General features: G+C 67.6%; 196 protein-coding genes, 1 pseudogene and 5 CRISPR repeat arrays (2 of these 202 only partly in view). Of the genes and pseudogenes, 103 read left to right on the top strand and 94 right to left on the bottom strand.

From position 1 onward, the window contains the following. From ACZ5PO_RS35090 to ACZ5PO_RS35055, 8 genes are all read left to right on the top strand, one after another. Positions 1-468: the 3' portion of an MOSC domain-containing protein gene (locus tag ACZ5PO_RS35090; protein WP_464187352.1), read on the top strand. 381 nt of this gene lie to the left of the window's left edge; 468 of the gene's 849 nt are visible here — the last part of the coding sequence; its start codon lies off the left edge, out of view; the stop codon is at positions 466-468. Between the two features lie 81 nt (positions 469-549). Further along, on the top strand, positions 550-999 hold the full coding sequence (gene ureE, locus ACZ5PO_RS35085; RefSeq protein WP_464187351.1) for an urease accessory protein UreE: 450 nt from the start codon (positions 550-552) through the stop codon (positions 997-999). Beyond that, entirely contained in the window at positions 992-1,669 is a 678-nt protein-coding gene (locus ACZ5PO_RS35080; RefSeq protein ID WP_464187350.1) for an urease accessory protein UreF, read from the top strand. The genes ureE and ACZ5PO_RS35080 overlap by 8 nt, the downstream gene beginning before the upstream one ends. A gap of 15 nt (positions 1,670-1,684) precedes the next feature. Beyond that, positions 1,685-2,383, top strand: coding sequence for an urease subunit beta (gene ureB, locus ACZ5PO_RS35075; RefSeq protein WP_464187349.1), 699 nt, complete (start codon positions 1,685-1,687; stop codon positions 2,381-2,383). 10 nt (positions 2,384-2,393) lie between these two features. Beyond that, complete coding sequence (gene ureC, locus ACZ5PO_RS35070) at positions 2,394-4,103, top strand: urease subunit alpha (protein WP_464187348.1); 1,710 nt, start codon at positions 2,394-2,396, stop codon at positions 4,101-4,103. Beyond that, positions 4,100-4,741 carry an urease accessory protein UreG gene (gene ureG, locus ACZ5PO_RS35065; protein ID WP_464187347.1) on the top strand — a complete coding sequence of 214 codons (642 nt, stop codon included), beginning with the start codon at positions 4,100-4,102 and terminating at the stop codon, positions 4,739-4,741. Before ureC ends, ureG begins: the two co-directional genes overlap by 4 nt. A 5-nt stretch (positions 4,742-4,746) precedes the next feature. Then, complete coding sequence (locus ACZ5PO_RS35060) at positions 4,747-5,613, top strand: urease accessory protein UreD (RefSeq protein ID WP_464187346.1); 867 nt, start codon at positions 4,747-4,749, stop codon at positions 5,611-5,613. 144 nt (positions 5,614-5,757) lie between these two features. After that, the gene (locus tag ACZ5PO_RS35055) at positions 5,758-7,434 is read left to right on the top strand and encodes an arylsulfatase (protein ID WP_464187345.1); all 1,677 of its coding nucleotides are present in this window, start codon (positions 5,758-5,760) and stop codon (positions 7,432-7,434) included. A gap of 112 nt (positions 7,435-7,546) precedes the next feature. Here the strand turns inward: ACZ5PO_RS35055 and ACZ5PO_RS35050 are convergent, their stop codons facing one another. The 7 genes from ACZ5PO_RS35050 to ACZ5PO_RS35020 form a co-directional block, all read right to left on the bottom strand. Further along, positions 7,547-8,305 carry an ABC transporter ATP-binding protein gene (locus ACZ5PO_RS35050; RefSeq protein ID WP_464187344.1) on the bottom strand — a complete coding sequence of 253 codons (759 nt, stop codon included), beginning with the start codon at positions 8,303-8,305 and terminating at the stop codon, positions 7,547-7,549. Between the two features lie 2 nt (positions 8,306-8,307). Then, complete coding sequence (locus ACZ5PO_RS35045; RefSeq protein WP_464187343.1) at positions 8,308-9,111, bottom strand: ABC transporter ATP-binding protein; 804 nt, start codon at positions 9,109-9,111, stop codon at positions 8,308-8,310. Beyond that, positions 9,108-10,127, bottom strand: a complete 1,020-nt coding sequence (locus ACZ5PO_RS35040) for a branched-chain amino acid ABC transporter permease (protein ID WP_464187342.1) — start codon at positions 10,125-10,127, stop codon at positions 9,108-9,110. Before ACZ5PO_RS35040 ends, ACZ5PO_RS35045 begins: the two co-directional genes overlap by 4 nt. After that, complete coding sequence (locus ACZ5PO_RS35035) at positions 10,124-11,011, bottom strand: branched-chain amino acid ABC transporter permease (protein WP_464187341.1); 888 nt, start codon at positions 11,009-11,011, stop codon at positions 10,124-10,126. The genes ACZ5PO_RS35040 and ACZ5PO_RS35035 overlap by 4 nt, the downstream gene beginning before the upstream one ends. A 157-nt stretch (positions 11,012-11,168) precedes the next feature. Then, positions 11,169-12,311, bottom strand: coding sequence for an ABC transporter substrate-binding protein (locus ACZ5PO_RS35030; RefSeq protein ID WP_464187340.1), 1,143 nt, complete (start codon positions 12,309-12,311; stop codon positions 11,169-11,171). A gap of 54 nt (positions 12,312-12,365) precedes the next feature. Continuing rightward, positions 12,366-13,412, bottom strand: coding sequence for an SMP-30/gluconolactonase/LRE family protein (locus ACZ5PO_RS35025; RefSeq protein ID WP_464187339.1), 1,047 nt, complete (start codon positions 13,410-13,412; stop codon positions 12,366-12,368). A 34-nt stretch (positions 13,413-13,446) separates the two neighbouring features. Continuing rightward, positions 13,447-14,670 carry an LLM class flavin-dependent oxidoreductase gene (locus ACZ5PO_RS35020; protein WP_464187338.1) on the bottom strand — a complete coding sequence of 408 codons (1,224 nt, stop codon included), beginning with the start codon at positions 14,668-14,670 and terminating at the stop codon, positions 13,447-13,449. Between the two features lie 239 nt (positions 14,671-14,909). Between ACZ5PO_RS35020 and ACZ5PO_RS35015 the strand changes: the two genes are divergently transcribed. After that, positions 14,910-15,833, top strand: coding sequence for a LysR family transcriptional regulator (locus ACZ5PO_RS35015; protein ID WP_464187337.1), 924 nt, complete (start codon positions 14,910-14,912; stop codon positions 15,831-15,833). A gap of 105 nt (positions 15,834-15,938) precedes the next feature. On the opposite strand, the gene ACZ5PO_RS35010 is transcribed toward ACZ5PO_RS35015, so the two are convergent. Together ACZ5PO_RS35010 and ACZ5PO_RS35005 are read right to left on the bottom strand one after the other, a co-directional pair. After that, a complete protein-coding gene (locus ACZ5PO_RS35010) occupies positions 15,939-16,700 on the bottom strand; it encodes a glucose 1-dehydrogenase (protein ID WP_464187336.1) in 762 nt (253 codons plus the stop codon). 27 nt (positions 16,701-16,727) lie between these two features. Then, entirely contained in the window at positions 16,728-17,609 is an 882-nt protein-coding gene (locus ACZ5PO_RS35005) for an SDR family NAD(P)-dependent oxidoreductase (protein ID WP_464187335.1), read from the bottom strand. Between the two features lie 216 nt (positions 17,610-17,825). Between ACZ5PO_RS35005 and ACZ5PO_RS35000 the strand changes: the two genes are divergently transcribed. The 3 genes from ACZ5PO_RS35000 to ACZ5PO_RS34990 all read left to right on the top strand — a co-directional run bounded on the left by ACZ5PO_RS35000 (position 17,826) and on the right by ACZ5PO_RS34990 (position 20,287). Next, the gene (locus ACZ5PO_RS35000; protein WP_464187334.1) at positions 17,826-18,824 is read left to right on the top strand and encodes an NAD(P)H-dependent flavin oxidoreductase; all 999 of its coding nucleotides are present in this window, start codon (positions 17,826-17,828) and stop codon (positions 18,822-18,824) included. A 172-nt stretch (positions 18,825-18,996) separates the two neighbouring features. Further along, on the top strand, positions 18,997-19,314 hold the full coding sequence (locus ACZ5PO_RS34995) for an NIPSNAP family protein (RefSeq protein ID WP_464187332.1): 318 nt from the start codon (positions 18,997-18,999) through the stop codon (positions 19,312-19,314). 214 nt (positions 19,315-19,528) lie between these two features. Then, a complete protein-coding gene (locus ACZ5PO_RS34990; RefSeq protein WP_464187331.1) occupies positions 19,529-20,287 on the top strand; it encodes an SDR family NAD(P)-dependent oxidoreductase in 759 nt (252 codons plus the stop codon). A gap of 231 nt (positions 20,288-20,518) precedes the next feature. Here the strand turns inward: ACZ5PO_RS34990 and ACZ5PO_RS34985 are convergent, their stop codons facing one another. The 7 genes from ACZ5PO_RS34985 to ACZ5PO_RS34955 form a co-directional block, all read right to left on the bottom strand. After that, positions 20,519-21,724 carry an ABC transporter substrate-binding protein gene (locus ACZ5PO_RS34985; protein ID WP_464187330.1) on the bottom strand — a complete coding sequence of 402 codons (1,206 nt, stop codon included), beginning with the start codon at positions 21,722-21,724 and terminating at the stop codon, positions 20,519-20,521. Positions 21,725-21,965: 241 nt separating this feature from the next. Continuing rightward, entirely contained in the window at positions 21,966-22,508 is a 543-nt protein-coding gene (locus ACZ5PO_RS34980) for a TetR/AcrR family transcriptional regulator (protein ID WP_464187329.1), read from the bottom strand. A gap of 26 nt (positions 22,509-22,534) precedes the next feature. Next, a complete protein-coding gene (locus ACZ5PO_RS34975) occupies positions 22,535-24,097 on the bottom strand; it encodes an acyl-CoA synthetase (protein WP_464187328.1) in 1,563 nt (520 codons plus the stop codon). 35 nt (positions 24,098-24,132) lie between these two features. Beyond that, positions 24,133-25,257, bottom strand: a complete 1,125-nt coding sequence (locus ACZ5PO_RS34970) for an Rv3169 family protein (RefSeq protein ID WP_464187327.1) — start codon at positions 25,255-25,257, stop codon at positions 24,133-24,135. A gap of 36 nt (positions 25,258-25,293) precedes the next feature. Next, positions 25,294-25,776 (bottom strand): hypothetical protein, encoded by a 483-nt coding sequence (locus tag ACZ5PO_RS34965; RefSeq protein ID WP_464187326.1) that lies wholly within the window; start codon positions 25,774-25,776, stop codon positions 25,294-25,296. Next, entirely contained in the window at positions 25,773-26,780 is a 1,008-nt protein-coding gene (locus tag ACZ5PO_RS34960) for a phosphotransferase family protein (RefSeq protein ID WP_464187325.1), read from the bottom strand. The genes ACZ5PO_RS34965 and ACZ5PO_RS34960 overlap by 4 nt, the downstream gene beginning before the upstream one ends. 23 nt (positions 26,781-26,803) lie before the next feature. Further along, on the bottom strand, positions 26,804-27,262 hold the full coding sequence (locus ACZ5PO_RS34955) for a nuclear transport factor 2 family protein (RefSeq protein WP_464187324.1): 459 nt from the start codon (positions 27,260-27,262) through the stop codon (positions 26,804-26,806). Between the two features lie 311 nt (positions 27,263-27,573). Between ACZ5PO_RS34955 and ACZ5PO_RS34950 the strand changes: the two genes are divergently transcribed. The 3 genes from ACZ5PO_RS34950 to ACZ5PO_RS34940 all read left to right on the top strand — a co-directional run bounded on the left by ACZ5PO_RS34950 (position 27,574) and on the right by ACZ5PO_RS34940 (position 32,439). Next, positions 27,574-28,797: an ABC transporter substrate-binding protein gene (locus tag ACZ5PO_RS34950; protein ID WP_464197158.1), complete on the top strand. Its 1,224-nt coding sequence runs from the start codon at positions 27,574-27,576 to the stop codon at positions 28,795-28,797. A gap of 166 nt (positions 28,798-28,963) precedes the next feature. Beyond that, positions 28,964-30,529, top strand: a complete 1,566-nt coding sequence (locus ACZ5PO_RS34945) for a class I adenylate-forming enzyme family protein (RefSeq protein WP_464187322.1) — start codon at positions 28,964-28,966, stop codon at positions 30,527-30,529. A 215-nt stretch (positions 30,530-30,744) separates the two neighbouring features. Then, positions 30,745-32,439 carry a GMC family oxidoreductase gene (locus tag ACZ5PO_RS34940; RefSeq protein WP_464187321.1) on the top strand — a complete coding sequence of 565 codons (1,695 nt, stop codon included), beginning with the start codon at positions 30,745-30,747 and terminating at the stop codon, positions 32,437-32,439. 35 nt (positions 32,440-32,474) lie between these two features. On the opposite strand, the gene ACZ5PO_RS34935 is transcribed toward ACZ5PO_RS34940, so the two are convergent. Beyond that, entirely contained in the window at positions 32,475-32,771 is a 297-nt protein-coding gene (locus ACZ5PO_RS34935; RefSeq protein WP_464187319.1) for an addiction module antidote protein, read from the bottom strand. After that, positions 32,764-33,066, bottom strand: coding sequence for a type II toxin-antitoxin system RelE/ParE family toxin (locus ACZ5PO_RS34930; protein WP_464187318.1), 303 nt, complete (start codon positions 33,064-33,066; stop codon positions 32,764-32,766). The genes ACZ5PO_RS34935 and ACZ5PO_RS34930 overlap by 8 nt, the downstream gene beginning before the upstream one ends. A gap of 49 nt (positions 33,067-33,115) precedes the next feature. Between ACZ5PO_RS34930 and ACZ5PO_RS34925 the strand changes: the two genes are divergently transcribed. Then, positions 33,116-33,283, top strand: coding sequence for a hypothetical protein (locus ACZ5PO_RS34925; protein ID WP_464187317.1), 168 nt, complete (start codon positions 33,116-33,118; stop codon positions 33,281-33,283). Positions 33,284-33,492: 209 nt separating this feature from the next. Further along, positions 33,493-36,879: a carboxyl transferase domain-containing protein gene (locus tag ACZ5PO_RS34920; protein WP_464187315.1), complete on the top strand. Its 3,387-nt coding sequence runs from the start codon at positions 33,493-33,495 to the stop codon at positions 36,877-36,879. 18 nt (positions 36,880-36,897) lie between these two features. Here the strand turns inward: ACZ5PO_RS34920 and ccoS are convergent, their stop codons facing one another. The 7 genes from ccoS to ccoN all read right to left on the bottom strand — a co-directional run bounded on the left by ccoS (position 36,898) and on the right by ccoN (position 43,910). Next, positions 36,898-37,095: a cbb3-type cytochrome oxidase assembly protein CcoS gene (gene ccoS / locus ACZ5PO_RS34915; RefSeq protein ID WP_464187314.1), complete on the bottom strand. Its 198-nt coding sequence runs from the start codon at positions 37,093-37,095 to the stop codon at positions 36,898-36,900. Continuing rightward, complete coding sequence (locus ACZ5PO_RS34910; protein ID WP_464187313.1) at positions 37,095-39,380, bottom strand: heavy metal translocating P-type ATPase; 2,286 nt, start codon at positions 39,378-39,380, stop codon at positions 37,095-37,097. Before ACZ5PO_RS34910 ends, ccoS begins: the two co-directional genes overlap by 1 nt. A 53-nt stretch (positions 39,381-39,433) precedes the next feature. Further along, positions 39,434-40,261, bottom strand: coding sequence for a DUF2189 domain-containing protein (locus tag ACZ5PO_RS34905; protein ID WP_464187312.1), 828 nt, complete (start codon positions 40,259-40,261; stop codon positions 39,434-39,436). Between the two features lie 211 nt (positions 40,262-40,472). Further along, positions 40,473-41,351, bottom strand: coding sequence for a cytochrome-c oxidase, cbb3-type subunit III (gene ccoP, locus ACZ5PO_RS34900; protein WP_464187311.1), 879 nt, complete (start codon positions 41,349-41,351; stop codon positions 40,473-40,475). Continuing rightward, on the bottom strand, positions 41,342-41,512 hold the full coding sequence (locus ACZ5PO_RS34895; RefSeq protein ID WP_464187310.1) for a cbb3-type cytochrome c oxidase subunit 3: 171 nt from the start codon (positions 41,510-41,512) through the stop codon (positions 41,342-41,344). The genes ccoP and ACZ5PO_RS34895 overlap by 10 nt, the downstream gene beginning before the upstream one ends. A gap of 2 nt (positions 41,513-41,514) precedes the next feature. Then, positions 41,515-42,246 carry a cytochrome-c oxidase, cbb3-type subunit II gene (gene ccoO / locus ACZ5PO_RS34890; protein ID WP_464187309.1) on the bottom strand — a complete coding sequence of 244 codons (732 nt, stop codon included), beginning with the start codon at positions 42,244-42,246 and terminating at the stop codon, positions 41,515-41,517. A gap of 5 nt (positions 42,247-42,251) precedes the next feature. Then, entirely contained in the window at positions 42,252-43,910 is a 1,659-nt protein-coding gene (gene ccoN, locus ACZ5PO_RS34885; RefSeq protein WP_464187308.1) for a cytochrome-c oxidase, cbb3-type subunit I, read from the bottom strand. Positions 43,911-44,179: 269 nt separating this feature from the next. Here ccoN and ACZ5PO_RS34880 point away from each other — a divergent pair, with 269 nt between their 5' ends. Further along, entirely contained in the window at positions 44,180-44,515 is a 336-nt protein-coding gene (locus ACZ5PO_RS34880) for a hypothetical protein (RefSeq protein ID WP_464187307.1), read from the top strand. A 51-nt stretch (positions 44,516-44,566) separates the two neighbouring features. Here the strand turns inward: ACZ5PO_RS34880 and ACZ5PO_RS34875 are convergent, their stop codons facing one another. Next, entirely contained in the window at positions 44,567-44,755 is a 189-nt protein-coding gene (locus ACZ5PO_RS34875) for a DUF3606 domain-containing protein (RefSeq protein ID WP_464187306.1), read from the bottom strand. A gap of 181 nt (positions 44,756-44,936) precedes the next feature. Between ACZ5PO_RS34875 and ACZ5PO_RS34870 the strand changes: the two genes are divergently transcribed. The 3 genes from ACZ5PO_RS34870 to ACZ5PO_RS34860 all read left to right on the top strand — a co-directional run bounded on the left by ACZ5PO_RS34870 (position 44,937) and on the right by ACZ5PO_RS34860 (position 48,882). Continuing rightward, positions 44,937-46,634, top strand: a complete 1,698-nt coding sequence (locus tag ACZ5PO_RS34870; protein ID WP_464187305.1) for a DUF1254 domain-containing protein — start codon at positions 44,937-44,939, stop codon at positions 46,632-46,634. A 21-nt stretch (positions 46,635-46,655) separates the two neighbouring features. Next, on the top strand, positions 46,656-47,183 hold the full coding sequence (locus ACZ5PO_RS34865) for a GNAT family N-acetyltransferase (RefSeq protein ID WP_464187304.1): 528 nt from the start codon (positions 46,656-46,658) through the stop codon (positions 47,181-47,183). A gap of 211 nt (positions 47,184-47,394) precedes the next feature. Continuing rightward, positions 47,395-48,882, top strand: a complete 1,488-nt coding sequence (locus ACZ5PO_RS34860; protein WP_464187302.1) for a FadR/GntR family transcriptional regulator — start codon at positions 47,395-47,397, stop codon at positions 48,880-48,882. Positions 48,883-48,904: 22 nt separating this feature from the next. Here ACZ5PO_RS34860 and ACZ5PO_RS34855 read toward each other — a convergent pair whose 3' ends face one another. Continuing rightward, positions 48,905-49,711 (bottom strand): enoyl-CoA hydratase/isomerase family protein, encoded by an 807-nt coding sequence (locus tag ACZ5PO_RS34855; protein WP_464187301.1) that lies wholly within the window; start codon positions 49,709-49,711, stop codon positions 48,905-48,907. A gap of 254 nt (positions 49,712-49,965) precedes the next feature. Between ACZ5PO_RS34855 and ACZ5PO_RS34850 the strand changes: the two genes are divergently transcribed. After that, positions 49,966-50,472 (top strand): hypothetical protein, encoded by a 507-nt coding sequence (locus ACZ5PO_RS34850; protein WP_464187300.1) that lies wholly within the window; start codon positions 49,966-49,968, stop codon positions 50,470-50,472. Positions 50,473-50,531: 59 nt separating this feature from the next. Here ACZ5PO_RS34850 and ACZ5PO_RS34845 read toward each other — a convergent pair whose 3' ends face one another. The 4 genes from ACZ5PO_RS34845 to ACZ5PO_RS34830 all read right to left on the bottom strand — a co-directional run bounded on the left by ACZ5PO_RS34845 (position 50,532) and on the right by ACZ5PO_RS34830 (position 54,133). Continuing rightward, positions 50,532-52,127 (bottom strand): GMC family oxidoreductase, encoded by a 1,596-nt coding sequence (locus ACZ5PO_RS34845; protein WP_464187299.1) that lies wholly within the window; start codon positions 52,125-52,127, stop codon positions 50,532-50,534. A gap of 83 nt (positions 52,128-52,210) precedes the next feature. Next, complete coding sequence (locus ACZ5PO_RS34840; protein WP_464187298.1) at positions 52,211-52,879, bottom strand: NIPSNAP family protein; 669 nt, start codon at positions 52,877-52,879, stop codon at positions 52,211-52,213. A 50-nt stretch (positions 52,880-52,929) separates the two neighbouring features. After that, on the bottom strand, positions 52,930-53,343 hold the full coding sequence (locus ACZ5PO_RS34835; protein WP_464187297.1) for a cupin domain-containing protein: 414 nt from the start codon (positions 53,341-53,343) through the stop codon (positions 52,930-52,932). Between the two features lie 34 nt (positions 53,344-53,377). Continuing rightward, entirely contained in the window at positions 53,378-54,133 is a 756-nt protein-coding gene (locus ACZ5PO_RS34830) for an SDR family NAD(P)-dependent oxidoreductase (protein ID WP_464187296.1), read from the bottom strand. Between the two features lie 458 nt (positions 54,134-54,591). On the opposite strand from ACZ5PO_RS34830, the gene ACZ5PO_RS34825 reads away from it, so the two are divergent. The 8 genes from ACZ5PO_RS34825 (at position 54,592) to ACZ5PO_RS34790 (ending at position 62,823) form a co-directional block, all read left to right on the top strand. Next, positions 54,592-55,503 (top strand): VOC family protein, encoded by a 912-nt coding sequence (locus ACZ5PO_RS34825; RefSeq protein ID WP_464187295.1) that lies wholly within the window; start codon positions 54,592-54,594, stop codon positions 55,501-55,503. A gap of 71 nt (positions 55,504-55,574) precedes the next feature. After that, the gene (locus tag ACZ5PO_RS34820; RefSeq protein WP_464187294.1) at positions 55,575-57,038 is read left to right on the top strand and encodes a CoA-acylating methylmalonate-semialdehyde dehydrogenase; all 1,464 of its coding nucleotides are present in this window, start codon (positions 55,575-55,577) and stop codon (positions 57,036-57,038) included. Positions 57,039-57,105: 67 nt separating this feature from the next. Continuing rightward, on the top strand, positions 57,106-57,960 hold the full coding sequence (locus ACZ5PO_RS34815; protein ID WP_464187293.1) for a fumarylacetoacetate hydrolase family protein: 855 nt from the start codon (positions 57,106-57,108) through the stop codon (positions 57,958-57,960). Between the two features lie 107 nt (positions 57,961-58,067). Continuing rightward, positions 58,068-59,201, top strand: a complete 1,134-nt coding sequence (locus ACZ5PO_RS34810) for an ABC transporter substrate-binding protein (RefSeq protein ID WP_464187292.1) — start codon at positions 58,068-58,070, stop codon at positions 59,199-59,201. A 259-nt stretch (positions 59,202-59,460) separates the two neighbouring features. Further along, the gene (locus ACZ5PO_RS34805) at positions 59,461-60,345 is read left to right on the top strand and encodes a branched-chain amino acid ABC transporter permease (protein ID WP_464187290.1); all 885 of its coding nucleotides are present in this window, start codon (positions 59,461-59,463) and stop codon (positions 60,343-60,345) included. 3 nt (positions 60,346-60,348) lie between these two features. After that, positions 60,349-61,281: a branched-chain amino acid ABC transporter permease gene (locus ACZ5PO_RS34800; protein WP_464187289.1), complete on the top strand. Its 933-nt coding sequence runs from the start codon at positions 60,349-60,351 to the stop codon at positions 61,279-61,281. Positions 61,282-61,288: 7 nt separating this feature from the next. Then, on the top strand, positions 61,289-62,071 hold the full coding sequence (locus ACZ5PO_RS34795) for an ABC transporter ATP-binding protein (RefSeq protein ID WP_464187288.1): 783 nt from the start codon (positions 61,289-61,291) through the stop codon (positions 62,069-62,071). A gap of 2 nt (positions 62,072-62,073) precedes the next feature. Next, positions 62,074-62,823, top strand: a complete 750-nt coding sequence (locus ACZ5PO_RS34790; protein WP_464187287.1) for an ABC transporter ATP-binding protein — start codon at positions 62,074-62,076, stop codon at positions 62,821-62,823. A 284-nt stretch (positions 62,824-63,107) separates the two neighbouring features. On the opposite strand, the gene ACZ5PO_RS34785 is transcribed toward ACZ5PO_RS34790, so the two are convergent. After that, the gene (locus tag ACZ5PO_RS34785) at positions 63,108-63,773 is read right to left on the bottom strand and encodes a GntR family transcriptional regulator (protein WP_464187286.1); all 666 of its coding nucleotides are present in this window, start codon (positions 63,771-63,773) and stop codon (positions 63,108-63,110) included. A gap of 439 nt (positions 63,774-64,212) precedes the next feature. Here ACZ5PO_RS34785 and ACZ5PO_RS34780 point away from each other — a divergent pair, with 439 nt between their 5' ends. Further along, positions 64,213-64,926, top strand: a complete 714-nt coding sequence (locus ACZ5PO_RS34780) for an SOS response-associated peptidase (RefSeq protein WP_464187285.1) — start codon at positions 64,213-64,215, stop codon at positions 64,924-64,926. A 67-nt stretch (positions 64,927-64,993) separates the two neighbouring features. On the opposite strand, the gene copM is transcribed toward ACZ5PO_RS34780, so the two are convergent. Beyond that, positions 64,994-65,425 (bottom strand): CopM family metallochaperone, encoded by a 432-nt coding sequence (copM, locus tag ACZ5PO_RS34775; protein WP_464187284.1) that lies wholly within the window; start codon positions 65,423-65,425, stop codon positions 64,994-64,996. 121 nt (positions 65,426-65,546) lie between these two features. Beyond that, a complete protein-coding gene (locus ACZ5PO_RS34770) occupies positions 65,547-65,969 on the bottom strand; it encodes a hypothetical protein (protein ID WP_464187283.1) in 423 nt (140 codons plus the stop codon). 243 nt (positions 65,970-66,212) lie between these two features. On the opposite strand from ACZ5PO_RS34770, the gene ACZ5PO_RS34765 reads away from it, so the two are divergent. The 9 genes from ACZ5PO_RS34765 (at position 66,213) to ACZ5PO_RS34725 (ending at position 75,133) form a co-directional block, all read left to right on the top strand. Then, positions 66,213-66,857: a glutathione S-transferase family protein gene (locus ACZ5PO_RS34765; protein ID WP_464187281.1), complete on the top strand. Its 645-nt coding sequence runs from the start codon at positions 66,213-66,215 to the stop codon at positions 66,855-66,857. A 354-nt stretch (positions 66,858-67,211) separates the two neighbouring features. Beyond that, positions 67,212-67,586, top strand: coding sequence for a hypothetical protein (locus tag ACZ5PO_RS34760; protein ID WP_464187280.1), 375 nt, complete (start codon positions 67,212-67,214; stop codon positions 67,584-67,586). A 223-nt stretch (positions 67,587-67,809) separates the two neighbouring features. Continuing rightward, complete coding sequence (locus ACZ5PO_RS34755) at positions 67,810-68,094, top strand: hypothetical protein (protein WP_464187279.1); 285 nt, start codon at positions 67,810-67,812, stop codon at positions 68,092-68,094. A 41-nt stretch (positions 68,095-68,135) separates the two neighbouring features. Beyond that, positions 68,136-68,519 carry a hypothetical protein gene (locus ACZ5PO_RS34750; protein ID WP_464187278.1) on the top strand — a complete coding sequence of 128 codons (384 nt, stop codon included), beginning with the start codon at positions 68,136-68,138 and terminating at the stop codon, positions 68,517-68,519. A gap of 6 nt (positions 68,520-68,525) precedes the next feature. Beyond that, a complete protein-coding gene (locus tag ACZ5PO_RS34745; RefSeq protein ID WP_464187277.1) occupies positions 68,526-69,824 on the top strand; it encodes an efflux RND transporter periplasmic adaptor subunit in 1,299 nt (432 codons plus the stop codon). 12 nt (positions 69,825-69,836) lie between these two features. Further along, the gene (locus ACZ5PO_RS34740; RefSeq protein ID WP_464187276.1) at positions 69,837-73,100 is read left to right on the top strand and encodes an efflux RND transporter permease subunit; all 3,264 of its coding nucleotides are present in this window, start codon (positions 69,837-69,839) and stop codon (positions 73,098-73,100) included. Positions 73,101-73,137: 37 nt separating this feature from the next. Further along, the gene (locus ACZ5PO_RS34735) at positions 73,138-73,596 is read left to right on the top strand and encodes a hypothetical protein (RefSeq protein WP_464187275.1); all 459 of its coding nucleotides are present in this window, start codon (positions 73,138-73,140) and stop codon (positions 73,594-73,596) included. A 459-nt stretch (positions 73,597-74,055) separates the two neighbouring features. Further along, positions 74,056-74,592 carry a hypothetical protein gene (locus tag ACZ5PO_RS34730; RefSeq protein ID WP_464187274.1) on the top strand — a complete coding sequence of 179 codons (537 nt, stop codon included), beginning with the start codon at positions 74,056-74,058 and terminating at the stop codon, positions 74,590-74,592. A 4-nt stretch (positions 74,593-74,596) separates the two neighbouring features. Continuing rightward, positions 74,597-75,133, top strand: coding sequence for a hypothetical protein (locus ACZ5PO_RS34725; protein ID WP_464187273.1), 537 nt, complete (start codon positions 74,597-74,599; stop codon positions 75,131-75,133). A 114-nt stretch (positions 75,134-75,247) separates the two neighbouring features. Here the strand turns inward: ACZ5PO_RS34725 and ACZ5PO_RS34720 are convergent, their stop codons facing one another. Genes ACZ5PO_RS34720 through ACZ5PO_RS34710 form a run of 3 tightly spaced genes read right to left on the bottom strand, consistent with a single transcriptional unit; the run spans position 75,248 to position 82,880 of the window. Continuing rightward, complete coding sequence (locus ACZ5PO_RS34720) at positions 75,248-78,349, bottom strand: efflux RND transporter permease subunit (RefSeq protein WP_464187272.1); 3,102 nt, start codon at positions 78,347-78,349, stop codon at positions 75,248-75,250. Further along, entirely contained in the window at positions 78,349-81,558 is a 3,210-nt protein-coding gene (locus ACZ5PO_RS34715; protein ID WP_464187271.1) for an efflux RND transporter permease subunit, read from the bottom strand. The genes ACZ5PO_RS34720 and ACZ5PO_RS34715 overlap by 1 nt, the downstream gene beginning before the upstream one ends. Beyond that, entirely contained in the window at positions 81,555-82,880 is a 1,326-nt protein-coding gene (locus ACZ5PO_RS34710) for an efflux RND transporter periplasmic adaptor subunit (RefSeq protein WP_464187270.1), read from the bottom strand. Before ACZ5PO_RS34710 ends, ACZ5PO_RS34715 begins: the two co-directional genes overlap by 4 nt. Before the next feature lie 346 nt (positions 82,881-83,226). Between ACZ5PO_RS34710 and ACZ5PO_RS34705 the strand changes: the two genes are divergently transcribed. The 3 genes from ACZ5PO_RS34705 to ACZ5PO_RS34695 all read left to right on the top strand — a co-directional run bounded on the left by ACZ5PO_RS34705 (position 83,227) and on the right by ACZ5PO_RS34695 (position 85,259). Next, complete coding sequence (locus tag ACZ5PO_RS34705; RefSeq protein ID WP_464187269.1) at positions 83,227-84,117, top strand: cation diffusion facilitator family transporter; 891 nt, start codon at positions 83,227-83,229, stop codon at positions 84,115-84,117. 78 nt (positions 84,118-84,195) lie between these two features. Continuing rightward, positions 84,196-84,810, top strand: a complete 615-nt coding sequence (locus ACZ5PO_RS34700) for a hypothetical protein (protein ID WP_464187268.1) — start codon at positions 84,196-84,198, stop codon at positions 84,808-84,810. Further along, positions 84,807-85,259 (top strand): hypothetical protein, encoded by a 453-nt coding sequence (locus ACZ5PO_RS34695; protein WP_464187267.1) that lies wholly within the window; start codon positions 84,807-84,809, stop codon positions 85,257-85,259. The genes ACZ5PO_RS34700 and ACZ5PO_RS34695 overlap by 4 nt, the downstream gene beginning before the upstream one ends. Positions 85,260-85,490: 231 nt before the next feature. On the opposite strand, the gene ACZ5PO_RS34690 is transcribed toward ACZ5PO_RS34695, so the two are convergent. From ACZ5PO_RS34690 to ACZ5PO_RS34680, 3 genes are all read right to left on the bottom strand, one after another. Beyond that, positions 85,491-85,721, bottom strand: a complete 231-nt coding sequence (locus ACZ5PO_RS34690) for a hypothetical protein (protein ID WP_464187266.1) — start codon at positions 85,719-85,721, stop codon at positions 85,491-85,493. Positions 85,722-85,987: 266 nt separating this feature from the next. Continuing rightward, positions 85,988-87,202 (bottom strand): ABC transporter substrate-binding protein, encoded by a 1,215-nt coding sequence (locus ACZ5PO_RS34685; RefSeq protein ID WP_464187265.1) that lies wholly within the window; start codon positions 87,200-87,202, stop codon positions 85,988-85,990. A gap of 78 nt (positions 87,203-87,280) precedes the next feature. After that, entirely contained in the window at positions 87,281-88,078 is a 798-nt protein-coding gene (locus tag ACZ5PO_RS34680; RefSeq protein ID WP_464187264.1) for a class II aldolase/adducin family protein, read from the bottom strand. Between the two features lie 188 nt (positions 88,079-88,266). Here ACZ5PO_RS34680 and ACZ5PO_RS34675 point away from each other — a divergent pair, with 188 nt between their 5' ends. Continuing rightward, on the top strand, positions 88,267-88,947 hold the full coding sequence (locus ACZ5PO_RS34675) for a Crp/Fnr family transcriptional regulator (RefSeq protein WP_464187263.1): 681 nt from the start codon (positions 88,267-88,269) through the stop codon (positions 88,945-88,947). Between the two features lie 498 nt (positions 88,948-89,445). Then, positions 89,446-90,534 (top strand): fatty acid desaturase, encoded by a 1,089-nt coding sequence (locus ACZ5PO_RS34670; protein WP_464197156.1) that lies wholly within the window; start codon positions 89,446-89,448, stop codon positions 90,532-90,534. A gap of 152 nt (positions 90,535-90,686) precedes the next feature. On the opposite strand, the gene ACZ5PO_RS34665 is transcribed toward ACZ5PO_RS34670, so the two are convergent. Beyond that, the gene (locus tag ACZ5PO_RS34665) at positions 90,687-92,756 is read right to left on the bottom strand and encodes an ATP-dependent helicase (protein ID WP_464187261.1); all 2,070 of its coding nucleotides are present in this window, start codon (positions 92,754-92,756) and stop codon (positions 90,687-90,689) included. 154 nt (positions 92,757-92,910) lie between these two features. Here ACZ5PO_RS34665 and ACZ5PO_RS34660 point away from each other — a divergent pair, with 154 nt between their 5' ends. Further along, on the top strand, positions 92,911-93,159 hold the full coding sequence (locus ACZ5PO_RS34660; RefSeq protein WP_464187260.1) for a type II toxin-antitoxin system Phd/YefM family antitoxin: 249 nt from the start codon (positions 92,911-92,913) through the stop codon (positions 93,157-93,159). Then, a complete protein-coding gene (locus ACZ5PO_RS34655) occupies positions 93,156-93,632 on the top strand; it encodes a PIN domain-containing protein (RefSeq protein ID WP_464187259.1) in 477 nt (158 codons plus the stop codon). The genes ACZ5PO_RS34660 and ACZ5PO_RS34655 overlap by 4 nt, the downstream gene beginning before the upstream one ends. On the opposite strand, the gene ACZ5PO_RS34650 is transcribed toward ACZ5PO_RS34655, so the two are convergent. The 5 genes from ACZ5PO_RS34650 to ACZ5PO_RS34630 all read right to left on the bottom strand — a co-directional run bounded on the left by ACZ5PO_RS34650 (position 93,629) and on the right by ACZ5PO_RS34630 (position 99,706). Further along, positions 93,629-94,450 carry an alpha/beta fold hydrolase gene (locus tag ACZ5PO_RS34650; RefSeq protein ID WP_464187258.1) on the bottom strand — a complete coding sequence of 274 codons (822 nt, stop codon included), beginning with the start codon at positions 94,448-94,450 and terminating at the stop codon, positions 93,629-93,631. The two genes, ACZ5PO_RS34655 and ACZ5PO_RS34650, sit on opposite strands and share 4 nt — an antisense overlap. Before the next feature lie 7 nt (positions 94,451-94,457). Next, positions 94,458-95,651, bottom strand: coding sequence for a M24 family metallopeptidase (locus tag ACZ5PO_RS34645; protein ID WP_464187257.1), 1,194 nt, complete (start codon positions 95,649-95,651; stop codon positions 94,458-94,460). A 25-nt stretch (positions 95,652-95,676) separates the two neighbouring features. Further along, the gene (locus ACZ5PO_RS34640) at positions 95,677-97,092 is read right to left on the bottom strand and encodes an MFS transporter (RefSeq protein WP_464187256.1); all 1,416 of its coding nucleotides are present in this window, start codon (positions 97,090-97,092) and stop codon (positions 95,677-95,679) included. Positions 97,093-97,292: 200 nt separating this feature from the next. Next, positions 97,293-98,078 (bottom strand): alpha/beta fold hydrolase, encoded by a 786-nt coding sequence (locus tag ACZ5PO_RS34635; RefSeq protein WP_464187255.1) that lies wholly within the window; start codon positions 98,076-98,078, stop codon positions 97,293-97,295. A 20-nt stretch (positions 98,079-98,098) separates the two neighbouring features. Further along, positions 98,099-99,706 (bottom strand): FAD-dependent monooxygenase, encoded by a 1,608-nt coding sequence (locus tag ACZ5PO_RS34630; RefSeq protein ID WP_464187253.1) that lies wholly within the window; start codon positions 99,704-99,706, stop codon positions 98,099-98,101. Positions 99,707-99,925: 219 nt separating this feature from the next. On the opposite strand from ACZ5PO_RS34630, the gene ACZ5PO_RS34625 reads away from it, so the two are divergent. Continuing rightward, complete coding sequence (locus tag ACZ5PO_RS34625; RefSeq protein ID WP_464187252.1) at positions 99,926-100,672, top strand: TetR/AcrR family transcriptional regulator; 747 nt, start codon at positions 99,926-99,928, stop codon at positions 100,670-100,672. Positions 100,673-100,798: 126 nt separating this feature from the next. Continuing rightward, positions 100,799-101,782 (top strand): tetratricopeptide repeat protein, encoded by a 984-nt coding sequence (locus ACZ5PO_RS34620; RefSeq protein WP_464187251.1) that lies wholly within the window; start codon positions 100,799-100,801, stop codon positions 101,780-101,782. A 272-nt stretch (positions 101,783-102,054) separates the two neighbouring features. Here the strand turns inward: ACZ5PO_RS34620 and ACZ5PO_RS34615 are convergent, their stop codons facing one another. Together ACZ5PO_RS34615 and ACZ5PO_RS34610 are read right to left on the bottom strand one after the other, a co-directional pair. Beyond that, positions 102,055-103,041: an NADP-dependent oxidoreductase gene (locus ACZ5PO_RS34615; protein WP_464187250.1), complete on the bottom strand. Its 987-nt coding sequence runs from the start codon at positions 103,039-103,041 to the stop codon at positions 102,055-102,057. 158 nt (positions 103,042-103,199) lie between these two features. Beyond that, entirely contained in the window at positions 103,200-104,366 is a 1,167-nt protein-coding gene (locus ACZ5PO_RS34610) for an HlyD family secretion protein (protein WP_464187249.1), read from the bottom strand. Positions 104,367-104,700: 334 nt separating this feature from the next. After that, positions 104,701-105,993: direct repeats of the CRISPR family, unit length 32 nt; unit sequence GTCGCTCCCCGCGTGGGAGCGTGGATCGAAAC. A gap of 317 nt (positions 105,994-106,310) precedes the next feature. Here ACZ5PO_RS34610 and ACZ5PO_RS34605 point away from each other — a divergent pair. From ACZ5PO_RS34605 to ACZ5PO_RS34530, 16 genes are all read left to right on the top strand, one after another. Then, a complete protein-coding gene (locus tag ACZ5PO_RS34605) occupies positions 106,311-107,903 on the top strand; it encodes a GMC family oxidoreductase (protein WP_464187248.1) in 1,593 nt (530 codons plus the stop codon). A 276-nt stretch (positions 107,904-108,179) separates the two neighbouring features. Continuing rightward, on the top strand, positions 108,180-108,392 hold the full coding sequence (locus ACZ5PO_RS34600; RefSeq protein ID WP_464187247.1) for a hypothetical protein: 213 nt from the start codon (positions 108,180-108,182) through the stop codon (positions 108,390-108,392). Between the two features lie 58 nt (positions 108,393-108,450). Beyond that, positions 108,451-110,514 carry a tetratricopeptide repeat protein gene (locus ACZ5PO_RS34595; protein ID WP_464187246.1) on the top strand — a complete coding sequence of 688 codons (2,064 nt, stop codon included), beginning with the start codon at positions 108,451-108,453 and terminating at the stop codon, positions 110,512-110,514. Between the two features lie 193 nt (positions 110,515-110,707). Continuing rightward, a CRISPR array of direct repeats spans positions 110,708-114,047; the repeat unit is 32 nt; unit sequence GTCGCTCCCCGCGTGGGAGCGTGGATCGAAAC. A gap of 91 nt (positions 114,048-114,138) precedes the next feature. After that, positions 114,139-116,439, top strand: a complete 2,301-nt coding sequence (cas3, locus tag ACZ5PO_RS34590; protein ID WP_464187245.1) for a CRISPR-associated helicase Cas3' — start codon at positions 114,139-114,141, stop codon at positions 116,437-116,439. Positions 116,440-116,831: 392 nt separating this feature from the next. Continuing rightward, entirely contained in the window at positions 116,832-117,527 is a 696-nt protein-coding gene (gene cas5c, locus ACZ5PO_RS34585; RefSeq protein WP_464187244.1) for a type I-C CRISPR-associated protein Cas5c, read from the top strand. Beyond that, entirely contained in the window at positions 117,524-119,284 is a 1,761-nt protein-coding gene (gene cas8c, locus ACZ5PO_RS34580) for a type I-C CRISPR-associated protein Cas8c/Csd1 (RefSeq protein WP_464187242.1), read from the top strand. Before cas5c ends, cas8c begins: the two co-directional genes overlap by 4 nt. Then, on the top strand, positions 119,284-120,234 hold the full coding sequence (cas7c, locus tag ACZ5PO_RS34575; RefSeq protein ID WP_464187241.1) for a type I-C CRISPR-associated protein Cas7/Csd2: 951 nt from the start codon (positions 119,284-119,286) through the stop codon (positions 120,232-120,234). Before cas8c ends, cas7c begins: the two co-directional genes overlap by 1 nt. Before the next feature lie 15 nt (positions 120,235-120,249). Next, positions 120,250-120,903 (top strand): CRISPR-associated protein Cas4, encoded by a 654-nt coding sequence (cas4, locus tag ACZ5PO_RS34570; protein ID WP_464197154.1) that lies wholly within the window; start codon positions 120,250-120,252, stop codon positions 120,901-120,903. Then, positions 120,900-121,934, top strand: a complete 1,035-nt coding sequence (gene cas1c / locus ACZ5PO_RS34565) for a type I-C CRISPR-associated endonuclease Cas1c (protein WP_464187240.1) — start codon at positions 120,900-120,902, stop codon at positions 121,932-121,934. The genes cas4 and cas1c overlap by 4 nt, the downstream gene beginning before the upstream one ends. A gap of 22 nt (positions 121,935-121,956) precedes the next feature. Further along, positions 121,957-122,247 carry a CRISPR-associated endonuclease Cas2 gene (cas2, locus tag ACZ5PO_RS34560; protein ID WP_464187239.1) on the top strand — a complete coding sequence of 97 codons (291 nt, stop codon included), beginning with the start codon at positions 121,957-121,959 and terminating at the stop codon, positions 122,245-122,247. Positions 122,248-122,438: 191 nt separating this feature from the next. Continuing rightward, positions 122,439-124,007: direct repeats of the CRISPR family, unit length 32 nt; unit sequence GTCGCTCCCCGCGTGGGAGCGTGGATCGAAAC. A 190-nt stretch (positions 124,008-124,197) separates the two neighbouring features. After that, a complete protein-coding gene (locus ACZ5PO_RS34555; RefSeq protein WP_464187238.1) occupies positions 124,198-125,922 on the top strand; it encodes an amidohydrolase in 1,725 nt (574 codons plus the stop codon). A gap of 51 nt (positions 125,923-125,973) precedes the next feature. Further along, positions 125,974-126,420, top strand: coding sequence for an NUDIX hydrolase (locus ACZ5PO_RS34550; RefSeq protein ID WP_464187237.1), 447 nt, complete (start codon positions 125,974-125,976; stop codon positions 126,418-126,420). Positions 126,421-126,737: 317 nt separating this feature from the next. Beyond that, positions 126,738-127,170: direct repeats of the CRISPR family, unit length 32 nt; unit sequence GTCGCTCCCCGCGTGGGAGCGTGGATCGAAAC. A gap of 57 nt (positions 127,171-127,227) precedes the next feature. Then, complete coding sequence (locus ACZ5PO_RS34545) at positions 127,228-127,482, top strand: type II toxin-antitoxin system HicA family toxin (RefSeq protein ID WP_464187236.1); 255 nt, start codon at positions 127,228-127,230, stop codon at positions 127,480-127,482. Then, positions 127,479-127,811 carry a type II toxin-antitoxin system HicB family antitoxin gene (locus ACZ5PO_RS34540; protein ID WP_464187235.1) on the top strand — a complete coding sequence of 111 codons (333 nt, stop codon included), beginning with the start codon at positions 127,479-127,481 and terminating at the stop codon, positions 127,809-127,811. The genes ACZ5PO_RS34545 and ACZ5PO_RS34540 overlap by 4 nt, the downstream gene beginning before the upstream one ends. A 750-nt stretch (positions 127,812-128,561) precedes the next feature. Then, positions 128,562-128,756, top strand: a complete 195-nt coding sequence (locus ACZ5PO_RS34535; RefSeq protein ID WP_464187234.1) for a hypothetical protein — start codon at positions 128,562-128,564, stop codon at positions 128,754-128,756. Between the two features lie 193 nt (positions 128,757-128,949). Continuing rightward, positions 128,950-129,396, top strand: coding sequence for an NUDIX hydrolase (locus tag ACZ5PO_RS34530; protein ID WP_464187233.1), 447 nt, complete (start codon positions 128,950-128,952; stop codon positions 129,394-129,396). A gap of 265 nt (positions 129,397-129,661) precedes the next feature. Then, positions 129,662-130,755: direct repeats of the CRISPR family, unit length 32 nt; unit sequence GTCGCTCCCCGCGTGGGAGCGTGGATCGAAAC. A 156-nt stretch (positions 130,756-130,911) separates the two neighbouring features. Here the strand turns inward: ACZ5PO_RS34530 and ACZ5PO_RS34525 are convergent. Continuing rightward, entirely contained in the window at positions 130,912-131,784 is an 873-nt protein-coding gene (locus tag ACZ5PO_RS34525) for an AraC family transcriptional regulator (RefSeq protein WP_464197152.1), read from the bottom strand. Between the two features lie 244 nt (positions 131,785-132,028). Here ACZ5PO_RS34525 and ACZ5PO_RS34520 point away from each other — a divergent pair, with 244 nt between their 5' ends. The 3 genes from ACZ5PO_RS34520 to ACZ5PO_RS34510 all read left to right on the top strand — a co-directional run bounded on the left by ACZ5PO_RS34520 (position 132,029) and on the right by ACZ5PO_RS34510 (position 135,250). After that, positions 132,029-133,078, top strand: coding sequence for an aldo/keto reductase (locus ACZ5PO_RS34520; protein ID WP_464187232.1), 1,050 nt, complete (start codon positions 132,029-132,031; stop codon positions 133,076-133,078). A 102-nt stretch (positions 133,079-133,180) separates the two neighbouring features. Further along, positions 133,181-134,017, top strand: a complete 837-nt coding sequence (locus ACZ5PO_RS34515; RefSeq protein ID WP_464187231.1) for an IS5 family transposase — start codon at positions 133,181-133,183, stop codon at positions 134,015-134,017. A gap of 285 nt (positions 134,018-134,302) precedes the next feature. Then, positions 134,303-135,250, top strand: coding sequence for a LysR family transcriptional regulator (locus tag ACZ5PO_RS34510; RefSeq protein WP_464187230.1), 948 nt, complete (start codon positions 134,303-134,305; stop codon positions 135,248-135,250). Here the strand turns inward: ACZ5PO_RS34510 and ACZ5PO_RS34505 are convergent, their stop codons facing one another. The 3 genes from ACZ5PO_RS34505 to ACZ5PO_RS34495 all read right to left on the bottom strand — a co-directional run bounded on the left by ACZ5PO_RS34505 (position 135,251) and on the right by ACZ5PO_RS34495 (position 137,926). Further along, on the bottom strand, positions 135,251-135,847 hold the full coding sequence (locus tag ACZ5PO_RS34505) for a hypothetical protein (protein ID WP_464187229.1): 597 nt from the start codon (positions 135,845-135,847) through the stop codon (positions 135,251-135,253). It abuts the gene before it with no gap. Between the two features lie 469 nt (positions 135,848-136,316). Then, a complete protein-coding gene (locus ACZ5PO_RS34500) occupies positions 136,317-137,567 on the bottom strand; it encodes a cytochrome P450 (protein WP_464187228.1) in 1,251 nt (416 codons plus the stop codon). A 38-nt stretch (positions 137,568-137,605) separates the two neighbouring features. After that, complete coding sequence (locus tag ACZ5PO_RS34495) at positions 137,606-137,926, bottom strand: 2Fe-2S iron-sulfur cluster-binding protein (protein WP_464187227.1); 321 nt, start codon at positions 137,924-137,926, stop codon at positions 137,606-137,608. Between the two features lie 308 nt (positions 137,927-138,234). Here ACZ5PO_RS34495 and ACZ5PO_RS34490 point away from each other — a divergent pair, with 308 nt between their 5' ends. Continuing rightward, entirely contained in the window at positions 138,235-139,248 is a 1,014-nt protein-coding gene (locus tag ACZ5PO_RS34490; RefSeq protein ID WP_464187226.1) for an AraC family transcriptional regulator, read from the top strand. Between the two features lie 1,179 nt (positions 139,249-140,427). Here ACZ5PO_RS34490 and ACZ5PO_RS34485 read toward each other — a convergent pair. The 6 genes from ACZ5PO_RS34485 to ACZ5PO_RS34460 all read right to left on the bottom strand — a co-directional run bounded on the left by ACZ5PO_RS34485 (position 140,428) and on the right by ACZ5PO_RS34460 (position 149,787). Then, positions 140,428-140,826: a hypothetical protein gene (locus tag ACZ5PO_RS34485; protein WP_464187225.1), complete on the bottom strand. Its 399-nt coding sequence runs from the start codon at positions 140,824-140,826 to the stop codon at positions 140,428-140,430. Then, the gene (locus ACZ5PO_RS34480; protein WP_464187223.1) at positions 140,823-141,767 is read right to left on the bottom strand and encodes a Stf0 family sulfotransferase; all 945 of its coding nucleotides are present in this window, start codon (positions 141,765-141,767) and stop codon (positions 140,823-140,825) included. Before ACZ5PO_RS34480 ends, ACZ5PO_RS34485 begins: the two co-directional genes overlap by 4 nt. 374 nt (positions 141,768-142,141) lie before the next feature. Further along, positions 142,142-145,483, bottom strand: a complete 3,342-nt coding sequence (locus tag ACZ5PO_RS34475; RefSeq protein WP_464187222.1) for a beta strand repeat-containing protein — start codon at positions 145,481-145,483, stop codon at positions 142,142-142,144. Between the two features lie 255 nt (positions 145,484-145,738). Beyond that, positions 145,739-146,146 carry a hypothetical protein gene (locus tag ACZ5PO_RS34470; RefSeq protein ID WP_464187221.1) on the bottom strand — a complete coding sequence of 136 codons (408 nt, stop codon included), beginning with the start codon at positions 146,144-146,146 and terminating at the stop codon, positions 145,739-145,741. 113 nt (positions 146,147-146,259) lie between these two features. Beyond that, positions 146,260-147,723 carry an HlyD family type I secretion periplasmic adaptor subunit gene (locus tag ACZ5PO_RS34465; protein ID WP_464187220.1) on the bottom strand — a complete coding sequence of 488 codons (1,464 nt, stop codon included), beginning with the start codon at positions 147,721-147,723 and terminating at the stop codon, positions 146,260-146,262. Between the two features lie 3 nt (positions 147,724-147,726). Beyond that, positions 147,727-149,787: a type I secretion system permease/ATPase gene (locus tag ACZ5PO_RS34460; protein WP_464197150.1), complete on the bottom strand. Its 2,061-nt coding sequence runs from the start codon at positions 149,785-149,787 to the stop codon at positions 147,727-147,729. Between ACZ5PO_RS34460 and ACZ5PO_RS34455 the strand changes: the two genes are divergently transcribed. Then, on the top strand, positions 149,749-149,958 hold the full coding sequence (locus ACZ5PO_RS34455) for a hypothetical protein (RefSeq protein WP_464197254.1): 210 nt from the start codon (positions 149,749-149,751) through the stop codon (positions 149,956-149,958). The genes ACZ5PO_RS34460 and ACZ5PO_RS34455 overlap by 39 nt on opposite strands. A 1,068-nt stretch (positions 149,959-151,026) precedes the next feature. Next, positions 151,027-151,320: a hypothetical protein gene (locus ACZ5PO_RS34450; RefSeq protein ID WP_464187219.1), complete on the top strand. Its 294-nt coding sequence runs from the start codon at positions 151,027-151,029 to the stop codon at positions 151,318-151,320. A gap of 139 nt (positions 151,321-151,459) precedes the next feature. Here ACZ5PO_RS34450 and dmeF read toward each other — a convergent pair whose 3' ends face one another. The 4 genes from dmeF to ACZ5PO_RS34430 all read right to left on the bottom strand — a co-directional run bounded on the left by dmeF (position 151,460) and on the right by ACZ5PO_RS34430 (position 154,733). Continuing rightward, entirely contained in the window at positions 151,460-152,398 is a 939-nt protein-coding gene (gene dmeF, locus ACZ5PO_RS34445; protein ID WP_464187218.1) for a CDF family Co(II)/Ni(II) efflux transporter DmeF, read from the bottom strand. After that, positions 152,395-152,667, bottom strand: a complete 273-nt coding sequence (locus tag ACZ5PO_RS34440) for a metal/formaldehyde-sensitive transcriptional repressor (RefSeq protein ID WP_464187217.1) — start codon at positions 152,665-152,667, stop codon at positions 152,395-152,397. Before ACZ5PO_RS34440 ends, dmeF begins: the two co-directional genes overlap by 4 nt. A 99-nt stretch (positions 152,668-152,766) precedes the next feature. After that, positions 152,767-154,002, bottom strand: coding sequence for a zinc metallochaperone GTPase ZigA (gene zigA / locus ACZ5PO_RS34435; RefSeq protein WP_464187216.1), 1,236 nt, complete (start codon positions 154,000-154,002; stop codon positions 152,767-152,769). 422 nt (positions 154,003-154,424) lie between these two features. Beyond that, positions 154,425-154,733, bottom strand: a complete 309-nt coding sequence (locus ACZ5PO_RS34430) for a GCG_CRPN prefix-to-repeats domain-containing protein (protein WP_464187215.1) — start codon at positions 154,731-154,733, stop codon at positions 154,425-154,427. 259 nt (positions 154,734-154,992) lie between these two features. Here ACZ5PO_RS34430 and ACZ5PO_RS34425 point away from each other — a divergent pair, with 259 nt between their 5' ends. Next, positions 154,993-155,514: a hypothetical protein gene (locus tag ACZ5PO_RS34425; protein ID WP_464187214.1), complete on the top strand. Its 522-nt coding sequence runs from the start codon at positions 154,993-154,995 to the stop codon at positions 155,512-155,514. Between the two features lie 108 nt (positions 155,515-155,622). Here ACZ5PO_RS34425 and ACZ5PO_RS34420 read toward each other — a convergent pair whose 3' ends face one another. Further along, a complete protein-coding gene (locus ACZ5PO_RS34420; RefSeq protein WP_464187213.1) occupies positions 155,623-156,015 on the bottom strand; it encodes a group III truncated hemoglobin in 393 nt (130 codons plus the stop codon). Between the two features lie 77 nt (positions 156,016-156,092). Next, positions 156,093-156,683 carry a helix-turn-helix transcriptional regulator gene (locus ACZ5PO_RS34415; RefSeq protein WP_464187212.1) on the bottom strand — a complete coding sequence of 197 codons (591 nt, stop codon included), beginning with the start codon at positions 156,681-156,683 and terminating at the stop codon, positions 156,093-156,095. Between the two features lie 164 nt (positions 156,684-156,847). On the opposite strand from ACZ5PO_RS34415, the gene ACZ5PO_RS34410 reads away from it, so the two are divergent. The 5 genes from ACZ5PO_RS34410 (at position 156,848) to ACZ5PO_RS34390 (ending at position 163,212) form a co-directional block, all read left to right on the top strand. Further along, positions 156,848-157,450 (top strand): superoxide dismutase, encoded by a 603-nt coding sequence (locus ACZ5PO_RS34410; protein ID WP_464187211.1) that lies wholly within the window; start codon positions 156,848-156,850, stop codon positions 157,448-157,450. 139 nt (positions 157,451-157,589) lie between these two features. Next, positions 157,590-157,934, top strand: a complete 345-nt coding sequence (locus ACZ5PO_RS34405) for a DoxX family protein (protein WP_464187210.1) — start codon at positions 157,590-157,592, stop codon at positions 157,932-157,934. A 405-nt stretch (positions 157,935-158,339) separates the two neighbouring features. Continuing rightward, entirely contained in the window at positions 158,340-159,383 is a 1,044-nt protein-coding gene (locus tag ACZ5PO_RS34400) for an efflux RND transporter periplasmic adaptor subunit (protein WP_464187209.1), read from the top strand. Positions 159,384-159,451: 68 nt separating this feature from the next. Then, positions 159,452-162,607, top strand: coding sequence for an efflux RND transporter permease subunit (locus tag ACZ5PO_RS34395; protein ID WP_464187207.1), 3,156 nt, complete (start codon positions 159,452-159,454; stop codon positions 162,605-162,607). Positions 162,608-162,723: 116 nt separating this feature from the next. Continuing rightward, positions 162,724-163,212 carry a DUF992 domain-containing protein gene (locus tag ACZ5PO_RS34390; RefSeq protein ID WP_464187206.1) on the top strand — a complete coding sequence of 163 codons (489 nt, stop codon included), beginning with the start codon at positions 162,724-162,726 and terminating at the stop codon, positions 163,210-163,212. A gap of 16 nt (positions 163,213-163,228) precedes the next feature. Here the strand turns inward: ACZ5PO_RS34390 and ku (ACZ5PO_RS34385) are convergent, their stop codons facing one another. The 4 genes from ku (ACZ5PO_RS34385) to ACZ5PO_RS34370 form a co-directional block, all read right to left on the bottom strand. Further along, entirely contained in the window at positions 163,229-164,056 is an 828-nt protein-coding gene (gene ku, locus ACZ5PO_RS34385; protein WP_464187205.1) for a non-homologous end joining protein Ku, read from the bottom strand. Between the two features lie 29 nt (positions 164,057-164,085). Continuing rightward, positions 164,086-164,988: a non-homologous end joining protein Ku gene (gene ku / locus ACZ5PO_RS34380; RefSeq protein ID WP_464187204.1), complete on the bottom strand. Its 903-nt coding sequence runs from the start codon at positions 164,986-164,988 to the stop codon at positions 164,086-164,088. 159 nt (positions 164,989-165,147) lie between these two features. Next, a complete protein-coding gene (locus ACZ5PO_RS34375; protein ID WP_464187203.1) occupies positions 165,148-166,368 on the bottom strand; it encodes an ABC transporter substrate-binding protein in 1,221 nt (406 codons plus the stop codon). Between the two features lie 53 nt (positions 166,369-166,421). After that, the gene (locus ACZ5PO_RS34370; RefSeq protein WP_464187201.1) at positions 166,422-167,075 is read right to left on the bottom strand and encodes a TetR/AcrR family transcriptional regulator; all 654 of its coding nucleotides are present in this window, start codon (positions 167,073-167,075) and stop codon (positions 166,422-166,424) included. Between the two features lie 93 nt (positions 167,076-167,168). Here ACZ5PO_RS34370 and ACZ5PO_RS34365 point away from each other — a divergent pair, with 93 nt between their 5' ends. The 3 genes from ACZ5PO_RS34365 to ACZ5PO_RS34355 all read left to right on the top strand — a co-directional run bounded on the left by ACZ5PO_RS34365 (position 167,169) and on the right by ACZ5PO_RS34355 (position 170,938). Beyond that, positions 167,169-167,993: an SDR family NAD(P)-dependent oxidoreductase gene (locus ACZ5PO_RS34365; RefSeq protein ID WP_464187200.1), complete on the top strand. Its 825-nt coding sequence runs from the start codon at positions 167,169-167,171 to the stop codon at positions 167,991-167,993. Positions 167,994-168,245: 252 nt separating this feature from the next. Continuing rightward, entirely contained in the window at positions 168,246-169,799 is a 1,554-nt protein-coding gene (locus ACZ5PO_RS34360; protein ID WP_464187199.1) for an acyl-CoA synthetase, read from the top strand. A gap of 116 nt (positions 169,800-169,915) precedes the next feature. Then, a complete protein-coding gene (locus tag ACZ5PO_RS34355) occupies positions 169,916-170,938 on the top strand; it encodes an LLM class flavin-dependent oxidoreductase (RefSeq protein ID WP_464187198.1) in 1,023 nt (340 codons plus the stop codon). 5 nt (positions 170,939-170,943) lie between these two features. On the opposite strand, the gene ACZ5PO_RS34350 is transcribed toward ACZ5PO_RS34355, so the two are convergent. Further along, positions 170,944-173,778, bottom strand: a complete 2,835-nt coding sequence (locus ACZ5PO_RS34350; RefSeq protein ID WP_464187197.1) for a phosphoenolpyruvate carboxylase — start codon at positions 173,776-173,778, stop codon at positions 170,944-170,946. 134 nt (positions 173,779-173,912) lie between these two features. On the opposite strand from ACZ5PO_RS34350, the gene ACZ5PO_RS34345 reads away from it, so the two are divergent. Continuing rightward, positions 173,913-175,265: an amidase gene (locus tag ACZ5PO_RS34345; protein WP_464187196.1), complete on the top strand. Its 1,353-nt coding sequence runs from the start codon at positions 173,913-173,915 to the stop codon at positions 175,263-175,265. Between the two features lie 197 nt (positions 175,266-175,462). Then, on the top strand, positions 175,463-176,098 hold the full coding sequence (locus ACZ5PO_RS34340) for a cysteine hydrolase family protein (protein ID WP_464187195.1): 636 nt from the start codon (positions 175,463-175,465) through the stop codon (positions 176,096-176,098). A gap of 61 nt (positions 176,099-176,159) precedes the next feature. Here ACZ5PO_RS34340 and ACZ5PO_RS34335 read toward each other — a convergent pair whose 3' ends face one another. The 5 genes from ACZ5PO_RS34335 to ACZ5PO_RS34315 all read right to left on the bottom strand — a co-directional run bounded on the left by ACZ5PO_RS34335 (position 176,160) and on the right by ACZ5PO_RS34315 (position 179,057). Further along, positions 176,160-176,420 (bottom strand): toxin-antitoxin system HicB family antitoxin, encoded by a 261-nt coding sequence (locus ACZ5PO_RS34335; RefSeq protein WP_464187194.1) that lies wholly within the window; start codon positions 176,418-176,420, stop codon positions 176,160-176,162. Next, entirely contained in the window at positions 176,417-176,839 is a 423-nt protein-coding gene (locus ACZ5PO_RS34330; protein WP_464187193.1) for a putative toxin-antitoxin system toxin component, PIN family, read from the bottom strand. Before ACZ5PO_RS34330 ends, ACZ5PO_RS34335 begins: the two co-directional genes overlap by 4 nt. A 94-nt stretch (positions 176,840-176,933) precedes the next feature. Further along, positions 176,934-177,989 (bottom strand): CobW family GTP-binding protein, encoded by a 1,056-nt coding sequence (locus ACZ5PO_RS34325; protein ID WP_464187192.1) that lies wholly within the window; start codon positions 177,987-177,989, stop codon positions 176,934-176,936. After that, positions 177,986-178,306 carry a hypothetical protein gene (locus ACZ5PO_RS34320; protein ID WP_464187191.1) on the bottom strand — a complete coding sequence of 107 codons (321 nt, stop codon included), beginning with the start codon at positions 178,304-178,306 and terminating at the stop codon, positions 177,986-177,988. Before ACZ5PO_RS34320 ends, ACZ5PO_RS34325 begins: the two co-directional genes overlap by 4 nt. Next, positions 178,299-179,057, bottom strand: a complete 759-nt coding sequence (locus ACZ5PO_RS34315; protein WP_464187190.1) for a GntR family transcriptional regulator — start codon at positions 179,055-179,057, stop codon at positions 178,299-178,301. The genes ACZ5PO_RS34320 and ACZ5PO_RS34315 overlap by 8 nt, the downstream gene beginning before the upstream one ends. Positions 179,058-179,172: 115 nt before the next feature. Here ACZ5PO_RS34315 and ACZ5PO_RS34310 point away from each other — a divergent pair, with 115 nt between their 5' ends. Together ACZ5PO_RS34310 and ACZ5PO_RS34305 are read left to right on the top strand one after the other, a co-directional pair. Continuing rightward, complete coding sequence (locus ACZ5PO_RS34310; protein WP_464187188.1) at positions 179,173-180,597, top strand: dihydroorotase; 1,425 nt, start codon at positions 179,173-179,175, stop codon at positions 180,595-180,597. Between the two features lie 23 nt (positions 180,598-180,620). Beyond that, the gene (locus ACZ5PO_RS34305) at positions 180,621-182,030 is read left to right on the top strand and encodes an MFS transporter (protein WP_464187187.1); all 1,410 of its coding nucleotides are present in this window, start codon (positions 180,621-180,623) and stop codon (positions 182,028-182,030) included. A gap of 101 nt (positions 182,031-182,131) precedes the next feature. On the opposite strand, the gene ACZ5PO_RS34300 is transcribed toward ACZ5PO_RS34305, so the two are convergent. Further along, positions 182,132-182,614, bottom strand: a complete 483-nt coding sequence (locus ACZ5PO_RS34300; RefSeq protein ID WP_464187185.1) for a VOC family protein — start codon at positions 182,612-182,614, stop codon at positions 182,132-182,134. Positions 182,615-182,700: 86 nt separating this feature from the next. Beyond that, positions 182,701-183,180 carry an Rrf2 family transcriptional regulator gene (locus ACZ5PO_RS34295; RefSeq protein ID WP_464187184.1) on the bottom strand — a complete coding sequence of 160 codons (480 nt, stop codon included), beginning with the start codon at positions 183,178-183,180 and terminating at the stop codon, positions 182,701-182,703. Between the two features lie 166 nt (positions 183,181-183,346). Here ACZ5PO_RS34295 and ACZ5PO_RS34290 point away from each other — a divergent pair, with 166 nt between their 5' ends. Next, entirely contained in the window at positions 183,347-184,240 is an 894-nt protein-coding gene (locus ACZ5PO_RS34290) for an NAD(P)/FAD-dependent oxidoreductase (RefSeq protein WP_464187183.1), read from the top strand. 60 nt (positions 184,241-184,300) lie between these two features. On the opposite strand, the gene ACZ5PO_RS34285 is transcribed toward ACZ5PO_RS34290, so the two are convergent. Next, positions 184,301-184,792, bottom strand: coding sequence for a hypothetical protein (locus ACZ5PO_RS34285; RefSeq protein WP_464187182.1), 492 nt, complete (start codon positions 184,790-184,792; stop codon positions 184,301-184,303). Between the two features lie 560 nt (positions 184,793-185,352). Here ACZ5PO_RS34285 and ACZ5PO_RS34280 point away from each other — a divergent pair. Further along, complete coding sequence (locus tag ACZ5PO_RS34280; protein WP_464187181.1) at positions 185,353-186,219, top strand: N-acetylneuraminate synthase family protein; 867 nt, start codon at positions 185,353-185,355, stop codon at positions 186,217-186,219. Beyond that, positions 186,210-186,962 carry a 3-deoxy-manno-octulosonate cytidylyltransferase gene (locus tag ACZ5PO_RS34275; protein ID WP_464187180.1) on the top strand — a complete coding sequence of 251 codons (753 nt, stop codon included), beginning with the start codon at positions 186,210-186,212 and terminating at the stop codon, positions 186,960-186,962. The genes ACZ5PO_RS34280 and ACZ5PO_RS34275 overlap by 10 nt, the downstream gene beginning before the upstream one ends. Before the next feature lie 176 nt (positions 186,963-187,138). On the opposite strand, the gene ACZ5PO_RS34270 is transcribed toward ACZ5PO_RS34275, so the two are convergent. The 6 genes from ACZ5PO_RS34270 to ACZ5PO_RS34245 form a co-directional block, all read right to left on the bottom strand. Beyond that, on the bottom strand, positions 187,139-188,410 hold the full coding sequence (locus ACZ5PO_RS34270; RefSeq protein ID WP_464187179.1) for a TetR/AcrR family transcriptional regulator: 1,272 nt from the start codon (positions 188,408-188,410) through the stop codon (positions 187,139-187,141). Beyond that, entirely contained in the window at positions 188,410-189,399 is a 990-nt protein-coding gene (locus ACZ5PO_RS34265; RefSeq protein WP_464187178.1) for an ABC transporter ATP-binding protein, read from the bottom strand. Before ACZ5PO_RS34265 ends, ACZ5PO_RS34270 begins: the two co-directional genes overlap by 1 nt. Beyond that, the gene (locus tag ACZ5PO_RS34260) at positions 189,399-190,421 is read right to left on the bottom strand and encodes an ABC transporter ATP-binding protein (RefSeq protein WP_464187177.1); all 1,023 of its coding nucleotides are present in this window, start codon (positions 190,419-190,421) and stop codon (positions 189,399-189,401) included. The genes ACZ5PO_RS34265 and ACZ5PO_RS34260 overlap by 1 nt, the downstream gene beginning before the upstream one ends. Continuing rightward, on the bottom strand, positions 190,418-192,130 hold the full coding sequence (locus tag ACZ5PO_RS34255; protein WP_464187176.1) for an ABC transporter substrate-binding protein: 1,713 nt from the start codon (positions 192,128-192,130) through the stop codon (positions 190,418-190,420). Before ACZ5PO_RS34255 ends, ACZ5PO_RS34260 begins: the two co-directional genes overlap by 4 nt. Before the next feature lie 101 nt (positions 192,131-192,231). Continuing rightward, positions 192,232-193,128 carry an ABC transporter permease gene (locus ACZ5PO_RS34250; protein WP_464187175.1) on the bottom strand — a complete coding sequence of 299 codons (897 nt, stop codon included), beginning with the start codon at positions 193,126-193,128 and terminating at the stop codon, positions 192,232-192,234. Then, positions 193,125-194,078, bottom strand: a complete 954-nt coding sequence (locus ACZ5PO_RS34245) for an ABC transporter permease (RefSeq protein ID WP_464187173.1) — start codon at positions 194,076-194,078, stop codon at positions 193,125-193,127. The genes ACZ5PO_RS34250 and ACZ5PO_RS34245 overlap by 4 nt, the downstream gene beginning before the upstream one ends. A gap of 323 nt (positions 194,079-194,401) precedes the next feature. Between ACZ5PO_RS34245 and ACZ5PO_RS34240 the strand changes: the two genes are divergently transcribed. After that, entirely contained in the window at positions 194,402-194,902 is a 501-nt protein-coding gene (locus ACZ5PO_RS34240) for a hypothetical protein (protein WP_464187172.1), read from the top strand. A 58-nt stretch (positions 194,903-194,960) separates the two neighbouring features. On the opposite strand, the gene ACZ5PO_RS34235 is transcribed toward ACZ5PO_RS34240, so the two are convergent. Next, positions 194,961-195,356, bottom strand: a complete 396-nt coding sequence (locus ACZ5PO_RS34235) for a YciI family protein (protein ID WP_464187171.1) — start codon at positions 195,354-195,356, stop codon at positions 194,961-194,963. Between the two features lie 144 nt (positions 195,357-195,500). On the opposite strand from ACZ5PO_RS34235, the gene ACZ5PO_RS34230 reads away from it, so the two are divergent. The 3 genes from ACZ5PO_RS34230 to ACZ5PO_RS34220 all read left to right on the top strand — a co-directional run bounded on the left by ACZ5PO_RS34230 (position 195,501) and on the right by ACZ5PO_RS34220 (position 199,613). Beyond that, complete coding sequence (locus tag ACZ5PO_RS34230) at positions 195,501-195,887, top strand: hypothetical protein (RefSeq protein WP_464187169.1); 387 nt, start codon at positions 195,501-195,503, stop codon at positions 195,885-195,887. 261 nt (positions 195,888-196,148) lie between these two features. Then, a complete protein-coding gene (locus ACZ5PO_RS34225; RefSeq protein WP_464187168.1) occupies positions 196,149-197,024 on the top strand; it encodes an alpha/beta fold hydrolase in 876 nt (291 codons plus the stop codon). 450 nt (positions 197,025-197,474) lie between these two features. Further along, positions 197,475-199,613, top strand: a complete 2,139-nt coding sequence (locus ACZ5PO_RS34220; protein ID WP_464187166.1) for an FUSC family protein — start codon at positions 197,475-197,477, stop codon at positions 199,611-199,613. A 268-nt stretch (positions 199,614-199,881) separates the two neighbouring features. On the opposite strand, the gene ACZ5PO_RS34215 is transcribed toward ACZ5PO_RS34220, so the two are convergent. Further along, entirely contained in the window at positions 199,882-201,246 is a 1,365-nt protein-coding gene (locus ACZ5PO_RS34215) for an aspartate aminotransferase family protein (RefSeq protein WP_464187165.1), read from the bottom strand. 7 nt (positions 201,247-201,253) lie between these two features. Continuing rightward, a complete protein-coding gene (locus ACZ5PO_RS34210; RefSeq protein ID WP_464187164.1) occupies positions 201,254-202,711 on the bottom strand; it encodes an amidase in 1,458 nt (485 codons plus the stop codon). Between the two features lie 158 nt (positions 202,712-202,869). Here ACZ5PO_RS34210 and ACZ5PO_RS34205 point away from each other — a divergent pair, with 158 nt between their 5' ends. Beyond that, positions 202,870-204,000, top strand: a complete 1,131-nt coding sequence (locus ACZ5PO_RS34205) for a zinc-binding dehydrogenase (RefSeq protein ID WP_464187162.1) — start codon at positions 202,870-202,872, stop codon at positions 203,998-204,000. A gap of 237 nt (positions 204,001-204,237) precedes the next feature. Here the strand turns inward: ACZ5PO_RS34205 and ACZ5PO_RS34200 are convergent, their stop codons facing one another. Continuing rightward, complete coding sequence (locus tag ACZ5PO_RS34200) at positions 204,238-204,831, bottom strand: TetR/AcrR family transcriptional regulator (protein ID WP_464187161.1); 594 nt, start codon at positions 204,829-204,831, stop codon at positions 204,238-204,240. Between the two features lie 80 nt (positions 204,832-204,911). Here ACZ5PO_RS34200 and ACZ5PO_RS34195 point away from each other — a divergent pair, with 80 nt between their 5' ends. Continuing rightward, complete coding sequence (locus ACZ5PO_RS34195) at positions 204,912-206,354, top strand: amidase (RefSeq protein ID WP_464187160.1); 1,443 nt, start codon at positions 204,912-204,914, stop codon at positions 206,352-206,354. Between the two features lie 25 nt (positions 206,355-206,379). On the opposite strand, the gene ACZ5PO_RS34190 is transcribed toward ACZ5PO_RS34195, so the two are convergent. Further along, positions 206,380-206,799, bottom strand: a complete 420-nt coding sequence (locus tag ACZ5PO_RS34190) for a PIN domain-containing protein (protein ID WP_464187158.1) — start codon at positions 206,797-206,799, stop codon at positions 206,380-206,382. Next, the gene (locus ACZ5PO_RS34185) at positions 206,796-207,092 is read right to left on the bottom strand and encodes an antitoxin (RefSeq protein ID WP_464187157.1); all 297 of its coding nucleotides are present in this window, start codon (positions 207,090-207,092) and stop codon (positions 206,796-206,798) included. The genes ACZ5PO_RS34190 and ACZ5PO_RS34185 overlap by 4 nt, the downstream gene beginning before the upstream one ends. Positions 207,093-207,331: 239 nt before the next feature. Between ACZ5PO_RS34185 and ACZ5PO_RS34180 the strand changes: the two genes are divergently transcribed. Both ACZ5PO_RS34180 and ACZ5PO_RS34175 read left to right on the top strand, forming a co-directional pair. Beyond that, a complete protein-coding gene (locus ACZ5PO_RS34180; RefSeq protein ID WP_464187156.1) occupies positions 207,332-207,808 on the top strand; it encodes a (2Fe-2S)-binding protein in 477 nt (158 codons plus the stop codon). Positions 207,809-207,810: 2 nt separating this feature from the next. Further along, positions 207,811-210,030: a xanthine dehydrogenase family protein molybdopterin-binding subunit gene (locus tag ACZ5PO_RS34175; protein ID WP_464187154.1), complete on the top strand. Its 2,220-nt coding sequence runs from the start codon at positions 207,811-207,813 to the stop codon at positions 210,028-210,030. A 62-nt stretch (positions 210,031-210,092) separates the two neighbouring features. Here the strand turns inward: ACZ5PO_RS34175 and ACZ5PO_RS34170 are convergent, their stop codons facing one another. Next, entirely contained in the window at positions 210,093-211,499 is a 1,407-nt protein-coding gene (locus ACZ5PO_RS34170; protein WP_464187153.1) for an aldehyde dehydrogenase family protein, read from the bottom strand. A gap of 249 nt (positions 211,500-211,748) precedes the next feature. Between ACZ5PO_RS34170 and ACZ5PO_RS34165 the strand changes: the two are divergent. The 4 genes and pseudogenes from ACZ5PO_RS34165 to ACZ5PO_RS34150 form a co-directional block, all read left to right on the top strand. Further along, a pseudogene (locus ACZ5PO_RS34165) lies at positions 211,749-211,931 on the top strand (peptide-methionine (R)-S-oxide reductase); the annotation flags it as partial. A 15-nt stretch (positions 211,932-211,946) separates the two neighbouring features. Next, positions 211,947-213,749 (top strand): cytochrome c biogenesis protein DipZ, encoded by a 1,803-nt coding sequence (locus ACZ5PO_RS34160; RefSeq protein ID WP_464187152.1) that lies wholly within the window; start codon positions 211,947-211,949, stop codon positions 213,747-213,749. A gap of 288 nt (positions 213,750-214,037) precedes the next feature. Continuing rightward, positions 214,038-215,195 carry an efflux RND transporter periplasmic adaptor subunit gene (locus ACZ5PO_RS34155; protein ID WP_464187151.1) on the top strand — a complete coding sequence of 386 codons (1,158 nt, stop codon included), beginning with the start codon at positions 214,038-214,040 and terminating at the stop codon, positions 215,193-215,195. Positions 215,196-215,208: 13 nt separating this feature from the next. Beyond that, positions 215,209-218,412 (top strand): efflux RND transporter permease subunit, encoded by a 3,204-nt coding sequence (locus ACZ5PO_RS34150; RefSeq protein WP_464187150.1) that lies wholly within the window; start codon positions 215,209-215,211, stop codon positions 218,410-218,412. Positions 218,413-218,566: 154 nt separating this feature from the next. Here ACZ5PO_RS34150 and ACZ5PO_RS34145 read toward each other — a convergent pair whose 3' ends face one another. Continuing rightward, positions 218,567-219,607 carry a glutamine synthetase beta-grasp domain-containing protein gene (locus tag ACZ5PO_RS34145; RefSeq protein ID WP_464187149.1) on the bottom strand — a complete coding sequence of 347 codons (1,041 nt, stop codon included), beginning with the start codon at positions 219,605-219,607 and terminating at the stop codon, positions 218,567-218,569. 497 nt (positions 219,608-220,104) lie between these two features. Here ACZ5PO_RS34145 and ACZ5PO_RS34140 point away from each other — a divergent pair, with 497 nt between their 5' ends. Beyond that, positions 220,105-220,302 (top strand): DUF2735 domain-containing protein, encoded by a 198-nt coding sequence (locus tag ACZ5PO_RS34140; protein ID WP_464187148.1) that lies wholly within the window; start codon positions 220,105-220,107, stop codon positions 220,300-220,302. Between the two features lie 136 nt (positions 220,303-220,438). On the opposite strand, the gene ACZ5PO_RS34135 is transcribed toward ACZ5PO_RS34140, so the two are convergent. Further along, entirely contained in the window at positions 220,439-220,768 is a 330-nt protein-coding gene (locus tag ACZ5PO_RS34135; RefSeq protein ID WP_464187147.1) for a DMT family transporter, read from the bottom strand. Between the two features lie 452 nt (positions 220,769-221,220). Further along, positions 221,221-222,162, bottom strand: coding sequence for a glutaminase (locus tag ACZ5PO_RS34130; RefSeq protein ID WP_464187146.1), 942 nt, complete (start codon positions 222,160-222,162; stop codon positions 221,221-221,223). Between the two features lie 177 nt (positions 222,163-222,339). Here ACZ5PO_RS34130 and ACZ5PO_RS34125 point away from each other — a divergent pair, with 177 nt between their 5' ends. Then, positions 222,340-223,527, top strand: a complete 1,188-nt coding sequence (locus ACZ5PO_RS34125; RefSeq protein WP_464187145.1) for a hypothetical protein — start codon at positions 222,340-222,342, stop codon at positions 223,525-223,527. A 65-nt stretch (positions 223,528-223,592) separates the two neighbouring features. On the opposite strand, the gene ACZ5PO_RS34120 is transcribed toward ACZ5PO_RS34125, so the two are convergent. After that, a complete protein-coding gene (locus ACZ5PO_RS34120; RefSeq protein ID WP_464187143.1) occupies positions 223,593-224,120 on the bottom strand; it encodes a MarR family winged helix-turn-helix transcriptional regulator in 528 nt (175 codons plus the stop codon). Positions 224,121-224,367: 247 nt separating this feature from the next. Between ACZ5PO_RS34120 and ACZ5PO_RS34115 the strand changes: the two genes are divergently transcribed. After that, positions 224,368-226,002, top strand: a complete 1,635-nt coding sequence (locus ACZ5PO_RS34115; RefSeq protein WP_464187142.1) for a long-chain-fatty-acid--CoA ligase — start codon at positions 224,368-224,370, stop codon at positions 226,000-226,002. Between the two features lie 40 nt (positions 226,003-226,042). Then, positions 226,043-226,694, top strand: partial view of a DUF1499 domain-containing protein gene (locus ACZ5PO_RS34110; RefSeq protein ID WP_464187141.1) — the 5' portion only. It continues 131 nt past the right edge of the window; 652 of the gene's 783 nt are visible here — the first part of the coding sequence; it begins with the start codon at positions 226,043-226,045; the stop codon falls past the right edge of the window.

Genomic DNA, 226,694 nt, shown 5'->3' with positions numbered 1-226,694 from the left:
GACGGACCGGCGGACTCGATCGAGCTGGTGCTGGCGCAGGGCTCGCCCGAGGGCGGCTTCTTCGATTTCGCGCCGTACCATGTGATGACGCGCGCCAGCCTCACGGCCATCGACGACGCGTGCCCGAACGACGCCATCGTCGCGGATCGCTACCGGCCGAACATCGTCCTCGACATGGATGTTCCGCCGTTCGCCGAGAACCACTGGCTTGGCGCCGAGCTCGCCATCGGGCCCGACGTCGTGCTCAAGATCATCGCACCGACCCCGCGCTGCGCCGTGCCGATGCTGGCCCACGGCGACTATGCGCGCGCACCCGGCGCGGTGTCCCAGGTCGCGGCGAGGAACAGCATCCCCTTCGAGCTGCTCGGCCCCGGGACCTACCCCTGCCTCGGCGCCTACGCGGTGCTGACGACGCCCGGCCGGGTGTCGGTGGACGATCCGGTGCGGGTCCTGGCCGTGCCGTCGTGACGAGCATCCCCTGCCGTCATCCCGGGCTTGACCCGGCCATGCATCAACCCAAGACTCGATCAGCAACGTCATGGAAGGCCCATGCTGCGACTGCACGGCATCGTCGGATACGAGACGGACGCGCCGTTTCGCGCGCAGCTGCATGCGCTGGAGCACCGGGGTGGGATCGAATTGCTCTTCGTGCCGCCGGAAGAGGCAGGCCGCAAGCGCTTCCGGCTGACGTCCGACCGGGGCACGGACTGCGCCGTCAGCCTTGACCGCGACGAGGAGCTCCGGGACGGGGCGCTGCTCCACATCGACGGCGAGCGGGCGATCATCGCGCGCTTCGGTCGCCAGCGGCTCTGGAAGCTGCGGCCCGCCGGCGAGACGGCGGCGCTCAAGCTCGGCTGGCACGCGGGCAATCTGCACTGGCGGGTGCGCTTCGAAGAGGGCTGCCTGGTCGTGCTGCTGGATGGCGACCTTGCGGGCTATCGCGCGCGCCTTGTCGATCTCCTCGGCGACGGCAGTGTCGTCGAACTCGCCGATGATTGACGTCGGCACGGTGCTGGCGCTGATGCAGTACGGCGACAGCGCCTATCCCGCCGGGGGCTTCGCCTTCTCCTGGGGTATCGAGGGACTGGTGGCCGACGGCCTGCTGGATGGGCGGCAGGACCTCGACGACTTCATCCGGGAACAACTGTCGTCGCGCTGGAACAGCATGGACCGGCCGCTGCTGGCACGCGCCTACCGGGCGGGCGATCTCTCGGCGCTCGCCACCGTCGATCGGTACATCGAGACCGCGACGCCATCGCAGCCCATGCGCGAGGGCTCCCGCCGCGCCGGCCGGGCGCTGCTCGGTGTCTCGGCCCGCACCGGCGGGGCTCTCTCCATCGACTACCGCGCCACGCTGGCCGACAATCCCCGCTGCGGCCATCTGCCCGTCGCCCAGGCCGTGGTGTACCGCGACGCCGGCCTGGAACTGCCGTCGGCCGAGCTGGTGTCCGGCTGGACGATGGTCAATGGGCTGGTCAGCGCTGCCGTGCGGCTCGGAAGCATCGGGCACGTCGACGCGCAGAGATGCCTCGATACGGCCCGGCGCGAGCTTGCGGCCCTGCTGGCGGAGCCCGTCCCCGACGACGCCATACCGTGGAGCTTCACGCCGCTCATCGATATCGCGGTCTCACGCGCCCATTCCCGTGCCACGCGCATGTTCACCACCTGAAGCCGAGGTCAGGCCATGATGAATCTATCGCCCACCGAGATGGATCGGCTGATCGTCTTCACGGCCGCCGAAATGGCCCGGCGGAACCGCTCGCTCGGCATTCGGCTCAGCCATCCGGAGGCGGTCGCGCTGTTGACCGACGAGGTGATGCTCGCCGCCCGCAAGGACATGCCCTACGAGGAGATCCGCGACATGGCGGGCCGCCTGCTGACCACGGACGACGTGGAGCCGGGCGTCGCCGACATGGTGTCCATGCTCTACATCGAGTGCCTGTTCGCCGAGGGCACCAAGGTGATCGCCCTGTTCGAGCCGATCGGTCCCGGCGAGAAGCCGGTGCCGGAGGGCGTCAGCCCCGGCGAGATCATCTCCCCGGATGATGACATCGAGATCTTCGCCGATGTGCCGGTGGTGACGATCGACGTCGTCAACACGGGTGATCGCGACGTGCAGGTCCGCAGCCATACGCATTTCTTCGAGGTGAACCGAGCGCTCTCGTTCGACCGGGCCGCGAGCTGGGGCATGAAGATCGATCGCCCGGCCGGACTGGGGATTCGCTTCGAGCCAGGCGTGGTCAAGTCGGTGCGTCTGGTGCCGATCGGCGGCGATCGCATCGTCCGCGGCCAGGCCGGCCTGGTGAACGGGCCGCTGGACGAGCCCGGGGCCAAGCAACGCGCGCTCGGCCTGGCCAAGGCCCGCGGCTACCTGGGCGTATAGGAGGCAATCCATGTCGACGACATTGAGCCGGCGGGCCTACGCCGAACTCTACGGGCCGACCAAGGGGGACGTCATCCGCCTGGGTGATACCGAGCTGCTCGCCGAGATCGAGCACGACTATGCGGTCTACGGGCACGAGCTGCTCGTGGGCGCCGGCAAGAACCTGCGCGACGGCGAGGCCGTCTGCGCCCACCGCACATCCGCCGACAAGATCCTCGACATCGTCATCAAGAACGCGACCATCATCGATGCGGTGGCCGGGATCGTCAAAGGCGACATCGGCATCCGTGACGGCCGCATCGTCGGCATCGGCAAGGCGGGCAACCCCGACACCATGCCGGGCGTGCATCCTGAGCTGGTGGTGGGCGCATCCACCTCACCGGTCTTCGGCGCCGGCTTCATCGTCACCGCGGGCGCCATCGAATCCCATGCCCACATGAGCTCGCCGGAGCAATCCGAGCACGCGCTTGCCGGCGGCACCACGACGATGATCGGCAACGGCTCGGGCCCCGTCTTCGATGTGGGCAGCGGCAGCGACGCGACCTTCGGGCGCTTCCTGCAGGCGACCGAGTTCTCGCCGCTCAACTACGCCCTGTTCGGGCGCGGCGCGTCGAGCGCGGCGGCGGTCGAGGCGGCGGTGGCGGCCGGCGGCATGTCGGTCAAGATCCACGAGGATTTCGGCGCCGCCCCGTCTGTGATCGACCAGAGCCTGGTGGCGGCCGATCGCAACGACTTCGCCGTCCACCTGCACACCGACTCGATCAACGAGTTCGGCTTCTGCGAGGACACCATGGCCGCCATCGGCGGGCGCACCATCCACATGTACCATGTGGAGGGCGCCGGCGGCGGCCATGCTCCGGATCTGCTCAAGGTCGTCTCCTACGACAACGTCATCCCGTCCTCGACCAACCCCACCAATCCCTTCACCGCCTATGGGCTGGAGGAGGGCGTGCCGATGGCGATGATCTGTCACCAGCTCAGCCCCAACGTGCCCGAGGACGTGGCCTTCGGCGAGGCGCGCCTGCGCGCCCAGACCATCGCGGCCGAGGACTTCCTGCACGACATGGGCGCCATCTCGATCTTCGGCACCGACACCCAGGGCATGGGACGGCTGGCGGAGAACGTGGCCAACTGCTGGCAGCTTGCCAGCGTCATGAAGCAGCGCGTCGGCCGCCTGCCGGAGGAGACGACGGCGATCGCCGACAACGAGCGCATCAAGCGCTATATCGCCAAGCTCACCATCAATCCGGCCATTGCCGTGGGCATCGACCACGAGGTCGGCTCGATCGAGCCCGGCAAGATGGCCGACCTGGTGATCTGGCCGCGCGCCTCGTTCGGCATCAAGCCCGCCATGGTGATCAAGAACGGCTTCGTCGTCTGGGCCGCCATGGGCGACGGCAACGGCAGCCTGCCGGTGGCCGAGCCGATGATCCAGCGGCGCATGTGGGGCTATCTGGGCCAGGCGCCGCAGCACCTGGGCGTCACCTTCGTGTCGAAGCTGGTGCAGGAGGCCGAGGTGAGCCGCAAGCTCGGCCTGCGCAAGGCCATGGTGCCGATCAAGAACGTGCGGGCCTTGCGCAAGCGCGACATGGTGCGCAACGATGCCCTGCCGGTGGTCGAGGTGGACCCGCAGACCTTCGAGGTGCGGGCCGACGGCAAGCTGCTGATGTGCCCGCCTGCCGCCAAGGTGCCGCTGGCGCGGAGGTACATGCTGCGATGACGCAACCAGCCAACGCGACGGCGCCGCGGCTTCCGGCGGCGCGGGTCGGCATCGGCGGCCCGGTGGGCTCCGGCAAGACCGCGCTGGTCGAGCGCCTGATCCCGGCGCTTGCGGCGCGGGGCGTCGACCTTGCCGTCATCACCAACGACCTCGTCACGGCGGAGGACGCCGAGCGCATCCGGCGCTCCGGCTTGATCGATCCCGCCCGGGTCTCGGCGGTCGAGGCCGGCGCCTGCCCGCACACGGTGATCCGCGAGGATCCGACCCTGAACATCGAAGCGGCCGACGAGCTCGAGCGCCGCTTTCCCGGCGTGGAGCTCATCCTGCTCGAGAGCGGCGGCGACAACCTGGCGTCGACCTTCTCGCGCGATCTCACCGACTTCTGGATGTTCGTCATCGACGTCGGCGGCGGCGACGACATCCCGCGCAAGCGCGGGCCGGGGGTCATCCGCTGCGACCTGCTGGTCATCAACAAGACGGATCTGGCGCCGCATGTCGGTGTCGACCTGAAGCTCATGCACGAGCAGGCCCGGGCGGTGCGCGACGACCGCCCCGTGCTGCTCACCAACTGCCGCAGCGGCGAGGGCATCGACGCCGTCGTGGAGATGCTTGAGCGCCAAGTGCTGTTCCGCGCCTGACAGTGATGGCAGATCCGCGGCCGCAGCTCGACCTTGTCTTCGCACGCCGGCATGATCGCACCGTTCTGGAGCGCCGCGTCTTTCGCTGGCCCTACGCGCTGACGCGGACGTTCGAGCTGGAGCGCGCCGCGCCGCAGGTGCTCTCGCTGTTCGTGCAGACGAGCAGCGGCGCGGTGCACGGTGAGGACAGCCTGCGGCAACGCCTCGAGGTGCGGCGCGGCGCAGCCGCCTACGTGACGACGCAGGGGGCCTCGCCCGTCCACCGCGCCGGCGCCGCGGAGATGGCGACGGAGGCCGTCCACATCCGCATCGAGGACCGCGGCCATCTGGAATACGTGCCCGAGCCGCGCATCCTGTTTCCCGGCGCGGCCCTGGATCAGACGATCGAGATCGACTGCGAGCCCGACGGCTTCGTCCTCGCCGCCGACGCCTTCACCACGCACGATCCGGTGGGCGAAAGCCGCGCCTTCCGGCGCCTGCGCTCGACCGTGACCCTGCGGCGCGGCGGCGATCCGGTGCTGATCGACAGGCAGGACATCCAGCAGCCGGCGCGTGGGCGCACGGCCACGTTCGCCGCCTTCGGCTCGGTCTACGTGCTGGTGCCGGGCGGCGGCGAAGCGCTGATGGCCGACGTGTCGGCGAAGCTGACGCGCATCCCGGGCCTCTACGGCGCGACGAGCGAGCTTCCCGGCGATGGAAACGGCTTCAGCGTGCGCCTGGCAGGACACGACATGCGCGCCGTACGCGCCGCGATCGCGATGGTGTGGACGCTGTCGCGGCAGGCCCGCTTCGGTCATGCGCCTGCGGGCCGCGGCAAGGGTGACGACCTGTTCGTTGGCTGTGACTCCGGCCCATCCTCCGGCTCCCGTTAAATCCAGGAGCCCGCGGCACGCCGTGGGGCTGCTCCTGCCCGCCGGCGGGAAAAGCTCGGTGGCCGCAAGTTTAGCCGAAAATGCATAGACGCTGACGACTGGGAGCGAGAGTTTCGGCGACCGTAGTGCACGGGAGGCGAAACAATGAAATTGGGTGGAATTTCCACGGGAGTCGCTGCTGCGACGTTGTCGCTGCTGACGATTTCGCCGATCGCTCAAGCCCAGACACCGCAAAGGCGGCCGAACATTCTTGTCATCATGGGCGACGACGTCGGCTGGTTCAATATCGGCGCCTACCACCAGGGCATCATGTCGGGCAAGACGCCGAACCTCGATCGCCTGGCGGCGGACGGAATGCGCTTCACCGACTATTATGCCGAGGCGAGCTGCACCGCCGGCCGTGCCAACTTCATCACGGGCGAACTGCCGTTGCGCACCGGCTTGACCACGGTCGGGCAGGCCGGCGCCGACGTCGGGCTGCCCGACCAGGCCGTCACGCTGGCCACGGTGCTCAAGTCGCAGGGTTACGCCACCGGGCAGTTCGGCAAGAACCATCTCGGTGACCTGAACAAGTATCTGCCGACCGTTCACGGCTTCGATGAATTCTTCGGCTACCTCTATCATCTCGATGCGATGTCGGACCCCTACTGGTTCGACTATCCGCAAGACTGGATCGACAAGACCGGTCCGCGCAACCTGGTTCACTCCTACGCCACGGATACCGACGACGCGACGGAGATGCCGCGCTGGGGCCGGGTGGGCAAGCAGCGCGTCGTCGATGAGGGACCGCTTGCGCCGTTCCCCAACATGACCGGCCGGCAGAACTGGCAGGAAGGCCGGAAAGCCAAGTACGACATGGAGACCTTCGACAGCGTGCTGGTCGATCAGAGCAAGGCCTTCATGGACAAGGCCAAGCGCGACGGAAAGCCGTTCTTCATCTGGCACAACACGACGCGCATGCACGTCTTCACCTATCTCTCGCCCAAGTATCAGGCGCTGATGAACAGCAGGACCAACTACGGCGTCGAGGAAGCGGGCATGGCCCAGCTCGACGACAACGTCGGTGATCTCCTGAAGCACCTCCAGGACACCGGCGAGGCCGACAATACGATCGTGATCTTCACCACCGACAACGGTGCCGAGGTCTTCACCTGGCCGGACGGCGGCATGACACCGTTCAAGGCGACCAAGGGTACCGTCAACGAAGGCGGCTTCCGGGTGCCGGCCATCATCCGCTGGCCCGGCACGGTCAAGCCCGGCACCGTTCAGAACGAGATGATGTCGGGACTCGACTGGCTGCCGACGCTGGCCGCCGCCGCCGGCGTTCCCGATATCAAGGAGCAGCTGCTGAAGGGCGTGAAGCTCGGCGACCGCACCTATAAGAACCATCTGGACGGCTACAACCAGATGGACCTGATCAGCGGCAAGGGACCGTCCGCCCGCCACGAGCTGTTCTACTTCGGCGGCCCGAAGCTCGGCGCGATCCGTCTCGACGACTTCAAGTTCCAGTTCTACCAGCAGCCCTATGGCTGGCCGGGCGAGAAGGTGACCACCGACATGCCCACCATCGTCAACATCCGTCAGGATCCGTTCGAGCGCACGCCGTCGATCCGGGGCGAGAACCTGAACAGCCTGGGCGGCGGCTACATGAACGACTTCTACGCCCGGGAGTTCTGGCGCTTCGTCAGCGTCCAGCAGGCGGTGGCGGACCTCGCCAAGACGGCGATCGACTTCCCGCCCATGCAGGACCCGGCCTCGTTCAACCTGGATGCGGTGAAGAAGCAGATCGACGACATGATCAAGAATCACCAGGGCCAGTAAGCTCGGCCGACGCGACGCGCCGCCGGGGGGCCGGCGCATCTACGGGGGACGGCTGCGCTCACTGTTCGGGGGGCCATCGCGGCCGGGTGTCCGCACCCGGCCGCGACGTGCGTCACGCCCCCAGATACGCCTTGGCGATCTCGGCATCGCCCTGGGCGCTGTGCCACTGCTCCGGCGGAATGGTGCGCGTCACGCGGCCCAGGCTCATGACGTAGGCGCGGTCGGCGGCTTCCGTGGCCAGCGCCACGTTCTGCTCGACCAGCAGGATGCCGACGCCCTGATGCCGGATGCGGGCGATGACGTCGACGAGGCTCTTGACGATCTTCGGCGCCAGGCCGGTGGACGGCTCGTCCAGCACCAGCAGGTCGGGCTGCAACAGCAGGGCGCGGGCAATCGCCACCATCTGCTGCTCGCCGCCGCTCAGGAGCTGGATCGAGGCACCGAGCCGCTCCCGCATGAACGGGAACAGTTCGAGCAGGCTGGCCTGGTCGAAACGGCGGGCATTGGCGGGGCGCTTGTCGCCTTCGCGGGCGGCGAGGTCCAGGTTGGTCTTGACCGAGAGCTCGCCGAACAGGCGCCGGTTCTCCAGCACGGCGGCGATGCCCGTCGCCGGGCGGCGGTGGGGCGGCAACTGCTCGATCGCCACGCCGTCCTTGACGATGCGCCCGGCGCGGGCGGCGGTCAGACCGCACAGCGTGCGCACCAGGGTGCTCTTGCCGGCCCCGTTGGGGCCGATGACGGCGACGCTCTCGTTGCGCGCGACGGCGAGCGAGAGGTCGCGCAGGACCAGGATATCGCCGTAGCCGGCGGATACGCCCTCGACGCTCAGCATCGTCGGAGCACCGCCGTTGGCAAGGAGGGCTGCGGCCATGCTCACGCCCCCAGGTAGGCTTCGCGCACGCGCGGGTCGGTCTTCACCGCCGCGAACGGGCCGCAGGCGATGGTCTCGCCGAAGCACAGCACGTTGACCGTTGCGGCGCAGCCCATCAGCTCCATGTCGTGCGACACCAGGAAGATGGTCATGCCTTCGTCGTTGAGCTGGATCAGCGTCCGCGCCAGCTGGTCGACCTCGTCGGCGTTGAGCCCCGACGAAGGCTCGTCGAGGCACAGCAGCTCCGGCTCGGCGATGGCCGCGCGGGCCAGCTCCAGCAGGCGCTGCTGGCCGACCGGCAGCTTGCCGGCCTTGACGTCGGCCACCGGCTCGAGGCCGAAGCGCGCCGCGGTCAGCGCCGCGCGCCGCCGCATCTGCGCCAGCTCACGTCGGGACACCGGCAGCCCCAGCATGTCGGCGAGCATGCCGCTGCGGCCGAGCTTGTGGCAGCCGGCGACCAGGTTCTCGCGCACGGTGAGGTGGGCGAACACCTGCGGCGTCTGGAATGTCCGCACCAGCCCGGAGCGGCTGCGGTCGACGACGCTGACGCGGCGCATCGGCCGGCCGTGGTAGATCACCTCGCCGCGGTCTGGCGCGAGAAAGCCGGAGACGATGTTGAACAGCGTGCTCTTGCCGGCGCCGTTCGGCCCGATCAGGCCGGTGATGCTGCCCGTGGCGATGGTGAGGTCGACGTTGCGCAGCACATGCAGGCCGCCGAACGACTTGGTGACGGCACGGACCTCCAGCAGCGCGACGCCGGGAGCCGCGGTCCGGGCGGCGGGGAGGGAGATGGCCGCGGCCGTCATGTCCCGCTCCCGGGCGCGGGCGGGGCGGGCGGCCAGAGGCGGTGCACAAGGTTGGTGACGAGCCCACCCATGCCCTGCGGCAGGAAGATGACGACGAGCACCAGCACGCCGGCGAACAGCAAGGGGTGCACGTCGCCGATCCGGCTCAACAGGTTGGGCACCAGGGTGACGAAGGCCGCGCCGAAGACGGCGCCGATCACCGTCTGGGCGCCGCCCACGACCGCCAGCAGCAGAAAGCTCACGGCGCGGTCGACGCCGAAGCTGTCGACGCTGACGAACGAGACGTAGTTGGCGAACAGGCTGCCGGCGAGCGCGCCGAGCAGGGCGCTCAGCACGAAAATGCGCACCTTGAGCCTGTGTACGTCGATGCCGAGCACCAGGGCGGCGGCAGGTGCGTCGCGCATGGCCCGCATGGCGTAGCCACTGCGCGAGTGGAGCAGGTTGTAGTGCAGCCAGAAGATCAGCGCCGCCACCGGCCAGACGAAATAGTAGAATTTCTGCGGCGTGTTCAGCACCAGGCCGAACAGCGAGATCTGCGGGATGCCGCCGACCCCGAGCGTGCCGCCGGTCAGCCAATCCCACTCGAGGAACAGCACGTGGCCGATGGTTGCCAGCGCCAGCGTCGCCAGCGCAAGGAAGTAGCCGGACAGGCGCAGGATCGGCCAGCCGATGACCAGCGCCGTGGCGCCGGCAATCCCCATCCCGAGAACGAGCGCCGCATACCACGGCCAACCCCAGGCGGTGCAGCAATAGGCCGTGGCGTAGGCGCCGATGCCGTAGAAGACGCTCTGCGCCAGCGAAACGATGCCGCACTGGCCGAGCAGGAAGGCCACGCCGAGGCCGGCGATCGCGTAGAGCGCCGTGAACACCAGCAGGTCGACCGTGCCGCGCGAGAGCAGTTGCGGCAGTGCCGCCCAGACGGCGATGCCGGCCAGGCCCAGCGCACCGACGACGAGCCGGCGGACGTGGCGGTGGGCGAGGGGAGGCGCCGGCGCCCGGATCGGTTCCACGCTCATCCGCCGACGCGCCCCCGGTGGCCGAGCAAGCCGTTGGGCATGGCGATCATGATCAGGATCAGCAGGCTCATGGCGATGACGTCCTTGTAGCCGGACGATACGAAGACGATGGCCATGGCCTCGACCAGGCCGAGCAGCAGGCCACCCATGATGGCGCCGAACGGGTTGCCGAGGCCGCCGACGATGGCGGCGGTGAAGCCCTTCAAGGTCAGCATCAGCCCCATCTCGTAGTGGATGGTGATCAGCGGCGCGACCAGCACGCCGGCGACGCCGCCGACGGCACCGCCCATCATGAAGGTGAGAGTGCGCATGCGCGGCACGTTGATGCCGATGGTGGCCGCGCCCTCCGGATCGATGGAGGCGGCCAGGATCGACTGGCCGAGCGGCGTGCGTTGGTAGAACAGCCTGAGCGCCACCACGACCACGACGGCGATGACGATCAGCCACACCGCGTGCACGCGGATGGCCGCGTCGAAGACATCGAGGGAGCGGTCGCCGCCGAAGCCCGGCATGGAGCGGGTGTCGCGGCCGAAGAACAGCAGCACCGCGGCCGAGACCGCGAAGGCGCCGCCGAGCGTCACCAGCAGCAGCGAGTCCTCGCTGCCGCCGCGTGCCTGGGTGGGCCGCACCAGCAGCAGCTCGACGGCCCAGCCGACCACGGCGCCGGCGACGATGCCGCCGAGGAAGCCCACGGCGATCGGCAGGCCGAGCCGGTCCAGTGCCAGGTAGGCGGCGATGCCCGCAACCAGGGCAAAGTCACCCTGCATGGCGTTGACCACCCGCGTGCCGCGGAAGATGACGGAGATGCCGAGCCCGATCAGCCCGTAGACGAAGCCGTTGGTCAGCCCCGACAGCAGCGACTGGATGAACAGGGTGGTGGTCATGGCTCGCCCCGCCGGTCCACACTGTCATGGTCGGGCTTGACCCGACCATCCATCCGCTGAGGAACGCCCCGTTCGGCCAGCCCTGGCGGGCTGACGTCCATGCGACGATGGATGGTCGGGTCAAGCCCGACCATGACGTGGACGTGACGGAGCGCGGTCACGAGCCGACCTTGAACGGCAGGCGGGTGAACTGGCCCTTGACCAGCTTGGAATAGACGTAGCTCGACAGGTCGATGCCGGTGAGATCGGCGGCCGAAAAGTCGTAGTTGGCCATGACGCCCTTGAACGGGGCGCGCATCGCTTGGGCGACGGCCTGACGGTCGGCGTTCGGACCGGCCTTGGCAAGCGCCTGCGCGACGATGTTGACCGCGTCCCAGCCGGCGGCCTCGTAGTTCTTCGGCAGGGCGTTGTGGGTCTTCTGGTAAAGTTCGACGAAGGCCTTCTGTTGCGGCTCGGGGTCCTCGCCGACGACGAACTCGGGGAAGACGATGTCGTCGCCGAACTCGCCCATGCCACGCACGTAGTCATAAGCCGAGGAGCCGATGGCTGAGATGATCGGCTGGCTGATCTTGACCTGGCGGGCGCTGCGGAACGGCACCGGCGAGGTGGCGATGACGTAGACGGCCTCCGGCTCGGCCGCCCGCACCTTGGCGGCCTGGGCCGAGACGTCTGAGGCACCGACCTCGAACTTCTCGACGGCAACGAACTCGACCCCGTAGGTCGGCGCCATGGTCTTGAGGTTGCTGAACACCAGCTGGCCGTAGCCGGAATCGTGCAGCACGCCGATCTTCTTGAATTTGCTTGCCTTGGTGTACTCGAGCATGGCCTTGGCGTTGAGGCTCTGCGGCGGCAGCACGTGGTAGACGGATTTGTAGGTGAGCTCGACCGCAGGCCCGAGGCCGGTCAGCGCCACTTCGGCCATCTGCTCGCCGTTGGTGAGCGCGGCGATGGCGCCGGTCGAGGCGGTGAGCGAGCCGCCGATCATGGCGACGACCTTGTCGTTGAAGATGAGCCCCTCGGCCTTCTGCTTGGCGATATCGGGCTTGGAGCCGTCGTCCTCGATCAGCACCTTGATCGGCCGGCCGCCCACGCCGCCGGCGTCGTTGATGGCCTTCTCGGCGAGCTGGATGCCGTTGCGCTCGGCCTGGCCGAGGCCGGCGCCCGGTCCGGTCAGGCACAGCACAGCGCCGATCTTGATCGGCTCGGGCGTCTGCGCCGCGGCCGGACCGGCCGCGGCGGCCAGGAGACCGGCGCCGAGCGCCCACGCCAGTGCCCGACCAGGCTCAGTCAATCTCGTCATCGTCTCCTCCCCATCTGCGCCGGCGTCTCGCGGCCGGCTGCCGGAACTTTGTTGCTACCAGTGTACCATGGGCAGTCCTGCCACCGGCGCGCGAAATGTCGGGATGCGCGTGCCGCGGAGGCTGCCGATGTAGACCGTCCTCAGGTCAGGTCCGCCGAAGGCGACGCTCGCGAACCATGGCGCGATGGTACCGCCGGCGGCGAGCATCATCTCGGGCGTCACCTCGTCGCGCGCGAAGGCGTCGTTGAGGATGCGGCTCGGCTCGGGATTGTCGTCGTCGAGGATGATGCGGAAGTCGCCGTCGGGGGTGATGGCGAAGATCCGGTCGGTCATCACCTGCGTGCCCCACAGGTTGCCGTGCGCATCGAAGGCGATGCCATCGATGAAGGCACCGGTGTCGCTCGGTCCGAAGGTTTCGCGCTGGCTCAGCGAGCCGTCCTCTGCCACCTTCAACCGGGTGATGCGGCGGCGGCAGGTCTCGACGACGTAGAGCCACTCCTCCTTGGCATCGAGCCGGATCTCGTTGGTGAAGGCGAAGCCGTCGGCGACGATGCGGGTGGTGCGGCCGTCGTAGAGCGCGACGAAGCCGTCGCTGACGCCCGGTCGCATCGCCTCCATCCAGTTGACGATGCGCGTCGAGACGGTGATCCACAATCGGTCCTTGCTGTCGCGCAGGACGAAGTTGACCTTGCCGATCGGCTCGCCGTCGACGCTGTCGACCACCACGGTGCTGGCGCCGTCACGGCTCAGGCGCTCGACGCGGTCGGTGCCGAAGTTGGCGATGAGGAAATCGCCGTTGGCCGCCACGGCGAGCCCGTTGGGCAACGAGCCCTGCGTGAACCGTGCGGCCTCGTCGACCGGCTCGGCCTGCGCCGGACCGTCGGTCCCTTCTCCGGCGGACTTTGCTCCCGCAGATCCGGGCGCGACCACGTGCTGGCTGCCGTCGGGGCGGATCAGCAGCACGCCGCCGCGGGCGTCCGCCGCCCAGATCGAGCCGTCGCGCTCGGCGAGCAGGCATTCCGGGCGCTGGAGATCATGGCCGACGTAGCCGACCGTGCGGGGATCGACCGCGAAGCCGTCGATCGGATTGGGGCGGGGCATGGGCAAGCGCTCCGGGTGCGGGGCTCGGGGCCGCCTATTCGGCAGCCGCCCGGTACTCCGCCGCGTCGAGCAGCGGCACCACTTCGCGCATGAACAGGTCGAGCTCCTCCAGCATCACCTCCTTCGGGCATTGGGCCCAATGCCAGATGAGGGTGATGTACTCGCACGGCACCTGGTCGTAGATCCTGCGCCAGACGTCCTTGTTGTCCTGGAGCGTGCCGCCGACGAAGAGGTCGCTCTGCTTCATGCCCTCGACGAGGGTATCGTCGTCGCCCTGCGGCAGCTGCGGGAAGAATGGGCCGTAGAAGTTGCGGTAGATGTCGAGGTCGTACTTGCGCAGGCGATCGTCGAACTCGGCCCGCGTCTTGGTGATGTGCGGATAACGCACCACGTTCTGCCGTTCGCCCAGCTTGAAGTCGAAGCCGTGCCGGCGGGCCACGTCGAGGTAGAAGCGGGCGCTCTCGGCGACCTGAGGCGTCGGCGAGAAGTAGGTGGGCACGAAGCCGCGCTTGGCGCAGAACTCCACGCTGTCCTTGCTCTTGGTGGTGGCGCAGAAGATCTGCGGATGCGGCCGCTGGTAGGGCTTGGGCACCACGGCGACGCGGGCGACGTTGCCCTGGTCGTCGACCTCGCCGGGAACGCCCGCGAGCTTCGCCGTCGTTGCAGCCGGATAGCCGGCGATGCCCGAGAGCGGGTAGGGGGCCTTGTAGGTCGGGCCGTCGAGGACGACGGAATCCTCGGTCCAGCACTTGATCAGCTGGTCGACGCGCTCCTCGAAGACGTCGCGGTTCTTCTGGTCGTTGGCGCTGCCGTCGGACACGGTGGCGACGGACCCCGCCCATTGGCCGAGCACGTTGGCCCAGCGCGACTGGTAGCCGCGCGCCACGCCCACCCAGTAGCGGCCCTTGGTCAGGTGATCGAGGATGGCGGTCTCTTCGGCGACCCGGATCGGGTCCTGCGTCGCCATCACGTAGCCGATGGCACCGACGTTGATCGTCGTCGTCTTGGCCGCCCAATAGGCGTTGAGGATGCCCGGGTTGGGGCCGACCTCGTAGCCCTCCGAGTGGAAGTGATGCTCGATGGTGGAGGCGCCCCACACGCCCATGCGCTCGGCCGCCAGCACGATGTCGGTCCACTCGTGCACGACCTCTTGATACATGGCGCGGTCGACGCCCATGGGGCGGCGCCTGATGCGATCCTCGAAGCCGTCGCTGGCGAACATGGGATAGAGCTGCAGAATGACCTTGGGCCGCGCCATGCGTGCCTCCCTCTTGCTCTTTTTCCGCGATGGTACGCTCAACCACCGGGCTGGGGATCGAGCGATTGCCTATGCGTGTTATCGGGCCAGGCTATAGCCATAGGGCTGCCACAGCTGTCCCGCCGTCGGTGCAGGCCTCGCCCGGCGCCGGCAATCAGTTTCACCGGTTTGATTTGCGGCGAAAGCTGATAAGTTGCGATGTCAGCTATAGGTCAGCGCTATAGCCAGGAGCTGATCGGATGGAGCTGCGCCACATCACGGCCTTCGTCGCAGTCTGCGAGGAGGGCAGCATCAACCGCGCCGCCCAGCGGCTGAGCCTGTCGCAGCCGAGCGTCAGCGCCATCATCCGCGACCTGGAGACGGAGGTCGGCACCGAGCTGCTGGAGCGGCTGGCGCGCGGCACCCAGCCGACCGCCTCGGGCGAGACGTTCTATCGCCATTGCCAGCGGGTGCTGGCCGAGGTCGACGGCGCACGCAAAGCGGTGGTGAGCGGCGTCGACCATGTCGCCGGCCCGATCAACGTCGGGCTGGCGCCGACCGCGGCCAAGGGACTGATGCCACGCTTTCTGGCCGGCTATCTCGACGATTACCCGGATGTCACCGTGCGCATCGCCGAGGCGTTCAGCGGCCCGCTGACGGAGTGGACGCTGTCGGGCAAGGTGGACTTCGCCGTCGTCGCCGTCCCGCCCGTCGACCGCCGGCTGATCATCCGCCGCCTCGCCGGCGAGCCGCTGGTGCTGGTGTCGTCGGCAGAGCACGGTGCGCGGGCGGTGGGCCCGATCGTGGACGGACCACCGCTCAAGCTGGTGTTGCCGGCGCCCGACAACGGCTTGCGCACCATGATCGACCGCTACATCCATTCGGTCGGCCTGCCGGTTGCCCGCGCCGTCGAGATCGACAGCTTGCACGGCATGCTCGAGGTGGTGCGCCGCAGCGACTGGGTGACGCTGCTCTCGGTCACCTCGGTCATCAACGAGGTCTCCCGCGGCGAGCTCGCCGTGCGCCGCACCGACCCGCCATTGGAGCTGGAGTTCTACCTGATCCACCCGGCCCGCCGTGCCCTGTCGGCGGCGGCCGTGCGGTTCATCGAGCGCCTCGACGACGCCTTCGCCCAGTCGCACCGCGACTGGGCGCGCATGTTTCCGGAGACGGGGCTGGAGTAGACTGTCGGCGTACTGACCCATGCCGACAGCGCAGTATCGAGCCCCCCGGGACGGATGGATAGTCGGGTTTCGGTCCGGCCATCCATCGGCTTGAAGCGCAGGCGCTCAGCTTGTCATGCCGCCGTCGACCGGCATGCCGATGCCGGTGACGAAGGAGGCGGCGTCCGACAGCAGCCAGGCGACCGCCTCGCCCAGCTCCTCCGGCCGGCCGAAGCGGCCGTTCGGCTGTGAGCCTTCCATGCCGCGGCGGACCGAGTCCCGCTCGTCGATGATCTGGCTGACCATCGGGGTATCGACCACGCCCGGGCAGACGGCATTGATGCGGATCGGCGACTGGGCCACCTCGAGCGCCACCGACTTGGTGAGGCCGATGACGGCGTGCTTGCTGGCGCTGTAGGCGGCCATGGCCCGCGCGCCCTGCAAGCCAGCCGCCGACGACGTGTTGACGATGGCGGCGGGGCCGCCCTGGGCCTGCATCTGGCGCAGCTCGGCGCGCATGCACAGCCAGACGCCCTTCACATTCACCGCCATGATCCGGTCGAAGTCCGCCTCGCTGCCGTCGAGCAGGCGGCTGAGGCGCCCGGGCACGCCGGCGTTGTTGAAGGCGCCGTCGAGCCGGCCGTAGCGCGAGACGGCGGCGGCCACGGCTGCTTCCACGTCCGCGCCGTTCGTCACGTCCGTGCGGATGGATGCGGCCGTGCCGCCGGCCGCGGTGATCCGGGCCCCCGTCTCTTCGGCGCCGGCCTGGTCGACGTCGGCGACCATCACCTTGGCGCCCTCGCGGCCCACGACCAGGCTCGTCGCCCGGCCGATGCCGGAGCCGCCGCCCGTGACCAGAATGACTTTTCCCTGCAACCGTCCGCTCATCGGTATGCCCTCCCTGTTGTGTGTGGTTCAGCCCCGCGAGGTGACCGTTTTCGCGTCGAGGCGTGTGATGACGTTGGGCCGCCCGGTCGTGCCGTAAGTGAAGCCGGTCAGGGTCGACAGGGCGCGATTGCTCGCCCTGGCCTGGAAGAAATTGCCGTGCGCCGCCGTCAGGCCGCCATCGACGGTCAGCGTCTGGCCGGTCACGAAGGCGCTCTGGTCCGACGCCAGGAAGATGAAGGCGTCGGCGATGTCGCGTGGCCGGCCCTGGTCCGGCCACGGCTGGAAGCTGCGGATCGCATCGACGGCACCCTCCTCGTCGCCGGCGATCCAGAGCTGCGTGAAGATCACGCCGGGGCAGATGGCGTTGACCCGAACACGGTGCGGGGCCAGTTCAATGGCGGCCGTCTCGGTGAGGTTGATAACGGCGGCCTTCGCCGCCGAATAGGCCTGCGGCCCATAGCCTGCCCCGGTCCCGGCGACCGACGCGGTGTTGACGATGACGCCGCCGTCGCCCTGGGCGATCATGAGCCGCGCGGCGTGCTTGATGCCGAGAAACACGCCGCCGACCAGGATGTCGAAGGTGCGGCGCCAGTCGTCGTAGCCGAGCTCGGTGATCGGCCCGACGGCTCCCCCGAGCCCGGCGTTGTTGAACAGGATATCGAGCCGCCCGAATTGATCGATCGCGGTGCGCATCATCCGTTCGACTTGCGCCTCGTCGGCGACATCCGCCGCCACGAAGCGAAGCTTGTCGTGAGCGAGCTCACGCAGTGCGTCCGCGCCGCGCTCCTCGTTCAGGTCCGCCATGACGACGCCGGCGCCCGCCGCCAGCAGCCGCTCCACCGCGGCGAGCCCGATGCCGCTCGCGCCGCCCGTGACGACCGCGACCTTACCCTCGAGTTGAGCTGTCATATTTTTCCTCCCGTGCCGCCATTATGGGGCCAAAGCACCCATCGTCCACCGCCCTCGATAACGGGGGGCCACAGCGGGTGGGGCAGGGCCTACACTGGCCTGGCCTGGCCTGGCCGGCAGACGGGCTGACGTTGCCGTCGCCGGCCCGCATAGTCGACGGCGCCGGACTTGCCCTCCGGCCCGCCGAGCCCTTCCACTGCGAGCGTGTGAGAGCCCATGTCCCTCGATCCCAGCATTCGCAGCACGTTGGTGCTACCCGCGATCTGCGCGCCGATGTTTCTGGTCAGCGGGCCGGACCTTGTCCGCGAAGCCTGCAAGGCCGGCCTGATCGGCGGCCTGCCACGCCAGAACGCGCGGACCTTCGCGCAGTTCGAGAGCTGGCTGAAGGACGTCCGCGAGGCGCTCGATCGGCACGCGGGGGAGACGGGCGCTCGCATCGGGCCGATCGCCGTGAACCTGGCGACGCGCCTGCCCGAGGACGAGGTCGCCGCGCACTTCGACGTCTGCAAGCGCTACGGCGTCGAGATCCTGATCACCGTTGGCGGTGATCCGACCGCGCTCGTCAGGCGTGCTCACGATGTGGGCCTCAAGGTGTTCCACGACGTGACCAGCCTGCGCTTTGCCGAAAAGGCGATGGCGGCGCAGGCCGATGGCCTGACCTGCATCGGCGCGGGCGGCGGCGGGCACTCCGGCACCATCAGCCATCTGGCGCTGATCCGGACGATCCGGGCCATGTACGACGGCACCATCATCATGGCCGGCGCGGTCTCCGATGGGGCGACGATCCGCGCGGCGGAGGTGCTGGGCGCCGACCTTGCCTATCTCGGCACCCGCTTCATCGCCACGGTCGAATCGGAGGCACCGGCCGCCTACAAGGAGCTCCTCGTCAGCCAGACGTCTGCCGACCTCGTCTACACCGGCAAGGTCGCGGGCGTGCCCGCCAACTGGCTGCTGGAATCGATCCGCCGCGTCGGGCTCGATCCGGACAACCTGCCCGAGCCGCTGGGCCGGGGCATGCGGCACGACCACCTGCCGGAGCACGCCCAGCCGTGGAAGACGATCTGGAGCGCCGGCCAGGGCATCGACCTCATCAACGACATCCCGACGGTGGCCGAGCTGGTGCGACGCCTGCGCCGGGAATATGTGGCGGCCTGCCAGGTGCCGGACATGTCCGAGGTCGCCCGCCTCGTCGATGAAGCGGCGGCCGCCCGCTGAGCGATTGCCGCCGGCGCTCATATCGCTCCGCTTCGGCTCAGATAGCCTATATATAGGAAAATAGGGTATATATATCCCCGGGCGGCGCGACGTGGCGGCGGCTCTGGCAGGACGACCGCTGTCTCCAGCACGTCGTTTGGTCTCGCGCTTATACGAAGGTGGAAGAATTCGAATGATTCACGAGCTTCGCATCTATCATTGCCAGCCCGGGAAGCTGAATGCCGAGCTGGATCGCCTGAAGGCGGCGGCAACGACGTATTTTCCCCGGCATGGCATCAAGGTCTTGGGATATTGGTCTGTGCTTGTGGGTCCCTCTAATCACGATATCTATTACATTATCGAATGGGGCTCGTACGACGAGCGAGAGGCGCGCTGGACCGCATTCCTGAACGATCCCGAATGGCGGGTCGTGCGGGAACAGAGCGAGGCCGACGGCGTGCTTCTCGCCTCGATCAGCAATATCCTTCTCAAGCCACTCCACTTCGACTGAACGGCCCGGGCTGCAGCGCTCTACATGAGCGACGCAATCCGCCTGCCACGGGTCGAGCGGTGAGATGCTTCGGGACGCTCGTGGAGCAAGGACGCGGGCTCGCCGCAAACGTGCGCTCGCCCATCCATCAGCGTTGGCATAGCCTGCCAGCGGGTCGACGACGATCGTCGGCCCGGAGCCGTCGAGGCTGACAACAACATAGGGTGGATCGCGCATGGCCATATCGTTTTCGCTCGAGGGGCAGGTGGCGCTGGTGACCGGCGCAGGCCGGGGCAACGGCCGGGCGATCGCCATCGGCCTCGCCGACGCAGGGGCCTGCCTCGTCGTGACCGACCGGGACGAGGAGGTCGCCGAGGCGACGGCCGAGACAATCCGCCGGGCCGGCGGGCGCGCCTGGGCCGCCGTGCTCGACGTCGCCGACCGCGAGGCCAGCGTCGCGCTGGCGCGGCGCACCCAGCGCGAGCAGCCGGTGTCGATCCTGGTCAACAACGCCGGCATCGCGGCGGTCGGCCCGCTCGAGAACGACGATTCCGCCGAGAAGTGGGACCGGACGCTGAGCGTCAATCTCACGGGCTCGTACAATACCGTGCGGGCCTTCCTCGCCCAGCTGAAGCAGACGAAGGGCACGATCATCAACATCGGCTCGGTGCTGTCTTTCGTCGGCGCGCGCGGCGCACTGCCGTATGTCGCCTCGAAGGGGGCGGTGCTGCAGATGACCAAGGCGCTGGCGGTCGAGCTGGCGGCGGACGGCGTCCGCGTCAACGCCATCGCGCCGGGCTTCATCGAGACGGCGATGACCGAGCGCACCCGCGAGGATCCCGAGCGGCTTGAGCGGGTGCTCGCCCATACGCCGATGGGCCGCATGGGCCAGCCCGAAGAGCTCGTCGGCGCCGCCGTCTTCCTGGCGTCGCCTGCGGCGAGCTTCGTGACCGGCGTGATGCTGCCCGTCGACGGGGGCTATCTGGCGGTGTGAGGGTTGCGGCAGGTTCTGCGGGCGTCGAGGTTCACCCCTCACCAGCCCCATCCGCTCCGCACGGGACAGCCTCGCCACAAGGGGGAGGCCGTTCGGCAAGCCGCCTCGCCCAACTTCTCCAAGCTTAAAAGGTGAGGCCCCCTCCCTCCCCCCGCGGCGAAGCCGTGGCGGGGAGGGGTAGGGATGGGGGGCGGTCCAGCTTGCGTTGCGCTTCCAGAACTTACGCCGCAGTCACGCATGCCGTACCGGGCCGAAGATGGTCCAGGTTCCGCCCTCGAACTTCATCAGCTGGAGCTGGCGGATAGGGTTGTAGTTTGTCTTCGATGTATTGACCAGGATGCCGGGAATGACCAGCGGCAGCTGAAGGTCCACGATGCTGGTGGCCTGGGCCATGATGTTCTCGCCGGAGAGGTCGTTGCCGCATGTCTCCAGCACATGGATCAGCGCCTGCATGTAGGTCGCGCTCAGCACACAGCCTGGTTCGGTACGATCGCCTTCCGGGTAGTACTTGAGCATGAACGCCCGCCACTCGTTCATCGCCGCGTCGTCGTCCCAGCGCTTGTCCTGCGGGTTCTTGTGCCACAGGCTCGATACGGTTCCATCCTGGAGTCGTGCGCCCGTGCCGGCCAGCACGCGGTCCACCGCCGAGCTGGTATTCAGAATGAACTGCACCGGCGTCCAGCCGAGCTCGTTCGCTTTCTTGGATGCCTGGGCACAATGCTTGAGGGTCGACGAATTGTAGAAGACCTCGACGCCCGCCGCGCGCAGATTCAGGATCTGCGAATCCACGGTGGTGTCGGCGACGTGGTAGGATTCTTCCTTCACGATCATATTGGCGCCGGCGCCCAGCCCGTCGCGCAGGCCCCGGCGGACGCTGTCGCCGATCTCGTCCTGCTGATACAGGATGCCGATCTTCTTGCCCGGCAAGTTCTCGCCGATGTACTTGCCGTAGATGCGGGCTTCCATGGTGGCGGTCGGCGCCAGCGGCATGGTGTAGGGCTGCGTCACCGGATCGGCGAAGCCGTCGCCGCTGGTGCCGCAGAACGGCGTCGGGATCTTGTTCTTGTTCAGGTACTTGACCACGGCGCGGTTGGTCGCGGTGCCGAACAGATGGAAGATCAGGGCGACGTCGTCGTCCTCGACGAGCTTGCGCACCTGTTCGACGGTGCGAGGCGGCTGGTAACCATCGTCGAGGCTGATCAGATTGATCTTGCGGCCGTTCACGCCGCCGCGGTCGTTGATCATCCTGGCATAGGCGAGCTCGAGGCGGCCGTAGATGGCGCCGTAAGAGGACAGCGGGCCGGTGTAGGGATTGGTCTGCCCGATGCGGATCTCCGTATCGGTCACCCCTCGCACCTTTCCGCCCCGGGCGCCGGCACGTGTTGCAACCAGAAGGGCGGCGCCTGCGCCCAGCCAGACGATCTCTCGACGGTTCATTCGATCCTCCCATGTCTTATCAAGTCTTATGGGCGCGCGTTCCCGCGCATCGAGCGAGCGCGGCGATGCGTCGTCACGGCGGCCGAAGCCGCCAAATCCTCGTCTGGTGCCGGGCGCTGCGCCTGACCTTACGGCGCCCGGAGGGTCCGCCGTGTCATGGCGAGGGCCATGGCGACGATGTCGTCGACGGAGATGCGGCCTGGGCCCCACCACTCGATCGTCCAGTTCAGCGCCCCGATGATCAGCAGGCGCAGCGCCCGGCGCTCCGCCCCGAGGCGCAGACGTCGTCGCCCGCCGCGTCGTCGACCAGCGCCTGCCAGAAGCGTCCATACAGCGCCTGCTCCGCCGCAATCGTCTTGCGCATGTGATCCGGCAACTGGCTGGTATTGCGGATGGTGGCTTCGCTATAGTGCGAAATTTCCAGAATATACCTGAGATGCGCCTCGACTGCCGTGCATAGCTTGTCGATCGGCGAGGCGGTCGGCGGCAGCGCGGCGACCGCCTCCTCGGTATGCTCCCTGACCCGCTTGCTGCCGGTCAGCAGCACGTCGAGGACGAGCTCTTCGCGGGACTCGAAATAGTAGTAAAGCGTCGAGATCTTCAGATCGGCTTTCTTGGCGATATCGGCCAATCGCGTCCCGGCATAGCCTTCGCGGCTCAGGACGTAGGCGGCGGCATCGAGAATGCGCAGACGCGAGCTGTCGCCCTTGCTGATCTCGGCCTCCTGCGGCTGCTCTCGCGGGGCACCGCGTTGCGCCGCAGCGCGCTTGGTCAGTTGCTTCATCGGTGAGCCCGCTCGCGCCATGCTGCTCAATGCACCCGCCGTTCGTGCCCGGACCAGAACGGCTCGCGCAGCGCCGCCTTGGCGATCTTGCCGGCGGCGGTCTTGGGCAGCGCGTCCGGCGAGATATCCATGCTGCGAGGGCACTTGTAGCCGGCGATCAGACCGCGGCAATGGGCCAGGAGGTCCTGCGTCTCGAGCCGCTGGCCGTCCCGCGTCGCGACCACCGCGTGGACGGCCTCCCCCCACATCACATCGGGGATGCCGATGACCGCGCATTCCAGCACGGCCGGGTGCTTGCAGATCGCGTTCTCCACTTCGGTCGAATAGACGTTCTCGCCGCCGCTCACGATCATGTCCTTGATGCGGTCGACGATGTAGACGAAGCCGTCCGCATCCATCCAGGCGGCATCGCCGGAATGCATCCAGCCGCCGCGGAGCGCGATCCTGCTCGCGTCGGGGTCGTTCCAGTAGCCCAGCATGACGTTGTCGCCGCGAATGGCGATCTCGCCCACCTCGCCCGGCGGAAGCTCTGCGTCGTCGGGGCCGACGATGCGCACCTCGCAGACCGCGCTGGCGCGGCCGGCGGCGGTGATCTTCCTGGCCATCTCGCCCTCCAGCACGTGGTAGCAGGCGGCGAGCGTCACCGCCATGCCCGCCGTCTCCGTCATGCCGTAGGCCTGGATGAACCGCCAGGTCGGCAGCCGCTCCATCGCGGCCAGCAGGAGCGCCTGCGGGATCGGCGAGCCGCCGTAGATGCAGGTGCGCACGGAGCTGAGATCGTAGGCGGCGAACGAGGGATGGGCGAGCAGCATGTTGACCATGGTGGGGATCAGGACGACGCTGTTGACCCTGTAAGCCGCGATCGCCCGCATCACCGGCTCGGGCTCGAATTTCGGCAGCATGACGTTGGTGCCCGCTGCGGCCGTCGTGTACCAGACGTAGGCCGCACCGGCGAGATGGAACAGCCCGGCGACGTGGAGGTGGACCATGGGCTCCTCGCCCGGCGGGTTGGCCGCCATCCAGCTCCAGGCCAGCGCCAACGCGTTCTTGTGCGACAGCATCACGCCCTTGGGCCGCCCCGTGGTGCCGCCCGTGTAGAAGATGGCGTAGAGCTCGTCGCCCTGGCGCTGCGCATCGGCCGCCGGCGCGGTGCGCGCGATCACCGCCTCGAGCGACCGGGCGCCGGCGGGCGCCTCACCGTCGTCCAGGTAGAGGATGTCCCGGATCGCCGGCACCCGCTGGCGCAGCTCCGCCGCGAGGCCGCCAAAGCTCGCATCCACGACGAGGATTGCGGCGCCGCAGTCGTTGAGCGCGTCGACGATCTCGGCGGCTGCCCAGCGGATGTTGAGCGGCACGATGACACCGCCGGCCCACGGCACGGCGTAGAGCAGCTCGACGTAGCGGTCGCTGTTCATGGCCAGGACAGCGACGCGCTCTCCCGCCGCGAGCCCCGCCTCATGGAGCGCCCCGGCCAGGCGCGGGGCACGCTGCATCACCGCCGACCAGGTGAGGCTGCGGCCGTCGCAGTGGGTGGCGATGCCGTCGGGGCGCATCCGCGCGGCGCGCTCCAGCGACTGGGTGATCCTCATGGCGTCCTCCTCTGAACGGTCGGTTTGCAGCGCCGTCACATGGTCGGCAGGTGCTGCACCTCCTGGTATCTTGGATAGCCGGCCGCTACCCCGCTCTGGATCGTGCCGTAGCCGACGTCGCCGTCGTCATCGAACGCGATCACCTGCTCGGCCAGGGTGCGAAGCTTGCGCCGCGTTGCCGGGTCGGCATGATCCCAGGCGTCGTGGGCGCAGTGCAGCACGCCGCGGTCATCGCCCTGGAACCAGCCGTCGAGGCCGCCATAGAGACCGGCCTTGAGGTAGAACCGTCCCGGCAGTGCGCGGAGCTTCAGGGTCTTCCGTGCGCCGTCGGCAAAGTGGAGCACGAAGCAGCCGCCCGCTATGTGCTGGCTGAAGGGATCGCCGGCCCATTCCAGCATGTGCTCGACGGCGGCGAGGGGGCGCGCAGGGCGGCCATCGGCAAAGGTCTCGTTGCCGACGAAGAAGCGGGTCTCGCCCGGCGCCGTCTCCTTGAGGAAAAAGTGGACGCCGCGGTCGGCGAACTGCGCGCACACCCAGGCGAAGAGCAGCGGCTTGAAACGCGTGACCGGCGGATGGGTTTCGTCGGTCCGTGCCTCCAGGCGCAGCCCCCACGACCGGTCCCGCGCGCCCCAGCACTGCGCCGCGTCGATGTCGAGGCGGCGGCCGTGCACGCTGATCCAGCCGTCGTAGCGGCCGAATTGCACGAAGCGCGAGACGTCGGCGACGATCTGACCTTCCCGCTCCAGGATGTCGCGCCCCTCGTCGTTGGGCGGCAGGCAGGCGCGGTAGGTGAGGTCCATCGACAGGCCGGACTGGTTCGGGTCCAGCTCGATCCGATGGGTACGCAGGCCCTCGGCGACAGTGATCCTGAGCGGCCCGACCGCGGGCGTCAGTGGCGTTGAGCCGGTGTGCCGGGACGCGCGGAAGCTGTACTGGACGCCCTCGATGGTGACGCCCGCGTAGCCGTCCATGACGCCGCGGTTGGGGTAGTAGCCGAGGCCCGCGCCGAAGACGACGTCGCCCTGCGGCACGCGTGTTCCCATGTACCAGAAACGCTCCGTGAAGACCGCACCGCCACGATCGGCGACCGCCGGCTGCGCCTTCGGCGCCGACGTCTGGTGACCGAGGGCATCGTCGTTGGGATGAAGAACGGAGGCCATGCCTTGCCTTTCCGGTGCGATCGGTGTGGCGCGCTGCTAGCTGCTACTGGTGAGGGCGCCTGTCTGGCTTCGGGGCGTCGTGTCGAGCTCCACGAGCGCGGCTGCCCTGCCGTAGGCGGCTGCCCAGCGCTCGATGCCGCGGCGCTGGTCCGGCGTGACGGCTGCCGGGTTATCGTCGAGCCAACGGATGAGGGACACGACGTAGGCGTCGGCATCGGTCAGGGCACGCTGCAACGCCACGACAGACGCGCAGGCCGGATCCGGCCACGAGATGGCGACCGCGGGCAAGGGCGGCAACGGCGCCGCCACCGTCGCCAGTTCGGTGAGGGCGCGGCGCCGCGCGGCCAGCGCCTCCGCCAGCGGAGCAGGGCTCCAGCCGGCCCGCAACGCCAAGAGATCGAGCACCTGCAGCACACTGGCTGCGGCCGCCCGTGCCGTTGGCTCGGCGAGATGCGGCAGCACATCCCGCCGCAGGGTTTCGGTGGCGCCGCTCAGGAGGCAATCGAAGGAATTGCTCACAGGACCTCCTCGAGCGCCTGCGCTAGCCGCTTCAGGTAGAGCGGGGCGAGAAAGCCCATGCACGCCATGCGCAGATCCCGGCCATCGTTCTCCATGCCCGAGATGCTGCCCAGGTTGATGAGGACCAGCTTGTAGAAGACGAAGATGCGGTAGTAGCGCAGCGACGAGGGCAGGACCTGAAGGCCGCTGCGTTGCCGGTAGCGCTCCAGGAAGCGGTCGAGCGGCATCAGCTCGGTCAGCTTGAGCTCGGGCAGCATCGCCCAGGCGAGATCCTCGTGCGGGTCGCCGACGTGCATCATCTCCCAGTCGAGGACGGCGCTGATGCGGCCGGCGTGGACCAGGAAATTGCCGATGCGGTAGTCGCCGTGCACCACCACGGTCCGTGCGGCTGCGGGGCTATGACGGCGCAGCCATGAGGCGGCGAGCTCCACTACCGGATAGGGCTTGTTGGCCCAAGCCTCGTATCTCTGCTGCCAGGCGTCGACCTGTTCGGCACCGCAACGCCTGGCCCGATCGTCCGACCGGCCCGGTTCGACCGCGTGGATGGCGCCCAGGATATCGGCAAACTGCGCGCCAAGGGCCGTCCGATCGTCGCCATCGGCCAAGGCGAGCCCTTGCACGAACGGGTTGAGCTCGGCTCCGTCGGCCTTGCTGGTGATCAGGAAGGGCGCCCCCAGGATCTCTGGGTCATCGCTGTGCCAGAACAGCTCCGGCACCGGCACGTCGGGACTGTCGGCAAAGATGCGGAGGGCCTCGACTTGGGGGTGCGTGGCATAGGGTGCCAGCAATCCGTACGGCGGACCGATCCTGACCACGAGCGCGCGGCCGTCGAGACCGTGGGGCGGCGTCACCCGCAGCACGAAGATGCCGGTGATCCATGACAGGCCGCCGGTCAGCCGCGTGAAGGCCTCGATGCGGACCGGCCGCCCGAGCTGCGCCGACAGAAATTCGGTCAGCCGGGCCACGATGGCCGCGGTGCCGAGGTCCGGCACCGCGGACCTCATGGCGCGCCGCCCCGGCGCGATCGTCACATGACCTTCCAGGTGCGCAGCAACGCCTCGGAATCCCAGTAGTCGGCGTGGGTCTGGATCTGGCCCTTGTCGTTGACGGTGCAGACCGAGACGCCGTCGATGCAGAACGTCGATCCGTCGCGCGGGCATTCGAAGCCGTGCAGGCGCAGCGGCCCGTCATTTGTGCCTTCCCATATCCACTCTGCGGCGAAGCCCTCGGGGGTCGGAAAGATATTCTTGAACGTCACCGTGCACTGGGGCGAGAACTGAAGATAGACCTTCATGAAGCGGCGCAGCATTTCCGGCCCCTTCACCACGACCTGAGAGGCCTTGTCGGTATACTGCCCGTCGGCGGCGTAGAAGCCGACGAGGGTCTCCTTGTCGCCCCAGGCGTCCCCATACGCCTTGAGGAAATCGGGGTCGCCATAGGGGACGACCTTGAAGACCGGCGTGGACCTCTTCACGGCTTGCGTCACGTCTATCTCCCTTATAAAATCGAATTTCGATTTGGTAGAGATAACACCCTCGAACGAAGAGGGCAACACCCTGTTAGGTCGTTGACACGTGCGGATTCATGTCAACGAGTTTGGAATCGTCGACGTCGTCTTATAAAAATAACCGGACAGATGGTTTATTATTAAAGGAAGATAAGGTAAGCGTCGTCGGGTGGGGTCATGCCGCCCAGGGGGCATGGTTCGGCATCCGCAGGGCAGAGGACCTCGAGCCGGAGGAACCGGCCGTCGCCAATCTGCTCCTCGGCAAATAGAACGGGAGGGAATAGATGCAGATGACAGACGTAAGGCGCGCCCGCCTTGCTGCCGCCGTCCTGGCGCTGGCCACGACCGGCGCCGGCGCGGCATTCGCTCAGGATCGACAGCCCGTCGGCGTGACCGCCACGGAGATCAAGGTGGGCAACATCGCGCCATACAGCGGCCCGGCGTCCCTCTACGGCGTGATCGGCAAGACCGAGGCAGCCTATTTCCGCAAGGTCAACGACGCGGGCGGCATCAACGGCCGCAAGGTGAGCTTCATCTCCTACGACGACGGCTACAGTCCGCCCAAGGCGGTCGAGCAGGTCCGCAAGCTCGTCGAGGACGACGGGGTTCTGCTCATCTTCCATCCGGTGGGGACGCCGTCGAACGCGGCGATCCAGAAATACATGAACCTCAAGAAGGTGCCGCAGCTCTTCGTCGCCAGCGGCGCTTCCCGATGGAATGATCCTCAAAACTTTCCGTGGACTATGGGCTGGCAGCCCAACTACCAGAGCGAGGGGCGGATTTACGCGAAATACATCCTGCAGGCGAAACCGGATGCGCGGATCGCCGTGCTCTACCAGAACGACGACTTCGGCAAGGACTACCTGAAGGGGCTGAAGGATGGGCTTGGCGCCAAAGCCTCACTGATCGTGGCGGAGGAGGCCTACGAGACGACCTCGGCGACCGTCGAAGCCCAGATCGTCAAGTTCAAGTCGTTGGGCGCCGACGTGTTCGTGAACGTCACGACGAACAAGTTCGCGGCGCAGGCCATCCGCAAGGCCGGTGAGATCGGCTGGAAGCCACTGCACATCCTCAACAACAATGCCATCTCGATCGGCAGCGTGATGAAGCCGGCCGGCCTCGAGAATGGACAGGGCATCGTCTCGGTCGCCTACCTCAAGGATCCGAACGATCCGCAGTGGCGGGACGACGCCGGCATGAAGGCCTATTTCGACTTCCTGGCCAAATACATGCCCACGGCGGACAAGTCCGACAGCCTGCTGATGTACGCCTACAGCGCGGCGCAGACCCTCGAGCATGTGCTCACCCAATGCGGCGGCGACCTGACGCGCGAGAACGTCATGCGGCAGGCGGCGAGCATCAAGGGCCTTCAACTGCCGGGATTGCTGCCGGGAATCCTCGTCAGCACGAGTGCGACCGATTTCGCGCCGATCAAGCAGCTGCAGCTCATGACGTTCAAAGGCGAGCGCTGGGAGCTGTTCGGCGACGTCATGAGCAGCGCGACGGCGGATTGAGGTCGTTGCCGCGTGCCGCAGTCGACGTGTTCTTATTGTGAAGGATGGCCGGGTCAAGCCCGGCCATGACGACATGGATAGCTTCCGTCCTACTTCAAACGTCATGGCGGGGCTTGACCCGACCATCCTTCAACTCAGGCAAATACGGTCAGTCAGGGAGAGAGACATGGATCCAGGCTCGATCATCCGCCGGTCGGCGCGCCTATACGCAGGCCACATCGCCGTGTCGTTCGAGGGGCGTCAGCAGACCTATGCCGAACTGTTCGAGCGCGCCACCCGTCTGGCAAATGTGCTGCGCGCAGCCGGGGCCGAGCCCGGAGACCGCGTCGCCGTCCTCGGCGACAACGCCTTCGAGACGATCGAGCAGGCGGCGGCGTGCGCCCTGGCGAACAACGCGCGGGCGACGCTCTATACGTACCACGCGCCGGCCATCAATCGTTATCTCCTCGAGCTGACGGGAGCCCGCGTTCTGCTGGTGCAGGCCAAGTATTATGAGGCGCTGGCGCTGCACGTGAGCGGCCTTCACGATCTGAAGACGGTGATCGTCTTCGACGGCGAGGCGCCGGCGGGAACGGTCGGCTACGACGCCGCGCTGGCGTCGGCTTCGCCCGAGGACAAGGTCGTGCCGGTCGACGACGACGACGTGCACATCATCCGCTTCAGCAGCGGCACGACGGGCAAGCCCAAGGGGATCTATCATTCCGTCGGCCGCTGGCGCGCCTACAACAGCGAGTGGCGCTGGGCCACGCCGATGATCGACGATACGAGCCGCTATCTCGTACCCTGTTCGCTCGCGCATCTGGGCGTCGGCTTCCTCTGGGGCTTCCTGACGGTCGGCGGACGGATCGTGCCGATGCCGGCCTTCGATGCCCGGCGCACCCTTGAGCTGCTGGAGCGCGAGGCCATCACGCATGCCGCCGTAGTCCCGGTCATGATCCGTGAAATGCTCGCCGATCCGACGGCTCGATCCCGGGACCTGTCGGCGCTGAAGTGCCTGATGTACGCAGGCTCCCCGATCGCCGCGGCGACGCTGCGGGAGGCCATTCCGATCTTCGGCCCGACGCTGTTCCAGCTCTACGCGCAGAGCGAGGCGATGCCGATGACCATGCTGCTGCCGCAGCATCACCGCGTCGACGGCACAGAGGCGGAGCTGCGCCGCCTGCGCTCCGCCGGCCGGCCGATCGGCAACAACTTCGTCACCATCCGTGACGAGGAGGGCAACATCCTCCCGGCAGATGCGGTGGGCGAGATCGCCTGCCGCGGGCCGGGCACGATGAGCGGCCTATGGAACGACCCGGAGGGCACCGCGGCGCGAACCCTGCCTGACGGCAGCATCCTGACGCGCGACATGGGCTTCATGGATGCCGACGGCTTCGTCTATCTGGTCGACCGCAAGGACGACATGATCGTCTCCGGCGGCTACAACATCTGGCCGTCGGAGCTGGAGGAGGCGCTCGCCGCCCATCCGGCGGTGGCGGAGGTCTCGGTCTTCGGGGTGCCGGACGACAAATGGGGCGAGACCCCCAAGGCCGTCGTCGTGCTGAAGGACGGGGCGACCGCCTCCGCCGAGGCGCTCATCGCACACACCCGGCAGATCGTCGGACCGGTCAAGAAGGTGACGTCGGTCGACTTCGCTTCCGTGCTGCCGCGGACGGCATCGGGCAAGGTGCTGCGCGGCGAGCTCAAGGCGCCCTATTGGAAGGAGCGAGCCAGCCGTATTGGCGGCTCCTGACCGCCGACGCTGGCGCCGGCGCGCTGCGCGACGGCCTGAATGAGCCTGGCTCGGCATGGCTCGTGATCCCAAGTGGTCGAATAACTAACAAACGTCAGTTACATCAGCGATCGCGTGTGGCAGGATGCGCCTCCCGGCGGAGGCGCAGAACGCCCCGTCAGCGGTGGCGGCCGACCGCTGCCGTGCGCGAACAGAACAAAGCTTGGGGAGCGAAATTGTCCGGTCAGAGCGCGGGGTTCGACTATATCGTCGTCGGAGCGGGTGCCGCGGGGAGCGTGCTGGCGGCCAGGCTCAGCCACGATCCCGCCGTCTCGGTACTGCTGCTGGAGGCGGGTGGTTCCGACCGTCATCCGCTTGTGCAGATCCCCGCGGGCTTCTTCTATCTGCTCAATCATCCGCGCTTCGACTGGGGCTATGCGACCGAGCCCGACGGTGACACCGGCGGCCGCGCCATCCCCTATCCGCGCGGGAAGGGGCTGGGCGGCAGCAGCTCCATCAACGGCCTGTGGCAATCCTGGGGTTTGCCGGGCGACTACGACGCCTGGGCGGCGGCGGGGTGCGCGGGATGGGCGTTCGATGACGTCGTGCCCTATCTCCTCGGCTCGGAATCCTACGTCGCCGCCGGTGTCGAGGGCCGCGGCCGGGAGGGCCCGATCGTGGTCTCGGATTTCACCGATCACCATCCCCTGACCAAGGCCTTCCTGCAATCGGGCGCGGCGCTGCAACTGCCCATCCTGCGCGACTACAACCGTGATCCCCGGGAGGGGGTGAGCCTGGTGCAGCAGACGCGGTCCGGGCGCTTCCGCATGAGCGCGTCGCGCGCCTACCTGCGCCAGGCGATGAAGCGCCGCAATCTGGCGGTGATCACCGATGCCCACGTCACGCGCCTCATCTGCGAGGGGCGAACGGTGACCGGCGTTGCCTATCGCCGCGGCGGCGGGACGGAGACGGCGCGGGCGCGGCGCGAGGTCGTGCTGGCCGCCGGCGCGATCAATTCGCCTCACCTCCTGCAGCTGTCGGGCATCGGCGACGGCCGGCAGCTCCAGGCGCTCGGCATCCCGGTCGTCCATGACCTGCCCGGCGTCGGCCGCAACCTCCACGACCATTACGTCGTCCGCGTCGTGCGCGAAATCCGCGGCCAGACGACGTTGAACGAGGAAGCCCGGGGCTGGCGCCTGATGCGGGCAATCCTCCGCTATGCGTTGTTCGGCGACGGCCTGCTCACCTATTCGGCCGGGAACGCGACGGGCTTTCTGCGCAGCGATCCGGCGCTCGCCACGCCGGATCTGCAGCTGGTCTTCACGCCGGGCAGCTATTCGCCGAAGCGGCCGGGAAAGCTCGACGTCGTCCCCTCCGCCTCATGCGGCGTCTGGCAGATGCGGCCGGACAGTCGCGGCGAGGTGAGAGCCAAGTCGGCCGATCCGCTGGCGATGCCGTCGATCCGGCCGGCCTTTCTCCAGGCGGACACCGATCGGCGGGCCATCGTGGCGGGGCTGCGCCAGTGCCGCCGCATCATGGATGCGCCGCCGTTCAGCGCCAGCGCCGGACAGGAGAAGGTCCCGGGCATCGCATTGCAGTCCGACGACGAGTTGCTCGACTACGCGCGGCGGACCGGCTCGACCACCTTCCATCCCGTCGGATCGTGCCGCATGGGCAACGGCCCCGACGCGGTCGTGGCGCCCGACCTGAAGGTCCACGGCATCAACGGGCTGCGCGTCATCGACGCGTCGATCATGCCGAGCATCACGTCGTCCAACACGCACGCACCGACGGTCATGATCGCCGAGAAGGGCGCCGCGCTCATCCTCGACGAGCTTCGGCGCGGCGGCCGTACCGTCGACTTGACGAGGAGCGGCGCCAGCGCTGCCTTCGCGGCGAGCTCGAGCGGGATGCCGGGCCCGACGGTATGAGCGCGCTTACGCGCAAGCCCGGCTCGTCGACGTCGCTATGCGGCCTTCTTGAACTTCGCCGGCGCCAGGCTAAGGTCGAATGCCTTCATGACGGCCAGGGTTGTCTCCAGGGTCGGGTTGCCGTTGCCGCTCAGGGACTTGTAGAGCTGTTCGCGGTTGAGGCCGGTGGCGTTGGCGATCTTGGTCATGCCCTTGCTGCGGGCGACGATGCCAAGCGCCTCGGCGATGTGCTTGGCATCGCCGGTCTCAAACGCGTCGGCAAGAAAGATCTTGATGCCGGCCTTGCTGGTGAGCAGGTCGGCGAGGTCGAGGTCCAGGATCTTCTCAGCCATTGTCGTCGTCCTTCCATTCCTTCGCCATCCGGATGGCCGCGGCGATGTCGGTCTGCTGGGTGCTCTTGGTGCCGCCGCAGAGCAGGATGATGATTTCGGCTCCACGCTGCTGGAAGTAGATCCGGTAGCCGGGGCCGTAGTGGATACGCAGTTCGCTCACGCCCGAGCCGACTGGCTTGGTGTCGCCGGCATTCCCCCTCTGAAGCCGCAACAGGCGGGCGGCGATAGCAGCCGATGCCTTGCTGTCCCTCAGCTTCTTGAGCCACTTGCTGAAGGTTTCGGTCTGCCTGAGCACGCTGAAACGTAGTTAATAAACTACAGTCTGTCAATCGAAATGGTGACCCATGACCTGGCGTAACCGCGTCCGGCCAGCGTCGTTCCGCAGGGCCCAGTTCCATGTCGAGGCCGGCGCCGATCGCTATTTCGAGGACACCGCGGCGAACGTCGTGAACAAGTCCGATGACGCGGCCGGCGCCGCATCTGGCCGCGCGGGGGAGGACCTGGCGCTGTGAGCGCCTCGGACGCAAGAGAGGCTGCCACGCTGGCTTCGTCCACCGCCCACATTCATGTCAATACGTTGACACATCTGGCGACCGTCCCTAAGAGATTCGCGCGGTACGCGACCACCCGCATCGGCTGCGCGCCGCGTTTTGACGGGTTCGCCGGCCAGCGAGGCGCAGGAGGCCCGTCGGCATCCGCACCCACCACGGGATGAAACCAGATGACGATAGCCAAGCTCCTGATCGCCAACCGGGGTGAGATCGCGGTGCGCATCGCGCGCGCCGCCTCGGAGCTGGGCATCGCCAGCGTCGCCGTGTTCGCCAAGGACGACGCCCGGTCGCTGCACGTTCGCGTGGCCGATGAGGCGGTGGCGCTGGAGCGCGAGGGCGCGCCAGCCTACCTCGATATCGAGGCGCTGGTGGCGGCGGCCAAGGCGTACGAATGCGACGCCATCCACCCCGGCTACGGCTTTTTGAGCGAGAGCGCGGCCTTCGCGCGGCGCGCGGCAGCGGAGGGGATCACCTTCGTCGGGCCCGCACCTGAGCATCTCGACCTCTTTGGCGACAAGTCGAAGGCGCGCGCCGCGGCGCGCGCGGCGGGCATCCCGCTGCTCGCCGGCACGGCGGGACCGACCAGCCTGGACGAGGTGAAAGCGTTCTTCACCTCGCTCGGTCCGGATGCCGCGGTGATGATCAAGGCCATCGCCGGGGGCGGCGGCCGCGGCATGCGCGTGGTCACGACGCTCGATGCCATCGACGCCGCCTACGAGCGCTGTCGCTCGGAGGCGCAGAGCGCCTTCGGCTCGGGCGAGCTCTACGTGGAACGCTACCTGCCCGCGGCCCGTCATATCGAGGTGCAGGTGGTGGGAGACGGCCGCCGCGTCACGCATCTGGGCGAGCGCGAATGCTCGATCCAGCGGCGCAACCAGAAGATCGTCGAGATCGCGCCCAGCCCGACCTTGCCGGCGGCGCTGCGGGAGGCCTTGTGCGCCGCCTCGGTGCGCCTGGCCGAGGAGGTCGGCTACCGCGGCCTCGGCACCTTCGAGTATCTGGTGCCCGCGGGTCCGGGCACACCGACCGAGTTCGCCTTCATGGAGGTGAACCCGCGACTGCAGGTGGAGCACACGGTGACCGAGGAGGTCTACGGCGTCGACCTCGTGCAGACGCAGTTGAAGCTCGCCGCCGGCGCCCGCCTCGCCGATGTCGGCCTCGCCGAGCGGCTTGCGCCCCGCGGCTTCGCCATCGAGCTGCGCGTCAACATGGAGACCATCGCGGCCGACGGCTCGGCCCGGCCTTCGGGCGGCACGCTGGAGGCCTTCGACCCGCCGTCGGGGCCGGGCATCCGCGTCGACAGCTTCGGCTACGCCGGCTACACCACCAGCCCGCGCTACGACTCCCTGCTGGCCAAGCTGATCGTCCACAACGCATCGCCCGTCTATGTCGACGCCGTGCGCCGCGCCTACCGCGCCCTGTGCGAGTTCCGCATCCAGGGGGTGGCGACCAACCTGCCGCTGCTGCGGGCGCTGCTGAAGAGCCCGGCCTTCGTCGCCAACGACGTGCATACCCGCTTCCTCGAGCAGCACATCGGCGCGCTGCTGGCCGAGGCCGACGGCGGCCACCGCGAGCTGTTCCACCGCGCGACCGCGGCGCCGGGCGCCGGGCGGCCCAAGATCCGCAGCTCCAGGGAGCTCGATCCACTCGCCGTGTTCGACGGGGAGGGCGGTGGCCCATCGGCGGAAGAGCCGTCGGCGCCGCCTGCGATGGCCGAGGTCGAGGCTCCGGAGGGCATGGTCGCCGTGGCGGCGCCGCTGCAAGGCACCATCGTCGGCATCGACGTCGAGCCGGGGGCGCACGTGCGGGCCGGCCAGCCGGTGCTCGTGCTCGAGGCCATGAAGATGGAGCACGTGGTGACGGCCGAGGTGGCCGGCATCGTCCGCCAGGTGCTGGTCGCAGCGGGCGACACGGTGTTCGAGCGCCATCCGCTGCTGTTCGTCGACCCGGCCGAGGTCGAGGGCGTAGATGCCGAAGGAGACGAGACGATCGATCTCGACGCCATCCGCGCCGACCTGGCCGAGGTGATCGAGCGGCATGAGGACCTATACGACGCGCGTCGGCCCGACGCGGTGGCGCGCCGGCGCAAGACCAACCAGCGCACGGTGCGCGAGAACATCGCCGATCTGGTCGATCCCGGCAGCTTCATCGAGTACGGCGCGCTCGCGGTGGCCGCCCAGCGCCAGCGCCGCTCGTTCGACGAGCTGCGCCGCATCAGCCCGGCCGACGGCATGGTCACCGGCCTCGCCTCGGTCAACGGCGACCTGTTTCATGATGAGGCGTCGCGCTGCGCCGTCATGGGCTACGACTACACGGTGTTTGCCGGCACCCAGGGCGTCATGAACCACCACAAGAAGGACCGGCTGCTCGGCCTGGCCGATCGCTGGCGGCTGCCGGTGGTGGTGTTCGCCGAGGGCGGCGGCGGCCGTCCCGGCGACGAATGGCCGACGCCGGCGGGCCTCGACACCACCACCTTCCTGCGCTTCGGCGCGCTCAGCGGGCTGGTGCCGGTGATCGGCGTCACCTCCGGACGGGCGTTCGCCGGCAACGCCGCCGTGCTCGGCGGCTGCGACGTCATCATCGCGGCCGAGAACAGCAACATCGGCATGGGCGGCCCGGCCATGATCGAAGGCGGCGGCCTCGGCATCTTCCGGCCCGAGGACGTCGGGCCGATGAGCGTGCAGGTGCCTAACGGCGTCGTCGACATCGCCGTGGCCGACGAGGCCGAGGGCGTCAAGGCCGCCAAGGCCTACCTGAGCTATTTCCAGGGGCGGCTCGACCGGTGGGACTGTGCCGACCAGCGCCTGCTGCGCCGCGCCATCCCGGAGAACCGGCTGCGCGCCTACGACATCCGCGCCGTCATCGACACGCTGGCTGACGCCGGCTCGGTGCTGGAGCTCCGCCCGGCCTTCGGCATCGGCATGATCACCGCGCTGATCCGTATCGAAGGGCGGCCGATGGGCCTGATCGCCAACAACTCGCGGCACCTGGGCGGCGCCATCGATGCCGATGGCGGCGACAAGGCGGCCCGTTTCATCCAGCTCTGCGATGCCTTCGACCTGCCCATCGTGTCGCTGTGCGACACGCCCGGCATGATGGTGGGACCGGAGGTGGAGAAGACGGCGCAGGTGCGCCACGTGTCGCGCATGTTCATCGCCGCCGCCAATGCCACGGTGCCCTATTTCACCGTCGTGCTGCGCAAGGGCTACGGGCTCGGGGCGCTCGCCATGGCCGCCGGCAGCAGCCACGCCTCGTTCTTCATCGTGTCGTGGCCGACCGGCGAGTTCGGCCCCATGGGCCTGGAGGGCGGTGTCAAGCTCGCCTACCGCAAGGAGCTCCTGGCCATCGCCGATCCGGTGCAGCGCAAGGCCTGGTTCGACGACATGGTGGCCAAGGAGTACGAGAAGAACAAGGCGCTGAGCAGCGCCACCTACCTGGAGGTCGACGACGTCATCGACCCCGCCGACACCCGCCGCTGGCTGGTCCGTGGCCTGCGCTCGCTGCCGGCCCCGGTCTCTCGCACGGGAAAGAAGCGCGCCAGCGTCGACGTGTGGTGAGCGGCGGGGCGCGAGGCCTCAGGGCACCGGGGAGTCGGGCGCGTCCGGAGGACGAGCTGGGCCGCTGCGAATGGGACGGTCATCGTCGAACAGCACGCGCTCTGCCGCGCCGTCGAGATCGTCATACTGTCCGCTGCGCAGTGCCCACATGAAGGCGGCGAGACCGACGAGGCCCAATCCCAGGGCGATCGGCACAAGATAGAGGAAGTCCGCCATCAGACGCGCTCACTCCACAGGGCTGAAGCGTGCTCCAGCCGCGCCGGATCGACGGTTCTCGCGCCGCCCGGCGTGCTTCGGGCTGGGGCCGGAAGCCGCAAGGCATTGGCAACAACGATGAGCGACGATAGCGACATGGCTATGGCGGCGACGAGCGGCGTTACATGGCCCAGGACGGCGATCGGAACGGCGATCACATTGTAGCCGACCGCGAGCATCAGGTTCTGGCGGACGTGGGCGCGCGCCGCGCGGGCGACCTCGACCGCCTCGGGCACCGCGCGCAGCGTCTCGTGCAGGAAGACGAGGCCAGCGGCATTGCGGCCGATGTCGGCGGCGGACGCGGGCGCCATGGACGCATGGGCGGCCGCGAGGGCCGGCGCGTCGTTGATCCCGTCACCGACCATGAGAACCTTGTGGCCCTCGCGTTCAAGGCCGGCGATGTGGGCCGTCTTGCCGGCAGGAGACATATGGGCGTGATAGGGAACGCCGAGACGTGCCGCGAGCTGCCGCACGGCGTCGTCACGATCTCCCGACAGGATCCCGACGGGCAGTCCCGCTCGACGCAGCGCGGCGACCGTCTGCACCGCGTCTTCGCGAAGCTGGTCGTCGAGGGCAAAGGCCGCGAGCAGCACGCCATCCTTGGCGAGGACGACGCTCGCCAGCGCGTCCTGCGCGCTCGGTTTGGCGAGCGCCCACGCCGGACGGCCCAGGCGGTAGGTGCCGGAGCTCAGCCGGGCTTCGAGCCCGGAGCCCGGGCACTCGGAGATCGTGGTTGACGTGACGGGCTCCGCGGTCCCCCTCGCGTCCGCTGCCGCCGCCAAGGCGCGCGAATAGGGATGGCGGGAATGCGCGGCGATGGCTGCCGCAAGGCTCAATGCCGCCGGATCGATCACGTCCCGGTTCGTGAGCCGTGGCATTCCAAGTGTCAGCGTGCCGGTCTTGTCGAAGATCACGGTATCGACATCCGCCAGGCGCTCCAGCGCGCCGCCGTCCTTGAGTAGGACGCCGCGCTCGAACAGACGCCGCGCCGCCACGACCTGGACCATGGGCACGGCGAGACCGAGTGCGCAGGGGCAGGTGATGATCAGCACCGCAATGGCGATCGTGATCGCCCGATAGAGGTCGCCCGTCGCCACCAGCCATCCGACAAAAGTCAACAAGGCGGCAGTATGGACGGCGGGCGCGTAGAGAGCGGCGGCCCGGTCGGCGATCCGCCGATAGGCCGAGCGGCTCGTCTCGGCGGTCTCCATCAGGCGGATCATCTCGGCCAGGAATGAGCACCGCGCGGGGGCTGTCGCCACGATCGTCAAGGGGGCCGTGAGGTTCAAGGTCCCGGCCTGGAGGATCGCACCTTCCGCCGCCTGCCGCGGTCGGCTCTCGCCGGTCACCAGCGAGCAGTCGAGCTCGGATCGACCGCTGACAATGCGGGCATCGACGGGCACGCGCTCGCCCACGGCGAGCAGAACCGTCATGCCCGGCTCGATCTCGTCGATCGGCAGGTAGGTGCGCGTGCCATCCGCCCGGGCCACCACGGCGCCACGGGCGGCGAGGCGCGCCAGCCCCGTGACCGCCGTCCTGGCGCGCTCCCGCATCATGTGATCCAGCGTCCGGCCGATCAGCAGGAAGAACAGTAGCGAAACGGCGGCATCGAAATAGGCGTGCTGGCCGTGATGGATGGTCTCATAGAGGCTCATCCCGAACGCGAGCAGGACGCCGATCGAAATCGGCACATCCATATTGGTGCGGCCGCGCCGGAGCACGGTCCAGGCCGAACGGAAGAAGATGCGGCCGGAATAGGCGAGGGTAGCGAGGGCCATCGCCGCGGAGAGCCAGTGAAATGCATCCCGGGTATCGGCATCCGCCCCCGACCAGACGGCAACCGAGAGCATCATGATATTGCTGGCCGCGAAGCCGGCGACGGCAAGCGCGCGCACCAGGTCGCCCAGCGTGCCATCCCTGCCATCGGCGGCGACGTCATGGAGGTGGCTGGGATAGCCCAGCGCGTCCAGCGTCGCGATGAAGGGGGGCGGCGCGGCGGTCGCCTGCCAATGCACCGTCACCCGCTTGGCCGAGAGGTTGACTCGCGCTGCCACGACGCCGGGCAGTGCGCCGAGGGCTCTTTCAATTGCCTGGATGCAGCCGCCGCAATGGATCGTCGGCACCGACAAATCCGTCTGCCGCAGGCCATCGCCGATGATCCGGCTTGCCAGCAGCACCTCGTCGGAACGGCACGTGGGATCGCTCCGGGGCAGGGTCTGCTCGTCGGCGGGAGCGCAACAGCTCATCGGACCCCTTCCTTGGACCTGTCAGGACAAGGCCGGCCGAGCCCGGCCTCTCCTCAACGCGATGGCGCCGTCGCGTCCCGCTTCAGCGCCCGATACGCGTGCCACGTGCCGTGCCCCAGGACCGGAAACACGACGATGAGGCCCAGGAGCCCGCTCGCCAGGCTGAGGAGAAACAGGCCGAGCACGATGGCGCCCCACACCAGCATGACCGGCAGGTTCTTGCCGACGAGGGCGAAGCTGGTTCCCATGGCGGTGAGCGCGTCGACCGGCTCTTCCATCAGCATCGGGATCGACAGGGCGCTGATCGCAAACGAAAAGGCGGCAAACAGCGCACCGACGCAGCTGCCGACGAGCAGCATCGCCCAGCCCGTTGGCGTGGTGAACAGCATCGGAACGATGTGCGCCAGGCCGGGGAAGGGTTGGAGCCCGAAGAACAGCGCGTAGACGATGACGGCCGCGCGCATCCACAGCAGCATCAGCAGGCACAGCAGCACGCCCGTGAACAGAATTTGCGCCCCCGATTTCGGTTGCACGAAGATCATCTGCGACAGCCCGACCGGCTCACCGGCCGCGAGGCGTCGGCTCTTCTCGTAGAGTCCGACCGCAATGACCGGCCCCACCACCATGAAGCCGGCGAGGGCGGGGAACAGAATGTAGTCGCGTCCAAACGCATAGAGGCCGCCGATGATCGCGGCAGAGACCAGGAACACGAGGGCGCCATAGGCGAGGCTCGGCGCCGGCTGTGTCCAGAGGTCCCGCCAGCCCTGTGCGAGCCACCGCACCGCCGTCCCCGGGGGCAGGTGGCGGCTCCACCGGTCCTCGTGCGGCAGCGGCGGCATGACCTCGGGGATCGTGACGGAAGGGTGGCCCGGCTCGCTCATCTCGCCTCCGCTCCGTCTCGATGGGGTGTGCAGGATGATTGCGCGGCGCTGAACACGCCGCGCCCACCTTCGCCCGTCCGGGTGTGGGGGACACAGTCCGGCTGCGACGTCGCGGCCACGTGGACGAGGTGCCAGTTCGCGGCGGCGAGAAGCGCAATTCCTGCGGCGACGATGAGCCAAATGGCGCCGCGGCGCCGGTCGATCGCGGCGCTCATGGCTGCTTGTCCCGCAGGTCGAACAAATAGAGCGCCAGGATCTTGCGGTCGACGGCGGACAGGCGCGCCTCCCATGTCGGCATGTGGCCCTGCCGGCCGTCCCAGATTGTCGTGAATATCGATTGGAGATCGCCGCCGTAGATCCAGACCTTGTCGGTCAGATCGGGAGCGCCGACGTCGGCCTTGCCCTTGCCGTCTTCACCATGGCACGACGCGCAATTGGCGGCGAAGATCACCTTTCCGGCGGCGAGCTGGTCGGCGGGCGCCTTCGTCGGGGCCGGATCCGAGAGGCTGAGGACGTAGGCCGCGACATTGTCAATGTCCTTGCGCGGCAGCATGCCGTCGCGCCCGAACGCGAGCATCTGCGAGACTCGGCTCTTGGGGTGGGCGGAGTTGATCCCGACACGGATCGTTTCAGCGATGGCGTCGGGCGAGCCTCCCCACAGCCAGGCATTCGTCGTCAGGTTGGGAAAGCCTCGGTTGCCCATTGCAGTGCGGCCATGGCAGGCGGCGCAGTTGTCGCCGAACAAGGTTCGGCCGGCCGACCTGACCATCGCCATCAGTCGCGGATCGCTTTGAATCTGCGCGTAGTCCTCCTTCTCGACCAGCTCCATCCAGGTCGCCCGGTCGAGCGCCGCCTGCTTCAGCGAGGTGCTGACGATGGCGCGCTGGTCATTGCCGAGGAGGCCCTTGGTATAGGTGACGCCGAGCGGCCACGCCGGCATCAGCACCCAATAGCCCAGCGAAAACAGCGCGGTCGCGATCAGGAAGACGTAGACCACGCGCGGGACCGGGGTGTTGAGCTCCTTGATCCCGTTCCACTCGTGGCCGGTGGTCAGGTATCCGGTCAGGGGATCGCGCTCTTCTACCGCCACGGCTTGTCCTCATCGGTCAAAATCGCGCTCGCTGCCTGATCGAACCGCTTTTTGTTGGCGGGCCAGTAAGCATAGAGGAGGACAATGCAGGACAGTCCGAGCAGATAGAACAGGCCTACGGACTTGGAAAGCCAGACGAGCGTGTCGTGTGCCAAGGGCATGGTCATTGTCCTGCTGCGGCAACCGGCTTGCTGGCGGCGTCGGTCAGCCGGCCAAGGATCTGCAGATAGGCGACGACGGCATCCATCTCGGTCAGTTCGCCGATGCGGCCGTCGAAGGCACGGACCGTGGTTGCGTCGCCATATCTCTTGGTCACGCCGTCGGCAAAGGGCGTCTCAGGCGCGGCCTGCCCGTAGGCATCCGACGCGGCGTTGGCGATCATCTCGTCGGTGTAGGGCACGCCGACGGCACGCTGCGCCTTGAGGTGATTGCTCAGATCATCCGTCCGTAGCGCCGTGCGCGCCAGCCAGCCGTAGCGGGGCATCACGGACTCGGGCACGACGTCGCGCGGGTTGATGAGGTGCGCGACGTGCCACTCGTCGGAATACTTGGCGCCGATACGGGCCAGATCCGGCCCGGTGCGCTTCGATCCCCATAGCATCGGGTGGTCGTATTTCGACTCGACGGCGAGCGAATAGGGGCCGTACCGCTCCACTTCGTCGCGCAGCGTCCGGATCATCTGCGAGTGGCAGGCGTAGCATCCCTCGCGGATGTAGATGTTGCGGCCGGCCAGCTCCAGCGGCGTGTAGAGCCGCATGTCCGGGGCGTCCTCGACCGTCTGATGGATGGTGAAGAGCGGCGCGATCTCGACGAGGCCGCCGATGCTGGCGACGCCGATGATGGCGAGCACGAGCCCGATGGACTTTCGCTCCAGCCGGTAGTGAAACCCGAACATGCGGCTCACTCCCCGGGCTGGAGGGCGGGGGTGCCGGTGAGCACCGGGTCCGGTCGGTCGATGACCGGCTCCGGCGCGGCCTGCGGCGCGTCCCGGATCGTCATCCAGATGTTGTAGCAGCCGACGATCGCGCCGGTCAGGAACAGCAGGCCGCCGATCGTCCGGGCGATATAGTAGGGATGCATCGCCACCAGCGAGTCGACGAAGGAATAGGCCAGGGTGCCGTTCTCGCTATACGTCCGCCACATCAGCCCCTGGATGATGCCGGAGTTCCACATCGCGAAGACGTAGACGACGGTGCCGGCGAGCGCGAGCCAGAAGTGTGCTTCCACCAGCCTTGCCGAATACATGCGCTCTCGCTTCCACAGCCACGGCACCGACGCATAGATCGAGCCGAAGGTGATCATCGCCACCCAGCCGAGCGCGCCGGCATGCACGTGCCCCACCGTCCAGTCCGTGTAGTGGGAGAGCGAGTTGACCGAGCGGATCGCCATGAACGATCCCTCGAACGTGGTCAGTCCGTAGAAGACGGCGGCGACCATCATGAAACGCAGCACCGCGTCGTCGCGCACCTTGTGCCAGGCGCCGTTGAGCGTCAGCAGGGCATTGCCTGCCGACGCCCACGAGGGAACCAGAAGCATCACCGAGAACGTCATGCCCAGTGTCTGCACCCACTGCGGCAACGCGGTGTAGTGCAGATGGTGCGACCCGGCCCACATGTAGAGGAACGTGATGCCCCAGAAGCTGATGATGGACATCCGGTACGAAAAGATGGGCCGTCCGGCGCGCTTTGGCAGGTAGTAGTACAGCATGCCGAGAAAGCCTGACGTCAGAAAGAAGGCGACCGCGTTGTGCCCGTACCACCATTCGGTCATGGCATCCTGCACGCCGGCGAACAGCGAATAGCTCTTGGCGCTGCCGAACGAGACCGGCACGGCGAGGTTGTTCACGATGTGCAACATGGCAACGACGAGGATGAACGCCATGTAGTACCAGTTGGCGACGTAGATGTGCGGCTCCTTGCGCCGGGCGAGCGTGAGCAGGTAGACGACAAAATAGGTCACCCACACGACCACGAGCCAGATATCCGTATACCACTCCGGCTCGGCATATTCCTTGGACTGGGTGACGCCCATCAAATAGCCGGTCACGGCGAGGACGCAGAACAGGTTATAGCCGAACAGCACGAATAGCGGCCCGAGCTGGCCGGGCAGGCGGGCCCGCGACGTCCGCTGCATGACATAGAAAGAGGTGGCTATGAGCGCATTGCCGCCAAAGCCGAAGATCACGCCGGTGGTATGGACGGGACGCAGGCGGCCGAAGCTCGACCAGGCGGCGTCGAAGGTCAGATCCGGCCACGCAAGAAGCGCCGCGACCCACACGCCGAAGAACATGCCGACGACCGCCCATCCCATGGCCAGGATGATGCCGATCTTGCTCGGCTCGTCGTAATAATGATCAAGCCGCTCCTCGCTCGGCTCCGGGGCGGAATAGCCGGAAATCAGGGCGAACAACCCGACGATCGCGGCCAGCATGACGAGTGCGCCATGAACGCCCAGCGGATCATCCCGACCGGTGATCGCCATCGCCAGACCCAGCGTGGCGAGCGCAATCAGGATGAAGAACGCCGACTGCCGTTCGGCCTTGGTAAGTTGCAGCAGCATTCTCGGACGCCCCTTCTACAATTCACCGTTGCCGCGCGCGACTAAAGCCACCTGAAGGCCTCGGCATCATTTGCGCCAATATCAAAGCTGGGGATTCGTGTGGTCCGGTTTCGCGTGTCCCACCCTAGCTGCCGAAGAAAAACGGACTATGACGCGCCGCGTGTTCGCGGCTTTTTGACGATCCCGGGATCATCCGAACAATGGCGACGCAATGTCAATCCTGCGGCGCCGGCCATGCGGGTGGTGCAGCGCGCGGGCGCAAAAGGCGCGTGCACCCACGAGGCACGATCGTCGCTATCGACGTCGAGCCGGAGGCGCGCGTGCAGACCGGCCACTGCTGCATGGGCCTGGAGGGCGGCGTCAAGCTCGCCTATCGCAAGGAGCTCCTGGCCATCGCCGATCCGGCGCAGCGCCAGGCCTGGTTCGACGATATGGTGGCCAAGGAGCACGAGAAGAACAAGGCGCTGAGCAGCGCCACCTACCTGGAGGTCGACGACGTCATCGACCCGGCCGACACGCGCCGCTGGCTGGTTCGGAGCCTGCGCTCGCTGCCGGCGCCGGTCCCGCGCGCGAGAAAGAAGCGCGCCAGCGTCGACGTGCGGTGAGCGGCGCTGAAGCGGGGTACGGAGTTCCGCATCCCGCTTCGGATCGTCCGCCTAGCTCTGCTTGAGCTTGGCGGCCTCCGCGTCGAGCTTGGCGCGGTCGTGGCCGAAGCGCTGGATCAACTCCCGCGCCTTGGCCGGGCTGATGCCATGGCGCTGGGCGAAGCTGTCGACGTCGTAGCCGGCCGTGCTGGTCAGCGGGTCGTGGCCATGGCCGCCACCCTTGCCGATGTCACCGCTCATGCTGTTCTCCTGTGCCGAGGAGCCCCCCGCTGAAGAAGTGGGGATCGCGGCCGGGCGGTTCCACGGCGCCGGCGATCCGACCTTTGGTGAGGGTTTCCCGCTGCGCCGGGGCGGGTTCATCCTATATAGGGCTCAGGCCCGAGATGGATGGGCCGGGAACGCCTCGCGCGGGGATGCGGAGATGAGCCGGTTTGGGATGGCGGCGACCGTGGTGCTGGTCATCGGCGCCTGCATCGTCGCGCAGACGGCCAATACGCCCGGCGTGCCGGTGCCGCGCACCGACGCGCCGCCGGAGCCGGCCAGTCAGCCGGCGCCTCCCGTCGGTGCGCCGCTCGCCGCCATCGATCCCTCTGCCGCTCCGCCGAGCCCCGGCCTGCCGGCCCCGCCAGCTACCGCCGGCGGTTCGCCGTCTACGGTCGCGCCGACGGGTGATCCTGCGCCGGCGCCGCAGGCGGCGTTGTCGTTCGCGGCTCCGGCCGCCCCCCTCGCGCCGCTGTCCCTGCCGGCGCCATTGCTCGAGGCGCGCGCCGCCGCCCGCGAGGCGTACGTGTATGGCGTGCCGCTGGTGAGCAGCTACGCCGCCATGCATGCGTTCTTCGTCGACAAGGGCGGGCCGGACTACAAAGGACCTTTCAACACGGTGCTCAACATCGGCCGGGTCTTCACGCCGGACGACAAGGCTTTCCTCAGTCCCAATTCCGATACGGCCTACACCTTCATCGGCCTCGATCTGAGGGCCGGGCCCGTGGTCCTCACCATCCCGCCCATCGACAAGGGCAGGTATTTCGCCTTCCAGCTGATGGACCTCTACACTTACAATTTCGCCTATATCGGCACGCGCACCACGGGCAACGGCGGCGGACGCTTCCTGATCGCCGGGCCAGGCTGGATGGGCACGCCGCCCGGCGACATCACCCAGGTGATCCGGGCGGACACGGAGCTGGTCAACGTCATCGGCCGCACCCAGCTGTTCGGGGCGCAGGACCTCGACAAGGTCAAGGCGATCCAGGCTGGCTACAAGCTCGAGCCGCTGGTCGCCGTGGGCGGCCAGACTGCGCCGGCACCATCACCGATCAACTGGCTGAAACCGACCCGGGAGCAGCGCTCCTCGCTCGATTTCTATGACGTGCTGGCCTTCGCCCTGCAGTTTGCGCCGCCGCCTCCCTCCGAGACGGCGCTGCGCGAGCGCTTCGCCGGCATCGGCATCCTGCCCGGCAAGCGCTTCGACGTCGCGGCGCTCTCTGCCGACATGAAGGCGGCGCTCTACACCGGCATGGCCGAAGGACAGCGGGACATCGATGCCCGGCGCTCCGCCCTGGGCGGCAAGGTCGACGGGCTGTTCGGCACGCGGGAGTTCCTGGGCGACGACTACGTGGCACGCGCCCTCGGCACCCAGATCGGCCTCGGCGCCAATTCGCGCGAGGAGGCGCTCTATCCGCTCTACGAGCTCGACGCCAAGGGGCTGCCCCTCGACGGCGCCGAGGGCCGCTACGTGCTGCGCTTCGCCAAGGGCAAGCTGCCGCCGGTCAACGCCTTCTGGTCGCTCTCCCTCTACGACAAGCCGGACCAGCGCCTGGTCGCCAACCCGATCAACCGCTACGTGATCAATGCCTCGATGCTGCCGAGCCTGAAGCGGGATGCGGATGGCGGCCTGACCATCCACATTCAGAATCAGCCGCCGGGTGGCGACAAGAACGCCAACTGGCTGCCGGCTCCGGCCGGACCGTTCATGCTGGCCATGCGCTATTATTGGCCCAAGCCCGATCTGCTGGCGGGCAAGTGGGCGCCCCCCAAAGTGGACAAGCTGCCCGAACCGAAGGTGCAGGAAGCGTCACCCCAGCGCTCGGCGGCGCGCCCTGCGCGCGCCGCCGGCCGGTGAGGGGGCAAATGGGAGGCTCCGGTGACAGCGGAGGAACGCGCGTTCTCGATTTCTGACCTGCGCCAGCAACCGGCGTTTCGCGATGTCGTCGCCGATCGCATCTGGAACGCCTGGTGGCGCTCCAAGGGCTTCCCCTTCGCCTCCATCGCCCGCCGGGTCGCCGAGAACCTGGCGTCGGAGGGGTTGCCGCTGGCGCTGGTGGCCCATCGGGGCGAGCAGTTTCTGGGCACCGCGTCGGTGATCCCCAGCGACCTGCCCGAGCGGCCGCTCTATACGCCCTGGGTTGCCGCCGTCTGGGTCGAACCGGACCAGCGCAGGCATGGCGTCGGCGCGGCGCTGGTGCGCGCCGCCGCCGAGGCGGCGTTCGTGCGAGGCTTCGATCCGGTCTATCTCTGCGCGACGCCGGGAAACTCGCCGTTCTACCGGCGGCTAGGCTGGCAGCAGCTCGAGGCCGACATCGGCGGCCTCAACCTGTTCTCCGCGTCGCCGGGGCAGTGGGACGCGCCACAGGCTCGTCGGCCGAATGGAGCCCGTCTGATCGGGACGTGATCGAAGCCCGCGCTCGTCGGGCGGCTCGGAATGGGCGCAGGCTTTGGCGTGGCACAGCGCCTCGCCTGGGGTCGCTTCCGCTACGCGACCGGCGTGGTCTAGACTGATCGTCACGGCTCGCGACAAGGCGGCCCCTGGGAGGACGTGCGCCGCCATGGATGGGCGCTTGCAGCTCAAGCTGTCTTTGTTGCGGGGGGAAAGCCCGTGCCCGATGGATGTCGCCGATTTCGGCCGGCTGTCGGCGATCCAGCTGCGCACCCAGGTGAAATCGGCGCTGTCCGACCGCATCGCCGTCGCCATGCTGGACATGATCGCCTCGGGCCGTCTGCCGCCGGGGTCGACGCTGCCGCCCGAGCGCCGCATGGCCGCTGCTCTGTCGGCCAGCCGGGTCTGCGTGCGCAGTGCGCTCGATCGGCTCAAGGTCGGCGGCTACATTGAGGCCGTGCAGGGCTCGGGCACGCGCGTCATCGAGAGCGAGCGCAGCGAGCGCGTCGCTCAATTGATCCGGGCCAACCAGGAGAACCTCCACGATCTCCACGCTTTCGTCGATTTTCTCGACCACTGCATCGTCGAGTGCCTGATCGACAGCGCATCGCCCATGGGCCGCGACGCCGCGGTCGCCGCCCTCGCTGCGTCGAACGGGGTCATGGCGCCGCGCGATCGGGCGGAGCAGGAAGCCCAGCTGCGCGTCGTGCTCGCCGACGCCTCGGGCAACCGCGTCTTCAGCCTGATCAGCGGCCAGCTCCTGCGCGGCATGCGCAGCCTCTTCGCCAGCCGCCTCCGCACGACCGACGAGGCGGCGTTGGCGCAGCTCGGACGACACGGCGCCGACCTCGCCGCGGCCATCGCGCGTCGCGATCTCGACGGTGCGCTGGTCGCCCTGGCCCGCCGCGGCGACGCGCTGTGGCATGCGGCGGACAGCGCGGACCATACACGGTCGGACGGACCGGCCGACGAAGCGACGATCCTGCGCGGCCTGATGGTCGCCAGCCCGGAAATGCTGACGACGCGTCTCACGCGCGAGATCACCCGCATGATCGTGACCGGCAGCGCCCGGGAGGGAGCCCGGCTGTTGAGCGAGCGGCGCTTTGCTGCCCTCTTCGGCGTCAGCCGTGCCTCGGTGCGCGAGGCGCTGGCGACGTTGAAGGCCGACGGCGTCATCGTCGCCGACGAGCGCTCGGGAACCCGCGTCTGCGACGCTCGAGCGGAGCTGGCGTCGCTGGCGGCCACCGATCTCGACCATCTCAAGACCATGGCGCGCCTGCGTGGCTATCTGGAGGTCTGGGCGGCGCGCCGGGCTGCGGTGCGCGGCAGCGAGGACGATCTCGCGGATCTGAAGCGTATCCTGAACGAGATGCGGCGCAGCCATCTCGACGCCCGCCGGCGCATCGATCTCGATCTGCGCCTGCACCTGACCATCGCACGGGCGGCCGGCAGCGCCGTTCATCTCTACATCACCGAAGTCCTGCGCGATCTCACCCTGGCCTACTTCGAGTATTCGCTGGGCGAGCCGTCGATCGGTGCAGGTTGCGACGAGATGGTGCTGCGCCACCACACCGCCATCGTCGCGGCCATCGCGGCGCGCGATGCGGACGGCGCCGGCCGCGCCATGCTGGAGCACTGCGGCGCCTTCAGCCTGCGCTACGACATCGGCAGCCCGGACCGGGATGTCTCGCTGGCGCTCGCCCGGCTGGGGTGATCGCGCCGGCCGGCGGCGGGCTCTATCCGCCTCGCCCGTTGAACACCGGCTGGCGCTTCTCCAGGAAGGCGGCGATGCCCTCTTTGGCGTCGGCGCTTTCGGCGGCCGCACGGGCCTCCGCCGCTTCGATGTCGAGGCCGGCGCGGGTCACCGTGTCGTCCGCCGCCTCGACGCATCTACGAATCCCGTTCACGGCAACCCTGCTGAAGCCGGTGACCGTCCGTGCCAGCGCCTCCGCCGCCTCCAGCACCGATTCGCCAGGCGCGACCACCCGGTCGAGCAGCCCCATGGCCAGGGCCTCGGCCGCCGGGACGGGGCGGCCGGTCAGCATCATGTCGAGCGCCCGGGCCCGTCCGACCAGCGCCGGCAGGAACTGCGTGCCGCCGTAGGAGGGCAGCACGCCCAGCTTGATCTCCGGCAGGGAGACGCCGACGTGCGGGGCCGCGACCCGGAAGGTGCTGCACATGGCGAGCTCGAGCCCGCCGCCGTAGGCGAGGCCGTTGATCGCCGCGACGCTGACGACGGGCGAGCGGCTGAGGCGCACGAACAGGTCACGCGCCATGTCGGTCTTTGCCGCCGCGGCCGAGTCGCTCAGCTGCTGCATTTCGGCGAGGTCGGTGCCGGCGCAGAACGCCTTGTCGCCCTGGCCGTGGATCAGCAGGAAATGCCCGCGGCCGCTCTCCAGCTCGGTCAGAGCCGAGGCCAGGCCGTCGAGCACGGCGCGCGTGATCGCGTTGAGCTTCGCGGGCCGGGTGATGCGGAAAATGCCGCCGCCCTCCAGCCACTCGACCTCGCAATCGTCGCTTGTCCGCAGGGCGCTGGCCGTCATGACGTCCTCGATGAGATGCCGATGGGAAGGGGCGGAGGTTCTCCCATTCATGGCATCTGCGGTGGGGACTTTCAAACCAGCCTGACGCCGGGGAACCGGTTCCGTGCCGGCGGTCGGTCGTCCTCGCGCCATCCAGTGGAGCCACCCCATGCAATGCCGAGGAATGTTTCTGTTCTGTTCTTGACCTTCGAAGCCGGTGACGGCACAGTCTTCGCTCCCGCGGTGGTTGCGGGCATAGCCGGCCGAGGCGACGAATGACCGACCTGCCGATGCAATTTCCGGTCCTGGCGTTGCAGCGCGATTATGGCCGCGATGCCCGGGAGGGCCGCGAGCGGCTCGAGTGGTTCGACGACGAAGACGCCCTCACGCGCCTCAGTCGCTGGGATATCAAGCACGCAACCCAGATGGGCGCACTGCTCGTCGATGCAAGGGGGCAGTGCTGGCGTGTCCTCGGTGTCACCGACATGGGAGTGTGGGGGAGGTCGTGGACCAGGATCTTCAACATCTTCCGTGATCCGCGGCGGGTGCGATACGAGCTGGCGGAGGGGCCGGCGCTGCCCTTCGACGTCATCAAGGAGCGTGTCTGCACCTCGATCCAGGCCAATCCGGACGACTGGCGCGATGACGAGGCGATCGCCGGCGAGTCAGGGCCGCCGCTCGACGAGCAGGAGATGCTCGACGACCTGTCCGAGCGGGCCAGGCGGGCGACCGACATGCGCGAGCTGATCGCCGTGCTGGAACAAGGCCACGAGGACGCTTAGCAGGCTGCTGAAGAACGTCGGATGGGCCTGGAAGCGCCGGGCTTTCGAGCACGCCAAGCTCAATGGTCCCGGCGGATCATGTCAGCGGCCTTCTCGGCGAGCATCACCACTGGCGCGTAGGTGTTGCCTGCAGGCACTGTCGGCATCACCGATGCATCCGTGACGCGCAGGTTATCCATCCCGCGAACCCTCAGCGAGGGGTCGACGACCGCATCCACGTCATCGGCCCCGCCCATCCGGCATGTTCCCGCCGGATGGAATAGGCTGCTGACGTTGCCTGCGATCCAGCGGTCGACCGCCTCGCCGCCGGCAACGTCGCCGCCCGGCACGATCTCGCTGCCGGCGGCCGAGAGCGCCGGCGTCCGTGCGAGGGCGCGCACGATCGAGACGCCGGCGCGCATCGCGCGCCGGTCGCGCTCAGTGGCGAGGTAGTTGAGGTGGATCATGGGACGCCTCCGGTCGCCGGGACGGAGCGCCAGGGATCCGCGGCTTTCCGGCCGGATGAGCACGACCTGCACCTGGAACGAATGGAAGTCGAACGGCTTCATCCGCGAGCGGTCCATGGCAAGATTGGCGAAGATGAACTGAAGATCGGGCCGATCGAGAGCTGGATCGCTGGGCAGGAAGGCGCCGACCTCGATATGGTTGCGCGCATAGGGCCCGCTGCGGGAGAGGAGCCACCTCAGCCCGTGCAGGACCTTGGCGGGCCCGGTGAGCAGCGGAAGCAGCGAGTCGTTCCCATGCGAGCGGAAGACCGTTGCGACGGATGGATGATTCTGGAGGTTGCGCCCGACGCCGGGAAGATCGACGACAGGCGCTATCCCTGCGTCCCGAAGGGCCCCGGCGTTGCCGATGCCCGACAGCATGAGCAGATGCGGTGAGGCGTAGGCTCCGGCCGCTAGGATCACGTCGGCTCCCTTGACGAGGAGGCGCTCGCCCGCGATCTCGACGCGGACGCCGGCGACTCGGCGGCCCGCGATCTCCAGCGACGATGCGGTCGCGTTCGCCGCGATGGTCAGGTTCCGTCGGCGTCGCGCTTCGCCGAGGTAGGCTCTTGCCGTGCTCGCTCTGATGCCCTGGCGTACTGTCTGGTCGTAGAGGCCGAAGCCTTCCTGGCGCTCGGCGTTGAAGTCGTCGGTTTGGGGGTACCCGGCCTCGATGCCGGCCTCCAGGAAGGCGCGCTGCGGACCGAACAGCATGGCCCGCGATGGCGTCTCGACGCCGAGCGGGCCGCCCGCAGCGTGGAACGGCGCATTCCGGGTCGCATGGCCCTCGGCCTTCCGGAAATAGGGCAGCACCTCGGAGAAAGACCACCCCGTACAGCCGGCCCGCGCCCAACCGTCATAGTCGTCAGGATGTCCGCGCAGGTACATCATGCCGTTGATCGCCGAGGAGCCGCCCACCGCGCGTCCCTGAAATTGGGCGACAGCGCGGGGATCGTCGCTCAGAAACGTCTCGCTGAAGCGCCCGCTGCCGATGGCGGCGGAGAAGCCCGCGGGCATGTCCACGACCATCGCATTCGCGAACGGACCGCGCTCGAGGAGGAGGACAGTGTTGCCGGGCACCTCCGACAGCCGCGCGGCGATCACGCAGCCCGCCGCGCCCGCGCCGACGATGATGTGCGAATAGGACCGGTCGGTTGAAAGGCGCGTCATCGTTCCATGCCTAGAGCGCTCCGCGATGGGGCGGACACACCCGATCGCAAGAGAAGCGCTTCAAATTCAAATAGTTGCGATCGTCAGAAGAAGAGGGGCGCCATCGCGGCCATCGGCGCGACGCTCAAGGTCTCCTTGCGCCGCCGAGCGACCGATGACGCCTGTGCTGCCAGGGTCGATTCCCACGCCCTTGCCGATGCTTGGGACGGGCGCAGGGCGATGACGCGGTGCTGGCGGCCGATGGCGGTTTCGAAGACGCCGATCGGTGGAGGGGCCGTGTTCTCGCCGGCGAGCGCCTCCCTCAGCTGCGCCCAGAAAGCCGGAAGCGTGCCGGGCGCGAAGTCGAGCGTATCCATTTCGACCGTCGTTGCCGCGTCCGCGTCCCGGCGCAGCCGCGGGCCGGCGGAGGGAAGCCAGTCGTTGCCGTTGCCGAGGATCGGGGTGAGGGCCGCGATCGGGGCCGGCGTCAGGACCGTATTGTCCTGACGGGTCATCAGCGCGCGGACCTTTGGGAAGTATTCGTTCAGCTCGGGCTTGCCGTAGAGGCCGTGCAGCCGCGCTAACCAGTCCTCGTGCCCGTCATAGCGCCACAGATGTATGACGCGGTCGTTCTCGGCCCCTGCAACGCCGAAATAGGAGACGAGGCGCTCCATGATCGGGCGCACGACCTCGAAGCCGCGTTCGGCCTGGATCGCCCAAAAGCGGTCGAGGCTACCTGGCTGCAGCGTGTATGTGCGCATTTCGATGAACATGCTCACCCTCCTGGATCGGCGGGGCGCCCTTGTCTGCGCTTCCGTGGCGGTCAGCTCGACGGCGGAAACCGCATCGCCGGCGCGCTCAGGCCCAGGCTCGTGCCGGGGGCGACGCCGTAGGGGTGGAGCGCTGCGTCGGGGAACCAGTCGAGCCGCGGCGGTGCGGCGAACTCGACGATGGTGCATTCGTCGAGATACCAGAATTGATGCCGCACGCCGCCTGGTATCAGCACGGCGGTCCCAGGCGCAATCCGGCGGCGCGGATCGTCGCCGATCTTCACCTCCATCGTGCCCGAGACGAGCCAGCTCGTCTGCTCCATCGGGTGGGAATGCTCCGGCGTTTCGGTGCCGGCGGCGGTCTTCAGCCAGAAGACCGTCCCCTGCCTGCCGGACAGCATCCTGAGATCGCCGACGACGACGCGATGGACGGGAATAGCGTCCACGTCGTGATAATAGTCACTCATCCCCGGTTCCTCCCGAAGCCACGGACCATGGTCGTCACGCGACGGTGCGACCGGAATCGATCTTGAGATGCACGCCGGTCATGTGCGGGGCCGCGTCGCTGATCGCGAACGCGACCAGCCGGCCCATCTCGTCCGGTTCGGCGATCTGGCGCAGCGGCAGGGCCGCCTCGACCGTCTCGCGATAGCCCTCCATCGCCTGGATGGGCGGTGTATTCGTCTGCCCCGGCACGATCGTATTCACGCGGATGCCGTAAGGGCCAAGTTCCAGCGTCATGGCTTGCATCAGCGCGTGCACGCCGCCCTTCGAGGCGATGTAGGCCGCGGCGTTGGGGAATGCGCGCACAGCCGTGGATGATCCCGTCGCCAGGATCGACCCGCCCTGACCCTGCCGCACCAGATAGCGTGCGCCGGCAGCCACCGTCAGGAAGGTGCCGGTCAAGTTGACCTCGAGTGCTCTCCGCCATTGGTCGACGGGCGTCTCGTGCGCCGGTCCACCGACTACCACGATGCCGGCATTGGCGACGATGGCGTCGATCCTGCCGAAGGCTGCCTCCGCCGCCGCGATCATCCGATCGACCTGCGCCTCGTCGGTAATGTCAGTGGTGACGGCGATGACCTTCGGCTGCCCGAGCGCCTTGACCTGCTCGGCCGTCTCGATCAGGCCCTCCGTGGCGAGGCCCGCAGCACAGATCATTGCGCCCGCTCCGGCGCAGGCGAGCGCGATGCTTCGGCCAATGCCGGACTCCGCTCCGGTCACGACGACGACTTTGCCCTCAAGCGAGATCAGCAAGCGTTTCCTCCTGTCGCGCTCTCCTAGGCGCTCTATAGTCGTGCAGATTATATATATTTATGTCAAGCGAGCGTTCGCCGATCTGTTAGCTGCGTGGCGCGGCCGGCCCCCGGATCGGGCGCAATTGGAGCGAGCTTGGACTGGCAGATCCGCCACTGTCTGGATGGCTGAGCCCTTCTCCAGCGGCGCGAAAGTGCGATTCCGTCCTTGATTTCTCGGCTTTCCTGGCGCGGCAAGGCGGACGCAGCGCATGCATCGCCAATGATTGTTTTCGATCCGGTCGAGGGGCGCGATCGCGCTCCTCGGCGGATAGCATTGAATGAACTTATCTCAATATCTATTATCATTTTATATATTTTGTCGTTGACCGATGGGTACCCCTCACCTATGGTCCGACCCAAGAGAGCTGTGGGCGGCGGACAATGGTGGACTGCCGGAGCTCATAGGGGAGGAGCGATATGGCGCCGCTGGTGCAGAGGTTGGGGTTTGTGGCCCTGAACGTGATCGATCTCGACGCAGTCATTGCGGATGCGGAGGCAATCGCGGGAGCTCGTCTGGTCGAGCGAACCAAGCATTCTGCCATTCTGACGTCGAACAAACGTCGCGCTGAGCTTGTGCTCTATCAGTCGGACGTCAATGCCGCGCGCCGGATCGGCCTTGAAGCCGTCCATCCGGACACCGTCGCGGACGTGCGCAGGGCCGCCGAGGCGGCTGGCGTCACCATTGTCTCGGACCGGCCTTCGCTGGAGTTCATCGACAAGTCGGTCACGTTCCTCACCAGCGAGGGCCACGTGATCGAAGTGCATTCCGCCGTTCCGGACGACCAGCCGCGCTGGTACGCGGGTCCGGGCATTCACCCCAACTGCATCGACCACGTGAATCTGGCGGCGGTCAATCCGCAGGCCATCACGCGCGAGTTGACAGCCGTGCTGGGTACCAAGCTTTCGCAGCGAACGTTGAGCGACGAAGTCTCATGGATCCGTGCCGCGGATCGCCGGCATCACACGATCGGCATGGTGAAGGGCCCCAGCTCCGGTATTCATCACTACAGCTGGGAGTTTAACGGCTTCGACGACTTCAAGCGGCTCGGCGACGTGCTGTCCGCCGAAGAACGACTTTTCATCTGGGGCCCGGGCCGGCACGGCGCCGGCGACAACGTGTTCGCCTACTATTTCGACCCGGCAGGCTTCATGGTCGAGTGCACCGCCGAGATGGAGGTCATCCACGACGACGACATGGAGCCCCGTATCAGTGACGTCGGCGCCGCGCTCGACAATCCGCGCGTGGTGAACCTCTGGGGCGCGCCGCCGCCGCGGGTCTGGCTCGACCATCACACCGACTTCGCCCCCTATGTTCGAGAACACGCCTGATACTGAGCGATTTCTTCAAAGACGCGACAGAGCGGAAGGACGACACATATGACTGTCCAAGTTGTGGGCCATTGGATCAACGGCAAGCTTGTAGCCGGGGCGGTGGGCACCAGGCCATCCACAACCCGGCCACCGGCACGGAGATCGGCAAGGTCGCCATGGCCGACAACGACATCATCGAGGCGGCCGTCGCGGCGGCGACCGCGGCCGGTGCGGCCTGGGCCGATACGCCGCTGCCGCGCCGGGTTCAGGTGCTCTATAAGTTTCGCGAAGTCATCATCCAGAACATAGACACCATCGCCGAGCTCATCACCGAGCAGCATGGCAAGACGCTCGACGACGCGCGCGGCGAGATCAATCGGGGTCTCGAAGCCGTCGAGGTCGCCTGCAGCGTTCCGGCCAACATCAAGGGCGAGATGACCGCGCAGACCGGTCCGAGCATCGATACTTACTCGGTCCTCCATCCGATCGGCGTCTGTCTCGGCATCACGCCGTTCAACTTCCCGGTCATGATTCCGCTCGGGATGCTGTCGATCGCGATCGCCGCCGGCAACGCCTTCATCCTCAAGCCGAGCGAACAGGATCCGGGCCCGGCTCTGCTGATCGCAAAGCTCGCCCAACAGGCCGGCCTGCCGGATGGTGTGCTGAACATCGTCAATGGCGGCCGCGATACGGTCGAAGCGCTGATCGATCATCCCGAGATCGGCGCGGTGTCCTTCGTCGGCTCGACGCCCGCGGCCCACGCCGTCTACATGCGCGGCGCGTCGGCTGGAAAGCGGGTGCAGGCGCTAGGTGGTGCGAAGAACCACATGGTCGTCATGCCCGACGCGAATCTCGATTCGGCGGCTGATGCCCTCTCGTCCGCTGCCTTCGGGTCGGCAGGGCAGCGCTGCATGGCGATCACCACGGTCGTCGCGGTCGGGCCGATCGCCGATCGGCTCATCGCCAAGGTCGCCGAGCGCACCCGCGCCGTGAGGATCGGCCGCGGCACGGACGATGGTGTCGAGATGGGACCTCTCATCAACGGCAATTCCCAGAGCCGTGTTCGCGAATTGATCCGCAGCGCCCGGGCGGCCGGCGCTACGGTCGTCGTCGACCGTAGCGAGGAGACCGTCGCCGGCTGCCAGGGCGGATATTTCGTCGGGCCGACGCTGGTCGACCATGTCACACCCGAGATGGACATCTACCAGCGGGAGGTGTTCGGCCCCGTGCTGATCGTGGTGCGCGTCAACTCGCTGGACGAGGCGGTGGAGCTCGTCAAGCGCAACAAATACGGCAACGGCGCAGCCATTTTCACCCGCGACGGCAATGCCGCGCGCATCTTCCAGCGTTACGTGCCGGCCGGCCAGATCGGCATCAACGTGCCGATCCCGGTGCCGGTCGCGAGCTACGCCTTCGCCGGCTGGAAGGCATCGGCCTTCGGCGATACCGGCATCCACAACGGCGCCTGGCGCTTCTACACGAGGCCCAAGCACGTGACCTCCCGCTGGTCCGACCCGCCCGTGGGCGTCGACCTCGGCTTCCGTCCCAATTGAACCATCAACAGGCAAGGGTCCGGCGGAGCCCGCGTGTCGCGCGGGACGGGACCGAATGAGGTGAACCATGCGGTATGTCGGTTTCGTGAAGGACGGGGAGCGCTACATCGGACGACGCGATGGAGCGGTGATCAGGTCGCTTGGACTTGTGGATGCGTTCTATCGCAGTCTCGCGGCGGGTAAGGCGCCGGTTGATGGCGAGGCCTATGAAGCCGCGAAGGTCCAGTATGCGCCGCCGGTGCCGCGGACGTCCCGGATCTTCTGCGTCGGCATCAACTATCGCGACCACGCGGTCGAATCCTTCAATCTGGCTGGGATCGAGGAGCCGAAGGTTCCCATGGTGTTCGGCCGTTGGGAAAACACCCTGGTGGTGGACGGCACGCCCGTGCCGGTGCCGCCGAAGGAGGAAGGCCTCGACTGGGAGGTGGAGCTCGCCGTGATCATCGGCAAGACGACGTGGGGAGCGACCGAGCAGAACGCCATGCAGGCGGTGGCCGGCTATACCGTCTTCAACGATCTGAGCGCTCGCGCCAAGCAGATGGCCACCCGCCAGTTCACGCTGGGCAAGAACGCCGATCTCTCGGGTCCGATCGGCCCCGTCGTCGTCACCAAGGACGAGATCGCCGACGTGAACAATCTGCGCGTCACGGCGCGCGTGAATGGCGAGACGATGCAGGATGCCAATACGCGGGACTTCATCCACACGATACCGCGGATCATCAGCTACATCACCGACACCGTGACGCTGCTGCCGGGCGACGTCATCGCCACCGGCACGCCGGGCGGTGTCGGTGTCGCCATGAGCCCGCCGCGCTTCCTGAAGCCGGGGGACGTGGTCGAGGTGGAGGTCGAAGGGATCGGCGTGATCCGCAACCCGATCGTCAGCCGCGAGCAAGTTCCGGCGGTCCAAACCGCCGCCTGAAGCCGGCGGAACTCAAGAATGGAAGCGCATCGGTCCGGTCGAGGGGCCGGACCGGGCGCTTCGCGTCGGCCGCGAACGGCCGGACGTTTAACGGGGAGGAATAGCTCATGTCGACAGGATTCCGCGTTGTCGCGGCTCTGCTGCTTGCGGGCACCGCCGGCTACACTCAGGCCGTGGCGGCGGAGGCCAAGGGGCCGCCGATCAAGGTTGGGGCCATCATTCCGCTGACCGGCGGCGGCGCGGCGCTCGGCCGGTCGGAGCTGGACGGCGTCCTGCTCGCCGAGAAGCATATCAACGCCAATGGCGGCATCAACGGCCGGCCCATCCAGATCATCCATGAGGACGACAACACCAATCCGGACACCGCCATCACCAAGGCGAACAAGCTCATCTATACCGATAAGGTGGTGGCGCTGATCGGCGCAGGCCAGACCGCCTCATCAGTCGCGGTGGGCGCAATCACCGATCCGCTCAAGATGGTGCAGGTCGCGTTTTCCGGTCTCGGCCCGGCCGTGGAGCGACAGCGCAAGTGCGTGCTTCACATCGCGCCGCCACAGGAGTTGAACGCGCGCGCTCTTCTGTCCTACGCCAGGGACAACGGGCTCAAGAAGATGGCCGCGCTCTACGACGCAGGCTATGGACGTGTCGTCCTCGCCGAGCTCCAGAAATACATCGGCGAGTACGGCATAGAAATCGTCGCCAGCGAAACCTTCGAAATCGCCGCGACCGACACCACGACCCAGGCCGCCAAATTGCGTGCGGCTAATCCTGACGGCTTCTTTGTCGTTGGCGTGACGGGCACGCCGGTGCGCAATCTGCGGGCGCTACGGGTCAAGCAGCCCATCCTGTCGGCGATCGGCCAGGCGACCTACCAGATCGTCGAGGCGATGGGCCCCAATGTCTCCGATGTCATCATCCCGGAGTTCCTCGTTGCCGAAGATCCGCTTCCGCGGCAGACGGAATTCGTCAAGCTCTTCAAAGCTGAATACGGTCGGGTTCCGAAGTCGGGCGAGGCGTTCGGCTGGGACGCGCTACGGGTCATTGCCAAAGGACTAGCGGCGACGGGGCCGGAACCGGCTGAAGGCAAGCTCTGCGAGGCCGTGCGCGGAAAATTCGCGGGCGTCAATGCAGACTATGACTTCTCTGCGAACGACATGACGGGGTTAAGATTGGCGGATTACGTATTCTCGCGCGTCGTCGACGGCAAGTTCACGCGCCTCGAATACCGCATCGGCGACTGAGCCAGGCCCATTCGCCCTCCCGCGTTCTCGACATGCCGGGATCGCGGGGCGGCGAGCTGAAGACGACGTTTGCATCGCCTTGTCGCCCATTGCTTCAGCCGAAGGCGACTGTGAACCCGTCGGATTCCATCGTTCCTTTGGAGCAGGATGATTTGTCTTGGGATCATCCTCCCGCTCCAAGTCTTTGTTTTGAGCATGATCTTATCCAAAAAGCGGTGTCCACTTCTTGGATCATGCTCCAGCGCAACGAAGGTGTTCCGTGACGCTTGGCCTTTTCGTTCAATCGATCATCGCCGGGGTGATGAACGGCTTCATCTATGGCTTGATCGGTCTCGGCATTGCCGCGATTTACAAGGGCAGCGATGTCGTCAACGCGATGCAGGGCGAGTTCGGCGTCGTCGGCGCGATCATCGCGTCAGCGGCTCTCTCGTCAGCTGGTTTCCCCTATCCGCTGGCGATCGCCGCCGGCATTGCGAGTGGAATGATCATCGGGTTGGTCGTCGATCTCGCCTTCGTGCGGCGCATGCGTGCCCGGGACGCTGCGCACGACTCCTACCTGCTGCTGACACTCGGCCTCGCCATTACGCTGTCGGCGCTCGTGCTGCAGCTGGCCGGTTCCGGCAGCTTCAGCCTGCCCGCCTATGAGCCGATCGATGTCTTCATCGTCTTTGACGCCGTGCTTCAGACGCAGGCGCTCTGGCTCATGGGGCTGGCGACGGTCACGATCGTCGCCGTGCGGCTGTTCTACCGTCATACCCTGCTCGGCATGCGCATGATGGCCGCCTCGGTCGACGAGGACGGGGCCACGAGCATCGGCATCGACGTGTCTCTGATGCGGACGCTCACCTTCGTGCTGGGCGGGCTGCTGGGCTCGCTCGCCGGCCTCTTGATCGCCACGGTGTTGCCGGTGGACTACCAGACCGGGCTGATCCTGACGCTCAAGGGGTTCGCCGCGGCGATTCTCGGTGGCCTGGCGAGCCCGATCGGCGCGGCCGTCGGCGGCATCACGATCGGGCTGCTGGAGTCCCTGTCCATCGCGACGATCTCGTCGGCCTACAAGGACGTGATCACTTTCTCCATGCTGATCCTGATCATGATCGTCCTGCCGAACGGCATGCTCGGCCAACGCATCCGGAGGGGCTGAGCGATGTCACTTCGTGTCGATCCGGCCGTCGCAGCCTGCATCGGTCTTGCCCTCGTTGTGCCGCTGTTCCTCGGCCGCGATATCGTCGATGTCTTCGTCTTCACGGGTATCTATTCGATCGCAGGGCTCGGCGTCGGGCTTCTGCTTCGGACATGCGGCATCATCAATGCCGGTCAGGCCTTGTTCTACGGCGTCGGAGCCTACACGACGGCTTATCTGTCGACGGAGCTTGGTGCGCACTGGCTCATCGGCATCGGCGCCGGCGCGGTGCTCTCCGCGGCGATAGCCTTCGTCCTTGGCTGGCCGATCCTGCGCCTGCACGGCTACTTCCTCACGCTGGCCACGCTCGCGCTCGGCATCGTCGGTCATTCACTGTTCTTTGAATGGACGGCGATCACCGGGGGCGAGCTCGGGCGCGGGGGCATCCCGAAGATCGGGATCGCCGGATATATGCTGAACACGCCGCTGAGCTTCTACTATCTCGTCGTCGTGGTGCTCGTCGTCTCGCTGTGGTTGGCCCGCAATCTCATCAACAGCCGTACGGGTCTGATGCTGCAGGGCATGCGCAACGATGCGGACGCCGCCGCGAGCCTCGGCGTCGACAATCGCTGGCTCAAGGTGCGCATGTTCCTGCTGAGCGCGATCCTGGGCAGCGTCGCGGGCAGCCTCTTCGCGCATTACACCTCCTTTGTCAGCGTGCACTCCTTCGACATCGTCAAGAGCATCACCTTCCTTCTGATCCCGGTGCTCGGCGGGGCGAGGCATCTGGCCGGGCTCGTTGTCGGCGCGTTGTTCATCACGCTGGCGCCCCACTATCTCGGCGCCTTCGGGCACATTCACCAGGTGCTCTTCGGTCTCGCCTTGGTGATCGTCGTCACCCTGATGCCGGACGGCCTCGCCGGCGCGGCGCGCCGCGTCATTGCGGGAAGGAGCTGAGACGCCGATGCGACACGACGTTCACCTCCACGACGGGCCGCCAGATCTCAGGATCGCGGACGTCTCGCTATCGATCGGCGGATTCAACATCCTGCAAAACGTCAGCCTCGAGATTGCGCGTAACTCGATCACCGGGCTGATCGGCCCGAACGGCTCGGGCAAGACGACGTTGTTCAACGTTGCGTCGGGCTACCTGCGGCCGCAGGCCGGCCGCATCGAAATGCACGGCGCCGACGTGACCGGCCTGTCCGTCCAGGAGCGGTGCCGACGCGGCATGGTGCGCACCTTTCAGACCCCGAAGGTCTTCGAGGAGATGACGGTGCTCGAGAACGTCATGGTCGGCACCTCGAAGATGACGCGCAGCTCCATGATCGGCGACATGTTCGCGGTTCCGAACTCGGCTCGACAGAGCCGGCAGATGCTCGACATGGCCGAGGGCGAATGCCGGCGTTTCGGGCTTGATCCGATCAGGTCGACGCTGGCGAAGAACCTGACGGGCGGCCAGCGCCGCATCCTGGAAATCGCGCGCGCGAATGTCGGACAGCCGCGGATCCTGATGCTGGACGAGCCATCGTCAGGGCTCAACATCGAGGAGATCGCCAGCCTCAGGGACTGGATCGTCCAGCTGAACTCCGACGGGATGTCGATCTTCCTGGTGTCCCACGACATGGATCTCATGAACGTCGTCGAATACATGTATGTGCTCAATTTCGGCAAGATCCTGACGAGCGGTACGGTCGACGTGGTCAAGAACGACCGAAAAGTCCACGAAGTGTATCTGGGGATCTGAGGATGCTGAAGCTGAACTCAATCCGTTCCGGATACGGGCTGCAGGAGGTTCTCCATGGGGTGTCCATCGCCGTCGCCGCCGGCGAATCCGTGGCGCTGGTCGGCGTGAACGGAGCGGGTAAGACAACCCTCGTCAGGACCTTGATGGGGCTGAACCGGGCGACGGCGGGGCGCATCCTGAAGGACGACAAGGACATCACGACGCTCCCGGCGCATAAGCGCCCCTCGGTCGGCATCTCCGCGCTCCTCGAGAATCGGCGTTTGTTCGGCCCGATGTCGATCCGCGACAACCTCCGGATGGCGGAGGCCGAGGGCAATGTCCGCGGCGGCACGCGTCGATTCTCGCGGGACGACATCTGCGATCTGTTTCCGCTCGTGCGCGAACGCCAGCATACGCCCGTCGGTCTCTTGAGCGGCGGGCAGCAGCAGATGGTCGCAACGGCCCGCGCGCTCCTGCTGCAGCCGGACGTCCTCATCCTCGACGAGCCTTCGACCGGCCTCGCGCCGCGCATCGTCAAAGAGATCTTCACGATCTTTCAGGGGCTTCGGTCGACCGGCCTGGGCATCCTGCTGGTCGAGCAGAACGTCCGCATCGCGATCGAGGCGACGAGCCGCGCTTACGTCATGTCGCTTGGTGAGATCGTACTGGAGGTCGGCGGCGAGGAGTGGAGGGCGTTCGATTCCGACAGCCGTCTCGTCGATGTCTATCTCGGGCGGACATCTGCCAGGGAAGCGGTTCCAGGTGTGACATGACCAGCCTCTCCGTATCCGGCCCCGCGCAGGCAGCCGGCCATGAGAAGGCTCCAAGCGACGTCGTTGCCATCTTCAGGGGCGCGCTCCTTCGACAGCCGGCAGGCCGTGCCGCTTGTCGTCGAAAGGCGCGGCGAGGTCTGCCGCTTTGCGGGCGCTAAAGCATTTCTCTGCCATTGGATGGACCCATCCAATGGCAGAGAAATGCTCATCGTCTTTTGAATCTGGAGCCCTTTTTCGCGATTGGGTGAGTCCACCCAATCGCGAAGCGCTCTAGCCGAAGCCCTTCACGGCTCGCGCATCTTCTTGACGAGATCGACGATGGCGCGAGTTGTCGCCCGGTAATGGGCGCGCAGCAGTGCGCAGGCGAGGTCGGCGTCGCGGGCAAGCGCTGCGTCGAGCAGCGCCTTATGCTCGCCGGCGATATCGCGCCGGATGTCGGCACGGGCAATCGCATAGGCGCCGATCTGGCGGTAGCGCGAGCTGTGCTCGATAAGGGTCTGGATAAAGCGCAGCAGCCATTTCGATCCGCAGGCGCTGACCAGTTGGAGGTGGAACTTGCAGTGCTGCGTCTCCCACTCCGCGTTGCTCGCCAGCGGCTGGTCTCCGAGCTTGGATTGGATATGGGCCAGTCGGTGGTGTGCTGCGATCAGGTCCACCTCCCACTGGACCGAGCCGACCTCGATGGACTTACGCAAGGCGATGCACTCGAGATCGGCGCGCTGGGTCTGGATGTCGAGCACCTCTTCCTCGGAGACCTCGGAGACACGGAAGCCGCGCTGGTCCTCGGCGGTGATGAAACCGGTCGAGGACAGGCGAGACAGGGCCTCGCGGAGCGGAATGGCGCCTGCGTCGTAGCGGTCGGCAAGTTCCTTGACCGTGAGACGAGAGCCCGGTTTCAGGACCCCGGCGAGCACATCCTGCCGGAGTTGCTCGGTGAGAATGGAGGCCATAGTCCGCCTGCTCGATTGCGAAGCGGAGTTCTCGGATGATGCCATATGGTCAGCTCTGCAGGCCGCAATTGATGGTTCTACCCGAAGGCGCCGCAGGCAATGGATCCTTTGGCGCAAGCTTGAAACGCGTGCTCCAAAGCGCGACTCCTTCCGCCTCCTCATGCTCCGAAATATTTATATCGTCAATATTTAGCGTTGAAATATATATAATTCTGTCGAAAGCCTCGTGCGGCTCGCGATGGGATGATCGCCGAGCCGACGGTGCGCCGGCCGTCCACCCGACGGCGCAGGCGTTGCGGCGGGATTCCGGCCACGATGCGCCGGAGGGCTGGCCGGCCGTGCGAAAGCTGTCCTTTGGGGAGGCGGTCCGGCGCGGTAGGTTGAGGCCGTCCTCTCCGGCGCCTTCAGGCGCCGCCCACCCACAGCTCGCTCGTCGCTCATGTGCAATCTCTACAGCGTGACCACTGCCCAAAAGGCCATTCTCGCTCTGGCGCGGGCGCTGCGCGACCTCACCGGCAACCTGCCGCCGCTGCCCGGAGTCTTTCCGGACTACGCGGCGCCGATCGTGCGGACCGGTGCCGACGGCGTGCGGGAGCTCGCCATGGCGCGCTGGGGCATGCCGAGCCCGTCAGGCGCGCTCAAGGGCCGCAATGCGGATCCGGGGGTGACCAACGTCCGCAATACGGCGAGCCCGCACTGGCGCACCTGGCTGGCGGCGGGCCATCGCTGCCTGGTGCCTTTCAACGCGTTCTCGGAGCCGGAGTACCTGCCCACCGGCAAGAGCCAACCGGCCTGGTTCGCCTTCGACGAGAGCCGGCCGCTGGCCTTCTTCGCCGGGCTGCATTGCCGCAGCTGGCGCTCGGTGCGCAAGGTCAGGGAGGGCGAGACGACGAACGACCTCTTTGCCGTGCTGACGACCGAGGCCAACGCCGAGGTCGGCGCCGTCCATCCCAAGGCCATGCCGGTGATCCTGACCACGCCGGAGCAGTGGGAGATCTGGCTCGCCGGCCTTCCGGCCGAGGCGCTGAAGCTGCAGCGGCCGTTGCCGGACGGCTCGCTCAGGATCGTGGCGCGTGGTGAAAAGGAGGATGGGGGCGGGGCGCTCGAGGCGCCCCGGCCGCCGCCTGCGCCGGCGCAGGGCAGCCTCTTCTGACGCTCGCGACGCCCTCAGCGATAGTTGCGCCGCCGCCGGCGTCGTCCCGGCGGCGGCGCTGTCTCCCTTAAGGCTGCGGCTTCGACGGCTTGCTGGCATTGGCGGCCAGCCACGCCTGCATGTCGGCGATCTCCTTCTGCTGATCGTCGATGATCTTCTGCGCCATCTCCCGGGTGCTGGCGTCCTTGGCGTAGGTGAGCGCCACCCGGGCCATGTCGATGGCGCCCTGGTGATGCGGGATCATGTGCGTGCGGAAGTCGACGTCGGCGTTGCCGGTGTAGGCGGCCTGCATGTTGCGCATCATCTCGCTGTCGGCGGCCTTGAACGCCTTGGTCGACGGCGCCTCGTCGGCATCGGCCGCGCCTTGGTGCATGCCCTTGTGCATCATGGCGGGATTCATGCCGGGCATGGCGTGGTCGTGGGCGCTCTGCGCCGCGGCCGTCCCGACCGATGCGGCGAGCACGGCCGCCGCGGTGAGGATCCTGATCGTCGAAGTCATTGGTCTGTCCATTGGTGTTGGATGTGGGTCTCGTGCGCCGGCACGGTCGTGCGCGCGTATGCGGCGCCCCGGCGCGGCTGCGAAAGCAGGTGCTGTAGGCGGGCGCGCCTTAAGGCCGCCGTCAGCCGGCGGCTTTGGGCGGCTTGGCGGGCGCTTCGGGATCGATCCCGGCGTAGGTCGGCCCCTTGGGAAGGGGCAGGGGGCGGCCGGACGCGGCCGGCGGAACGACGCCGAGTTGCGCCGGGAGCACCATGGCGATGCAGCAGGCCATGCCGGCCCCGCAGCACAGGGCGCCGCAGCCGGCTCCCGCTGCATGCGCGGGAGCGGTCGACAGCGCGGAGAGGGGTGTCGTCTTGCTTGCCGCCGCCGTGTGGTGGGCCGTCGCCGCCGGCTGCGCCGCGACCAAGGCAACGGCAGGGGCATCGGGTCCCGCAGGTCCGTGACCAGCGTGGGCGCTGGCCGACGACGGTGCCAGCGCGGCGGCGATCAGAACGATTGCCGCGACGAGCATCCCTGTCAGTTGCCGCTCGAGATAGGCCAACACCGGTCCGCCTCATGCCCCGCGGGACATGGCTAAAGCTTGCCACGCGGGAAGGTCAACAGGCGGCTTTGCCGCGTGCGGCCGCCGGTGGCCCTCTCGCAGGCTGCGCGCCGACCCGTGGCGCGCGGAGAATATCATGCTAGCAGATGGCCGGACGGGGAAATGGATTCCCCCGAGGCAACGAACAAGCGCCAGGGGACGGCTCGGCTCGCCGGGCACAGCACCAGGGGCATGGGGAGAGATAACATGACGACGATCTACAATTCCGACCTGTCACCGTTCGCCGGGCGTGTCCGCGTCGGCTGTCTCTACAAGGGGGTGCCGCTCGAGCTGGCCGATCCGCCGGGCGGCCTGCATTCGGAGACGTACCGCGCCATCAGCCCGATCGATAAGCTGCCGGTGATGGTCGAGGGCGATCTGGCGCTGCCGGAATCCCAGGTCATCCTGGAGTATCTGGACGAGACCCATGACGGGCCCTCGCTGCTGCCGGGCACGGCCGCAGACCGGGCGCAGGCGCGGCTGCTCGCCCGCATCGGCGACCTCTACGTCTTCCCGCCGCTCACCGTGCTGTTTGGCCAGCTCAACCCCAAGTACCGCGACCAGGCGGTGGTCGATGCCAAATTGGCGGAGCTGAGGAAGGGCCTGGGCTATCTGGAGCACCACCTGGCCGCAGGTCCGTTCGCTGCCGGCTCCGCCTTCAGTGTCGCCGATTGTGCGCTGCCGACCATGTGCTTCTTCGTCGACAATTTCGCGCCGGTGTTCGGTCTGGCCAAGCCTTACGAGGACACACCGAAGCTCGGCTCCTACCTCGCCGGGATCGCCGCGCATCCGGCCGTGGCGCCGATGCTCGCCGCACAGACCGAGGCGCTGCGCAAGATGCAGAAGCGGTGAGGGGCCCGGCCGGGTCCACGCGGTGACACGCTAGTGTGGTGGATCTGAAGTTCCTGCTCCCCGCATGGCATCCACGTTCAGGAACTTCAGATCCATTAAACCACACTAGAATCATAGAGTTGCTAGTGTGGCTTTGGGAATCCGAAATTCGCTCCCAGCGCTGCCCCAAGGTGGTGCGAATTTCGGATTCGCCACACTAGAGCATTTCGTCATTGGATGGGATCATCCCAATGACGGAGAAATGCTCATAACCTTTTGAGTCTGGAGCGCTTCTCTTGCGATTGGGTGAGCCCACCCAATCGCGAAGCGCTCTAGCACTGGCACATCGGGCCTTTTGCGAGTACATGAGGGCGCATGCAGCGCGGCGACCGCATGGATTCGACAGGTGCGACCGCTCGGTCGGCGGACCGGCCGGGCATCGTCGCGCGTCTGCTGCACCTGCTGATCGTCTGCTCGCTGGCGCTGGCCTTCGTCGCTCCACATATCGCCGCGTGCGGCGAGAGCGATGTCGTCCAGGTCGTGGAAAGCACCCACACGGCGCAGACCGGCGGGGACGTCGCCGATCTGCACACATCCGCGCAGCACTGCGACGGCCACCGGCTCGCCGCGACCAATGCCGCGAGTTCCTCTGTGGAGCCGCGCACGAGGGTGGTCGCCTATGCGCGCTTCGACGACCAGTCCGGGCCGCTCGCGGACATCGATCCCCTTCGCAAGCCTCCTCGCGCCTGACGTGAGCCGGTCGCCGCGTCGCGACCGGTTGCGCCCTCCAGATCCGTGCATGCTCTGGCGGCGCGCTCCGCGTTAGCCCGTCCGAATCCCGCAAGACCGCGCTTTCCCCGGCTCGTCCGAGCCGGCCGCCGCTCGTGGATTCGGGCCTTGAAGCCCGTCCGACCCGTGTGCCCGGCGCCATGAGCGCCGGACGCGTCGGCCGTCCTCGCGAAGGAGGATGTCCATGTCCCTTGCTCACGCATTCCTGCTCGCCGTCCATCTCGCCGGCCCGTCGCCGGCGGCCATCGCCCCGCCGCTGATCGTCCCGGCCGAGCACCGCATCAGGCGCGGCGCCACGGGCACCTGCGTCGAAAGCGATCACGATCCGCGGCGCATCCGCAAACTGCCGGGCGCACCCGCCGAGTCGACCCGCGTTCGCGACCCGCTCCAGGACAGCTGGGTGCACTGCGCCGACCCCGACAGTCCCACGGGAAGCATCGCTCCGTCCCGCGCCCCCACGCCGCGCTGAAGCCCGGCGCCAGCCCCTTACCGACCGAAGGAAAAATCCACATGAAACCCGTCATCCTGGCCGTCGCCGCGATCCTCGCCGCCGCACCGGCTCTCGCCCAGCACAAGCACGCCCACAAGGGGCCGAACGGCGGCGAGATGGAAGATGTCGCCGGCGTTCACATCGAGCTTCTGGTCAAGGACAAGAGCCTGACCTTCAACGTCTACGACGAAGCGAACAAGCCGCTGCCGACGATGGGCTTCACGGGCTCCGTGCTGGTCACGGCCGGCGGCGCCAAGGAAGCGCTCAAGCTGGCGCCCGTCGGCGAGGCGTTGAAGGGCGACGCCAAGCAGCCGGTGCCGGCCGACGCCGTCGTCACCGTGACGATCAAGACAGCAGCCGGAAAGTCGGGCCAGGCGGTGTTCAAGCCGCACAACGATCACTAGCGCTCCATGACGAAGATCGCTCTTGGTGTAGCCCTGGTCGGGCTCGGGCTGGTCGCCGGCGCGTTCGCGCCAGGCCTTGCCGATTCGATCCGCGCCCTGGTCGAGCTGGCCGTGCCCGCACCCGGCGCCGCAGCTCCGACCGGCGGCGAGACGGCCGGCCGCTCGCACGGCGCCCACGGCCATGCCGAGGGCGAGCACGAGGGCCCCGAGGGCCATGTGGCGATGACGGCGCAGCAGGTCGAGGCCGCGCGGATCGTGGTCGAGCCTGTCGCTGCCGGCATGCTCACCAGCCACCTCGTCGCCCCAGGGCTCGTCGCGCCCGACGGCGACCGCATCGCCCGCGTCGCCGCCAAGGTGATCGGCACGGTGGCTGAGATGAAGAAGCGTCTCGGCGACAAGGTCGACAAGGGCGAGGTCGTCGCGGTCCTCGACAGCCGCGAGGTCGCTGACGCCAGAAGCGAGTACCACGCCGCCCTGACGAACCTGGACCTGCAGAAGACGCTGTTCGAGCGCGAGCAGATGCTCTGGGACAAGCGGGTCTCGGCGGAGCAGCAGTATCTGCGGGCCCGCAACACGTTCATCGAGACCCAGCTGCGTGTCGATCTCGCCGCGCAGAAGCTCCTGGCGCTCGGATTGACCGACGAGGTCGATCCACAAACCCGCCGGCCCGTTGCCGCGCGCCCGCCATCGGCCGCGGCATCGGCGCCCATCAGCGGGCTGCAGCGTTACGCGCTGCGCTCGCCGATCGCCGGCCGCGTCGTCGAGCGCCGCGTCGATCTTGGGGCGCCCGTGGGGGGCGAGGGGCAGGAGAAGGAACTCTACGTCGTCGCCGACCTCTCGTCGGTCTGGATCGAGCTCTCGGTCCAGACCGGTGACCTCCCCCTGATCCGCGAAGGGCAGGAGGTCGCCGTGTCGTCCGGCGGTGGAGCGCCGGCGAAGGGGCGCATCGTCTTCGTCAGCCCGCTCCTGAACCAGGAGACGCGCTCGGCGCGTGTCATCGCCTCCGTCGAGAACAAGGGCCTGGCCTGGCGCCCGGGCACCTACGTCACGGTACAGGTGATGGTGGAGCAAGCGCCGGTCGACCTGCGTGTCCCACGATCGGCGCTGCAGACCATTGCCGGCGAGCAGGTCGTCTTCGTCCGCAACGAGGCGGGGTTCGAAAAGCGCCAGGTCGAGCTCGGCAAGACCGACGATGCGGCGGTCGAGGTCGTCTTCGGCCTCGAGCCCGGCGACCGGGTCGCCGTCACCAACTCATTCCTGCTCAAGGCCGAACTCGGCAAGGCCGAGGCCGAGCACGTGCACTGACGGACGGGCCCGATGATCAGCCGTGTTCTCGCCTTCTCGGTCCAGCAGCGCTGGCTGGTGCTGCTGCTCTCGCTCGCTGCCGCGGCGTTCGGCATCTGGTCGTTGACCAAGCTGCCGATCGACGCCGTGCCGGATATCACCAACAACCAGGTGCAGATCAACGCGGTCGTGCCCTCGCTGTCGCCGTTCGACGTCGAGAAGCAGGTCACCTATCCGATGGAGACCGCGCTCGCCGGCATCCCCGGCCTCGAATACACGCGCTCGCTCTCGCGCAACGGCTTCGCGCAGATCACCGCCGTGTTCAGCGAGGCGACCGATTTGTACTTCGCGCGCGCCCAGGTCAACGAGCGCCTGGCCGAGGCCAAGGCCGGCCTGCCGCCGGGCGCCGAGGTGCACATGGGGCCGATCTCCACCGGGCTCGGCGAGATCTACATGTGGACCGTTCATTACAAGGAACCGGACAAGGCCGCGATCAAGGATGGGCAGCCCGGCTGGCAGTCCGGCGGCGCGTACCTGACGCCCGAGGGGCAGCGGCTGAGCTCCGAGCTGGAGCGTGCCGCCTACCTGCGCACCATCCAGGATTGGATCATCAGCCCCCAGCTGAAGACGGTCCCGGGCGTGGCCGGCGTCGACGTCATCGGTGGCTACAAGAAGCAGTACCAGGTGCAGCCGGATCCGGCGAAGCTGATCGGGCTCAGCCTGTCGTTCAAGGACGTGGCGGAGGCGATCGAGGGCAACAACCAGAACCGGGGCGCGGGCTACATCGAGCGCAACGGCGAGAGCTACGTCGTTCGCTCGGGCGGGCGCCTGGACGGCATGGACGAGATCGGCAACGTGGTCGTCGCCACGCGCGGCGGCGTGCCGGTGCGTGTCCGGGACGTCGCCAGCATCGGCATCGGGCGCGAGCTGCGGACCGGCTCGGCGTCGGAGAACGGGCGCGAGGCGGTGGTCGGCACCGCCCTCATGCTGATCGGCGGCAACAGCCGTGAAGTCGCGGCGGCGGTCGACGCGAGGATGGGTGCAATCGCCAAATCGCTTCCGCCCGGCGTGGAGGTGAAGACGGTGCTGGATCGTACGATCCTCGTCGACGCGACGGTCAAGACCGTCGCGAAGAACCTCGCCGAAGGCGCGCTTCTCGTCATCGCCGTGCTGTTCCTGATGCTCGGCAACATCCGGGCGGCGGTGATCACGGCGCTCGTCATACCCGTGACCATGCTGATGACGGCGATCGGCATGGTGCAGGGCGGCATCAGCGCCAACCTGATGAGCCTGGGCGCGCTGGACTTCGGCCTCATCGTCGATGGCGCCGTGATCATCGCCGAGAATTCGCTGCGGCACCTGGCCGAGCGGCAGCATGAGCTGGGGCGCAGGCTTACCGTCGACGAGCGGCTCGACACGGTCAGGCGGTCGGCCGAGGAAATGGTCAAGCCGTCCGTCTACGGCCAGGCGATCATCATCCTGGTCTATGTTCCGCTGCTCACCTTCACCGGTGTCGAAGGCAAGATGTTCGCGCCGATGGCGCTGACCGTGATCATCGCGCTGGCGTGTGCCTTCGTCCTGTCGCTGACTTTCGTGCCGGCGCTGATCGCGATCGTCATCACGGGCCGGGTGCAGGAAAAGGACGTAGCCTTCGTCCGCTGGATGAAGGCGGCCTACCGTCCCGCCCTGGCGGCGTCCGTGCGGCGCCCGGCGCCCGTGCTCGCCGCCTCCGTCCTGCTCTTTGTCGCGGCGGCGCTGGTGTTCATGCGGCTGGGCCAGGAGTTCATCCCGCAGCTCGACGAGAAGAACATCGCGATGCATGCGATGCGCATCCCGTCCACCTCTCTCACCCAGTCCCAGGACATGCAGCTCGCTGTCGAGGCGGCTGTCAGCTCCTTTCCCCAGGTTGCCCTGGTGTTCTCCAAGACCGGAACGGCGGAGGTCGCGGCCGACCCGATGCCGGTCAACGTGTCCGACACCTTCATCATCCTCAAGCCTCAGCAGGAATGGCCCGATCCGTCGCTGTCGAAGGACGGGCTGATCGCGGCCATCCAGGAGCGCGTCGGCAAGCTCACCGGCAACAATTTCGAGTTTACGCAGCCGATCCAGATGCGCTTCAACGAGCTGCTGGCGGGGACACGCGGCGATCTTGCCGTCAAGGTGTTCGGCGAGGAGCTCGAGACGATGCTTCCGGTGGCCAATGCCATCGCGACCGTGCTGCGTGGCGTGCGCGGCGCGGAGGACGTCAAGGTCGAGCAGGTGACCGGCCTGCCGTTCCTGGACATCGAGATCGACAAGGTGGAGATTGCGCGGCTCGGCCTCAGCCGTTTCGCCGTCCAGGACGTGATCGGCGCCGCCATCGGCGGACGGGAGGCCGGCGTCCTGTTCGAGGGGGACCGCCGCTTCGACATCGTGGTGCGCCTGGGCGACGCCGTGCGCGACGACGTCGAGGCGCTGAAGAACCTGCCGGTGCCGCTGCCCGGCGCCGGCGGTCCGGGCCGGATCGCATCCGTGCCGCTCAAGCAGCTGGCGAGGTTGTCGTTCGCCGAAGGGCCCAATCAGATCAGCCGGGAGAACGGCAAGCGCCGCGTCGTCGTCACCGCCAACGTGCGCGGTCGCGACATCGCCTCGGTCGTCGCGGAGGCCCAGGGCGGGGTCGGGGCCCGCGTGGCGCTGCCCGCCGGGTCGTGGATCACCTGGGGCGGGCAGTTCGAGAACCTCGCCGCCGCGCGCCAGCGCCTCATGGTCGTGGTGCCGGCCTGCTTCTTCCTGATCTTCCTGCTCCTCTACCAGGCGCTGGGATCGGCGAGGGACGCGCTGCTCGTATTCAGCGCCGTGCCGCTGGCGCTCACCGGCGGCATCGCTGCCCTCTGGCTCAGGGGGCTGCCGTTCTCGGTGTCGGCGGCGGTCGGGTTCATCGCCCTGTCGGGCGTCGCCGTGCTGAACGGGCTGGTGATGCTGACCTTCATCAAGCAGTTGGTGCGGGAAGGGCTGCCGAAGCGCCGCGCCATCCTGGAGGGCGCCATGACCCGGCTCCGCCCGGTCGCGATGACGGCGCTCGTCGCATCCCTCGGCTTCGTGCCGATGGCGCTCGCCACGGGCACCGGGGCGGAGGTGCAGAAGCCGCTCGCCACCGTCGTGATCGGCGGGCTGATCAGCGCGACGATTCTCACCCTGCTCGTTCTGCCGGCCCTCTACGCCCGCTTCGGGGCTGCCGACCAGCGCAGCGTCGCGTCGCCGGAGGTGGAGCGGTCGCGGACGGCGGCGCTCTCCGAAGCGGCCAAGCAGGCCTCATGAAGGATCGTGCGTGTTGCGCTTGTCCATGCGATGCAAATTGAGCGGGGCAGTTTGCGGCGTCGTGCTGGCACTGACCTCGTCGGCACAAGCGCACCACGCCGCCACCGCGATCGAGCTGCTTGCTCCTGCCTTCGTCAGCATGCAGTACGCGATGGTCTGCACGTTGCTGATGCCCGACTTCCTGCGGGAGACCGGCGGCCCACGCGGATCGGTCCTGTCCTATGCCGAGCATGTGCGTGACGAGGTGCTGGCGGGCCAGCCCCAGGGACGGGCGGAGATTATCCTGCGCGGCGCCGCCGACCAGGCCAGGCGTGCGGTGCTCGACGAAGTCGGCAGCATCGGCGCCGCGCATCTCGGCACCCGCGACGTGGCCGTGGCTTGGTGGTGCCGCACCCGGGCCAAGGATGCGATCCAGGGCTTCATCACGCGCCATGATGGGGCGCACGACGAGTTCCTGACGCGCCTCCGCGACGCGACGCAGCCGCATCCGCACTGATCCGGCTTCGGTTGCGACGGCTTTGCCGAGCTCCACCGCAGCGTCGGCAGCTCGAGCACGGCGGCCGCATAGGGGGGGCGGCCGAGCGGGCCGGTGTAGGTCGAGAACCTCCCGCGTCGCCTTCACGTTATTCAATTGCGCGAAACACCTATCGCGACAGCGAAAGATGAGAGGGGCGAGAGAGGCTTGTCAACATGGCCGTCGAGGCCCCGTTGGCCGACCGACGTATCGCCGGCCAATGCGCTTCTCTGCTTGGCGCACATATTTAGGGCGCGCCAGGACCTCAGCGGTATCTTGCTTGTATCGCGTCATAAAAGCCTTAAGTCGATCCGCCCGAATCGCACTGCGCTGCATTTAATCTCCTGAGCGCAAGCTGCTTGCCTTGAGCCGCGCGCCAAGGGGCGCGGTGCTCGCGATATGACTTGCAGCTTGAGGTAGATGTCCTAAAATGGCGCCAGCGTGGCTGGTTCTGTATCGTCATTGGTCGAGGGGGGCGGTATGTTCGCTTTTTCGCCAATTACTACGAGTAATATGATATCTATCATTCAAATTGTTGTAGTTTTACTTGGATTTATATTATCATGGAGAAGTTTGCGGGCGACATACAAAAGTATTAAGATTGCAAGTGATAATTTCGTTACCGCTTCTAGTAATTTGAGGTTGGCGACTTCAAGTGCGCAGGCTCAATTATATAATCAAATTGTCATTCAAGGTCGTGATCTTCAGTATAAATTTATGGACATATATTTTGGAGAGGCTGATGCCGAAAGCCGTAGAAAGCGACAGGATCTATATACCGGGACTGTGCTTAGTTACTACGCAGCTTGTTTCGGGCTGAGGGGTATTTTGGATCTCCCTGAGGGTGTTACTAAGCTGCTTGATGACGAGCTGAAGCAACTTCTCCGTCAGGAGGCTTTTCAAAAGAAATGGAATGAAATAAGTCACGGATTTAGCAGGGAATTTATTAAATATGTAGACAGCCTCAGAGGAGTCTGAATCCATGACGTTTTTTGCTAACGCCGGAGTTAAATGGCCAAATGCCGAGCCGATAGCAGCTACGGCAGGGTCGTTGGCACTGGAGGCCGCCTCCGAGCTTTGGGCGATCTTTTCCGCACTTGAATCTCAGTTTGACAAAGATTCCGTGAGTCTGCCTTCTTCGGTGCTAGAAGTTGCTGATAAGTTCGAGGAGGCCGCAAGTCGATTTCGGAGAGTGCGTGATTTGATTGACGATGATGATGTATTTCCCTTATCTCCGGCCGAGTTAGATCTCGCATCGCTGAATTACTACTCCGAGCATGAAATTGGGATCGGCTATCCAGACGGGATAAATTCCACTAAGCGGTTATATGACGACTTGATCCTTAGGCTACAAATGTTGTCTGGGCGATTGCGAGAATTGCCGGTGCATGACAAAAGACGGGATGCTATGCGCGCTGTGTTTGAGCTCATGAGAGAGTGGGAGCAAGCTGGGCGTCTCGCTCGTGTCATAGCAGTTCTTAATCAACGGGAGTCCGCTGGATTGTCTCGTGCCAGGTAAGTATTTCGCGTTCGAGCAGAGCAGTGACGTAGAATTAGAAGTCAGCGAAGAAATATTGAGCAGCGCTATGCTGGGATGTTCGTTATATAGATTGGAATATAAAGAAAATTCATATCACGTCGACGTGACGACCGCTGGCGCCAACCGTCGCGGCACCGCCTTCTTGCGCTGCAGCTTGCTCATCAGCAGGTAGATCACCGGCGTCGAATAGAGCGTCAGCACCTGCGACAGCACCAGACCGCCGACGATGGTGATGCCGAGCGGCCGCCGCAGCTCGGAGCCGGCGCCGATCGCGATGGCCAGCGGCACCGCTCCCAGCAGCGCCGCCATGGTGGTCATCAGGATCGGCCGGAAGCGCGCCAGACAGGCTTCGAAGATCGCCTCGCGCGGAGCGAGGCCGCGCCGGCGCTCGGCCATGATGGCGAAGTCGACGAGCATGATGCCGTTCTTCTTCACGATGCCGATCAGCAGGATGATGCCGATGAAGGCGATGATGGTCAGCTCCGCGTTGGCGGCGCGCAGCGCAATCAGCGCTCCCAGGCCCGCCGGCGGCAGCGTCGAGATGATGGTGATCGGGTGCAGCAGGCTTTCGTAGAGGACCCCCAGGATGATGTAGATGGCGAGCAGCGCCGCCAGGATCAGCACCGCCTGGTTCGTGCCGCTCTGGGCCAGGGTCTTGGCGTCGCCGGCGAAATCGGCGTGGATGCTGTCGGGCATATGCAGCCCGTCGATCGCCTGCCGCAGCGCCGCGTTGGCGGTCTCGAGCGGCACGTTGGGCGCGTTCGCGTAGTTGACGGTGATGGAGGGGAAGACGCCTTGATGGTTCACCACCAGCGGCTGGGTGGTGCGCTCGACGCGGGCGATGCTGGCGAGCGGAATCTGCCGGTTGCCGGCGCCGCTCACGTAGATGTCGGTGAGATCTTCGGGGTCGCGCTGGCGCGACGGGGTGATGCCCATGACCACCGAATACTGGTTCTTCTGCCCGTAGATGGTGGAGACCTGGGCCTGGGCGAAGGCGGCGGCCAGGGCATTGTCGACGTCCTTCATGGCCACGCCGACGCGGGCCGCCGCCTGCCGGTCGACGACGACGTTGGCCTGGAGGCCGCCCTGTTCGCGGTCGGTGGAGACGTCTACGAGCTCGGGCACCTTGCGCAACCGGGCGAGGATCTGCGGCGTCCAGCTGTCGAGGTCGTCGAGGCTGGATGACCACAGGGTGAACTGGTAGGCCGACTTGCCCGGGCGGGCGCCGGCCCTGAGGTCCTGCACCGGCGTGAGGTAGACGGCGAGGCCCGGCAGCCTGGCGACCTCGCGGCGCAGCCGCGCGACCACTTGGGTCGACGTCAGCCGGCGCTCCGCCTCGGGCTTGAGGCTGATGAACAGCCGGCCCTGGTTGACCGAGCCCATGATCCCGCCGCCGATGAACGAGGCCGTGCCCTGCACCGCGGGATCGGCGAGCACGATGTCGGCCGCCTGCTGCTGGAGGGCGGCCATCTGCGGGAAGGACACGTCGGCGGAGGCGTTGGTGAAGCCGAAGATGAGGCCGGTGTCGTCCTCCGGGAAGGTGCCCTTGGGGATGTCCTTGAACATCTGCACCGTGAACGCCACCGTCGCCACCAGGACGATCAGCATGACCCAGGGGTGGCGCAACACGACGCGTAGCGAGCGGCTGTAGCCACTGAGCGTCCGGGCCATGGCGCCTTCGAACAGCCGCCCGACGAGCCCCGGCGGCGCGCCGCTGTCGGGCTTCATGAAATGCCCGCAGATCATCGGTGTGACCGTCAGCGACACCACCGTCGAGGTGATGACGGCGAAGGTGAGGGTCAGCGAGAACTCGCGGAACAGCAGCCCGCCCAAGCCGCCCATGAACAGCAGCGGGATGAAGGCGGCGATCAGCGACAGGCTGATCGAGACGACGGTGAAGCCGATCTCGCGGGCACCGGCGAGCGCCGCGGAGAACCGGTCGAGGCCGCGCTCCATGTGGCTGTGGATGTTCTCGATCATGACGATGGCATCATCGACGACGAAGCCGACCGAGATGGTGATCGCCATCAGCGACAGGTTGTCGAGGGTGAAGCCCACGGCCCACATGGCGGCGAAGGTGCCGGCGAGCGACAGCGGCACCGTGACGCCGGCGGCGAGCGTCGGCGTCAGCCGCCGCAGGAACAGGCACACCACCATCATCACCAGCGCGATGGTGACGAGCAGCGTCTTCTGGATGTCGTCGACCGAGGCGCGGATGGTCAACGTACGGTCGGACATGATGGAGACGTCGATGCCGGCCGGGATCCAGGTCTTCAGCTCCGGCAGCAGCGCCTTCACCCGGTCGACGGTCTCGATGACGTTGGCGTTGGGCTGCTTGGTGACCGTGATCAGCACCGCGGGCTTGCGGTTGTACCAGCCCGCCGCGCGCGTGTTGCGCACGCCGCGCTCGATCGTGGCGATGTCCTTCAGCTGGACGATGGTGCCGTTGGCTGCCGTCACCACCAGGCGCCCGAACTCCTCCGGGTCGGTCATCTGGTTGTTGGCGCCGATGGTCAGGCCCTTGCTCGGGCCGTCCAGCGTGCCGAGCGGCGACACCGTGTTGGCGGTGACGATGGCGTTGCGGACGTCCGCGAGGGCGATGCCCATGGAGGCCAGGCGCTGCGGATCGACGTTGACGCGGATCGACGGCTGCTCGGCCCCGGCGACCGTCACGTCGGCGACGCCCTCCACCTGGGACAGGCGCTGCAGCAGCACCGTATCGGCCGCGTCGTAGATGGCGCTCGGCGACATGGTGTCCGAGGTGAGCGCCAGGATGAGCACCGGCATGGCGGCCGAGTTCGCCTTGCGGAACGTCGGCAGGATCGGCAGGTCGCTCGGCAGGTCGATGGCGGCGGCGTTGATGGCCGCCTGCACGTCGCGGGCCGCGGCGTCGACCTTGCGCGACAGGTCGAACTGCACCGAGATCATGGTCGAGCCGAGCGAGCTCGACGAGGTGAGCTCGTTGACGCCGGCGATGCTGGCGAGGCTCCGTTCCAGCGGGGCTGCGACGGTCGCTGCCATGGTGGCCGGATCCGCCCCTGGCCGGTTCGCCATCACCCGCACGGTTGGGAATTCGATGGCCGGCAGGCTGGCCACCGGAAGGAAGGCATAGGCCACCGCGCCCAGCAGGAACAGGCCGACCGCCAACAGGGTGGTGCCGACCGGCCGACGGATGAAGGGCGCCGAGATGTTCATCACTCAGCCGCCTTGCGCACGGGGCCCGCCAGTTCGTCGGCGAGGGGCGGGCCGACCTCGGGCGAGCGGCCGCTCAGCCGCAGCCGCAGGCGCTCCACCGCCAGATAGATGACCGGCGTGGTGTAGAGCGTCAGCAGCTGGCTGAGCACCAGGCCGCCGACGATGGTGATGCCGAGCGGGACGCGCAGCTCGCTGCCGGTGCCGCTGGCCAGCGCCAGCGGCAGGGCGCCGAACAGGGCGGCCAGCGTCGTCATCATGATCGGCCGAAAGCGCAGCCGGCAGGCGCGCACGATGGCGTCGAGCGGAGTCAGGCCGTCGTTGCGCTCGGCGTCGAGGGCGAAGTCGATCATCATGATCGCGTTCTTCTTCACGATGCCCATCAGCAGCACGATACCGATGAGGGCGACGATCGACAGATCGTGGCCGGTGAGCATCAGCGCGAGCAGCGCGCCGACGCCGGCGGACGGCAGCGTGGTGAGGATCGTGAAGGGGTGGGCGAAGCTCTCGTAGAGAACGCCCAGCACGAGGTAGATGGCCACCACCGCCGCCAGCAGCAGCCATGGCTCGCTTGCCAGCGACTTGCTGAACTCGGCCGCGTCGGCGGTGAAGCGGCCGGTGACCGTGGCCGGCATGCCGATGTCGGCCTCGGCTTTCGCGATCGCCTGCACGGCGGCACCGAGTGCGGCTCCGCGCGCCAGGTCGAAGCTGATGGTGGCCGCCGGAAACTGCTCCTGGTGGGCGATCGACAGCGGCGCCGTGCGGTGATCGAGGCGCGCGAATGCCGCGAGCGGCACCTGCGCGCCCGTCGCGCCGAGCACGGACGACCCGATGGTCGTGTTGCCCGACGTGGTGCTGGTGTTGGTGAGGTACTGGTTGGAGCCGGCGCCCGGCACGTACAGCTTGGCGAGCTGGGACGGGTCGCGCTGATAGCGCGGATCCACCTCGAGGACCACCCGGTACTGGTTCGACTGGGCGTAGATGGTCGACACCTGGCGCTGCCCGAAGGCGTCGTACAGGATATCGTTGACGTTCTGCATGGAGATGCCCAGCCGGCCGGCCTTCTCGCGGTCGACGTCGACGAATAGCCTGAGCCCGTTCTGCTCCGTCTCGTTGGCGACGTTGCGGATCAGCGGGTCGGCGCGCAGCCTCTCCGCCAGGCGCTGGGACCAGCTGGCAACGGCATCGGGATCGGTGCCGGTGAGCGTGTACTGGTATTGGGAGCGGCTGGCGCGCGTCGTGATCTGGATGTCCTGCACCGGCTGCACGAAGGCCGTGGCGCCGGGCACCGCGGCCACCGCCTGGCGCAGGCGCTCGGCGATGGTTGCCGCGTCGTCGCTGCGCTCGTCCTTCGGCCGCAGCGTCACGATGAGGCGCGCCGTATTGGTGGTGGCGTTGAGCGGACCGATGCCGAGGACGGAGGCGACCCCGGTCACGTCGCCGTCCTTGCGGATGACGCTGACGGCCTTGTCCTGGAGTTCGCCCAATGCCCCGAAGGAGATGTCGGGGGCGCCCTCCAGCACCACGTTCAGCAGCCCGGTGTCCTGCACCGGCAGGAAGCCCTTGGGCACGCGCACGTAGAGCGCAAGGGTGAGCACCAGGGTCGCCGCCGTCAGCAGGAGCATGAAGCGCTGGTGCCTGAGCGCCCAGGCGAGCGTCACGTCGTAGAGACGCGCCATCCAGTCCCAGGGCTTCTCGGCGAGCCGCATGAGCAGATTGTGGCGCTCGCCGCTGTCGGCCCGCAGCAGACGCGAGCACATCATGGGCGTCAGCGTCAGCGACACCACCGCCGACACGACGACCGCGATGGTGAGCGTCAGCGCGAACTCCCGGAACATCCGGCCGACCACGCCGGTCATGAACAGCAGCGGGATGAACACCGCGATCAACGACACGGTGAGCGAGACGACGGTGAAGCCGATCTCGCGCGCACCGTCGATCGCCGCCTTGAACGGCGTCTTGCCGCTCTCGATGTTGCGGACGATGTTCTCGATCATCACAATCGCGTCGTCGACGACGAAGCCGGTGCCGATCGTCAGGGCCATCAGCGACAGATTGTCGAGGCTGAAGCCGCAGAACCACATGACGGCGAAGGTGGCGACGAGCGACAGGGGCAACGCCACGCCGGCGATGATCGTGGCCCGGGCGGTGCGCAGGAACAGCAGCACCACGAGCACCACGAGGCCCGCCGAGAGCACCAGCGTGAACTGCACATCGGCGATCGACGCTCGGATCGTATCGGTGCGGTCGTGCACCACCTTGAGGTCGACCCCGGACGGCATGGCTCGCCGCAGCGCCGGCAGTTGGCTCAACACGTTGTCGACGGTCGCGACGATGTTGGCGCCGGGCTGCCTCTGGATGTCGAGCAGCACCGCCCGTTCGCCGCGGAACCACCCGCCGACGCGCGTGTTCTCCAGGCCCTCGATCACGTTGGCGACGTCGCGCAGCAGCACCGGAGCGTGGTTGCGATAAGCGATGACGATGTTGCGGTAGTCGTCGGCCGCGGTGATCTGGTCGTTGGCGCCGATGGTGTAGGCCTGATGGGTGCCGTCGAGCGCACCCTTGGAGCCGGCCACGTTGGCGGCGATGATCGCCTGGCGCAGGTCCTCCAGGCTGATCTGGTAGGAGGCGAGGCGGGCCGGGTCCGCCTGGATGCGCACGGCGGGCTTGATGCCGCCGGCGACGGTGACGCGTCCGACGCCGCTCATCTCGCTCAGGCGCGGGGCGAGCAGCGTGTCGGCGAGGTCGCTCAGCTTGCGCAGCGAGACGTTGTCGGAGGTCAGCGCGATGGTGAGCACCGGGGTGTCCGCCGGGTTCACCTTCGCGTAGGTCGGCGGATAGGGCATGTTCTTCGGCAGCAGCGACGCGGCCGCGTTGATGGCCGCCTGCACGTCCTGGGACGCGCCGTCGATGTCGCGGTCGAGGCTGAATTGCAGCGTGATCTGGCTCAGCCCGAACGAGCTCTGCGACGACATCGCCTCCAGCGCCGGAATCTGGCCGAGCTGGCGCTCCAGCGGCGCCGTGACGATCGCCGAGATGGTGTCGGGGTTGGCGCCCGGCAGCTGCGTGGAGACCTGGATGGTCGGGAACGCGACCTGCGGCAAGGCCGACACGGGGAGCCAGAAATAGCCCAGCACGCCGCACAGCAGCACGGCGACGCCGAGGAGCGAGGTCGCGATCGGCCGTACGATGAACGGCGTCGAGATGCTCATCGCTTGCTGTCCGTCGCCTCCGATTGCTGCCGGTAGTGGCGCTGTCGGCGGTTCGGATCGCCTTCCGCCGCGGCCGGCCCCGCGGTGGGCTTTTGCGCCGCGGCATCGGGCGCGGGCGTCTCCGGCGCGGCCGTCACGCTCACGTGCGCGCCGTCGGTGAGGCGCGAAAACCCGGTGGTGACCACCCGGGCCGGCGGCGCCAGGCCCGATTTGACGACGGCCCGCGTCTCGTCCTGCCGTCCGACCACGACGTTGGTGAGCTTGACCGTGTCGTCGTCGTTCAGCACGTAGACGTAGGCGCCGCTCGGGCCGCGCTGCACCGCTGCCGTGGGAACCACCACTGCGTGGGCGATGGTGTCGACGAAGATGCGGACATTGACGAACTGGCCCGGCCACAGGCGCCGCTCGGCGTTGGCAAAGTTGGCCTTGATCTTGACCGTGCCGGTGGTGGCATCGACCTGATTGTCGATCACCTCGACGGTCCCGGTCGCCAGCACCGTCACATTGTCGGAGTCCAGCGCCTGCACCTGGACCGCGCCTCTCCCCATCGCCGCGTTGGCGGCGGCGAGGTACTGCTGCGGCAGATTGAAGACCAGGGCGATCGGCTGCAGCTGCGCCACCACGACGATGCCGGTGGCGTCCGACGCGCGCAGGATGTTGCCGGCATCGACGAGGCGGATGCCGGTGCGGCCGTCGAGCGGCGAGGTGATGGTCGTGCGGTCGAGCTGGACCTTAGCATTGTCGATGGCGCCCTGGTCCGCCCGCACCTGGGCCTGGTACTGGGCCACCAGAGACTTCTGCGTGTCCGCCTGCTGCTGCGAGCCGTAATTGGAAGCCGCAAGCCTGCTGTAGCGCTCGAGGTCGAGCCGCGTGTTGGCGAGCAGCGCCTCGTCCTGCGCCTTCTTGGCGACGGCCTGGTCGTACTGGGCCTGGTAGACCGCCGGATCGACATAGGCGAGCACGTCGCCGCGCTTGACGTCCTGGCCATCCTTGAACGCGAGCGAGAGCAATCGCCCGTCCACCTGCGTGCGCACCGTGACCGTGTTGAGCGCCTGGATGGTGCCGACCGCGTCGATGCTGACCGGCACGTCCTCATACCGGGCCGCCGTGGCGAGCACGGGTGTGGGCCCGCTGCCGCCGCGGCCACGCCGCCCGCCGCCCGCCGCACCATCGCCGCGGTGGCCGCCATTGCCGGCGGCGGTCGATTCGCCCTGGCCGCCGGCCATTCCCGGCAGGCTGTTCAGCCAGCCGCGCTCGTAGGCCTGCCAGAACGCGACGCCGGCAATGGCGAGCAGGGCGACAAGGAAGAAGCGGCTTCTCATGGGACACGGCTCGTTGCGGCCGCAGGCGTGGTCACTGCCATGGCCTTCGTGGTTTGGCCGATCCGGCCACTCCCCAGCAATGTAGGAATGGTCGGCGCGCGCGGCACGCCGCCGCAGCTCTTATGCTTAATTCGCTGATCCCGATGCGACGAACCGATCGTCACGCTAGTGCCTTTCCTGTCCGGCTTCGCTCCGGTCCGCTGCCGATGCCTGCAAGGTGGCGCTCGACTCCCGTCGTGCCCGCAACGACAACGGCTTAGAGGTCCCGGCGCTGGCATGAAAGTTACATTGCCGTAATGCAGGCTGGCGAGCGGGCGGGCCTCGTTGCGCCCCGAGGGAAACTGTGATGACGCCGACGGACAATGTGAATGCGCCGGATCATGCGGCCGGGGCTCATGGTGGACGGCTGCCGATGGCGCTCGCGCTGACGGCCGGCTATTTCCTCGTTGAGCTCGTGGGGGCCTACGTCGTCGGCAGCCTGGCGCTGCTGGCCGATGCGGCCCACATGTTCGCCGACGCCTCCGCGCTCGCCATCGCGCTCGCGGCGATTCGCGTCGGCCGGCAGTCCGCCGCCGACCGGCGGACGTTCGGCTATCGGCGTTTCCAGGTCCTGGCGGCGGGATGCAACGCGGTGCTCCTGTTCGCCGTGGCCCTCTACGTCATCTACGCAGGCGTGCTGCGCGCGCTCAGCCCTCAGCCGGTGGGGGTGCCCGGCATGGTGGCCGTGGCCGCAGGCGGGCTGATCGTCAATCTCATATGCATGCGCCTGCTGGCGGATGCGGCGGAGCCCGGGCGCACCGTCTGGGACGCCGTCATCGAGGTGCTCGGCTCCGTCGCTGTCATCGTGGCCGGCGTCCTGATCTGGCTGACCGGCTGGCCGTGGATCGACCCGCTCATTGCCATCGCCATCGCGCTTTGGGTCGCCCCCAGGGCCTGGACCTTGGTCGGCGAGGCGACGAACGCCCTGCTGAACGGCATCCCGACCAGCCTGTCGATACCTGAGATCCGGACGGCGCTGATGGACGTGGCCGGCGTCAGGGATGTGCACGACCTGCACCTGTGGGCGACGGACAACGCCGAGACGCAGGGCTCGGCGCACGTCGTGCTGACCGGCGCCGCCGATGCCGAGACGGCCAGGCTGGCGGTCGTCAGGGTGCTCAACGACTTCGGCGTGAAGCATGTGACCGTTCAGGTCGAGAGCCCGGCGAGCGCTCACGCCCGGCTGGGGCGGCCGTGAGACGGGCGGACGCTGCTGACGTAGGGTCATCGGGCTGTCGCGTGCCCGCGGGACGCTGCCGGCAACGGGAGGGCTGACATGCAGATCACGATCGACGTGAGCGACGACCGGCTCGCGGCCGCGCTCGCCGCCCTCCAGATCGGCCGCCCCGACGAGGAGGCGACGGCGAAGGCGCTCGCCGAACTGGCGTGCACGCACTTTCTCGAGTGGCTCACCAACGAGAGGCGCTTCGAGACGATGTCGCAGGCGACCGAGCACTGGGTCGCCAGCGTCGAGGAAACCCTGTTTCCCGACGAGGCGCCCAATCCGACGAAGCTCTACGGCCGCTACGCCCTGCCGCTGCCGAAGGCGCGCTATCTGGCGCGCCTGCTGCTGGCGCGCCGCGCCGGCCATTGGCGAGCCGGCGCGCGCCGCGAACTGCTGGCGCGCCTCGCCGACGTGGAGGCCGACGCGCGCAAGGCGGTGGACGACCGCCCGTCGCAGGAGTTCGATATCGTGCTGACCCGGCCCGCGTACGAGGAGCTGCAGGTGCTGTACGAGGATATCCGCACGGCGCCCGCCGACCCCGCCCGTCCCATACGGCCGCCGAAGCTGTTGTCGTCCTTCGTCCAGGAGGTCACCCTTCGCATACGCTGCCAGGTCGTGGTGGCGCTCCTCGATCATCTGGCGCAACAGGCGGGGACGGCTCGATGAATGCGACCAACCCGCTGTCCGTCGTCGGCCTGATGCTGACGCTGTCGAGCCTGCTCGGAAGCTTCTTCTATCTGCAGCTGAGCCAGTGGGTGCGCGACATCCTGGCGGTCAAATCCAAGTGCGACCTCAATTCCTACGCCGGCGTCACCGACGAGAAGAAGGCCATGCGCGAGTGCGCCGTGGAGATCGACAAGCTCCTCAACTGGCCGACCTACGTCGTCAACGTGGTCGTCGTCGGCTTCGTCGTCGCGGTGACGCTGATCGCCTTCAGGATGCTCGACAAGGCCTCCGCCGATCCGCTCTATCCCTTGCTGTGGAACGCCTTCGCCCTGTTCCTGGCGATCTTCGTAGCGCTCTCGCTGGTGCTGATCGTCCACGGCAGCAGGCAGGGGCTGGCGGTTCGCCGGGTCGTGGATCAGCTTAAACGGGACAAGAAGCTCGACTTCTGAGGCGCGCCACAGTTCTGTCTCGGCTGAGCATGGGCAGACGCGCCGCCCCGACGAGGGCCACCGACGGCGCCGACCACCTCGACATCCTGGTCGAACTGCGCCGCTCGGACGACGGCGGCTGGTGAAGGTCGTGTTGGCCCTGGTTCGAATGTCGGCGGGGCGAACTGCTCCCGGCGCCCGGACGCCAATGGCTGAGCCCTGGGCGCGTTCCCTATCGTCGTGGCCGCAGCGTCACACCAGCGGGCTGCGCGCCCATTCGATGCGCGGCGGGCGGTTGCGTCCGGCGATCGATGCGTTCGGCGGCGTGGCCTTCTCGGCGCGGCGCCGGGCGATCCAGGCCAGGGCCGCGTCCTTGGTGCTGTACGGCCCGATCACCGGCCGGTTCTTCTCCATCACCCACCATCCGGGCGGCATCCCCAGGTGGTGGGCCTCGTCAGGCTTGAAATGATGGGGCTTGTACAAGGCGCAATCCTCCCGGATGTCCACGGGGAGGAATGCCGGAGCGGAGCATTGGTTCCATCCGCTTTCGGAGCCGCGCACGAAATATTTCGAGTCCGCCTCGTCGTTAGAATAGTTCTTGATTGAACGAGATCATTCCGAGTGGATGAGCGTTGTTCAACTCCTTGAATCTATAACATGTCTTCCGAACCAGCGGTTTCGTCCGCGCGCGACGAGCTGCCGGGGGGCGGCGTGCCCCCCCTCGATCTGTACGGCCCCCCGACGGGCGGTCAGGCCTTGGCGGTCATCGGCTCGCCGAACGGCGACCAGGTCTCGCCTTCGAATTTCATGAGGTAGACGGTCTGCAGCGGATAGTGGTCGTCGGCCGACGTCTGCACCTTGACGCCCGGCAGCAGCATCGGCGCCGCAAGGTCGTGGATGCTGAAGGCCTGCTTCATGACGTTCTCGCGGGTCATCTCATCGCCGCAGGCGAGCAGCACCTGGTGCAGGGTGTAGGAGACGGCGAAGCAGAAGGCCGTGACGTTCTCCGTCTTCGACACCGACGTGTTGTAGGTGTCCATCCAGGCGAGCCAGGCCTTGTAGTCCGGGCTGTCGCGCCATTTGGCGTCGGTCGGGTCCTTCATGTAGTTGATCGAGATCATGCCCTGGCAATTCTCCAGGCCCGCGGCCCGCAGCGTCGGCATCGAGATGCTGGTGCTGTTCATGTAGTGGACGACTTTCCACTGCATCTCCGCCACCTTGCGGATGGACTGGGCCGCGAACTTCGGCGAGCTGATGTTGAAGAACACGTTGGCGCCCGAAGCCTTCAGCTTGACCATCTGCGAGTCGACGGTGGGATCGCTGATCTCGTAGGTGGCCACCTCGGCGATCCGGTCCCGGCCGCCGAGGCCGGCGACGAAGCCGTTGAAGTAGTCCTTGCCGAAATCGTCGTTCTGCATCAGCACGGCCACCTTGGGGTTGCCGACGGTGTCGAGCATGTGCCGGGCGATGATCTGGCCTTCGGCGCTGTAGGGCGGCTGGAACCCGATGGTCCAGGGATACTCCTGGGCGTTGCCCCACTTGGAGGCGCCCGACGTGATGAACAGCGACGGGATCTTGCGGGCCGTGAGGTATTTCGAGACGGCGCTGTTGGCGGCGGTGCCGACATTGTTGAACATGCAGAACACCTCCTCCTGCTCGACGAGCCGGCGTACCGCCTCCACCGTCTTGGGCGGCGAGTAGGCATCGTCGAGGGCGATGATCTCGACCTTGCGGCCATTGATGCCGCCCTGGGCGTTGACCATGTCGAAATAGGCTTTGTCCGACGTGCCGATGATGCCGTAGGCCGAGGCCGGCCCGCTGAACGGCACCGTGCTGCCGATGCGGATCAGGGTGTCGGAGACGCCCGGATCCTTGTAGGGGCGCGCCAGCGCCGGCCGCGCCACGCTGCTCGCCAGCAAAGCCGCTCCCGTGCCCAGCACGCCGCGGCGTGTGAGGTCCATCATCACGTCCTCCCGATGATCTTTATGTGAATGTGACGGGCAAGGGCCGCGGCCCTCGCCCCGCGTGCCGCGGCGCCCGGCTCAGGTCCGGTACGACGGGTCCTGCCGGTCGAGCAGACGCAGCAGCGCCGGCCATTCCAGCCTCCCGCCGATGGCGTCGCGGTTGGAGACCTGCCGTGTCACCGTCTCCTGGGCCGCCGCCGGCGGGAAATACAGGTTGTCGTAGCCGGCGCTGAGCGCAGCGATCTGCGCCGCGCAGGCCTTCTCGAGGAAGAACATGCGCACGAACGCCTCGGCCACCGAGCGGCCGACGGTGAGCAGGCCGTGGTTGCGCAGGATCATGTTGTTCTTGCTGCCGAGGTCGGCGACCAGGCGGGTGCGCTCGTCCATCTCGAGCGCGATGCCCTCATACTCATGGTAGGCCATGTCGTCGGTGTAGGTCATCGACGTCTGCCCGATCGCCAGCAGGCCCCACTTCTGCGCCGAGACGGCAACCCCGGCCGTGGTGTGGGTGTGCAGCACCGCCTTGGCGTCCTCGCGCGCCTCGTGCACGGCGCCGTGGATAACGAAGCCGGCTTTGTTGATGCCGTAGCCCGTGGGCAGCACGATCTCGCCCTGCTGATCGATCTTGACCAGGCTCGAGGCCGTCACCTCGGCGAACATCATGCCGAAGGGGTTGATCAGGAAGTGGTGCTCGGGGCCGGGAACCCGCGCCGACAGGTGCGTGTAGATCAGGTCGTCCCAGCCGAAGTGGGCGATCAGCCGGTAGCAGGCGGCGAGGTCGACGCGAACCGCCCATTCCTCGGCCGAGACGAGGTTTTTCACATCGGGGGCTTGCACATCAGCGGCTTGAGCCCGCAGGGCGCTCTGGGCAGGCATGGTTTCCTCCGTCCGGATCCGCTTATCGCGCGGCGCGTTCGCCCCGGCACGATCTTGGCTGGTCGCCGCACGAAGCTTCGCTGACAAAGGTAGCGCTATCTGCGGCGCAGACAGTCGCCTAGTTTACAATCTCTCCAATTTTTGCTCTCCAGTTCTTGCTCTTCCGCTCTGGATCGAAGGGGCGCGCGATGGACCTCATGTCCCAGCTCGGGGCCGACCGCTGGTTCGCCGGTCTGCCGTTCGCGCTTCAGACGATGATCGTCGAGCGCGGCAGGGTCATCCAGCGCCGCGACCAGGAGAACATCTACCTGGCCGGCGACGGCCCGACGGGCCTGTTCGCCATCCTGTCCGGCTCGGTGCAGATGTCCCATTTCAACGCCAGCGGCATCTGCGGCATCTATTACGTCAAGCAGGTGCCGAGCTGGTTCGGCGAACTGTCGGAGCTCGACGGCGGCCCACGCGTGCAGACCGCGACCGCCACCGGTGACACGCGGCTGCTGCACCTGTCGCACGATGCCTTCCGTGCCATCGTCGAGAGCGAGCCGCGGTTCTGGGAGTGCTTCGCCGCGAGGATGGCCGGCCACGCCCGTGACCTCTTCGCCCGTTTGGAGGCGCTCGCCACGCGCCCGGCCCGCGTGCGCCTGGCCGAAGCGCTGCTGCATATGGACTGGGAAGCCCGGGCCGCCATTCCACCACGGCCGGCGCCCGACATCACCCAGGATGCCATTGCCATGATGATCGGCGCGACGCGGCAGACAGCGAACCGGATCCTCAAGGAATTCGAGCAGCAGGGTCTGATCAGCTTGAGCTACCGCCGCGTCGAGATCGCCGACCGCGAGAGGATCAGGCAGCTGGTTCCCGTCTCGTAAGGTCAGCGAACAAGCCGGCCATCAAGACCCAGGGCTCTCACACGTCGAGGAGCAGACCGACGTGCCGCGCCGGGTTGGACACATATGAACATGTGTCGACCACAGTCTGAACATGTGTCGACCGCAGTCTAGAGCGTCGGGCCCAAAAGTGGCCACCTGTTTAGGGCCATCCAATGCTTAGACAAAGAGCAAGAGCGGCAGCTCCGATTCCAGCGAAGCGTCCGTCGCTCCAGGTGTAGGCACTGCTTCGAGAGGTGAGGGCGCTGCCCTTGCTCCCCGATCGGCTTGACGCACAAGAGGCCGCGTGCGACAGCACAAGATACCGCCCCAGTCATATGCCGTTTCATCTCGCATGAGCCAGCATCATCGCGATGCCTTGGTCGTTGCGGCCGTGCGCAGCTCCTCGCGGCGCTCATGGCGTATGGGGCCCGATGCCAAATGGTCGACGTCATGCGGGGCCTGCCCGATCGGACGCCTGCCGCGAAGGAACACGCGTCAATGAATCATCGCCAAGCCGAGTCCCGCGCGTTGGCGCATCTGCTCGCCCGCTACCGTGAGCCGAATGTCGCGCGCAGCGTATTCGAGCTGCTTGTCACGGCAGTGCCCTTCGCCCTCATCTGGTTCTTGATGGTGTGGGCGCTGGCCGGCGGATATTGGATTGCCCTGCTGCTCGCCGTCCCCGCCGCGGGCTTCCTCGTCCGTCTCTTCATCGTCCAGCACGACTGCGGCCACGGATCGTTCTTTCGTGGGCGTCTCGCAAATGATTGGGTCGGCCGCGTCCTCGGTGTCCTGACCCTCACTCCCTACGATTTCTGGCGGCACAGCCATGCGCTCCACCACGCGAGCTCCGGCAATCTCGATCGCCGGGGCATCGGCGATATCGACACGCTGACGGTGCGCGAGTTTCTGGCGCTGCCCCGCTGGCGTCAGCTTCTCTATCGTCTGTATCGGCATCCCGTCGTGATGTTCGGCGTGGGGCCCACGTATCTGTTCATCTTCCGGCATCGTCTGCCGGTCGGAATGATGCGGGGCGGCTGGAAACCCTGGCTGAGCACCATGGGCACCAACATCGGCATCGCGATCCTGGTCGCGGCGATGATCTGGCTGGTCGGCGTCGGGCCGTTCCTGCTCGTGCACCTGCCGATCACGGTTCTGGCCGCGTCGATCGGTGTCTGGATGTTCTATGTTCAACACCAGTTCGAGGACACCGTCTGGGCCCATGACGAGGCCTGGAGCTTTCACGAAGCCGCCCTGCATGGCAGCTCCCACTACGACCTGCCGGGTGTCCTGCGCTGGCTCACCGGCAACATCGGGGTCCATCACGTCCATCATCTCTGCAGCCGGATCCCTTACTACCGGTTGCCGGACGTGTTGCGGGATCACCCGCAGCTCGCCGCCGTCGGACGGATCACGCTGCTGCAAAGCCTGGGGTGTGTGCGAAGGACTTTGTGGGACGAGCGGGGGCGGCAGCTCGTTTCCTTCAAGGACGCGCGCCGCGCAGCGCCAGGTCGCGGCGAGGAGAGCCACGCGGCCGACCGACAGGTGCTCGACCGACAGGTGCCTTTGGCCGCCGCAAGATCGGGATAGCTGGTTCCTGTCTCATGCGGACGCTGGGGACATTCGGCAGCTAGAGCCCTTCCCGGTCGAGTGGAACCACTCGATCGGTGAGAAGCGATCCAGATTCAAAGACTTGGAGCATGTCTATTCGATCAGATGATTCCATCTGATCGAGACATGCTCTAGCGCCACATGCCGCGCATGCGGGCGCCGACGTCGACGCGCACGCCGGTTCCTGGCGCGCGCGGCGCAGGCGCGGCAGCAGCGAGCGGCCAGCTCACGCGCTCGAACAGCGGCGTCAGCGCGTCGGGGATGAAGCGGGTGCGCGTCGCCGTGACGTAGCGGCCGCCGAGCGCCGCCTGGCCGTGAACGAAGAAGCGCTGCGGCACGACGAGGGCGAGCTCATCCTTGGCCCGCGTCATGGCGACGTAGAGCAGGCGGCGCTCCTCCTCCAATTCGGCTGCGGTGCCGGTGGCGAGGTCCGACGGCAGGCAGCCGTCGACGACATTGAGCACGGTGACCGAGCGCCACTCCTGACCCTTGGCCGAATGGATCGTCGACAGGATCAGGTAATCCTCGTCGCGCAGCGGCGGGCCGGCCTGGTCGCTGGTCGCATCGGGCGGATCGAGCGTGAGCTCGGTGAGGAAGCGCTCGCGCGAGGGATAGCCGCCGGCGATCTGCTCGAGCTGGAGCAAGTCGGCGCGGCGCACCACGGCGTCCTCATGGCGCTGCTCCAGGTAGGGCTCGTACCACTGCCGCGCCCGCTCCAGCTCCGCCGGCCAGCCGGCGCCGCCGCTCCGCAGGTCTGCGATGGCGGAGACGAAGGCCGGCCAATCGGCAGCCGCGCGCGGCGGCGCGGGCACGCTCGCCAGCGCAGCCGCCGGATCGGCCGCGTCGGCCATCTGGTCGAGCACACGCTGGGCCGAGGCCGGGCCGATGCCCGGGATCAAGAGCAGCACGCGAAAACCGGCGACGCGGTCGCGCGGGTTCTCCGCCAGGCGCAGCAGCGCCAGCACGTCCTTGACGTGGGCCGCGTCGAGGAACTTCAGGCCGCCGAACTTGACGAAGGGCACATTGCGCCGCGTCAGCTCCACCTCCAGCGGACCGCTATGGTGGGAGGCGCGGAACAGCACCGCCTGCTGCTTCAGCGCGGTGCCGTCCTCGCGCTGCGCCAGCACGCGCTCGACCACGCAGCGCGCCTGATCGGCCTCGTCGCGCACGGCGACCAGCTGCGGGCGGCGAGACGACGCCCGCTCGCTCCAGAGGTTCTTGGTGAAGCGCTCGCGCGCCAGCCCGATGACGCTGTTGGCGGCGGCCAGGATCGGCTGGGTGGAGCGGTAGTTGCGGTCGAGCGTGACGACGTGGGCCGGCGGGCTGAAGTGGCGGGGAAAGTCGAGGATGTTGCGCACGGTGGCGGCCCGGAACGAGTAGATCGCCTGGGCATCGTCGCCCACCACGGTCAGCCCGTCGCCGTGGGGCTTGAGCGCCAGCAGGATGGAGGCCTGCAGGCGGTTGGTGTCCTGGTACTCGTCCACCAGCACGTGGTCGAAGCGGGCACCGATCTCGCCGGCGAGCTCCGCTTCACCGATCATCTGCGCCCAGTAGAGCAGCAGGTCGTCGTAATCGAGCACGTTCTGGGCCTGCTTGGCCTCCACGTAGGCGGCGAACAGCTGCTTGAGCTCGCCGGCCCAGGCGGCGCACCAGGGAAACGCCGCGCGCAGCACCTCCTCGACCGGCGCCTCGGCGTTGACGCAGCGCGAGTAGATGGCGAGGCAGGTGCCCTTGAGGGGAAAGCGGCTTTCCGTCCTGGAGAAGCCGAGATCGTGGCGCACCAGGTTCATCAGGTCCGCCGCATCCTCCCGGTCGTGGATGGTGAAGGCCGCATCGAGCCCGATGTCGGCCGCATACTCGCGCAGGAGGCGCGCGCCGATGCCGTGGAAGGTGCCGGCCCAGGCGAGCGCCTCGGTCATGACGTCGGCCCGCTCGCCCATGACCAGGCGGGCGATGCGCCCGACGCGCGCCCTCATCTCCACGGCGGCGCGGCGCGAGAAGGTCATCAGCAGGATACGCCGGGGATCGGCGCCGCCGACGATCAGGTGCGCCACGCGGTGGGCCAAGGTGTTGGTCTTGCCTGAGCCCGCGCCGGCGATGACCAGCAGCGGGCCGCCCCGCGCTGCGGCGTCGGCCGCCGTGCCGTGCACCACGGCCTGATGCTGTTCGGGATTGAGCTTGTCGAGGTAGGCGAGGGACATGGGCTCCGAATCGGCTGGCTGCTGCAGGCGACTGAATCATGTTTCCTGTTTTGTTCACAGCCGGCGCTGAAGGCGATGCCCTCGGAGCGGGATTGAGCGCCACCGCTCGACAGTCTATTGTGGTCACATGTGACCACATCAACGCGGAGCCTCTGTGTCCACCGTCAGTCTGAAAGACGCCAAGGCGCGCTTTTCCGGTCTCGTCGATGAAGCCATCAGGGGCGAGTTCGTGACGATCACCCGTCACGGCAAGCCTGCCGCCGTGCTGGTGTCGGTCGAGGCGGCGGACATCGCGCGCAAGGCACTCGGACGGACGCGCCCCGGCCTCGCCGCCTACTTGCGGACCTTTCCTGGTGGCGAATTTGAGCGCAATCGCAGCCCGTCCCGGGATGTCGAGCTTTGAGTGGATTCCTGCTCGACACCAACGTCGTCTCGATGCTTTCGCCATCGGCGCCTGATGCCCCGGCGCCATTCCTCGATTGGCTCGAGCGCATGGACGGCGAAGGCCGGATTTTTCTGTCGGTCGTCACCGTTCACGAAATCGAAAAGGGGATAGCCCTGCTCGATCACAAGGGCGCAACAGCGAAGGCGGCAGGTCTGAAAGCCTGGCTGGCCGGCCTGATCGCGGGCTACGGCGACAAAATTCTTGGGCTGGATGCAGATACCGCAGCTGTTTCAGGGAGGTTGGAAGCTCGTGCGGTAGCCAGCGGGCACGCTCCCGCAATGGCGGACGCCATTATCGCCGGGATTGCGCAAGCGCATGAACTCACGGTCGTCACGCGCAACAGCAGGCATTTTCTGCCTTTCGGGATCGGTATGTCGGCTCCCGAAGATGTCGCCTGCGCACCGGAGAGCGGCGGCCCGGGACCAGGCTAGGACAGCAGCGCTTCACGCCCGCCCTCGAGGAACGCGGCGATGTCGGCGAAGGCCGCCGGATCCTGCAGCAGGAAGCCGTGGCCGCCCTCATAGAAGCGCAGCGTGGCGTCCCGCAGGCGCTCCTTCAGATTGAGTTGGTTGGCCGGCGGCGCCTGGCCGTCGTAGCGGCCGGCGCAGATGAGCGTCTCGGCGTCGATGCGGTCGAGCCGCTCCCAGGCGTCGTGGCCGGCGCGTGCCGCGAGTTGCCGGCGCCGGCCGCCGGCCGCACCTGGCTCGTGGCCGAACGGGTCGGCGGCAGCCGCCGCGACAAGCTGGGCGAAGGCTTCGGGATTGGCCGAGGCCCAAGCGGCATCGCGGCGCGTGTCGGCGACCGCCACCATGCGCCGGGCACGAGCCAGCGGATCGAGGTGCGCCAGCTCGTGCAGCGGATAGGACGAGCCGCCGGCGCCGCCGGGCGACGCGCAGCACAGCACGAGGCGGTCGATGAGCTCGGGCCGGCGGATCGCCAGCTCCTGGGCGACCATGCCGCCGAAGGAGACGCCGATGACGTGGGCGCGGCGCCAGCCCGTCGCCTCGATCAGGCCGGCGGCGTCGGCCGCATAGTCGGCCATGGTGGTGGGGCCCGGCGGCTTGTCGCTGCGGCCGAGGCCGCGCTGGTCGTAGGCGAGCAGCGCGAAACGGCTGGCGAGCGGCCAGTCGAGCGGCGCCGGCCGCTTGCGCAGGTCCGCCCCGGTGCCCGTGATGACCAGCAGGGGCGCGCCGTGGCCGATGCGTTCCGTCCAGAGCCGGACGCCGCCGGCGGCGTCGACCAACGCCATGGGCTCGTCAGGCCGAGTCGGCCGGCCGGCCGGCTCGGTTCCAGCCGCGGCCATCGTCGCCGAAGGCGGCGCAGCCCGTGGCGGTGACGGCGAGCGTATCCTCCAGCTTGATGTAGCCGCGGCGCGGATGCAGCAGCGCCGCTTCCACCGAGATCACCATGCCCGGTTCCAGCGGCCGGTCGGCGTCGGTGGCGGGGTAGGGCACCGGGCCGTGGTCGGTGAGACGCGGCGCCTCGTGGCTGACGAGGCCGATGCCGTGAGCTGTGAAGTCGAGCGCTGCGGCGTGGGGCGAGCGGCGCGCCACCGCTTCGCCCGCCGCGACGATGTCGCCCCCCGGCGCCCCGGGCCGGATCGCGGCACGGGCCGCCTGCTGCACCTCGTCCACCACGGCGAGCAGGTCGACGAGCTCGGCGTCGGGCTCGCCCAGGATGCCCATGCGGGCGAGGTCGCCGATGTAGCCGCCGTAGGTGCCGCCGGAGTCGAGCGAGATGATGTCGCCGGGCGCGAGCCGCTGGGGCGAGGGCGCGCGGTTGTGGCTCGCGCCGGCGGCGATGAGGCAATACTCGAAGACGAGGTCGCGCTGCTGCTCCTCGCGGCGCAGCCGTGCCACGATGTCGGCCTTGCTCATGCCGGGGGCACAGGCGGCGAAGGCCGCCTGCATGGCCGCGACGACCCGCTCCGAGGCTTCCCGCACCAGCGCGAGCTCCGCTGGCGACTTGAGCGCGCGCAGGCGCTCCAGCGTGAAGGTTGCGTCGACAAGGGGCGTCGGGCCGGCAGCGTCGGCCAGCCGCCGGGCCGCGTCGGCCGGCAGAAAGCCCGGCTCCACGCCGATGGTGCGCACGCCCTGGAGCGTGGCGATGTGCTCGAGCGCGGTGCCGATGGCGTCGAGCGTGCCCCACGACGAGGTGCGCACGTGCGGCGTCCAGAAGCGCCCGTGCTCGCGCTCGAAGCCCTCCATGCGGTTGCCGACGTAAAGCGTCTCGTCCGGCCGGCCCTTCCGGTAGACGAACACCGGCAGGTAGCGGCTGAGGCCGATCGCTTCCATCACGTCGAAGAAGAAGAAGCGGTAGCCGCCGAGCAGGTATTGCACGTTGTGCCGCGAGGTGGCGACGAGCACGTCGATGCGGTGCTCGTCCATCAGTCGGTCCAGGCGGGCGAGGTCGAAGCTGGGCCCGCTGGAGGATTGGGTCGGCAGGAGCATCGGCGGCTCTCCTCGTTCGCTCGGATCAGGGATGGGCGGGCACGGCCGGCGCCGGCCGTGCCGGGCTCTCCGGGGCGGCATCGGCCTCGAACAGCGCGACCGGCCGGCCGTGCGTCTCGATGCCGAGCAGCGAATAGGCGAGACCGACCATGAGCCCGCAGGCGGCCAGGAATAGGAAGGCCGGCAGCACGGCGTCGGCGGTCGCCTTCGGCACCACGTAATTGTCGGCGCCGGCGATGAGGGCGAGGCAGAGTGGCCCGACGATCTTGCCGAGGCCGTTGGCGAGCTGCGACAGGCCGACGGCGCGCCCGCTGAGCTCCACCGGATAGACCTCGGCCGGGTAGGGCGCGAGGTTGGCGAAGCCGCCGTCGAAGAAGACGGCGCCGACCACGAGGCAGATCAGGAACACCGGCACGCCGCCGATGAAGGCGCCGTGGAAGATGGCGGCGAGCGCCAGCGCGATCGCCGTGCCGTAGCCCATGATCTGGCCGCATGGGCGGCGGCCGATGCGCTGGGCGAGCACGGCGAAGCCGGCGCGCGCCACAATGCCGGCGAGGCCCACGTAGACGAAGACGTGGGCCGCGTCCTTGGCGCCGACGCCGAGCAGCAGGGCGACGATGGTCGGCCCCCACAGGAAGACGCCGTAGTTGGCGGCGCTGGCACCGAGAAAGGTGAGCGCCACGAGCCAGAAGCGACGTGGCTCGACCAGGAGGTCGCGAAAGCGCCGTGCCGGCGGCGCGGCCGGTGGCGGCGGCAGCACGATCGCGTCGGCGTCGATGCGGTGCAGCCGGGCGATGGTCCGCCGCGCCGCCGCAGTGCGGCCGCGGCTGATGAGCCAGCGCGCCGATTCCGGCACGACGACGAGTGTCAGCAGGGCCAGGACGATGGGCAGGAAGCCCAGCGCGGCGAGCCCGCGCCAGCCGAGCGCCGGCAGCAGCAGCGCCGACAGGATCGAGGCGGAGAGGATGCCCAACGTCACCGGAACGGCGGCGAGGCTGGTGAGCAGCGTGCGGTAGCGGGTCGGCGTCATTTCCACCATCAGCGGCAAGCCGGCGGTGGCCGCAGCGGCGAGGCCGAAGCCGACGAAGAAGCGCAGCACGCAGAACAGCATCCAGGCGTTGTCCGGGATGAAGGCGATGGCGCCGGAGCTCAGGGCGCAGACCACCACACCCAGGATCGACAGGAGCTTGCGGCCGAAGCGGTCGGCGAGCGCCCCCCAGGCGACCGCGCCCGCCATGGCGCCCACGCCGGCGCTGAGCAGCATGATCGAGGTCTGGCCGAAGGTGAGATGCCACTGCGGCGCCAGCACCGCCACCAGGAAGGCGACGACGAAGAAATCGAAGAAGTCGACGACGCCGGTCAGCATGAAGATGACGATCGATGTCCAGAACCTGGGGGTGAGGGGGGCGGCGTCGAAGTCGCCCGACGAAGTCGTGGCCATGGTCTCCTCCCGTTTTATTTGTGCGATTTTTAGGTTTATTCGAAGTAGATGGATGGCCGGGTCAAGCCCGGCCATGACGGCTCAAAGGTGAGGCGCTAACACTTCCGGCGTCATGGCCGGGCTTGACCCGGCCATCCATCGACTAAGAAACAAAGCGTACGACACATCATCTGTTCAGGTTCACCGCGCTCCGCCCGACGTCAGGAGGCGGATGCCGCCATGAACGCCAGGATGGCCGCGGCCACCTGCGCCGGGGCCTGGATGGCGCCGACGTGGCCGACGCCGGCAAGCGCGCGCGCTTCGGCCTGGGGCAGCTCCGCCTGAAGCGCGAACGTGGCGGCGGGCGGGATCAGCCGGTCCTCGGCGCCGGCCAGCAGCAGCGTCGGCGCCGTGAAGCCGCCGAGCGGCGCTTCTGCCGGCGTGAGCGCCAGCGCCCCGCGCCGGGCGCGCTGGCCCTCGTCGCGGCCGCCGCTGCGGAAGATCTCGATCACCTCGGGCCGCGCCGCGGTGAATTCGGGCGGGAAGAAGTATTCGGCGATTTTCGGCGCGTTGGCTGCCGTATCGGCGCGCAACGCTGCAATCGTGCGGAAGGCCTCGGCATTGACCTCGAGCGGGCTTCGGCCCACGCGCCAGGTGCTGCCGAGGATCAGCCGCTCGACCCGCGGCCCGTGGCGCGCGGCGACCGCCTGGGCGATCAGGCCGCCGAGCGAGGTGCCGTAGACAGCCGCGCGCGACAGGCCGAGTGCCGCGATGAGGGCCGCCGCGTCATCGGCGAGGTCGGCGAGGCCGTAGGGTGCCGCCCCATTGCGCGTGGCGCCGCTGTCGCGCTGGTCGTAGGCGATCACCGTCAGATGCGGCGCCAGCTCGGCCGTGAGGGCGTCGAACATGTGGTGGTCGGCTTCGCCGCCGTGCAACAGCACGAGCGGCGGGCCGTCGCCGGAGCGCTCGTAGAAGGCAGCGATGCCGTTGGTCTCGACATGGGGCATGGCGTCTCTCCTCCGGCCGGTCAGTGCAGCAGGGTGGTGACGGCGGAGGCGAGCTCCTGCGCCGGGTTGGGCGGCGTCCACGGCATGCGCCAGGCCACATGGCCGTCGGGCCGCACCAGCGCTGCGCCGCGCAGGCCGATCTGGAAGCCGTCGGCCGGGTCGGCGGTGGGCAGGCGCTCGGCCTTGAGCGGAACCTGAAGCTTGCCGGCGACATCGCCGGCCGCCGTCATCCAGTCGTCGGCGGCGGGGCCCGCCACCAGCACGAAATCCTTGTCGAACCAGTCGAGGGTGGAGTGCTGGCGCGCCAAATCGAGCCACAGGTGCGGGAAGCGGCCGCCGGGCCGGTCGGTCGGCGTGTAAGTGCGGGAGTTCAGCGCCTTGCCGACGGTGCCGTCCGGGATCACGGCACCGTCCTCGTAGCAATGGCCAAGGTTCTGGCCGATGCTGTGCAGGTGGTTGTCCATGTCGTTGATCCAGAAGCGGATGCGGTCGGGGTTGCGCGAGCGGACGGCGTCGTCGGTGAGCCCGATGCGCAGCCGGTTGCCGAAGCTGAAGGCGGCGTTGGATTGCGCCACCGGCCGCCGCTCCGACGAATAGCTGTCGAGCAGCTTGTCGTCGGCCTTGCCCTTCAGCACGAAGGCCAGCTTCCAGGCGAGGTTGTGGGCGTCCTGGACGCCGGAGTTGAGGCCGAAGCCGCCGGTCGGCGGAAAGCGGTGGGCGGCGTCGCCGACGATGAACACGCGGCCCTTCCGGAAGGTTTCCGCCACCTGCATGCTGACCCGCCAGGTGGAGCGGTTGATCAGCGTCACGTCGAGGTCCGGGATGCCCGCGTGGGCGCGGGCGATCTCGACGAACTCCTGGTCCGTCCACGGGCGCGGCCGCTCGTCGGTTATCGTGCCGATCTGCGTGACGGTGAGCCAGCGGTCGCGGCCGTTGGTGTTGAGGATGCCGGCCCGCGGCACGTCGGGGCGATCGGGGACGACCATGAAGCCCGCTGCCTCGCGCGCCACGGCGAGGTGCGACAGGTCGGCCCGCCAGTATTCGTTGGACATCACCGCGAGCGTCGCCGGCCCCATCATGTCGATGCCGGCGGCGCGGCGGGTGCTGCTGCCGGCGCCGTCGGCGGCGATCAGGTAGCGTGCGGTCCACACCGTCGGCTCGCCCGAGTCCGCCGCCCGCGTCTCCACGCGCACGCCACTGTTGGTCTCCTCGAAGCCGACGAACTCGGTCGAGAACAGGACGCGCGCGTGGCGAGAGCGTTCGACGACCTTGAGGATCTCCTCCTCCACCGCATCCTGGGCGACCAGGCTCTTCCACGCCGGCGTGTGGCCGAGGTTCGGCTCGGGGCGGGTGCGGCCGTATTCGTGCCCGGCAATGCTGTCCAGGAACACGAACACGTCCGAGCTGTCTTGCAGCCCGCGGTCGCGGATCGCCTGCTCAATGCCCCACTGGCGGAAGATCTCCATGGTCCTGACCCAGCAGCCGCGGGACTTGGGGTGATCGGTCGTGGTGGGGCTCTTCTCGACGACCACGCTGTCGATGCCGAAGCGGTCGAGCAGCAGGGCGGTGGCGAGGCCGACAGGCCCGCCGCCGACGATGAGGACGGAGACAGGGGTGCTCTCCGGCATGGCGTTGTCCCTTGCGGGTGTTTTTGCCCGGCGGCGATGCCGACCCGCTCGGCGCCGCCGCCGCTCCGCGACCGGCGGGAGCGATTTGGTTATCAAACGATAACCGTCGGTTTGCAGGCGTGTCAATGGGTGGCGGCGGCAGGGCGTCGCCGGCCTTACGCCGGCGTGCTAAGAGCCGATGTCGAAGCGGGCCGGTGCGGCCTGCGACCGAAGGATGTCATGCCGAGGGTGAGGACGAAGGCGGCGCGCGAGGCGTCGCCGGCGGTGAGCTTCGACCGCGGGGCCGACCGGGAGCAGCGCGAGGCCATGATCCTCGACGAGGCCATCCGCTTCTTCGCCGACGTCGGCTTCGCCGGCCAGACGCGCGAGCTGGCCCGCCGGCTCGGCCTGACCCAGCCGGCGCTCTACAAGTATTTCCAGAGCAAGGAAGACCTGATCGAGAAGGTCTACCAGCGGGTATTCCTCAGCCGCTGGAAGAGCGACTGGGAGCGCATGCTGGCCGAGCCCGGCGTTGCCCTGGAGGACAAGCTCGAGCGCTTCTACCAGGACTACGCCCGCATCGTCGTCGAGCACAACTTCATCCGCATCAGCATGCAGGCGGCGCTCGCCGGCGACAGCCTGACCCACCGCTACGTCACGCAGGTGGGCGAGCGCATCGTGCCGCGCGTCTGCCACGCCGTGCGCGAGGCGGCGGGGCTACCCCAGGTGGCGGACAGCGAGCTCTCGGCGCGCGAGCTGCAGACCGTGTGGGACCTGCAAGGGGCGATCATCTACCTCGCCATCCGCCACCACATCTACGGTTTTGCGCCGCTGGAGCCGCTGGAGACGAGCGTGCGCGGCATCGTCGCCACCTTCATCGCCGGCGCGCCGCGCGTCTTCGCCGAGCTGGCGCGGGCCGAGGACGCACCGCCCGCGCGGCGGCGCTCTCGCGCGTTCCGCGCTCAGGAGGAGCCGCGCCGCAGCTGAGCGGGCAGATGCGCGCGGCAAGCGCTCGTTGCCAGCGCGTGCTGAGCGCATGCCGGAAGCGCTTTCCGCTTGACCGGCCGGTGCGATCCCTCAAGCTTGCAAGCAAGGGTAGCGGGGAGCGACGGCATGCGGGTTCGGGTGGCTCTGGTGATTTCGCTGTGCCTGCTCAGCCCTTGCGGCTACGCAGCCGAGGCTCGAGCCACCGGCGATGCTCTTGGAGCTGCTGAGATCTGGAAGAAACTTGACCAGAACAACCTGCCCGCGGAGCTACGCCGCCTCGAGGCGGCGGCCGCCGCCGGCGACCCCGCGGCCATGTACAAGCTGGGTGTGATCTACACCGAGGGCTATGGCGTCCCCCAGGATCTCGGCGCCGCCCGCGCCTGGTTCCAGAAGGTTGCGGACGCGGGCGCCCCGACCGGTTGGACCGCCCTTGGTTTCCTTTCGGCGAAGGGCAAGGGCGTGGCACAGGATTGGGCGGCTGCCCGCGGCTGGTACGAGAAGGCGGCGGCCCTCGGCGAGCCGGTCGCCATGTTCAACCTGGGCGCCATGCATCTCGCCGGCCAAGGCGTCGCAAAGGACGCTGCTGCGGCCTTCGGCTGGTTCCGCAAGGCGGCCGAGGGCGGGAACGTGAATGCGATGTTCAACCTGAGCTTGATGTATTTCAGCGGCGAGGGCGTGGCACAGGACGACGAAGCTGCGCGCGCCTGGCTGCGGAAGGCCGCCGATGCCGGCGATGCGGCAGCGATGTACGAAGTGGGTATCCTGTATTTGGAGGGCGACGGGGTGCGGCGGGACAATGCAGCGGCCCTCGACTGGTTTCGCAAGGCTGCCGCTGCTGGCCACGGCACCGCCATGGCCAATGTCGGTGTCTTCTACGAGAAGGGGATTGGACTGCCGCAAAACTACGGTGTGGCCCGCGAATGGTTCCTCAAGGCCGCCGATGCGGGCGATGCGACTGGCATGTTCAACCTGGGTGTCCAGTATGAGATGGGCCACGGCGTCGCGCGGAATGATGCTGCCGCGCGCAGCTGGTATGCAAAGGCGGCCGCCGCGGGTGACGAGGACGCAGCGAAGCGGCTAGAGGCGCTCGACAAGAAACGCAGGCGGTGAGCCGGCGGCCGCCTGGCGCGATCACCGCAGATGCCGCCGTAGGCTACGAAGTATTGTTGTGAGCTCTTGAGGCAATCGTCGCCGTTGCCGCCGTATCCTGAGCGAGGCGCTTTTGGCGTCTTGCAGTCATCTTCAGGTCGACCGCTTGCGGCGAAAGTATGGGGCGTACCACATGACCATGCGCAGATGTGGTGATGCCGGTGTGTCCGGGACGCCGCATCGGGAGCCTTGGCCGGGCCGGACCCACCCGTCCGCAGACATAGGCCGCTCTCTCAGGCCCGCACCCTGAGTACGATCTTGCCGCGCGGGTGGGGGCGGGTGCCCTCAAGCATCTCGTGGGCGGCCCGGGCGCTCGCCAGCGGCAGCACGGCGCCGACCTGCACCTCGAGCCGGCCGGCGGCGAGCATGGCGGCGATGCGCGTCAGGTCGGCCGTGGTCACGTCGACCAGGAAGAAGCGTGCTTCGACGCCGCGGCGCGCCGCCTCGGCCTGATCCGGCTGCGACACCGCCGAGATCAGGCGGCCGCCGGGCTTGAGCACGGCGAAGGAGCGCTGCTGGGTCTCGCCGCCGACGAGGTCGATCACCGCGTCCACGCCGTGCGCCGCGTCCTCGAAGCGCTCATGGTCCACGTTGACGACGACACCGGCGCCGAGGCACCGCACGAAGCTCGCATCCTTGCCGCGTGTCGTGGCGACGGCCTTGATGCCGGCCCGGCGCGCGAACTGCACCGCGAAGGCGCCGACGTTGCCGGCGGCACCGTGGATCAGCGCCGTCTGCCCGGCCTTGAGGCCGGCGTGGTCGAACAGCGCCTGCCAGGCGGTGACCGCGATGACGGGGACCGCCGCCGCGTCCACGTCGGCCAGGCCCGGCGGCTTGGGGGCGATCATGCCCGCTGCGGCCACCGCATATTCGGCATAGGCGTCGGTGAAGCGCACGTTGGTGACGCCGAACACCGCATCGCCCGGCCGGAACGAGGTGACGCCAGGTCCGACGGCGACGACGACGCCGGAGAGATCCGAGCCCAGGGTGAGCGGCAGCGGCTGGGGCAGCGCGCTCTTGCCCGACCGGATCCAGCCGTCCCACGGCCCGACGCCGGCGGCCGCCACCCGCACCAGCACCTCGCCTTCGCCGGGAACGGGCAGCGCGATATCCTCGAGCGTGATCACCTCGGGCGGCCCGAAGCGATGGACGCGGCAGGCCTTGACGGTGGCGGGCAGGGCTTCCGGCAGCCCGGCGAGGGGAGCGGTCGCGGTGGTCATGGGCTGGTCCTTTCGGGTGGGTGGATGCCGGCAGCATCGTCCGTGCCGGCGGCGGCGTTAAGCAGGGAAACGCGGGAAGGATCTTTCGGCCGCGGTGGACGATCCACGTTCCACCATGGTGGCGGCGGGGATCGCGGCTCGGCTCATCGCGGCTGGGCTCATCGCGGCGAGGCCGCTGCCGTCGCCGCGACCCGGCGTTCCGCCATCACCTCGGCCTTGGTGTCGATGCTCGGCTGCACCGACATGCCGGCGCGCAGCAGGCCGGTCCGCGCCGAGGGATCCAGCGTGATCTTCACCGGGATGCGCTGCACGATCTTGGTGAAGTTGCCTGTCGCGTTGTCCGGTGGCAGCAGCGAGAACTCCAGGCCGCTCGCCGGCGACAGGCTGTCCACATGGCCCTTCAGCACCACGCCGGGGAAGGTGTCGACCTCCACCTCGACGGTCTGGCCCGGCCGCACGGCGGCGAGCTGGGTCTCCTTGTAGTTGGCCACGATGTAGACGGCGCCGAGCGGCACCACCGCCATCAGCTGCGTGCCGGCGCCGACGTACTGGCCGACGCGCAGCGTGCGCGCGCCCACGGTGCCGTCGACCGGCGCCGTGATCGTCGTGTAGGAGAGGTTGAGCTCGGCCTGCAGCACGGCCGCGGCGGTGCGGTTCTTCTGCGCCTCCGCCTGGTCGCGCTGCGTCTCCAGCACGGGCACCTTGGCCTTCGCCTCGGCCAGCGACGCCTGGTCGCGCCGCAGTTGCGCCGCCGTCTCGGTGGCGGTCGCCTGCGTCTGCTGCGCCCGCTGCAGGGTGCCGGCGCCGGTATTGACCAGATCGCGGTAGCGGGTCGCATCGGCCTGGGCGAAGGTGAGGTTGGCCTGGGTGGCGGCGATCGCCGCCTCCGCTCCGGCGATCACCGACTGCTGCAGGGTGATCTGGGCCTTGAGGTTGCGGATGGCGGCCGCCGCCGCGTCGTCGTCGGCCCGGGCCTGCGCCAGCGCTGCGCGAAAATCGCGGTCGTCGATACGGGCGAGCACCTGGCCGGCCTTGACCGCCTCGTTGTCCGCCACGAGGACCTGGGCGATGTAGCCGGAGATCTTGGGCGCCACGATGGTGGAATCGGTCTTGACGTAGGCATCGTCGGTGGATTGCAGGTATTGCCCGGTGGTCCAGTAGGCATAGCCGTAGTCGGCCGCGAGCGCCGTGCCGGCGAGCAGCGCCAGCGCGATGGCGCCGCGCTTGAGCACGTTGCGGCGCGGGCGGGGGGCGGCCTTGGCTGCGTCGTCCCGAGCGGCGTCGGCGGCTGGCTGGAACTCGGCAGTCCGCGGCATCTCGACCATGGTATCCTCCTGCCTCGAAGCGGGCGGCGTTTGCATGGCCCGGAACATGGGACCGGGACGGCCTCGCGATAATTCGGCAAGGTCAGGAAGGATTATCAGGCAAGGGCGGATAATCGGGCCGCCGTCGTCTCGTCGCGCAGGCGGAAGCTGCTGGCCGCGCGAACCCCAAGCGAGCCCGGATTCCCCGGCAGGTTCGCGCCGCCGCCAAGTCCTTGATGTAGCAGCTCGCGTCCGGCTTGGGCCGCGCCCAGCGCGCCGCATCGAAGCCGCCGCGACCGCGGCTCGCGGGAGCGGACGTATTTTCGGAGCACCTGCAATGGATTAGACGGAGAGGGTCGCTCCCCGCGTGGGAGCGTGGATTGAAACGCACATCGGTCGGCGAGATGCTCGGTAATGGCATCGTCGCTCCCCGCGTGGGAGCGTGGATTGAAACAAGCTCACGCACTCCGACGACAACGCCAACTATGGTCGCTCCCCGCGTGGGAGCGTGGATTGAAACCTCGTCGCAATCCTGCTTCTGGCCATTGTCGCCGGTCGCTCCCCGCGTGGGAGCGTGGATTGAAACGCCAAATAGCGGCGGGCGAATGCTCAGATGGAGGTGTCGCTCCCCGCGTGGGAGCGTGGATTGAAACGTCGAAGCGGGGAAGGACTGGCGCTCGCTGAACAGTCGCTCCCCGCGTGGGAGCGTGGATTGAAACTTCAAGCAGATCCTGACGCTCGCCCTCCAGATGGGGTCGCTCCCCGCGTGGGAGCGTGGATTGAAACCTGTGCGCCTCCCTCCCAAACAGAGACGCCAGAGTCGCTCCCCGCGTGGGAGCGTGGATTGAAACCTGACATGCGTGACCTATCCGACCATCTCCGCCCGGTCGCTCCCCGCGTGGGAGCGTGGATTGAAACTCGACCTTCCGCTCCCGCCGACCGTCAACGGGTGGTCGCTCCCCGCGTGGGAGCGTGGATTGAAACACCGACCATGCGACGCCGTCCGGAGCCAGACAGAACGTCGCTCCCCGCGTGGGAGCGTGGATTGAAACTTCGCCGGTATCGGCGGCTGGTCACGGTCTCTCCGTCGCTCCCCGCGTGGGAGCGTGGATTGAAACTCGGCCTCCGCCGTCTCGCCCGCACGGATCGCCGTCGCTCCCCGCGTGGGAGCGTGGATTGAAACCTGTCAACGGAGTCATTCTGACGCGGTCCGGTGGTCGCTCCCCGCGTGGGAGCGTGGATTGAAACAGCGTCAAGCCGTCTGAAAGTGTGTGGTACTGCGTCGCTCCCCGCGTGGGAGCGTGGATTGAAACCCGTCGGTCGGCCGCATCGCGCAGGACACCGAGCTGTCGCTCCCCGCGTGGGAGCGTGGATTGAAACACGATGATGAAGCCACGGCGCAGCACGTCGGCGAGTCGCTCCCCGCGTGGGAGCGTGGATCGAAACGATTGGTACCCGCCGGCCTACAACGGCCGCGTCGGTCGCTCCCCGCGTGGGAGCGTGGATCGAAACTTGGCCTCCTGCACGAGGATGCGCACGCCGCCGTGTCGCTCCCCGCGTGGGAGCGTGGATCGAAACTCCGTCACCCAATAGAGGCGGGGGTGCGGGCGGCCCTCGTCGCTCCCCGCGTGGGAGCATGGATCGAAGCCGTTGCGATAGCGGGTCAGCGAGGTCCAGCGGGCCAGGGCATAGCGGATGGCGGTCGCCCGCTCGCTCTTGCCCGAGATACGGCGCAGCGTTGCGCCGAGCCAGGTCGATCCAAGGCGAATAGATCGAGGAGCAGGGCGAAGTTGCTCTATCGCATATGCAATGCTTGCGCCGTCGCTATTGAGCGATGACGCGGAGCCGCGATAACAAACAGAATACAAAACGAAGGCGGATGCCGGGTGATCGCTTTGGCCGACGCGTCAGCGCTGGTTGGGCTTGTGGTGGATCGGGCCGCTTCCAAGGTCGAGGGCGGGACGAATGGCAGATTATGTGATCGTTGGTGCGGGTAGTGCGGGCTGCGTCCTTGCAAACCGCTTAAGTGCAGATCCCAACGTCACGGTGGTCTTGATTGAGGCCGGCGGAAAAGATCGTCACTTTCTTTACCGCATGCCCGCGGGCTATTTTCCGCTCATGAAGTCGGGCCGGGGCAACTGGAAATTCGAGACGGTCCCGCAGGCCGGGCTTAACGGTCGCAAGATGTATGTTCCGCGCGGCAAAGTGCTAGGTGGATCAAGCGCGATAAACGGCATGGTTTACGCTCGCGGGAACGCCGGCGACTATGACGCTTGGCGACAGATGGGCAATACAGGTTGGTCCTACGACGACTGCCTGCCGTATTTCCGCAAGCTCGAAAGCTCTGCAGGCAGCCCCTCCGACCAGCGCGGGTCTGAGGGCCCGATCAAGCTCACATCCGGCCCAGCAAGGCATGCGATGAGCCCGATCGCCGATGCGTGGGTGGAAGCAGGCGTTGAGGCTGGCTTTACGTACAATCCCGATATGAATGGAGTGTCTCAAGAAGGATTCGGACCCGCGGAAGGAAATTTCGCCGACGGTGTAAGGCAGAGCGCATCAACCTCTTATCTTGAACCCATTCGAGATCGGCGCAACCTGACCGTGATCACGGACGCGCTCGTGACGCGGGTCGTGGTACAAGGCGGACGTGCCACGGGCGTCGAGTACGCCAGAAAAGGTTCACGGAAGACCGTCCGTGCCGAGATGGAAGTCATTTTATCAGGCGGCGCGGTAAACTCCCCACATATTCTCCAGCTTTCGGGCATCGGCGAGCCTTCCCTATTGCGGCGACATGGCATCAAGATCGTAGCCGAACTGGCTGGCGTAGGCGAGAGCCTGCAGGACCATTTGGCTGTCCATGTGGCACAGGAAATCACGCAGCCCTATTCGGCCTTGCAGTTCCTCCGTCCGGCCAAGTCACTTCGGATGCTGGCGCAGTATATCTTTTTTAAGTCGGGCATGATGACGACGAATGGACTTGAAGCGATGGCATTCGTGAAAAGTGCGGGTCATCTCGAATATCCAGATATACAGTATCATCTTCCGCTGCTCATGTATCATGATCACGGTCGCGAAATCGTGCAGCGGGAAGGCTTTCTAGCGCATGCGACGGCGTGCCATCCTCAAAGCAGGGGAACGGTCAAGCTCGCGTCGAGCGATCCCGCGACGGCGCCTGATATCGACCCGCGTTATCTGCAATCCGACGAGGACCTGCGTCCATTCCGAGCGGCTATCCGGATCGCGCGCGATGTGATCGGACGGTCGCCCTTTGATAGCTTCCGGGGAGCCGAATATCAGCCTGGTTCCGAAGTTACCTCTGACGAAGAGCTCAACAAATATATTCGAAATACCGCGACGTCTGTCTACCACCTCGTTGGATCCTGCCGCATGGGCGAAGATGATATGGCAGTTGTCGATCCGATGCTTCGCGTACGTGGCCTTGAACGCCTTCGTGTGGTCGACGCTTCGATTATGCCGCGGATACCGACCGGCAACACGAACGCGCCGACCATGATGATAGCCGAGAAGGCCGCAGATCTTATTCTTCGCGCCGCATAGGCGCGCTGCAAAAATGTGCAATACGGTGATAGTTTTGGACTGCACGCCTTGATTGAGACCCGGTATCCGCCACTGGACTGAGCCCCGAGCGCTCACGTCTTCGTCTGCATGCTCGCCTATCACCTCGAATGGCATCGGCGCCGGGCCTTGGCGCCACTGCTCTTTCACGATGCCGAGATCGCCGCCGCCCGCACCTCGCCCGTCGTCAGAACCGAGACGTCCCCTGACGCCCGCGACAAGTAGGCCACCAAGCGCACCAAGGCAGGCCAGCGTGTCATGGGCTTCGGCGAGCTCATGGCCCACCGCGGCACGCTGGCGCGCAACACCGTGGTCCTGCCCGATCAGGCGGGCCACAGCCTCACCCTTCACTCCAGCGCGTCGCTCACCCCCGCGGGAGCGGAGATCGAGACACGTGGCCGGGAAGGGCATCGCCGCAGCGCGGGCAGCTCGCCGGCACCCACCCGCGCCGCCGGTCGCGATTTCGCTTGATGCCGCCGCGCCGCTGCTGCAACCTGGCGCTGTAGGCTTCGAAGGGGGCGTGGGGCTCATGCGGCTTGGAAGCGTTCTGGCGATCGCGCTGCTTGGCCTGGTCGCCGGCGAGACCCGAGGCGCGCTCGCCGTGGGGAACGTCCGGCACGGCTTCGGCGCCGCCGCGATCGGCATCGACCGCGGCAACGTCTCGGAGGAGCTCCGCCGCCTGCAGGCGGCGGCCGCGGCCGGCAACGTCAGGTCGATGTACAACCTGGGCCTGCTCTATGCCGAGGGCGACGGCATTCTCCCCGACTATGCGCTGGCGCGAAGCTGGTTTCAGAAGGTGGCGGACGCAGGCCTCGCGCCGGGCATGACCGCCCTCGGGGCGCTCCATGCCAACGGCCAGGGCGTGCCGCAGGATTACGCCGTCGCCCGCCAGTGGTACGAGAAGGCGGCCCACGACGGCGAGCCGACGGCGCTGCTCAACCTGGGCCTCATGTATCAGCGCGGAGAGGGGGTGGCGGAGGACCATGCCGCTGCCCGTGGCTGGTTCCGCCGCGCAGCCGAGGCTGACAACGTGCCTGCCATGGCTATCCTCGGGATCATGTATGCCGAGGGCGACGGCATGGCGCGGGACGATGCGGCCGCGCGCGTCTGGCTGCAGAAGGCCGCCGACGCCGCCGATGCCAACGCCATGTACAACCTGGGGGTACTTCTCGACGGCGGCCGCGGCGGGCCGAAGGATCAGGCGGCGGCACGCGCCTGGTACCTGCGGGCGGCGGAGGCGGGTCAGGCCAGCGCCATGACCAACCTGGGCGTGATCTACGCCGCCGGCGAAGGCGTGGCGCAGGACTATGACGCCGCCCGCAGCTGGTTCCTGAAGGCCGCCGCCGCCGGCGGGGCACGCGCCATGACCTTCCTCGGCCGCATGTATGCCGACGGCGAGGGCGTGGCGCGGGACGCCGCCGTGGCGCGCAGCTGGTACGAGAAGGGCGCCGCCACCGGGGATGCGAAGGCCATGTATGATCTGGCCACGATCTACGTCGAGGGGGAGTGGGGCGCGCCCGACTACGCCGCCGCGCGCAACTGGTTCGAGAAGGCGGCGGAGGCGGGCAACCCGTCGGGCCTCACCGGCGTGGGCGTGCTCTACGCCAAGGGCCTGGGCGTGCCGCAGGACTACGGGGCCGCCCGCGGCTGGTACGAGAAGGCGGCCAGCCAAGGCGAGCCCGCCGCGCTCTACAATCTGGGCTTCATGTATGCCAACGGCCAGGGCGTCGCGCGAGATCCCGTCGCCGCATACGCCTGGTACCTGAAGGCGGCCGAGGCCGGCAGCGTGCCGGGCATGGGCAGCGTGGGGCTCATGTATGCCCGGGGCGAGGGCGTGGCGCCGGACGCCACGGCCGCGCGCCGGTGGCTGGAGGCGGCCGCCGAGGCGGGAGACGGAGCAGCCATGTTCAGCCTCGGCGTGCTCTACGCCGACGGCCTCACGCTGCCGCAGGACCCCGTGGCCGCGCGCGGCTGGCTGGAAAGGGCCGCGGCGGCGGGGAGCGTGCCCGCGATGGCCTACCTCGGCCTGCTCCATGCCGAGGGCGATGGCACGACGCAGGACTATCAGGCGGCGCGGGGCTGGTTCCAGAAGGCCGCCGCGGCCGGCGATGCGACCGCGCTCTACGGCCTCGGCGTCCTCTACGGCGGCGGCCTCGGCGTCAAACGGGATCTCCGCGCCGCCCGCGCTCTGTACGAGAAGGCGGCCGCCGCGGGTCACCCAGCGGCCATGTATAATCTGGGCATCCTCTACATCAACGGGGAGGGCGTGGCGCCGGACGATGCGACGGCGCTCGGCTGGTTCCGCCGGGCCGCCGCGGCCGGCGACGCGGAGGCCATGAACAGCCTGGGAATGCTTTACGAGCGGGGGCAGGGCGTGCGGCGGGACGCGGCCGTGGCCGCCGACTGGTACCGCAAGGGCGCCGACGCCGGCAGCGCGAGGGCCATGTTCAATCTGGGCGGCCTCTACGAGGCCGGCCGCGGCGTGGCCCACGACGAAGCCGCGGCCCGCGCCTGGTACGAGAAGGCGGCGGCCGCGGGCGACAGCGACGCGCCCAAGCGCCTCGCGGCGCTCGACAGGAAGCTCCGCCGCTGACGCGGCGGGCGCCGGCGCGAACCACAAGCGAGCCCGGATGCTCCGGGAGGTTCGCGCCGACGCCAAGTCATTGAGACATCTGCTTGCCTCCCGCGCGGGCCGCGCGCCGCGCCGTGCAATCCACGCTGCGGCCGCCCGGTTCGCGCTGCCGAAGGCGTTTTCTCCGCGTCCGGAACAGGTTAGACGAGGAGGGGTCGCTCCCCGCGTGGGAGCGTGGATCGAAACGTCTCCTGGCTCATGGGGTACCCGCCCGAGTGGCTAAGTCGCTCCCCGCGTGGGAGCGTGGATCGAAACACCGCCGACGGCGAGCAGTCGCCAATCAGACCGGGTCGCTCCCCGCGTGGGAGCGTGGATCGAAACGCCGTGATGGCGCGGTCACCACAGCACACGTTCGTCGCTCCCCGCGTGGGAGCGTGGATCGAAACTCTTCTCGGCGCCCATGGTCCGCGCTCTGCTCGAGTCGCTCCCCGCGTGGGAGCGTGGATCGAAACGCCTGGCAGCAGCAGGTTGAGCGCGAAAAACTCACCGTCGCTCCCCGCGTGGGAGCGTGGATCGAAACGTGCGCAGAGTAGCAGTTGATCAGCCGGCCCTCACGTCGCTCCCCGCGTGGGAGCGTGGATCGAAACGACGAGACAGTCCAGCCGGCGCAGGTCGGCGGCAGTCGCTCCCCGCGTGGGAGCGTGGATCGAAACACGGCGGAGCTCGAGGGCCGGCTGATGCGCAGGGTCGCTCCCCGCGTGGGAGCGTGGATCGAAACAGTGACATACAGGATGAATGCCATATAGCGAACCGTGTCGCTCCCCGCGTGGGAGCGTGGATCGAAACCTTGAGATTGGTCAGGCTCTTGCTGCCGCGTCCCTGTCGCTCCCCGCGTGGGAGCGTGGATCGAAACGTTGACGTCGCTTTGGCAATACCGGCAAAATTCGGTCGCTCCCCGCGTGGGAGCGTGGATCGAAACCAGATCATCGGCGACCTGTTTGTGCAGGCGCAGGACTGTCGCTCCCCGCGTGGGAGCGTGGATCGAAACATAGTATCAGCGATGAAATACATTGCATCCTCCCAGTCGCTCCCCGCGTGGGAGCGTGGATCGAAACCTGCTAAGGACGGCCTAGGAATGCTGATCATGGCAGTCGCTCCCCGCGTGGGAGCGTGGATCGAAACTCCAACATAGAGTCGAGACGATCACAGAATGCATGGTCGCTCCCCGCGTGGGAGCGTGGATCGAAACCTGCAACAGCCCGAAGTGAGAGATGCCGGTCTCGTCGCTCCCCGCGTGGGAGCGTGGATCGAAACTGTCGTCGTCGGCCCCAGCGGCTCGCTCGCGCGGAAGTCGCTCCCCGCGTGGGAGCGTGGATCGAAACCTCGAGTGGCACGGGCTCTCTGCACTGCCCGCCGGGTCGCTCCCCGCGTGGGAGCGTGGATCGAAACTCCTCCTCTGTCGCCCAACCGCGGGGCCGCGGGCGGTCGCTCCCCGCGTGGGAGCGTGGATCGAAACCAGATCAGTCGCCATGCCCTATGCCCCTGCCTGCGGTCGCTCCCCGCGTGGGAGCGTGGATCGAAACGCGTCGCGGCCTACTGGTACAAGAAGCCGTCGAAGGTCGCTCCCCGCGTGGGAGCGTGGATCGAAACGGCGACCGGGTGTCCCGCATCACCTATCCCGGGCCGTCGCTCCCCGCGTGGGAGCGTGGATCGAAACGTTGGTGACGTCGCGAAGCCTCTGAAAGATCTGCTGGTCGCTCCCCGCGTGGGAGCGTGGATCGAAACATCCAGGCTGTCCCGCAGGCGGCGCCGGTCATCGTCGCTCCCCGCGTGGGAGCGTGGATCGAAACCGCCTCGCCGACGGCAAGCTGATCGTCATGTCTGGTCGCTCCCCGCGTGGGAGCGTGGATCGAAACCCCCGGCCGCGGCAGGTTGCCGCCGCCGGATACGCGTCGCTCCCCGCGTGGGAGCGTGGATCGAAACTCGCTCGACCAGATCACGAGCGCTTTCCTCGACCTCGTCGCTCCCCGCGTGGGAGCGTGGATCGAAACACATCGGAACGGTTGCTGCTCAGATCTTGGCGGACGTCGCTCCCCGCGTGGGAGCGTGGATCGAAACGTCGCCAGTGCGGCGCCGGTGGCATCGACGCGGAGTCGCTCCCCGCGTGGGAGCGTGGATCGAAACCGCGATCTCAGCCTGGCCCGCACCGGCACGCCCGTCGCTCCCCGCGTGGGAGCGTGGATCGAAACAGCACGTGGTCGCAGGGCGAGCAGGATCGCGGCACCGTCGCTCCCCGCGTGGGAGCGTGGATCGAAACCTCGACGTAGCGGCGCACGAGATGGAGGGCTGCGTCGCTCCCCGCGTGGGAGCGTGGATCGAAACATTGATGCGGCCGAGCTGCCAGGTGCCGCGAACGCGTCGCTCCCCGCGTGGGAGCGTGGATCGAAACTTCTTGGACAGACGCATGAGCGAGGAAAACGGAGCCGTCGCTCCCCGCGTGGGAGCGTGGATCGAAACGAGAGCGCATTGACTCATCCGGCGGCGAGAACAAAGTCGCTCCCCGCGTGGGAGCGTGGATCGAAACGACGCCATGGCTGTGCTCGCCTGCCGTCAGCAGAGTCGCTCCCCGCGTGGGAGCGTGGATCGAAACCTAGACGGATGGCAGCACGAGCGGATCGAAGCCGGTCGCTCCCCGCGTGGGAGCGTGGATCGAAACGTGCTGTCGTCATCGCATGGGTCGCCTAGCAGATAGTCGCTCCCCGCGTGGGAGCGTGGATCGAAACCCATTGCGGGTATCGACCTCGTAAGTCTCGCCGTCGTCGCTCCCCGCGTGGGAGCGTGGATCGAAACGACGGGCATCGCCTACCGCATGTCGCTGTCGGGCGACGGTCGCTCCCCGCGTGGGAGCGTGGATCGAAACCGGCGAGCGCCAGTGCGGGGCGCGCTGGATCGGGGTCGCTCCCCGCGTGGGAGCGTGGATCGAAACACCTAAAGACCGACACGGCGGTGCGCAGCTTCCAACGTCGCTCCCCGCGTGGGAGCGTGGATCGAAAACTACCGCAACCTGGTGGGCGCCAAGCGGGATACGGCGTCGCTCCCCGCGTGGGAGCGTGGATCGAAACTGCCGCTTGCGGGAGGACGATCGCGTTGCCGTAGGCGCGTCGCTCCCCGCGTGGGAGCGTGGATCGAAACGTGGCCGACCGCCAGAGCAACCGACGGCACCAAGGGTCGCTCCCCGCGTGGGAGCGTGGATCGAAACGCCGAGGTGATGAGCAAGGCGACCGACCCGCGCAGTCGCTCCCCGCGTGGGAGCGTGGATCGAAACATCTACGGGGCCGGCGACGAGAAGCTGGGGCTGGTCGCTCCCCGCGTGGGAGCGTGGATCGAAACATCTAGGCCGGTGAATGCCGGCAATCCTCTCGTGCTTAGGTTGCGATCCGAAAGGCGCTGCGCATTGTCGCTTCCTGGGTGCGAGCGTGGATCGAAACTAAATCGGCTATCGGGCGGAAGAGCCGGCGCCATGTCGCTCCCCGCCCGGGAGCGTGGATCGAAACGCAGGTGCGCGGCGACTCGGGAGAGACGCTCCCCGCACCATGTGCCGCACAACCCATTGGCAGTGGCGAATGCTGCGCGTTAGACTACTGGATGAGCGAGTATTACGCACATTCCACGGAACGCGCCGACTGCTCCGACTGGCAATTGCTTGTCGATCATCTCCGTGGCGTGGCCGAGCGTGCGGCCGCCTTCGGCGACAAGTTCGGCGCGGCCAGGGCGGCCGCCCTGGCCGGATGGCTGCACGATCTCGGCAAGTATTCGGAAGCCTACCAGGCCTATATTCGCGGCAGCGGCGGTAGCGTCGACCACTCGACTGCGGGAGCGCGCGAGGTACTGCAGCTCGCCGGCACCCCGATCGACAGCATCATCGCGGAGCTCGTGGCTTATGCCATCGCCGGACACCACGCCGGCCTCCCGGACCGCAGCGGCCCCTCGGGCTCGTTGGAGCACCGGACCACGAGCAAGCCGCTCCAGCCACTCGCTCCAGCCTGGCAGCACGAGGTGACGGCAGAGGCGGCCGCCCTGTTTCCATCCGGGTTCAGGCTGATCCAGGATCAGCCTCGGGCCGCTTTCCAAATTGCCGTCCTCGGCCGAATGATCTTCTCATGCCTGGTGGATGCGGACCGCCTCGATACGGAGGCGCATTATGCGGCGACCGAGGGGAGGCAGGTCGACCGGACGTGGCCCGTGCTGAGCGAGCATGTCGACCGCTTCATCGCGGCCTTCGACGCTCACATGGCTGAGAAGCAGGCCCAGCTTCCTCGCGACCGCCGCAGCGCGCCGCTCAATATCCTGCGCGGCGACATCCTGGCCCAGGTGCGCGGCAAGGCCGGGATGCCGAAGGGGGTCTTCACGCTCGAGGTTCCCACCGGCGGCGGCAAGACGCTGGCGTCGCTGGCCTTCGCCCTGCAGCACGCCAGACGCTGGCGGATGGACCGCATCGTCTACGCCATCCCCTTCACCTCCATCATCGAGCAGACCGCCGCGATTTTTCGCGAGGTGCTGGGCGACGACAGCGTTCTGGAGCACCACGCCTCCATCGAGACCGGAAGGATACATCCCGAGGAGGCGGACCGGCACGGCGATCAGCAGCCGGAAGCCAAGCTGCGTCGCGCCATGGAGAACTGGGCGGCACCCATCGTCGTCACCACCAACGTGCAGCTTTTCGAGAGCCTGTTTGCCGACCGGCCCGCCCGCTGCCGCAAGCTGCATAACCTCTGCAACGCGGTGATCATTCTCGACGAGGCGCAGACCATTCCGCTGCACGTGCTGCGCCCCTGCGTCGCTGTGCTCGACGAGCTGGCCCGCAACTACGGCTGCACGGTCGTGCTGTGCACGGCCACGCAGCCGGCGCTGCTGGCGCCCAAGTTCGCGGGTGGGTTCGAGACCGTGGGCGAGCTTGCGCCCGACCCGGCGCGGCTGCACGAGGCATTCCGGCGCGTGACGCTGCGCATCGCCGGCGAAATGATGGACGAGGCGCTGATCGCCGAGCTGGCGGAAGAGGACCAGGGCCTCGTCATCGTCAACAGCCGTCGCCACGCGCGTGATCTGTATCTGGCCGGCAAGGCGGCGGGGCTCCCGGGGCTGATCCATCTGACCACGCGGCAAACTGCTGCCGACAGGCGCCGCATCCTGGCCGACATCCGGCAGCGCCTCGCGGCCGGAGAGCCGTGCCGGGTGATCGCCACCAGCCTGATCGAGGCCGGCGTCGACGTGTCGTTCCCGCGCGTCTGGCGCGCCGAGGCAGGGCTCGATCAGATCATCCAGGCGGCGGGCCGATGCAATCGCGAATGGAAATGGCCGAGGGAGCAGAGCTTCGTCATCGTTTTTCGCCCTGACAAAGCCAAGCCGCCGCAAGAGATCGCGGACTTCGCGGCGGCGATGCAGCGAACTGCTGCAGATCATCCCGATCTCTTCTCGAAAGCAGCGATCGAGCGCTATTTCGACGAGGTCTATTGGCAGCGCGGTGCCGGGCTCGATCGCATCGAGACGCAGCAAGCCGACGGCCGCGTCGCCAGGGCGGTGCTCGGCCTGTTTCAGATGAGCGCCGGCCGCACCGATTTTGCCTATCGGTCCGTCGGTGAGGCGTTCCGGCTCATCAAGGACGGCATGGAGCCGGTGATCGTCGCCGTCGAGGACGAGCCCAAGGCCGTTCTGGCAGCCCTGCGCCATGGCATGCCGGCCGCCGTCGCGGCTCGCAAGCTGCAGAGCTACATCGTGCAGGTGCCGCCACGCGACCGCCGGAAGCTCGTGGAGAACGGCCACGCCGCCTTCGTCGAGGGCTTCGAGGACCAGTTCGTCGTATTGAGGACGGAGAGCTTTTACAGCCCCGCGGAAGGGCTCGTCTGGGAGCAAGCGGACGAGCTGGGGATGGAGAATTTCATGGTGTGACGCTCAGCAACCTATATATTGAAATGGTACGCGAGATGGCCCATCTTGTGACCGGGGAGGCAGGAGGTCGAGATGCGCCTACCAAAATTTGTTGACCGAGAAATCTTGACGGACGTTGTCGCGATCATCTTTGTCGGCGTCGTCAAGGCCCTTCGGTGGATCGTATTTCACTGACTTCCTTCAGTCGCCATCGTTGGCGTGGATCGAAACAATATTCAGGTTGCTGATGCGAATAGGCGGTCGCCCTGGCAGGCCGCCTGTTCAGCTCCTCGTGCGATGTGCTCCTCTGGGTTGCGTGTGCGCGCCGAATCGCTTCAACCTAGCCTGAGCTTAGCCTTGCGATGGCTGCCGCATCGAGCCGCGCGGGCTGCTTCTCGGAGCCGGAGGAGTTGATGTCCTACGGAGTTCGCCTGCACGTCGGCGGCAAGTTCGCCTGCTTCACGCGCCCTGAGATGAAGGTCGAGCGCGTGTCGTACGACGTGATGACGCCATCGGCCGCACGCGGCATCCTCGAGGCGATCCACTGGAAGCCGGCCATCCGCTGGGTCGTCGACGAGATCCACGTCCTCAAGCCGATCCGCTTCCAGTCGATCCGGCGCAACGAGGTGGGTGCCAAAGCGCCGGCGCGCGCCGTCGGCACGGCGATGAGGACCGGCGACATCGGCGATCTCGTGCTGGTGGTCGAGGACAACCGCCAGCAGCGCGCCGCCACCGTCCTGACCGACGTCGCCTACGTGATCAGCGCGCACTTCGAGCTGACCGGCAAGGCCGGTGCCGACGACAACGTGGGCAAGCACCTCGACGTCTTCAACCGCCGCGCCCGAAGGGGACAGTGCTTCCATCAGCCTTGCCTGGGCACGCGCGAGTTCGTGGCGGATTTCGAGCTGATCGAGGCGGAAACAGCTGTCCCGAAGGCTCGCGAAGAAGATCAGACCGGAGATCTCGGCTTCGGTTCGCCACGAGACCTCGGCTTCATGCTCTACGACATCGACCATGCCCGAGATCGCGCCTCCCTGTTCTTCAGGGCTCGCATAGAGAATGGCGTCGTAGCCGTACCGCCGCCGAATTCACCGGAGGTGCGGCGGTGACTGTTCTCGCCTCCCTCGTTCGCGCCTATGACCGCATGGCTGCCCGTGGCGAGGTGCCGGCCTTCGGCTATTCGCAAGAGAAGATCGGCTATCTCATCCCCTTGCATCCGGACGGCACGCCGGCCGGAGCGCCCATCGACCTGCGTGTGGGGGAGGGGCGCAAGCGGGTCGCCCCGCCGATGGCCGTGCCTCAACCGGCCAAGCGCACGTCCGGTATTGCGCCGAACTTCCTGTGGGACAAGACGGCTTATGCGCTCGGCGTCACCGCGGCCGAGGGCAAGCGCACGGCGCAGGAGCATCTTGCCTTCGTCGACCGTCATCGCGAGTGGCTCGCCGGCACCCATGACGAAGGGCTGCTGGCGCTGCTCCGCTTCCTCGACGCCTGGAAGCCCGAGGCGTTCGGCGAGCGCGGTTGGCCGGACGAGATGAAGGACCAGAACGTCGTGTTCGCGCTGGAGAGCGAGCGGCTGGCCGGTGTCCATATCCACGATCGACAGGCGGCGCGTGGCCTCTGGTCCAGGCTGTCGGCCGCCGGTGACAAGACGGAAGCGATCTGCCTCGTCAGCGGTGAGCGCGGGCCGGTCGCGCGCCTGCACCCGGCGATCAAGGGCGTGTGGGGTGCGCAATCGTCCGGTGCCTCCATCGTCTCCTTCAATCTCGATGCTTTCACATCGTACGGCCACGAACAGGGCGACAACGCGCCGGTCTCCGAGGCGGCGGCCTTTGCCTACGCCTCCGCGCTCAACCGCTTCCTGGAGCGGGATAGCGGCCATCGCATCCAGATCGGCGATGCCTCGACCGTGTTCTGGGCCGACGCGTCCACCGCCGAGGCCGTGCAGGCGGCCGAGAGCATGTTCGCCATCCTGTTCGGCATCAACGAAGAAGCGGAAGCAAAAAAGGTCGGCGAGATCCTGGAGAAGCTGCGCACGGGGCGTCTCGTTCCCGAGTTCCAGCCGGCGCTGGCACCCGGCGTGCGCTTCTTCGTCCTTGGTCTGGCACCAAACGCCGCGCGCCTGTCGGTGCGTTTCTATGTGGAGGACGACTTCGGCACGATCGCCCGGAGATACGCCGATCATCACGAGCGCCTGCGTCTCGCGCCGCCACCGCGGGACGAGGCGTTGTCCATGTGGCGCATGCTGCTCGAGACGGCGGTGCTGCGGAAATCGGAGAACATCCAGCCCAATCTCGCCGGCGAATGGCTGCGCGCCATCCTCACCGACACGCCTTATCCGCTGACGCTGCTCAGCTCCTTGATCATCCGCCTGCGCGCCGACCACGAGGTCAACGCGCTCAGGGTCGCGGTTCTCAAATCCATCCTCATCAAGAACTTCAATGTGGGGGCGCCCGTGTCGTTGGATCCGAGTTTTAAAGACCCCGGCTACCTGCTGGGCCGCCTGTTCGCCGTCTACGAGCAGGTGCAGGTGGCGGCGCTCGGCACCGGCGTCAACGCCACGATCAAGGACAAGTTCTACGGCGCAGCCTCGGCCCAGCCCCGCAAGGTCTTCCATATCCTCGATGCGGGCTCGGCCAATCACCTGTCCAAGGTCGGCAAGCAGAGTCCGGGGCGGAGGATCAACCTTGAAAAGACCATCGGCGCCATCATGGAAATGATGGAGCCGGCCAAGGACCCGTATCCCGCCAGCCTCTCCGACAAGAGCCAGGCGCTGTTCGCGCTCGGTTACTATCACCAGCGCAACGAATTCTTCCGCAAAGCCGACAAGGCCGCGAATACCGACGAGACAGGGGAAGCCGCCTGATGACCGCTCTCGCCAACCGCTACGATATCGTCTTCCTGTTCGACGTCACCAATGGCAATCCCAACGGGGACCCGGATGCCGGCAACCTGCCGCGGCTCGACCCGGAGACGAGCCACGGTCTCGTCAGCGACGTCTCGCTGAAGCGCAAGATCCGCAACTACACGGAGCTCGCCAAGGGCGATCAGCCGGGCTACCGCATCTACGTGCAGGAGGGCTCCATCCTCAACGAGCGCCACCGCGAGGCCTACAAGGCGATCCGGCCCGGCAACGACAAGGTGGCCAAGGACGCCAAGCTAAACCCGCAGAGCGAAGGCGAGGCCAAGGCCATCACCGCCTTCATGTGCGAGAACTTCTATGACGTCCGCACCTTCGGCGCGGTGATGAGCACCGGCATCAACGCCGGCCAGGTGCGTGGGCCCGTCCAGGTCACCTTCGCCTCGTCGGTGGAGAAGATCCTGCCGCTCGAGATCTCGATCACGCGCATGGCGGCCACCAACGAGAGGGAGAAGGCGGACCGGGACAAGGGCGACGGCGACGAGCGCACCGAGAACCGCACCATGGGCCGCAAGTACATCGTGCCCTATGGGCTTTATCGGGCTCACGTCTTCGTCAATGCCAAGCTGGCGGAGCGCACCGGCTTCGGTGAGGAGGATCTCGGGCACCTGTTCCAGTCGCTGACCACCATGTTCGAGCATGACCGCTCGGCGGCGCGCGGCGAGATGGCCTCGAGACGTGTCATCGCGTTCAAGCACGCGTCCGCGCTGGGCAACGCGCCTGCCACGAGACTGTTCGACAGCGTGAAGGTGTCGCGCAAATACGGCGGTGACCTCTACGATCCGAACAGCGACAACGTCGACAACTTTCCGCCGGCCCGCCGCTTCTCGGATTACGACGTCGCTATCGATCGCAGCGCAATTCCCGACAGCGTCGAGGTGGTGGAGATCTTGTAGCGGGAGCGACCGGTGGTGCAGGAGCTCGACGACCCGATCCCGCTCTCGGCCCTGCAGCACGCCGTGTTCTGCCTGCGCCAGGCGGCGCTGATCCATGTCGAGCGGCTGTGGGAGGAGAACCGGCTCACTGCCGAGGGGCGCGTGCTGCACGAGGCGGCGCACGATCCGGGCCGGCGCACGCGCGGGCCGGTCCGCCGGGTCACGGCGCTGCCGCTCGCCTGCCGCCGCCTCAACCTCGCCGGCGTCGCGGACCTCGTCGAGTTCCGCACGGAAGGCGGCAGCGAGACCGCTTTTCCTGTCGAGTACAAGCGCGGCAAGGCCAAGCTGCACCGGGCCGACGAGGTGCAGCTCTGCGCCCAGGCGCTGTGCCTGGAGGAGATGACCGGCAGTGCGGTGCCGGAGGGCGCGCTGTTCTATGCCGAGACCAAGCGGCGGGTGGCCGTGCCGTTCGATGCCGAGCTGCGGCGGCTGACGGAGGAGACGGCGCGGGCCTTTGCCGTGGTCGTCGCCTCCGGGCGCACGCCGCCGGCGGAGTACCGCGCCAGCCGGTGCCGCGCCTGTTCGCTGATCGAGCTGTGCCGGCCCAAGGCGGGAGGCAGATCGGCGCTCGGCTTCCGCACCCGCGCCATCGAGGCGGCGTTGGCAGGCGAAACGGACAGTGCGCCGTGAAGAAGCTGCTCAACACCCTCTACATCACCACCGAAGGTGCCGCACTGCGCAAGGACGGCGAGAATCTGGTGGCCGAGGTGGAGGGTGCCGAGCGCGCCCGCGTGCCGTTCCACATGCTGGGCTCGGTCGTTGCCTTCGGCTCCATCTTCATCTCGCCGCCGCTGATCCAGGCGCTGGCGCCGCTCGGCATCACCATGGTGCTGCTCGACCGGGCCGGGCGCTTCCAGGCGCGGATCGAGGGACCGGTTTCGGGCAACGTGCTGCTGCGCCGCGCCCAGTATCGGGCGTCCGACCAGCCCGACGAGATCGTGCGCAGCATCGTCTCGGCCAAGATCGCCAACCAGCGCGCCGTGCTGCAAAGGGCGCTGCGCGACTACGGCGGCGAGATGCCGGCACCGCAGCGGGCCCAGGTGGAGGCGGTGGTCGAGCGGCAGGCGCGCATCCTGCGCCGGGTCGCCTTCGCCGACGATGGATCGGAGGCGCTGCGCGGCGCGGAGGGTGAGGCGGCGCAGGGCTATTTCGCCGTGTTCGGCGGGCTCGTGCGCTCGCCGGACGAGGCCATCCGCTTTACCGGGCGCAGCCGCCGCCCGCCGCTGGACCCGGTCAACGCGGTGCTGTCGTTCCTCTACACGCTGCTGACCCACGACTGCCGCAGCGCCGCCGAAGGCGTCGGTCTCGATCCGGCCGTCGGCTTCCTGCACCGCGAGCGGCCCGGGCGGCCGAGCCTGGCGCTCGACCTGATGGAGGAGCTGCGGCCGATCTTCGCCGACCGGCTGGCGCTGTCGCTGATCAATCGGCGACAGTTGCGCGCACGTGATTTCGAATGGCGCGACGGGGGCGCGGTGCTGCTGTCGGACGATGGGCGCCGTACGGTGCTGACCGCCTGGCAGGAGCGCAAGAAGGAGGAGCGCCGCCATCCCTTCCTCGACGAGGTGGCGCCCTTGGGCCTTGTGCCGCACCTGCAGGCACAGTTGCTGGCGCGCCACTTGCGCGGTGACCTCGACGCCTATCCACCGTGGGTGTGGACGTGAGCGCCCGATCGGGGGAGCCGCAATGCTGGTGCTGGTGACCTACGACGTGCGCACCGCCGAGCCCGGCGGCGAGGGCCGCCTGCGCCGCGTCGCCAAGGCCTGCCGCGATCATGGCCAGCGGGTGCAATACTCCGTGTTCGAGATCGAGGTCGATCCCGCGCAGTGGACCAGGCTGAAGGCCAAGCTGGAGAGCCTGATCGACCGCGAGCACGACAGCCTGCGCTACTACATGCTGGGCGCCAACTGGCAGCGTCGCGTCGAGCATGTGGGCGCCAAGCCCGCCAAGGACCTCAACGGCCCGCTGATCGTGTGAGCCTTCCCCCTGCGCGCGAACCATAAGCGAGCCCGGTTTCGCCGGGAGGTTCGCGCTGCCGCCAAGTCGTTGAAAACGCACGCACCTCCAGATCGCGCCCCGCCGCTACGGCGACGTGCTGGAGCTGTGGAGCCTACGTTCGCGCCGACGGCGGCGTTTTCCTATCGTCAGGAAGAGGTTAGATGTGGCCTGTCGCTCCCCGCGTGGGAGCGTGGATCGAAACAGCATTTCGAGCGTCGGCTCGTCCCATCGCCCCGCGTCGCTCCCCGCGTGGGAGCGTGGATCGAAACAATTCGTGCCCGCCAAGGTCGACTTCGGCACCTTGTCGCTCCCCGCGTGGGAGCGTGGATCGAAACCATCTCTGCGTCGCGGTGCTGCTCGCTGCGGCTCGCGTCGCTCCCCGCGTGGGAGCGTGGATCGAAACGGCGCTACTGGCTATGGGGCCGGCCGGACTGGAAGCGTCGCTCCCCGCGTGGGAGCGTGGATCGAAACCGATGGTGCATCTGCCGTGCCCGAGAATGGCAAGTCGCTCCCCGCGTGGGAGCGTGGATCGAAACCCTGCATGGCGCGCGCGAGCGCGTCGACCAATTGTCGCTCCCCGCGTGGGAGCGTGGATCGAAACCAATCCTGCGTGACCGGCACCATCCGCCAGCCGCGTCGCTCCCCGCGTGGGAGCGTGGATCGAAACATTCCGGCTCGCGCCAGCTTCGCCCGGCGTGCCTTGTCGCTCCCCGCGTGGGAGCGTGGATCGAAACTTTTCCACAAAGCAGGATGCCCGAAAGGTAGCCCGGTCGCTCCCCGCGTGGGAGCGTGGATCGAAACCATCCGGCTACGTGCCGCAGCAGGCCCTGCACGCGTCGCTCCCCGCGTGGGAGCGTGGATCGAAACTTGGTGAAGAGACCCTTCAGATTTTGAAGGATCTGTCGCTCCCCGCGTGGGAGCGTGGATCGAAACAATCGACCGAACGCCGGCAACGCCATGCGCAACGTCGTCGCTCCCCGCGTGGGAGCGTGGATCGAAACACCGAGAAGTTCGATCGGAAGGAAGCAGCATGAGCCGTCGCTCCCCGCGTGGGAGCGTGGATCGAAACACGGCCGCCCGAACGTCGGCGTCGCCCCAGCGTGGTCGCTCCCCGCGTGGGAGCGTGGATCGAAACTCTCGGGCAACGCTAAGATCTTTGCGCCCAAGATCTGGTCGCTCCCCGCGTGGGAGCGTGGATCGAAACCATGTCGAGGGCGGCGTCCGCGCTTCGGGCCGCCGTCGCTCCCCGCGTGGGAGCGTGGATCGAAACACGTCTGCCGACGATCTCCGCGGCGAACTTTTCGTCGCTCCCCGCGTGGGAGCGTGGATCGAAACTTCGCGACGCCTTTGGCCCCGCGCCGGACCTTGTCGTCGCTCCCCGCGTGGGAGCGTGGATCGAAACTCGATCTTGCCGGGCATGATGCGGCGGGCGTCATGTCGCTCCCCGCGTGGGAGCGTGGATCGAAACCTCGCCGGGCCCGTGGCGATTGCGTCGAGCCTGCGTCGCTCCCCGCGTGGGAGCGTGGATCGAAACGAGGTCACGGCCGAGGATGGCGGCACCGCCGGCAACACGTCGCTCCCCGCGTGGGAGCGTGGATCGAAACCTGCAGGACTTGGCTCGCAAGACGCACCGCGGGATGGTCGCTCCCCGCGTGGGAGCGTGGATCGAAACGTCTTGGCCGTCTGATAGACGCTGCCGTCGAGGTTGTCGCTCCCCGCGTGGGAGCGTGGATCGAAACGCGGCATCGACCGACACCCTGTCGCAGTGGCAGCGTCGCTCCCCACGTGGGAGCGCCGGGCGGGTTGAGACGCCATGGCCAAAATTTGGAGACGATTCGAGCACCGCGGCCGGACCGCGTCTCTCGATCGGATAGCCACTGCCGTGCTACCGGGTGAGCTCTAACAAGCGCGACGACCGAGGGGGACGCCATGTGCAGGGCCTGCAATCCGGGATTGGTCCGTGTGCTCGAAATGATGACGTCGCGGCGCGCGGTGCTGGGCGGCGGCCTCGCCGCGCTGACGGCGCCGCTGTGGGCCGAGCCGGTGCGCGCCCAGTCGGACCGTGCCGACCTGCTGTTCCGCAACGGCACCGTGCTCACCATGGATCCGGCCCGGCCGCGGGCCGAGACGGTGGCGGTGAGCGGCGGCAAGATCATAGCGGTGGGCAGCGAGAGCGAGCTTGCCGGCCTGCGCACGGCGCAGACCAAGGTGGTCGACCTCGCCGGCGGCACGCTGCTGCCGGGCCTGATGGACCCGCACATGCACACCGTGTTCGTGCTGTTCGAGAGCTGGATCGACATCAGCCCCTTCACCATGAGCAGCATGGACCAGGTGGTGGAGACGCTGCGCGCCGCCGTCGGCAAGGCGGCGCCCGGCGCCTGGGTCAAGGCCTGGCAGTTCGACGCCTCCATCACCCCCGGCAAGGCCCAGCTCGACCTGGCGCTGCTCGACCGCATCGCCCCTGACAATCCGCTCTTCGTCTACGAGTCGAACGGCCACATCGCCCACGTGAACTCGAAGGCGCTGGCCGTCGCCGGCATCACCCGCGACACGCCCGATCCGCCGCAGGGGCGCTTCGACCGCGACGGCAACGGCAACCTCACCGGCCGCCTCGACGAGTCGCCGGCCCTGCTGCCGTTCATCGCCAGGATCGGCGTCCCCAGCAACGAGGAGCTGACCGCCGGCATCGGCCGGCTGTTCGCCAAGGCGGCCAGCCGCGGCTGCACCGGCCTGTTCGACTGCGGCCTGGGCATCCGCGGCCCGGCCGACCTGGCGCTGGTGCAGGGCGTCATGGCGAGCAACCCGCCGATCCGCTTCGGCGGCGCGCTCGTCTCCACCCACATGAAGGCCTGGCGCGATGCCGGCCTGAAGCCCGGCTTCGGCAGCGACCGCTTCCGTGTCGGCGCCATCAAGGCCTGGGCCGACGGCTCCAACCAGGGGCGCAGCGGCTATCAACGCGAGCCCTACCTCAACTCCACGAGCCGCGGCGCCCTGAACTACACGCCCGAGCAGCTCACCGACGCGATCCGCGCCGCCCACGACGACGGCTGGCAGGTGTGCGTGCACGCCAACGGCGACGCCGCCATCGACACCACGCTCGATGCCTACGAGGCGGTGCTGAAGGACAAGCCGCGGGACGACCACCGCCACCGCATCGAGCATTGCTCGATCCTGCACCCCGAGCAGATCACCCGCCTCAAGGCGCTCGGCCTGTCGCCGTCGTTCCTCATCGGCCACGTCTATTTCTGGGGGCGGGCCTTCCGCGACGACATCCTCGGGCCGCAGCGCGCCGACCTGCTCGATCCCTGCGCCTCGGTGCTGAAGGCCGGCCTGCGGCCGACCGTGCACTCGGACTGGAACGTCACCGAGATCGGCCCGCTGCGCATGGTGGAGAACGCGGTGACGCGCACCATGCGCGACGGCGGCGAGGTGCTGAATCCGGCCGAGCGCGTGAGCCCTGAGGCGGGCTTGCGCATGGTGACCGCCGATGCCGCCTGGCAATGCCACCGCGATTTCACCGGCGTCCTGGCGGCCGGCAAGGCCGCCGACCTGGTGATCCTCGACAAGGACCCCACCCAGGTCGACCCTTCGACCATCAAGGACATCCCCGTGCGCGAGACCTGGCTCGACGGCGAGCGGCGGTTCCAGGGATAGGGCGGGCGCGGCGCTCGTCCGCATCGCCGCCGCAGGACCGGGAGGCTCAGGATGACGGTGTGGACACCACCGGCCAAGATCCGCGTCAAGGTCATCGGCCTGGCGTGGAACGGGCCCCGGTTGCTCGCGGCCGAGGTGGCGACGAGCCACGACACTATCAAGGGCGTGCGGCCGCTGGGCGGCGGGGTCCACTTCGGCGAGACCCGCGAGCAGGCGCTGCACCGCGAGTTCGCGGAGGAGCTGGGCTGCCGCATCGCCATCCGCTCGGCCTGGCAGGTGTTCGAAAACATCTTCGAGCATGAAGGCGCCGTGGGCCACGAGATCGTCTTCGCCGCCGAAGTCGAGCTGGAGGATCGATCGCTCTACGACAAGGAGAAGATCGAGTTCGCGGAGGACGACGGCCTGGCCTGCGTGGCGCGGTGGTTCAGCTTGGATGCCCTCGCGGCGGCGGGCCTGGCGCTCTACCCCGACGGCCTGCGCGAAGCCCTCGGCGGCTGACCGGCGCCGGCTTGGAGCGGCGCGGCCGGCTTCGCCCAGGGCTGCCAAGCCCGCCAAGGTCCTCAATGGCCGCTGATCGTCCAGCCGCGCGCCGCCGAGCGCGAACCACAAGCGAGCCCGATTTCGCCGCGAGGTTCGCGCTCGGGCAAGTCGTTGGGCCTGGCGGATCTGCGATGACCGGGGACTCGGAGCCGGGCAGACCTCGTTCGCGCCGGCGGCGGCGTTTTCCTATCGTCTGGAAGAGGTTAGGCATAGCCTTCGCGTGGGAGCGTGGATCGAAACCCGTCCCAAGTTACGGGGAAGCCCTCTTCCCGCGCGTCGCTCCCCGCGTGGGAGCGTGGATCGAAACATTCCGGAAGCACCAGGTCGAGCAAGACGCCGCCCGTCGCTCCCCGCGTGGGAGCGTGGATCGAAACCGCTGATGCCGATGTCGCCGCCCTGACCACCCAGTCGCTCCCCGCGTGGGAGCGTGGATCGAAACTCCTTCAGCAGCTCCAGCCCGCCCGCCGCCGTCACCGTCGCTCCCCGCGTGGGAGCGTGGATCGAAACGTGTGCGAGACAGTTTCGACCGCCGGCCCAGACCCGTCGCTCCCCGCGTGGGAGCGTGGATCGAAACATCGACGCGTGCGCCATGTGGGCGAAGGCCTTCGCGTCGCTCCCCGCGCGGGAGCGTGGATCGAAACGCTTCGAGCATGGCGGCGCAGATCCGCGAGGCATCGTCGCTCCCCGTGTGGGAGCGTGGATCGAAACTGACTGGGGCCGAGATCGATCTTGATAACGGTACTATAAAATGATACTGGATGCTCCATGAAAAAGCGTCAGAGAGCCACGCTGGAACTGATCTTCGCCCGCCCGGTCAACGGCTCGATCCGCTGGGCCGACATAGATGCACTGTTTGTAGCTCTCGGGGCGGAAGTCAGCGAGCGGGAAGGTTCGCGCGTCGGCGTGTTCCTGTTCGGCGAAGTGCGCGTCTTTCATCGCCCGCATCCATCACCGGATACGGACAAAGGTGCGGTTGCCAGCATCCGTAAATGGCTGGACGAACACGGAGTAAAGCCATGAACAATGTTGTTGAAATCAATGGCGAGAAGGCGGTCATCGCTTTCGATCCCGAGATTCAGATGCTGCGCGGCGAGTTTGTCGGCCTGAATGGTGGAGCCGACTTTTATGCCGAAAGCGTCCACGATCTGATTGAGGAAGGCCGCAAGTCGCTGGCCGTCTATCTCAAAATGTGCCGAGAAAAGGGCATCGAGCCGCGCCGGAAGTTCTCCGGTAAGTTCAATGTTCGCCTCACTCCTGACGACCATGCCGCAGCGGTCATTGCCGCAGCAGCAGCGGGCAAAAGCCTGAATGAATGGATCGTCGGGACCATCAGGGAGGCCGCTGAATAGCGGCAATGCTGCGCGTCGGCGCGCGCATAAGGCCGCGCTGTGTTTGAAGGAGACAGAACATGACCGCTTCCACCGTGCCGCTACACGCCGCCCTATATCTGCGCGTTTCGACGGCGCGGCAGGGGTAGGGCCGGAAGCGTGGGCCTCCACGCGGCGCAGGTGTGAGGCGGTCGGTCCGTCTGCGGCGCCGGGCCTTCCCTGACATAGCCCCGCGCCGGCCGTAGAAGCGGCGTGGGGCCGCATGGCGGCGCCACGCAAGATCCGCGTCGAGATCGAGCACCGCGGCAGGACGCGCGACGGCAGTCTGCGGGCCGCAGTGTTCAAGGGCGCAATATGAGCAAGCTAGCAAGACTAGTATTTAGAGCTGCATTTATACTTACCTCCTGCGTGTTGGCGCTCCTGCCAATGGCGTTGATGTTATCATTGTTGACGTTTGGCTTCCCTGGAAGCGAGAACGAGGCAGCGACGCAACTAATAACTATTATCAGCATGCCGTTTCTGTCCGTCGCGGTCCTGGCGCTCTCCGGCTCAATTCTTAATGGGTTTAAAAGGAAATCGATTATCGTGTTATCGGCGAGCTTCTTAATATTCGCCGCTCTCGAAACAATTACGTTTTTGATAGCACGCGGCTACATAGGCGCCGAGTCGATCGGGCCCTATCGTTGACCGTGTCACGGTTCCGGAGCGGGAACCCGCGACGGCAGCCTCAGGACGCCGGCCGCCACCGTCGGGCCGCCGAGAGGAGGAGCTATGACCGCCACGGACCGCCTCCGCCGGGCCCTGCGCGCCGAGGACTATATCCTCCGCCAAGCCCGGGAGATCATGGCCGAGCACATCACGTCGGATGCTCCCGACCGCGAGACGCTCAACCGGCTGATCGAAGTGCTCGACGGCTATCAGGCGCAGGCGGCGCGGGAGCTCGCGCGGCTGGCGTTGGGCCGATGACGACCTTCGCCGACCGATGTTCATTCTATCTCTGATGATTTGCGGGGATTATAGGGGGATGAGCACCGAGCTTTTTGGGCCACGTCCGGTCGCTAATGACCGAAGTCCCATCATCGAGGCGTGCGTTTCAGGGATGGCGGCCGGTGCTGCTGTCGTCTGCATCGCTGACAGAGGATCGTTGGGGAGGCTAGAGATGACGGTGTGGACACCGCCGGCCAAGATCCGCGTCAAGGTCATCGGCCTGGCGTGGAACTGCCCCCGGTTGCTCGCGGCCGAGGTGGCGACGAGCGACGGTGCCATCAAGGGCGTGCGGCCGCTGGGCGGCGGGGTCCACTTCGGCGAGACCCGCGAGCAGGCGCTGCACCGCGAGTTCGCGGAGGAGCTGGGCTGCCGCATCGCCATCCGCTCGGCCTGGCAGGTGTTCGAGAATATCTTCGAGCACGAAGGCGCCGTGGGCCACGAGATCGTCTTCGCCGCTGAAGTCGAGCTGGAGGATCGATCGCTCTACGACAAGGAGAAGATCGAATTCGCGGAGGACGACGGCCTGGCCTGTGTGGCGCGGTGGTTCAGTTTGGACGCCCTCGCGGCGGCGGGCCTGGCGCTCTACCCCGACGGCCTGCGCGAAGCCCTCGGCGGCTGACCGGCGCCGGCTTGGAGCGGCGCGGCCGGCCTGGCCAGGGCTGCCAAGGTCCTCAATGGCCGCTGATCGTCCCAGCCGCGCGTCGCCGAGCGCGAACCACAAGCAAGCCCGATTTCGCCGCGAGGTTCGCGCTCGGGCAAGTCGTTGGGCCTGCGTGTGTATCCGGCCGGCGGATCCGCGACGACGGGGGAAACGGAGCCGGGCAGACCTCGTTCGCGCTGGCGGCAGCGTTTTCCTATCGTCTGGAGGAGGTTAGACATAGCCCGTCGCTCCCCGCGTGGGAGCGTGGATCGAAACCTGCTGGAGCGGGGAAAGCCGCTGGTCGAACTGGTCGCTCCCCGCGTGGGAGCGTGGATCGAAACCGCGGCAAGACGCGGGCGGACATGGAGCGGGACTTGTCGCTCCCCGCGTGGGAGCGTGGATCGAAACCCGGAGACGGCGACCGTCGGTGGCGCACCGGCCGCGTCGCTCCCCGCGTGGGAGCGTGGATCGAAACCAAAAGACGGATTGCAGAGCAGGTCCGCGGCGCGGTCGCTCCCCGCGTGGGAGCGTGGATCGAAACACGACGATGGTGCCGCCGTTTGAGTTGGCGATCTCGTCGCTCCCCGCGTGGGAGCGTGGATCGAAACGCCTGGCAGCAGCAGGTTGAGCGCGAAAAACTCAGTCGCTCCCCGCGTGGGAGCGTGGATCGAAACCGTGCATCCTCTGCGGCGCGAACCCAGGCAACGTGTCGCTCCCCGCGTGGGAGCGTGGATCGAAACCATCGCTTCCATGCTCACAGGAAGTTGGGTCTTGGTCGCTCCCCGCGTGGGAGCGTGGATCGAAACATGACATCGACTAGCGTCTTGACCGCGCTGGCAGTCGCTCCCCGCGTGGGAGCGTGGATCGAAACGAAATAGATGTCGTCGATGTTGGCCGGATCAACCGGGTCGCTCCCCGCGTGGGAGCGTGGATCGAAACGTCGACCTTGGCTCGTCCGGGCTCGTCAAGCTCTTCGTCGCTCCCCGCGTGGGAGCGTGGATCGAAACCGCTACGAGGCCGGGAAGCCCAGCCACTGGATGCGTCGCTCCCCGCGTGGGAGCGTGGATCGAAACCGGCACAAGAACGTCTACCGATACCTGCTACAGGGTCGCTCCCCGCGTGGGAGCGTGGATCGAAACGGGACCCGCTACGCCGCTGCCACCGGGGTCAAGCGTCGCTCCCCGCGTGGGAGCGTGGATCGAAACGTTACAAGGGCCTCCTGCTCCAGGGCCGCAACCGTGTCGCTCCCCGCGTGGGAGCGTGGATCGAAACATCATCCGGTAGCCAGCACCGATGTCGCGGTACAGTCGCTCCCCGCGGGGGAGCATCGATCGAAACGCGCGCCGGCGTCCGCTCGCTGTGAGCTCGCCTGGTCCACCGCGTGCAAGCCACGCGAAAATCCCTAAGTGTCTGATCCAAAACTAAGGTGAGTGGTATCAGTGGGTTAGCTTGACGGCATCGCCGGCCGTTGATTCTTCGATGGGCTCAGTCGGATCAGTTCCTAATCGCGCGCAGCCTCGCGGCATCGCGCGCAGGGGGCGTGCCGAACATCCGCGTATATTCTCGACTGAACTGCGACGCGCTTTCATACCCGACCGCAAAAGCTGCGCTCGTCGCATCGGCATCGGCAATCAGTCGCCGCCTTGCTTCCTGCAGGCGGAGCGCCTTCTGATATTGCAATGGGCTCATGGCAGTGGCGGCTCGAAAATGGCGGTGAAAGGTTGCCGCGCTCATCCCGGTGATTTCCACCAATTCTTCAATTCTAACATGGCGATCGAAGTTCGCGCGCAAATGGGCGATCGTGTCCCTGACTTGCGCAATCCGGCTATCGGCTCTAGCGGCCTGGCGAAGCAGGGCCCCTTGTGGTCCCTGCAGGATGCGAAATAGAATTTCGCGCTCGATCAGAGGCGCCAGCATGTCGATTTCGTTCGGGGCATCGAGCAGCCGCAACATCCGTGACCAGGCATCAAGAAGCTCGGGGGTCATTGCGGCCACAGCAAAAGCCGCAGTATCGCCACGGGCTTCGCAAGGTATATCAACAACCAGGTCCGCGAGGACATCCTGGTCTATCGCCAGCCTCGCCGCGACGTAGGGCGCCTCAGGCGAGGACTCGATCATGACGCTCGTTGCGGGCACGTCGATAGAAGCGATGAAAAAATGATTGGCGTCGTAGTGAAGCGTGCGGTCACCGATGACGACGCGCTTAGCGCCGCGCAGCACGATGCCGAGCATGGGCTGGTACAGAGTTGGGATTGGCCACCTGGTCTCCTTCGCGACATGAACGCTCACACGCGGGATCGACGCCCCCCTGGCTGAGTGGCGTGGCGGTAAGCGAGACCGGCGAGAGTTTCGTGCATCGCATTCAATCCTTCGTGCCGCCCACGAAGGCAAGCTTGGTTAGTCATTAAGACGACATTTGATCGGATCAGGCAAGCGTTTGCGGCGATCCGGCGTGGAGAAGCTGCGGTCAGCCCCATATAAGAATGGAGGGAGAAGACTGTAGATCGAAAGGCCTGAAAAAGCGCCATCTCACAGTCTTTGGCGATGGACCACTCGGCTCGATCGCCTGATCCACCCGCCTGCCCGTTTCGTTCCAATCAGGAGAGTCCCCATGCGCTATAACATCCTCGGCCGCACCGGCCTGTTCGTTTCCGAACTCTGCCTCGGCACCATGACCTTCGGCGGCGGGAGCGGCATCTACAGCAGCATGGGCGGTCTACAGCAGAAAGAAGCTGACGGTCTGGTCAAGACCGCGATCGATGCCGGCATCAACTTCATCGATACGTCCGACGTCTATTCAAAAGGCCTTTCCGAACAGATTACGGGCCAGGCGTTGCGCAACCTCAGGATCGCACGGGAAGATGTGATCGTCGCCACCAAATTCTTCGGGCCTACGGGCGACGGTCCGAACGCGCGTGGCACGTCCCGCTCGCATATGCTCTACGCTCTGGAGGGCAGCCTCAAGCGCCTTCAGGTCGACCATATCGATCTTTACCAGATCCACGGCTTCGACCAGATCACGCCGATGGAGGAGACGCTGCGTGCGCTCGAAACGGTCGTCCAACAGGGCAAGGTCCGCTATATCGGCGTCTCCAATTGGGCCGCTTGGCAGATCGCAAAGGCGGTCGGTATTTCCAACCAGTTCAACCTGGCCCGCTTCGCTTCGCTTCAGGCACATTATACGATCGCCGGACGCGATCTGGAGCGTGAACTGGTGCCGATGATGGAATCCGAAGGCATCGGCCTGATGGTGTGGAGTCCGCTGGCGGGCGGTTTTCTGTCAGGCAAATATAGCCGCGACGGCGCTAAGGAAGGCGACAACCGCCGCGCCACCTTCGATTTCCCGCCGGTCAATGAGGAACGCGGCTACAACGTCATCGACGCGATGAAGCCGATCGCGGAAGCCAAGGGCGTCTCGATCGCCCAGATCGCACTTGCCTGGCTGCTCCACCAAAAGGCTGTCACCAGCGTAATCATCGGTGCCAAGAAGCCAGAGCAACTCGATGACAACATCGCCGCGACCAAGGTGGCGCTGACCGACGCCGAACTGAAAACACTCGATGAGGTCAGCGAGCTGCCCTCGGAATATCCCGGCTGGGTGTTCGACTTCCAGAGCAAGGTCCGCGGCGACCAGCTCAAGCAGGAACCGCGCGGGACCTGAGTGTTTGATCCGAAGTTAAGGTGAGCGGCATCAGTGCGTTAGCTTGATAGCATCGCCGGCCGTTGATTCAGGGGTTTCGCCAAGAACTACGTTGGATCAACGATGTGGACCGATACCACTCGCGCACAGCATGCGCGTACCGGGCTGGCCTTGCCAAGCGATTTGACCGATGCGGAATGGGTAGCGCTCGAGCCATTTCTTCCTCCGCCGTCTCTTGTAGGGCGCCCCCGGAAGTGGCCGCTGCGACGGATACTCGAGGCAATCCTGTACCTCCTGCGCGGCGGTTTGCCGTGGCGAATGCTGCCGCCATGCTTTCCGCCCGTCTCGACCGTACGGCGCTGGTTCTGCCTGTGGCGCGACAACGGGCTGTGGCTGACAATCAATCATGCGCTGCTGATGACCTCGCGCGAGGCAGAGGGTCGCGAGGGGTCGCCCAGCGCCGGTGTGATCGATAGCCTGAGCGTGAAAACCACGGAAAGCGTTGGCCCACGCGGCTATGACGCGGGGAAGAAGGTCAAGGGCCGCAAACGCCACATCCTCACCGACACTCAAGGCAATCTGGTTCACGCGGTGATCCACATCGCCGACATTCAGGATCGAGACGGCGCGCCGCTTGTGCTCGCAGAAATCCTTCACCGCTTCCCTTGGCTGCGGCACATCTTCGCTGACGGCGGCTATGCCGGGGACAAGCTCAAGGACGCCCTGCGCCGGATCGGCGAATGGACCATCGCGATCATCAAGCGACCCGATGCCGCCAGCGGCTTCGAGGTCCTGCCGCGGCGCTGGGTAGTCGAACGCACCCTAGCGTGGCTCAATCGCAATCGACGGCTTGCCAAGGACTTCGAGCAAACCATCGCATCTGCCAGCGCATGGCTGTTCCTCGCATCGGTCCAGCTCCTCGCTCGCCGCGTCGCAAGGCTCGCAAAATCAACTGCTTAGTTTTGAATCGGACACTAAGCGCGACGGGGCAAAACTCGGGCGCAAACCCGTCGCTTCAATGGGGGCGAGCATCGGCGCGCGAGGGGGCAGTGGTTGGAACTCTGTACCAAGGCGATGTCTTCGCAGATTACTTCCTCTTCGTCCGGACGCCTGGATGCGTCCGGCGGCCGCGCCGGGGCGATCCTCGTCCGAGCCGCGCGCCGATCGTAGGCCCCTGGCCGGATGCGCCAGACGCCGGCAATATCGCGCCGACTCATCGAGGAGGGCGGACGATCCGCGGCGACCATGGACCGATTGACCAGCCTGACGGTGTTCGCCCGCGTCGTGGAGGCCGGCGGCTTCTCGGCCGCGGCGCGGCGGCTCAACATGTCCGTCACCATGGTGAGCAGCCACGTGCAGGCGCTGGAGGAGCGCCTCGGCGCGCGCCTGCTCAACCGCACCACCCGCAAGGTGAGCACCACCGAGATCGGCCGCGCCTACTATGAGCGCACCAGCCAGATCCTGGCCGAACTCGATGACGCCGACCGGCTGGTGAGCGCGCTGCATGCGACGCCGCGTGGCACGCTGCGCGTCTACACCAGCATGCACCTGCTGCGCTTCCTGTCGCCCGTGGTCGACGAATTCCTCACGCTCTATCCGGCGGTGTCGCTCGACCTCACCGTGGGCGACCGCATGATCGACCTCATCGAGGAGGGGTTCGACCTCGCCATCCGCACGGTGGTGCCGGCCGATTCCAGCCTGATCGTGCGGCGGCTGACGCCGTGGCGGCATCTGCTCACCTGCGCGCCGTCCTACCTGGAGACGCACCCGGCCCCGATCGAGCCCGCCGACCTCGCCCACCACAACTGCCTGCGCTACACCTTCTATCCGTTCGGCGACGAATGGCGGCTGGAGGGGCCCGACGGCAAGCTGCATTCGGTCAAGGTCTCCGGCAACCTCGTCACCAACAGCGCCGACACCCTGCGGCACCTGGCGCTGAAGGGCCGCGGCCTGTTCCTGGCGCCCACCTTCATGATCGCCGACCATGTCGCTGCCGGCAGCCTGGTGCAGCTCATGCCGGACTACCGGCCGGTGGAGTTCGCGATCAACGCCCTCTTTCCGCACCGCCACAACCTGTCGACCAAGGTACGCAGCTTTCTCGACCTGGTGGCCGAGCGCTTCGCCGAGCATCGTCGCTGGATGAATCCGGGGGAGGGGTTCGGCAGCTCGGATGCGGACCCGTTGTACGGCTGATCAGCGCCGGGCGTCGTAGCTCGTGAGAAGAGTCTGGCACGTGGCGCCCGACTCTCCTGCTGTCTCGTTGATGCTGACGAATGCCACTTCGCGCCAGATGAAGGGGACGGGCGACCAGAAGCGGCGAAGATGCACCTCGTAGCCGCTGTCGGTGAACGCCATGCCCCATCCTCTCACGTCGCAGCTCAGTCCGCTCCTGATGAGCTCGGTGCGCCGTGGCGGCGCGAACTGATCCCCGCCGATAAAAACGAGGCCCATGATGCCGAACGTCGCGAAAAGGTAAGTGGCCACAATCGGCAGGACGGCAACGAGCAGGGCGGCGACGCGAAGCCAGATCGGGCGCAGGCCGAAGCAGGCCGCCGCCAGGACGCAGTAGGCGCCGTAGCCGACGAGCAGCCACCACAGGTTCGCCGGCCGATAGGCGAAGCTGATTTTCAGCGCCACGGCAACAGCGCTCACCAGAAGGATCGCCGAGGCCAGTCGAACCAGCATCGGCCGGCGGCTCGGCCGGAACCGGGTCGAGAGCCCGACAGCCAGGGCCGAAAGGGGAGGGACCGCGAAGACGCCGTAAACAAGCGTATAGATGACCTGCATCATGTCCTGCCCCTCATCGATGGCCGCCGGCCTTCGATGAGGCTCGATCGCTCGCGTGCAGGCTGTGTGACGATGCGATGACGGCGGAGGGCACCCGGCGTGGCTTGCGCTCGCGCGTAATCGGTCCTCTCCCTGTAAGCCAGGGTCGCAGACAAGTCGTACGTCACCCGCCGACGTCATGGCCGAGCTTGACCCGGCCACCCATCAAATTGAAAAACAATAGCATTCGGGCAGCCCTATCGGGCTGATGCTGTTCGTTTAGATGGATGGTCGGGTCAAGCCCGTCCATGACGTTGAGGATAAAGGCGTTCCGTCTCCACGCGTCATAGTCGGGCTTGACCCGACTATCCATCGACTTGAGAACTCGAGCGTTGTTTCTAGCGCTTTCAGTGCAGATGAGCTGAGGCGCCCCACTCGTTCTTTGTTATAGCACCGGCTTCGCCCCAAAATCGGCGTCCGCTTTTGCCGGTCCTCAAGCCGCGATGCGCACCGGCAGCGAGGTGTAGCCATGGACGAAGTTCGACGGGACCCGCTGGGGCTCGCCGACCACTTCGATCTTGCTGTCGAGCCCACGCCGCAAAATTTCCTCCCAGACGATCTTGAGCTGCAGCTCGGCGAGACGGTTGCCGACGCAGCGGTGGACGCCGAAGCCGAAGGCGAGATGGTGGCGGGGATTCTTGCGATCGATGATGAACTCATCAGGCTTCTCGATCGCCTCCTCGTCGCGGTTGCCGGAGATGTACCACATGATCACCTTGTCGCCGGCCTTGATGGGCTTGCCGCCGACCGTGGAGTCCCTGGTCGCGGTGCGACGCATATGGGACAACGGCGTCTGGTACCGGATGATCTCGGAGACGGCGCTTGGCACCAGGCTCGGATTGTCGCGCAGCTTTTTCAGCTCGCCGGGATTCTGATGCATGAACCAGAGTCCGCCGCTGATGGAATTGCGGGTCGTATCGTTGCCGCCGACGATGAGCAGGATGAGATTGCCCAGAAATTCGCGCGGCGGCATGTTCCGGGTTGCCGGAGAGTGCGCCATCATCGAGATCAGGTCGAACGCCTGCGGGTTGTTAACGCGCTCATTCCACAAACGGGTGAAGTATTCGAGGCATTGGAACAGGACGGCGTCACGCTTCTCCCACGTATCGATCTCTTCGCCCGATCGCGGCAGTGTGGTCGCAACATCAGACCAATAGGTCAGCAGCCGCCGCTCCTCGAACGGAAAGTCGAACAAGGTGGCCAGCATCTGGGTCGTCAGCTCGATCGAGACTTTGTCGACCCAGTTGAATGTCTCGTTGCGGGGCAGGTCATCGAGGATCGCGCAGACCCGCGTGCGGATCAGGCCTTCGAGGTTGGCGAGGTTGGCAGGCGACACGATCGGGCTCACCGTCTTGCGCTGCTCGTCGTGCTTGGGAGGATCCATCGCGATGAACATCGGCATGCGATCCTCCTGCCGGCGATCGACGATCGAGATGCCGCCCGCCTCCGACGAGAAGTCGGTGTGGTTGGTATCGACCGCCATGATGTCCTTGAACCTGGTCACCGACCAATACGGGCCGAACTGGCTCTCCTTGCAATAGTGAACCGGGTCTTCCGCCCTCAACCGCTCGAAGTAGGGCCAGATCGTATCGTTCTGGAATCGACTGGGCTCGCTGATGTCGAGCTGATCGAGAGGAGCCGCGTAAGCTGCCGTGCGGGCCTCCTGCATCACGTGCGTGTTCATGGTTGCTTCCTCCAAAGGTGATTTATCTGGTTATGTGCTCAGTGTTGCGCGGCTGGCATGCGCACCCGCAGCCCGTCCAGCGCGTCGGTCATTTTGATCTGACAACCAAGCCTGGAATTGTCCGCAACGCCGTCGGCGAAATTCAGGAGCTCGTCCTCGGTCGAGGTCCGCTCGCCGGTGCGCCCGAGCCAAGCCGGGTCCACGTAGACGTGGCACGTCGCGCAGGCGCACTCGCCGCCGCAGTCGCCGTCGATACCGGGAATGCCGTTGTCCACCGCGCCGCGCATCACGCTGGTCCCGCAGGGAACATCAACCGGATGCTCGGCTCCTGTCGCTTCGACATAGGTAATCTTCGGCATCTCTGGTTTCCTCCAATCGTTCTTTTCAGTTCAACATCCGTTTGGCCGGAATGCTGATGTCGGCGAGATCCGTCGAATAGGCGCTCGTCGGTCCGCGACAATCGATAGGGAAGGGGCGCCGGCCGAGCCGCAGGCATGGCGGCTCGAGGCTATGCCCGTGGCCGACGCTCGACACAGGGGTAAAGGCCCTGCTCGGGGTCTACGACGTCGCGACGTCGTCTAACGGATAACTTGTCGCAGGCCATCATGCTTTGCATTATGGGGCAGCAACTTTGCATTTTGGGACGTGGTCCCGGGGAGGTTTTGCGTTGGCGAAACCCGCCGTCCTCGTTCGGGTCGGGATGATTGCGGGCTATGTCGACCTCGCGCGCTCGCTGGGGCTCGACACGTGTCGGCTGTTGGACGGTGTCGGTCTCAACCGCTTCGATCTCTCAGCCGTGGACGCGTTGATCCCGGCTGCTGCCGTCAGTGAGCTGCTTGAGCGCTCAGCCGAGACGGCAGACGTCGAGGATTTCGGGCTCAGGCTCGCGACCAAGCGCAATTTCGCCCAGCTTGGCGCGATCGGCCTCGTGGTGCGCGAGGAGCCGACGGTTGGTCACGCAATCAGGGCCGCAGAACAGTATTTTCGCCTCCATAGCGAGACGCTGGCGCTGCGCCTCGAGGAGCGCGACGAGCTTGCGCTGCTCCGCGTCCAGTATCTGTCGATGACGCAAGGGCGCACGCGGCAGACGACCGAGCTGATCGTCGGCACGGTCTTCCACACGCTCGATGTGCTGGCAGGACCGGCCTGGGGCCCCGAGTGCGCCTGCTTCTCGCACCCCGCGCCGAAGACCCAAACGATTCACAGCACATTCTTCAGAACGCGTGCGCTATTCGACAGCACGTTCGATGGCTTCGTCCTCGGAGCAGGCAACCTTGACGCGCCGATCCGCTCCGCGGCGACCGCGATGGCGCGCTACAGCAGACGCTATGTCGATGGCGTCGTAGGGCGACCGGCAGTCAATATCGACGGGCGAGTCCGCCAGCTGGTTTTTGCGCTGCTGCCCTCGGGCCGCTGCAGCGGCGACCTGATCGCGCAGCATCTCGGTGTCGACCGCAGGACCGTCAACAGACGCCTTGCCGCACGCGGTGAGACATTCTCCTCCATCCTCAACGACGTCCGCGTCGAGCTGGCCCAGCGGCATATCAAGACTGAACGCCGATCGCTGACCGAGACGGCCCAGCTTTTGGGCTTCTCCGGCTTGCCGACCTTTTCGCGGTGGTTCCGAGGCGAATTCGGCGCCAGTGCTAGAGACTGGCGCCGGGCGCAGATCGGAACATAGTCGTCGTCATCTGGCTACTCCATTGTTTCGCGCAAAAGAAATAAATTCGCCGTATTGCCTCTTTTGTGCTTCGCTCAATTTTGCCGTGGCTGCCGCGTTGACGCTCGACCGCGTGCGTAATATGGCTCGATCTGAGCGAGCATCATCTAGTAATCTCTGTTCGAATCATTCATATATTTGTGGAAAGCGCTCGGCTCGAATAGAGTACCTCATGAATAGCTCTTGCGATATCGCACGCGTTGCCAGTGCTACGATCAACGCCAATAACATCATTTGGTTAAGTTCATATTATCTAAGAGACGTGCTATCGTGTCAGGAATCTCGACGTAAGTGATTTTGTTGCAATTTGGTAGTACGCGCATGCTCAACTGTACGCTTGCCGGGGCCGTCTGGCTTGACCCCATCGTGGGCATTAATCCCCCGGGGCCCGTTGCATTTTCGAATGCTGCCTTCGCGGCCGTATGGTCATGGATCCTTTTCGAGCATCTTTGTGGATAAAAGATCTAAAGTGCTCTGTATCCGAACTACCAAAAATTATCTAATAATTATCAAAATAATCGCCAAGTTTTATTCCTAGAAGCTTGCAATCATTTCGATCAACAGGAAAGATTTTATTATCTTCATCGCTCCAATAATATTTATCTAATCCGCCTTTTATAGCGGCGATTTGGTTCGAGTTGAACGATCTGCGTCCCCCAGCCGAGGTCGTCTCCGGCGGCGTCTCGCGATATAAATCCGAAGTACCTTATGTATACCCAGAAATCATACCCGTTCGAAGAGAATTGTATGTTGACAGTGAACCACAAGGTGTGTCCGGCCACTTCGAACCTGGAAACGCCCTGCCGACTGTCGTCCCAAGCTTGAACCGAACCATCCGGCGTTATCGTGGCTGCCATGAAATCCGGGTCTTGAAGCTCCATCATCCTAGCCCTCTCTAATCGAACGATTGCCTGCGCGGACAAGGTTGCGCCAGTCCGATCTGGTACGGAGGCTCTCGGACGTCGCCTCATCTCTCCCTCCCAGCTTCTGTCACCGTCTGAAGCGTCGGCGACAGCAGGCAATCGATGGCCCGGCGAATGTCTCGAACATCTTGCAACGTGTTTGCGTCGGCTGGAACTGATTCGGGGGGGCGTGTAGCCGTATATCATTTTGCCTCATTCATCTGAGAGGTTCGTTTATTTAGATAATTAAAATATATTCAGTAATTATCCAATGATCGCTATATTTTATTCCCAAAAATCGCGCTCTCGCTAAAGCAAAAGGAGATAGCGCTTTCACGGAATCTCCTTTAAAATAGGAGTCTATTGTCGATTTTATCGGTATTATCTGACTCGATTTAAACGATATTCGTCGTCGGCCGAGATTGTCGCCGGCAGATGAGCTTGATTTAAATCCAAAATGTACTATACGTATCCAGAAATCATCCCCGTTTTCGGCAAATTCTTCATGAAACGTAAACCAGCATTTTAATCCAGCCGCTTCGAATATGTTTGCTCCCTCCCGACTGCCGTCAGTAGCTTCAACCGAGCCATCCGGTACAATGCTGGCGGACGCGATGTCTGAGTCTTGGAATTTCATGTCAATGCCCTTCTGCATTCGAGCTTGAGTTGCAGTCCAGATTTACGAGGTCTACTTGCCTCTCCCTCCCGGCTTCTATCACCGTCTGCAGCAATGCCGCGGTGGCACGAGGACAGATGTTCAGCGGTCACATCCTGCCGCAGGCGGGATTCGACGGACGCGGCGAGCTCAGGCGGCAGGTCGCGGACGAGGCGCTCGCGCCAGAGCGCGCTCGTCTCGTCACGCATGATCTCCAGGGTGGTCGAGGGCAGGGCGTCGGGCGGCGCAAGGCCGAGGCCGTGGGAGATGGTGCGCAAGGTACCGAGGGGATCGGCCTGGAGGTCCTCGTAGAAGAGCGGGATCGGGGCCAATCGGCATTCGCCGAACAAGGCATCGAACTTCTGCTCGCTGTCGATCAGGAACGCGAGCCAGCTCACCAGGCTGTCGTGGTCATAGGCGACGGTGTCGAAGGCGCGCCGATGTTGGGCCGTGTTCTGGTAGCTGTGGAAGCGGCCGGAGGCAGCGCTGCGATAGAGCGAGACCGCCTGAGCGACGATATCGCGGCGGCGCAGATAGAACGAAGCCGTCAGCCAGGCGGGATCGATGGGCCCGTCCAGCAGATCGCGCAGCATCAGCGCCTGATAGACCGACAGCTCGAGCCCGGCGACGCCGGGGCCTTCGTCCACGATGGCGTCGACGTAGCGGTTGATATCGGCGATGCCGCGCCGGCGCGGCGGCAGGCAGCCCAGCGCCGGCTCGTCGGTATAGACCCAGCCGTCGTTGAACCACTCCTGCGGGGTGCCGAGCGTCGCCGTCTTCATGGCGAGCTCGGTGAGCCAGGTGCTTCCCGAGCGGGGTGTGAGGAAGATGACGTAGAGCTTGGCGCGCGCGGCGGCGCCGCGCACGGTGCTCGCCCGCAGCACGCCGTCGGCTGGGAAAGCTTCACGAAGCAGATTTTTCATCGGGATTCGCCACACTAGAGCGCTTCGCGATTGGGTGGAATCACCCAATCGCAGAAGAAGTGCTCCAGATTCAAAAGGTTATGAGCATTTCTCTATCATTGGATGATCCCATCCAATGACGAAATGCTCTAGAGCATGATCCCAAAAAGTGGACGCCGGTTTTTGGACAAGATCATGCTTAAATAACGACTTGGAGCGGCATGATGATTCGAAGACAAATCATCCCGCTCTAGCGCATCAGCTCCGCGCCAGCCGAGCCAACTCTGGTGTTTGCAAGACGCGGCCAGCCGTCGGCGCAGATAGTCGTCTGCGCCGCGCGACACGGTGCACGGGGTGGGAGGAGCCCGGCGGCGTGTGGGCGCCGCCGGACCGGGTCAGCCCGCGAGGGCGGGCCGCTGGCCGGCGGCCAGGACGAGGCCGGCGGCGGTCTGGGCTGCAGCGGCAGCGACCAGGTTCGCCGCGCCCGGGTCGGGCGCGAACGCAGCCATGGCGTCGATGAGCTGGCGCGATTGCGCTGCGAGGAGCGCGCCAGGGTCGAGCGGCGCCTGGCCGGCGTCGAAGCGCAGGTCCACGCCGGCGATGGCGCCGGAGGAGCCGTCGGTCCGGGTGAAGGTGCCGTCGGCCAGGATGGTGTTGCCCTGGTCGTCGCGCCGGGTCGCGGTGGCGTTCAGGTCGATGGCGGAGATGCCGAGCTGGCCCAGCGTGAACAGCTGGTCGGCGCTGAACTGGCCGGTGCCGGCGGGGTCGACCCAGACCTTGAGCTGGCCCCAGAGGGCGTCGCTCGCCGTGAGGGTGCCCGTGTCCGTTCCATCCGTCTGGAGGGCCAGCGCGTTCAACGCGTCGAAACCGGCCACCAGATTGTCGTCGTTGCTCACGACGCCGGTATTGCCGGGGTCGTAGACGAGGATGCCTTCCCCGGCCGTCGCCCATCCGGTGCGTACCGGCTGGCCGTCGTTGCGCATGTCGAAGGTCGCCGCGGACGAGGCCAGCCCTTGGGTCTGCACCGCGCCGCCCTGCAAGTTCAGGATGATGGGGTCGTCGTAGCCGCCGATTGGGCCGATGCCGAAGCTTCCAAACGGATTACCATAGAAGCCGCCGAAGGTGATCCCGCCGCCTGCGTTCTCTTCGTAGGTCGGAAGATCGTAAATGGGTGGCGCATAGATCGCGCCGTAGTTGATCAATCCGGAGTACCCGGACAGGTTCGGGTCGTAGTAGAGGGTGTTTTGACCGAAGTCGGGCGGTATCGTGATGTAATTGTCCGGATTGCTGCCATAGGAGATGCTTTGGCCCAAATTCACGGGCACCCCGAGATCGGTGCCGGAACCGGGAACCACCTGTACCGTATCATTGCCGGTTTCCAGCCAGCCGAAGCCTGCGTAGGGGTCCTGGCCGATGACGACCGTGTTGATGGGCGGCGGAGCGACGCTCGCGACGGGCGGCGGTGCTTGCACGGTCGGAGCGGCCGGAAGGCTCGGCTGGCTCGGCGGGTTCGCTATCGGTTGTCCCGGATACGATGCCGTCGAACCGCTACCCGTTGCCTGCGCAAAGCCGCCGCTGCCGGTCGCAACGGCCGACGCGTTGTTGCCCGAGGTCTCGGCGACGCCGTTGGCGCCGTGGGCGAAGGCGTTCGCATTGGCGCCGGTGGTGGAGGCCAGCCCTCCTGTGCCGTACGAAACCGCCGTGCTGCCGATGCCCGTGGTATACGCTCCCGAGCCGGGTCCATCGGCCTGGGCCAGTGCAGCGTCCCCATGCGTGGTGGCCGTGCTGCCCTGGCCGTTGGTGTACGCCTCCGCGGCGTATCCCCAGGTGGTCGCGCCGGCATTGTTGCCGGTGACGATCGCCTCGCTGCCCACGCCATGCGTGATGGCCTGGGCGCCATCGCCCGTGGCCGTCGCCGTGACCCCGTCATGAGTGGTCTCGGCCAAGCCGTAAGCGCCGCTGGCGAAGGCGTTCGATGCGCCGGTGGTCTTGGCCGCGCCATAGAGGCCAGTGGCGATGGCCATGCTGTTGTTGCCGGAGGTGTCGGCCTCACCCGCCGTTCCATCGGCGATGGCGACGGAATTGTCGCCGCTCGCGGTGGCCAGGCTGGATTGCCCGGTGGTGTGCGCCTGGGAGCCCGCGCCGGTCGCCTGCGCGGTCGCCGCTTGCCCGCTCGTCCAGGCGGCGCTGCTCTGCCCGGCGGCGTAGGCCATCGAGCCGTTGCCGCTGGTGATCGCCGTCGCGCCGTAGCCGGTGGTCAGAGCTTCGCTGTCGAGGCCGGTGGTGTAGGAGACGGAGCTCGTTCCGATCGTCGTGGCCGTCGACTGATAGCCCGTGGTCTCGGCGAGGCTGGCATCGCCGGACGCGTAGGCGGACGAGTTGGCGCCGGTCGCACCTGCCGTCGAACCATAGCCCGTCGCCTGAGCGTTGCCGCCTTGCCCGGTCGCGTAGGCCTGGGAGACGCTGCCGTTGGCCTGGGCCAGCGCATAGGCGCCCGTGGTCATGGCCAGGCTGTTCGTCTTGTTGGCGTAGGCCGCCGATCCCGTGCCGTTGGTGATGGCGGACGAGTATGCGCCGTCGGCGACGGCGGTGCTGCCGTCTCCCGTCGTATAGGCCATCGAGCCGGTGCCGTCGGCCTCGGCGGTTGCGTTGTCCGCCGTGGTGATGGCTTCGCTGCCGCCGGCCATGGCCAGGGCGGTGGAGCCGTAGCCCGCGGCAATCGCCATGGAGTTGATGCCGCCCGTGGTGGCCTGCGAGCCGACGCCGGTGGTATAGGCGGTCGACCCGGCTCCGGCCGCGGCGGCATTGGCATAGTTGCCGGTGGTCATCGCCAGGCTGTGCGCCCCGGCGGTGTTGGCGGAGGAGCCGAGGCCCTCGGTGACGGCCACGTCGGATTCGCCGAAGCCCGAGACCACGGCACCGGCGCCGGTGGCGAGGACGGCACTGTTGTTGCCGGTGATCGACACGGCGGCGTTGGCGCCGTTGACCAGGATCTGCGAGCCGTCCCCGACCGTCACGGTGTTGCTGAAACCACCGGTGTTCACGACGGTGCCGATGCCCGTCGTGGTCAGCGCCGCGTTGGACTCGAGGGTGATGCCATTGTTGTTGCCGTTGATTGTAACACTTGAGTTTTGGGAGAGCGTTATATTTGCATTATCCAATTCTGTTGCGCTTCCATGGCCTGATATTACCTGACTAAGCCCGCCGCTCTGAGTGACGGTTGTCACTTGGTCGGCCAACATAACGTTCGAAGAATTTACCCATCTAAAATCAGTTTGTTGTCCGGTGTTGTCAAATGCCATTGTGAGCTTTTCGCCGCTCTGACCAATAGTTTCTGATATCCGGACAATGTTATTTCCGTTCGCGTTTGCGTACTGAGTTACGCTTTGTGACGTATTATCTTGTTGGGTTCGCGACGTCGGAAGTATAATTCCTGAGGCTGGTGCGAACACTGGATTATCGGGAAGTGAAAATCCAGCCGCCTTTAAGGCTGTGCTTGCTGCGCTGTTTGAGTTGAGCGTTAGCGGGGAGTAGGAAAAATTGCCGGCGGAGATCTGTGCCTCGGTCTGTGCTATCGTTGTCCATGCCGAGCTTAGGTCTGAGCCCGTAGCAACGGTCACGGTCGGATTGTCGGGATCAAGCAAACTATCGAGGCCGTCTTGCTTCCAAGTTTGCAAGGCCAGCTGACTGTCGACCGCTGCAGTCGTGCAGCCAAGATTGCCCCAGCTGGTTGCCAAGCCGGTGGCTCCAGCTGTTATCTGCGACATCTGTGTCGAAGGATTACTAGGTCCGGCACCCGTGGCATAGCAGCTAGAAATAAATTGCTGTCCGGTTGAATTAGTATAGAGCAATGTTTCATGATAATATGGAGTTCCAGTTACTGGTATATCTCCGAGCTTCTCGTACACAATTTTGATTGATTCAGTTGCCATTTGAAGGGCCTTTCGTCAGTAAATCCGAGTTTTCGTCTCTCAATTTCGTCTCTGCGCGCGCTAGACACTCTCAATCAGAATGCTGCCCGTTATCTCGCGAACATGTGACCAGTCATCCGTCGGCACCAGACGAACATAGATCGTGATCGCGCCAAATAATTTTGGTCTGTAGCCAATTATTTTGGCGGTCTCTCGAGTTACTCCGTCGTACCCGGGGCCTCTTTTCCCAATTCTGAAGCCGGCGGCTTGTAAAACAATTTCAGCATCGGCGACAGAATCTCCTGCTTTAATATAGGTCTTGATGATGTCAGATATATCATTTGCCGGTGGCTTGAGGGCGCGGGCGCTGTCCAAGTGCGCATACTCCGCATCGATCGCTAGGCGTAGTTTTCTGCCTTTAGTCTCCAGCAAATTGTTTGGCGTGTTTGTATTGTCTTTTCCAATTTGGCTCACATCGATCACCGTCATAAATAAAGTTCTAGATTGACATAGAGAAGTATTAAATGCCACGAACCCCGCTGTGGCCGCCGATAGGGCGGTCATTTTACAGTAAAATGATCGCCGGGCTCTTCTTCGAATGCTCACCTCTCCCTCCCAGCTTCCGTCACCGTCTGCAGCACTGGCGACAGCAAATAATCGATGGCTCGCCGATCGCCAGTTTTGATCTCCGCTGACACGCGCATGCCGGGCTGCAGGCCCTCACGGCGGCCGTCGGCCTCGATCCAGTCGCGTGCCAGGGTCACCTTGGCCGGGTAAGACATGTCGGCCGCCGTAGCCGGAACCGCGCTCGTTGCGCCCTGCGGTGCCGTAGCGGTGGCGGCCTGCACCGCGTCGCGGCCGAGCCGCCGGAGGGTGCCTTTGATCAAGCCGTAGCGGGTGAAGGGGAAGGCGTCGACCTTCACCTCCACCTCCTGGCCTTCGCGCACGAAGCCGATGTCCTTGTTCTCCACCATGGCCTCCACCTCGATGCCGGTGCCGTCGGGCACGATGGTCATCAGGGTATCGGCGGTGGTGACCACGGCGCCAGGCGTGTGGATCTTCACATTCTGCACCGTGCCGGCCACCGGCGCCACCAGCCGCCGATAGCTCTCGCGCTGGCGCGTCTTGGCGATCTGCTGGTCGAGGCCGGCGAGCTTCTGCAACGCCTTGGTGCGCCGGTCGGCGGCGTCCGCCAGGAAGCCGGCGATGGTCTCCTGCTTCTTGCTGTCGAGGGCGCGGATCTCGGCCGCGGTCTGGCGGGTGGCGGCTTGCGCGGCCTTGAGCTCCGCCCTCTTCTCGATCACCTGCTGCTCCGCGTCCAGCACCGGCGGGCGGGCGCCGACGCGCTTGTCCCACAGGCTGGCGACGCTCTCGCGCCGCTCTTCCAGCAGCGGCAAGGTCGCCTTGGCGCGCTCGATCTGCGCCGCATTGCCGTCGAGGGTGGCGTTGCGCTCGTCGATGGTCGATTGCGTCTCGGCGATCTCGGCCAGGTGCTTGGTGATCTCGCTCACCGCCTGGGCGTGGTTGGCCTCGGCCAGCGCCGGGTCGACGCCGTCGACCGCCCGGAACGGCGCCTTGGGGTCGCGCGTCAGCAGCAGGCGCGCCACCTCCGCGTCGAGCGCCGCCTGGCCGCGGTCGTAGAGCAAGGATTGCAGGTCGGCGGTGAGATCCGTCGGGTCGAGATCGACCAGCGGCTGGCCTGCGGCCACGTGGTCGCCGTCGTCCGCATGGATGGCGCGGATGGCCGAGGTCTCCAGCGGCTGCACCACCTTCACCTGGCCGAGGGGCACGATCCTGCCCGGCGCCACCGCCACCTCGTCGATGCGGCCGAGGATGGACCAGGTGACGGCGCCGGCCACCAGGCCGCACAGCGCGAGCGCCGTGAGCCGGCGGGTCGGCGAGGCCGGCGTCTCCACCAGTTCCAGCGCGGCTGGCAGGAAAGCCAGTTCGTCCGCAGTGCGGCGCGCCGCCGGACGCGGCCGCTCCAGCGGCACGACGGTGCCGCGGGGCGCGGCCGCGGGGGCCGGCAGCGTCGTCGATCTGTCCGGGTTGCGTGCCTTCGCCATGGCCTAGCCCGCCGCCTGCCGCACGAGATTGGCATAGAGGCCGCCCGCGGCGATCAGCTCGTCGTGGGCGCCGGCTTCCGCCAGCTTGCCGCGCTCCATCACCAGGATGCGGTCGGCGGCCCGCACCGTCGACAGGCGATGGGCGACGATCAACACGGTGCGGCCGGCGCAGATGGCGCGCATGTTGGCCTGGATGGCGCGCTCGCTCTCGTAGTCGAGCGCCGAGGTCGCCTCGTCGAAGATGAGGATGCGCGGGTTGGTCACCAGCGCCCGGGCGATGGCGATGCGCTGGCGCTGGCCGCCCGACAGGTTGCCACCGCGCTCCTCCAGCACCGTGTCGTAGCCCTGCGCCAGCTCGACGATGAACTCGTGCGCGCCGGCAAGCTCCGCTGCCCGCACGACGGCGTCGAGGGGCAGGGCGGGGTTGGCGAGCGCGATGTTGTCGCGGATCGAGCGATTGAACAGCACGTTCTCCTGCAGCACCACGCCGATCTGGCGCCGGAGCCAGGAGGGGTCGAGCAGGCTGATGTCGATGCCGTCGACGAAGACACGGCCGCGCTCGGGCGTGTAGAGGCGCTGCAGCAGCTTGGTGAGGGTCGACTTGCCCGAGCCGGAGCGGCCGACGATGCCGATCACCTCGCCGGCGCGGATCTCGAGCGACAGGGCTTGCAGCACCTCCGGGCCGCCCGGCCTGTAGCGGAAGACGATATCCTCGAAGGCGATGTCGCCCTTGATCGGCGGCAGGTTCTGGCGGGCGCTGGCGCCCTGCTGCTCGGTCGGCGTGTTGATGATGTCGCCGAGCCGGTCGACGGACAGCTTGAACTGCTGAAAGTCCTGCCACAGCTGGGCGAGCCGCAGCACCGGGGCGCTGATCTGCCCGGCCAGCATGTTGAACGCCACCAGCTCGCCGATGGTCATGGTGTTGTCGATGACGGCCCGGGCGCCGAACCACAGGATCGCCGCGGTCGTGAGCTTGTTGATGAGCGAGATGATCTGCGAGCCGCTGGACGCCAGGGTGACGACCTTGAGCGACGCGCCGATATAGGCGGCCAGCTGCCGGTCCCAGCGCTCGCGCACCTGCGGCTCCACCGCCATGGCCTTGAGCGTCTGGATGCCGGCGAGGCTCTCCACCAGCAGCGACTGGCTGGTGGCGTTGCGGGCGAACTTGTCCTTCACCCGCCGCTGCAGCTCCGGCACGATCGACAGGGAGACGAGGGCGTAGGTGGGGATGGAGATCGCGACGACCAAGGTCAGCTGCGGGCTGTACCAATACATGACGGCCAGGAAGATGAAGCTGAAGGCGATATCGATCAACAGCGTCAGCGCCGACGAGGTGATGAACTGGCGGATGTTCTCCAGCTCGCGCACGCGGGCGACGGTCTGCCCGGTGGCGCGGCTCTCGAAATAGGAGATCGGCAAGGCGACGAGGTGGCGGAACAGCAGCGAGCCGAGCACCGCATCCATGCGGCTGGTGGTGTGGGCGAACGTATAGGTGCGCAGCCAGTTCAGCGTGACATCGGCGATGTTGACCAGGACGAGGCCGATGACCAGCACCTCGAGCGTGGTCAGCCCGCGGTGGACCAGGACCTTGTCGATGACCACCTGGGTGAACAGCGGCGCCACCAGGCCGACCAGCTGAATGAACACGGAGATCAGCAGGACTTCGGCCAGGATATGGCGGAAGCGCTTGACGACGGGCAGGAACCAGCCGAGCCCGAAGCGCAGGGCGTCGCCGCCGAGCGGCTCCCGCTTGCTGACGTAGAGCGCCTCGCCGTCCCAGACCTGGGCGAGGTCGGCCGCGGCGACCTCGATGACCGGTCGGCGCGGGCGCGCGATCAGGACCCGTTCGGCCGTGACCTTGGCGATGATGAAGTAATCACCGCTGCGGTCGATGCCGATGGCAGGCAGCGGCATGTGCGCAAGGCGGGTAACGGACGAGCGCGCCCGCCGGGCGCGAAAACCCTCCCGGCGCGCCATGCGGACCAGGTCATCGGGGGAGGCTACCCGGCCGGATGCCATGTATTCATGGCGAAGCTGGCCTGGATCCAGGCGCTCACCCAACACGGTCGCGAGCAGGCAGAGCGCCTCCACGCCCGTATCCGGCGCAGAATTTTCTGGTATCGGGGTATCGGCGGCATGGATTACGCTCATCGCATGACCCGGTATGCGGCGGATTCGTCCTGGAATCAGCGCGCCGCTGGAGGCATTTTATTTTCGGTTACTAACGAAGTCTGAAGCTTGTCGCCAAGCCGATCGCGTTTCGAGGGCAAGCTAGAGCATTGCGTGTGCGGGCGCCATGATACCAACCAGGACGCTGGAGCGGCTTTGCCATGCACATAATGCATGAGTGCAACTCGTGGGCGAGCTCGGGTTGCATCAGCGGCATGATGTATAACGTCTTCGATATGATCTCGACTTGATGGTCGCTTGCATGCAACTTCGCTCACGCGCAAGAACAAGTGCGGCAACGGGCTTGGTCATCGGGTGGACGGCCGAGCGAACCTGGTGATCAAGATCGATCAAGGCCGGCATATGTCGTGCAGTTGACATCGTCTATACGTGATTTGACTACGATCGTTGCCTATTGCCCGCGCAGCGGACGTGAATAGCGTGCCGCTACGCGATGGTTGTGCCTTGGTTGAGATGGGTCGCGCCACGCGCGCCGCCGACGCGCAAGCCGTCGTTGGCGTCGCGGCAGGCGCACCGGTTGGCCATTTGCTGGCTCCGACCGAGACGCGTATGCGACAGCCGCAGTCCAGCATTGCTTGGCGAGCGGGGGCGAATTGCTGGCCGCCTGCTGAGTGCGCCAAGTTGCTGGCGAGTCGAGATATGTATTCGAATATCCGTGGCGCCCCATGTGATGAATAGAACGACTCGACGACTTTCCTGGCCGGTCGCGAGCGCGCGCAAGGTCATTCCGATGGGTCCCTTTCAATCCATTCAGGCAAGATCGGTGCGCTATGCCGGGTAAATCGGGCGGTCGATGTCGGCAGGACGACGTATTGGCCTGGAGCAAAGAGCTCTTCTGGCGCGGGGAAAGCGTGATGCTCTGGCGTGGCGGCGCTAAGCTGCGTCCGTGCCGACGCCGGGGCGGCGGCGCGGGCTGCGAGGTGGCGGCGCACGGCGCGGCAGCTGCCGGATGAGGCGCCGCCAGCGGTGCCGGCTGACGCGCGCACGTCACCGGGGGCCGAGGGCGAGGCGGCTCGCGGCGCGGCCGCCCGTGCGCTCGTCAGGCCGTAGCGACGCGGGGGAACAACTTTGCCGTCGCCGTCGTTGTCTGCGGGGCTCTGTCAGGAGGCTTATATGAAGCTCACACTCACCATTGCCGCGGCGCTCATCGCCGCCGGTGCGTCCGTCGCCCTGGCCCAGGCGCCCGCCAGCCAGGGCACGCCGGGCGGCAGCGCCGCCAGCCCGGCGCCGGGTGGCACGACGAGCGGCGCCATGGATTCATCGGGCCAGACAAGCGCCCCCAAGGCCCACAAGGCCACCAAGAAGAAGACGGCCAAGAGCACGAAGGCCAAGCCGGCGGCGAAGCCGGCCGGCGGCGCGGCCGCTCCCGGTGCGGCCGCCCCCGCTGCCGCACCCAAGCCGCAGTAATCGGCGGCGTCGCAGCGGCCGTCGGGCCGCCGATCGGTCGCCCGCATCGCGCCGCTCGCGCCTTTGGATCGAGGCCCGAGTGGCCGGGCTCGGCTGCGGCCGCGCCGGCCATGGCGTCGCGTCGGGGCGGCGGCCGGGTTCAGGCGGCCCGGCGCTCCACCTCGACGGTCAGGTGCGACAGGTCGTGGATGTGGGCGAGCTTCTCGCGGTAGTGGGAGGGGGCCTTGGGGTCGTCCGACACCAGCGCGACGATGGCGCCGTGGTGGCCGGGTCCCAGCCGCCAGACGTGCAGATCGGTGATGCGGTCGCCGTCCCGCTCCACCACGTTGCGGATCTCGTCCGGCAGCTCCTCGTCCACCGGCACGTAGTCGAGCAGCACGCCGCCGGCATCGCGGATCAGCCCCCACGACCAGTTGGCGATGACGAGGGCGCCGACGATGCCGATCGCCGGGTCGAGCCACAGCCAGCCCCAGAGGCCGCCGGCCGTGAGCGCCGCGATGGCGAGCACCGAGGTGAGCGCGTCGGCCAGCACGTGCAGGTAGGCGGCGCGCAGGTTGTTGTCGCCGCCATGGGCGTGGTCGTGGCCCCCATGGCCGTGGCCGTGGTGCGCTCCGTGATCGCCGCGCAGCAGCCAGGCGCTGGCGAGGTTCACCGCGAGCCCCAGGACGGCGACGGCGATCGCCTGCGGGATGTCGATGGGCACCGGCGCGCGCAGGCGCATCACGCTTTCCCAGCCGATGAAAAGGGCGATGAGGGCCAGCACGATGGCGCTGGCGAAGCCGGCGAGGTCGCCCATCTTGCCCGTGCCGAAGGTGAAGCGCGGATTGCGGGCGTTGTGGCGGGCGTAGAGATAGGCAAGCGCGGCGATCAGCATCGCCGCCGCGTGCGTCGCCATGTGCCAGCCGTCGGCGACTAGGGCCATGGAGCCGAACAGGCTGCCGGCGACGATCTCGCCGACCATCATCGCCGAGGTCAGCGCGATGACGAGCCAGGTGCGGCGCTCGTTGCGCGCATGGCCGTCGCCGAGGAACACATGGTCGTGCCCGGCCGGGGCGGCATGGTCCGGGGCAGTGCTCATCGCAGATACGTCCTCACCACGGCGATCAACTCCTCGGCCCCGGCCTGCCGGGCGTCGGCGCCGGCCGCCTCCACCACATGGGCACGCAGATGGTCCTCGATCAGCTCGGCCGTCAGCCCGTTCACGGCGCCGCGCACCGAGGCGACGAGGTTGAGCACCTCGGCGCAGGGAGCCTCCGCCTCGAGCGCCCGCTCGATCGCCTCCATCTGCCCCTTGAGCCGGCGCACCCGCGCCAGCAGCTTCGGTTTCTCGTGCAATGTATGGCTCATAGGATAGGGGGGTACCCTATAAGGGGCACGGCGTCCATAAGAAGATGGCCGGGCTCTGGCCCGGCCATCCGTCGTCGCAAGCGTCGCGGACCGATCGGTTCAGCGCCGCCAGGCTGGGAACGGATCGGGCAGGCCGGCCCAGGCGCGCGGCTCGAAGCGGGGCGACGTGCCCGAGCCGACCAGGCAGGCATCCAACGCAGCTCGCATCGCCGCTTCGTCCAGGCCGACGCCGATGAACACCAGCTCCTGGCGCCGGTCACCGAACGCCGGGTGCCAGCGGCGTCTCAGCTGCGCCGCCCAGTCCGGATCCTGCGGCCAGCGCCGCTCGGGGATCGCCGACCACCAGAAGCCCAGGCCGGAGGTGCGGCAGACCGAGCCGGCAATGGAGAGCTCGCCGCACCAGTCGGGCCGCGTCGCCAGCCAGAAGTGGCCCTTGGCCCGCACCAGCCCCGGCCAGCTGCGGCCGAGGACGGCGTGGAAGCGGGCCGGATCGAACGGCCGCGCGGCGCGGTAGACGAAGTGGCCGATGCCGTACTCCTCGGTCTCCGGCACATGGTCACGGAAGCCGTAGAGCTCCTTGGCCCACAGCGGATGGCTCTCGGCCTTGTCGGGATCGAAGCGCCACGTGTCGAGCACGTCGGCGAGGGGGACGCGGCCGAACGCCGCCTCGACCAGTCGGGCGTCCGGGTTGAGGGCGCGCACCACCTGGCGTACGCGCTCGCGCTGGTCGGGCGCGACATCGTCGGCCTTGTTGACGATGACGACGTCGGCGAACTCGATCTGCTCGGTCAGCAGGTCGGCCAGGGTGCGCTCGTCCGCGTCGCCCGCGGTCTCGCCGCGGTCGGCCAGGCGGTCATGGCTGCCGAAATCGCGGAGCAGGTTGATGGCGTCGACGACCGTCACCATGGTGTCGAGGCGGGCGACGTCGCTCAGGCTGCGGCCATCCTCGTCGCGGAACGAGAAGGTGGCGGCGATCGGCAGCGGCTCGGCGATGCCGGTGCCCTCGATCAGCAGGTAGTCGTACTTGCCGCTGCGCGACAGCCGGTCGACCTCGGCCAGAAGGTCGTCGCGCAAGGTGCAGCAGATGCAGCCGTTGCTCATCTCGACCAGCTTCTCGTCGGTGCGCGACAGGTCGGCGCCGCCCTGGCGCACCAGGTCGGCGTCGATGTTCACCTCCGACATGTCGTTGACGATGACGGCGACGCGGCGGCCCTCGCGGTTGTTCAGGACATGGTTGAGCAGGGTCGTCTTGCCGGCGCCGAGGAAGCCGGACAGCACGGTGACCGGCAGGCGGTCCGGGCGGGGCGAGGGGGATGTCGTCGTGGCTGTCGTCAACGGGGCGCTCCTGGTTCGTCGGGTCGGATAGGTATGCAATGTTATAACATAACAATCCAGGACGAAACGGAAGACGGCGGGCAGGCGGCGATGCCCGTCCGGCCGCGCCGGTCCCTTCAGGCTGTCGGGAAGGCGGGCGTGGGCCCGGAGCCGGCGAGTCCGACAAAAGCCCCTTCACCGCGAGGTGAAGGGGCAGGTCCGTGAGTGAGTGAAGCCGTGCCGCGGGGCACGGAGTTCGGCAACGCGAGCGCGATGGTCACACCGGCTCGGCCGGGCCGGGCGCGGTGCCATGGTTGCCGCCGGCATCATAGCAGCTGAAACGGGCGACGGGGCCGATCGGGCGGGTCGGCGCTCCCGTTGTTGGGATCACGGTTAATGGGCAGGCCTCGGGCCGTTATCCGCGGCGCGCGGCGGCGCAGTCCCTACTGCCAGTATCCGTTCGGCAGCCGGCCATGGAAGGGCGTGTTGCGGCAGTTGCCCCACGGGCCGCGCCAGAAGCCCGGCGGGCAGCCGTTGTTGACCACGGCATAGCCGCCGTAGGGCAGGGGGCCGGTATAGGGCGTGTCGCGGCAGCCGCCCCAGGGGCCGCGCCAGAAGCCCGGCCCGCAGCCCTGGGCGGCCGTCGTAACGGCGGCCGGCGCCGCCATCGGCGCGTGCCCCGGCAGCGCGCTTGCGGAGGTCATGGGCCAGGCCGCGACGAGGGCTGCGGCAACGACGGCGGACTTCAGCATCGGTGACCTCCTGTCGGGCGCTCGTCATGCAGCGCGGCGCCCGGATCGCTCCGGGCGCCGCTGCGCCAGCCGACATTCTAGAGCTGCGGTCGGCAAAAGTGGACATCGGATTCGTGTCGGACATCATGCGCAAAGGAGATGGACCGGGGTGCCGGTTCCACGATAAGCCATGCGGCTCCGGGCGGTTCGGCGTCGCCGGACGGGCCGGGTGTGGCAGGGGGCGATGCCCACGGAAGGGGAGTTTGCGATGGGTCTCAGGATGAGAATCGGAGCGACCGCAGCCGTGCTGGCCGCGGCCCTGGCATGGGGGCCCATGGCCTTCGCCCAGCAACAGGCGCCAGCCGCGGCGCCGGGTGGTGGGGCGGCCCCAAACCCCGCGCCGCCGCCCGCGGTCGGCTATACGCCGGCCGACGCGCAGGCGGTGCTGAATGCGCGGCTCGCGGGATTGAAGACGGTGCTGGAGCTGACGCCGGAGCAGGCGAAGCTGTGGCCACCGGTCGAGACGGCCATCCGCGACATCGTCAAGCGCGCCATCGCCCGCGGCGAGCGGCGCGACGACAGGCCGCCAGCCAGCTTCCTCAACGCGCTCGACCGCATCGCCTCGGCCGAGGAGGCGCGGGCCAAGGACCTGCATCTGTTCGTCGAGGCCGCCAAGCCGCTGGCCGACACGCTCACCGAGGCGCAGAAACGCCGCGTTCCGGCTTTCCTCGGCCTGACCGACCACCCGGGGATGCCGCAGCCGAGCGCGCAGATCTGGCTGTTCGAGGAAGAGCGGAGCTGAGCGCGACACGCTTCGCAGCTGACGCCGGCGGGAGCGCTTCGCGATGGGGAAGCGCCCGGTCGCCATAGAAGCGCTCCCGATCCAAGGCGTTGAAGAGCTGGCGCGAATTCATGGATAGATTTCGCGCTCGAGCGGCTTCAGAAGGGTGATGTCCTCGCCCCTTCGCATCCGTATGTTGAGCCGAAATGAATTCGCGATCCTTTCGGATCGGTCGATGAAGAGCGCGGCGACATCGGGCGGGCACAGCTCCTCCGCGGTGTGACGGAAGAGGGCGAGCCAGCGCCTGAAATGGGCGTCCCCCAGCGCCGCGATGGCGAGATGTTTCTGCAAGGGCCTGCCATCGTAGCGGCTGCTGCCGAGCAGCATCGAGTTCCAGAAATCGACGATCGTGTCCAGATGCGCCTGCCATCGGTCCGCGGGGACGGCGCCCACGAAAACGGGCCCGATGAGGTCGTCCTCGCGCGCCAAGGCGTAGAACCGGTCGACGACCCGACGGACCATGGCCTCGTCGAGGCCACCGGACGGTCGTGAGCCGGTCCGCCGGAGCCGAGCTTCGGGAGCAGGACGAGGCGACATGCTCAAGCCTCCACCGGGCGGATGACGTAGGTGCAGCGGCGCGCGCCCTCGACGATATGTTCGGCGCGCTCGACCGCCGCCGCCGGCCCGAGCACCGCGCGAAACACTTGCAGCTCGGCGCGGCAGAAGCCCTGGCAGGATGTCGCCGCTGCGCAAATGGGGCAGTGGTTCTCGATCAGCAGGATCGATCCGTCCGGGGCCTCCTGCCAGTCGGCCATGTAGCCCTCCGCCGACCGCAGCTCGGCAAGTGCAGCGACCTTGTCGCGCAGGCTCGTGCGATCCGCCATCGAGGCTTCGTAGGCGGTGCGCGTCTCGTCTTCCCGTGTGGCGATGATGGCGTCGAGGGCATCCTCGCCCAGGCTCGTCCGCACGATGTCGAGAATCTGCACGGTCAAGGTCGCGTGCGTGTCGGGAAAGCGGGATCGCGCGGCGGGCGTCAGCGCCCAGTTCTGCGTCGGGCGGCCGACACCGGACGGCGTGCTGCTGGCTGCGACGAGCCCTTCATCCGCCAGGCGCACGAGCTGCTGCCGCGCCGCCTCGCCCGTGGTGCCCAGCTTCCTGCCCAGCGCCGCCGCCGTGAGAGCGCCGTGCATCTTGAGCATCATGAGCACGCGGTCGGCCGGGCTTCGGGGAGCCCGTGCATGATTTTCAAAGTCATCGCTTGACATATTATCGCGAATGATTTTCAAAGTCGTAACTTGGAAATTAATCATTCGCGCCGACGAACGCAAGCGTGGCGACGAGCGAGGAGCACCATATGGCCTTCGAACTGCCGGCATTGCCCTATGCCACCTCGGCCCTCGCCGAGCGCGGCATGGGCCAGGAGACCCTCGAGCTCCACCATGGCAAGCACCATCAGGCCTACGTCACGGCGCTGAACGGCTTCGTCGAGAAGAGCAGAGAGCTCCAGGGCAAGTCGCTGGAGGAGCTGATCGTCCTGACGAGCGGCAAAGCCGATCTGGCCGCCATCTTCAACAACGCCGGGCAGCACTGGAACCACATCCATTTCTGGAACGCGCTGTCGCCTGAGGGCGGCCGGCTGCCGGGCCGGCTCGAGGCCAGGCTGGTGGCGGATTTCGGCTCGGTGGAGGCCTTCAAGGAGTCCTTCAAGGCCTCGGCCGTGGGGCAGTTCGGATCCGGCTGGGCCTGGCTCGTCCTCGCTCCCGACGGCAGGCTCAAGACCACGCGGACGGCGAACGGCTCCAACCCGATCGCGACCGGCGAGGGCAAGCCGCTGCTCGGCCTCGATGTCTGGGAGCACAGCTATTACGTCGACTTCCGCAACCGCCGTCCCGACTATGTGACCAACTTTCTCGACAGGTTGGCCAACTACGAGTTCGCGCAAGCCAATCTCGGATAGGTTTTGACGCACCGCAGTCCGGTCTGCTGCACGGGCAGAGGCTGCGCCCTTGCCGTGCCGCGCGCGGCCGGTCGCTCTTGTCCAACTCCCGGCGGGAATGATTGGACATCGCTTCCGAACAAGAAGAGCGGACCCCCCCATGAGTGATATCAGCGTTGTGGCCGTCGTCGCGTGGCTGCTCGCCGCATTCTTCATCGTCGGCGCAGCCATCAACTTGATCGCCCCCGAATCCATACGAAAAGACTATGCCAGATGGGGGTATCCGGCCTGGTTCCACCACGTGACCGCCGTTCTCGAGCTGATGGTTGCCGTCCTTCTTCTGTTCCCGGCCAGCAGGGCGCTCGGCGCCGCACTCGCCGCGGCCGTCATGGCCGCGGCGGCCGGCACCACGCTGCTGCATCGAGAGTATGCGCACGCGATTGCCCCCTCGGTCGTGCTGCTCGTGGCGGCAGCTCTCGGCTGGGCGGTGCTGTCCGACGGATGAGGCTCTCGAGCGGCAATCGCCGGTAATTCCAAGATGTGAAGTGCAGTTATATTGAGTAATTCATGCATTCGCCAGTAGTCTGCTCAGCTGGCGAATATGGGCTGCGGGCGACAACACCCCCCTGTCGCCTGCAGCTTTCCCTGAACCGGCGCCGACGATCGCCAATGGTGATGGAAACCAGGCACCGCGGCCTCGGCAAAGCATGACCCCCGCGCCCGAGGGCCATTCGGCGCCGCGGGCCCTTCGTCGCCGTATCGACGGATCCGCGATCTCTCAGCTCGAAAGCCCGGCATGTTCCCCCATCTGCCCGTACGAAGGCCTGGCGCCCTCGCGACCTCCCTGACAGTCCTCGCCTGGCCGGCGTTCGGCCTCGCTCAAGGCGCGCCGCCAGCGCCACGCGTGGAGGTGGCAGAGCCCCTCGCCAAGCGTGTGACCAACTGGGACGAGTTCACCGGCCGCTTCGAGGCGAGCGCGCAGGTGGAGGTGCGCGCGCGGGTCTCGGGCTTCATCGACGCGCTCCACTTCCGCGATGGCGACCTCGTCAAAAAGGGAGACCCGCTCTTCACCATCGACCCGCGGCCCTACCGGCTGACGGCCGACGCGGCGCGTGCCGATCTGGCCCGCGCCAAGGCACAGGTCGAGCTGGCGCAGAACGAGGTCGAGCGGGCCGACGGCCTGACACTGAGCCGAACCATCACGGCCCGCGACGTGGACCAGCGCCGCGCTAACCTGAGCAACGCCATCGGCACCTTGCAGGCCGCCGAGGCGAACCTGAAGACTGCCGAGCTCAACCTCGAATGGACACACGTGCGCGCGCCGCTCTCGGGCCGCATCTCGAACCGGCGTGTCGACATCGGCAACCTGATCTCCGGCGGCCAGCCGGGCGCCACGCTGCTGACGACAATCGTCGCAGTCGATCCGATCTACTTCACGTTCGACGCCTCCGAGGCTGATTACCTTCGCTACTCACGCAATGGCGACAGTCTGCGCCAGACGTCCAATCGCCAGCAGGGGCCGCATGCGCAGGTGCGCCTCGCCGACGAGACCGAGTGGACGCGCAGCGGCAAGATCGACTTCGTCGACAACGCCCTGAACGCCCGCTCCGGCACGATCCGCGGCCGCATTGTCTTCGCCAACAAGGACGGCTTCCTGACGCCGGGCGTCTTCGGGCGCCTGCGCATCCCGGCCGGCGAGGCGGATGCGCTGCTGGTGCCTGACGCAACGATCGCCGCGGACCAGGCCGACAAGGTGGTGCTCACCGTCGGCCCGGACAACACGGTCGTGCCGAAGCCGGTCACCCTCGGCCAGATCAGCGCCGGATTGCGGGTCGTTCGCAGCGGGCTGGCGCCGAACGACAAGGTGATCGTCGGCGGGTTCGCCAACCCCATGGTTCGTCCCGGCACGTCGGTGGCCCCCATGCCCGGCGAGATCAAGGCCGCGGCGAACTGATCGCCTTCCGTTGAGCGCGACGGCAGCCGCCGAGGCCGGCCGTCCGATCGTTGGGCCAGGACATTGCCATGCTTCGCTTCACCCATTTCTTCATCGACCGGCCCATCTTCGCCACAGTTCTTTCGGTGTTGCTGACGATCGCCGGTGCGATCGCCCAATATGCGCTGCCGATCGCCGAATATCCCGAGATCGCCCCGCCCACCGTGGCGATCACGGCGACGTACCCCGGCGCCTCCGCGGAGGTCGTCGCCGCGACGGTCGCCACGCCGATCGAACAGGAGGTCAACGGCGTCGACGACATGCTCTACATCACCTCGCAGTCGACCGGCGACGGGCGCGTGACGATCAACGTCGTCTTCAAGGCGGGAGTCGATGTCGACCAGGCGCAGGTGCTCGTGCAGAACCGCGTTTCGGCCGCCGAGCCGCGCCTGCCGCCCGAGGTTCGCGCCTTCGGCATCCAGACCCGCAAGGCCTCGCCCGACATGATGATGGTCGTCAACATGATCTCGCCGGACGGGTCGCGCAATTCGCAATACCTGTCCAACTACACCACCCTGAACGTCAAGGACCTGCTCACCCGCATCGATGGCGTCGGCGACGTGCAGGTGTTCGGCGCACGCGATTTTTCCATGCGCGTCTGGCTCGACCCGGCCAAGACCGCCTCGCGCGATCTCACCGCGTCCGACGTGGTGGCCGCGCTGCGGGCCGCCAACGTGCAGGTCGCGGCCGGCGCCATCAACCAGCCGCCCGCCGCCTCGGACGGCGCCTTCCAGATCTCGGTCAACACCCTCGGGCGTCTTGCCGACACCGCGCAATTCGAGAACATCGTGGTGCGCGCCGATGCCGATGGCGGCATCATCCGCCTGCGCGACATCGCGATAGTCGAGCTCGGCTCTCAGGACTACACGACCAACGCCTATCTCGACAACCAGAACGCGATCGCCATCGGCATCTTCCAGCGCCCGGGCTCCAACGCCCTGACCACGGCCGACACCGTGATCAGCACCATGAACACCTTGGCGCGCGACTTCCCTTTCGGCGTCGAATACCGGATCATCTACAATCCGACCGAGTTCATCGCGGAGTCGGTCAAGGCGGTCGTCCACACGCTGTTCGAGGCGGTGGCGCTCGTTGTCGTGGTCGTCGTCCTGTTCCTGCAGAGCTGGCGCGCGGCGGTCATCCCGATCATCGCGATCCCGGTCTCGCTGGTCGGCACCTTCCTGCTGATGGGCGCGGTCGGTATCTCGTTCAACACCATCTCGCTGCTCGCGCTGGTCCTCGCCATTGGCATCGTGGTCGATGACGCCATCGTCGTCGTCGAGAACGTCGAGCGTTACCTTGCGGAGGGCTTGTCGCCCAAGGAAGCGTCGCACAAGACCATGGACGAGGTCGGCGGCGCGCTGGTCGCGATCGCGCTCGTGCTCTGCGCGGTGTTCATCCCCACTGCCTTCATCAGCGGCCTGCAAGGAACATTTTACCAGCAGTTCGCGGTGACGATCGCCGCCTCGACGGCGATCTCCTGCTTCGTGTCGCTGACGTTGTCGCCTGCGATGGCGGCGATCCTGCTGAAGCCCCACGCCAAGCATGAGGAGCCCGGATCGCACGGCCCCCTCTTCAAGCTCGGCGTGCCGGTGCGCGGCTTCTTCTTCTATTTCAACAAGAGCTTCGATTGGCTGTCGCGCAGCTATGGCGCGGTCACCGCGCGCTTGATCCGGTTCAGCCTGATCGTGCTCGTCGGCTATGCCGGCCTGATTGCGCTGACCGGACAGCGCCTGGCGGCGACGGCGACCGGCCTCGTGCCGCAGCTCGACCGCGGCTATTTCATCGCCGTCTTTCAGCTGCCGCCCGGCGCTGCGCTGCCCCGTACCGACGCCGCGATCCGGCGCGCAACCGACGTCCTCCTGTCGCGTCCCGGCGTGGTCCATGCGGTCGGCTTCGCCGGACTGGATGGCTCGACCTTCACCATCGCGCCGAACATGGGCGTCATCTTCGTCATGCTAACCCCGTTCGAGGAGCGGCGAGCGCATGGGCTCACGACGCAGGGCATCCTGGGCGACCTGCGCCAGCAGATGTTCGCCATCAGCGAGGCCTTCGCGCTGGTGATCGAGCCGCCGGCCGTGCCCGGCATCGGCACCGGCGGCGGCCTCAAGGGCTACGTTCAGGATCGGGCCGGCCGGGGGCTCCCGGCCCTGGAGGGCGCGGCCTGGATCGTCGCCGGTTCGGCCGGCCAGATGCCGGGCATTCAGCAGCCCTTCACGCTGTTCTCGACCAAGACACCACAAATCTACGCCGACATCGACCGCACCAAGGCCGAGATGCTCGGCGTGCCGATCACGCGTGTCTTCGAGACGCTCTCCATCTACATGGGCTCGTCCTACGTCAACGACTTCAATCTGCTTGGCCGCACCTACCGGGTGACCGCCCAGGCGGACAATCCCTTCCGCCTCGTTCCAAGCGACGTCGCCAACCTGAAGACGCGGAACGACGACGGACAGATGGTGCCCATCGGCTCGGTTGCCGCCTTCTCGAACGCGACTGGCGCCTATCGGGTGCCGCGCTACAACCTCTATCCGGCTGCCGAGGTGCAGTTCTCGCTGGCGCACGGCTATTCGACCGGCCAAGGGATCGGCATCGTCGAGAAGATCACGAGCGAGCGCCTGCCCGCGGGCTTCGGCTTCGAATGGACCGAGATCGCCCAGCAGGAGAAGCTCGCCGGCAACACCGCGATCATCGCCTTCGGCCTTGCGGTGGTGTTCGTCTTCCTGTTGCTCGCGGCGCTCTACGAGAGTTGGCTTCTGCCGCTGGCGGTGATCCTGATCGTGCCGATGTGCATCCTGGCGGCCATGGTCGGTGTCAACCATCAGGGCCTCGATCGCAACATCCTCGTCGACATCGGCCTCGTCGTCCTGGTGGGCTTGGCGGCAAAGAACGCCATCCTGATCGTGGAGTTCGCCAAGCAGGCCGAGGAGGATGGGATGAGCCGGCGCGATGCGGCGATCGCCGCGGCGCGGACCCGCCTGCGTCCGATCCTGATGACTTCGATGGCCTTCATACTCGGCGTGCTGCCGCTGACGATCTCGGCCGGCGCCGGCGCCGAGATGCGCCAGTCGATGGGCATCGCGGTATTCGCCGGCATGCTGGGGGTGACGCTGTTCGGCCTGATCTTCACACCCGTCTTCTACGTCGTGGTCCGCTGGATCGCGTCGAAGATGGCGCGGACATAGCGACCCGGCGAGGTGGCGCGGATGGCGCCGAGGTGGGCCGATCGACCGGTCCATCGGCGCGACGCGGCGGCGAATCTGCTATATCACCTGCCCAATCTCTGAAGGACGAGCATGCCATGGCCTTTGCCCGACGCTCTCTCACTCCGCTCGCAGTCGCGCTCGCCATGACGGGCGCGTCCGTTGCCTCGTCGTCCGCGCAAGAGAAGGCCCGCGTCGGCACCCTGTCCTGCGACGTGTCCGCCGGCATCGGCCTGATCCTGATGCAGAAGCAGAGCCTGAACTGCGTCTTCACACCTGACAGGGGCGGCGTGCCCGGGCGCTACGTCGGCTCGATCGCCGAATACGGCGTGGCGCTGGGCGGCGTCGAGGCCGGGCATCTGGTCTGGGGCGTCATCGCCGCCACCGCCGGCATCGGCCCGGGAGCGCTCGCCGGCACCTATGCCGGGGCCGGCGCAGAGGCGAGCGCCGGCGTGGGCCTCGGCGCCAATGTCCTCATCGGTGGCACCGGCCGCGCCTTCTCGCTGCAGCCGCTGTCGGTTGAGGGGCAGGTGGGCGTCAACATCGCCGGCGGCATCACGGCCATCACGCTCAACGCGGCGCCGTAGGCCCGATCGATCGCCCTCAGCGTGGCCGCTGGGGGCGCTGCGGGCGCTTGGGCGTCTTCGACTCCTCGGCGATGCTCTTGCGCAGCACCTCCATGATGTCGATGACCTTGGCCGGCGTCCCCGCCGGTGCGGCCTTCGTCGTCGGCCGCGGCCGACTGCGGTTCTTGGCGGCGATGAGCTCGCGCAGCCGCTCCTGCACCGGGTCGGTCACCATCGTCCGGTCCCAGGGCTTGGTGCGCTGGTCGATCAGCCGCGCCATCAGGTCGACCACCTTGGGGTCGGACGTTTCGTCGGGGATGTCGCCGAAATAGGGCTCGGCGTCGCGCACCTCGTCACCGAAGCGCAAAGTCCACAGCACGATGCCCAGGTCGCGGGGCTCGAGCATCACCGCGCGCTCGCGCCGGCCGAGCACCAGGCGGGAGATTCCGACGCGCCCCGTGTCCGCCATGGCGTCACGGATGACCGAGAAGGCCTCCTCGCCGACCGGATCGTCGGGCGCCAGGTAGTAGGGCGCGTCGAGCCACACCGGCGCGATCGAGCCCGCCGGCACGAATTTCTGGACGTCGATGGTGCGCGTGCTCTCCAGGGCGACGGACTCGAGCTCCTCGTCCTCCAGCAGGACGTAGTCGTGCTCGCCGCGCTGGTAGCCCTTGACCTGGTCGCCGTCCGCCACCGGCTCCTCGGTCTCGGCGTCGATGTACTGGCTGCGTACGCGGTTCTCGGTGCGCCGGTTCAGCGTGTGGAAGCGGACCTTCTCGGACTCCGACTGGGCCGGCATCATGGCGACCGGGCAGGTCACCAGCGACAGCTTCAGGTAGCCTTTCCAGTAGGGCCTTACCGCCATGTCGGCCTCTCCGTCGGATCAGGATGCCATCAGGCCGACTTGCGCCGCGACGCCGGGCGGGCGGTCGCCGTCGTCTTGGCGGTGGCCGTCGTCTTGGCGGCCGCTCGTGGCTTGGCCTCCGCCGCCGGCCGTGCGGCGCGGGCGCGCCGCGGCGGCGGCGCCGCGCCGGCGCTCTGGCGCAGCGCCTCCATCAGGTCGGAGGTCTTGGTGATCGGCGGGGCCTTCGGCTTGGGCAGCGGCTTGCCCTCCATCTTGGCGCGCACCAGGTCGGCCAGGGCGTTCTCGTAGCGGTCCTCGAAGGCGGACGGATCGAACTCGCCGCTCTTGGTGGCGATGATGTGCTTGGCGAGCTCCAGCATCTCGCCTTCGATCTTGAGCTTGGGAATGCCGTCGAAGGCGTCCTTGGCCGACCTCACCTCGTAGTCGAAGTTGAGCGTCGTCGCCAGCAGGCCGACCTCGAAGGGTTGGACGAGCACGGTGCGCACGCGCCGGAACAGCACCGCCCGCGCCACGGCGACCACCCCCTTGGCCGCGAGGCCGTCGCGCAGCAGCGCGTAGGTCTCCTCCGCCCCCGGCCCGGACGGGGCAAGGAAATAGGGCTTGTCGAAGAAGACGCGGTCGACCTCCTTGGCCGGAACGAAGGCTTCTACGTCGAGCGTCTTCTGGCTCTCGGGCATCACCGCTGCGATCTCTTCCGGCTGGAAGACGACGTAGCTGCCGTTGTCGGCCGGGAAGCCCTTCACCTGCTCGTCCGGCGGCACCACCTCGCCGGTCTCCTCGTCGACGAACTGCCGGCGCACGCGATGTCCGGTCTCCCGGTGCAGGGTATGCAGCGTGATGCGGTCGGAGGTGGATGCGGCCGTATAGAGGGCGACCGGGCAGGTCAGCCCCCCGACCTTCAGAAACCCTTTCCACTGGGCTCGAGGAGCCATGCCTGGCCTCCGCATCGACGATCGTTAACAGGACCTTAACGAATCAACGCGGATCGAGCGAGTCGGGGTCCCAGGCATCGTGTCTCAGGGTTAACGGCGGCGAGACGCAATCTTGCGCTCGCCAGCCAATGCCACGGATCTCGGGAAGGGTGCCGCCCTTCACCGCATCGCTGCCTCGGCGTCGATCAACTCGCCCTCCATCACCCAGGTGGTGCCATCGAAGCGGCCGACGTTGAGCTTGCGGAACGGCGTATAGCTCTGCGGCGTGGTGGTGATGGTCACCCCGGGCAGCAGCAGCGGCGCGGCCAGCGCGTCGATCGTCGTCGCCTGCTTCAGCAGGTTGTCGCGCGTCAGGTCGTTGCCGCAGCGCTCCAGGAGCTTGGTCATGACGTAGGCGCTGATGTAGGCGACGATGTTGCTGCTGTCGTCGAGCTTGCCGGCCGGGTACCAGCGCGCGAGGAAGGCCTTGTAGGCCACGACGTCGGCGTCGTTGGCCCAGCGCGGGTCCTCCGGGCGCTTGAAGGCGAAGGCGCTCATCACGCCGACGGCGTTGTCGAGGCCGGCCGGCTTCAGCACGGTCTCGATCGAGGTGGTGACGCTGGCGACGTAGATCTGCGGCTTCCAGTTGAGCTCGGCGATCTTGCGGATGGCCTGGGCGCCGAACTTCGGCGTCGCCATCATGAACACGGTGTCGGCGCCGGCGGCCTTCAGGGCGACGATCTGGGAGTCGACGGTGGGCTCGGACGGCTCGTAGGTCACCTCCTTGAGGATCAGCTTCGCCGCGTCGGCCCCGAGCCCCTCCTTGAAGCCCTTGATGTAGTCGCGGCCCGCGTCGTCGTTCTGCGACATCAGGCCGAGCCTGGCGTCGGGCTTGTGGCGCAGCAGGTGCTTGGCCATCGCCAGCGCCTCCAGGCGGTAGGACGGATAGAGCGGGGTGGACCAGGGGAAGGCGGTGGGGTTGTCCCACTTGGCCGCCCCCGAGATGATCAGGATCTGTGGCACCTTCTGGGCATTGAGGTATTTCTGCGTGGCCGAGTTGGTCACGGTGCCGACCGAGCCGACCATGGCCAGCACTTCGTCCTGCTCCACCAGGCGGCGCGTCTGCTCCACCGCTTTGGCCGGGGCGTAGGCATCGTCCAGGCTGATCAACCTGACCTTGCGGCCGTTGATGCCGCCCTGGGCGTTGATCATCTCGTAATAGGCGGTCTGCAGGCGTCCAACGGTGCCGTAGGCCGACACCGGCCCGCTGTAGGCCGTGGTGCTGCCGATCTTGATCTCCGTGTCGGTGACGCCGGGACTGGCGTCGGCGGCTACAGCTGCGCCGACGCCAAGAGTCGCGGCGAAGACCGGGGCCACGAGGCCTGCCATACGCTTGATCATCTGCTTCCTCCTTATTTTGCTTTGCTTGCTTGGATACCGCCGCGTGAGCGGACTTAGGGTCCGTGCGGCTCCGGCGCGGCCGCGGGCTGTTTCCTCCGTCTGCGGGTGGGCGCCGCCGGCCGCGGCGGATCGCTCGCCAGCGTGGCGACGTAGGCCTGGGCCACGGCGGCGAGCGACTGGCGACCAGCGGGCGCCCACCAGCGCGGCAGATGGTTGAAGGCGCCGAACAGCATGTTCGCCATCAGGAGGTCGTCGCAGGGGCGGATCGAGCCGTCGGCGATGCCGGCGCGGATCAGGCCCTGCACCTCCCGGCGTACGGCCCCCTGGCGGGCGCGGCTGACCTCGCGCAGCCCCGGCGGGATGTCGCTCGGGTTGGCGAGCGCCAGGCAGCGGCCGAAGTCGCTGACGATCAGCTCGGCGTAGCGGCGGAAGAAGATGGAGAGCCGCCCACAGCCGTCGGCGCCCGCGGTGCGGCCTTCCTCCAGCGCGGCGTCGATGGCATCGAGGCCGATCTGCCGGCAGTCGCCGAACAATTGGTCCTTCGACTTGGCGTAATAGTAGAGCGCGGCGGCCGTGGTGCCGAGCTCGGCGCCGATATCGGCCAGCGTCGCCGTATGGAAGCCGAGCCGGGCAAAGACGCGCCCGGCCGCCCGCAGCACCTCGTCCCGCTTGCTGTCGAAGCGCTGAGTCCGCGTCGCGGTGCGCATTCCTCCCCCGTCGATCGAGCCTCTTGACAAGTGCCAATGTAGTCGAAATTCTACTAAACGTTAAATAGAAAATCTGGGAAGGACGAGACACCCATGGGACAACTCGACGGCCGCGTCGCCATCGTCACCGGCTCGGGCCGCGGCATCGGCCAGCAGATCGCGCTGCGCCTGGCGCGCGAGGGAGCCAGCATCGTCGTCAACGACCTGGACGAGGGGCCGGCGCAGGAGACCATCGCGCTCATCGAGAAGCTGGGCGGCAAGGCGGTGGCCTGCAACGGCGACGTAGCGGCGCTCGATTTCGGCCCGCGCGTAGTCAAGACCGCGGTCGATAGCTTCGGCGACTGCCACATCCTGGTGAACAACGCTGGCTATACCTGGGACAACGTCATCCAGAAGATGACCGACGAACAGTGGGACGCCATCATCGGCCTGCACCTGTCGGCGCCGTTCCGCATCCTGCGCGCCTTCTTCGACCATCTGAAGGTGGCGACCGAGGCCGAGAAGAGCCGCGGCGAGCGCATCGTCCGCAAGGTGGTCAACATCTCCTCGACCTCGGGCGTCAACGGCAACGCCGGCCAGTCCAACTATTCGTCGGCCAAGGCCGGCATCGTCGGGCTGACCAAGGCGGTGGCCAAGGAGTGGGGGCGCTATGCCGTCACCGTCAATGCTGTCGCCTTCGGCTACATCCAGACACGGCTGACCAAGCCGTTGCAGGAGGGCGAGGCGGGCACCATCGAGGTGCAGGGCCGCGAGGTGAAGGTGGGCGTCCAGGGCGGCCGGCTCTCGGCCATGAACCAGATGATCCCGCTCGGCCGCGGCGGCACGCCGGAGGAGGCGGCCGGCTCCGTCTACCTGTTCTGCAGCCCCGACAGCGACTACGTCAGCGGCCAGTGCCTGGTGGTCAACGGCGGGCTGTGAGCCTCCGGCCTCGGCGCCGTCATGGCCGGGCTTGACCCGGCCATCCATCTACTCAGTAAAAATCTGATACAGGCGCAACCCGCAACGGTTCGTTCTAAGTCGATGGATGGCCGGGTCAAGCCCGGCCATGACGACCTGAGGTGTTTGCGGGCTAACGGCCAGTATTCGCGGCGCGGAACCGGGTTCATGAGCCGCTAACCTGCTCTTCGATATTGAACCCGCCGAGCCGACACAGGACGGGAGAACGAGCCCATGCAGCTGACGGAACCCCTCGCGCGGGCCGCGGCCCGCCGGCCCGGCGAGACGGCCCTGGTCTTCGGTGAGCGCTCCCGCACCTGGTCGCAGTTCGCCGACCGCGTCGCTCGTCTCGCCACGGTCTTGCGCCAGGCGGGCGTGGGCGAGGGCGGGCGCGTCGCCATGCTCGCCGCCAGCAGCGACCGCTACGTCGAGTATTACTACGGAACACTGTGGAGCGGTGGCATTGTCTGCCCGCTCAACACGCGCTTTTCCTTGCGCGAGATCATCGAGCAGACGACGGACGCCGAGCCCACCGTGCTCATCGTCGACGACGCCTTCGCTGCCCAGGCCGATCCCGTCCGGGCGGCTGCGCCGTCGATCACCCAGGTGATCTTTGCCGGCGACGGCGACACGCCGGCCGGGATGCTCAACTACGAGGCGGCGCTGGCGGCCGCGGAGCCGTCGGCCGATGCCGGCCGCGGCGGCGATGACATCGCCTGCCTGTTCTACACCGGCGGCACAACCGGGCGCGCCAAGGGCGTCATGCTCAGCCACGGCAACCTGATGTTCAACGCGACGAATACCGGGGCGCTGACCGGCTTCGACGAGACGCTGGTGCACCTGCACGCGGGGCCGCTGTTCCACCTCGCCGCCGGCGGCCGCGTGCTCGGCACCACGCTGGTCGGCGGCCGCCACGTGGTGCTGCCGCGTTTCGCCCCGGCGGAGGTGCTGGCGGCGGTGGCGCGCCATCGCATAACCGCGCTGACCGTGGTGCCCACCATGCTCGGCATGATCCTCGGGCAGCCGGATTTCGACGCGCACGATCTCTCCAGCCTGCGCGCCGTCACCTACGGCGCCGCCCCCATGCCGGAGGCGCTGCTGCGGCGGGCCATGGAGGCGCTGCCGGGCGTGCGCTTCATGCAGTCCTACGGGATGACCGAGCTGTCGCCCCTTGCCACCTTCCTCGGCGCCGACGACCATCGGCCGGAGGCCCCGGCGCACCGGCTGCGCTCGGCCGGCCGGCCCGTGCCGAACGTGGAGGTGCGGGTCGCCGATACGCAGGACCGCACGTTGCCGGCCGGCGAGGTCGGCGAGATCCTGGTGCGGGGCCCGAACGTGATGCGCGGCTACTGGCGCCGGCCGGAGCTCACGGCGCAGGCGCTGCGCGGTGGTTGGATGCACACGGGCGACGCGGGACGCTTCGATGCCGACGGCTATCTCTACGTCGTCGACCGCACCAAGGACATGATCATCTCCGGCGGCGAGAACGTCTATTCCACCGAGGTCGAGAACGCCCTGGCCGAGCATCCCGACGTGGTGCAGGGGGCCGTCATCGGCATCCCCGATGCCAAGTGGGGCGAAGCGGTGCACGCGGTCGTCGTGCCGCGGGCCGGCAGCGATCTCGATGCGAACGCCCTCATCGCCTGGTGCCGCGAGCGGATCGCCGACTACAAATGCCCACGCAGCGTCGACTTCGCTGCCGAGCTGCCGCTCTCCAGCGTCAACAAGGTCGACAAGGCAGCGCTGCGCAAGCCGTTCTGGGCCGGCCGCGAGCGCCAGGTGAACTGAGCGGGTGGGCGTGGCCGAGCCGTGTTCGGCTCGATGACCGCGCGCTGACCGAGGCCTGGCTGGTGGAGGCGCGGCGGTGCACCTACATCCGGGCCGTCGGGGTAGGCTGGATCATCATGAAAAAGATCGGATTCCTCTCGTTCGGGCATTGGACGCCCTCGCCGCAATCGCAGACGCGCTCGGCGGGCGACGCGCTGCTGCAATCCATCGATCTGGCCGTCGCCGCCGAGGAGCTGGGCGCGGACGGCGCCTATTTCCGCGTCCATCACTTCGCCCGTCAGCTCGCTGCGCCATTCCCGTTGCTGGCGGCGGTCGGGGCCAAGACCAGCCGCATCGAGATCGGCACGGCGGTCATCGACATGCGCTATGAGAACCCGCTCTACATGGCCGAGGATGCCGGCGCGGCCGACCTCATCGCCGGCGGGCGCCTGCAGCTCGGCATCAGCCGAGGCTCGCCGGAGCAGGTGATCGACGGCTGGCGCTACTTCGGCTACCGGCCGGCCGAGGGGCAGAGCGACGCCGACATGGGCCGGCGCCACACCGAGGTGCTGCTCGATGTGCTGCGGGGCGTGGGCTTCGCCGAGCCCAACCCGCGGCCGATGTTCCCCAATCCGCCGGGCCTGCTGCGCCTCGAGCCCCATGCGGAGGGCTTGCGCGACCGGATCTGGTGGGGGGCCGGCTCCAACGCCACGGCGGTGTGGGCGGCGAAGCTCGGCATGAACCTGCAAAGCTCGACGCTCAAGGACGACGAGACGGGCGAGCCCTTTCACGTCCAGCAGGCGGCCCAGATCCGGGCCTTCCGTGCCGCCTGGACGGAGGCCGGGCACGCCCGCGAGCCGCGAGTCTCGGTCAGCCGCAGCATCTTCGCGCTGGTGGACGACCGCGACCGGCTCTACTTCGGGCGTGGAGAGCAGGGCGAGGATCAGATCGGCTTCATCGACGAGAAAACGCGGGCGATCTTCGGTCGTGGCTACGCCGCCGAGCCGGACATCCTCATCGAGCAGCTCAAGGCCGACGAAGCCATCGCCGAGGCCGACACGCTGCTCCTGACCGTCCCCAACCAGCTGGGCGTCGCCTACAACGCCCATGCTATCGAGGCGATCCTGACCCACGTCGCTCCCGCGCTGGGCTGGCGCTGAGCCGCCTACCCGAAGGCGCCGATGTCGTGCTGGATGGCGCCCGAAATCTCGCGCACCAGCTCGAAGGCGCGGCGCATCGGCGCGAACACGTCGCGGTGCAGCGCCTCGTAGGTGCCGCCTTCGCGCGGCCCCGGCGGCTCGCCGAAATCGAGCCCGACCGTCGGATCCGGATTGAGCGGAAACACGTCGGCCAGCACTTCGAGCGAGCCCGGCACGTCGAGCCTGAGCAGGCGCTCGATCAACGCCTCGCGCGTGACGCCGCCCTGGGGGCGGAAATCCGGGATGTGCATGGCCAGCAGCCAGATGCGATGGATGGCGGCCAGCCTCAGCGCATGCATGGCGGCGAGCCGCGCCGGCATCCCCGGCGTCTCGCCCGCTGCCGCCTTGAGCTTGAGCCAGTCGGTGGCGAAGCGGCCGAACAGGCGGCGCAGCGACGGCGCGTGGTCGAGCTGTTCCAGCGCGACGGCGACGCCGATCAGCTCGTCGCGGCGGCCTTCGCGCGCGGTGCGCCGGGCCCGGTCGAACCAGCTACCCGGATCGAGCGTATCGAGGTAGGCGCGCAGCACGTCGAGGTCGCTCGCGCCCATGGCGTGCTCGGCCAGCCGCAGCGCCCGCCCGAAGCGGTCCGAGCGCTCGCGCATGGCGCGGAACAGGTCCGGCGCCCGCGAGGCGGCCTGGCCGATGCCATGCAGGCTGTTGGCCAGCCAGCCGAGCTGCTGGAGGATGGCGTTGTTGGGGATGGCCCGGAGCTCGCGCGGATGGCGGATGAGCGCGGGGCCGCCGGCGTCGGACTGGCGTGCCGCCGGGCGCGAGCCGGTCTTGTCCAGCAGCGACGGGCCGAAGGTGCCGATGAGCGCGGCATAGCCGGGGTCGTCGACCAGCGCGTTCATCTCCTGGCGCACGGTCTGGAAGAACTCGGTGGCGAAATCGGGCTCGTCGTAGACCGGGTCAGCCACGTCCGATGCGACGTCGGCGAAGCTGTGCTCGGCGATGCGGGCGATCGTCGCCGCGGCGAGCGGCCCGGTGCCGAAGAGCAGGTAGCCGTCGGTGCCCTGGAAGCTGGTCTCGTGCACGGTGCGGATGCCTGAACGCGCGAACATGCGCCGCGACCAGCGCGGGTCCAGGTAGGCGAGGCGGTCGGCGAGGCTCGCCGGGTGGGCGCCGCGACCGACGGATTCGCCGTGGGTGTCGAAGATGACGAGCTCGAGGTCGGTGAGGCCGTAGCGGACGAGGAGCTCGCCGATGCGGGCGCGCAGGCGCTCGACCCAGAAGGTGGAGGCGATCTGGCCGATGTAGCGGCCGGAATCGGAGTAGCCGAACTGGATGCAGAGCCGGCCGTGCTGCTTCAGGTAGCTGCGCCAATGGGGGCTGCGCAGCGCCTCGTCGATGATGCGCGGGCCCTGCTCGAGGGCGTCCGAGGTCTCGAACAGGGGCGAGATCTCGACCTTGTTGGCGATGCCGAAGCGGCGGGCCAGCCACAGCGCACTGAGCAGGGTGTAGCCGGTCTCCGTCTCGGCCACGAGGAAGCGCACCGGACGCGAGCCGTCCACGTGCTTCACGATCTGCGCGATGGTCATCATCATGCGCGCCGCCGAGGCCCGCTCGGCCGCCAACGCGCCGAAGTCGACAGCCACCGGCTCGACCGCCGCGAGCGCGCCGTTGACCGCGGCCAGGAAGGCGCGGCGCTGGGCGGGTTCCGTCGGCTCGGACTCGAGCCGGATGACGCCGCGCAAGGCGTTGTGAAGCTGGGAGGCGTTGAGCCGGAAGTGCGGCAGCGCGATCGAGGCGCCGTGGGCGGCGCAACCCGCCTTGATCAGGCAGAGTGTCAGCCGGGCTTCGTCGTCGGGGGCTGCGGCGATGGCCCGGTCGATGGCGGCGATCAGGCCGGATGCCTCGTGAATGGCCGTCTCGCGCTCGCCGACCAGGACCAGGGCGAAGTCGCGCAGCTCCTCCAGGGCCGGCTGCCGTCCCGACGCCGGTGCCTTGGCCAGCTGCCGCTCGACCGCGTCGAGCGCGGCCTGCACCATGCTGCGGACCTTTGCGGCCGCCGCGATGTCCGGCAGCTTCTCGATCATGCGGGTGAACTGGCCGCGCTTCGATTCGAGCCGGTAGCGCAGCGTGTCCCACCAGCCGATGTCGGTGCGCCCGTCGGTGTCGCAACCGACCCACGACGCCAGCGTGACCGGCTGCGGCGTGAACGCCGTCCACCGCTCCGGCCAGCGTTGGCGCGCGGCGGCGAGCAGCGCGGCGTTGAGCCGGTCGATCGCGTCGCGCGCGTGGCGCACGGCGAAGCGCGCCTGGGCGAACTCGTCCTGCAGCGTGATGCCCGGGTCCGGGCGGAACGACAGCGCGTCGGGGCCGAGGCGGGCGGCGCGGTCCGCCGTCACGGTCGCCATGTCGGCGATGGCGTGGGCCAGGTCGCGCCGCATGCCGAAGGTGGGATGGGCGGTGAACACCGCGGCGAAGCGGTTGCAGCCGGCCTGCGCGGCGAAGGCCTCGAAGCTCGGCGCCTCGCCGCCGGCCGGCGGCGCGGCCAGGCGCTCCGCCAGCGCCGCGAAGGGCGCGTCGGCATCGTCATCGAGCCCGACGTAAGCCCGCAGCCGGCCGGCGCGATCGACGACGGCGGCGCGCCCGAGATGCTGCAACAGCGCGCGCGCCGCGTCCTCGCCCAGCTCGCCGCGGTCCATGCGCCGCGTCAGCCACAGCGCCACGAACAGCACCGGGTTGCCGAACGGGTCCTCGCGGGCGTCGCCCCGCGCCGTCGCCACCAGCGCTTCGAGCTCGGCGGCGAGGGCGGCGGCGTCCTCCGCGGGATCCGGGTGGGCGGGCAGGGCGTTCATGGCGCGGTCTCCCTTGGTTTCCCCCACGGGACGCAAGATCCACGCCCGGGCGTCCCGCCGCGCGACGGCGAGACAGGTGCGCTCGGTCGTGACGCGCGTTAGATACGCCCGCGTTCACCTCCAGGAAACCCGCCATGCCGACCAGCACACCGACCCTCGCCTCGCTCGCCCACGCCCTCGCCGCCGGCGCGACCACCAGCCGCCAACTGGTCGAGGAGTGCCTGGCGCGGATCGACGATCCGGCCGGCGAGGGGGCGCGGGCGTTCGTCAGCGTCGCTCACGAATCGGCGCGGCGCGCCGCCGACGCCATGGACCTGTTGCGCCGGGCGGGAGCGGCGCCGTCGCCGCTCGCCGGCATTCCGCTCGCCATCAAGGACCTGTTCGACATCGCCGGCGGGGTGACCACGGCGGGCTCCAAGGCGCTTGCCGGCCGCCCTGCCGCCGCGCACGACGCCGCTGCGGTGGCGCGGCTGCGGCAGGCGGGGTTCATCATGATCGGCCGCGCCAACATGACCGAGTTCGCCTATTCGGGCTTGGGGCTGAACCCGCACTACGGCGACCCGCGTGCTCCCTTCGAGCGGGCGGTGGGGCGTGTCTCCGGCGGCTCCACCTCCGGCGGCGCCGTGGCCGTGGCCGACGGCATGGCCCACGGCGCGCTCGGCACCGACACCGGCGGCTCCTGCCGCATCCCGGCCGCCTTCTGCGGCATCGTCGGCTACAAGCCGACGGCGCGGCGCGTGCCGCAGCAGGGCTGCGTGCCGCTGTCGCCGAGCCTCGACTCGATCGGCCCGCTCGCCCGCTCGGTCGCCTGCTGCGCCGCGCTCGACGCGGTGCTCGCCGATAGCCCGGCAGCGTCGGTCGTGCCCCTCGGCCCGGCCGGGCTGCGGTTCGCCGTTCCGACCACCGTCGTTCTCGACGACCTGGATCCGGAGGTGGCGGCCGCCTTCGAGCAGGCGCTTGCAGCCCTGGAGCGGGCAGGGGCGCGCGTGTCGCGCATCGCCGTGCCCGAGTTCGCCGAGGTCGGCGCCATGAATGCCAAGGGCGGCTTCGCGGCGGCGGAAAGCTACGCCTGGCACCGCTCGCTCATCGCCGAGGCCGGCCCCAGCTACGACCCGCGCGTGCTGAGCCGCATCGAGAAGGGGGCCGCCCAGACCGCCGCCGACTACCTCGATCTGCTGGCGGCGCGGCGCGGCCTCATAGCCCGCGTCGAGGCGCGGTTCGCCCCCTACGACGCGATCGTCATGCCGACGGCGGCAACCTTGCCGCCGCGGATCGCCGACCTGGCGACCGACGAGACCTTCGGCCGGGCCAATACGCTGGCGCTGCGCAATCCCGCGCTGATCAACCTCATCGACGGCTGCGCCATCTCGCTGCCGATCGCGGCGGCCGGCGGTGCGCCGGTGGGCCTGAGCATCGCCGGTATCGCTAATGCCGACCATAAGGTGTTCGCCATCGCCGCCGGCATCGAGGCGCTGCTGGTGGGCTAGCGCATTTCGAGCGCCTCTCCTGCGATTGGGTGAGTCCACCCAATCGCGGAAGCGCTCTAGCGGCCGCTGCCCGATGGCGCGGCAATCCTGCGAAACATTGGGCAGCGCCGGGCATAGGGTGCGGATATTTGACATGGAAAGGAATTCACGCGCCCGCTAGCGTGACGCATCGTTCCGCCAGCCCAGGAGATGCCGCCATGGCCGACTATGAGCTCGTTCCGTCGCGCACCGCGCTCGTCAACGTCGACATGCAGAACGCCTTCGTCGAGGGCACGCCGCTGTCGGCGCCGGACGGGCCGGCGCTGGTGCCGGTGGTCAACAAGCTGGCGGCCGCCTGCCGCGAGGCCGGCATGATGGTGATCCACACCCTGCACGTCACCCGCAAGGACGGCACCAACCAGGGCACCATGGGCGAGCTGATCGAGCCGGTGCGTGCCGGCTACATCGCCGAAGGCAGCGAGACCGCGAAGCTGCATCCGGGCATCGAGGTCGGCCCGCACGACATCATGCTCTACAAGCCGCGTTACGGCTCGTTCACCGGCACCGACCTCGACCTGATCCTGCGCTCGAATGGCATCGACAGCATCATCGTCAGCGGCATCTGCACCAATATCTGCTGCGAGACCACGGCGCGGGAAGCCGGCATGCGCGACTACCACGTCTTCTTCCCCAGCGACGGAACCGAGACCTTCCCGGCCGGCGGCCTGAGCGTCGCCGAGATCAAGAAGGCGACGCTGGCGACGCTCGGCGTTGCCTTCGCCAAGATCCTCACCGTCGACGAGATCATCGCCCGGATCGGCGCCGCGGCTCCTGTGGCGCAGGCTGCCGAATAGCCACGGGCGACCCAGCAACTCCCACCGGGCCGTTACGGCCCGGCGGTGGCTGCCTTCTCCTTCAATCGACCTCACCCGGGAGGGCGTCGCCCTCCATGGGCGGGTTGTCGACGCCGGCGCGCGCCAGGATGTCGAGTACTCGCGGAATATCGGCGCGGGCGGCGCGCTCGGCAAAATAGCTTTCCGTCCGCAATGCCGAAAGCTTCTCCGCAACCGCCACATTGATGAACTGGTTCAGCGCCACGCCTTCAGCGTCGGCAATCTTGCGGGCTTCTTCGAGAAGAGAGGGCTGCAGCCTCAGCGCAAAATTGCTTTTCCTCATGGCTTGCCCTCCATCAGCCGCACGGCTTCGCCTGGCGGCAGCACTGCGATCCCAAAACGCCGTCCTACTTCGCCGAAATCGCGGATGTTGAACGTTACAATTGCGTCGGCCCGTCCGTTCACCGCGGCCTCCAGCACCATATCGTCGTTTGCGTCGCGAACAGCCGGCCGCCACAGGAAGGCGAGCCTCACGGGAGTTGCCACCGCCGCGATTGCGTCGAGCAATACGTCCACCTCTTCGACGGTCAGCCGGGCTGCTTGCAAATGTTCGCGCCGCGTCAAGACCGCCTGATACTCGATCATCAACGGCACCGAGGCCAACAGCGTGAGCCGCCGCTCCAAACCCGCGACCAGGAGGCGGCGGGATGCGCCGGCACTACTCCGCATCGCGGCGACCATTGCCGACGTGTCGAGAACCAACCTCATACGTCATATTGGATATCGCATGCGATATTGCAAGAGCGGTTGGCGGCCTACGGGGTGCCCTGATGGTCGGCCGGCACCTGCCGCCTTGTCACCCTTCGCTGCGATACATGAAGCTGGCCGATCGGGATATGTTCGAGCTTCGGGCGACGCTCGGTTCGGCCGGGATCGCGGCTGTGTCGACGGCGGACAGGAAACCCTCGAGGCTCCGTACCACTTGGTCGCGGGCGATCTCTTTGGTGATGAAGACGAGGAAGCCCGGCTGGCCACGATCGTCCTCGGCGTTCATGTGACGCGGCGGATAGACGACGTGCTGGACGCCGTGCACGACGAGCGGGCCGCGCGATGCGGTGGTCCGGATCAGTCCCTTGACGCGCAGGATGCGGCTGCCGTGGGCATGGAGCAATGCCGATAGCCAGAGCGTGAAGGCGGGCCAGTCGATCGGCCGGTCGAACGGCAGGACGAAGGAGGTCCACGCGCTGGCGTGGGCCGGGTCGTCGGCGACGAAGCCGGGTGCGGCCGCCCTGCCCATGCCGTCATCGCCGCTGAAGACCTCGGCGATATCGAACTCCGGCGCCTGCGCATCGAGGATGCGGACGTCGGGTGCAATCGCGTGAGCGGCGGAGGTGAGCGCCTCCAAGCGGGCTGCGCCGCGCATGTCCGTCTTGGTGACGACGACCGTATCGGCGATGGCGATCTGACGGCTGGCCTCCGGATGCGCCGCAAGGGTGCGCGGCCCGTTGACGGCGTCGAGCACGCAGATGACGCCGGCGAGACGGATATTGGCGCGCATCCACGGGTCCTTGCCGATAACCGAGACGATGGGGGAGGGGTCGGCGAGGCCGGTGGTCTCGATCAGCAGGCGGTCGAGGCCGGTATCCCCGCTCCGCCGCGCCTTCACGACGAGGTCGCGCACCGCGCGGCCGATGTCTGGGCGGCGGGCGCAGCACATGCAGCCGCCGTCCACCAGCTCGAGCTTTTCGTCGGCGTGCACCATCAGCGTGTGGTCGAGGCCGATCTCGCCGAATTCGTTGACGACGACGCCGGTGCCGCCCGCCGACGCGTCGCGCAGCAGGCGCTGGACCAGCGTGGTCTTGCCGCTGCCGAGGAAGCCGGTGACGATGAAGAGCGGCAGGCGCGCGTTCAAGGCTCGATCCCCCGGGCGAAGTGCGGTGCCAGAGGATCGATCGGGCGGCCGGTCAGCGTCTCGATCGCCGGCCAGAGGTCCGACAGGGTTTGTGCCACCCGCGACCGCCCGCTGCTGTCGACGATCAGCAACGCCTCGCCGTCCCAATCCTCGCAACGGCTGCCGGTCGGCGCCAGCAGCAGGTTGACGATGGCGATGCGGCGGCGGCGCTCGGCGCGATAGTGGCGGATGTCGGCGAAGGGAAAGCGCTCGTTGCGCATCCGCCCGAAATCGCTCCAGTGCTCTCCGGCGCCGAAGATGGCGCAGACCTCACACACGCTTGTCCTCCTTCGGTAGGTCGACGGAGAGGTCCATCGCCGGGCTCATCGATCCGGTGATGAATTCGCCGATGCGCTTGCGCGCCAGTTCGGTGTGGACCCGGGCCGTGATCTCGGCCTGGTCCGCGTCACCGGCGCGAATGGCGTCGGTCATCGCGACATGATCAGCGATGATGCGGTCGGCATGCGCGACATGGGCGGCGGGTGACGGGAACGATTCCGCGAACATGGCGTGCCGGTCGAGGCGCAGGGACTCGGTGAGGATCTGGCGGTAGACGCGGTCGAAGATGGCGTTGCGGCAACTGGCGCCGATCGCCGTGTGAAACCGCCAGTTGGCCTCGGTCATCTCGACGCCGTTGCGGGCTTTCGCCGCCGCCTCGAAGCTCAGGCGCTCCTGGTCGATGCATTTCATGTCGGCGTCCGAGCGCCGCAGGGCGGCCCACCGGGTGACGAGACGCTGGATCACGTCGAGCGCCTCCAGGTGCTCCCGCACCTCCTTCCAGCCCATCGGCATCACCCGGGCACCACGGTTGGGCAGCAGCTCGACGAGCCGTTCGCCCGCCAGCCGTCCGAGCGCCTCGCGCGCCGGCGTGCGTGACAGGCCGAGCTGGCCGAAGACCTCCTCGTCGAGCGCCGAGCCCGGCGGCAGCCGCTGGATGATCGCCTCGCGCAGGATCGCATAGGCGTTGGATGCGGCACTGCCCTTGGGCTCGCGCGGAGCCTGGCGCGATTTTGAGCGCGTCGAGACCATCTTTTCTCCTTTACATTTCATACACGGAATATGCAAAATTTCATACACAAAGTATGAACGAGCGCGGCGCCACGGGCATGTGGACTGCACCGCGCTCCCTCACGGAAGGCGCTGGATGGAACCCCTGTATGATCTGGTCGTCGAGAACGGCACATTAACGACGGCTGCGGCGTCGGAACCGGCGGACATCGCCGTTCTGGGCGGGCGCATCGCCGCCGTCGGCGGACCGTTTCCGGCGGCCCGCCGCCGCATCGATGCCCGCGGCCTCCACGTGATGCCCGGCTTCTGGCACGTCCACTGCCACTTCCGCGATCCCGGCCACACCTACAAGGAGGATTTCGCCACCGGCACGCGCGCGGCCGCGGCCGGCGGGATCACCTTCTGCATCGACATGACCAACAACGAGCCGCACCCGACGTCACTCGAGACATTCGAGCAGAAGAAGGAGATCGTGGCGCCCAAGGCCTATGTCGATTACGGCCTCTACGGCGGCGGGCTCTACCCGCGGACCGTGGACGCTCTGGCCAAGGCCGGCGCCATCGGCATCAAGGTCTTCAATACCCGCCACATCAAGGAGGTGTACCCCTACATCTCCGAGCTGGGCGTGCTCGACCATGGCATCCTCTACGAGCTCTACGAGGCGACGCGCGACGCCGGCCTGGTCGCGGCCGTCCACCACGACGACCCCGAATGGGTCAAGCGGCTGACGTTCAGGGACTATATCGACAAGGGCCGCACCGATTTCGCCGCCTTCGCCGAGTCCCACGTCAAGGGCTACATGTACGGCCACGGCATGGCGGCCGGGCTGGCGGCCTCGCTCTACTATGCCGGCATCGCCGGCGTGCGGCTGCATGTTCTCCACGTCGGGCTGATGCCCGTCGGCGCCTTCGAGATGATCCGCCACGCGAAGCTCGATCTCGGCCAGGCCGTCACGGCCGAGCTCGATTTTGCCACCATGCTCATGACGCCCGAGCAGCTTGCCAAGGTCGGCCCGCGCAGCTGTTTCGTGCCCTCCACCCCGGAGGCCAGCTGGGCGAGCATCGCCAATGGCGTCGCCGATGTTCTGGTGCTGGAGCACGCGCCGCACACCGCCGAGGAGGTCGAGCCCGGGTGGCAGGACATGTTCTCGGTCCCGCTCGGCGGAACCGGGGTCCAGGAGTTCGTCGCCCTCGCCATGAACGCCGTCAACGAAGGGCGGCTGACCCTCGGCGAGGTGGTGCGGCTGTGCTCCGAGCGGCCAGCTCAGATCTTCGGCATGTATCCAAGAAAAGGATCGCTTTCGGTTGGAGCCGACGCCGATATGACGATCGTCGATCTGAACAAGGAGATCGTATTCGCGGCCGACGATATGCACTCAAAGGCTGGATATACGGTGTGGGACGGCATCAAAGCCAAGGGTGCGCCAGTCTACACCATCGTCCGCGGCGAGATCGTCATGCGCGAGGGCAAGGTGGTGGGCGAGCCCGGCTATGGCCGCTTCACACCTGGCACCGCCGTCGCCAGGGACACGGCGTCGGCCAACGACGCGAGGACCGCATAACAGCCAACAGAGGGGCAATACACATGACGACGCTCGAAAACCTGACGGACCGCCTCGACCGGCTCCCGAGGTCGCGATTCCATACGAAAGTCCTGGTGATCGCGGCCCTGTCCCTGTTCTTCGACACCCTCGACACGGTCGTGACGGGGTTTGTGCTGGCCAATCTGCGCACGGCCTGGAGCTTCGGCGCCTTCGAGATCGGCATCGTCTCGGCCATCGGCCTCTTCGGCTATCTCATCGGCTCGTTCGCATCCGGGTTCATCGCCGACCGGTACGGGCGCAAGAAGGCCATCCTCTATACGCTGCTGCTCTATTCCGTCTTCTCGGCGTCGCGTGGCTTTGCCGATGATCTCGTCACCTTCGCGATCCTGAATTTCTTCACCTGGGTGTTCGTCGGCGCCGAGAGCTCGACCGTGCCTCCCTATCTCGCCGAGCTCTGGCCGTCACGCATTCGCGGCAAGCTGAACGGCTGGATGATGGGCTTCTTCGCGCTCGGCGTGGCGGCATCGCCGATCTGGGCGCTCTACCTCATCCCGAGCGTCGGCTGGCGCTGGGCCCTGTTCCTGACGGCCCCGTTCGCGCTGCTCGGCGGATTGATGCGGTCGGGGCTGCCGGAGTCGCCGCGCTGGCTGGTGGCGAAGGGGCGGCCGGCGGAAGCGGAGCGCGTCGTCGGCGAGATCGAGCGCACGGTCGAGCGCGAGGTCGGCGCGCCGCTCCTGCCCGTGGCCGCGCGGCCGGACAAGGGCTCCGCTCGGACCGCGCGACGCCTCTCGGCCTGGGCGATCGTGTCGCGCCAATATCTGCCGACGACGATCATGCTGTGGATCGCCTGGTTCGCCCAATATGGCGTGCTCTACACCTTCCTGACGGTGCTGCCGACCCTGCTGGCCTCGGAGGGATATCCGATCGCCCGATCGTTCCAGTTCTCGGTCGTCATCTTCGCGGCGTTCATTCCGGCCTATATCCTCGGCGGATACATCGTCGAATGGCTGGACCGGAAATACGCGGCGTTGCTTGCCTACGCGGCAACCGGCGTCTTCGGAACATTGTTCGGCCTGTCGACGGAGCCGGCGATGCTGATGGTGTTCGGCGGGCTGACCGCCTTCTCGCTCGGCATAGGTGCCACCTTCGTCTACACCTATACACCCGAGCTGTACCCCACCGACGTGCGCGCCACGGGCATGGGCATCTGTTCGGCATGGGGGCGCGTGGGCGCGATCCTGCTGCTGTTGGCCTTCGGCGTCTTCTCGGTCGTCCAGAGCAAGCTCGTGCTCTTCCTCCTCAGCGACGGCATGCTGCTGGCGGCCTTCCTTGCCGTGCTCGTCTTCGGCCCCTCGACAAAGGGCAAGTCTCTCGAGGCCAGCTCGGCGCCACCCGACAGAGCCGACGGCGCGCCGGCCATGTCGCTCGCTTCGTCCGCGGACGAGGCGTGAAGGGGTATGCCGCCGCTGCAAAATGGCCAGGTCGCGCAACGACCTGCCATCCGCCGGCAGAGGAAAAGGCCGCGCCTCGCCTTCGCCCGATGCCCGCCGGTTCAGTCCTCGCCGCGATAGGCCCGCTCCAGCGCTGCGATATCGAGCTTGACCATGGTGAGCATGGCCTCCGTCATGCGCTTGGCGCCGGCGCGATCGGAACCGGCGGCCATCTCCCCGAGGACGCGCGGCACGATCTGCCAGCACAGGCCCCAGCGGTCCCGCAACCAGCCGCACTGCTCGGCCGTGCCGCCGTCGGCGAGAAGCCCGTCCCAGATGCGGTCGATCTCGTCCTGGGTCTCGCACCGGACCTGGATCGAGAACGAATGGTTGAACGGATCGAGCGGGCCGGCCTGGAGCGCGACGAAATGCTGGTCGCCCAGCCTGAACTCGATGATCTCGACGCTCCCCGCCGGACCGCTCGGGGTATCGGCCGGCACCGTGGTCGTGCTGACGATCTCGGATTCGGGCACCAGCGACACGTAGAGCGTGACCGCGCGGCGCGCGTCCTTCTCGAACCAGAGATGGGAGACGATCGTGGGCATGCAGGACTCCTTTGCTGTGCGGACTGCGATCCGACGGCCAAAGGACGTTCCGCGCATGCTGGAGCCGACAGGCGACCAGATGTCGGTCAGCGAGGAGCTTTGCGCGGGCGTGCCGCTCGGGGCGGCGACGCCGGCCTGCATACGGCTTCGAAGCGCGCATCGAAGTCGCGCGCGAGGTCGCCCAGGGTGACCTCGCCGAAGCGCCGGAGCACCAGGTTTTCGGCCTCGTGCATGGTCGCGCCGAGCGCGCTGTTCACGGCCTGCTCCACCAGGCATTCCGGATGGTCGACCGAAAGCCCGATGGCGAACAGGTGGGGGGCGCCGAGCGCCTGGTAGATGTCGCGCAGGGTGATCTCGTCGAGCGGTCGGGCGAGGGCCCAGCCGCCGCCGTGGCCCTTCTCGGAGCGCACATAACCGGCGGTCCGCAGCCCCGCCATGGTCCGACGCACCACCACCGGATTGGTGCTCAGCATCTCGGCCAGCGCCTCCGACGTGGCCGTACCCGCATGCCGGTCCATGTGGATCAGGGCATGCAGCATGCGCGACAGCCGGCTGTCGTTTCTCACGGGATGGGCCTCCTGATCTCCACCGGCAGATCATAAGGCGAGCTGCTCACGTAACGAATAGGGTTGCGTGTCGGGAGCCAGGTTGGCATCATCATGTAACTTAATTAGATACGTGACTGCGGACCTGCTCAGGCCGCCGTCGCCATGAGACCGAGGAGCAGACGCCGTGTCCTATGACGCCATCATCATCGGCGGCAGCTTCGCCGGCCTGTCGGCCGCGATGCAGCTGGCCCGCGCCCGCCGCCCCATCCTGCTGGTCGACGCCGGCCTGCCGCGCAACCGCTTTGCCAAAGCCGCGCACGGCTTCCTGGGCCAGGACGGCGTGGCGCCCGGCGCCATCATGGCCGAGGGCTTGAGGCAGCTCCGCGCCTATCCCACGGTCGCCGCACATCACGGCACCGCCATCGCCGCCGGTGGCGAGCGCGATCGCTTCGCCGTCTCGCTCGACGACGGCAGCGTGGTCCAAGGCCGCCGCCTGATCCTGGCGACGGGCGTGCGCGACGAGCTGCCGCCGATCCCCGGCCTCGAGGCCCGCTGGGGCGAGACGGTGCTGCACTGCCCCTATTGCCACGGCTACGAGGTGGCCGGACGGGGGCTCGGCGTCCTGGCCAACCATCCCATGGCCGATCATCAGGCCATGCTGATCCCCGATTGGGGGCCGACGACCTTCTTCACCCAAGGTCACTTCGAGATCACCGACGAGCTCAGGGAGCGGCTCGCCGCCCGTGGTGTCGCGATCGAACCCACACCCATCGTTGCGCTGCTGGGCGACGCGCCGGCGCTCGATGCGGTGCGGCTCGCCGACGGGCGGACCGTGCCGGTCCACGCGCTGTTCACCGCGCCCAAGACACAACTGGCGAGCCCTCTCGCCGGTCAGCTCGGCTGCGCCGTCGAGGCGGGCCACACGGGTCAGCACCTGCGCGTGGACGAGTGGAAGCAGACCACCGTCCCGGGTGTCTATGCGGCGGGCGACGCTGCCGCCGCCATGCACAACGCCACGCTTGCTTCCGCTGCCGGGGTGCTGGCCGGCGTCGGTGCGCACCAGTCGCTGCTGGGGTAATCTTGCCGAAGCGTGTCGGGATTGAGCCGCCTCAGCCGCACCGCAAGCTCGCCGGCTACCTCACGGCTTCAACCGGACCACCGGGATCGGCTGCGCCGCCAGAGCTTTGATTGCGGCTGGGCGCTCGGTCTTCAGGTTCTTGAGGAAGGCCACGCGATCTCCGCCGTAGCCACGCCGGCTGAGGCCCATCATCAGCACGCCGTCCCGATGGGGAACGTAACGATAGGCGTTCCACTCGATCACGTCGCCGCCGTCGGCCGCCTTTCCGCTGAGAACGAAGTCGACGATGATTTCGCCCTTGTCGGCGTTGCGGATGACCGCGACGTTCGCGACCGGGTCTCGCGCCTTGCGCGCTTGGAGGGTGTCGACCTGCGCACCGGCCACGCGCGCGACGTCCGCGTCCGAAACCAGAAGGTCCAGCAACACCATGCGCTCGAACCGTTCGAGCGTCTGTCCTTTGGGAAGGTATTCGTGCTTGTAGTAGCCCGTGAACGGATTGGAGCTCCAGGCAAGGCGATGCTCGACGCCGCCGATGACGATCGGCCCCGCCACGGACAGATAGTTGGTCACAGCTTGGGCGCGGCCGGCGGCGGTCCCCGACAGGAGCCCAAAGACCGCGGCAATGAGGAGGCCGCCGAGAGCGAGCAGGCGTCGCAGTCCAGTCATGGCTTGCCCCATACAGGATGGGGGGTGCGGAGGCTACTACGCTGGCGTGTGGCCGGCGCGATGGTCGCTGGGACCTCGCTGCCGTTGCGAACAGCCATGGCGGCGGTTCGGCGCACTCGCAGTCGATGAGTTGCGGCTGTCCCTTGGCCTAGTGCATGTCCCTTATGGCCATGGAGCTAAGCTCCGCCACCAGACAGCGACTTGTCGGGACGGTACCCACAGCGTGTCGCCTCATCGGCGAGGGGCATGGTGGGGAGGACGGTAGACGTGCGGGCCGGCCGCGGCCCCTGTGCCAGGAATCGTCGAGCGCCGGCATGAGGGCGCACCCTCGCGTTGCATTCGGCTACGAGCTAACCATAGTGGAGTGGGGTAGCTTTGGGGCGTTGGATATGAGCGTGGGGGCTGCGTCTGGTGCACTTGGGGCCGGCTTACAGGCGCCATCTCGCGTGAGCATAGTGGCCGAAATTACGACCAATCACTTCGGTAGCCGTCAGCGGCTTGAGCAATTGATCCGCCGCTCGGCGGCCGCCGGCACCGACTATATCAAGCTCCAGAAGCGCGACGTCGCGACCTTCTACAGCGCTGACAGGCTCCGTTCGTCATACCAATCACCGTTTGGCAGTACATTCGCCGACTACAGGTTTGCCCTTGAGCTGACGGAGGACGATTTTGCCTTTGTTGACCGACTATGCGGCGAACTTGGCATTGGCTGGTTTGTGTCGGTCCTGGACGAGCCTTCGCTCGATCTCATTTCTCAATTCGATCCGGGCCTGATCAAGCTGCCATCCACGATATCTGAGCACACTGAATTTATAAGCGCGGTTGCGCGCCGACACCGGGGCTCGGTCGTGGTTTCGACCGGCATGACTGACCACCATTACGAGCAGTGGATCTTGCGGACGTTCGACCACTGTCCGTGCCTGTACCTCATGCACGCCAACTCTGCCTATCCGACGCCGCCTGCCGATTGCCATGTCGGCGTCGTCAGACACTACCGCGACCTCGCCCAGATCAACCCTCGCATCAAGCCGGCGTACTCGAGCCACGATCTAGGCGCTCTCGCGTCTGTGCTCGCGGTCGCCGCGGGCGCGCGCATGGTTGAGAAGCACGTAAAGCTCGGCGTGACCGACTGGGCGCATTTCGATGCGGTGGCGATGGATCTTTCGACCTCGGCCTTCGCCGACTACGTCGCAGCCATCCGCCAGGCGGAGACGATCCTCGGTGGTGAGCTGAAGCAGGTCACCCCGAGTGAGCATCACAAGTACCCGGCGCCCCGGGGGCGTGCCGAGCTCGCAGAGGCCGCATGCGCGTAGTCGCTGTTATCCCAGCCCGCTATCAGTCGACCCGCTTCGAAGGCAAGCCCCTGGCGACAATTGCCGGGGTGCCAATGATCGCCTGGGTCTACCATCGAGTGCGGCAATCGCCTCGGCTGGCCGATGTGCTGGTGGCCACTGATGATCAGCGCATCGCCATTGCTTGCGAAGCGCATCAGGTCAGGTACGTGATGACCTCTCCGGATCATGTCACGAGCACCGATCGAGTGCATGAGGTATCGCGAACTGTCGACGCGGACCTCTACATCTGCGTGAATGGCGACGAGCCCTTGATCGAGAGCGCTCAGGTGGAGCGACTGATCCCTGACCGAATGCCCGACGACGGGCCCTACGCTGCCAATCTGGTCGCGCCCATCGAGTCGGCTTCCGAGGTCATCGATCCGGCCAACATTAAGGTGATCTGGGGCCGAGACCAGCGCGCGATATGCTTCTCGCGTAGCCCGATCCCTTATCCCAAGGGCACGCTCGATGTGGTCTACCACAAGCACGTCGGGCTGCTGATCTATAACCGGCGAGCCTTGGAATTTTTCGCGTCAACGCCACGCGGGCCGGTCGAGATGGCCGAAGACGTCAACGAGCTTCGCTTCATTGAGCACGGAGTGCCGTTGACGCTAATCCCGGTGGCGCCCACGCGAGGACTTTCTGTGGATACGCCAAAAGACCTCGAGCGCGTCCGTGCGATCGTTGGAGCGAACGGGATCAGTCCACCAGTCGCGGCGTGACTGTCGGCGGAGATGGAGCGGAAGAGGCGTGCAGAGGAGCAGTTCTCCCGGCGGCGGTTCGCTGCTCAACAAGAAGGGTCTGCGCTGCCGCTTTTTGGTTTGGAACCGCTGGCGGGTAGTCCCTTTCCGCCCAGCGTCCCATCCACGCGATCCCATATTGCCTTACTTCTGTAGGCCTAGAACGGTGCCGCGCTACCTCTCCCCACCAAGATCCCCTCGAACAGCGGTCGCATATACAGCTGCACCGCATTGTCGCGTGTGACGCCGGGGGCCCAGCGCTCGAGCTCTGAGGCGGCGTTGATCATGCCGGCCACCTGCTGGGCGGCGATGGCCGGCTCCAGCGGCGCGATGCTGCCCTCCAGCATGCCCTCAACGATGAAGATGCCGAAGCGCTCGGTGAGCTGGTCGTGGCGCCGCTTGGCCTCGAGCCGCAAGGCTTCCGGCAGGGCGTTCCAGGCGGTCGTCAGCACCAGCGGTCCTTGCTCCGACAGCTGATAGAGCAGCAGCGCGCGCGTCGCCGCCATCAGCCGCTCCCAGCCGGACCCAAAGCTGGCCGCGGCGCAGAGCTGCGTCCGGCGCATCACGTCGAAGGTGCGCTCGAAGCAGGCGGTGATGAGCTCGTCCTTGCTCGTATAGTGGTGATAAAACGACCCCTTGGTGAGGCTGAGCCGCGCGGCGATGCGCTCCACCGAGGCGCCGCGGAAGCCTTGCTCGTTCACCAGCAGCGTGGCTGCCCGCAGGAAGGCCTCCGACATGGCCCGCTCGCCTGTGGGCGGCTGCAGCCACGCCAGCTCGGGGACCGTCCGATCGGTGCGGCAGCGGCCCTCGCGCATCAGCCCGCCGATGACGATGTCGCCCATGCGCTCGGCGGCATAGGCGTAGTCATCCGGCTCGAAGCGGCCGAGCCAGCGGCGCATCCAATGCACCAGCGACAGCAGCAGGTGGCCGCGCGCATTGCGTGCTGGCCGATCGGTCCCCTCCCTGGGCAGCAGGCGGCGCACGCTGCGAAACATCTCCGTGTAGGCGGCGATGACCGGGTCGGCCAGCGGCGGTCGCAGGCTGCGGATGTCGTTGAAGTTGACGAGATCGTCACGGCGGGCGGCGGCGATGTCGGCGAACACGGCGGCCTGGCCGCGGATCAGTGCGCGGATGCGCGCCTCCGGGGTCGGTGCGGCGAGCGCCGCCTGGGCCAGCGCGTCCACCGCCGCGATCGCGCGCAGCAGGCAGGCCGCGCTGAGCTCTTCCTTGCGGCGGTAGTAGTAGGTGATGCTGTTGGTCGTGAGGCCGACGCTCGCGGCGATGTCCGACAGCGTCGCCCCTTTCAGGCCATGGCGGTTGAAGTGGCTCGCCGCTGCATCGAGGATCGCCTCGCGCTTGGCGATGAACCTGGGTGTCTGCGCCGGCTTGCGATTCTCGATTGGCGCATTCAGCAGGGCCTCCGGCAGCATCACCCGTTCGCTTCGTTGAGATGGCACGCAACGGCCTGGCCGTCGCCGAGGTCGCGAAGCACCGGTACCCCAGTTCGGCAGCGCGCGAAAGCGTGCGGGCAGCGGGTGTGGAACGGACAGCCGAGGGGAGGGCTCGTCACGCTCGGCACCTCGCCGGAGACGATGACACGGCGGCGGCTCGCCTCGACCACCGGGTCGGCCACGGGCACGGCGGCGAGCAGGGCCTGCGTGTAGGGGTGCTGCGGCGATCTGTAGAGCGTGTCGCGCTTGGCGACCTCGACGATGCGGCCAAGGTACATCACCGCGATACGGTCGCTCACGTGGCGCACCACGGCGAGGTCGTGGGCGATGAACAGGTAGGCGAGCCCGAGGCGCTGCTGCAGCTCGACGAAGACGTTCACCACCTGCGCCTGGATCGAGACGTCGAGCGCCGAGACCGGCTCGTCGCAGACGATCAGGCTGGGCTCCAGCGCCAGCGCCCGGGCAATGCCGATGCGCTGCCGCTGGCCGCCGGAGAACTCGTGCGGATAGCGGTCCGCCATCGCCGGCAGCAGACCGACCGTGCGCATCAGCGTCGCGATCCTGTCGTCGTAGGCGCGGCGGTCGTCGGCGAGCCCGTGCACCACCAGCGGTTCGCCGATCAGATCGCGCACCTTCATGCGCGGATTGAGCGAGCCGTAGGGGTCCTGGTAGACCATCTGCATGCGCCGCCGCAGTGGCCGCATCCGCGTCTTGTCATAGGCCGTGATGTCCTGGCCTTCGAACTCGATGCGGCCGGCGGTCGGCGTCAGCATGCGCATGATGGCAAGCCCGGTCGTCGACTTGCCGCAGCCGCTCTCGCCCACGAGGCCGAGCGTCTCGCCGCGTTCGACCGTCAGCGAGACCCCGTCGACGGCGCGAACCGTTGCGGCCCGCTTGCGCAACAGCGCGCCGGATTGGACCGGGAAGTGCACCTTGAGATCGTCCACGCGCAGCAGCGGTTCGCCCATCAACAGGTCTCCAGGATGCACGCCACCTGATGCCGGGCGCCGACGTCGCGCAGCGGTGGCCGTGCGCGTCCGCAGGCGTCGCTGGCGTGGCGGCAGCGCGGCGCGAAGGCGCAGCCCGGGGGCAGCGCCGCGAGATCCGGCGGCTGGCCCTCGATAGGCACCAGCCGCGCGGTCGCGTCGCTGTCGAGCCGCGGCACCGACGCCATCAGGCCGCGCGTATAAGGGTGGAGCGGCCGGGCGTAGAGCTCGCGCGCCGGCGCCTGCTCGACCACGCGCCCGGCATACATCACCACGACCCGGTCTGCGTAGCGGGCGACGACGCCGAGGTCGTGGGTGATCAGGATCAGCGCCGAGCGGGCTCGCTGTGCCAGGTCCTGCAGCAGGTCCAGGATCTGGGCCTGGACCGTCACGTCGAGCGCGGTGGTGGGCTCGTCGGCGACGATGAGCTGCGGTTCGCAGGCCAGCGCCATGGCGATCATCGCCCGCTGGCGCATGCCGCCGGAGAACTGGTGCGGGTAGGCGCCGACGCGCGAGTCCGGGTCCGACATGCGCACCCCGGCCAGCAGCTCGCGCGCCCGCTTGAGCGCCGCGGTCCACGGCGCGCCACGGTGCTGGTTGATCGGCTCGCCCACCTGCATGCCCACGGTCAGCGCCGGGTTGAGCGAGCTCATCGGCTCCTGGAAGATCATGGCGATGCGGTTGCCACGCACGCTGCGGATCTCCGCGTCCGACAGGGTCAGCAGGTCGCGGCCGTCGAACAGGATCTGGCCGCCCTCGATCTCGCCCGGCGGGTCCGGGATGAGGCGCAGGATCGACAGCGCCGTGACGCTCTTGCCCGAGCCGGATTCGCCGACAATGGCCAGGGTTTCGCCGGCGCGGACGTCGAAGGAGACATGGTCGACGGCCGTGACGGGGCCGCGGTCCGTCCGGAACCGCGTGACCAGGTCGCGGACGCTGAGCAGCGGCGCAGCCTCTCCGGTCGCATCTGCGCCGGACGGCCCGGGCTTCACCGGCGCGTTCAATAGCCCATCGCCTTCTTCAGGTCCTGGTCGATCCAGATGCGCGCATGGATCGGCCCGGCTCGCTCGGCGCCGGCGCGCAGCTCGCCGCCGTAGTTCTTCACCCAGGGCCACCAAGCGGAATAGCCGTAGCTTGTCGGCAGATAGATATAGGTCGCCTTCTCCAGCGCCTCGCGCGTCAGCTCCTTCATGATCTGCTGGCGCTTGCTTTCGTCCCGCTCGAGATAGACGTCGGCCATCTTCTTGTCGAACGCGGGGTCCGAATACACCGATGGGTTATAGGGCTGGCCGGTGACAAAGTTCTTGCGGATCGTCGCCGTCGGGTTGGTGTGGCCGTTGCGCAGGAAGAAGCCGGGCGAATGGGTCTTGGTCGTCAGGGCCGAGATGAAGGCGCCGACCTCCGTCGGCTTGATGTTGATCTTGATGCCGACCTGCTCGAGATACGCGGCGACCAGCGGCAACAGCTCCAATTGCGCCGGCGAGCACGAGCAGACCTGGACATCGAAGGTGAAGCCGTTCGGATAGCCCGCCTCGGCCAGCAGCTTCTTGGCCTTGTCCGGATTGTAGACGAAGAGCTCCTTCACCGACTCCGGCATCTTGTCGAGCGGCTCGAAGTAGCCCACGTAATCGGGATGCTGCGGGTAGGCGAACAGCTCCGCATGGCCCGCGTAGAACGACGAGATGATCTCCTGCTTGTTCACGGCCATGTTGAGGGCCCGGCGCACGCGGACGTCATCGAAGGGCTTCTTGTCGACCCGCATGGCGAGGAAGGTGCCGCCGGAGTCGAGCCAGCGCGACCATTGCAGTTTTGGCGCGCTCTTCTTCAACTCGTCGACGGCGCTCCAGCGCACGCTCTCCAGGATGTCGAGCTTGCCGGTACGAAGTGCCGCAAGGTAAGCAGATTCGTCCTTGATGGTGCGGTAGACGATCTTGTCGACGAACGGCAGCTTATAGATTTGGCCGTCGATCGTCTCCTTGTCCCAGTAGATGTCGTTCTTGGAGAACGTCACGGCATTGCCTTGGACGTAATCGGTCAGCTTGAACGGCCCGGTACCGTTGACGTTGCGCCAATTGCCGGCTCCCGCTTCGAACACCTCCTTCGGCACGATGCCGGAATAATAGCCCCAGCCGAAGCGATAGTCCCATTCGGAGTTGTAGCTATTGAAGGTGAAGACGACCGTGTGCTTGTCGACCGCCTCAGCCTTTTGAATATAATCGAAGTAGCTGGCAACCTTCTTGGGGCTCTTGTCCAGCCTGTTGAAGCTCTCCACGACGTCGTCGGCCACCAGCTCGCGCGCGGCCATGATCCCGGGCTTGTCGGGGAACATCACGCCCTTGCGCAGCTTGATCTCCGCCCGGATCGGATCGTCCTTCAGCTCCCAGCTCTCGGCCAGCTCGCCGCGAATGGCATCGGCCGGCAGCCACGCGTCGGCCACGAACGGATAGGGGCCGCCGTTGCGCTTGGCTTTGCTGAGATCGGCGACGAACAGCTGCTCGTAGACCAGCGCCGTATCCTGGGAGAACTTCCACGGCCAGTCGACCGGATCCCATGACAGGGGCGAGAGAGTGAGGTAGATCGGGCCGACGTTGAGCGTGCCGCCGTACTGCGGCGGTTTCTCCGCCTGGGCGCCAGCGACCGAGGGCAGGGCCGCGAGCGCACCCGCCGCGGCTAACCCTCTGAGCGCTCTGCCGACGGCTCGTCCGACACTCATTGTTTCCCTCCCGTATTGTTCTGTTTCAGCCTGCACTTGGGTCGAAGCGGCTGGGGCCGGCGGTCCCGTTGCGCAGCTCGCGGGGAGAGGTGAACCCCCCGCTAGCGCGACCCGCGCATGCGCGGGTCGAGCAGGTCCCTGAGCGCGTCGCCGAACATGTTGGCGGCGAAGACGACGCTCGTCAGGCACAGGCCCGGAGCGAGGGCCAGCCATGGCCCCTGGAACATGTAGGTCCGGCCGCTGCCGGAGAGCAGGCCGCCCCAGGTGGGGGCCGGCGGCGGCACGCCGAGACCGAGGAACGACAGGCCCGATTCCGCGAGGATCACGGTGCCGACACGCGTGGTGAACAGCACGATGATCGGCGGCATGATGTTCGGCAGGACGTGGCGCCAGAGGATGCGGGCCGTCGAGGCGCCGATCGACTGGGCGGCGTGCACGTACATCTGCTCGCGCACCGAGACCACGGCGCCGCGGATGATGCGGGATCCGGCGATGCCCAGCACCAGGCTCAGGACGACGATGATCTGCGGCGTGCCCGGCCCGACCACCGACACCACGGTGATCAGGATGACGAGTTCGGGAAACGACATGTACGCATCCACGAAGCGCTGGGTGATCATGTCGAAGCGACCGCCCAGATAACCGGACAGCGTGCCGATGACGACGGAGATGACGGTGGCGAGCGCTGCCGCCGACAGGCCGATGATCACCGACAGCTGCGCGCCGTAGAGGCAGCGGGAGAGGAGGTCGCGGCCGAGATTGTCGGTGCCGAAGGGATGGGCCCAGGAGGGCGGCTTCAGCCGCTGGATCGGGCTGATCTGGTTGTAGCCGTAGGGCGCCAGCACATCGGCGAAGACGCCGCAGACCAGGAACAGCAGGAACACCAGGCCCGCTGCGGTGCCGAACGGCTTCTCGCGCACGAGGCGCCGCAGGAACGCCATGACGGGGGCGCGGGCCGGCGCGCGCGCGTCGACGGCGATGTCGGAGATGGCGCTCATCGGTGCCTCACACGCGGATCGAGCAGGCCGTAGCTCAGGTCCACGGCCAGGTTGATCAGCATCACGGCGAGGCCGACGACCAGAAATACGCCGGTGACGATGGGATAGTCGCGCTGGCTCACGGCCTCGAGCAGCAGCAGGCCCATGCCGGGGATGACGAAGATCTGCTCGATGATGACCGCGCCCCCGATCAGCAGCGGCGCCTGCAGGCCGACCAGCGTCACCACCGGGATGAGGGCGTTGCGCAAGGCGTGGCGCATGACCACGAGCCGGCCCGGCAGGCCCTTGGCCCATGCGGTGCGGATGTAGTCCTGGCGCAGCACTTCGAGCATCATCGTGCGCGTCATGCGCATCGTCACGGCCGACAGGGCGGCGCCGAGCACCAGCGCCGGCACGATCATCTGCTTGAGGTTCTGCAGCGGGTCGTCGCCGAAGCGCACGAAGTTCACTTCCGGCGACCAGCCCCACCAGATCGACGGGAAGACGGTGACCATCGTGGCCAGCCAGAAGCTCGGCACCGACAGCAGCAGGATGGAGAACGAGCGCGCGGCGATGTCGCCCGCCGTGTCCTGCCGGACCGCGGAATAGATGCCGATCGGCAGGGCGATGACGAGGCCGACGATCAACGCCAGCAGCCCCAGCTCGAAGGTCACCGGCAGGCGGTGGAGGAGCTCGTCCAGCACCGGCGTCGACTGCCACAGCGAACGCCCGAAATCGCCCTGCAGGATGCCGCCGATCCAGCGCAGATACTGCTCGGGCATCGGCCGGTCGAGCCCGAGAGCCTGGACCAGTTGCTCGCGGCTCAGCTTGTCCGCGGTCAGGTCATTCTGGTTGAGCATCATGTCGATCACGTCGCCGGGGATCAGGCGAACCGTGACGAAGACGATGATGCTGACGAACAGCAGCGTCGGGATCAGCGCCAGCAGGCGGCGTATGATGTAGGCGTGCATGCCGCTATTCGCCCCTCGCGGAGCCGAGCGACGACGCGGCGCGACCGTAGGCGCAGCCCCAAAGCCTCAATGCATGTCCTCCCGTGGGTGCCCACGACGGCCTTTGGCCGTTCGTGGCTGCCGTACCCCATTTTCGAGGATGATCGGCAGCAGCGTCACTCCGACGCAGAGCTTAACACCGCTCCTGTTGGTTGCAAGGGGGTGCGAACGTTCCTGGTCGGTAAGTCGGCCATACCGAGTTTACGAAATCGTCTCCGCGGGCGAAGCACGGCCGGGCAAGCACGAACCAGCGCTTCCACATGGCGCTTGCCCGGAGCGACGCCGTGAGCCACGCTTGCGGCATGAAGCGATTGGCCGCCGCTTGTGCCGCCCTCATTGTGCCGACGGTCCAGGCTGGCGCCGCAGGAGGCGGCGCGGCGGTTCCTCAGTTTCGCGACTATCCGGCGGCGGCGCGGCCGGTCCCCGCAGTGGTTCGCCTCGACCTGTCGGGCCCGGATGCCAAGGCCTTCCGCACCCGGCTCCAGGCCGCCGCCTCGGCGCCGCCGAACTTCGCCGGGACATACAGCATCGCGATCTGGGGCTGCGGCACGAGCTGCGTCGGCGGCGCCGCCGTCGACCGGCAGACCGGCCGCGTGACGTCCTTCCCGTTCTCGGTCTGCTGCCATGCCGGCCCGATCGACGACAAGTTCAACGCCGTCGAGTTCAGGCGGACCAGCCGCCTGATCGTGTTCACCGGGCTGCGCAACGAACAGGGCGCCGACGGCAGCCACTTCTACGAATTCGACGGCAAGTCGTTCCGGCTGATCAAGACCATCGCGAAGTAATCTCCGTCGGTGGTGGGCGGTCGGCTCGGCCCGGCCGCCATCCCGCCGGACGTCGTGATCAACCGCCCGCCGCCGGCGCCTCGGTATCCGGAAACGGCGCGCCCGGCAGGTAGAGCAGGATCGGGCGGATCTCGTAGACGGCGGTGGGGTTGGCGCGACGCAGCTCTCGCGCCGCCTCGACCGCCGCGTCGCGCGTGGGGCGATCGACCACGTAAAAGCCGAGCAGTTGCTCCTTGGTCTCGGCGAAGGGGCCGTCGATCACCACGCCAGCACCGGGGCCTCGCAGCGTGCAGGCCTTCCCGGTCGGCCCGAGCCGCGCCGACGGTCCGAGCGCCTGCTCCTGGTCGAGGCGGTCGTGGACCTCGAGCAGGCCGCTCATCACCGCGGCGTCCTCCTCCGCGGTCCAGGACGCGACCACCTCTTCCGCATGATAGGCCAGGATGGCATAGAGCATCGATCTCACCTCTTCGTCGTGCCGGATCAAGGGCAATACCCTAAAGACGTCCGATCCCGCCGGATGCCGACAGCGCGTGCTGCCCGGTGCCGCGACGCACGGCGCCGGGCAGCGGCTGCGCCCATTGTGGCGATGAGGGCGCAGATGCCCAGCCGAGTCGTCGCCATGGTCACCAGACGCATCCACATTCTGTCGCTGGCCGCCGGCGTCATCGAGACGGCGTTCTGGGTCTACACGCTCCTGCTGATCAGCAGGAGCGCCAACCCTATGGGCGACGGCATGGAGCTCGTCGCGCTGGTGCCGATGACGATGATCTGGGCCTGCCTCACCCTCCCGGCCACGGTGCTGTCGGTCTGGCGGCGCTCGGTGCCGCTGGCGCTCGTGCTTCACCTCGTCGCCATCGCCGCCTTCGGCTGGATCTGGGGCGAGATCTCGGCCGAGCTGTCGCGGCCTCAGACCGCAAGCCCGCGGACGCTGGTGATGGAGCAGCCGCCGCGCGCCATGGACGCACTGCGATACGCCTCGGTCTGATGGGACGCTCCCGATGGGGGCCGCGCCTGCGCGACAAGGGCAGGGGGTAGCGCAAGCCCCGGCCGATGAGGATGATACGCCATCGCTGAGATGCTCCAGGGAGGCCACATCATTGTCCACTCGGCTGCCGGGCCGGCGCGCGGCAAGCATCGTCGGCGCCGCCGTTGCAGTGGCCGCCGCGTCGGCGGTCGTCCACGCCTGGCTGGCGCGCCGGGCGGAGCGCCGGCATCCGCCGGCCGGGCCTTCATCACCGTGGCCGGCGTGAAGCTCCACTACGTCGAGCGTGGCGTCGGCCAGCCGCTGGTGCTGCTGCACGGCAACGGCGCCATGATCGAGGATTTCACTGCAAGCGGCCTCTTCGATCTGGCGGCGGCACGCTTCCGCGTGGTGGCCTTCGACCGCCCAGGCTTCGGCCATAGCACGCGGCCGCGCGGCCGCGTCTGGACGGCTGCCGCCCAGGCCGAGCTCATCGCCGCCGCGCTCGAGCGGCTGGGCATCTCGCAGGCGATCGTATTCGGCCATTCCTGGGGGGCGAGCGTCGCCATCCGCTTGGCCCTGGCCCATCCCCGGCTGGTGCGCGGCCTGGTGCTGGCCTGCGGCTATTACTATCCGACGTTCCGGCCCGACGCCGTGGGCGCATCGATTCCGGCCGTGCCGATCGTCGGCGACGTGCTCAGCGCCAGCGTCGTCCCCGTGCTCTGTCGCGTGCTCTGGCGCTCGATCGTGGGACGGATCTTCGGTGAGGTCGCCGTGCCGGCGACGTTCGCCGCCTTCCCGAAGGAGCTGGCGCTGCGTCCCTCGCAACTGCATGCCATGGCCGCCGAGTCGTTCCTCGTGCTCCAGGCTGCTGCGGCGGCGCGGCGGCATTACCCGCGCCTCGCCGGGCCCGTGGTCATCGTCGCCGGGGAGGGGGACCTGCTCGTCGGTGTCGAGAGCCACGCGGCGCGGCTGCACCGCGACGTGCCAGGCAGCCGCCTGCGGCGTCTGCCTGGGGCCGGTCACATGGTCCATTACACCGCAACCGCCGCGGTGATGGCGGCGATCGACGAGGCGGCCGGGATGGCGGCGGATGGGGCGCATGCTGGCCTAGCCGGCTGCGGCGGCCGTGGCGCGGAGGGCGGTACGCCGGCCGCCTGACGCCTTGGGGCGTCGATGCCGGTCCGGCGCAGCCGGCTGGATAGAGGCGCCGCTCAACGATCTGTTCTTGCCGTGGCAAAGCACGCGATGCAATCGATCTCCTGATCGTCATTGAAACCTAAACCGTATGACGTGACAATCGACCTCCAGATTTTCGGATTTTGACTATTTTCATGGTCGTTGTTGCGAGCGAAACGGCGACGTTACCGGCCGTTGCCGCAGCCGATATTGTCCAGGTTCGCTTGGCGTTGTGCTGGATGCTTTGGTCCGGACGCGCGTGGCGCGCCGTCGCTGGCGCCTCTTCATGGCCGCGGAGGACGGGCCGTGGTAGGACCAGCGCGGACGCGAACGGGAGCGTGGCAATGGCGTTGCGGACGCTGGAGGATCGGGCGACGCGCTCGGCGGAACACGGGACGCGGACGGGCGCCGTGCGCATCGGGCGCGCCATCCATGCCGCCCGCTGAGGCGCAGGAGCGGCCCACCGCCGCCGCGGAGCCGCCGTCGCATCTCGGCTGGCGCGCGCGCTTGCGGGCCATGGCGGCGGATCTCTTGGTCTTTGATCGGCATCGGCTGGCCTGGCCGCTTGCCACCCGCACCATGGTCGGCCTGCTGCTGCCGCTGCTGTTGGCCAAGCTGCTGGACGTGCCGTATCTGGTGTGGGTCGGCATCGGCGCCTACCTCGTCGCCATCGGCGACTCCCTCGACGACGGCGACCGGGCCCAGCCGCTGCGGCTCGTGGTGGGCACCGTGCTCGGCGCGCTGGCGCTGGCCACCGGCGTGCTGGCCGGTGGTCATCTGTTCACCGCAGTCGCCGGCATGCTCGTCTGGGGCGTGCTGACCGGGCTGATGGGCGTCTACGGCAGCGCCTTCGCCGTCGTGGCGTTGCCCGTGGCCTGGGCCTACGTGGAGCTTGGCCTGCCCGGCCGCGATCATTCGCTCGCGCAGGCCCTGTCGCTCGGCACCGCCTACCTGCTCGGCGGCGGCTTCACGTTGCTGCTCACCTTCGTGTTCAGGCTGGGCGGGCCCCATGCCCGGACGAAGACGCAGACCGCCACCGCCTACCGCGCGCTGGCGGACTACCTCGACGGCATCGCCGCCGCCGAGGGTGCGGGCAGCGCTTGGTCCGGCCACGGCCCGGTCGCGCCGGAGACGCCGGTGCGCGTCGCCATTGCCGAGGCGCGCCGCGTCGCGGCCCAGGGCTGGGCCAACCAGCAGGGCCCCAGCCGCGCCAACCAGCGGCTCCTGGTGCTGATCGAGACCGCCGATCGCCTGTTCGCGCTCGTCGCCATCAAGCGTGAGATGCCGGGCGGGCCGGGTCTCGCCTTCTTCGCCGAGACATGCCGGGTCGTCGCCGCGGCCCTGGTCCGCCGCAGCGCGCCTGCTCGGCTGCGCCCCCGGCTCGACGAGCTCTACCGGCTGGCTGAGGCGCCGGCGAACGCCACCGGCTTCGGCGTCGCCGCCGTCGACCGCCGCATCGCCGGCGAGCTGGCGCACGCCGTGCTGGTGGTGGCGGGCGACGCGCCGCCGCCCGGCGCGTCGGCGCCGGCCCCTGCGCCGAAGATCACGCTGACGCAGCTGCTCGAGCCGCTGGCGGCCTGCCTCGACCCGCGCTCCGTGGTGGCCCGGCACGCGCTGCGTTTCGCCGTCGTCGCCGCGGCCGCGGTGGTGGTGTTCTGGGTGTTCCCGCCGCCCTTCGGCTATTGGGTGCCGCTGACGGTGACGGTGGTGCTGAAGCCCTATGCGGGCATGACCCTGGCGCGCACGGTGCAGCGCATCGTCGGGACGGTCGCCGGCATTCTCGTCGGCATGGCGCTGATGCCGCTGCTCCCGGGCCAATGGGCCCTGGGCGCGGCCATGGCCATCGCCTTCTTCTGCATGATGGCCGTGCTGCCGTTCAACTACAGCCTGGTGGTGTTCTTCCTGTCGGCCGGGCTGATCCCGTTCGAGCACGTGCTCGACCCAGACATCACCCTGGACGTCGGCATGTTGCGGATCGTCGCCACGCTGATCGGCGCCATGCTCGCGGTCGTCGGGGGCCACCTGCTGTGGCCGTCGTTCGAGCGCAACGAGCTGGCGACCATGCTGCGTGCCGCCGTTCGGTCCATGGGTGGCTACGTGGAGGCGGGACTTCGGTCGGTGGAGACGGGGCAGGGAGCGGGTGCGGCCGAGGCGGCGCGCCAGCAGGCGGGGCTCGACCTCAGCAACCTGCAGGCGGCGCTGCTGCGCTCGCTGAGCGAGGTCGGCGGCGATCCGGCGCGCATGCAGGGCCTTGTGGGCGCCTCGGCCGCCCTGCAGCGGCTCATGCTGAACCTCAACGCCGTGCGTCAGGCGGCCCTGGCTCCGGCGCCCGTTGCGCTGGCTCCGGTCAGGACGGCGCTGGCCGCGGCGTTCGGCGAGATCGGCGAGGGCCGCGCGGTGACGCCGGCGGAGTCCAGCGCCCTGCGCGCCGCCATGCCGGCCGTCGATGGCGGCAGTCCGCCGGCGGCGCATTTCCTGGTGCGCGAGATCGATCGCATGATTGCCCAGACGGAGATGCTGTCGGTCGCGGTGGGCGATTTGACGTCGCCAGCCCTAAGGGGGCTGAGATGAGCTACGAGGATTTTGCCTGGATCGTGATGCCGCTCGCCGTGGCGGCTGTCGGCGTGGCCTATGCGCTGTATGTGGGCCGCGATCGCGAGCGCATGCACCCCGGCGAGTAACCCCTTACCGGCGCGCCTGACGCTGACGCCGGATCGTCCCCGCAATCTCCGGCACCAGCATCGAGGCGATGTCTTCCTTCGACACGCCCATCGGTGCCCGGGCAGGACCCGCCGCGCCTCGACCGCTGCGGAAAATCGGCACCGCCAGAGCGCCTCGCTCACCCCGCCGCGAGCCACTCCTGGGTGCGGTCGAGCGCCCGGGTCAGGCGGTCGAACATGTCGTTGACCTCCGCTTCGGTGATGATCAGCGGCGGGCACAGCGCGATGGAATCGCCGAGGTTGCGGACGATCAGTCCTTCCTCCAGCGCCAGCGCCGTGCAGCGGGCGCCGACGCCCCTGGTTACGGGGTGGGAGGCCTTGCTCGCCTTGTCGGCGACGATCTCCACCGCGCCCATCAGGCCCATGCCGCGCGCTTCGCCGATCAACGGGTGGTCAGCCAGCGCCCGCAGGCGCTGCTGGAACGGCACGGCGACGCGCGCCGCGTGGCCGACGATGTCGTCGCGCTCGTAGATTTCCAGCGTCTTCAGCGCCACGGCGGCCGCCACCGGATGGCCGGAATAGGTGAAGCCGTGGCCGAAGGTGCCGATCTTGCGGCTCTCGTCCAGCATGGCCTGGTACATGCGCTCGGGGATCATCACCGCGCCGATGGGGAGGTAGGCGGAGGACAGCGCCTTGGCCACCGAGATGCTCTCGGGCTTGATGTCGAGCGCGGTGGAGCCGAACATCGTGCCGAGGCGGCCGAAGCCGCAGATCACCTCGTCGGCGATCATCATCACGTCGTGCCGCTCCAGCACCGCCTGGATCTTGGGGAAATAGGTCTCGGGCGGCACGATGACGCCGCCGGCGCCCATCACCGGCTCGGCGATGAACGCCGCCACCGTCTCCGGCCCCTCGCGCAGGATCATCTCCTCCAGCTCCGCGGCGAGGCGCGTGGCGAACGCCTCCTCGCTCTCGCCGGTTTCCGCGAAGCGGTAGTGGTGCGGGCAGGCGGTGTGCAGGATGTTGGCGATCGGCAGGTCGAAGTCGGTGTGGTTGGCCGGCAGGCCGGTGAGCGAGGCGCTGGCGATGGTGACGCCGTGGTAGGCCTTGAAGCGCGAGATGATCTTCTTCTTCGCCGGGCGGCCCAGCGCGTTGTTCATGTACCAGGTGAGTTTCACCTGGGTGTCGTTGGCCTCCGAGCCCGACGAGCAGAAGAACACCTTGGAGATCGGCGCCGGGGCGATCTCCTTCAGCTTTTCGCCGAGCGCGATGGCCGGGTCGTGGCTGCGGCCGGCGAAGATCTGCGAGAACGGCAGCTTGGCCATCTGCTCGCGCGCCGCCTCCACCAGCTCGGCGTTGGCGAAGCCGAGCGAGGTGCACCATAGCCCGGCCAGCCCCTCGAGGTAGGGCCGGCCCGATGTGTCGTAGAGATAGATGCCCTCGCCGCGCTCGATGACGAGCGGCCCCTGGTCCCGGAACGTGGCCAGGTTGGTGTACGGGTGGACGAGGGTCTCGATGTCGCGGACGGCGAGGTTGCTGAGCATGGCGGCCTCAGGTCTGAGCGAGGATGGGCGGCGGCACGAAGCCGCCGGTCAGGGTTTCGAGCATGCCGGCGACGGCGATGGCGGTGCGGTCGGCGCCCTCGGCGGCGACGATCTGCACGCCGGCCGGCAGCCCGTCGTGCGAGCGCAGGACCGGCGCCACCGCGGCCGGCAGCTGCGCCACGGTGGCGAGCGACGACCACTTCAGGAAATCGAAATAGGGCAGGGTAGTGCCGTCGCCGAGGTCGAGGCTGCGGCCATGGATGTCGCGGCCGTGGTCATGGCGGATGGCGGGGACCGGCGCGGGCGGCATCAGCACCGCGTCGTAGGTCTCGAAGAACGTCTTCCAGGCGCGCTTGAGTGCGTCGCGGCGCCCCCGCAGGTCCTTCCACTCGGCGGCGCCGACCAGGGCGCCGCGCGATTGCAGCGCCTTGTGGCCGAGGTCTCCCGGCGCATAAGCGGCGGCGTCGGCGGCAAGGCGCTCTCTCACCTTCTCCGGCAGTCCGGCGATGGTGATGGCATGGTTCATGAGCGAATAGACCTCGAAGGCCTCGGCGAAAGCGAAGCCGGGCCGCCCCGTCGGGTCGACGGTGGCGCCTGCGCCGGCCAGCAGGCGGGCGGCTTCGCCCACCGCATCGGCCACGGCGCGCGAGACCGGCGCCATCGGCTCGTCGAGCCAGAGCGCCAGGCGCAGACCCTTGGGCTCCCGGGCCCGGGGCTGTGCGAGCCGTGGCTTGACGCCGTCGAGCGCGGGCGGGCCCGCGATGACGGCGAGGATCAGGTCGAGGTCGGCGGCGGAGCGGGCGAGGGGGCCAGCGACACCCAGGTCGTTCTCCGCATCGACGCCGGGGGGCGGCGGCACGTGCCCGCGCAGCGAGACCAGGCCCCAGGTGGTCTTGAGCCCATAGAGGCCGCAGGCGTGCGCCGGCCAGCGGATGGAGCCGCCGATGTCGGAGCCGAGCTCGAACGACGCCATGCCGCTGGCGACCGCCGCCGCCGCGCCGCCAGAGGAGCCGCCGGGCGTGCGCGTCAGATCCCATGGGTTGTTGGTGGCCCCGTAGACGGCGTTGAACGACTGGAAGTCGCCCGAGAACAGTGGGACGTTGGTCTTGCCGACGATCACGGCACCGGCGGCGCGCAGGCGCGCCACGGCGGCGGCATCGGTCTCGGGGATGCGGTCCCGATAGGCCGGTGCCCCAGCCGTGGAGACCAGCCCCGCCGTCGAATAGGCGTCCTTGATGGTGATGGGCAGGCCCTCGAGCGGCCGGGCCTCACCGGCCCGCCGGCGCACATCGCTTGCCTGTGCGGCCGACCGCGCGGCGTCGGCATCGACGGCGACGACGGCATTGAGGGCCGGGTTCACCACCGCGATCCGCGCCAGCGTCAGCTCCAGGAGCTCGACGGCGGAGGTCGTGCCGGCGTCGAGGGCAGCGAGCTGGGCTCCGGCCGATTGGGTCAACAGGTCCATCTTCGCCTCCACCGTGCACCTCGCTCATGGATACACTGGACCGGGGTGCCCGCAAAAGCATCATCACCGCGGATGGATTCGGCAGAGGCCGTGACTATGTAGCTGCACGGTGCAACGGAGCGGACGGCCGAGGTCGCCGCGAGTGGGGAGGATTTGCCATGGCCAATACCGGGACGGGGCTCGAGCTGCGCTCGCGGGTGAGCAGGGACGGGGAGCTGGAGCTGTCGCTCGTCGACGTGCCCGTGCCGACGCCGGGCGCCGGCGAGGTGCTGGTGCGGGTCGAGGCCTCGCCGATCAACCCGTCCGACCTCGGGCTGCTGCTCGGCCCGGCGGACGTTGCCACGATCCGCGGCGGCGGCACGGCCACGCATCCGGTGGTGACGGCCAAGGTGCCGGCCCAGCGCCTGGGCGGGCTTGCGGCCCGGCTCGACCAGTCGATGCCGGTGGGCAACGAGGGGGCCGGCGTCGTGGTCGCCGCGGGTGCCGGGGCGGAGCCATTGGTCGGCCGCACCGTCGCCATGCTGGGCGGCGCCATGTACGCGCAGTATCGCCTGTTGAAGGCCGCCGACTGCCTCGTGCTGCCGGAAGGCACCAAGGCTGCGGCCGGCGCCTCGTGCTTCGTCAACCCGCTGACCTCGCTCGGCATGACCGAGACCATGCGCATGGAGGGCCACAAGGCGCTGGTCCACACCGCTGCCGCCTCCAACCTCGGGCAGATGCTGGTCAAGATCTGCCTCAAGGACGGCATCGGCCTGGTCAACATCGTGCGGAACGCCGAGCAGGCGAAGATCCTGAAGGACCTCGGCGCCACCTACGTGCTCGATTCCACCTCGTCCGACTTCACGGCGGAGCTGACCGATGCGATCGCCGCCACCGGCGCCACCATCGCCTTCGACGCCATCGGCGGCGGCAAGCTGGCCGGCCAGATCCTCGTCGCCATGGAGGAGGCGCTGAACCGCAAGGCTGGCGCTTACAGCCGCTATGGCTCGGCCACGCACAAGCAGGTCTATGTCTACGGTGCTCTCGACGTGCGACCGGTCGAGATCGATCGCAACATCGGCATGGCCTGGGGCGTCGGCGGCTGGCTGCTCACCTACTTCCTGATGAAGATCGGGCCGGAGGGCAACAAGCGGCTCCGCGACCGGGTGGTGGCCGAGCTCCACACCACCTTCGCCAGCCACTACACGGCCGAGATCTCCCTCGCCGAGGCCTTGAAGCCCGAGGTCATCGCCGCCTACGCCAAGCGGGCGACGGGAGAGAAGTACCTGATCAATCCAAGCAAGGGATGATAAGGTATACATGCTTCAGATGTCATGGCCGGGCTCGACCCGGCTATCGATCTATACGCTGTAATCTGGCCGGGCGAGCTGCGTATAGGTAGCGTTTCTTAGCAGAGGGATGGCCGGGTCAAGCCCGGCCATGACGCTGCGGAGCGTTTCCACGCCGTCGAGCTTGCGCTGTCTCCCAGGCCTTCGCTTGCCGGCGACGCCCCGGGGGATGCGTTCGGCCGCAGGCTCCCGCCAGCCTCATTCCGCGGCCATGTGGTGCGGCCTTTGGCCGATGATGGTTGTCATGATCGCGGCGATGTGGCGGTCGATCGCTGCGATGCTGCCGTTCTGCGCCGAGATCTGCGCGCCCTCGAGCACGAAGGTGATATGCGCTGCGGCGCCCGCCGGGTCCGCGAGGCCGGCGGCCCGGCACATGGCTTCGAGCCGTTGCGCCTGCCCGGTCTTGTGCGCTTCGATCCGCTGCCGCCACGGATGCTCCCGATCGGCGATCTCGGCGATGGTGTTCACGTAGGGGCAGCCGCGGTGTGAGATCTCCGGCAAGTCGGCCGCGACCGCGTCGGCAAAGGCCCAAAGCTGCGCCCGCGGCTTGCCGGCGTAACGCTGCTCGATGACGTCGAGCATGCTCCGGTAGCGCGCGATGGTCTGGTCGAGCCAGGCCTCGATCAGCACGTCCTTGGACGGGAAGTGGCGATAGACGCCCATCTTCGTCGTCTGGGCGGATGCGGCGATCGCCTCCACCGTGACGTGCTGGATGCCTTGCGCATCGAACAGGCCGTAGGCGGCTTCGACGATGCGCTCACGCAGCGATGGCTTTCTCTCGATGGTCTTCACGTTGGTCCCGTTGACAATGATACCGTAAGGTATCATTGATACTGATGGGTATCGTATAGCGTTACGGGAAGGACGCCGCAATGCAACTGAGCGAATATGCCGCCTACGACGCGATCGGCCTTGCCGAGCTGATCGCCTCTGGCCAGGTCTCCGCAGCCGAAGTGGCCGATGCGGCCCGGCGGGCCGTCCAATACGCCGATCCGCAGGTCCACGCCGTCGTCGAGTTGTGGCCGGATGAGCCGGCAATCTCGCCCGAACATGGCTCGGTGCTGGCGGGCGTGCCGTTCCTGATCAAGGATCTCGGTGTCAGCCGCGCCGGCCGGTTGAGCGAGTTGGGCAGCCGGCTGGCCACCGGGGTGCGGGCGGCGGCCGATTCGACGCTGATGCAGCGCATTCGCGGCGCCGGCTTGCTGACGATCGGCCGCACGACGACGCCCGAGTTCGGCCTCAGCACGACCACCGAGAGCATCGCCGTTGGCCCCACGCGCAACCCGTGGGATCCCGGGCGCAGCGCCGGCGGGTCGAGCGGCGGCGCGGCGGCCGCGGTCGCCGCCGGCATGGTGCCTGTGGCGCACGCGACCGACGGCGGCGGCAGCATTCGCGTGCCGGCCTCCGTCAACGGGCTGTTCGGCCTCAAGCCGACGCGGGGGCGCGTGTCCAATGGCCCGGCCATCGACGAGATCTGGAGCGGGCTCGTCGTCCAGCTCGGCGTCAGCCGCTCGGTCCGCGACAGCGCAGCCCTGCTCGATGCCGTGCACGGCGGTGGTATCGGCGAGCCTTACGAGATTGCCGCGCCGGCCCGCAGCTTCCTGGTCGAGGCGGAGCACGACCCCCGGCGCCTGAAGATCGGCCTGATGCTCGATCCGCTGAACGGTGCGCGGACCGCCCCGGCTGTGGCGGAGGCCGTGGGGGCGACGGCGCGCCTGTGCGAAGGCCTGGGACATGAGGTGATCCCGGTCCGGCCCGACATGGGCGTGAGTTGGGAGGCCTTCACCTTCGCCAACACTCAGTTCTGGACCGTGAATACCGCCGCCTGGATCGAGGCGATCGCCGCCGCCACGGGCCGCGAGCCGGGACCTGACGTGCTCGAGCCCGCGACCCTCGCCGTCCACCAGTATGGCCGGACCGTCAGCGGCCTCGGCCTGCTCGGCGCCCTCGACGTGCGAAACACGGTGACTCGGGCCGTGGGCGCGTTCTTCCAGTCGTTCGACGTACTGCTGACGCCCACGGTGCCGGACCTGCCGCCGGTGATCGGCGCCTACAATGATGGGCAGGAGCGGCTCGACGCGCTGGGCTGGATCGACCGGGTGTTCGGCTTTTCGCCGTTCACCGCGCTGGCCAACGTCGCCGGCATCCCAGCGATGTCCGTCCCGCTGGGCATGGACCCGGCGAGCGGCCTTCCCATCGGCTCGATGTTCGCTGCCGGCTTCGGCCGAGAGGCGATGCTGTTCAATCTCGCCGGTCAACTGGAGCGGGCGCAGCCCTGGCAGGATCGGCGCCCGGCGGTCTGGGCCGGCAACTGACGCTACGCGCCTCGCCGAGCAGCCGTTACGCGCCCCAGTCGGTGACCATAAGACCCGGCACCCGTTCGAACTCGCGGCGGTTCAGCGTCACCAGCGCGGCGCCGCGGCGCCGCGCCTGGGCGGCGATCAGCACGTCATAGGGGCCGATCGGGGTTCCCTTGGCTTCCAGGGCTGCGCGGATATCGCCCGCCTCGGCGGCATCGTCCATGTCGAAGGTCAGGACATCAGGCGTTGCTGCGAGAAAGTCATCGAGACGCGCCTGGTTCCGTTCCGGATGGGCGCTCTTTGCGGCGCCATACCGCAACTCGAACAGCACCGCGGCGGGAATGGCGAGTTTCGTCCCGCGGAGCAACTCAGCCTTCAGCCGCTCGACGAGATGGAGACGGCGTGCAGTCATGACGCCGATGACGATATTGGTGTCGAGGCAGAACACGAAGCTGCTCAATCGAAGCTGATCGTGTCATCTGGTTCCAGCGGCGGATCGTCATTCTGCTCGGGAAAATCGATGTCGCCGTAGCTCTCCAGCTTGGCCCACCACGCCGCGACGTCGAATGGCGGCTTCCGCAGGGGCTCCAGGATCACCTTGTCCCCCACGCGGCTGACACGCACCTCGGTGCCTTCGAAGCGGAACTCCTTGGGCAACCGCACGGCTTGGCTGCGGCCGTGCAAGAACAGCTTGGCGGTCGTGGGCTTGTCGGACGGGGCCTGTGGCGATGGTTTGGCGGCTCGGCTGCTCATCAAGACGACCGGACAATGATATCTATCGTGGATAGATATCACATGGCGTGGCCGCCGTCGACAGCGCAGCCGGCGCGCGGCCGCCGGCATGGGGAGCTGGTCGAAGCGAGAGTTCCGCCAGTCATACACAGGTGTTAGTGCGCTGCTGCGATTCCGCTAACCTATAATTGGATGCATTCGAAGCAGCGGACCAGCCGGCCCGATGAATGACGGTCGGCTGCGGCCAGCCGGAGAACACGATGGCCTATACCCTCAAGATCAACGGCCGTAGCCAGACGGTCGATGTCGACGACGACACCCCGTTGCTGTGGGTGTTGCGCGATGTGCTCGGCATGACTGGCACCAAGTTCGGCTGCGGCATGGCGCTGTGCGGCGCCTGCACCGTACATCTCGATGGCCAGCCGATCCGCTCCTGCATCACCACCGTCGACAGCGTCGGCACCGGCGAGGTCACGACGATCGAAGCCATCGGCCGCACGCCGGCCGGCCAACGGATCCAGCAGGCTTGGGTCGAACTGGAGGTGCCGCAATGCGGCTACTGCCAGTCCGGCCAGATCATGTCGGCAACCGCCCTGCTGGCGTCCACCCCCCATCCGAGCGATGCCGACATCGATGGTGCCATGTCCGGCAACCTCTGCCGCTGCGGCACCTACGTGCGTATCCGCGAAGGCATCAAGCGCGCGGCGGCCGGCGGCACTGGCCGGACGGGAGGCTGATCATGGCCGAGACGGCAGACAACAAGCCCGCCGAGCAGGTCCCGACCCGGCGCGACATCATCAGGGCCGGCGTGGGCGCCGGAGGCGCGCTGTTCGTGGTCTTCGGCATTCCGTCGATCGCCAAGGTCATGCATACCGATCCAGGTCCAGCGGCGCATCCCGCGCCGGCACCGGCTGCGGCGGCGGTCCCGCCGTTCATGCCCGGCGGCTTCGTCCGCATCGACCCCACCGGCGAGGTCACGCTGACCATGCCGCAGGTGGAGATGGGGCAGGGCACCTATACCTCGATGCCGATGCTGATCGCCGAGGAGCTCGAGGTCGAGCTGAGCCAGGTGAAGCTCGCCGCTGCGCCGCCGGACGACAAGCTCTACGGCAACCCGCTGATCGGCTTCCAGGTCACCGGCGGGTCGACGTCGGTGCGCGGCTTCTACAACCCGTTGCGCGTCGCCGGCGCCACCGCGCGCGAGATGCTGATCGCCGGGGCGGCCAAGACCTGGGGGGTGGATGCCGCGAGCTGCCGGGCCGAGAAGGGCACGGTCGTGCATGACGCGAGCGGCCGCCGTGCGCGCTATGGCGAGCTCGCCGCGGCGGCTGCCGCCGTGCCGGTCCCGACCGAGGTGAAGCTGAAGGACCCCAAGGCCTTCAAGCTCATCGGCACGCCGGCCAAGCGCCTCGACGTGGAGGACAAGACGAACGGCCGTGCTCAGTTCGGTATCGATGTGCGCTTGCCGGGCATGCTGATCGCGACGGTGGCGGCCTCGCCCGTCATCGGAGGCAAGCTGCGCTCGGTCGATGAGAGCGCGGCGAAGGCCGTCAAGGGCGTGCGCCAGATCGTGCGTCTCGACGACGCGGTCGCTGTTGTCGCCGATCACATGGGGGCCGCCCGCAAGGGGCTCGCCGCCCTTTCCATCGTCTGGGACGAGGGCGCCAACGCCAAGGTCGGCACCGCCGACATTGTCGCGACGTTGCAGGCAGCCACCACGGACAGCGGCGTGGTGGCCGAGCGTAAGGGCGACCTGGACGCGGCGATGGCGGTCGCGACGAAGACCATCGAGGCCGTGTACGAGATGCCGTTCCTGGCGCACACGACGATGGAGCCGATGAACTGCACGGTGCACGTACGCAAGGACGCGTGCGACATCTGGGTCGGCACCCAGGTGATCTCGCGCGCCCAAGCCACAGCCGCGGAGGTGACGGGCCTGCCGCCCGAACGCATCGCCGTGCACAACCACCTGCTCGGCGGTGGCTTCGGCCGGCGGCTCGAGATCGACTTCGTCACCCAGGCGGTGCAGATCGCCAAGCAGGTAGACGCGCCCGTCAAGGTCGTGTGGAGCCGGGAAGAGGACATCCAGCACGACATCTACAGACCATATTATGTCGACCGCCTGAAGGCGGGCCTCGATGCCGCCGGGCGGCCGACGGCATGGCACCACCGCATCGCTGGTTCCTCCATCATCGCGCGCTGGGTTCCGGCATTCTTCAAGGACGGGCTGGACGCGGACGCGGTGGACGGGGCCGCCGGCCCTTACGATTTCGACAACCTGCTGGTCGATTACGTCCGCCGGGAGCCGCCGTCGGGCCTGTCCACCGGGTGGTGGCGCGGCGTCGGCGTCACCCACAACGCCTTCATGGTCGAATGCTTCGTCGACGAGCTCGCGCAGGCCGCCGGCCGGGAACCCGTCGACTACCGGCGCGCGCTGCTCGGCAAGCAGCCGAGGGCACGGGCGGTGCTGGATCTTGCCGCCGAGAAAGCCGGCTGGGGCACGCCGCTGCCGAAGGGCAGGGGGCGCGGCATCGCGCTGCTTTTCGGCTTCGGCACCTATGTGGCCCAGGTGGCCGAGGTCGAGGTCTCGGCCAAGGGGGAGGTGCGGGTGTCTCGCATCGTCTGCGCGGTCGATTGCGGGGTCAACATCAACCCCGACACGGTGCGGGCCCAGATGGAGGGGGGCATCGTCTACGGCTTGAGCGCCGCGCTCTACGGCGAGATCACGCTGAAGAACGGGCGGGTCGAGCAGAGCAATTTCGACAACTACCAGGCCGTGCGCATCAACGAGATGCCGGCTATCGAGGTCCACATCGTGCAGAACCTGGAGGAGCCGGGCGGCATCGGCGAGCCCGGCACGTCGGCGATCGCGCCGGCTCTGGTCAACGCCATCTATGCGGCGACGGGCAAGCGCCTGCGCAAGCTTCCGGTCGACGCCCGGCAACTGGCGGCGACGTGAGCGTGTGATCCGGCAGGGGCGGCGCGTGGCACCGCCCCTGCCGCTTATCCGCGGCGCCGGCCCTACGCGCGAGCGGCGTTGATGATTTGCAGCTGCGTGAACTCGGCCAGCCCCTCCTCGGCGAACTCGACGCCGAGCCCCGACTGCTTGGCACCGCCGAAGGGGATGTTCGGCGCCATGTCGAGGTGCTTGTTGATCCAGACGGTTCCCGCCTCGATGCGGCTCGCCACCTTGTGCGCGCGGTCGAGATCCGACGACCACACCGAGGCACCGAGCCCGTAGTTGGTGGCGTTGGCGCGGCGGATGACATCCTCGTCGTCCGAGTAGCGGATCACCGGCAGCACCGGGCCGAACTGCTCCTCGTCGACCAGGCGTGAGCCCTCCTTGATGTCGCGGACGATGGTCGGCTCGATGAAATAGCCCGGCCGGTCCATGGCGTTGCCGCCAGCGACGATGGTGCCGTCCTGCTTGGCGGCCTCGAGAAAGCCCTTCACCTTCTCGTATTGCATCTTGTTCTGCAGCGGGCCGAGCTTGGTCCCCTGCTTCAGCCCGTCGTCGACGACGGTGTTCTTGGCGATGCTGGCCAACTCGCTGCAGAGCTCGTCGTAGACCGTGTCGTGGACGTAGAGGCGCTTGATGGCGAGGCACACCTGCCCGCTGTTCTGGAACGCACCCTCGAAGATGCCGGGCGCCACTTTCTTGGGGTCAACGTCGTCGAGCACCACGCCGGCATCGTTGCCGCCGAGCTCCAGGGTGATGCGCTTCAAAGTCTCGGCGGCGCTGGCCATCACCTTCTTGCCGGTCGCCGTCGAGCCGGTGAAGGAGATCTTGCGCACGTCCGGATGCCGGGTCAGGGCGTCCCCCAGGTCGTTGGCGTCGGCGATGACGTTGAGCACGCCCTTGGGCAGCACGTCCGCGACCAGCGCGGCGAACTTGAGGGTCGACAGCGGCGTGGTCGGCGCCGGCTTCACCACCAGCGTGTTGCCGGCCAGAAGCGCGGGCGGCAGCTTGAAGCCGAGGATCATCAGCGGATAGTTCCACGGGATGATGGCGCCGATGACGCCGAGCGGCCTGCGGTGCGCCTCGACCCGCCGTCCCTCGCTCTCCTCGATGACCTTCATGTCGAGATTGAGCGTGGCGAAGTAGCGGAAGAAGCCGGCCATTCCGAAGACCTCGGCCGTCGCGTCGGCCAGCGGCTTGCCCTGCTCGCTGGTGAGCAGGCGGGCCAGCTCGCCGACGTTGGCTTCGATCACGTCGGCCATCGCGTTGATGGCCTCGCGCCGCGCCTCGATCGGCGTTTCGGCCCAGGTGGGGAACGCCGCTTTCGCCGCGGCGACGGCGGCGTCCAGCTGCTGCGTCGAGGCGCGCGGGCAATCGGCCAGCACGTCCTCCGTCGCCGGGTTGATGATAGGCATCGTCGAAGCGCCGGGGACCAGCGTTCCGTTGATCAGAAGTTTGAACTCGCTCATGGCAGTCCTCCCTCGTGCAACGACGGGCTCATGGTCGACCCGCTATATACAATCGTATATTACGATGTCCGCACTGACAACGCGTGGATGCCGTCCGCAACAGCTTGCGGCTGCGACCGAGGCATTGTGGCCGGTCATCGCCTTGCCGCCTCGAAGGGACCGGGCAGGGCGTTCGATATGGATGGGGACGCGCATGATCACCAGGCTGCATCTGCTCATGGGGCGATCGGCGGAGCGGCGGGCTGCCGGGCCGCGCTCGACAAGGCCGTGGGAAAGGCGCACGACACCGGCTAAGGCGTTGAGCGGACGGCGGTTCATTGCGCGTGCTGAGCCGGCCATCTCGGCCATGTGCGCGACGACGGGCCCAAGCCGGTCGGTTTGCCCTGCTGCATGAACGGCGTCGCGATGGTGTTCGAACCTGTGGCGGTTTGAGGACAGAGACCTCCGATGGCGCTTTTTCTGCTGGCCTATCTCGGCGGCGTGCTGACCATCGTCAGCCCGTGCATCCTGCCGGTGCTGCCTTTCGTGTTCGCTCGCGCCGATCGCTCGTTCCTGCGCAGCGGGCTGCCGCTGCTCGTCGGCATGGCCGCGGCGTTCGCCGTCGTCGCCACGCTTGCATCCGTCGCCGGCGGCTGGGCCGTGGCGGCGAACCAGTACGGCCGCTACGCGGCCCTGGCGCTCCTGACAGTGTTCGGGCTGACGCTGCTGGTCCCCAGCCTGTCCGACCGGCTGAGCCGCCCCGTCGTCGCCCTGGGCGCGTCGCTGTCGCGCACCGCCCAAGGGGGTGAGGCCGGGCGATCGCCGGTGTTGTCGTCGCTGCTGCTCGGTATCGCCACGGGCATGCTCTGGGCGCCCTGCGCCGGCCCGGTCCTCGGCCTCATCCTGACGGGCGCGGCGCTCGAAGGCGCCAGCCTGCGCACGACATTGCTTCTCCTCACCTTTGCGGCGGGCGCCGCTACCTCGCTGGCGCTGGCGCTCTTCGCCGGCGGCCGGGTGTTTGCAGCAATGAAGCGTGGGCTTGGTCTCGGCGAATGGCTCCGGAAAGGGCTGGGCGTGGCCACGCTGGTGGCGGTTGCAGCCATCCTGGCGGGCTGGGACACCGGCATCCTGACGCGCCTCTCGCTCGCCAGCACGGCAACGCTCGAGCAGGGCCTGCTCGACAAGCTGCGTCCAGCCGATGCGGCGGCGCCGCAGCCGTCCGTCGTCGTGTCGGGCGGTCCTGCCATGATGAGCGGCAACCCCGCCATGATGATGACCGGCAAGCCCGGCACCGAACCCGATGCGCTGCCGGTCGAGGGCCTGATGCCGCCGCTGTCAGGGGCGGTGCAATGGCTCAATTCGGCGCCGCTGACGGCCGACGGGCTCAAGGGCAAAGTCGTGCTGGTCGATTTCTGGACCTATTCCTGCATCAACTGCCTGAGGGCTATTCCCTATGTCCGGGCCTGGGCGGCGCGCTACAAGGACGAGGGCCTGGTGGTCGTCGGGGTGCATGCACCCGAGTTCGCCTTCGAAAAGACGATCGGCAACGTCGAGAAGGCCGTCAAGGACCTGGACATCACCTATCCGGTGGCGATCGACAACGACTATGCCATCTGGCGTTCCTTCAGGAACGAGTATTGGCCGGCTCATTATTTCATCGATGCCGAAGGCCGCATCCGCCATCACCATTTCGGTGAGGGCGATTACGAGGGTTCTGAGCGCGTCATCCAGCAATTGCTGGCCGAGGCGGGGCGACGGGATATCTCGGCAGGTTTCGTCAAGGTCGATGCGACCGGGGCCCAGGCCGCAGCCGATATGAGCGAGGTGCTGTCGCCCGAAACCTACGTCGGCCATGAGCGGGCCGAGAACTTCGTCTCGCCCGGCGGCGCGGTCCACGACGCTGCGCACGTCTACGAAGCCGGCACGCCGCGCCTCAACGAATGGGGCCTGACGGGCGACTGGACCATCGGCGGCGAGAATGCCCGGCTCAACGGTCCCGGCGGGGCCATCACCTACCGCTTCCATGCCAGGGACCTGCATCTGGTGCTCGGCCCGCCCCCCGGCGGCAAGCCCGTCCGCTTCCGCGTCTCCGTCGACGGCATGAAGCCCGGCGACGGCCATGGCATGGATGTCGATGCGGAGGGGTACGGCGTGGTCACCGAGCAGCGTCTCTATCAGCTCATTCGGCAGCAGGGGCCGATCGAGGATCGTACGTTCGAGATCCACTTCCTGGATCCCGGCGTGCAGGCCTTCGCCTTCACCTTCGGCTGACTGGCGCCGCGCCGGCGGGTGAGTTCCCGCGCTGGCGCACGCCGGCGGCCAGGATCCGGCCGACCACCAGCGGGCGCTGCCGGCCAAGCCGCCGCGGTCAACGCCATCGTCGCGGGGACGGGCTAACGGCCGCGCGAACTGCCTGTCGCCGTGCGGCTGCCGGCGGGGAGGTGACGCCCCGGCCATGTGCGCCGCGCGCGCAGGCACGCGCCGGAATGTCTGGCGCGGACCGCGCCGCGCGGACTACGCTCGGCCTGCCGCCAGCCGACGACGCGAGGAGACGGATCGATGGCTTGCACACACGCGCATGTCCCGCCGCGAGCGGGCGGCCTCGCGGCGTTGGCCTTCTTGGCCTCGATCGCCGGCGCGGCGGCCCAGTCTGCCGCGCCCCCGCCGCCGGTCGTGTCGGTCGCCAGGCCCGTGGTGAAGCAGATCGTCGAGCGCGACGATTTCATCGGCCGCTTCGAGGCGGTCGATACGGTCGACCTGCGGGCCCGCGTGTCGGGTTACCTGGACAAGGTGCACTTCCAGGACGGCGCGCTGGTCAAGGCTGGGGACCTGCTGTTCAGCATCGACCCGCGTCCCTATCAGACGGCGCTTCGCTCCGCCCAGGCGGCGGCCGCGTCAGCCACCGCCAGGGTGCAGTTTGCCAAGACCGACCTTGAGCGCGCTGCCAACCTGCGCCAGTCCGGCAACATCACCGAGCAGCTGGCCGACCAGCGGCGCCAGGCCCTGCTGACCGCCCAAGGCGATCTCGACAGCGCCAATGCGGCGATCGACAGGGCCAAGCTCGATCTCGACTACGCCCAGATCCGGGCGCCGTTCTCCGGCCGCATCTCGCGACGGTTCGTGTCCGCCGGCAATCTCATCAACGCCAACGAGACGCTGCTCAGCACGATGATCTCACTGGATCCGATCCAGTTCTACTTCGACGTCGACGAGCGCGCCTATCTCGCCTACCTGCAGGACTTCGCCAGCGAGCCCGGCCGGCCGGCCCCGCGCGATGCGACCGTCACGGTGTCGCTCACCGGTGAAGACAACGGCACGCGCAAGGGCAGGATCGACTTCGTCGACATCAGGCTCGACCAGCAGAGCGGCACGGTGCGCGGGCGGGCGGTCTTCGACAACAAGGATATGGCCCTCACCCCCGGCCTCTTCGGGCGCATCCGGGTTCCCGGCTCCCGACCCTACAAGGCCGTGCTGATCCCGGATGAGGCGCTTGGGTCCGACCAGAGCCGGCGCATCGTCTACACGGTCGGCCCCGACGACAAGATCGTGACCAAGCCCGTGCGCACCGGGCCCCGCATCGATGGCTACCGCGTCATCCGCGAGGGACTGGGGCCCGACGACATGATCGTGGTCAACGGCCTGGCGCGGGCACGGCCGGGCACGCAGGTCTCGCCGAAAATGACCGAGCTGCCGCCCAGCCGCGAGCCGTCGAACTGAGCGGAGACGCATCATGGGCTTCACTCACGCCTTCATCGAGCGGCCGATCTTCGCCAGCGTCATCGCCATTGTCATCGTGCTGGTCGGCGCGATCTCCTACCTGACCCTGCCGGTCTCGCAGTATCCGGAGATCGCGCCGCCGACGATCGTCGTCAGGGCGAGCTATCCGGGGGCCGACGCGAAGACCGTGGCGGCGACGGTCGCGACGCCCCTCGAGCAGCAGATCAACGGGGTCGAGGACATGATCTACATGTCCTCCTACTCGACCAGTGACGGCAACATGCAGCTCACCGTCACCTTCAAGCTCGGCACCGACCTCGACAAGGCGCAAGTGCTGACCCAGAACCGGGTGGCGATTGCCACCCCGCGCCTGCCCCAGGACGTGACGCGCCTCGGGGTCACCACGCTGAAGGCCTCACCGGACCTGATGATGGTCGTCCACATGCTCTCGCCGGACGAGACCTTCGATCAGCTCTACGTCTCGAACTATGCCCGCAACAACGTGCGCGACGAGCTGCTGCGGCTCGACGGGGTCGGCGACATCACGATCTTCGGCGAGCGCCAGTATTCGATGCGGATCTGGCTCGATCCCGACAAGCTGTCCGCCTTCGGCATGACCTCGAGCGACGTGGTCGCGGCCGTGCAGGAACAGAACGTCCAGGTCTCCGGCGGCGCCCTCGGCCAGGAACCAGCCCCCGACGACCGCGCCTTCCAGCTCACGGTGACGACGCAGGGCCGCTTTCAGGACCCCCGCGAGTTCGCCGGTATCATCGTGCGGGCGACCGACGACGGCAGGCTGGTCCGCCTTCGCGACATCGGCCGCGTCGAGCTCGGCGCCCAGGACTATTTCACCAACTCCTATCTGAGCGGCAAGCCGGCGGTGGCGCTCGCGATCTTCCAGCGGCCGAACACCAATGCGCTGCAGGCGGCCGAGCAAATCAATGCCAAGATGCGGCAGCTCAAGCAGGAGTTTCCACGGGGTCTCGATTACACCGTCGTCTACAATCCGACGGAGTTCATCGCCGAATCCGTGCGCGAGGTTTACAAGACGCTCTACGAAGCGTTGGCGCTCGTGGTCATCGTCGTCATCGTGTTCCTGCAGTCGTGGCGGACCGCGATCATTCCGATCATCGCCATCCCGGTCTCGCTGATCGGCACCTTCGCCGCACTCGCGGCGCTGGGCTTCACGCTGAACAATCTCACCTTGTTCGGCCTCGTGCTGGCCATCGGCATCGTGGTCGACGACGCGATCGTGGTCGTCGAGAACATCGAGCGCAACATCGCCGACGGGCTCTCGCCGCGCGATGCCGCCCACAAGACCATGGACGAGGTGGGCTCCGCGGTGCTGGCCATCGCGCTGGTGCTCGCCGCGGTGTTCATTCCGACGGCCTTCATTCCCGGCATCACCGGGCAGTTCTACCGCCAGTTCGCACTGACGATCGCCGTATCGACGCTGATCTCCGCCTTCGTCTCGCTGACCCTGTCGCCGGCGCTCGGTGCCATCCTGCTCAAGAGCCATGAGCACAGACAGACCGGCCGGCGAGGCGTCTTCGGGTTCCTCGGCCGGGGCGCCGACCTGTTCAACCGCGGCTTCGACCACACCTCGTCCGGCTACGCCAAGGCTGTCGGCGTGGTGGTGCGGCGCAAGCTCATCGTGCTGCCGATCTACCTCGGGCTGCTCGCCGGGACGGTGTGGATCGCCAATGCGGTGCCGCGCGGCTTCATCCCGACGCTGGACCAGGGCTACGCCATCACCGTCATCCAGCTCCCGGACGGCGCCTCCCTGGCCCGCACCGACGCCGTGACCAAGCGCGTCCAGGAGATCGCGCTCAAGACCCCGGGCGTGGCCAACGCGGTAGCCTTCGCGGGCTTTTCGGGCGCGACCTTCACCAACGCCACCAACGCCGCCGCCGTCTTCCTCCCATTCAAGCCGTTCGACGAGCGCGTGAAGCAGGGCCTTTCGGCGGATAAGATCATCAGGGACATCTTCGGCCGAATGCAGGAGATCGAAGAGGCGTTCATCATCGCCATTCCACCGCCGCCGGTGCGCGGCATCGGCAATTCCGGCGGATTCAAGCTGCAATTGCAGGAGCGCAACGGCGCGGAGGTCGACCGGGTCCTGGCCGCCACCTACGACATGATGGGCCGGGCCCGTGCCGACAAGAACCTGGCGGGCGTGTTCACGACGTTCTCGGCGGCGACGCCGCAGATCTTCCTGGCGCTGGACCGCCAGAAGGCGCGCATGCTGAACGTGCCGGTCGGCAACATCTTCCAGACCCTGCAGAACAACCTCGGCACGGCCTACGTGAACGACTTCAACGCATTCGGCCGCGTCTACCAGGTTCGCGCCCAGGCGGACCAGCGCTTCCGCCTGGACCAGGAGGACGTCAATCGCCTGCGCGTGCGCTCGGCGACCGGCGCGCTGGTGCCCCTCGGCACGCTCGTCGAGGTCAGGGAGGTCGCTGGGCCCGATCTGGTTCAGCACTACAACATGTATACGTCCGTCCCGCTGCAGGGCACGCCGGCAGCGGGAGTGTCGTCCGGCGCCGCGCTCGATACCGTCGAGCATCTGGCCAAGGCGACGCTGCCGCCGGGGATCGGCTACGACTGGACGGAGCTGGCCTTCCAGGAGCGGGGCACCGGCAATCTCGCGATCTTCATTTTCGGGCTGTCGGTCCTGTTCGTCTTCCTCGTGCTGGCGGCGCAGTACGAAAGCTGGTCGCTGCCGTTCGCCATCATCCTGATCGTGCCGATGAGCGTGCTGTCGGCCCTCGTCGGCGTGATGATCCGGGGGCAGGACAACAACATCCTCACCCAGATCGGCCTCGTGGTGCTCGTTGGGCTGGCGGCCAAGAACGCCATCCTGATCGTCGAATTCGCCAGGGACATCGAGGCCCGCGACGGCGTCGGGCCGATCGCGGCCGTCGTCGAGGCCTGCCGCCTGCGCCTGCGGCCGATCCTGATGACCGCCTTCGCCTTCATCCTGGGCGTCGTGCCGCTCGCCATCGCCACCGGCCCGGGCGCCGAGATGCGGCAAGCGCTCGGCGTCGCGGTGTTCTCGGGCATGCTGGGCGTGACCTTCTTCGGGCTGTTCCTGACGCCGGTCTTCTACGTCGCTATCCGCCTGCTCGTCCTGCACAGGGGCCGGGGAATACAGGCCGAAAAGGCAGCGGCCCCGTCGCGGCCGACGGAGGCCGCCGGGCCGACTGGCGCCTGATCCACCCAGCACGGCGGCCTGCTGTTCGTCCCCCGCGCCACGTGGAATTCGCGCGCTCAGTAAGCAGGCCGACGCCGATCATTGGCCGATGGTCAGAAAAAAGGAGCCCGGATCGCTCCGGGCTCCTCGCGCAGGGGGACGCGCTGGAGAAGGCTTATGCGGCGGCCGAGGACTTTGCGTCGGTCGGCACCGTTGCGATGGTCTTCAGCACCTGCGAGGCGATCGCGTAGGGGTCGCCTTGCGAGTTCGGCCGACGGTCCTCAAGGTAGCCCTTGTAGTCGTTCTTGATGAACGAGTGGGGCACGCGGATCGAGGCGCCGCGGTCGGCCACACCGTAGGAAAACTTGTTCCACGGGGCGGTCTCATGCTTGCCGGTGAGGCGCATGTGGTTATCCGGCCCATAGACGGAGATATGGTCGTCGAGATTCGTCTCGAAAGCGGCCATCAGCTCCTCGAAATAGGCCTTGCCGCCGACTTCGCGCATGAACTTCGTGGAGAAGTTGCAATGCATGCCCGAGCCGTTCCAGTCGGTGTCGCCGAGCGGCTTGCAGTGGTACTCGATGTCGATGCCGTACTTCTCGGTGAGCCGCTCCAGGAGGTAGCGGGCCATCCACATCTCGTCGGCGGCGCGCTTGGAGCCCTTGCCGAAGATCTGGAACTCCCACTGGCCCTTGGCCACCTCGGCGTTGATGCCTTCGTGGTTGATGCCGGCGGCGAGGCAGGCGTCGAGGTGCTCCTCGACGATCTTCCGGGCCACGTCGCCGACCTTGCTGTAGCCGACGCCGGTGTAATAGGGGCCCTGCGGCGCCGGGTAGCCGCTCTCGGGGAAGCCGAGCGGCCGGCCGTTCTTGTAGAAGAAATACTCCTGCTCGAAGCCGAACCAGGCACCCTCGTCGTCGAGGATGGTGGCGCGCTTGTTCGACGGGTGCGGGGTGACGCCGTCGGGCATCATGACCTCGCACAGCACCAGGACGCCGTTGGTGCGCTGGCTGTCGGGGAAGACGCGGACCGGCTTCAGCACGCAGTCGGAGCTGCGGCCCTCCGCCTGCATGGTGGAGCTGCCGTCGAAGCCCCACAGCGGTAGTTGCTCGAGCGTCGGAAGGCTATCGTATTCCTTGATCTGCGTTTTTCCGCGCAGATTGGGAACGGGCGTGTACCCGTCCAACCAGATATACTCGAGCTTGTATTTTGTCATCTGCGGCTCTCTCGTACGTGTAAGACGAAGTGTGAAGGACGTCCTGATGCGCGCCCGGCCCGCGAAGGGCGCACCTCGGCCGCCAACCACCGCAACTGCAAGCATGGAGCATGCCAGCCCTGTGCCAGGCATGAGGGAACAAGGCCCCGGCCGGAGCCGTTGCCACGTAAGCTGTTGATGCGCCTGCGGCTCCGGTTGGGTGGGTGTTCGACTTTGGTCGTGAGCGCCCCTCATCCTTGATCTGGTGGCGTCTACAAAGTGAGCAACGTGCCTGTCAATTGGTCAATTTCGGCTGGCTGCGCTTGAAAGAAGCAGATAAAATGCGGGGCGGAGTGGATGCTTTCCAAATATGCAAGTTAGATCGTGCACATAATGTATTCATTCGACGAATTTAAGTAAGGCATGTTGCGTAAGCCTGCTGCAGAACATAATTGCGGCTGCTAGGGTTGTTGTGCACGGAGGGCCAGCGCCCGGATTCGTAAGGAAAGAGACAGGCAATGACTACCAGTTTGGAGCGCCCGTCGGCGCAGATCTACCGCTTCCCCGTCGGGGGGCGGGCCGCGCTCGCCCGCCGCCTCGACGGCAGCCGCACGCCGGCCGAGCCGGCTCCGGCGCCTACTCCGGCGATCGCCGTGGGCAGTAGCTGGTACCACGAAGCGGCCATGCAAGAGGCCGACCGTACCCGCAAGAGCTGAGCGGCCATGCTCATGCTCGACGTACACTTGGCTGGACGGACCTTCGGTTCCGCCCAGCCAGCCCGCTCGGGCGACTAGCCGGGCCGACTGGCCGCTGGGCTCTGCCCGGGACGACTGGCCCGCACGTCGGCCGACGCTAGTGCGCCGTCGATTTCGACAAGAGATTCAAGACCAGCACGCCCGCGACGATCAGCGCGATGCCGGCCGGGGCCGCCAGGTCCAGCGCTTGCCGAAAGGCCACCCAGCCAAAGATTGCGATCAGCACGATCCCGGCGCCCGACCACACAGCATAGGCGATGCCGATCGGAATGGACCTGAGGGTGAGGGCCAGCAAATAGAATGACACCGCATAGGCGGCCACGATCACCGGTACATAGGCGGGCTTGGAGAAGCCGTCACTCGCCTTGAGGGCCATCGTGCCTATCACTTCGGTGAGAATCGCGCCGGACAGGTAGAGCCAGTTCATGGGGGGGCTGCAACTCCTAACGTGCTACGCGACGAGCGCCTCTGCGCGCAGGGAGAGGCATGCTGCGCGGTCGGTGGAGAGAACGGTTCCGCCTTTGAGGCCATGATCGGCCGCGGCGCAAGCCTCGCCTTCTTGTGGCATGGCCGTCCGGCGTGGGCGCAGTCCGGGGCGGTCTCTTGTTCCGGCCTTCTTGTTCAGCGCCGCGCTGCGCCGAATCCAGCGTCCGCAATCGGCCGGTACATGGAGAACACGTGTGAATTTTGAGCGATTTGTGCGGAGGACTGCATGAATTATTTTCGCTGAAATTCAAGGAGATAACGTAAACTAGCGACGATGGACTGTTCTTGCCGGAATTGTCGCGGTGCAAAATGCTGGCTTGGACGGATAGCTGACCAAGCGTGATGGGCCCTTGCGCATGCGCATCGGCGGCGATGCGCGAGCGGAGCCGGACGTCAGGCGCCGAAGATCGACCAGCCCAATCTCTTGGTCAGTGCTTCGAGCGCGATCCGCCCCAGGTGGGAGTTCCCCGCCGCGTCGAGGCCCGGCGACCAGACGGCGATGGAGGCCGTGCCAGGGGCTATCGCCAGAATGCCGCCGCCGACGCCGCTCTTGCCGGGCAGGCCGACGCGATAAGCGAACTCGCCGGAGCCGTCATAATGGCCGCAGGTCAGCATGATGGCGTTGATGCGCCTGGCGCGCTCGGGCTGCACCACAAAATGGCCGGTCGCCGGGTTGCGGCCGAACTGGGCGAGGAATCGTCCGGCCATGGCGAGCTGCCGGCACGACATGGCGATGGCGCAGTGGTGGAAGTACACGCCGAGCGTGAAGTCCACCGGGTTCTCCAATACCCCGAACGATTTCATATAGTTGGCCAGCGCTGCGTTGCGAAAGCCGGTGCGCTGCTCGGAGGCCGCCACCGCCTCGTCGATGGCGATCGATTGATCGCCGGTGAGAAACTGCATGAAGCGGAGAATCTCGCCCAGCGCCTCGCGCGGCTGATGCCCGGAGAGGATCAGGTCGGTGATGGCGATGGCACCGGCGTTGATGAAAGGATTGCGCGGGATGCCGCGCTCGCGCTCGAGCTGGACGATCGAATTGAAGGGGCTGCCCGAGGGCTCGCGGCCGACCCTCTGCCATACGCGGTCGCCGAACTTGCCGAGCGCCAGGGTGAGCGTGAACACCTTGGAGATGCTCTGGATCGAGAACGGCGTGTCGGCGTCGCCGGCGGCGGCGACGTGACCGTCGGCGTCGACGACGGCGAGACCGAAGGCACCGGCATCGACCCGGGCGAGCTCCGGGATGTAGGTCGCGACGGCGCCGCGGTCGGGCCGCGTGCGCATCTCCTCGACGATTTCCTTCACGACACGATCCAGATCGGGCACGGGCTTGCTCATTCTTGGGGATGGATTCCACGGCGCTCTGGGCAGGGCTCAGGCAGATCCCAGGCCAACCGTGCAACAGGTTGTCTCGGTCCAGACCCTAGATCGGCCGTCCGTATCCGCACTTTCGCTGCGTTGCAATAATTCCGCATCCGATCTACTACTTGCGAATCGATTGCGGGGGACGTGCCGATGCTTGAATCGCGACTTCGTCAGGAGCCGATCGAGATTGTGATCCTTGGCCCGACAGGGGAAAAGGACGAAGCGGATCTTGTGCCGACCCGCGTGCTCAAGAAGGCGGTCGTCGATATCACGCGGCGGCTGGCGAGCGACTTTCCAGGCGAAACGTTCAACGTTTCGAGGCCTCAGGCCTACGAGTCCGGCTCGCCGATCGCGACGGTCGTCGGCGGCATCGAGGACGCGGATCTGGTCGTCGTCAACCTCGGCGATCGTGACGGGGATGCGGCCTACGAAGTCGGCATGCTGCACGCGCTCGGCGTTCCGCATATTCTCGTCACCCCGGACCGTGAGCTTCCGTTCTACGGCAAGGACCTCAAGGCGGTGCCGGGCTTCGCCGTCAATCCGAGCCGCACCAGGGGCCGCTACAAGTTTGTCGAGCACAAGTTCGGCCTGCGCCTGGAGGCCGCGCTCAGGGATTTCATCGCACCTTTCCTCGCCGTCAGGGATACCACCCTGCCGCGCCAGCGCTTCACCGAGGCTGCGGTCGCGCTCGATGCCTATACCAGCAGGGCGGCCAGCGACTATTTCCAGCGGCCGATCGTGGACAGCGCCGGCCCGGAGGGCCTGGCGGCGGCGTACTACATGAACACCGTAGGCCCGTTCGTCTGCGAGAACGGCTATTTCTCCGGCCCATGCCACCTGGAGATGCCGCCGTCGAAGACCGATCCAGGTGGCCCGAGCACCCGCGTGCAGACCGCCATCGACCGCTACATCGGCGTGCTGCCGCCCGAGGACATGACCAACTATGATGCGGACAGCAAGCGCCTCGCGGAGCTGTTGAGCACCTCCGGCCTGCATCTCGAACAGCGCATCGTGCGGGCGCGCGGGGCACGCGCCTTCCGCACCGGCTTCCTGGCCCGGACGGACGGCAGCCTCGCCGACCCCGTGACCGTCGTCGAGATTCCGGCGGTCGTCTACGCGCTCGGCCAGACGCAGCGCTACAGCGTCTTCTGCCAAAGGCACAGCGGCAATGCGGAGCGCCAGCAGCGCAAGCTGCACGGCCTGCTCGGTAGCTTCGAGCGTGCCATGCAGCTTCGCCTCGCGGAGCAGTCGGCCCGGTGGACCGACAAGAAGGCGGTCGTGACCCGGATGAGCCACCTGAACGACACCCTGTGCGAGCTCGGCATCACGGCGGCTTGACCGGCCGCCCCGGCCGGGCGCAGCGACAGCGGGATTTGCGGCGCGGCGAGGCAAGCCGTTACCCGTCACCCGTCCTTCGGCCTGGGCGCCGTCTCGCCGCCACCCGCTTCGCGCAGCCTGTCGCGCCAAGCGCCGAGCGCGTGGTCGAGCGCGGCGATGTCGGCAGGCGCCAGCTGCCCGAGCGTGCGCGCCACGTAGGCGCGCTGAATGGCGAGGCCACGCGTCACCGTTGCGCGGCCTTGCGCGGTCAGGCATAGCGCGTGCGAGCGCCGGTCCCCGGCCAGGGGGCGCCGCTCGACTAGGCCGTTGGCGACCAGACGATCGACCAGGCCAGAGACGTTGCCCTTGGTGACATAGAGCCGATTGGCCAGATCCTGCTGGCTCAGGCCTTCCGCTTCACTCAGCGTCGACAGCAGGTCGAACTGCGAGATGGAGAGCTGCGCCGCCTTGAGCTCGGCGGTCATGGCGCTGTGCAATCGGCGGTTCAGCCGCACGAAGCGCAGCCAGACCCGCAGCACGTCGGGCGCGGGTGCCGACGCGTCGGAGGTCTCGGCGCGACGACGGTCTCCTCGGGTAGCGCCCTGCAGGGCCATGCGTGTGGTCTCGTCCGGCGGTGAGGCGTGATCGTTTAGGTGCGAACTATCGCAAACCCGGGCCCGGTTCGCAAACCTGCTGGCCGGCAGCTCGCGTCCCGCCCGCCAGGCGGTATGACAACCTGTTGATAAGCTTGGGACAACATCAGGAGAAGAGGTGTAGAATTAGGTGCGGAATGGCTTGGCAGGTCTCGTGCGCTGCCGTTATGGTCCGGCGCACACGCGCAGGCGAGACGGGAGGGTTCCCATGCAAGGCATGATGCAGGATTGGCCGCTGTTGATTCACCGGGTCATCGACTACGCGGCGATCCAGCACGGCGCCCGCGAGGTCGTGTCGCGCTCGATCGAAGGGCCGATCCACCGCACGACCTACGCCGAGATTCGCATCCGCGCCCTCAAGGTGGCGCAGCGGCTCGCCCGGGAAGGCATCCGCCCCGGCGACCGGGTGGCGACGCTCGCCTGGAACACCGCCCGGCACCTGGAGACGTGGTACGGCATCACCGGCGCCGGCGCAGTCTACCATACGATCAATCCGCGCCTGTTCGAGGACCAGATCGTCTACATCGGCAACCACGCCGAAGATAAGCTGCTGTTCGTCGATCTCACCTTCGTGCCGATGATCGAGAAGCTGCAGGACCGCCTGCCGACGATCGGCCGTTTCATCGTGCTGACCGACGCGGCTCACATGCCGGAGACCAAGCTGCGCGGGGCGGTGGCCTACGAGGACTGGCTCGCCGAGGCCGACGGCGATTTCGCCTGGGTGACGCTGGACGAAACGGCGGCCGCCGGCATGTGCTACACCTCCGGCACCACGGGCAACCCCAAGGGTGTGGTCTATTCCCACCGCTCCAACGTGCTGCACGCCATGATGTGCGTCGCCCCCGACGCCTTCGGCCTGTCGGTCAACGACTGCGTGCTGCCGATCGTGCCGTTGTTCCACGCCAACAGCTGGTCGCTCGCCTTCTCCGGCCCGATGTCCGGCGCCAAGATGGTGATGCCGGGCATGAAGCTCGACGGCGCCTCCGTCTACGAGCTGCTGGAAACCGAGCAGGTGACGGTGACCGCCGCGGTTCCCACGGTCTGGCTGATGCTGCTGCAGCACATGGAGAAGACCGGGCTGCGGCTCTCTTCGCTCAAGCACGTGCTGATCGGCGGCTCGGCCTGCCCGCGCGCCATGATTGACGCCTTCGAGACCCAGTACGGCGTCACCGTCGCCCACGCCTGGGGGATGACGGAGATGAGCCCGGTCGGCAGCATCTCTTCGATCAAGCCCGACTACGGCGCGCTCGAGCATGATGCGTTGCTCGACCTCAAGGCCAAGCAGGGCTCCGCACCGTTCGGCGTCGAGATGAAGATCACCGACGATGCCGGCAAGGCGCTGCCGTGGGACGGCAAGACGTTCGGGCGCCTCAAGGTGCGCGGCATGGCCGTCGCCAAGGCGTACTTCCGCGGCGAAGGCGGCGACATCCTCGATGCGGACGGCTTCTTCGACACCGGCGACGTCGCCACCATCGACCCCTACGGCACCATGCAGATCACCGACCGGGCCAAGGACGTGATCAAGTCGGGCGGCGAATGGATCTCGTCGATCGACATCGAGAACCTGGCCGTCGGGCACCCCGACGTGGCGGAGGCGGCGGTGATCGGTGTCTTCCATCCCAAATGGGACGAGCGTCCGCTGCTGGTCGTCATTCCCAAGGAGGGGCGCTCGCCCACTCGCGAGGACATCCTGGGCTTCATGCAGGGCAAGATCGCCAAATGGTGGATGCCGGACGACGTCGTCTTCGTCGACGCCATTCCGCACACCGCAACCGGCAAGATCCAGAAGATGCAGCTGCGCGAGCAGTTCGGCAATTATCGCCTGCCCGACGCGGCGGCGTGATGTGCGGTCGTTCGCCCACGGCCGCGTGCCGGATCGAGCCTTGCGCCGGCTGAGCGTTGTCGAACCGTTCAGCGCCTTCGCCCTGTGGAGCCCCCGGCTCGCCTGGTTTGGGGGGGCGGTGGCGCTGATCGGGGTGGCGCTGCTGCGGTTCGGCAAGGTCGAGACCAGTGCCGGCTTTGCCGTCATCGGCTCGGGCCTGTTCCTGGCGCTGGCGGCCGTGGCGCTCGCCGTCGCCGCCTTCGTGGCGATCTGGGCAGAGGGGCAGCGCGGCGCCGGCAGCGCCGCGTGGGGCTTCGTGCTGGCGCTGCTCGTCCTGGCCTGGCCGGCCGTGCTGGGCGCCAAGGCGATCACCCTGCCGCAACTCAACGACGTGACGACCGATATCGACAGTCCGCCGGAGTTCTCGCGCTCGCGTGCGGCGCTCGCCGCCCGCGGCGGCTTCAATCCCCCGGGGCTGCCGGCGGACCGCCGTGCCGCGCAGGCGGCGGCCTATCCGCTGGTGGCGCCGCTCTACCTGGATGTCACGCCGGAGCAGGCCTACGAGACTGTGCGCAGCGCCGCCGAGGGATTGGGCTGGCAGATCGTCGAGGGCCAGAAGCCGGGCGGCCGCATGGGGCAGGGGCGGCTGGAGGCGATCGCCCACACGCCGCTGCTCAACCTGCCTGAGGATGTGACCGTGCGCATCCGCGCCA

Source organism: Chelatococcus sp. KU-N122, from assembly GCF_055391085.1.
Note: the sequence above shows the minus strand (reverse complement) of the source record. Positions and strands in the feature narration are given on the sequence as shown.

Coding starts and splice junctions, on each gene's coding strand:
- ureE (WP_464187351.1), top strand. CDS start 550: ATGCTGCGACTGCACGGCATCGTCGGATACGAGACGGACGCGCCGTTT.
- ACZ5PO_RS35080 (WP_464187350.1), top strand. CDS start 992: ATGATTGACGTCGGCACGGTGCTGGCGCTGATGCAGTACGGCGACAGC.
- ureB (WP_464187349.1), top strand. CDS start 1,685: ATGATGAATCTATCGCCCACCGAGATGGATCGGCTGATCGTCTTCACG.
- ureC (WP_464187348.1), top strand. CDS start 2,394: ATGTCGACGACATTGAGCCGGCGGGCCTACGCCGAACTCTACGGGCCG.
- ureG (WP_464187347.1), top strand. CDS start 4,100: ATGACGCAACCAGCCAACGCGACGGCGCCGCGGCTTCCGGCGGCGCGG.
- ACZ5PO_RS35060 (WP_464187346.1), top strand. CDS start 4,747: ATGGCAGATCCGCGGCCGCAGCTCGACCTTGTCTTCGCACGCCGGCAT.
- ACZ5PO_RS35055 (WP_464187345.1), top strand. CDS start 5,758: ATGAAATTGGGTGGAATTTCCACGGGAGTCGCTGCTGCGACGTTGTCG.
- ACZ5PO_RS35050 (WP_464187344.1), bottom strand. CDS start 8,305: ATGGCCGCAGCCCTCCTTGCCAACGGCGGTGCTCCGACGATGCTGAGC.
- ACZ5PO_RS35045 (WP_464187343.1), bottom strand. CDS start 9,111: ATGACGGCCGCGGCCATCTCCCTCCCCGCCGCCCGGACCGCGGCTCCC.
- ACZ5PO_RS35040 (WP_464187342.1), bottom strand. CDS start 10,127: ATGAGCGTGGAACCGATCCGGGCGCCGGCGCCTCCCCTCGCCCACCGC.
- ACZ5PO_RS35035 (WP_464187341.1), bottom strand. CDS start 11,011: ATGACCACCACCCTGTTCATCCAGTCGCTGCTGTCGGGGCTGACCAAC.
- ACZ5PO_RS35030 (WP_464187340.1), bottom strand. CDS start 12,311: ATGACGAGATTGACTGAGCCTGGTCGGGCACTGGCGTGGGCGCTCGGC.
- ACZ5PO_RS35025 (WP_464187339.1), bottom strand. CDS start 13,412: ATGCCCCGCCCCAATCCGATCGACGGCTTCGCGGTCGATCCCCGCACG.
- ACZ5PO_RS35020 (WP_464187338.1), bottom strand. CDS start 14,670: ATGGCGCGGCCCAAGGTCATTCTGCAGCTCTATCCCATGTTCGCCAGC.
- ACZ5PO_RS35015 (WP_464187337.1), top strand. CDS start 14,910: ATGGAGCTGCGCCACATCACGGCCTTCGTCGCAGTCTGCGAGGAGGGC.
- ACZ5PO_RS35010 (WP_464187336.1), bottom strand. CDS start 16,700: ATGAGCGGACGGTTGCAGGGAAAAGTCATTCTGGTCACGGGCGGCGGC.
- ACZ5PO_RS35005 (WP_464187335.1), bottom strand. CDS start 17,609: ATGACAGCTCAACTCGAGGGTAAGGTCGCGGTCGTCACGGGCGGCGCG.
- ACZ5PO_RS35000 (WP_464187334.1), top strand. CDS start 17,826: ATGTCCCTCGATCCCAGCATTCGCAGCACGTTGGTGCTACCCGCGATC.
- ACZ5PO_RS34995 (WP_464187332.1), top strand. CDS start 18,997: ATGATTCACGAGCTTCGCATCTATCATTGCCAGCCCGGGAAGCTGAAT.
- ACZ5PO_RS34990 (WP_464187331.1), top strand. CDS start 19,529: ATGGCCATATCGTTTTCGCTCGAGGGGCAGGTGGCGCTGGTGACCGGC.
- ACZ5PO_RS34985 (WP_464187330.1), bottom strand. CDS start 21,724: ATGAACCGTCGAGAGATCGTCTGGCTGGGCGCAGGCGCCGCCCTTCTG.
- ACZ5PO_RS34980 (WP_464187329.1), bottom strand. CDS start 22,508: ATGAAGCAACTGACCAAGCGCGCTGCGGCGCAACGCGGTGCCCCGCGA.
- ACZ5PO_RS34975 (WP_464187328.1), bottom strand. CDS start 24,097: ATGAGGATCACCCAGTCGCTGGAGCGCGCCGCGCGGATGCGCCCCGAC.
- ACZ5PO_RS34970 (WP_464187327.1), bottom strand. CDS start 25,257: ATGGCCTCCGTTCTTCATCCCAACGACGATGCCCTCGGTCACCAGACG.
- ACZ5PO_RS34960 (WP_464187325.1), bottom strand. CDS start 26,780: ATGAGGTCCGCGGTGCCGGACCTCGGCACCGCGGCCATCGTGGCCCGG.
- ACZ5PO_RS34950 (WP_464197158.1), top strand. CDS start 27,574: ATGACAGACGTAAGGCGCGCCCGCCTTGCTGCCGCCGTCCTGGCGCTG.
- ACZ5PO_RS34945 (WP_464187322.1), top strand. CDS start 28,964: ATGGATCCAGGCTCGATCATCCGCCGGTCGGCGCGCCTATACGCAGGC.
- ACZ5PO_RS34935 (WP_464187319.1), bottom strand. CDS start 32,771: ATGGCTGAGAAGATCCTGGACCTCGACCTCGCCGACCTGCTCACCAGC.
- ACZ5PO_RS34925 (WP_464187317.1), top strand. CDS start 33,116: ATGACCTGGCGTAACCGCGTCCGGCCAGCGTCGTTCCGCAGGGCCCAG.
- ACZ5PO_RS34920 (WP_464187315.1), top strand. CDS start 33,493: ATGACGATAGCCAAGCTCCTGATCGCCAACCGGGGTGAGATCGCGGTG.
- ccoS (WP_464187314.1), bottom strand. CDS start 37,095: ATGGCGGACTTCCTCTATCTTGTGCCGATCGCCCTGGGATTGGGCCTC.
- ACZ5PO_RS34910 (WP_464187313.1), bottom strand. CDS start 39,380: ATGAGCTGTTGCGCTCCCGCCGACGAGCAGACCCTGCCCCGGAGCGAT.
- ACZ5PO_RS34905 (WP_464187312.1), bottom strand. CDS start 40,261: ATGAGCGAGCCGGGCCACCCTTCCGTCACGATCCCCGAGGTCATGCCG.
- ACZ5PO_RS34895 (WP_464187310.1), bottom strand. CDS start 41,512: ATGCCCTTGGCACACGACACGCTCGTCTGGCTTTCCAAGTCCGTAGGC.
- ccoO (WP_464187309.1), bottom strand. CDS start 42,246: ATGTTCGGGTTTCACTACCGGCTGGAGCGAAAGTCCATCGGGCTCGTG.
- ccoN (WP_464187308.1), bottom strand. CDS start 43,910: ATGCTGCTGCAACTTACCAAGGCCGAACGGCAGTCGGCGTTCTTCATC.
- ACZ5PO_RS34875 (WP_464187306.1), bottom strand. CDS start 44,755: ATGAGCGGTGACATCGGCAAGGGTGGCGGCCATGGCCACGACCCGCTG.
- ACZ5PO_RS34870 (WP_464187305.1), top strand. CDS start 44,937: ATGAGCCGGTTTGGGATGGCGGCGACCGTGGTGCTGGTCATCGGCGCC.
- ACZ5PO_RS34860 (WP_464187302.1), top strand. CDS start 47,395: ATGGATGTCGCCGATTTCGGCCGGCTGTCGGCGATCCAGCTGCGCACC.
- ACZ5PO_RS34855 (WP_464187301.1), bottom strand. CDS start 49,711: ATGACGGCCAGCGCCCTGCGGACAAGCGACGATTGCGAGGTCGAGTGG.
- ACZ5PO_RS34850 (WP_464187300.1), top strand. CDS start 49,966: ATGACCGACCTGCCGATGCAATTTCCGGTCCTGGCGTTGCAGCGCGAT.
- ACZ5PO_RS34845 (WP_464187299.1), bottom strand. CDS start 52,127: ATGACGCGCCTTTCAACCGACCGGTCCTATTCGCACATCATCGTCGGC.
- ACZ5PO_RS34840 (WP_464187298.1), bottom strand. CDS start 52,879: ATGTTCATCGAAATGCGCACATACACGCTGCAGCCAGGTAGCCTCGAC.
- ACZ5PO_RS34835 (WP_464187297.1), bottom strand. CDS start 53,343: ATGAGTGACTATTATCACGACGTGGACGCTATTCCCGTCCATCGCGTC.
- ACZ5PO_RS34825 (WP_464187295.1), top strand. CDS start 54,592: ATGGCGCCGCTGGTGCAGAGGTTGGGGTTTGTGGCCCTGAACGTGATC.
- ACZ5PO_RS34815 (WP_464187293.1), top strand. CDS start 57,106: ATGCGGTATGTCGGTTTCGTGAAGGACGGGGAGCGCTACATCGGACGA.
- ACZ5PO_RS34810 (WP_464187292.1), top strand. CDS start 58,068: ATGTCGACAGGATTCCGCGTTGTCGCGGCTCTGCTGCTTGCGGGCACC.
- ACZ5PO_RS34800 (WP_464187289.1), top strand. CDS start 60,349: ATGTCACTTCGTGTCGATCCGGCCGTCGCAGCCTGCATCGGTCTTGCC.
- ACZ5PO_RS34795 (WP_464187288.1), top strand. CDS start 61,289: ATGCGACACGACGTTCACCTCCACGACGGGCCGCCAGATCTCAGGATC.
- ACZ5PO_RS34790 (WP_464187287.1), top strand. CDS start 62,074: ATGCTGAAGCTGAACTCAATCCGTTCCGGATACGGGCTGCAGGAGGTT.
- ACZ5PO_RS34785 (WP_464187286.1), bottom strand. CDS start 63,773: ATGGCCTCCATTCTCACCGAGCAACTCCGGCAGGATGTGCTCGCCGGG.
- ACZ5PO_RS34780 (WP_464187285.1), top strand. CDS start 64,213: ATGTGCAATCTCTACAGCGTGACCACTGCCCAAAAGGCCATTCTCGCT.
- copM (WP_464187284.1), bottom strand. CDS start 65,425: ATGACTTCGACGATCAGGATCCTCACCGCGGCGGCCGTGCTCGCCGCA.
- ACZ5PO_RS34765 (WP_464187281.1), top strand. CDS start 66,213: ATGACGACGATCTACAATTCCGACCTGTCACCGTTCGCCGGGCGTGTC.
- ACZ5PO_RS34760 (WP_464187280.1), top strand. CDS start 67,212: ATGCAGCGCGGCGACCGCATGGATTCGACAGGTGCGACCGCTCGGTCG.
- ACZ5PO_RS34755 (WP_464187279.1), top strand. CDS start 67,810: ATGTCCCTTGCTCACGCATTCCTGCTCGCCGTCCATCTCGCCGGCCCG.
- ACZ5PO_RS34750 (WP_464187278.1), top strand. CDS start 68,136: ATGAAACCCGTCATCCTGGCCGTCGCCGCGATCCTCGCCGCCGCACCG.
- ACZ5PO_RS34745 (WP_464187277.1), top strand. CDS start 68,526: ATGACGAAGATCGCTCTTGGTGTAGCCCTGGTCGGGCTCGGGCTGGTC.
- ACZ5PO_RS34740 (WP_464187276.1), top strand. CDS start 69,837: ATGATCAGCCGTGTTCTCGCCTTCTCGGTCCAGCAGCGCTGGCTGGTG.
- ACZ5PO_RS34725 (WP_464187273.1), top strand. CDS start 74,597: ATGACGTTTTTTGCTAACGCCGGAGTTAAATGGCCAAATGCCGAGCCG.
- ACZ5PO_RS34720 (WP_464187272.1), bottom strand. CDS start 78,349: ATGAACATCTCGGCGCCCTTCATCCGTCGGCCGGTCGGCACCACCCTG.
- ACZ5PO_RS34715 (WP_464187271.1), bottom strand. CDS start 81,558: ATGAGCATCTCGACGCCGTTCATCGTACGGCCGATCGCGACCTCGCTC.
- ACZ5PO_RS34710 (WP_464187270.1), bottom strand. CDS start 82,880: ATGAGAAGCCGCTTCTTCCTTGTCGCCCTGCTCGCCATTGCCGGCGTC.
- ACZ5PO_RS34705 (WP_464187269.1), top strand. CDS start 83,227: ATGACGCCGACGGACAATGTGAATGCGCCGGATCATGCGGCCGGGGCT.
- ACZ5PO_RS34700 (WP_464187268.1), top strand. CDS start 84,196: ATGCAGATCACGATCGACGTGAGCGACGACCGGCTCGCGGCCGCGCTC.
- ACZ5PO_RS34695 (WP_464187267.1), top strand. CDS start 84,807: ATGAATGCGACCAACCCGCTGTCCGTCGTCGGCCTGATGCTGACGCTG.
- ACZ5PO_RS34685 (WP_464187265.1), bottom strand. CDS start 87,202: ATGATGGACCTCACACGCCGCGGCGTGCTGGGCACGGGAGCGGCTTTG.
- ACZ5PO_RS34680 (WP_464187264.1), bottom strand. CDS start 88,078: ATGCCTGCCCAGAGCGCCCTGCGGGCTCAAGCCGCTGATGTGCAAGCC.
- ACZ5PO_RS34675 (WP_464187263.1), top strand. CDS start 88,267: ATGGACCTCATGTCCCAGCTCGGGGCCGACCGCTGGTTCGCCGGTCTG.
- ACZ5PO_RS34670 (WP_464197156.1), top strand. CDS start 89,446: ATGAATCATCGCCAAGCCGAGTCCCGCGCGTTGGCGCATCTGCTCGCC.
- ACZ5PO_RS34665 (WP_464187261.1), bottom strand. CDS start 92,756: ATGTCCCTCGCCTACCTCGACAAGCTCAATCCCGAACAGCATCAGGCC.
- ACZ5PO_RS34650 (WP_464187258.1), bottom strand. CDS start 94,450: ATGGCGTTGGTCGACGCCGCCGGCGGCGTCCGGCTCTGGACGGAACGC.
- ACZ5PO_RS34645 (WP_464187257.1), bottom strand. CDS start 95,651: ATGCTCCTGCCGACCCAATCCTCCAGCGGGCCCAGCTTCGACCTCGCC.
- ACZ5PO_RS34640 (WP_464187256.1), bottom strand. CDS start 97,092: ATGGCCACGACTTCGTCGGGCGACTTCGACGCCGCCCCCCTCACCCCC.
- ACZ5PO_RS34635 (WP_464187255.1), bottom strand. CDS start 98,078: ATGCCCCATGTCGAGACCAACGGCATCGCTGCCTTCTACGAGCGCTCC.
- ACZ5PO_RS34630 (WP_464187253.1), bottom strand. CDS start 99,706: ATGCCGGAGAGCACCCCTGTCTCCGTCCTCATCGTCGGCGGCGGGCCT.
- ACZ5PO_RS34625 (WP_464187252.1), top strand. CDS start 99,926: ATGCCGAGGGTGAGGACGAAGGCGGCGCGCGAGGCGTCGCCGGCGGTG.
- ACZ5PO_RS34620 (WP_464187251.1), top strand. CDS start 100,799: ATGCGGGTTCGGGTGGCTCTGGTGATTTCGCTGTGCCTGCTCAGCCCT.
- ACZ5PO_RS34615 (WP_464187250.1), bottom strand. CDS start 103,041: ATGACCACCGCGACCGCTCCCCTCGCCGGGCTGCCGGAAGCCCTGCCC.
- ACZ5PO_RS34610 (WP_464187249.1), bottom strand. CDS start 104,366: ATGGTCGAGATGCCGCGGACTGCCGAGTTCCAGCCAGCCGCCGACGCC.
- ACZ5PO_RS34605 (WP_464187248.1), top strand. CDS start 106,311: ATGGCAGATTATGTGATCGTTGGTGCGGGTAGTGCGGGCTGCGTCCTT.
- ACZ5PO_RS34600 (WP_464187247.1), top strand. CDS start 108,180: ATGGGCTTCGGCGAGCTCATGGCCCACCGCGGCACGCTGGCGCGCAAC.
- ACZ5PO_RS34595 (WP_464187246.1), top strand. CDS start 108,451: ATGCGGCTTGGAAGCGTTCTGGCGATCGCGCTGCTTGGCCTGGTCGCC.
- cas3 (WP_464187245.1), top strand. CDS start 114,139: ATGAGCGAGTATTACGCACATTCCACGGAACGCGCCGACTGCTCCGAC.
- cas5c (WP_464187244.1), top strand. CDS start 116,832: ATGTCCTACGGAGTTCGCCTGCACGTCGGCGGCAAGTTCGCCTGCTTC.
- cas7c (WP_464187241.1), top strand. CDS start 119,284: ATGACCGCTCTCGCCAACCGCTACGATATCGTCTTCCTGTTCGACGTC.
- cas2 (WP_464187239.1), top strand. CDS start 121,957: ATGCTGGTGCTGGTGACCTACGACGTGCGCACCGCCGAGCCCGGCGGC.
- ACZ5PO_RS34555 (WP_464187238.1), top strand. CDS start 124,198: ATGTGCAGGGCCTGCAATCCGGGATTGGTCCGTGTGCTCGAAATGATG.
- ACZ5PO_RS34550 (WP_464187237.1), top strand. CDS start 125,974: ATGACGGTGTGGACACCACCGGCCAAGATCCGCGTCAAGGTCATCGGC.
- ACZ5PO_RS34545 (WP_464187236.1), top strand. CDS start 127,228: ATGAAAAAGCGTCAGAGAGCCACGCTGGAACTGATCTTCGCCCGCCCG.
- ACZ5PO_RS34540 (WP_464187235.1), top strand. CDS start 127,479: ATGAACAATGTTGTTGAAATCAATGGCGAGAAGGCGGTCATCGCTTTC.
- ACZ5PO_RS34535 (WP_464187234.1), top strand. CDS start 128,562: ATGACCGCCACGGACCGCCTCCGCCGGGCCCTGCGCGCCGAGGACTAT.
- ACZ5PO_RS34530 (WP_464187233.1), top strand. CDS start 128,950: ATGACGGTGTGGACACCGCCGGCCAAGATCCGCGTCAAGGTCATCGGC.
- ACZ5PO_RS34520 (WP_464187232.1), top strand. CDS start 132,029: ATGCGCTATAACATCCTCGGCCGCACCGGCCTGTTCGTTTCCGAACTC.
- ACZ5PO_RS34515 (WP_464187231.1), top strand. CDS start 133,181: ATGTGGACCGATACCACTCGCGCACAGCATGCGCGTACCGGGCTGGCC.
- ACZ5PO_RS34510 (WP_464187230.1), top strand. CDS start 134,303: ATGGACCGATTGACCAGCCTGACGGTGTTCGCCCGCGTCGTGGAGGCC.
- ACZ5PO_RS34505 (WP_464187229.1), bottom strand. CDS start 135,847: ATGATGCAGGTCATCTATACGCTTGTTTACGGCGTCTTCGCGGTCCCT.
- ACZ5PO_RS34500 (WP_464187228.1), bottom strand. CDS start 137,567: ATGAACACGCACGTGATGCAGGAGGCCCGCACGGCAGCTTACGCGGCT.
- ACZ5PO_RS34495 (WP_464187227.1), bottom strand. CDS start 137,926: ATGCCGAAGATTACCTATGTCGAAGCGACAGGAGCCGAGCATCCGGTT.
- ACZ5PO_RS34485 (WP_464187225.1), bottom strand. CDS start 140,826: ATGAAATTCCAAGACTCAGACATCGCGTCCGCCAGCATTGTACCGGAT.
- ACZ5PO_RS34480 (WP_464187223.1), bottom strand. CDS start 141,767: ATGAAAAATCTGCTTCGTGAAGCTTTCCCAGCCGACGGCGTGCTGCGG.
- ACZ5PO_RS34470 (WP_464187221.1), bottom strand. CDS start 146,146: ATGACGGTGATCGATGTGAGCCAAATTGGAAAAGACAATACAAACACG.
- ACZ5PO_RS34465 (WP_464187220.1), bottom strand. CDS start 147,723: ATGGCGAAGGCACGCAACCCGGACAGATCGACGACGCTGCCGGCCCCC.
- ACZ5PO_RS34455 (WP_464197254.1), top strand. CDS start 149,749: ATGGCGAAGCTGGCCTGGATCCAGGCGCTCACCCAACACGGTCGCGAG.
- ACZ5PO_RS34450 (WP_464187219.1), top strand. CDS start 151,027: ATGAAGCTCACACTCACCATTGCCGCGGCGCTCATCGCCGCCGGTGCG.
- dmeF (WP_464187218.1), bottom strand. CDS start 152,398: ATGAGCACTGCCCCGGACCATGCCGCCCCGGCCGGGCACGACCATGTG.
- ACZ5PO_RS34440 (WP_464187217.1), bottom strand. CDS start 152,667: ATGAGCCATACATTGCACGAGAAACCGAAGCTGCTGGCGCGGGTGCGC.
- ACZ5PO_RS34430 (WP_464187215.1), bottom strand. CDS start 154,733: ATGCTGAAGTCCGCCGTCGTTGCCGCAGCCCTCGTCGCGGCCTGGCCC.
- ACZ5PO_RS34425 (WP_464187214.1), top strand. CDS start 154,993: ATGAGAATCGGAGCGACCGCAGCCGTGCTGGCCGCGGCCCTGGCATGG.
- ACZ5PO_RS34420 (WP_464187213.1), bottom strand. CDS start 156,015: ATGGTCCGTCGGGTCGTCGACCGGTTCTACGCCTTGGCGCGCGAGGAC.
- ACZ5PO_RS34415 (WP_464187212.1), bottom strand. CDS start 156,683: ATGCACGGCGCTCTCACGGCGGCGGCGCTGGGCAGGAAGCTGGGCACC.
- ACZ5PO_RS34410 (WP_464187211.1), top strand. CDS start 156,848: ATGGCCTTCGAACTGCCGGCATTGCCCTATGCCACCTCGGCCCTCGCC.
- ACZ5PO_RS34405 (WP_464187210.1), top strand. CDS start 157,590: ATGAGTGATATCAGCGTTGTGGCCGTCGTCGCGTGGCTGCTCGCCGCA.
- ACZ5PO_RS34395 (WP_464187207.1), top strand. CDS start 159,452: ATGCTTCGCTTCACCCATTTCTTCATCGACCGGCCCATCTTCGCCACA.
- ACZ5PO_RS34390 (WP_464187206.1), top strand. CDS start 162,724: ATGGCCTTTGCCCGACGCTCTCTCACTCCGCTCGCAGTCGCGCTCGCC.
- ku (WP_464187205.1), bottom strand. CDS start 164,056: ATGGCGGTAAGGCCCTACTGGAAAGGCTACCTGAAGCTGTCGCTGGTG.
- ku (WP_464187204.1), bottom strand. CDS start 164,988: ATGGCTCCTCGAGCCCAGTGGAAAGGGTTTCTGAAGGTCGGGGGGCTG.
- ACZ5PO_RS34375 (WP_464187203.1), bottom strand. CDS start 166,368: ATGATCAAGCGTATGGCAGGCCTCGTGGCCCCGGTCTTCGCCGCGACT.
- ACZ5PO_RS34370 (WP_464187201.1), bottom strand. CDS start 167,075: ATGCGCACCGCGACGCGGACTCAGCGCTTCGACAGCAAGCGGGACGAG.
- ACZ5PO_RS34365 (WP_464187200.1), top strand. CDS start 167,169: ATGGGACAACTCGACGGCCGCGTCGCCATCGTCACCGGCTCGGGCCGC.
- ACZ5PO_RS34360 (WP_464187199.1), top strand. CDS start 168,246: ATGCAGCTGACGGAACCCCTCGCGCGGGCCGCGGCCCGCCGGCCCGGC.
- ACZ5PO_RS34355 (WP_464187198.1), top strand. CDS start 169,916: ATGAAAAAGATCGGATTCCTCTCGTTCGGGCATTGGACGCCCTCGCCG.
- ACZ5PO_RS34350 (WP_464187197.1), bottom strand. CDS start 173,778: ATGAACGCCCTGCCCGCCCACCCGGATCCCGCGGAGGACGCCGCCGCC.
- ACZ5PO_RS34345 (WP_464187196.1), top strand. CDS start 173,913: ATGCCGACCAGCACACCGACCCTCGCCTCGCTCGCCCACGCCCTCGCC.
- ACZ5PO_RS34340 (WP_464187195.1), top strand. CDS start 175,463: ATGGCCGACTATGAGCTCGTTCCGTCGCGCACCGCGCTCGTCAACGTC.
- ACZ5PO_RS34335 (WP_464187194.1), bottom strand. CDS start 176,420: ATGAGGAAAAGCAATTTTGCGCTGAGGCTGCAGCCCTCTCTTCTCGAA.
- ACZ5PO_RS34315 (WP_464187190.1), bottom strand. CDS start 179,057: ATGGTCTCGACGCGCTCAAAATCGCGCCAGGCTCCGCGCGAGCCCAAG.
- ACZ5PO_RS34310 (WP_464187188.1), top strand. CDS start 179,173: ATGGAACCCCTGTATGATCTGGTCGTCGAGAACGGCACATTAACGACG.
- ACZ5PO_RS34305 (WP_464187187.1), top strand. CDS start 180,621: ATGACGACGCTCGAAAACCTGACGGACCGCCTCGACCGGCTCCCGAGG.
- ACZ5PO_RS34300 (WP_464187185.1), bottom strand. CDS start 182,614: ATGCCCACGATCGTCTCCCATCTCTGGTTCGAGAAGGACGCGCGCCGC.
- ACZ5PO_RS34275 (WP_464187180.1), top strand. CDS start 186,210: ATGCGCGTAGTCGCTGTTATCCCAGCCCGCTATCAGTCGACCCGCTTC.
- ACZ5PO_RS34270 (WP_464187179.1), bottom strand. CDS start 188,410: ATGCTGCCGGAGGCCCTGCTGAATGCGCCAATCGAGAATCGCAAGCCG.
- ACZ5PO_RS34265 (WP_464187178.1), bottom strand. CDS start 189,399: ATGGGCGAACCGCTGCTGCGCGTGGACGATCTCAAGGTGCACTTCCCG.
- ACZ5PO_RS34255 (WP_464187176.1), bottom strand. CDS start 192,130: ATGAGTGTCGGACGAGCCGTCGGCAGAGCGCTCAGAGGGTTAGCCGCG.
- ACZ5PO_RS34250 (WP_464187175.1), bottom strand. CDS start 193,128: ATGAGCGCCATCTCCGACATCGCCGTCGACGCGCGCGCGCCGGCCCGC.
- ACZ5PO_RS34245 (WP_464187173.1), bottom strand. CDS start 194,078: ATGCACGCCTACATCATACGCCGCCTGCTGGCGCTGATCCCGACGCTG.
- ACZ5PO_RS34235 (WP_464187171.1), bottom strand. CDS start 195,356: ATGCTCTATGCCATCCTGGCCTATCATGCGGAAGAGGTGGTCGCGTCC.
- ACZ5PO_RS34230 (WP_464187169.1), top strand. CDS start 195,501: ATGCCCAGCCGAGTCGTCGCCATGGTCACCAGACGCATCCACATTCTG.
- ACZ5PO_RS34220 (WP_464187166.1), top strand. CDS start 197,475: ATGCCGCCCGCTGAGGCGCAGGAGCGGCCCACCGCCGCCGCGGAGCCG.
- ACZ5PO_RS34215 (WP_464187165.1), bottom strand. CDS start 201,246: ATGCTCAGCAACCTCGCCGTCCGCGACATCGAGACCCTCGTCCACCCG.
- ACZ5PO_RS34210 (WP_464187164.1), bottom strand. CDS start 202,711: ATGGACCTGTTGACCCAATCGGCCGGAGCCCAGCTCGCTGCCCTCGAC.
- ACZ5PO_RS34205 (WP_464187162.1), top strand. CDS start 202,870: ATGGCCAATACCGGGACGGGGCTCGAGCTGCGCTCGCGGGTGAGCAGG.
- ACZ5PO_RS34195 (WP_464187160.1), top strand. CDS start 204,912: ATGCAACTGAGCGAATATGCCGCCTACGACGCGATCGGCCTTGCCGAG.
- ACZ5PO_RS34185 (WP_464187157.1), bottom strand. CDS start 207,092: ATGAGCAGCCGAGCCGCCAAACCATCGCCACAGGCCCCGTCCGACAAG.
- ACZ5PO_RS34180 (WP_464187156.1), top strand. CDS start 207,332: ATGGCCTATACCCTCAAGATCAACGGCCGTAGCCAGACGGTCGATGTC.
- ACZ5PO_RS34175 (WP_464187154.1), top strand. CDS start 207,811: ATGGCCGAGACGGCAGACAACAAGCCCGCCGAGCAGGTCCCGACCCGG.
- ACZ5PO_RS34170 (WP_464187153.1), bottom strand. CDS start 211,499: ATGAGCGAGTTCAAACTTCTGATCAACGGAACGCTGGTCCCCGGCGCT.
- ACZ5PO_RS34160 (WP_464187152.1), top strand. CDS start 211,947: ATGGCGCTTTTTCTGCTGGCCTATCTCGGCGGCGTGCTGACCATCGTC.
- ACZ5PO_RS34155 (WP_464187151.1), top strand. CDS start 214,038: ATGGCTTGCACACACGCGCATGTCCCGCCGCGAGCGGGCGGCCTCGCG.
- ACZ5PO_RS34150 (WP_464187150.1), top strand. CDS start 215,209: ATGGGCTTCACTCACGCCTTCATCGAGCGGCCGATCTTCGCCAGCGTC.
- ACZ5PO_RS34145 (WP_464187149.1), bottom strand. CDS start 219,607: ATGACAAAATACAAGCTCGAGTATATCTGGTTGGACGGGTACACGCCC.
- ACZ5PO_RS34140 (WP_464187148.1), top strand. CDS start 220,105: ATGACTACCAGTTTGGAGCGCCCGTCGGCGCAGATCTACCGCTTCCCC.
- ACZ5PO_RS34135 (WP_464187147.1), bottom strand. CDS start 220,768: ATGAACTGGCTCTACCTGTCCGGCGCGATTCTCACCGAAGTGATAGGC.
- ACZ5PO_RS34130 (WP_464187146.1), bottom strand. CDS start 222,162: ATGAGCAAGCCCGTGCCCGATCTGGATCGTGTCGTGAAGGAAATCGTC.
- ACZ5PO_RS34125 (WP_464187145.1), top strand. CDS start 222,340: ATGCTTGAATCGCGACTTCGTCAGGAGCCGATCGAGATTGTGATCCTT.
- ACZ5PO_RS34120 (WP_464187143.1), bottom strand. CDS start 224,120: ATGGCCCTGCAGGGCGCTACCCGAGGAGACCGTCGTCGCGCCGAGACC.
- ACZ5PO_RS34115 (WP_464187142.1), top strand. CDS start 224,368: ATGCAAGGCATGATGCAGGATTGGCCGCTGTTGATTCACCGGGTCATC.